The sequence below is a fragment of the Sorangium sp. So ce145 genome, assembly GCF_051525985.1.
Taxonomy (GTDB): domain Bacteria; phylum Myxococcota_A; class Polyangia; order Polyangiales; family Polyangiaceae; genus Sorangium; species Sorangium cellulosum_B.
Genome location: NZ_CP150315.1, coordinates 4,129,116 through 4,359,801 on the forward strand (window position 1 = coordinate 4,129,116; position 230,686 = coordinate 4,359,801).

General features: G+C 71.7%; 160 protein-coding genes (2 of these 160 only partly in view). 97 read left to right on the forward strand and 63 right to left on the reverse strand.

Features of this window, described 5'->3' with window-relative positions; all coding sequences use genetic code 11:
- A protein-coding gene (locus WMF34_RS15615) for an ExbD/TolR family protein (protein ID WP_012235623.1) crosses the window boundary here: on the reverse strand, positions 1-355 show its 5' portion. It extends 209 nt beyond the left edge of the window; the window shows 355 of its 564 coding nt (coding positions 1-355); the start codon lies at positions 353-355; the stop codon falls past the left edge of the window.
- Between the two features lie 3 nt (positions 356-358).
- Complete coding sequence (locus WMF34_RS15620) at positions 359-1,021, reverse strand: MotA/TolQ/ExbB proton channel family protein (protein WP_272098212.1); 663 nt, start codon at positions 1,019-1,021, stop codon at positions 359-361.
- Between the two features lie 1,014 nt (positions 1,022-2,035).
- Here WMF34_RS15620 and WMF34_RS15625 point away from each other — a divergent pair.
- The 4 genes from WMF34_RS15625 to WMF34_RS15640 all read left to right on the forward strand — a co-directional run bounded on the left by WMF34_RS15625 (position 2,036) and on the right by WMF34_RS15640 (position 5,244).
- Positions 2,036-2,656: a MotA/TolQ/ExbB proton channel family protein gene (locus WMF34_RS15625; protein ID WP_231864858.1), complete on the forward strand. Its 621-nt coding sequence runs from the start codon at positions 2,036-2,038 to the stop codon at positions 2,654-2,656.
- Between the two features lie 226 nt (positions 2,657-2,882).
- Positions 2,883-3,452 carry an ExbD/TolR family protein gene (locus WMF34_RS15630; RefSeq protein WP_012235626.1) on the forward strand — a complete coding sequence of 190 codons (570 nt, stop codon included), beginning with the start codon at positions 2,883-2,885 and terminating at the stop codon, positions 3,450-3,452.
- Positions 3,453-3,467: 15 nt separating this feature from the next.
- Positions 3,468-4,049: an ExbD/TolR family protein gene (locus tag WMF34_RS15635; RefSeq protein ID WP_020735583.1), complete on the forward strand. Its 582-nt coding sequence runs from the start codon at positions 3,468-3,470 to the stop codon at positions 4,047-4,049.
- Between the two features lie 190 nt (positions 4,050-4,239).
- Positions 4,240-5,244 (forward strand): hypothetical protein, encoded by a 1,005-nt coding sequence (locus WMF34_RS15640; protein ID WP_012235628.1) that lies wholly within the window; start codon positions 4,240-4,242, stop codon positions 5,242-5,244.
- A gap of 121 nt (positions 5,245-5,365) precedes the next feature.
- On the opposite strand, the gene WMF34_RS15645 is transcribed toward WMF34_RS15640, so the two are convergent.
- The 3 genes from WMF34_RS15645 to WMF34_RS15655 are packed head-to-tail and all read right to left on the reverse strand — an operon-like array spanning position 5,366 to position 8,717.
- Complete coding sequence (locus tag WMF34_RS15645; RefSeq protein ID WP_437993761.1) at positions 5,366-6,667, reverse strand: DUF4147 domain-containing protein; 1,302 nt, start codon at positions 6,665-6,667, stop codon at positions 5,366-5,368.
- Positions 6,664-7,386, reverse strand: coding sequence for a hypothetical protein (locus WMF34_RS15650; protein ID WP_437993762.1), 723 nt, complete (start codon positions 7,384-7,386; stop codon positions 6,664-6,666). The genes WMF34_RS15645 and WMF34_RS15650 overlap by 4 nt, the downstream gene beginning before the upstream one ends.
- Positions 7,386-8,717 (reverse strand): HD domain-containing protein, encoded by a 1,332-nt coding sequence (locus WMF34_RS15655; protein ID WP_437993763.1) that lies wholly within the window; start codon positions 8,715-8,717, stop codon positions 7,386-7,388. Before WMF34_RS15655 ends, WMF34_RS15650 begins: the two co-directional genes overlap by 1 nt.
- A 986-nt stretch (positions 8,718-9,703) precedes the next feature.
- Between WMF34_RS15655 and WMF34_RS15660 the strand changes: the two genes are divergently transcribed.
- A complete protein-coding gene (locus WMF34_RS15660; protein WP_044964985.1) occupies positions 9,704-11,821 on the forward strand; it encodes a hypothetical protein in 2,118 nt (705 codons plus the stop codon).
- A gap of 282 nt (positions 11,822-12,103) precedes the next feature.
- Positions 12,104-13,825, forward strand: coding sequence for a serine/threonine-protein kinase (locus WMF34_RS15665; RefSeq protein ID WP_012235633.1), 1,722 nt, complete (start codon positions 12,104-12,106; stop codon positions 13,823-13,825).
- Positions 13,826-13,864: 39 nt separating this feature from the next.
- Here the strand turns inward: WMF34_RS15665 and mutH are convergent, their stop codons facing one another.
- Together mutH and WMF34_RS15675 are read right to left on the reverse strand one after the other, a co-directional pair.
- Positions 13,865-14,548: a DNA mismatch repair endonuclease MutH gene (mutH, locus tag WMF34_RS15670; protein ID WP_012235634.1), complete on the reverse strand. Its 684-nt coding sequence runs from the start codon at positions 14,546-14,548 to the stop codon at positions 13,865-13,867.
- 218 nt (positions 14,549-14,766) lie between these two features.
- Entirely contained in the window at positions 14,767-18,318 is a 3,552-nt protein-coding gene (locus tag WMF34_RS15675; protein WP_157907638.1) for a protein kinase domain-containing protein, read from the reverse strand.
- 503 nt (positions 18,319-18,821) lie between these two features.
- On the opposite strand from WMF34_RS15675, the gene WMF34_RS15680 reads away from it, so the two are divergent.
- A complete protein-coding gene (locus WMF34_RS15680) occupies positions 18,822-20,009 on the forward strand; it encodes an aminotransferase class V-fold PLP-dependent enzyme (protein WP_437993764.1) in 1,188 nt (395 codons plus the stop codon).
- A 28-nt stretch (positions 20,010-20,037) separates the two neighbouring features.
- On the opposite strand, the gene WMF34_RS15685 is transcribed toward WMF34_RS15680, so the two are convergent.
- Complete coding sequence (locus WMF34_RS15685; protein WP_437993765.1) at positions 20,038-20,895, reverse strand: metallophosphoesterase; 858 nt, start codon at positions 20,893-20,895, stop codon at positions 20,038-20,040.
- Between the two features lie 177 nt (positions 20,896-21,072).
- Here WMF34_RS15685 and WMF34_RS15690 point away from each other — a divergent pair, with 177 nt between their 5' ends.
- The 9 genes from WMF34_RS15690 (at position 21,073) to WMF34_RS15730 (ending at position 32,474) form a co-directional block, all read left to right on the forward strand.
- A complete protein-coding gene (locus WMF34_RS15690) occupies positions 21,073-22,821 on the forward strand; it encodes a phosphoenolpyruvate carboxykinase (GTP) (RefSeq protein WP_012235638.1) in 1,749 nt (582 codons plus the stop codon).
- A gap of 253 nt (positions 22,822-23,074) precedes the next feature.
- Complete coding sequence (locus tag WMF34_RS15695; RefSeq protein WP_012235639.1) at positions 23,075-23,632, forward strand: GbsR/MarR family transcriptional regulator; 558 nt, start codon at positions 23,075-23,077, stop codon at positions 23,630-23,632.
- A gap of 157 nt (positions 23,633-23,789) precedes the next feature.
- A complete protein-coding gene (locus tag WMF34_RS15700) occupies positions 23,790-24,800 on the forward strand; it encodes a polyprenyl synthetase family protein (RefSeq protein ID WP_012235640.1) in 1,011 nt (336 codons plus the stop codon).
- 80 nt (positions 24,801-24,880) lie between these two features.
- A complete protein-coding gene (locus WMF34_RS15705) occupies positions 24,881-26,155 on the forward strand; it encodes a hydroxymethylglutaryl-CoA reductase, degradative (RefSeq protein WP_012235641.1) in 1,275 nt (424 codons plus the stop codon).
- Positions 26,152-26,883, forward strand: a complete 732-nt coding sequence (gene ubiE, locus WMF34_RS15710; RefSeq protein ID WP_012235642.1) for a bifunctional demethylmenaquinone methyltransferase/2-methoxy-6-polyprenyl-1,4-benzoquinol methylase UbiE — start codon at positions 26,152-26,154, stop codon at positions 26,881-26,883. The genes WMF34_RS15705 and ubiE overlap by 4 nt, the downstream gene beginning before the upstream one ends.
- Positions 26,884-26,916: 33 nt before the next feature.
- Positions 26,917-28,761 carry a 2-succinyl-5-enolpyruvyl-6-hydroxy-3-cyclohexene-1-carboxylic-acid synthase gene (menD, locus tag WMF34_RS15715; RefSeq protein WP_437993766.1) on the forward strand — a complete coding sequence of 615 codons (1,845 nt, stop codon included), beginning with the start codon at positions 26,917-26,919 and terminating at the stop codon, positions 28,759-28,761.
- A gap of 49 nt (positions 28,762-28,810) precedes the next feature.
- Positions 28,811-29,854, forward strand: coding sequence for a 1,4-dihydroxy-2-naphthoate polyprenyltransferase (locus tag WMF34_RS15720; RefSeq protein WP_437993767.1), 1,044 nt, complete (start codon positions 28,811-28,813; stop codon positions 29,852-29,854).
- A 5-nt stretch (positions 29,855-29,859) separates the two neighbouring features.
- A complete protein-coding gene (locus tag WMF34_RS15725; protein ID WP_437993768.1) occupies positions 29,860-30,927 on the forward strand; it encodes a mandelate racemase/muconate lactonizing enzyme family protein in 1,068 nt (355 codons plus the stop codon).
- The gene (locus tag WMF34_RS15730; protein ID WP_437993769.1) at positions 30,915-32,474 is read left to right on the forward strand and encodes an AMP-binding protein; all 1,560 of its coding nucleotides are present in this window, start codon (positions 30,915-30,917) and stop codon (positions 32,472-32,474) included. The genes WMF34_RS15725 and WMF34_RS15730 overlap by 13 nt, the downstream gene beginning before the upstream one ends.
- A 38-nt stretch (positions 32,475-32,512) precedes the next feature.
- Here WMF34_RS15730 and WMF34_RS15735 read toward each other — a convergent pair whose 3' ends face one another.
- On the reverse strand, positions 32,513-32,950 hold the full coding sequence (locus WMF34_RS15735; protein ID WP_012235647.1) for an acyl-CoA thioesterase: 438 nt from the start codon (positions 32,948-32,950) through the stop codon (positions 32,513-32,515).
- Between the two features lie 390 nt (positions 32,951-33,340).
- On the opposite strand from WMF34_RS15735, the gene WMF34_RS15740 reads away from it, so the two are divergent.
- Together WMF34_RS15740 and WMF34_RS15745 are read left to right on the forward strand one after the other, a co-directional pair.
- Complete coding sequence (locus tag WMF34_RS15740; protein ID WP_157906691.1) at positions 33,341-34,189, forward strand: hypothetical protein; 849 nt, start codon at positions 33,341-33,343, stop codon at positions 34,187-34,189.
- Between the two features lie 221 nt (positions 34,190-34,410).
- The gene (locus WMF34_RS15745; protein WP_437993770.1) at positions 34,411-35,229 is read left to right on the forward strand and encodes a lysophospholipid acyltransferase family protein; all 819 of its coding nucleotides are present in this window, start codon (positions 34,411-34,413) and stop codon (positions 35,227-35,229) included.
- 25 nt (positions 35,230-35,254) lie between these two features.
- Here the strand turns inward: WMF34_RS15745 and WMF34_RS15750 are convergent, their stop codons facing one another.
- Positions 35,255-36,442, reverse strand: coding sequence for a lipin/Ned1/Smp2 family protein (locus tag WMF34_RS15750; RefSeq protein WP_437993771.1), 1,188 nt, complete (start codon positions 36,440-36,442; stop codon positions 35,255-35,257).
- Positions 36,443-36,571: 129 nt separating this feature from the next.
- Here WMF34_RS15750 and WMF34_RS15755 point away from each other — a divergent pair, with 129 nt between their 5' ends.
- The 3 genes from WMF34_RS15755 (at position 36,572) to WMF34_RS15765 (ending at position 41,044) form a co-directional block, all read left to right on the forward strand.
- On the forward strand, positions 36,572-37,228 hold the full coding sequence (locus WMF34_RS15755) for a hypothetical protein (protein ID WP_437993772.1): 657 nt from the start codon (positions 36,572-36,574) through the stop codon (positions 37,226-37,228).
- Between the two features lie 44 nt (positions 37,229-37,272).
- Positions 37,273-39,477, forward strand: coding sequence for a serine/threonine-protein kinase (locus tag WMF34_RS15760; RefSeq protein ID WP_437993773.1), 2,205 nt, complete (start codon positions 37,273-37,275; stop codon positions 39,475-39,477).
- Positions 39,478-39,553: 76 nt separating this feature from the next.
- Complete coding sequence (locus WMF34_RS15765) at positions 39,554-41,044, forward strand: tetratricopeptide repeat protein (RefSeq protein WP_437993774.1); 1,491 nt, start codon at positions 39,554-39,556, stop codon at positions 41,042-41,044.
- 24 nt (positions 41,045-41,068) lie between these two features.
- Here WMF34_RS15765 and WMF34_RS15770 read toward each other — a convergent pair whose 3' ends face one another.
- The 3 genes from WMF34_RS15770 to WMF34_RS15780 all read right to left on the reverse strand — a co-directional run bounded on the left by WMF34_RS15770 (position 41,069) and on the right by WMF34_RS15780 (position 44,033).
- On the reverse strand, positions 41,069-41,860 hold the full coding sequence (locus WMF34_RS15770) for a hypothetical protein (RefSeq protein WP_437993775.1): 792 nt from the start codon (positions 41,858-41,860) through the stop codon (positions 41,069-41,071).
- Positions 41,861-41,946: 86 nt separating this feature from the next.
- Positions 41,947-43,284: an NAD(P)/FAD-dependent oxidoreductase gene (locus tag WMF34_RS15775; RefSeq protein ID WP_012235655.1), complete on the reverse strand. Its 1,338-nt coding sequence runs from the start codon at positions 43,282-43,284 to the stop codon at positions 41,947-41,949.
- Positions 43,285-43,526: 242 nt separating this feature from the next.
- Positions 43,527-44,033: a DUF2505 domain-containing protein gene (locus tag WMF34_RS15780; RefSeq protein WP_012235656.1), complete on the reverse strand. Its 507-nt coding sequence runs from the start codon at positions 44,031-44,033 to the stop codon at positions 43,527-43,529.
- 343 nt (positions 44,034-44,376) lie between these two features.
- Between WMF34_RS15780 and WMF34_RS15785 the strand changes: the two genes are divergently transcribed.
- Positions 44,377-44,805, forward strand: a complete 429-nt coding sequence (locus WMF34_RS15785) for a response regulator (protein WP_080598886.1) — start codon at positions 44,377-44,379, stop codon at positions 44,803-44,805.
- A 58-nt stretch (positions 44,806-44,863) separates the two neighbouring features.
- Here WMF34_RS15785 and WMF34_RS15790 read toward each other — a convergent pair whose 3' ends face one another.
- From WMF34_RS15790 to WMF34_RS15800, 3 genes are all read right to left on the reverse strand, one after another.
- A complete protein-coding gene (locus tag WMF34_RS15790) occupies positions 44,864-47,089 on the reverse strand; it encodes a protein kinase domain-containing protein (RefSeq protein WP_437993776.1) in 2,226 nt (741 codons plus the stop codon).
- A 90-nt stretch (positions 47,090-47,179) separates the two neighbouring features.
- Complete coding sequence (locus WMF34_RS15795; RefSeq protein ID WP_231864861.1) at positions 47,180-48,571, reverse strand: pyridoxal phosphate-dependent aminotransferase; 1,392 nt, start codon at positions 48,569-48,571, stop codon at positions 47,180-47,182.
- 67 nt (positions 48,572-48,638) lie between these two features.
- Positions 48,639-50,459 carry a hypothetical protein gene (locus WMF34_RS15800; RefSeq protein ID WP_437993777.1) on the reverse strand — a complete coding sequence of 607 codons (1,821 nt, stop codon included), beginning with the start codon at positions 50,457-50,459 and terminating at the stop codon, positions 48,639-48,641.
- Positions 50,460-50,833: 374 nt separating this feature from the next.
- Between WMF34_RS15800 and WMF34_RS15805 the strand changes: the two genes are divergently transcribed.
- The 5 genes from WMF34_RS15805 to aroA all read left to right on the forward strand — a co-directional run bounded on the left by WMF34_RS15805 (position 50,834) and on the right by aroA (position 56,896).
- Complete coding sequence (locus WMF34_RS15805) at positions 50,834-51,334, forward strand: hypothetical protein (protein WP_162143993.1); 501 nt, start codon at positions 50,834-50,836, stop codon at positions 51,332-51,334.
- A gap of 987 nt (positions 51,335-52,321) precedes the next feature.
- Positions 52,322-52,882, forward strand: coding sequence for a hypothetical protein (locus WMF34_RS15810; protein WP_012235663.1), 561 nt, complete (start codon positions 52,322-52,324; stop codon positions 52,880-52,882).
- 53 nt (positions 52,883-52,935) lie between these two features.
- Positions 52,936-53,850, forward strand: a complete 915-nt coding sequence (locus WMF34_RS15815; protein WP_012235664.1) for an isoaspartyl peptidase/L-asparaginase — start codon at positions 52,936-52,938, stop codon at positions 53,848-53,850.
- A 248-nt stretch (positions 53,851-54,098) separates the two neighbouring features.
- Entirely contained in the window at positions 54,099-55,502 is a 1,404-nt protein-coding gene (locus WMF34_RS15820) for a glycosyl hydrolase family 8 (RefSeq protein ID WP_012235665.1), read from the forward strand.
- Positions 55,503-55,609: 107 nt separating this feature from the next.
- Positions 55,610-56,896 carry a 3-phosphoshikimate 1-carboxyvinyltransferase gene (aroA, locus tag WMF34_RS15825; protein WP_012235666.1) on the forward strand — a complete coding sequence of 429 codons (1,287 nt, stop codon included), beginning with the start codon at positions 55,610-55,612 and terminating at the stop codon, positions 56,894-56,896.
- A 324-nt stretch (positions 56,897-57,220) separates the two neighbouring features.
- Here aroA and WMF34_RS15830 read toward each other — a convergent pair whose 3' ends face one another.
- Positions 57,221-57,976: an alpha/beta hydrolase gene (locus WMF34_RS15830; protein ID WP_437993778.1), complete on the reverse strand. Its 756-nt coding sequence runs from the start codon at positions 57,974-57,976 to the stop codon at positions 57,221-57,223.
- A gap of 403 nt (positions 57,977-58,379) precedes the next feature.
- Between WMF34_RS15830 and WMF34_RS15835 the strand changes: the two genes are divergently transcribed.
- The 5 genes from WMF34_RS15835 (at position 58,380) to WMF34_RS15855 (ending at position 65,628) form a co-directional block, all read left to right on the forward strand.
- A complete protein-coding gene (locus tag WMF34_RS15835; RefSeq protein ID WP_437993779.1) occupies positions 58,380-59,210 on the forward strand; it encodes an NADPH-dependent oxidoreductase in 831 nt (276 codons plus the stop codon).
- A gap of 203 nt (positions 59,211-59,413) precedes the next feature.
- Positions 59,414-61,075, forward strand: coding sequence for an FAD-binding protein (locus tag WMF34_RS15840; RefSeq protein WP_437993780.1), 1,662 nt, complete (start codon positions 59,414-59,416; stop codon positions 61,073-61,075).
- Positions 61,072-61,407: a 4Fe-4S dicluster domain-containing protein gene (locus WMF34_RS15845; RefSeq protein WP_012235670.1), complete on the forward strand. Its 336-nt coding sequence runs from the start codon at positions 61,072-61,074 to the stop codon at positions 61,405-61,407. Before WMF34_RS15840 ends, WMF34_RS15845 begins: the two co-directional genes overlap by 4 nt.
- 312 nt (positions 61,408-61,719) lie before the next feature.
- The gene (locus WMF34_RS15850; protein ID WP_437993781.1) at positions 61,720-63,771 is read left to right on the forward strand and encodes a rhamnogalacturonan lyase; all 2,052 of its coding nucleotides are present in this window, start codon (positions 61,720-61,722) and stop codon (positions 63,769-63,771) included.
- Positions 63,772-64,038: 267 nt separating this feature from the next.
- A complete protein-coding gene (locus tag WMF34_RS15855) occupies positions 64,039-65,628 on the forward strand; it encodes a hypothetical protein (RefSeq protein ID WP_012235672.1) in 1,590 nt (529 codons plus the stop codon).
- A gap of 242 nt (positions 65,629-65,870) precedes the next feature.
- Here the strand turns inward: WMF34_RS15855 and WMF34_RS15860 are convergent, their stop codons facing one another.
- On the reverse strand, positions 65,871-66,014 hold the full coding sequence (locus WMF34_RS15860; protein ID WP_157906694.1) for a hypothetical protein: 144 nt from the start codon (positions 66,012-66,014) through the stop codon (positions 65,871-65,873).
- Between the two features lie 148 nt (positions 66,015-66,162).
- A complete protein-coding gene (locus WMF34_RS15865) occupies positions 66,163-67,344 on the reverse strand; it encodes a hypothetical protein (protein WP_231864863.1) in 1,182 nt (393 codons plus the stop codon).
- A 580-nt stretch (positions 67,345-67,924) separates the two neighbouring features.
- Here WMF34_RS15865 and WMF34_RS15870 point away from each other — a divergent pair.
- The 3 genes from WMF34_RS15870 (at position 67,925) to WMF34_RS15880 (ending at position 70,448) form a co-directional block, all read left to right on the forward strand.
- Positions 67,925-68,740 carry a class I SAM-dependent methyltransferase gene (locus tag WMF34_RS15870; protein ID WP_437993782.1) on the forward strand — a complete coding sequence of 272 codons (816 nt, stop codon included), beginning with the start codon at positions 67,925-67,927 and terminating at the stop codon, positions 68,738-68,740.
- Between the two features lie 83 nt (positions 68,741-68,823).
- Entirely contained in the window at positions 68,824-69,783 is a 960-nt protein-coding gene (locus WMF34_RS15875) for a TauD/TfdA dioxygenase family protein (RefSeq protein WP_012235676.1), read from the forward strand.
- A gap of 89 nt (positions 69,784-69,872) precedes the next feature.
- Positions 69,873-70,448 (forward strand): c-type cytochrome, encoded by a 576-nt coding sequence (locus WMF34_RS15880; protein WP_437872381.1) that lies wholly within the window; start codon positions 69,873-69,875, stop codon positions 70,446-70,448.
- A gap of 57 nt (positions 70,449-70,505) precedes the next feature.
- Here the strand turns inward: WMF34_RS15880 and WMF34_RS15885 are convergent, their stop codons facing one another.
- Complete coding sequence (locus WMF34_RS15885) at positions 70,506-72,734, reverse strand: hypothetical protein (protein WP_437993783.1); 2,229 nt, start codon at positions 72,732-72,734, stop codon at positions 70,506-70,508.
- Positions 72,731-74,536 (reverse strand): hypothetical protein, encoded by a 1,806-nt coding sequence (locus WMF34_RS15890; protein ID WP_437993784.1) that lies wholly within the window; start codon positions 74,534-74,536, stop codon positions 72,731-72,733. Before WMF34_RS15890 ends, WMF34_RS15885 begins: the two co-directional genes overlap by 4 nt.
- 340 nt (positions 74,537-74,876) lie before the next feature.
- Between WMF34_RS15890 and WMF34_RS15895 the strand changes: the two genes are divergently transcribed.
- The 12 genes from WMF34_RS15895 to WMF34_RS15950 all read left to right on the forward strand — a co-directional run bounded on the left by WMF34_RS15895 (position 74,877) and on the right by WMF34_RS15950 (position 89,030).
- Complete coding sequence (locus WMF34_RS15895) at positions 74,877-76,049, forward strand: ferritin-like domain-containing protein (RefSeq protein ID WP_437993785.1); 1,173 nt, start codon at positions 74,877-74,879, stop codon at positions 76,047-76,049.
- Positions 76,050-76,185: 136 nt separating this feature from the next.
- Positions 76,186-76,596 (forward strand): VOC family protein, encoded by a 411-nt coding sequence (locus tag WMF34_RS15900; protein ID WP_012235681.1) that lies wholly within the window; start codon positions 76,186-76,188, stop codon positions 76,594-76,596.
- 387 nt (positions 76,597-76,983) lie between these two features.
- Positions 76,984-77,718 (forward strand): hypothetical protein, encoded by a 735-nt coding sequence (locus WMF34_RS15905; RefSeq protein ID WP_044965002.1) that lies wholly within the window; start codon positions 76,984-76,986, stop codon positions 77,716-77,718.
- A 255-nt stretch (positions 77,719-77,973) separates the two neighbouring features.
- Positions 77,974-79,884: a glycoside hydrolase family 2 protein gene (locus WMF34_RS15910; RefSeq protein ID WP_437993786.1), complete on the forward strand. Its 1,911-nt coding sequence runs from the start codon at positions 77,974-77,976 to the stop codon at positions 79,882-79,884.
- Between the two features lie 340 nt (positions 79,885-80,224).
- Positions 80,225-81,373: a glycosyltransferase family 1 protein gene (locus tag WMF34_RS15915; RefSeq protein ID WP_437993787.1), complete on the forward strand. Its 1,149-nt coding sequence runs from the start codon at positions 80,225-80,227 to the stop codon at positions 81,371-81,373.
- Positions 81,366-82,490 carry a UDP-galactopyranose mutase gene (glf, locus tag WMF34_RS15920; protein WP_012235685.1) on the forward strand — a complete coding sequence of 375 codons (1,125 nt, stop codon included), beginning with the start codon at positions 81,366-81,368 and terminating at the stop codon, positions 82,488-82,490. The genes WMF34_RS15915 and glf overlap by 8 nt, the downstream gene beginning before the upstream one ends.
- A 2-nt stretch (positions 82,491-82,492) precedes the next feature.
- Positions 82,493-84,682 carry a sugar nucleotide-binding protein gene (locus WMF34_RS15925; RefSeq protein ID WP_437993788.1) on the forward strand — a complete coding sequence of 730 codons (2,190 nt, stop codon included), beginning with the start codon at positions 82,493-82,495 and terminating at the stop codon, positions 84,680-84,682.
- 8 nt (positions 84,683-84,690) lie between these two features.
- Positions 84,691-84,855, forward strand: coding sequence for a hypothetical protein (locus tag WMF34_RS15930; protein WP_437993789.1), 165 nt, complete (start codon positions 84,691-84,693; stop codon positions 84,853-84,855).
- 49 nt (positions 84,856-84,904) lie between these two features.
- The gene (locus WMF34_RS15935) at positions 84,905-85,981 is read left to right on the forward strand and encodes an ABC transporter ATP-binding protein (protein WP_437993790.1); all 1,077 of its coding nucleotides are present in this window, start codon (positions 84,905-84,907) and stop codon (positions 85,979-85,981) included.
- Position 85,982: 1 nt separating this feature from the next.
- On the forward strand, positions 85,983-87,305 hold the full coding sequence (locus WMF34_RS15940; RefSeq protein ID WP_437993791.1) for an ABC transporter substrate-binding protein: 1,323 nt from the start codon (positions 85,983-85,985) through the stop codon (positions 87,303-87,305).
- Positions 87,302-88,192 (forward strand): carbohydrate ABC transporter permease, encoded by an 891-nt coding sequence (locus WMF34_RS15945; protein ID WP_012235689.1) that lies wholly within the window; start codon positions 87,302-87,304, stop codon positions 88,190-88,192. The genes WMF34_RS15940 and WMF34_RS15945 overlap by 4 nt, the downstream gene beginning before the upstream one ends.
- Positions 88,185-89,030, forward strand: coding sequence for a carbohydrate ABC transporter permease (locus tag WMF34_RS15950; protein WP_012235690.1), 846 nt, complete (start codon positions 88,185-88,187; stop codon positions 89,028-89,030). The genes WMF34_RS15945 and WMF34_RS15950 overlap by 8 nt, the downstream gene beginning before the upstream one ends.
- A gap of 304 nt (positions 89,031-89,334) precedes the next feature.
- Here the strand turns inward: WMF34_RS15950 and WMF34_RS15955 are convergent, their stop codons facing one another.
- The 4 genes from WMF34_RS15955 to WMF34_RS15970 form a co-directional block, all read right to left on the reverse strand.
- Positions 89,335-89,577: a hypothetical protein gene (locus WMF34_RS15955; RefSeq protein ID WP_437993792.1), complete on the reverse strand. Its 243-nt coding sequence runs from the start codon at positions 89,575-89,577 to the stop codon at positions 89,335-89,337.
- Between the two features lie 342 nt (positions 89,578-89,919).
- The gene (locus tag WMF34_RS15960; protein WP_437993793.1) at positions 89,920-90,594 is read right to left on the reverse strand and encodes an O-methyltransferase; all 675 of its coding nucleotides are present in this window, start codon (positions 90,592-90,594) and stop codon (positions 89,920-89,922) included.
- A gap of 209 nt (positions 90,595-90,803) precedes the next feature.
- A complete protein-coding gene (locus WMF34_RS15965; protein ID WP_437993794.1) occupies positions 90,804-92,891 on the reverse strand; it encodes an alpha-amylase family glycosyl hydrolase in 2,088 nt (695 codons plus the stop codon).
- 185 nt (positions 92,892-93,076) lie between these two features.
- A complete protein-coding gene (locus WMF34_RS15970) occupies positions 93,077-94,411 on the reverse strand; it encodes a cytochrome P450 (RefSeq protein WP_437993795.1) in 1,335 nt (444 codons plus the stop codon).
- 415 nt (positions 94,412-94,826) lie between these two features.
- On the opposite strand from WMF34_RS15970, the gene WMF34_RS15975 reads away from it, so the two are divergent.
- Positions 94,827-95,696: a DUF899 domain-containing protein gene (locus WMF34_RS15975; RefSeq protein WP_437993796.1), complete on the forward strand. Its 870-nt coding sequence runs from the start codon at positions 94,827-94,829 to the stop codon at positions 95,694-95,696.
- 79 nt (positions 95,697-95,775) lie between these two features.
- Here the strand turns inward: WMF34_RS15975 and WMF34_RS15980 are convergent, their stop codons facing one another.
- The 3 genes from WMF34_RS15980 to WMF34_RS15990 form a co-directional block, all read right to left on the reverse strand.
- A complete protein-coding gene (locus WMF34_RS15980; protein WP_437993797.1) occupies positions 95,776-96,159 on the reverse strand; it encodes a hypothetical protein in 384 nt (127 codons plus the stop codon).
- An 87-nt stretch (positions 96,160-96,246) separates the two neighbouring features.
- Complete coding sequence (locus tag WMF34_RS15985; RefSeq protein ID WP_437993798.1) at positions 96,247-97,944, reverse strand: amidohydrolase; 1,698 nt, start codon at positions 97,942-97,944, stop codon at positions 96,247-96,249.
- Between the two features lie 48 nt (positions 97,945-97,992).
- A complete protein-coding gene (locus WMF34_RS15990; protein WP_437993799.1) occupies positions 97,993-99,357 on the reverse strand; it encodes a hypothetical protein in 1,365 nt (454 codons plus the stop codon).
- Between the two features lie 681 nt (positions 99,358-100,038).
- Between WMF34_RS15990 and WMF34_RS15995 the strand changes: the two genes are divergently transcribed.
- Positions 100,039-100,488 carry a hypothetical protein gene (locus WMF34_RS15995; protein WP_437993800.1) on the forward strand — a complete coding sequence of 150 codons (450 nt, stop codon included), beginning with the start codon at positions 100,039-100,041 and terminating at the stop codon, positions 100,486-100,488.
- Between the two features lie 208 nt (positions 100,489-100,696).
- Here WMF34_RS15995 and WMF34_RS16000 read toward each other — a convergent pair whose 3' ends face one another.
- Together WMF34_RS16000 and WMF34_RS16005 are read right to left on the reverse strand one after the other, a co-directional pair.
- Complete coding sequence (locus tag WMF34_RS16000) at positions 100,697-101,926, reverse strand: hypothetical protein (RefSeq protein ID WP_437993801.1); 1,230 nt, start codon at positions 101,924-101,926, stop codon at positions 100,697-100,699.
- 305 nt (positions 101,927-102,231) lie between these two features.
- Positions 102,232-105,384 carry a hypothetical protein gene (locus WMF34_RS16005; protein ID WP_437993802.1) on the reverse strand — a complete coding sequence of 1,051 codons (3,153 nt, stop codon included), beginning with the start codon at positions 105,382-105,384 and terminating at the stop codon, positions 102,232-102,234.
- Positions 105,385-105,521: 137 nt separating this feature from the next.
- Here WMF34_RS16005 and WMF34_RS16010 point away from each other — a divergent pair, with 137 nt between their 5' ends.
- Complete coding sequence (locus tag WMF34_RS16010; protein WP_437994637.1) at positions 105,522-107,198, forward strand: DUF2330 domain-containing protein; 1,677 nt, start codon at positions 105,522-105,524, stop codon at positions 107,196-107,198.
- Positions 107,199-107,209: 11 nt separating this feature from the next.
- Entirely contained in the window at positions 107,210-107,698 is a 489-nt protein-coding gene (locus WMF34_RS16015) for a hypothetical protein (RefSeq protein WP_437993803.1), read from the forward strand.
- A gap of 42 nt (positions 107,699-107,740) precedes the next feature.
- Here the strand turns inward: WMF34_RS16015 and WMF34_RS16020 are convergent, their stop codons facing one another.
- The 7 genes from WMF34_RS16020 to WMF34_RS16050 form a co-directional block, all read right to left on the reverse strand.
- Positions 107,741-108,553, reverse strand: a complete 813-nt coding sequence (locus WMF34_RS16020) for a hypothetical protein (protein ID WP_437993804.1) — start codon at positions 108,551-108,553, stop codon at positions 107,741-107,743.
- Positions 108,550-109,065 carry a hypothetical protein gene (locus tag WMF34_RS16025; RefSeq protein ID WP_012235707.1) on the reverse strand — a complete coding sequence of 172 codons (516 nt, stop codon included), beginning with the start codon at positions 109,063-109,065 and terminating at the stop codon, positions 108,550-108,552. Before WMF34_RS16025 ends, WMF34_RS16020 begins: the two co-directional genes overlap by 4 nt.
- A gap of 224 nt (positions 109,066-109,289) precedes the next feature.
- Positions 109,290-110,021 carry a nucleotidyl transferase AbiEii/AbiGii toxin family protein gene (locus WMF34_RS16030; protein ID WP_012235708.1) on the reverse strand — a complete coding sequence of 244 codons (732 nt, stop codon included), beginning with the start codon at positions 110,019-110,021 and terminating at the stop codon, positions 109,290-109,292.
- Positions 110,018-111,160: a non-canonical purine NTP pyrophosphatase gene (locus tag WMF34_RS16035; protein WP_437993805.1), complete on the reverse strand. Its 1,143-nt coding sequence runs from the start codon at positions 111,158-111,160 to the stop codon at positions 110,018-110,020. The genes WMF34_RS16030 and WMF34_RS16035 overlap by 4 nt, the downstream gene beginning before the upstream one ends.
- Entirely contained in the window at positions 111,157-111,633 is a 477-nt protein-coding gene (locus WMF34_RS16040; RefSeq protein ID WP_437993806.1) for an RNA ligase family protein, read from the reverse strand. Before WMF34_RS16040 ends, WMF34_RS16035 begins: the two co-directional genes overlap by 4 nt.
- Positions 111,620-112,183 (reverse strand): DUF99 family protein, encoded by a 564-nt coding sequence (locus tag WMF34_RS16045; protein WP_437993807.1) that lies wholly within the window; start codon positions 112,181-112,183, stop codon positions 111,620-111,622. The genes WMF34_RS16040 and WMF34_RS16045 overlap by 14 nt, the downstream gene beginning before the upstream one ends.
- A gap of 124 nt (positions 112,184-112,307) precedes the next feature.
- A complete protein-coding gene (locus tag WMF34_RS16050) occupies positions 112,308-114,257 on the reverse strand; it encodes an ATP-binding protein (protein WP_437993808.1) in 1,950 nt (649 codons plus the stop codon).
- A gap of 667 nt (positions 114,258-114,924) precedes the next feature.
- Here WMF34_RS16050 and WMF34_RS16055 point away from each other — a divergent pair.
- Entirely contained in the window at positions 114,925-116,037 is a 1,113-nt protein-coding gene (locus WMF34_RS16055) for a LacI family DNA-binding transcriptional regulator (protein WP_044968556.1), read from the forward strand.
- A gap of 119 nt (positions 116,038-116,156) precedes the next feature.
- Here the strand turns inward: WMF34_RS16055 and WMF34_RS16060 are convergent, their stop codons facing one another.
- The 3 genes from WMF34_RS16060 to WMF34_RS16070 form a co-directional block, all read right to left on the reverse strand.
- Positions 116,157-117,167: an AraC family transcriptional regulator gene (locus WMF34_RS16060; RefSeq protein WP_437993809.1), complete on the reverse strand. Its 1,011-nt coding sequence runs from the start codon at positions 117,165-117,167 to the stop codon at positions 116,157-116,159.
- Positions 117,168-117,437: 270 nt separating this feature from the next.
- On the reverse strand, positions 117,438-118,652 hold the full coding sequence (locus WMF34_RS16065) for a hypothetical protein (RefSeq protein ID WP_437993810.1): 1,215 nt from the start codon (positions 118,650-118,652) through the stop codon (positions 117,438-117,440).
- A 143-nt stretch (positions 118,653-118,795) separates the two neighbouring features.
- Positions 118,796-119,407 (reverse strand): polysaccharide biosynthesis/export family protein, encoded by a 612-nt coding sequence (locus WMF34_RS16070; protein ID WP_012235715.1) that lies wholly within the window; start codon positions 119,405-119,407, stop codon positions 118,796-118,798.
- Between the two features lie 260 nt (positions 119,408-119,667).
- On the opposite strand from WMF34_RS16070, the gene WMF34_RS16075 reads away from it, so the two are divergent.
- From WMF34_RS16075 to WMF34_RS16090, 4 genes are all read left to right on the forward strand, one after another.
- Positions 119,668-121,197 (forward strand): O-antigen ligase family protein, encoded by a 1,530-nt coding sequence (locus WMF34_RS16075; protein ID WP_437993811.1) that lies wholly within the window; start codon positions 119,668-119,670, stop codon positions 121,195-121,197.
- A 97-nt stretch (positions 121,198-121,294) separates the two neighbouring features.
- Entirely contained in the window at positions 121,295-122,224 is a 930-nt protein-coding gene (locus WMF34_RS16080) for a Uma2 family endonuclease (protein ID WP_437993812.1), read from the forward strand.
- 253 nt (positions 122,225-122,477) lie between these two features.
- On the forward strand, positions 122,478-123,611 hold the full coding sequence (locus WMF34_RS16085; protein WP_044965019.1) for a UTP--glucose-1-phosphate uridylyltransferase: 1,134 nt from the start codon (positions 122,478-122,480) through the stop codon (positions 123,609-123,611).
- Between the two features lie 132 nt (positions 123,612-123,743).
- Positions 123,744-124,274 carry a GNAT family N-acetyltransferase gene (locus WMF34_RS16090; protein ID WP_437993813.1) on the forward strand — a complete coding sequence of 177 codons (531 nt, stop codon included), beginning with the start codon at positions 123,744-123,746 and terminating at the stop codon, positions 124,272-124,274.
- A gap of 17 nt (positions 124,275-124,291) precedes the next feature.
- On the opposite strand, the gene WMF34_RS16095 is transcribed toward WMF34_RS16090, so the two are convergent.
- The gene (locus WMF34_RS16095; RefSeq protein WP_231864867.1) at positions 124,292-124,834 is read right to left on the reverse strand and encodes a PadR family transcriptional regulator; all 543 of its coding nucleotides are present in this window, start codon (positions 124,832-124,834) and stop codon (positions 124,292-124,294) included.
- A 557-nt stretch (positions 124,835-125,391) separates the two neighbouring features.
- On the opposite strand from WMF34_RS16095, the gene WMF34_RS16100 reads away from it, so the two are divergent.
- The 3 genes from WMF34_RS16100 (at position 125,392) to WMF34_RS16110 (ending at position 129,942) form a co-directional block, all read left to right on the forward strand.
- Positions 125,392-126,174: a class I SAM-dependent methyltransferase gene (locus tag WMF34_RS16100; RefSeq protein ID WP_012235721.1), complete on the forward strand. Its 783-nt coding sequence runs from the start codon at positions 125,392-125,394 to the stop codon at positions 126,172-126,174.
- A gap of 167 nt (positions 126,175-126,341) precedes the next feature.
- Positions 126,342-126,953 (forward strand): 30S ribosomal protein S4, encoded by a 612-nt coding sequence (rpsD, locus tag WMF34_RS16105; RefSeq protein ID WP_012235722.1) that lies wholly within the window; start codon positions 126,342-126,344, stop codon positions 126,951-126,953.
- Positions 126,954-127,257: 304 nt separating this feature from the next.
- Complete coding sequence (locus WMF34_RS16110; RefSeq protein WP_437993814.1) at positions 127,258-129,942, forward strand: hypothetical protein; 2,685 nt, start codon at positions 127,258-127,260, stop codon at positions 129,940-129,942.
- Between the two features lie 278 nt (positions 129,943-130,220).
- Here WMF34_RS16110 and WMF34_RS16115 read toward each other — a convergent pair whose 3' ends face one another.
- Complete coding sequence (locus WMF34_RS16115; protein WP_437994638.1) at positions 130,221-130,649, reverse strand: VOC family protein; 429 nt, start codon at positions 130,647-130,649, stop codon at positions 130,221-130,223.
- Between the two features lie 83 nt (positions 130,650-130,732).
- Positions 130,733-132,118: an aldehyde dehydrogenase family protein gene (locus tag WMF34_RS16120; RefSeq protein ID WP_437993815.1), complete on the reverse strand. Its 1,386-nt coding sequence runs from the start codon at positions 132,116-132,118 to the stop codon at positions 130,733-130,735.
- A 57-nt stretch (positions 132,119-132,175) separates the two neighbouring features.
- On the opposite strand from WMF34_RS16120, the gene WMF34_RS16125 reads away from it, so the two are divergent.
- Entirely contained in the window at positions 132,176-132,967 is a 792-nt protein-coding gene (locus WMF34_RS16125) for a Stp1/IreP family PP2C-type Ser/Thr phosphatase (RefSeq protein ID WP_012235727.1), read from the forward strand.
- A gap of 106 nt (positions 132,968-133,073) precedes the next feature.
- Positions 133,074-133,334 carry a hypothetical protein gene (locus WMF34_RS16130; protein ID WP_437993816.1) on the forward strand — a complete coding sequence of 87 codons (261 nt, stop codon included), beginning with the start codon at positions 133,074-133,076 and terminating at the stop codon, positions 133,332-133,334.
- A 41-nt stretch (positions 133,335-133,375) separates the two neighbouring features.
- Here WMF34_RS16130 and WMF34_RS16135 read toward each other — a convergent pair whose 3' ends face one another.
- Positions 133,376-134,452 carry a glycosyltransferase family protein gene (locus WMF34_RS16135; RefSeq protein WP_012235729.1) on the reverse strand — a complete coding sequence of 359 codons (1,077 nt, stop codon included), beginning with the start codon at positions 134,450-134,452 and terminating at the stop codon, positions 133,376-133,378.
- A 69-nt stretch (positions 134,453-134,521) separates the two neighbouring features.
- Here WMF34_RS16135 and WMF34_RS16140 point away from each other — a divergent pair, with 69 nt between their 5' ends.
- Complete coding sequence (locus WMF34_RS16140; RefSeq protein ID WP_437993817.1) at positions 134,522-135,577, forward strand: hypothetical protein; 1,056 nt, start codon at positions 134,522-134,524, stop codon at positions 135,575-135,577.
- A gap of 278 nt (positions 135,578-135,855) precedes the next feature.
- On the opposite strand, the gene WMF34_RS16145 is transcribed toward WMF34_RS16140, so the two are convergent.
- Genes WMF34_RS16145 through WMF34_RS16155 form a run of 3 tightly spaced genes read right to left on the reverse strand, consistent with a single transcriptional unit; the run spans position 135,856 to position 139,522 of the window.
- On the reverse strand, positions 135,856-136,971 hold the full coding sequence (locus WMF34_RS16145) for an ABC transporter permease (protein ID WP_157906701.1): 1,116 nt from the start codon (positions 136,969-136,971) through the stop codon (positions 135,856-135,858).
- Positions 136,968-138,470, reverse strand: a complete 1,503-nt coding sequence (locus WMF34_RS16150; protein WP_044968560.1) for a sugar ABC transporter ATP-binding protein — start codon at positions 138,468-138,470, stop codon at positions 136,968-136,970. The genes WMF34_RS16145 and WMF34_RS16150 overlap by 4 nt, the downstream gene beginning before the upstream one ends.
- A 32-nt stretch (positions 138,471-138,502) precedes the next feature.
- Positions 138,503-139,522, reverse strand: a complete 1,020-nt coding sequence (locus WMF34_RS16155; protein WP_012235733.1) for a sugar-binding protein — start codon at positions 139,520-139,522, stop codon at positions 138,503-138,505.
- Between the two features lie 566 nt (positions 139,523-140,088).
- On the opposite strand from WMF34_RS16155, the gene WMF34_RS16160 reads away from it, so the two are divergent.
- The 4 genes from WMF34_RS16160 to WMF34_RS16175 all read left to right on the forward strand — a co-directional run bounded on the left by WMF34_RS16160 (position 140,089) and on the right by WMF34_RS16175 (position 145,131).
- Positions 140,089-141,399: a DUF1566 domain-containing protein gene (locus tag WMF34_RS16160; RefSeq protein WP_437993818.1), complete on the forward strand. Its 1,311-nt coding sequence runs from the start codon at positions 140,089-140,091 to the stop codon at positions 141,397-141,399.
- Between the two features lie 114 nt (positions 141,400-141,513).
- The gene (locus tag WMF34_RS16165) at positions 141,514-142,977 is read left to right on the forward strand and encodes a YkgJ family cysteine cluster protein (RefSeq protein WP_437993819.1); all 1,464 of its coding nucleotides are present in this window, start codon (positions 141,514-141,516) and stop codon (positions 142,975-142,977) included.
- Positions 142,978-143,041: 64 nt separating this feature from the next.
- On the forward strand, positions 143,042-144,073 hold the full coding sequence (locus tag WMF34_RS16170; protein WP_012235736.1) for a DUF2169 family type VI secretion system accessory protein: 1,032 nt from the start codon (positions 143,042-143,044) through the stop codon (positions 144,071-144,073).
- On the forward strand, positions 144,070-145,131 hold the full coding sequence (locus WMF34_RS16175) for a beta-ketoacyl synthase N-terminal-like domain-containing protein (RefSeq protein WP_437993820.1): 1,062 nt from the start codon (positions 144,070-144,072) through the stop codon (positions 145,129-145,131). The genes WMF34_RS16170 and WMF34_RS16175 overlap by 4 nt, the downstream gene beginning before the upstream one ends.
- 162 nt (positions 145,132-145,293) lie before the next feature.
- Here WMF34_RS16175 and WMF34_RS16180 read toward each other — a convergent pair whose 3' ends face one another.
- Positions 145,294-145,662 (reverse strand): hypothetical protein, encoded by a 369-nt coding sequence (locus WMF34_RS16180; protein WP_437993821.1) that lies wholly within the window; start codon positions 145,660-145,662, stop codon positions 145,294-145,296.
- A 594-nt stretch (positions 145,663-146,256) separates the two neighbouring features.
- Here WMF34_RS16180 and WMF34_RS16185 point away from each other — a divergent pair.
- From WMF34_RS16185 to WMF34_RS16195, 3 genes are all read left to right on the forward strand, one after another.
- Positions 146,257-147,141 (forward strand): hypothetical protein, encoded by an 885-nt coding sequence (locus tag WMF34_RS16185; protein WP_437993822.1) that lies wholly within the window; start codon positions 146,257-146,259, stop codon positions 147,139-147,141.
- Positions 147,142-147,751: 610 nt separating this feature from the next.
- A complete protein-coding gene (locus WMF34_RS16190; RefSeq protein WP_437994639.1) occupies positions 147,752-151,780 on the forward strand; it encodes a serine/threonine-protein kinase in 4,029 nt (1,342 codons plus the stop codon).
- A 294-nt stretch (positions 151,781-152,074) separates the two neighbouring features.
- On the forward strand, positions 152,075-156,895 hold the full coding sequence (locus WMF34_RS16195) for an alpha-2-macroglobulin family protein (RefSeq protein ID WP_437993823.1): 4,821 nt from the start codon (positions 152,075-152,077) through the stop codon (positions 156,893-156,895).
- Between the two features lie 86 nt (positions 156,896-156,981).
- On the opposite strand, the gene WMF34_RS16200 is transcribed toward WMF34_RS16195, so the two are convergent.
- On the reverse strand, positions 156,982-158,673 hold the full coding sequence (locus WMF34_RS16200; RefSeq protein ID WP_437993824.1) for a serine/threonine protein kinase: 1,692 nt from the start codon (positions 158,671-158,673) through the stop codon (positions 156,982-156,984).
- A gap of 523 nt (positions 158,674-159,196) precedes the next feature.
- Between WMF34_RS16200 and WMF34_RS16205 the strand changes: the two genes are divergently transcribed.
- The 5 genes from WMF34_RS16205 (at position 159,197) to WMF34_RS16225 (ending at position 171,447) form a co-directional block, all read left to right on the forward strand.
- Positions 159,197-161,422 carry a type VI secretion system Vgr family protein gene (locus WMF34_RS16205; protein ID WP_437993825.1) on the forward strand — a complete coding sequence of 742 codons (2,226 nt, stop codon included), beginning with the start codon at positions 159,197-159,199 and terminating at the stop codon, positions 161,420-161,422.
- A gap of 40 nt (positions 161,423-161,462) precedes the next feature.
- Positions 161,463-163,736, forward strand: a complete 2,274-nt coding sequence (locus tag WMF34_RS16210; RefSeq protein WP_437993826.1) for a type VI secretion system Vgr family protein — start codon at positions 161,463-161,465, stop codon at positions 163,734-163,736.
- A 13-nt stretch (positions 163,737-163,749) separates the two neighbouring features.
- Positions 163,750-166,515: a type VI secretion system Vgr family protein gene (locus tag WMF34_RS16215; RefSeq protein WP_437993827.1), complete on the forward strand. Its 2,766-nt coding sequence runs from the start codon at positions 163,750-163,752 to the stop codon at positions 166,513-166,515.
- Positions 166,515-167,087 (forward strand): hypothetical protein, encoded by a 573-nt coding sequence (locus tag WMF34_RS16220; protein WP_437993828.1) that lies wholly within the window; start codon positions 166,515-166,517, stop codon positions 167,085-167,087. The genes WMF34_RS16215 and WMF34_RS16220 overlap by 1 nt, the downstream gene beginning before the upstream one ends.
- A gap of 70 nt (positions 167,088-167,157) precedes the next feature.
- Positions 167,158-171,447, forward strand: coding sequence for an RHS repeat-associated core domain-containing protein (locus WMF34_RS16225; RefSeq protein WP_437993829.1), 4,290 nt, complete (start codon positions 167,158-167,160; stop codon positions 171,445-171,447).
- 3,028 nt (positions 171,448-174,475) lie between these two features.
- On the opposite strand, the gene WMF34_RS16230 is transcribed toward WMF34_RS16225, so the two are convergent.
- The 3 genes from WMF34_RS16230 to WMF34_RS16240 form a co-directional block, all read right to left on the reverse strand.
- Positions 174,476-176,203 carry a glycoside hydrolase family 43 protein gene (locus WMF34_RS16230; RefSeq protein WP_437993830.1) on the reverse strand — a complete coding sequence of 576 codons (1,728 nt, stop codon included), beginning with the start codon at positions 176,201-176,203 and terminating at the stop codon, positions 174,476-174,478.
- A gap of 258 nt (positions 176,204-176,461) precedes the next feature.
- The gene (locus WMF34_RS16235) at positions 176,462-178,033 is read right to left on the reverse strand and encodes a hypothetical protein (protein WP_437993831.1); all 1,572 of its coding nucleotides are present in this window, start codon (positions 178,031-178,033) and stop codon (positions 176,462-176,464) included.
- A 67-nt stretch (positions 178,034-178,100) separates the two neighbouring features.
- Entirely contained in the window at positions 178,101-178,553 is a 453-nt protein-coding gene (locus tag WMF34_RS16240) for a hypothetical protein (protein ID WP_012235751.1), read from the reverse strand.
- A 64-nt stretch (positions 178,554-178,617) separates the two neighbouring features.
- On the opposite strand from WMF34_RS16240, the gene WMF34_RS16245 reads away from it, so the two are divergent.
- Positions 178,618-180,729 carry a hypothetical protein gene (locus tag WMF34_RS16245; RefSeq protein ID WP_437993832.1) on the forward strand — a complete coding sequence of 704 codons (2,112 nt, stop codon included), beginning with the start codon at positions 178,618-178,620 and terminating at the stop codon, positions 180,727-180,729.
- Positions 180,730-180,930: 201 nt separating this feature from the next.
- On the opposite strand, the gene WMF34_RS16250 is transcribed toward WMF34_RS16245, so the two are convergent.
- From WMF34_RS16250 to WMF34_RS16265, 4 genes are all read right to left on the reverse strand, one after another.
- A complete protein-coding gene (locus WMF34_RS16250; RefSeq protein ID WP_437993833.1) occupies positions 180,931-181,665 on the reverse strand; it encodes an OmpH family outer membrane protein in 735 nt (244 codons plus the stop codon).
- 33 nt (positions 181,666-181,698) lie between these two features.
- Complete coding sequence (locus WMF34_RS16255; protein WP_437993834.1) at positions 181,699-185,760, reverse strand: serine/threonine-protein kinase; 4,062 nt, start codon at positions 185,758-185,760, stop codon at positions 181,699-181,701.
- A 308-nt stretch (positions 185,761-186,068) separates the two neighbouring features.
- Positions 186,069-187,076, reverse strand: a complete 1,008-nt coding sequence (locus tag WMF34_RS16260; protein ID WP_157906705.1) for a hypothetical protein — start codon at positions 187,074-187,076, stop codon at positions 186,069-186,071.
- Positions 187,077-187,491: 415 nt separating this feature from the next.
- On the reverse strand, positions 187,492-188,826 hold the full coding sequence (locus tag WMF34_RS16265) for a PP2C family protein-serine/threonine phosphatase (RefSeq protein ID WP_231864873.1): 1,335 nt from the start codon (positions 188,824-188,826) through the stop codon (positions 187,492-187,494).
- Between the two features lie 472 nt (positions 188,827-189,298).
- Between WMF34_RS16265 and WMF34_RS16270 the strand changes: the two genes are divergently transcribed.
- From WMF34_RS16270 to mutS, 3 genes are all read left to right on the forward strand, one after another.
- The gene (locus tag WMF34_RS16270; RefSeq protein WP_437993835.1) at positions 189,299-191,026 is read left to right on the forward strand and encodes a hypothetical protein; all 1,728 of its coding nucleotides are present in this window, start codon (positions 189,299-189,301) and stop codon (positions 191,024-191,026) included.
- Entirely contained in the window at positions 191,023-193,926 is a 2,904-nt protein-coding gene (locus WMF34_RS16275; protein WP_437993836.1) for a hypothetical protein, read from the forward strand. Before WMF34_RS16270 ends, WMF34_RS16275 begins: the two co-directional genes overlap by 4 nt.
- A gap of 117 nt (positions 193,927-194,043) precedes the next feature.
- Positions 194,044-196,824, forward strand: a complete 2,781-nt coding sequence (gene mutS / locus WMF34_RS16280; protein ID WP_437993837.1) for a DNA mismatch repair protein MutS — start codon at positions 194,044-194,046, stop codon at positions 196,822-196,824.
- 10 nt (positions 196,825-196,834) lie between these two features.
- On the opposite strand, the gene WMF34_RS16285 is transcribed toward mutS, so the two are convergent.
- Together WMF34_RS16285 and WMF34_RS16290 are read right to left on the reverse strand one after the other, a co-directional pair.
- Positions 196,835-198,889, reverse strand: coding sequence for an IgGFc-binding protein (locus tag WMF34_RS16285; RefSeq protein ID WP_437993838.1), 2,055 nt, complete (start codon positions 198,887-198,889; stop codon positions 196,835-196,837).
- Entirely contained in the window at positions 198,889-200,991 is a 2,103-nt protein-coding gene (locus WMF34_RS16290; RefSeq protein WP_044968569.1) for an IPT/TIG domain-containing protein, read from the reverse strand. Before WMF34_RS16290 ends, WMF34_RS16285 begins: the two co-directional genes overlap by 1 nt.
- A 364-nt stretch (positions 200,992-201,355) precedes the next feature.
- On the opposite strand from WMF34_RS16290, the gene rpsB reads away from it, so the two are divergent.
- The 4 genes from rpsB (at position 201,356) to WMF34_RS16310 (ending at position 206,113) form a co-directional block, all read left to right on the forward strand.
- Entirely contained in the window at positions 201,356-202,192 is an 837-nt protein-coding gene (rpsB, locus tag WMF34_RS16295; RefSeq protein WP_012235762.1) for a 30S ribosomal protein S2, read from the forward strand.
- Positions 202,193-202,463: 271 nt separating this feature from the next.
- The gene (tsf, locus tag WMF34_RS16300) at positions 202,464-203,414 is read left to right on the forward strand and encodes a translation elongation factor Ts (protein WP_012235764.1); all 951 of its coding nucleotides are present in this window, start codon (positions 202,464-202,466) and stop codon (positions 203,412-203,414) included.
- 9 nt (positions 203,415-203,423) lie between these two features.
- Positions 203,424-204,368, forward strand: a complete 945-nt coding sequence (locus WMF34_RS16305) for a polysaccharide deacetylase family protein (protein ID WP_437993839.1) — start codon at positions 203,424-203,426, stop codon at positions 204,366-204,368.
- 740 nt (positions 204,369-205,108) lie between these two features.
- The gene (locus WMF34_RS16310) at positions 205,109-206,113 is read left to right on the forward strand and encodes a hypothetical protein (protein ID WP_012235766.1); all 1,005 of its coding nucleotides are present in this window, start codon (positions 205,109-205,111) and stop codon (positions 206,111-206,113) included.
- Positions 206,114-206,182: 69 nt separating this feature from the next.
- On the opposite strand, the gene crcB is transcribed toward WMF34_RS16310, so the two are convergent.
- Positions 206,183-206,566, reverse strand: a complete 384-nt coding sequence (gene crcB, locus WMF34_RS16315; RefSeq protein WP_012235767.1) for a fluoride efflux transporter CrcB — start codon at positions 206,564-206,566, stop codon at positions 206,183-206,185.
- Between the two features lie 90 nt (positions 206,567-206,656).
- Between crcB and WMF34_RS16320 the strand changes: the two genes are divergently transcribed.
- Positions 206,657-208,231 (forward strand): ATP-binding protein, encoded by a 1,575-nt coding sequence (locus WMF34_RS16320; protein ID WP_437993840.1) that lies wholly within the window; start codon positions 206,657-206,659, stop codon positions 208,229-208,231.
- A 151-nt stretch (positions 208,232-208,382) separates the two neighbouring features.
- Here the strand turns inward: WMF34_RS16320 and WMF34_RS16325 are convergent, their stop codons facing one another.
- On the reverse strand, positions 208,383-209,282 hold the full coding sequence (locus WMF34_RS16325) for an ABC transporter ATP-binding protein (RefSeq protein ID WP_437993841.1): 900 nt from the start codon (positions 209,280-209,282) through the stop codon (positions 208,383-208,385).
- A gap of 111 nt (positions 209,283-209,393) precedes the next feature.
- Here WMF34_RS16325 and WMF34_RS16330 point away from each other — a divergent pair, with 111 nt between their 5' ends.
- The 4 genes from WMF34_RS16330 to WMF34_RS16345 are packed head-to-tail and all read left to right on the forward strand — an operon-like array spanning position 209,394 to position 214,475.
- The gene (locus tag WMF34_RS16330) at positions 209,394-209,681 is read left to right on the forward strand and encodes a hypothetical protein (protein ID WP_044965043.1); all 288 of its coding nucleotides are present in this window, start codon (positions 209,394-209,396) and stop codon (positions 209,679-209,681) included.
- 15 nt (positions 209,682-209,696) lie between these two features.
- Positions 209,697-210,530 carry a CheR family methyltransferase gene (locus tag WMF34_RS16335; protein WP_012235771.1) on the forward strand — a complete coding sequence of 278 codons (834 nt, stop codon included), beginning with the start codon at positions 209,697-209,699 and terminating at the stop codon, positions 210,528-210,530.
- Between the two features lie 19 nt (positions 210,531-210,549).
- The gene (gene glnD / locus WMF34_RS16340; protein ID WP_012235772.1) at positions 210,550-213,411 is read left to right on the forward strand and encodes a [protein-PII] uridylyltransferase; all 2,862 of its coding nucleotides are present in this window, start codon (positions 210,550-210,552) and stop codon (positions 213,409-213,411) included.
- A complete protein-coding gene (locus WMF34_RS16345) occupies positions 213,408-214,475 on the forward strand; it encodes a tetratricopeptide repeat protein (protein WP_437993842.1) in 1,068 nt (355 codons plus the stop codon). Before glnD ends, WMF34_RS16345 begins: the two co-directional genes overlap by 4 nt.
- A 17-nt stretch (positions 214,476-214,492) precedes the next feature.
- On the opposite strand, the gene WMF34_RS16350 is transcribed toward WMF34_RS16345, so the two are convergent.
- On the reverse strand, positions 214,493-215,398 hold the full coding sequence (locus WMF34_RS16350; RefSeq protein WP_012235774.1) for a ParB/RepB/Spo0J family partition protein: 906 nt from the start codon (positions 215,396-215,398) through the stop codon (positions 214,493-214,495).
- Positions 215,395-216,327: a ParA family protein gene (locus tag WMF34_RS16355; protein ID WP_437993843.1), complete on the reverse strand. Its 933-nt coding sequence runs from the start codon at positions 216,325-216,327 to the stop codon at positions 215,395-215,397. Before WMF34_RS16355 ends, WMF34_RS16350 begins: the two co-directional genes overlap by 4 nt.
- Positions 216,328-216,880: 553 nt before the next feature.
- On the opposite strand from WMF34_RS16355, the gene WMF34_RS16360 reads away from it, so the two are divergent.
- The 10 genes from WMF34_RS16360 to WMF34_RS16405 all read left to right on the forward strand — a co-directional run bounded on the left by WMF34_RS16360 (position 216,881) and on the right by WMF34_RS16405 (position 230,199).
- Positions 216,881-217,045, forward strand: coding sequence for a hypothetical protein (locus WMF34_RS16360; RefSeq protein WP_012235776.1), 165 nt, complete (start codon positions 216,881-216,883; stop codon positions 217,043-217,045).
- A gap of 217 nt (positions 217,046-217,262) precedes the next feature.
- Positions 217,263-218,531, forward strand: coding sequence for a trigger factor (tig, locus tag WMF34_RS16365; protein WP_012235777.1), 1,269 nt, complete (start codon positions 217,263-217,265; stop codon positions 218,529-218,531).
- A gap of 297 nt (positions 218,532-218,828) precedes the next feature.
- Positions 218,829-219,473 carry an ATP-dependent Clp protease proteolytic subunit gene (locus WMF34_RS16370; RefSeq protein WP_012235778.1) on the forward strand — a complete coding sequence of 215 codons (645 nt, stop codon included), beginning with the start codon at positions 218,829-218,831 and terminating at the stop codon, positions 219,471-219,473.
- Positions 219,474-219,955: 482 nt separating this feature from the next.
- On the forward strand, positions 219,956-221,212 hold the full coding sequence (gene clpX, locus WMF34_RS16375) for an ATP-dependent Clp protease ATP-binding subunit ClpX (RefSeq protein ID WP_012235779.1): 1,257 nt from the start codon (positions 219,956-219,958) through the stop codon (positions 221,210-221,212).
- 211 nt (positions 221,213-221,423) lie between these two features.
- Positions 221,424-223,916 (forward strand): endopeptidase La, encoded by a 2,493-nt coding sequence (gene lon / locus WMF34_RS16380; protein WP_012235780.1) that lies wholly within the window; start codon positions 221,424-221,426, stop codon positions 223,914-223,916.
- A gap of 47 nt (positions 223,917-223,963) precedes the next feature.
- Positions 223,964-225,532, forward strand: coding sequence for a bifunctional phosphoribosylaminoimidazolecarboxamide formyltransferase/IMP cyclohydrolase (purH, locus tag WMF34_RS16385; RefSeq protein WP_437993844.1), 1,569 nt, complete (start codon positions 223,964-223,966; stop codon positions 225,530-225,532).
- 189 nt (positions 225,533-225,721) lie between these two features.
- Positions 225,722-227,155, forward strand: a complete 1,434-nt coding sequence (locus WMF34_RS16390; protein ID WP_437993845.1) for a ParA family protein — start codon at positions 225,722-225,724, stop codon at positions 227,153-227,155.
- A gap of 214 nt (positions 227,156-227,369) precedes the next feature.
- The gene (locus WMF34_RS16395) at positions 227,370-227,714 is read left to right on the forward strand and encodes a hypothetical protein (RefSeq protein WP_157906707.1); all 345 of its coding nucleotides are present in this window, start codon (positions 227,370-227,372) and stop codon (positions 227,712-227,714) included.
- Positions 227,715-227,987: 273 nt separating this feature from the next.
- Positions 227,988-228,692 (forward strand): Bax inhibitor-1/YccA family protein, encoded by a 705-nt coding sequence (locus WMF34_RS16400; RefSeq protein ID WP_044965045.1) that lies wholly within the window; start codon positions 227,988-227,990, stop codon positions 228,690-228,692.
- Positions 228,693-228,858: 166 nt separating this feature from the next.
- On the forward strand, positions 228,859-230,199 hold the full coding sequence (locus tag WMF34_RS16405) for an IS4 family transposase (RefSeq protein ID WP_012236791.1): 1,341 nt from the start codon (positions 228,859-228,861) through the stop codon (positions 230,197-230,199).
- 145 nt (positions 230,200-230,344) lie between these two features.
- Here WMF34_RS16405 and WMF34_RS16410 read toward each other — a convergent pair whose 3' ends face one another.
- Positions 230,345-230,686, reverse strand: the 3' portion of a protein-coding gene (locus WMF34_RS16410) for a DUF4112 domain-containing protein (protein WP_437993846.1). 165 nt of this gene lie beyond the right edge of the window; only the last 342 of its 507 coding nucleotides appear in the window; its start codon lies beyond the right edge, outside the window — the gene reads right to left on this strand; its stop codon occupies positions 230,345-230,347.

Genomic DNA, 230,686 nt, shown 5'->3' on the forward strand with positions numbered 1-230,686 from the left:
TCGGCACCGTGACCCCGCCGCCCACGTCCTGGCAGCCGGTCGCGATGTTGCCGCTCGACGTCTTCAGCGAGATCCCCTGGCTGGTGATGAACGCGGAGAGGTTCAACGCCTTGCTCGAGAGCTCGCTGCGCACCTTTCCGCCGCCGATGGACGGCGGGGTCGTGTCGATCGACGACACGAATGTCACCGACACGCTGGCGAGCACGAAGATGAGGATGTTCGTGATGATGTCGAGGTACGGAACGACGTTGAGCTCGCCGGCCTCCTCCCCGGCTTCGGGCTCCTTGGGCTGCGATAGGCGCCGGATCTTCGATCGCTGCGCCGAGCTGAGCGGGACGTCTTGCGGGTCCGCCATGGGCTAGTAGCCAGGCTTGCTGCTGATCGTGAGCAGGTTGAAGACGCGCTCGGTCGTCGACTCGAGATCGTGCTGGATGTTCTTGGAGCGGGTGTGGAGCAGCACGTGCGCGATCATGCACACGACCGCGATGGCGAGGCCGAACGCCGTGTTGTACATGGCCTCCGCGATGCCGTTCGAGAGCATCCGCTGCTTGTCGGCCTGCGAGAGGCCCTGGGCTGCGATGGAGGCGAACGTGTTGATCAGGCCGGAGACCGTCCCGATGAGGCCGATCAGCGTCGCGATGTTCGCGAGCGACCACAGGGCGCCGATGCGCTTCTCCACGGCCGGCTTGAGCTCGGACAGCTTCTCGCTGAGGGCGGCGTCGATCTCGTCGGCCCCCTTGTTCGCGTGGGTCAGGCCGGCCTTGACGAGCTGCAGGATCGGGTAGTCGCTCGCGTCGCAGAGCTTGATGGCGCGGTCGATGTTGCCGGCCGCCACAAGCTTCTTGACCTGCGCGAAGAACTCCTTGGAGTTCACGCGGTAGCGTCCCAGCTGGAACGCGGTTCGTTCGATGATGATGGTCACCACGACCGCGGAGACGACCAGGTTCGCGATCAGGAAGGTCGGATTGTGCTTGATGGCCTCCCACATCCCACCTTCGCCACCACCCTCGGCCGCCAACATCAGCAGATGACGCATCCTCGAAGTCCCTTTCTCAGCGTCGTCAGAAGCCCGACAATCTCCAGGCGCGGCGACTATAACTGCCGCCCGATCCCGCGCGCAAGCTCGGCGATGCTGCGGCGCTCCGAGCCGCGAGGCCGGGATCGACGAAAATCGCCGCAAGAACCAGCGTATCTCACGCCGAGCTCGCTCCGGCCTCGGCGCGGAGGGGCGCCGTCCGCGCCGAGGCCGGACAGGTCGGTCCGGAGACGCCTGATTCGCTCCGGCTGCCGGCGTCCGAGCGGGCTGCCGTGCTCTGCCATCGCCGCGTCGTCTGGGCGGATGAGCCGCTGCGCTCGCTCTCGGGTGACGCGGCTCGCACTGCCGCGGCGCGCGATCGGGCCGGCGGCGGTCATGCGGGCGCTGCGCCCCCTGAAATCCGCGGCATCTGCCGCTGGTCGGCCCGCACCGCTCCCGGCCGATCATGACATAACCCCGCGATTGTTGTAAAGTTTTGCCCGTATCAGAGCGCTCACGTGTGGCCAAATCTCTCTTGACGGCGCCGGGTCTCAATCGCGAAGATGCGCGAGTCCCCCGGGCGCGTCGGCGTAGCTCGGCCACAAGGCGGCACGCTCTGCGGTGAACGGGGAGCCGCGCCCAGAGCCATGAAAGGGCCCCTGGCGCGACGACGCGAAGTCAGTCTTGGACGACAGGTGGGAGAGCTGGGACGGCGCCGCGCGCCGGCACCAGAAGAGACGATCAGGACTCTTGCAGAGGTCAGCGCCGCTCGGTTAGCGTCCCGTGGGCATTTCGCCAGAGAGCGACAGCAGCACGCCGTCCACGGCCAGCGCCGCCAAGCAAAATAGGCCTCTCATCCGTCTTTACGTGTGAGTGAAAGACTGCCGCCCCTCGGCAACACGAGTCTGACAAAGGGAACCGATCGAGTTGCGCGAAACCTCATCCCGGGGACGCGAGGCGAACTGGAGGACAGAAGCAATGCACGGAGCGTATGAAGCTTTCAAAGAGGGTGGGTGGGGTATGTGGCCCATCCTGTTCTGGTCGATCCTCACGATCGGCATCATCGTCGAACGCGCCCTCTACCTGTTCGGCTCGTCCATCAACAAGGACGTCTTTCTCGCCACCATGCAGAAGTGCATCCTGGCGGGTGACGTTGCCAAGGCCGTGAAGATGTGTTCAGCGGCGAACGCCCCGCTCGCCCGCATCGTCCAGGCCGGCCTTGTCAAGGTGAACCGTCCCGACGAGGAGGTCCAGGCGGCGATGGACGAGGCGGCTCTCCGCGAGCTGCCGAAGATCTCGGCGCGCACCTCGTACCTCGCGCTGCTCGCGAACCTCGCGATGCTCTCCGGCCTCCTCGGGACCGTGACGGGCCTCATCAAGTCGTTCGGCTCCGTCGCCGGCGAGTCGGTCGACCCCAGCCAGAAGGCCCGCGTGCTCGCGCTCGGGATCTCCGAGGCCATGAACTGCACCGCCTTCGGCCTCGGCGTGGCCATCATCGGCCTCATCGGCTTCGCCGTGCTGAACGGCAAGACGCAGCACATCGAGGACGACATCAACGAGGCGTCGGTGCAGATCCTCAACCTCGTCGTCGCGAACCGTCAGAAGGTGAATGTCGCAGCAGTAGGTCAGGCGGCTGCCTGATGGTCCTCGGCGGGCCCGGGTCGTCGAGCGCCCTCCGCGCGCGATGCCGCCTGGGCCCGCTTTCGCGCCTCGAAGCCCCGGACGGCGGCTTCCGCCGCCGGGGCCCCGGGAACTTCGGAAGAGCGACGAAGTCAGACCCAGCATGGTGGCCCACCGCGAGCTGCGGGCAGGGCGTTCCCCGGAACAACTTGGATAGGTGAGCTCAGGCTCACGTTGGGAAGGCAATATGGGCGGCGTAGACGTCGGCGACGGTGGCGGCAAGAAGCGGTCGACGAACAGCGATATCAACATGATCCCGTTCATCGACCTGCTGATGGTCACGATTGCATTCCTGTTGATCACGGCGGTCTGGGTCACCAACTCGCGCATGAACGCGGACGCCCAGGTCCCTGGCCCTCCGGACCCGAACAAGGAGCTCACCCCGCAGACGCCGGAGAAGGTGCTGAACCTGCACATCGGCGAGAGCGAGTTCGGGCTCGTGTGGAAGCAGGGCGCGACGGTGGTCAACGAGGTCAAGGTGAACAAGTCGCCCGTCGAGATCGGCAGCGCGGACTCGAAGATCGTCCGCTACCCCGAGCTGGCGAAGCGGATCGAGGAGGAGTGGAAGACCCACGGCGGCCACCGGGATCCGAGCGACAAGAAGCTCGACCAGGCCATCCTCCACACCGACAACCGGACGCCCTTCAAGGAGATCGTCGCGGTGCTCGACGCGCTCTACGCGCCCAAGCGCGAGATGCGGCTGCCCGATGGGAACAAGCAGGTCCCCGTGTTCAACATGACGTTCTCGGTCCGCTGAGGCAGGAGCGCGCACATGGATAGGTTCAATCCGAAGCACCACAAGAACCCCCACGCCCACGTGATCCACCAGCCGGGCCGCCGGCTGATGAAGGGCGTGCCGCTCCGGTTCGTGTGGAACAAGGTGTCCGGGCACGGGGCTCGAAGCCCGAACGCGGGGCTCAACCTCGTGAGCTTCATCGACTTCCTCGTCGTGACCGTGATCTTCCTCCTGATGTCCTTCTCGGCGTCAGGCGAGATCGCCGTCGACAAGAACGTCAAGCTCCCGAAGGCGGAGAACGTCGAGGACGTCATCGACGCACCGATGGTCGCCGTGAACGGCAACCAGATCCTCGTCGACGGCGCCCTGGCCGGGTCGACCCGCGCGATCGAGGAGCTCGGGCGGCTTCAGAAGATCGACGAGCTCTTCAACCTGCTCAAGAACAAGCGCGAGCTGTGGAAGCAGGTGCAGCCGAACAAGCCGTTCCCCGGCGTGTGCATCCTCCAGGTCGATCAGAACGTGCCCGCGCTGGTCGTGAAGAGCGTGTTCCAGACCGCGGCGTTCGCCGGTTACCCGAACGTCAGCTTCATGGTCAGCAAGCTCCCGAAGTCGCAGTGATCCCCGCTTCTTGACCTATCGAGCACAGAAGGATGGGGCACGCCGGGCGACCCCCGGCGGCCTCGGTCACCATGGAACGTGGTGGCTCCAGCGGCGCGCTCGGCGCGGCCTTCGCCTCTACGCGGCTCGCGTGGAGGAGGCTGCCTTGCTCGGGTGATCGGGCTGGGGCCTCCTGCGTGGAGCCTCTGCTATGTCCTCTGAACAGCCGCCCCGCGAGCGCGGCCTGCCGTCGGTCTACAAGGCGCGCGAGGCGCGCTCCAAGATGCGCTGGCCCCCGGCGAAGTTCTGGGGTTACACGGCCCTCGTCCTGGCGGTCTCGGCGATCCTCCACTGGAAGTGGTCGCAGGGGCAGATGGAGAGCGCGCGCCAGAAGCTGATGGCGCGCCAGCGCGCGGTCGCCGTCGAGCTCGGCCCGCGCTGGTTCCCCATGCGCGAGCGCGTGGAGGGCTGGACCCTCGATCTTGCGCGGAGCGCCGGCGCCGATCTCGTGGATCGGGAGGCGCTCAAGACGTGGAATTTCCGTGAGCTTGCGGGCATTTACCTGCGCCTCCGGGTAGACGAGGCCACGGGCGTCGACGCCGTCCGGAAGAACGCGCAGCAGTCGCTCCGCGACGCGTTCACTGCGTGCCTCTTGCGTGTGCCGAACCCGAACCCGCTGGCCGGCGCGGAGTGCAAGCGCACGCGGGACTGCCCGGCGGGCGAGTACTGCAACGAGGCCGAGCGCTGCTCCAGGCCCGCGCAGCCGTTCAACCTGCGCGTCGCCTACCGGACGATGCACGTCCTCTCGGACGAGTGGGTGCGTGACGCACAGGATGCCTCGAGCGAGCTCCGCTTGCGGCTGCTGGAGTCCAGCTTCGAGGACACGATGCGCGACGATGTTCCGCTCGCGGCGGAGCTCCTCACGCGGGCACAGTATTACCTCCTCGTCCTCGACGAGCCGGCCGAGGGAGCGGCGAGCACCGAGGCGTTGCTCGGGGTGCCGCACATGGCGCGGGTCGGGGTGTGGCGGCTGTCGGACGGCAAGCCCATCCTGCGGGTGCGCCGCGAAGCGAGCGGCAATCTCATCGGCGGGACGCCCTCGGTCGAGGGGAGCGTGCTCGACGCACGGCAGCGGCAGGCGAACAGCTGCGCGCTCGCGCTCGCGGTGCGCGAAGCGATGGGCGACACCACGGCCGCGGTCACCGAGCCGCAGTGAGGGCGCGCCGCCCCCGCGGCGTGCGTGCCGCTCATCGCGCCTGCGCGCGTGAGCTCGCCTCGTAGCCCGCGCCGCCGCGTGAGCTCACGCGCGCTGCCGCGCCGCGGCGCGCGCTGCCGCGTCAGCGCACGCGCGCGCCTCCGGGGAAGTCTCGCGCGACGATGTGCAGGTCCGTGAGGTTGTGACCTGTCGGGCCCGTCTCGACGCGCGTGCCGAGCGCGCGGTGGACGACGGCGTCGTCGAAGCGCGCGAGCGCGGCGTCGATCGTGCGGTCGTCCATCGCGGCGGCTGCCGCGCGGGCAACGGCCGCTCCCGCCGCGCCGGAGCTGCCGTCGACGCCGTCGGAGGCCGCGCAGAGGAGCGCGACGTCCGGCGGCAAGCCGCGCAGGGCGGCGAGCGCGATCCATCCTGCGCGGCCGCCGGCGCCGCGGTGGGCCGGCAGCGCCAGCGTCGGTTCGCACGGGATCACGACCGCTTCGCCGGGAGCGAGGGTGCGCGCGAGCGCGAGGCGACGCTCCACGATCGCGCGCGCGTCGCCGTCCTCGGCGGGGGCGGCGGTGGCGCGGAGGCCTGCCCTGTCGGCGAGGGCCGCCGCCACGCGCTCCGCGAGCTTGTCCGGATCGGCGAGCACGCGCGCTTCCAGGCGCCGCGCGTCCGCCGGCTTCAGCGACTCGCTGAACGCGGGCGCGAGCCGCGCGAACCGAGGGGCCCAGCGATCGAGCGCGGCGAGCGCCTGCTCCACGCGCGTCGGGTCCGGGACGGTGGGGCCCGAGCCGACGTCGTGCGGGAGTCCACCCACGACGTCGCTCATGAGCAGCGTCAGCACCCGCGCCGGGGCCGCCGCCGCCGCGAGCCGCCCGCCCTTGATCCGCGACAGGTGGCGGCGAACGAGGTTGACGTCCTGGATCGGCGCGCCTGCTTCCAGGAGCTCTGCGACGACGGCCTGCTTGTCCGCGAGGGGCACGCCCGGAGGCGGCGCGGCGAGCAGCGCCGAGGCGCCGCCGGAGAGGAGGGCGATCAACAGATCCTCGGGCCCGAGCGCGGCCGCGACGGCGAGGGCCGCCTCGGCCGCGTCCACGCTGCGCGCGTCGGGGATGGGGTGCGCCGCGCGCATCACGCGCAGCGGGCGAAGCGCGGCCTCCTCGGGGTCGGCCAGCGATGTCGTCTCATCGCGCGCGGCGAGCGCCGGGGCCGCGACGGTGACGACGAGCCCTCCGGCGATCCTGTCACCCCAGCGGCGGAGCGCCCCCTGGGCCATCCCGGGCGCCGCCTTCCCCGCCGCGATCACGAACACGCGGCCGCGGTGCGCTCCGGCCTCGGCGTCGAGCGCGCGCTCGACGAGCCGAGCTGGGTCGAGCTCTGTCAGCCCGGCGCGGAACGCGGCCACCAGCGCCGCGCGCAGCTCGTCGAGCGCGGCGCTCAACGGGTCCTCGCGCCGACCACGCCGCGCTGCGCCGCCCCCTGGGCGGGGGCGCGGTCGCCTGCGTCGACGAGGTGCGCGCGGAGGACGTGGTGCCAGCCGAGCGTGACCGAGAGGAGCGCCCGCTGCGCGTCGCGCGGGCCGTCGTCGCCCGAGAGCTCCGGCCCGCGAAAGCGGAGCGCGCCCCGCAGGCCGAGGAACGGGCCCGTGGCGTCTCCCAGGAGCGGCACGTCGAGCGACAGCGAGAGCTCCAGCCCGGGCTCCGCGGCGAGCCCGGCTCCGGGCGGCGCTTCCCAGAACGAGCCCACGCCGAGCGCCACGGAATCGATGAAGAGGTCGAGCCAGGGGGCGCTGCGCTCGAGATCGCTCGCATAGCGGGCGAGGAAGAGCGGCTGGATGAAGACGCCGCCCGCGATCGAGCGCGCGACGGGCGCTCCCTCTGCGCCGAGCGCGTCGGTGTAGTGCGCGTACACGCCGGCGGTCGAGAGGTACACCGCGGCGCCGCGCGCGCAGAGCGCCGGACCGCCGTCCGCGAACGAGGCGCCCGCGCCCGCGCGCAGATCGAGGTCTCCGTCCAGCCGGCCGTACGCGCCGTCGCCTTCCGCGTGCGCCGTGGACGCCACCGCGAGCACCGCGAGCGCTGCGACGCTGGCGAGCGCTCTGGTGATGGCGCGGCGCGTGGGCTCGGACGATCCACCGGCTGCCTTGTCCCTGGTGGTCATCAGCGTATCAGCGCCTCCCGCACCGTATCCCGCAGCTCGGGCGCGAAGAGGATCCGGGTGCGTGTCATCGTCTCGTTGCGCAGCCGATCCAGCAAGAAGGACACCTCGGCGGGGCGTCGCGGGCGCCCTTTGGAGTAGACGACCATGAGCGACGCGTCCTCGGCGTAGGGCGTGTCCTCGGCGACGTCGACGCCGACGTACACCTCCGGGTCGAGCCCGCCGCTCTGCGCGATCTCGCGCACCGTCTCGAGCGCTGACGCGCGCCGGGCGTCGCGCTCGGCCGGCGACTCGCCGGGCTCCGGGAACAGCTCGACCGACTTGAAGAGCGAGCGTACGCGCAGGCGGCGGGCGAGATCGGACAGCACGGGATCGGGCGCCGCTTCCCAGGCGTGGATGGCCCCCAGCAGGACCTGATCGTCGAGCTCGAGGTACTGCTCCAGGGTGGGCATCTCGCCGACGGCCATCGCGGCGACGGCCGTGGGGACCTCGGGGATCCGGTCCCCGGCGGCGAGGCGGGTGACGACGCGCCGGAGGATGGCGCCGATCATCCACTCCGCGCTGCGCGTCGTCTTGTGGAAATAGACCTGCTGAAACATGAAGAAGCGGGCGAGCAGGAACGACTCTATCGCGCTCATCCCCTTCGTCCCGTCGATGGCGAGCGCGGGCGCTGGCGGGGCAGACGCGGCGCCGCCGCCGGGCATCTCCACCTGGACGTCGCTGAACCTGAGGCTGCGGAGCAGCCATGGCAGGTCGTACTCGCCGTACCTGACGCCCGTCGCGTGCGCGTCGCGGAGCAGGTAGTCGCAGCGATCGACGTCAAAGGTGCCGCTCACCGCCTTGGCGAGGTAAGGCAGCTCGTGCCGCCCGCCGATGAGGTCGGCGACCCGCCGCGGGAGGTAGGGATCCTGGCGCACGAGCACCTGGTGCACGTCCGAGGACGGGTCGAGCAGGATGCGCTCGGTCCAGCGCTCGTGGTGGAGCGCCCCCGGCATGGCCTCCTCGAAGAGGTGCGACAGCGGGCCGTGGCCGAGATCGTGCAGGAACGCTGCGGCGATCGCGTCGCGCGCGCGGTCGCTGGTCACTCTCTGCCAGAACGGAAGGTCGCGATCGATTTGACGGAGCCTCGCGATCAGGAGGCGCATCACGTGGGCGGCCCCGAGCGCGTGCGAGAAGCGGGTGTGCTCGGCGCCTGGGAAGGCGAGCGACGTCAGCCCGAGCTGACGGATGCGCCGCAGCCGCTGCACCTCGCGAGCGCCGAGCAAGCGCGGAACGATGGCCGCTTCGCCGCTCTCGAACTCGATCAAGCCGTGGACTGGGTCGCGCAGAATCAAGATGGGTCTCCACTCGACGCCATGGGCGCAAACGGCGCCGAGTCACTCAGGAGTCGCCTGATGGCGTCGATCTGCGGGCGTGCGCGCGGGGGGGAGGGCTCATTGCTTCGGGCGTGCGGTGTGGAGCACGGCATGGTGCGCCTCGAACAGGGGCGGGAAATCAAGGAGGTATGCGACGTTCCCACGTGGGCCCGCGGGAAGGCAAGCGCGGCTCGTCGCCGAGCCTTCCTCGTGAGCGATCCAGCGAACCGGTCGGCTCCGCCGGACGAGGACGGCAGGCGCGCGGGACCGGGGCGCCATGAGCGTGGCGTGCGACGGAATCCACGCGGCGGGGCCAGCCACGCCGAGGCGGAATCGCGGGGCGGACGTCGTGCGGCCGACGTCGCGGACGTCGCCAAGGTCGAGCGAGGGGCAAATCGTGTCGAGCGTCGCGCGAGAAGGCGCGCGTGGCGCACCATGGCACCGCGAACGCTGTCCCGCGGCCGCCTGCGATTGCGTACGAGCGCGTGTGATTGCGTGCGGCTGCGTGCGGTTTCGTGCGGTCGCGGTACACGAGGCGAGCGCGCGAGATGCGCGGCTGAGATGCCTGAGGCGAATCGGGCGAACAGCGCGTGACCCTGCGAGGAACGCGCGAGGACGTGCGAGGACGACGTGAACCACAGCGGGGTGAAGCGGGGTGAACAGCCGCGAACAGCCGCGAACAGACGAGAACAGACGAAGAACAGCCGAAAAGGAGGCGCCGCGATGCCATCGAGCGAAATTGCGATCGGAGAAAATTGTGTTCGGAGGAGGAAAGTGCTCGATTTCTTGAAGCTGGACGAGCATCCTGGTGTACGGTAGGAGGCTGACTATTCCGTTGGTTAACGCGGGTCATCGGATATCCGGGAGATCAAGTCGAGCGCATGACCACGACCAACGGACGACAGGCGGGGCGGGAGCATCCTGCAGATGAGGAGCAAGGTCGGGTGACACGCGAATCGGGAGGCATGGCGAGCAGTGATGATGCTGAGCTCGACGAGTCGCCGAGGCGGCTCGACGCCATCCTCCGCGCCCTCCCAGAGTCGGAGCTCAAGGGCCTCATCACCCGCATGGGGATCCGTATCGACGCCGCGAAGCGCATCGACGCGCCTTCTCAGGCGGCGCGGGCGCTGGTCGGCCTCCCCGACGTGCGCGACCCGTCGCGGCTCCCGACCGCCAGCCGCGAGCTGCTCCATCGCATCGCCGAGGCGGGCGGCGTGCTCGTCGTCCCCTCGCTCCCGGCCGGCCTCGAGCCGCTCATCGCCCGTGGCGTCGTCTACGCGCGCAAGACCGACGAGGGCATCGAGCTCGTGCTCCCTGCGGCGTTCCTCGTCCAGCTGAAGAGCTGGGAGAGCGAGGACCCCCGGGCGATCAGGGCGCTGCTCGCGCAGGCGCCCTTCGAGACGATGAGCGCGATCGCGACGCACTACCTCGGCCGCCCCGCCACGCCGCCCATCGCGCTGTCCCTCGAGAACGCGTGGGAGACGCTGAGCGATCCGGAGCGGCTCCGCGAGGAGATCGATCGCCTCGCGCCCGTCGAGCGCCGCCTGCTCGAGTCCATCGAGGCCGTCGGCGGCGAGGTGGACACGCAGGAGCTTCTCGATCTGGAGCGGGAGCCGATGCGCCTGCGCAGCGCGAGCGGGGTGACGGCGAGCCGCCGCGGCGCGGGCTTCGCGCTCGAGCGCCGCGCCTTCCTCATCCCGATCCATCCGAACCGGCACGTCGTGCCGACCGAGGTGGCCGCCATCGTCGGCGCGGATCGCCGCCGGATGCGCGAGAAGCGGCGCGAGCAGATCCGGTCGTTCGTCCTGGAGGAGGATCACGCTCCGCGGCGCGCTCGCTTCGCCTCGGATCCCGGGATGCTCGCGCTGGCGCTCGCGTACTGCGTGCGCGAGCCCGGCAGCGACGTGCGCCCCGGCGTCGGGACGCCGCGGTCGCTGCTCGTCCGGCTCGCGCAGCGCTTCGGGCGGGACGTCGAGGGCGTCGCGCTCGTCGCGGCGCTGTCGCGCGCCGTCGGGCTCTGGGACGCATCGGCCGCGTCGCCGGCGACGCCGCCCGGCTCGCTCCAGGTGCAGGAGCTGACGCCGCTCCTGTTCACGACGTGGCGCCGCGGCGGCGCGTGGGATGAAGCGCGCGCCGAGCGGGAAGTGCTCCGGGTCGCGTCGGACAACCGCGACGCGAGCCCCATCGGCGCGCTCCGCGAGATGGTGCTCGACGCGCTGCACGACCTCGGCGAGGGCCGCTGGGTCCCCTGGCAGTCGCTGCAGGGCTACCTGGCGGCGGACGAGCGCATCGCCGGGGTCGAGCGGCTGGTCCGTCGCTGGGCCGAGCGCGCCTCGGTCGAGGCGCCGGAGGTCCCCGACATCACGCGGCGGATCGCGCTGGAGTCGCTGCCGGCGCTCGGGATCATCGATCTCGGCGGGGCCGAGGACGTGGCCAGCGCGGAGCTGGCGCTCCGGCTGACGCCGCGCGGGCGGGCGCTCCTCGCGGGCTCCGCGCCGAGCTCGGACAACAGCAAGAGCAAGTTCGTCGAGGCGCACGCGCTGCGCGTCGGCCTGAGCGCCAAGGTCGCTGCCGTGCTCGGGCTCTCGTCGTTCGCCGAGATCGGCCGCGTCGGCGATCAGGTCGATCTCCTGCTCACGCCGCCGTCGATCGCGCGCGCGCTGTCGGTAGGCCTCGACAGCGACGCCCTGCGCTCTCGCATCGAGGCGGTCGCGCCGCTGCCGGACACCATCTCGCGCATGCTCATCCAGGCGAGCGTCGTCATCGGCAAGGCGAGCTTCGTCGGCGCCTCCGGCTTCCTCTGGATCGAGGATCCCGAGATCCGCGAGCTGCTCCGCACGCGGAGGCCGGCGGCCGAGATGTTCGTCGATCCGTCACCCCCCTCGGGCTTGCTGATCGAGGCGGGGGTCGATCTGGAGCGGCTCATCCGTCGCTGCCGCGCGCTCGGCGTCGAGATCGAGGCCGATCTCGGCAACCTCAAGGCGACGCGGCAAACCCCGGCGCACGGCACCGAGGGACCGCACCGGACCTCCTCGACGGCGAACATGCGCCGATCCCGGACTCCGCCGGCGCGCACCCGTTGAGCCCGCTGTCAACCGGTATCGAGAGGCCACGAGCGCGGGCGGACCGCTGAGCCGAACCTGAAGGAACGGCCCGGCGGTCATCGGCGCTCACAAACGCACTGCAGGGGCGCTTCGTCCGCGGTGCGGCGGTGCGTGAGGCGCGCAGGCTGACCCTGGGCTGCGCTTGATTCCGCCTGTTCCGCGCCCGGGTCCCACCTGGGAGGCGGTTTTTCGCAGCTCTTTGCATTCCTGCGGCGTGAGGGGAATCGCTTCGGAGAAGCGCGACGTGTATACCTTAGCTCGATGGCGCCCTCCTCTGGTGAGCCGGACTCGACCGAAGGAGAAGTCTCGGTCGGCCCGGAGACGGCTGCGTTTCCGCTCGGCCCGGGGGAACCGAAGGCTGACAACGTCTACACGATCGCGCCTGGCACCGTCATTGCGCGCAAGTACCGCGTCGAGCGCACGATCGGCCGTGGAGGCATGGGCCTCGTGGTCGAGGCGCTGCACCTCGATCTCGATACGCGTGTCGCCATCAAGTTCCTGCTCCCGGAGTTCATGTCGTACACCGAGGCGTCGGAGCGGTTCATGCGCGAGGCGCGTACGGTCGCCAAGCTGCAGACGCACCACGTCGTGCGCGTGCTCGACGTGGCCGCCCTCGACAGCGGCGAGCCGTACATGGTGATGGAGCTGCTCGACGGCGTGGACCTCGCGGGCCACGCCGCCGAGGCGGGCACGCTCGCGATCGGCGAGTGCATCGATCACATCGTCCAGGCGTGCGAGGCGCTCGCGGAGGCGCACGCGCTCGGGATCGTCCACCGCGATCTGAAGCCGGCGAACCTGTTCCTGACGAAGCGCCCGGACGGCGCGCCGCACATCAAGGTGCTCGACTTCGGCGTCTCGAAGATCCTCACCGGCGACACGGGCAACGTCTCGCTCACGCAGACGACCACGATCCTCGGATCCGCGCTGTACATGTCCCCCGAGCAGATGCGCTCCTCGAAGAGCGTCGATCCTCGCACCGACATCTACGCGCTCGGCGTGTGCCTCTTCGAGATCATCGGCGGCAGGCCGCCGTACGTCGCCGACAGCTTCCCCGAGCTGTGCGCGAAGATCTACACATCGCCGCCCGAGGCGCTCCAGGACCTCCGCCCCGAGGTGCCGGAGGGCCTCGTCGAGGTGATCGAGAAGTCGATCGCGCGCGAGCCGGAGGATCGCTTCCAGTCGATCGCGGAGTTCGTTCAGGCGCTCGCGCCGTACGCCGCTCCGGGCACGCGCACGACCATCGGCGCGATCCTTCGCCAGCACGCCGTGGAGCTCGACCTGCCTCCGCCGGCCTCGCGGACGGCCATGACGCGGACGTCGCGCGCCTCGCGCGCGAGCAGCGGCGGGCCGTCGGTGAGCGACAGGGGCGCGCGCACGGGCAGCTCTGCGCCTCCGGTGGAGGAAGAGGCCCCGCGCCGCGGGCGCACGCTGCTCTACGTGGGGGTCGGGGCCGTCGCCGTCCTCGTGGGCGCGTGGGGCGCGCTCCAGTTCCAGCGCAGCCGCTTCGCCGTGGGAGGGAGCGAGGCGACCGCCCCGGCGGACGCGCCTTCGTCAGCCGACACCGCGGCACCCGGCGCGCCGACGGCGACGGCGCCTCAGGCGCCAGACACGGCCGCGATCCCGACGGTCGCTGCCCCTGCGGCCACCGCAGCGGCCGCTGACGCGGGCGCGAGCGTGGCGAGCGCGAGCGAGGTGGACGCAGGCGCATCGGATGCGGGCGTCAGCTCCACCGAGACAGCGGCGGACGCGGGGAGCGGGCCGTCCGCAGCGGGGACGACGTCGCCGAGCGCCAGCGCTGGCAAGCCGCCGCGCGCCGGCGCGGGCGGGCGAGGGCGCACGCGCCCAGCGGAGGCTGGGGGAGCTGCCGTGGATGCGCCGGCGGCGCCGCGCGCCGTCACGCCGACCGTGAACGACGATCTCTCGCTGGAGACATGCACCGCCACGATGCCGGACGGCTCCAAGAAGGTCGTCCCCTGCAAGTGACGCGCGCCGGGCCGCCCGTGCGCGGCGGGGGCTCTCCGGTCACGCCGGGATCGCGGCCGGATCGCCGAGGATCGCGCCGGTGAAGCTGGGGCGCAGGTAGAAGCCGCGCGGCAGCGCGGCGATCATCTCCCCGTCGCGTCCGAACGCGAGCGTCCGCGAGCGCCCGCTCGCGGCCTTCGGCCGCACCTGGAGCCAGCGCCCCGCGTGCGCGGTGAGCGCCTCGACGGCGCCGATGCCGATGAGCCCCATCAGGTCCTCGAAATCGGCGCGCAGGACGCGCTCCTGCGCGTCCGTCGGCCGCCAGAGCCGCGGGGCGCCCAGCCGTCGCTCCTCGCTCGGCCGGCCCGGAGCGGCGATGATCGGGACCCAGAGCACACAGGCGAGCTTCGCGCGAGCGCGCGACGTCTCCCACTCCGCACGATCGGCGTCCGACAGCGAGATCGAGCAGACGAACGTCGACTCCTGCGGCGCCCCGGTGACCTCGACGGGGATCGTCTTGAGCTCGATCCCGAGGTGGGGAAAATCGGGCCTCGACGTCGAGCCGGCCGTCGCGCCGAGCGCGCGCTCGACGAGCGCGCCGGCGGCGCCCTTCGTGCGCACGCCGCCTCGGGGCACGGCGCAACCGAGCGCGCGTGCGAGATCGGCGAGCGTCAGACCGGCGAGCGCGGCCGCCCGGCACCGGAGCTCGGCCTCGTCGCGAGGCGGTTTCAGCGCAGAGATCAACGACGCCGCCCTTAGAGCATCGCGGGGCGCGACTCCAGCGCTCAGCCGCGATCGAGAAAGGTTGGCCGCCGGGGTGCGCCGGGACGTCGATGGGGATCGAGCAGCGCTGACCCGGGGGCCATGGCGGCCTGATACGCGGCCCCCCCGAACGCGCCGCCGAGAAACAACCTACTGCTTAAATCCTTCTTTGAGCCGACAGGATTCAGAGGAAAAACGCATCAGGAATTTCCTGTATGGACTTTCCGAGGTCCACCGGTGCCGGGCCTGGCAGCCCGCTCGTCGTCGAGCGGCCATCTCAGGTCAGCGAGCTGGCCGGTGATCCGCAGCAGCATCTCCCTCAGGGAGGAGGCGGTCGCGCGATCGTTCGGGTTGTGTCGTAAACAGGCATACATGAACGCCGCGATGTCTGCGGTCCTCGGATCGTCGGCGATGCGCTTGATCGGCGCAGGGAGCCCGTCGTGGGTGACGTGCGCCGTGATGAGCGCGACCTCGGTGGGCGCGTCGAACAGCGTCTTGCCGGTGAGGATCTCGTAGGCGAGGCAGCCGAAGCTGTAGATGTCGGCCGTGAGCGGGGTGGGCGTGACCCCGGCGGGGACGACGCCCCAGATCTCCGGGGCGCCGTAGCAACCGGTGGCGCAGCCAGGGCGGATGTGGCGGCCGGCGAGGCCGAAATCGACGAGCACGGGCTCGCGTCCCCCGCGCAGGATCACGTTCGTCGGCTTGATGTCGAGGTGCCCGACGCCGACGGCGTGCATGGCTTCCAGCCCGGCGAGGACGCCGTCGAGCAGCGCCACCGCGCTCCGCGAGGTGAGGCCTCGAGCGTCGAGCAGCTTGTCGCAGCGGATGCCCTCGATGAGCTCCATCACGAGGATCGGCTTGGGGCGGGCGCCCGCGTCGAACGTGACGAAGCGGGCGAGGTTCGGGTGATCGGGCAGCGAGAGCAGCGCGCCCGCCTCCTCCCGGAACAGGCGGAGGAAGTCGGCCTCCGAGACGCTCCTGGCCGCCGTGTGATCGTACTCCGGCACCTTGAGGGCGAAGCGCTCCGCCGACGGATCGTGTCGTTCCTCGGTGCGGGTGACGACGAACACCGTCCCCAGCGAGCCGCCGCCGAGCTGGCGGTGCACGTAGAAGCCGCCGAGCGTGCGCCGGCTCGGCAGCCACGCGGGCAGCGGCTGCTCGGGCAGGGCGACCCCGCTCGGCGCGCTCTGCCGCCGGACCGGGAGCAGCAGGACGCGCGGCACGACGAGGGCGACCACATCGGCGAGCGCGCTCGGGATGCTCGCGCGCGCGGCCGAGACGAGCGCCTCGATCGGCGCGGCGACGCTCGGCTCCGCGTCGCCTTCCTCCTGCAGCGCGACCTCGATGGCGAGGCGCAGCGGCTCGGTCGCGCCGGAGGGCGCGGAGGCCGGGTGCTCCCCGCAGCGCCGGCGCGCGCCCGCGGTCAACTGGGCGAGGCGCGTCAGGGCCTCCTCGAGGGCGGCGAGCGGCGAGGCGTCCGCGTCGCCGTCACCCGCGCCGGTCAGCGCGCTGAGCGCGCGGGCCGCGTTGATCGCTCCGAGCGCGCGCGAGAGGCGGGCGAGCGCGCCCCGCACGATCTCCGTGCGCTGCGACGCGCCCGCAGGGAGCGCCGTGACGAGCGCCTCGACGGCGGCGATGCGCTCGAGCGCCACGCGCGCGCGCTCCGCCTCGGCGAGCTCCGCGTCGAGGCCGCCTTGCCGGGTCGACCGGCGCGACGCCGCGGCGTCGCTCTCCGGCGCGCGCGCGCGGGCGCCGCCGTCGCGCCCGCCGCGCGCGAACCGCGCGTAGGCGCGCAGCAGCTGGGCGACGTCCGGGTGCATGCTCGCCTGACCGAGCACGTCGAGGTCGTCGGGGTCGCCGCCGCGCATCGCCGCGTGCAAGAAGATGTCGGCCGCGTCGGCGGCGCCTTCGCGCACGAGCGCGTCGAGGCCGCGGGCGACCGAGGCGGCGATGGCGCGGCGGAGCGACGAGCCGCGCTCGGCGCGCAGCCGGTCGAGCAGCACGCCGATGGCGCCCGTCCAGCGGGCGAGCACCCGCGCCTTGAGCTCGGGCTCGCTGCCGAAGTCGGTGCTCTCGCCGTCGATCAGGTGGATGAGCGCGCGCAGGTTGCGCTGGTGCACGGTGACGTGCAGGGGCGGCGAGGCGCTCGCCCGGGCGGCGGTCCCCTCGGCGCGGAGCAGCCAGCGGGCGAGCCGCTCGTCGAGATCGTCGAGGGACGCGACCCCGGTCGCGTCCTCGCTCGGCCGCCGGTTCAGGAGGAGGAGGCTCTTCAGCAGGCCGGAGCCGAGCAGCTCGGCGTCCAGCTCGCGCACGAGCCCCACCGCGGCCCTGCGCGCCGCGGTGCTCTGCGCGTCGTCGTGCTCGCGGAGCTCGATCTCCTCGAGCGCGCCCACCACCTCGGTCGCGAGCGCGTAGGCCTCGAGCGCGCGGCCGTGCGCGTCGCGCGGGCCGGTCTCGACGAACGCCGCGACGGCGCTGTCGAGCGCGCCCCGCAGCAGCGCCACCCCGGCGCTGTCCATCGAGAGGTCGCGGTGGATGACGCGCGCCAGCGCCGCGAGCCCGTCGTCGCGCACGTGCGCGCTGGGCGGGGCCTCGAGCGCGTCCTCGAGCGCGCGGGCGCAGCGCGCCGCGGCGCGGGCGCCGAGCGGCTCGCCGCGGCTCATCACGCCGCGCAGCTCGCGCCGGAGCTCGACGATCGCCTCGGCGGTCGCCATCGGAGACGTGCGCGCGATCTCGTCGAGCAGCGCGTCGGCGGCCTCGGGCTCCGCGTCGGCCGCGACGGGGAGCCCCCAGGCCATCGCGGTGGCGATGCCCGGGTCCGCGGCGAGCAGCGGGCTCCGGAGGAGCTCGATCGCGCGTCCGAGCGCGCCGTCCGGATCCACGGCGATGCTCGCGGCCAGCGACGCCGCGCCGCGCCGCCACTCGGTGGGGGAGAGATCCTGGGCGAGCAGCGCGCGCACCTCCTCGGCGAAATCGGGCAGCACCCCGGCGAGCAGCCCTCGCGCCGCGGCGACGTGGCGCCACACGAGCGGCTCGCGATCGGCGAGGAGCGTCTGCCAGGCGAGCGCGATCCCGTCGGCGCTGCGGTCGAGGTCGCGCCGCCGCCCGTCGCCGACGTTACGGAACAGCCGGAGCGGGAGGTCGTCGCCCTGCATGGCCCGGCGGGTCGCCTCGCGGGCGGCGCGCTCGAGCAGGCGCGCGGCGAGCCGTCGCTCCGGGAGCGAGCCGGTCGACGGCGCGGCGATCCAGTCGCGCGACAGCTCGCGCCGCGAGGCGAGCAGGAGCGCGAGCGGTTCGACCGGGATGTCGGTGCCGGCGGGGAGCCAGAGCGAGAGCATCACGCGCGCGCGGATCCCTGCCCCGGACAGGCCGCGGGCCGAGCCGGCCGCCATGCGCGTCGCGAGGGCGACGAACGTCGCTGCGTTGCCGGCGTAGAGCTGTCCGAGGACGCGCCTGCCCAGCTCGCGCCGCTCCGGCCCGAGCGGGAGCGCCCCGGCGATCTCGTAGAGCGCCACGCTCGCCGCGGCCGGCGCGAGCCAGCTCAGATCGTCGAGCAGCCCGTCGGCCATGGCGGTCTGGACGCTCCGGAGCAGGCCATCCGGGCTGAGGGAGTCGAGCGGGGTCGATCCATCGAGCGCATCGACCAGCGCCAGCGAGGCGATCGTCTGCCGGAAGAGCGCGCGCCGGACGTTCGGGTCGTCGTGGGACGTGAGGTCGACGAGCCCTTCGAGGTATTCCGCGCGCGGTCGCATCGGCAAGTTGCGCAGTCTAGCGCGCCGACGCGCCGGCCCCCCTCCCACGCCGCAGCAATCCTCGCCCGTCATGGAACCTCCCACCTCGATCCGGAGCGCGTGCCGCTCCACATGGCTCCGAGAGAGCTACCTCCCCCTACGATGATCGGACCGGCCGGAGGCGCGCCCCCGCCCGCGCGCTCCGCCGCATCGCCCCGGCGAGCACGACATGGCGGGGCGATGAACCAGCCCCGTTGGTGCTCGATCTCGTGCAGCAGCGGGTCCTCTCGCGTCCGGCCGCCTGGGCCGTCGGCGCGCACGTTGGGCAGACGGCAGAGCGCTCCACGCCGCGCCACGCGCGTCGAGGACGCAATCCACGCATCCTGCGCAACGCACCGCACCCCACGGACCGACTGGGTGGAAGTGGGCATCGAAGTGGGTTAAGCGGCAGCGCGTGCGGGGCCTCGTCGCCCCGCGTGTTCGCCGCGCGATGCCGCGGCCGAAGAGCTGGAATGCAAGGAGACGTGGAACAGGGATTCTCTCTCGACCTCGACGCGTTTCGCGCGGCGTACTCGCGCTTCCTCGCGCCGGCGGGGGACGCGGCGCCGCGCGTCCTGCTCACGGGGCACTCGCACCAGGCCTGGCCGGATGCGGCGCGCGACGCGCTCTCCGCATGCTTCGACGACGCCGCGCGGCTCGTCGACGGCAAGTGGGACGCCGCGGTGTTGCCGAGGCTCTCGGCCGTCGGCGCGGCGATCCTGGAGCGGATGGGCTTCGAGCGCGGCGACGCCATCACCTTCGGCCAGAACACCCACGAGCTCGTCTACCGCCTGATCACGTCGCTCCCTCGGCGCGAGCGGCTCCGGATCGTCACCACGCAGGGCGAGTTCCACTCGCTCAGGCGCCAGCTCGCCCGCCTCGCCGAGGAGGGCGTCGAGATCGACTGGGTGAGCGTCGAGCCGCGCCACGCGCTCGCCGACCGGCTGCTCGCCGCGCTCCGGCCAGGCACCTCGATGCTCGCGATCTCGGCCGTGCTCTTCGAGAGCGCGACGGTGGTGCAGCGGCTCGACGAGGTCGTCGCGCGCGCGGCCGAGATCGGCGCCGTCCCGCTCGTGGACGCTTACCACGCGTTCAACGTCGTCCCGCTCGCGTGGGGCAGCGCGGCGCCTCACGTCTTCGCGGTCGCGGGGGGCTACAAGTACGCGGCGATGGGCGAGGGGATCTGCTGGATGCGCGTCCCGCACGGCTGCGGGCTGCGCCCGGTCTTCACCGGCTGGTTCGCCGACTTCGGCTCGCTCGCGGGCAGCAGCGGCGGCGTCGCGTACGCGCCCGGGGGCGCGCGGTTCGCGGGCTCCACGTTCGACCCCTCCGCGCTCTACCGCGCCGCCGCGGTGATCGAGCACTGGGATCGCTTCGGCCTCACCGTCCCGCGGCTGCGCGCGATATCGCTCCGGCAGACCGGGCGCATCCTCGGCCTCCTCGACGCCGCGGGCCGCGGCGGCGACGTCGTCTCGCCCCGCGAGCCCGAGCGCCGGGGCGGCTTCGTCGCCGTGCGCTCGGCGCGGGCGGGCGACGTCGTGGAGCGCCTCCGCGCCCGGCGCGTGCTCGTCGACGCCCGGCGCGACGTGCTCCGCATCGGCCCCGCGCCTTACCTCACCGACGCCGAGATCGACCAGGGCGTCGCGGCCCTCGTCGAGGAGCTCGGTCGCTAGCGCGCTGGCGATGTTCTCGTCGGGACGCTCAGGGTTCGCTGTGGACGCGCGGCGCGTCGGGGTACAGCGACCGCAGCCCGCGCCAGGCGACGTCGGCCGCGCTCTCCGCGGGCTCGGCGAGATCCCATTCCAGGTAGAGCTTGTCGCCGTCGTAGCAACCGAAGCTCGTCGACAGGCAGAGCAGCGGCTCGCGCTCGGTGGCATACCCCTCGCGCGCGACGTCGTGCCCGTAGATCGCCACGCGAGCGTCCGGGTCGATCGCACGGAGGAAGGCATAGGCGCGGTCGCTCGACGTGCTCCGCGCCCAGAGCAGCGCGCCGAGCGTCCCGTGCAGGCTCATCTCCGAGAGCGGTACGTCGAGGAACCCGTCGAGCGGGAGCCGATCGAGATCTTGCCGGCTCTGAATGCGGGCGTGCGGCGCCGCATGCAGCATGACCAGCCGGGCCGCGCGCGCGGCCGCCACGAACGGCCACCCGCGGAACCAGCTTCGCATCGCCAGCGTGTCCTCCGGGCCGAGGAGGTCTTCGAGCCGCAGCGCCTCGTCCGGGAAGAATTTGGCCACCACCGGACCTCCCACGTGCGCGTGCTCGTGGTTTCCGAGCAGGTAGTGAACCCTGCCGGGGTGGCGTTCCGCGAGACTCCTCGCCTTTTTCAGCAAGGTCACGGAATCGCCCCGGTAGAACGAGCCCAGGTAGTCGGGCCATTCACCTTCGTCGAGCTCGGGCCCGTGGACCAGGTCGCCCGTGATCACGAGGACCGCGCCGTCACGGCCGGTCGCCGCCTGCTCGAAGATCTCGGCGATTCGCTCGAAATCCGCGACATTGCCCTGTAAATCGGTGGCGACGATGAGTCTGCCCCGATCAGGGAGGTCGACGACACGCTGCACGTCTCCAGCATAGCCGAACGTCCCTGCGTTCGCCTCGCGTGAACTGAGCCCATCCGACGCGTGAACGCCGGCTGGCTGCAACGCCACGCCCTCTGCCAGATCATCCAGATTTGACGAAGTATTACAATAGTACTGTGACTTGGCGGAGGTTCTCGCTCAGGCTAGGCTCGCAGTCGTATGCAAAACCGGAAACTTTCAGCGTGGGTGGACGAGGTCGCCGATCAGACGCGGCCTGATCGGGTCGTCTTCTGTGACGGCTCCGAGGCGGAGAACCGAACGCTGATCCAGGGGATGCTGAGCGACGGTACGCTCCTCGCGCTCGATGGGGAGAGATACCCCAACTGCTATCTTCACCGGAGCGATCCGACCGACGTCGCCCGGACTGAGCACCTCACGTTCATCTGCACTCGCGATAAGGAAGACGCGGGCCCGACGAACAACTGGATGTCGCCGGACGAGGCCTCGCAGCGGGTCGGACGGCTGTTTGACGGGGCGATGAAGGGGCGGACGATGTTCGTCGTGCCGTACCTGATGGGCCCAGTGGGATCGCCCTCGGCGAAGGTTGGAATCGAGATCACCGACAGCCCTTATGTCGTGGCGAGCATGCGGATCATGACCCGTATGGGCCGGGTCGCGCTCGATGCGCTGGGCAGCTCCGAGGACTTCTGCAGAGGGCTGCACTCGCTCGGGGACCTGAGCCCCGAGCGCCGCTTCGTCTGCCATTTCCCGGCGGAGCGGCTCATCTGGAGCGTCGGCTCCGGGTATGGGGGCAACGCGCTGCTCGGGAAGAAGTGTTTCGCGCTGCGCATCGCGAGCACGATGGCGCGCGACGAAGGGTGGTTCGCGGAGCACATGCTCATCCTCGGCCTGGAGGACCCGGGAGGGCGGGTGACGTACGTCTGCGCGGCGTTCCCGAGCGCCTGCGGGAAGACGAACCTCGCCATGCTCGTGCCGCCGGCGTCCCAGAAGGGGTGGAAGGTGTGGACGGTCGGCGACGACATTGCCTGGCTGCGGATCGGCCGGGATGGTCGGCTCTGGGCGATCAACCCCGAGGCCGGCTTCTTCGGCGTGGCGCCGGGGACGAGCTCGAGGACGAACCCGAACGCCCTGGCGACGCTGGCCAGGAACTCGATCTTCACGAACGTGGCGCTCACGCCGGAGGGGACGCCGTGGTGGGAAGGCTTCGACGGTCCGGTGCCGCCGGTGCTCACCGACTGGAGGGGACGCCGATGGACGCCCGACAGCAAGGAGCCCGCGGCGCATCCCAACAGCCGGTTCACCGCGCCGGCCCGCCAGTGCCCGTCGATCTCGACGGAGTTCGACGCCGCGGCGGGCGTGCCCATCTCGGCCATCGTCTTCGGCGGACGGCGCGCGCGGCTCGCGCCGCTCGTCTGCGAGGCGCGCGGCTGGGCCCACGGCGTCTATCTGGGCGCGACGATGGCCTCGGAGACGACCGCGGCGGCCACCGGGAAGGTCGGGGTCGTCCGCCGCGACCCGATGGCGATGCGCCCCTTCTGCGGATACAACATGGCCGACTACTTCCGGCACTGGATCGAGCTCGGCGAGAACCGCGCGGCGTTCCCGAAGATCTTCCACGTGAACTGGTTCCGGCAGAGCGAGGCGGGCGCGCTCCTCTGGCCAGGCTTCGGCGAGAACCTCCGCGTCCTCCGCTGGATCGTCGCGCGCGTGCGCGGGGAGGCGAAGGGACACGACACCCCGGTCGGGATCATGCCCACCGACGGCGAGCTCGACACGAGCGGCCTCGGCGTGAACGACGAGGCAATGCGCGAGCTCTTCGCCATCGATCGCGACGCGTGGCTGGAGGAGGCGCGCGATCGCGAGGCGTTCCTGGAGTCGTTCGGCTCGCGCATGCCCGAGGCGCTGCTCCGGCAAAACCGGGATCTCATGGCCCGGATCCGGGCGTGAGCTAGCGCCGTCGAGAGCGGTTCACGCCACGCACCGCCACGAGGCCCGAATGGCCCCCGGGCCGAAGGCTCGCGCTCGCGACGTGCGAGCCCCGCACAGAAGCACCCGGCGCTCGAAGTCAGGCCGCGCGCTCGCGCGCTGGCCCCCAGCAAGCGACCCGCTCGTCCGCGCTGCATGGCGATAATGGGCGGGAATGTCTTGACGCCGGCACAGGTTGGCCCACACAGTTCTTTCAAAGAATTTTGAAACTTTCATGAGTCACGCAAGCGACATCCATCGCCAGGCGGAGCTGCTCGCGGCGGACGCGATCGGCGACGTCATCGAGCACTGGGGCTTCCGCCGGGTGCTCGGGCGGATCTGGACCGTCCTGTTCATCGAGGGCGGAGCCCTCTCCGCCGCCGAGATCGGCGAGCGGCTGCAGGTTTCCTCCGGCGCAATGAGTATGTCGCTGACAGAATTGCAAAGGTGGGGTGTAGTACGAAGAGTATGGAAACCGGGCGAGCGGAAGGAGTTCTTCGAGGCCGAGACGGACTTCTGGAAGATGATTTCCAAAGTGTTCGCCGAGCGCGAGCGGCTGATCGCCGACTCCGTGAGGGAGCGCCTCGAGCGGGCTTCGGCGCTGCTCGAGGGCCTGCCTCCCACCGACGCCGCCCGGTTCAGCCTCGATCGGGTGGAGCGGCTCCTCTCGTTCGTCATCGTCGCGCAGGCGGCGCTCGACGGGTTCATCAAGAGCAGGACCGTGGATTTCTCGCGGTTCGGGGATCTGGTCCGGTTCCCCATCCGCGCCGTGCGTTCCCGGCGAGGCGCCTAGCGGGACCGTGATTTCGGAGAGCTCGACCGTCACGGGGGGCCCCGCGCGGTGCGGGGCGCAGCGTGCGCTCGTGCTTCCAGGTGGAGATGGGATGACTGCGACTACAACGTTTACTGGGACGGTCCAGCGGAGCGATGTCGTCTCGAGCCTCGGAGGCATGTGCGCTGGGCGAGGGCTCGACGCGCTCGCCGCGCGCCTCGCGGAGCTGAGGCGCCTGCTCGACGGGGACCTCGGCGACATCGAGCGCGAGATCGCGAAGGTCGGGCTGGACGGCGAGACGCCGGCGCACCGGAGCGCTCGGCACTTGCTCGGCCTGAACGGCAAGCGCCTGCGGCCCATCTGCGTCGCGCTCGCCTCCCACATCGGGAGCGGCTTCAACGACGCCGCGCGGACGTTCGCGGTCGCGGTCGAGCTCGTCCACAACGCGACGCTGCTGCACGACGACGTCGTCGACCTCGGCGACCGCCGGCGCGGCGCGGACGCGGCGCGGGTCATCTACGGCAACGCCGCCTCGATCTTCGGCGGCGACTACCTCCTGCTCGACGCGCTCTCCAAGATCCAGGCGGTCGGCATGACCGACGTGCTCGAGCGGGTGCTCCTCGTGATCAAGGAGATGGTCGTGGCCGAGGCGCTCCAGCTCGCGTCGCGGGGCCGCGTGCGCACGAGCACGAGCGAGTACTTCCAGATCGTCGACGGCAAGACGGCGTCGCTGTTCCGATGGGCGATGTTCGCAGGGGCGCGCGCGGGCGGCGTGAACGAGCCGCTCTGCAAGGCGCTCGAGAGCTTCGGGACGAGCCTCGGGGTCGCGTTCCAGCTCGTCGACGATGTCCTCGACTTCGCCGGCGACCCGGAGGCGACCGGCAAGGCGCTGCTCACGGATCTGCGCGAGGGCAAGATGACGTACCCGCTGCTCCTCGCCATGGAGCGCGACCGCGAGCTCACGCCCGCCCTCGAGGCGCACTGCGCGTCGGAGGACACGGCCGTCGAGCCGGAGCTCGGCCGGCGCATCGCGCAGATCATGGTCGAGAAGCGCGTCGTGGACGACTGTCTCGAGCTCGCGTCCCGGCTCTGCGGGGACGCGGTGCGGAGCATCGAGCCGCTCCCGGAGAGCCCGGCGAAGGCGGCGCTGGAGGGGGTCGCGATGTCGACGCCCCGGCGGAAGCGGTGAGCGGCGATGACGAACCCCTTGATGCAGTGCGCGGAGCGCGCGCCCCGCTCGCGAGCGCGCGCGGCGCGCGGAGACACCCGATGAGCCAACACGTGTCCAGCCGGATCAGCGGCTTCTACAAGCGGTGCCTCGAGGAGCGACTCCACGCGATCCAGGCGCTCGGTCTGCTCGACGAGGAGGCGCTCGCGCACCTCGCCAGCGGGGGAGGGCTGCCGACGGCGGTGGCCGATCGGATGTGCGAGAACGTCATCGCGACGCACGCGCTCCCGCTCGGCCTGGCGCTGAACTTCCGCGTGAACCAGCGCGACGTGCTGGTGCCGATGGCGGTGGAGGAGCCGAGCGTCATCGCCGCCGCGTCGAACGCGGCGCGCATGGTCCGGCGGTCGGGCGGCTTCTCCGGCGAGGCGGACCCGCCGATCATGACCGCCCAGGTCCAGCTCGACGACGTGCCGGACGCGGAGGCGGCTGCGGCCCGGCTGGAGGCGGCCCGCGCGAGCCTGCTCGCGGCCGGGGACGCGGCCATCCCCAGGATGGTGGCGCGCGGCGGCGGCTGCCGCGATCTCGAGGCGCGCGTCCTCTCGGCGGAGCTCGGCGTGCTCGTCGTGCACCTCTACGTCGAGGTCGGCGACGCCATGGGCGCGAACCTGGTCGACACCGTCGCAGAGGCGGTGGCGCCGCTCGTGCAGCGCATCGCCGGCGGGACGCTGGGCCTGCGGATCCTCTCGAACCTGACCGTCCGCCGCCTCGTCCGGGTGACGGCCACCGTGGCGGACGACGCGCTCGGGGGCGCGGACGTGGCGAGCGGCATCGCGCGGGCGAGCCGCTTCGCGGAGCTCGATCCGTACCGGGCGACGACCCACAACAAGGGCTTCATGAACGGGCTCGACGCGGCCGCGGTGGCGCTCGGGCAGGACTTCCGTGCCATCGAGGCGGGCGCGCACGCGTACGCGGCGATCGGCGGCCGGTACCGGCCGCTCAGCACGTGGGAGCGCATCCCGGGCGGGCTCGTGGGGCGGGCGGAGCTGCCGCTCGCCGTCGGCACGGTGGGCGGCGCGACCGAGGTGCACGCCGGCGTGCGCGCGGCGCTGCAGCTCGTGGGCGCGAAGAGCGCGCGCGAGCTCGCGGTGGTGCTGGCGTCCGTCGGGCTGGCGTCCAACCTGGCGGCGCTGCGCGCGCTCGCGAGCGAGGGCATCCAGCGAGGCCACATGCGGCTCCACGAGCGGAAGCGCGCGCTCGGCGGCGCGTCGACGGCGGGCGGGGAGCCCGCCGCGCCGCCGTCCGGCGAAGGCAAGCGGTTCGCCGCAGAGCGCGCCGAGGCGCCGCTCGCGGTGCACCAGGCGGGGGGCGGGACATGAGCGAGGCGAGCCAGGATCAGGCGCCGCGCGGCGGGCGCCGCTTCGGCACGGGGGAGATGTTCGACGGCATCGCGGAGCGGTACGACCTCCTGAACCGGGTCATCTCGCTGGGGCTCGATCAGGGCTGGCGGCGGCGCGCGGTGCGCTCGCTCGAGCTCTCGCCCGGCGCGACGGTGCTCGATCTCGCGACCGGCACCGCCGATCTCGCGATCGCGATCGCGCGGGCGCACGAGGTGAAGGTCATCGGGGTCGATCCGTCGCAGGGGATGCTCGGCGTCGGCCGCCGGAAGGTGGAGGCCGCGGGGCTCGCGGGGCGGGTCGAGCTCGAGGTCGGCGACGCGCAGCAGCTCCAGCTCGGCGACGCGAGCGTCGACGCCATCTCGATGGCGTTCGGGATCCGCAACGTCCCGGATCGCGCGCGAGCGCTCCGCGAGATGGCGCGCGTCACGCGGCCCGGGGGGCGCATCGCGATCCTCGAGCTCAGCGAGCCGCGCAGCGGGCTCATGGGCAAGCTCGCGCGCTTCCACATCCACACGGTCGTCCCGTACGTGGGCGGCGCGATCTCCGGCAAGGACGAGTACCGGTACCTGCAGGACTCGATCGCGAGGTTCCCGCCGCCGGACGAGTTCGCGGAGCTGATGCGCGGCGCGGGGCTGCGCGTGCTCCGCGTGGAGCCGCTCACGATGGGCGTCGTGTGCCTCTTCGTCGCGACGCCCGAGGGGGCCTGAGGTGCGCGCGAGAGAGGGCCTAGGGGGGCGGTGATGGGCGGGTCGAACCTCCACTCTGCCTGGGCGCAGCTGTTCGTCCGCGCGCTCGCGCAGGCCGGGGTGCGCGACCTGGTCCTCTGCCCCGGCTCGCGCTCCACGCCGCTCGCGATCGCGGCGATGGAGAGCGAGGAGGTGCGCTGCCACAGCGTCGTCGACGAGCGCGCCGCCGCGTTCTTCGCGCTCGGGCAGGCGCGCGTCACCGGGCGGCCCAGCGTCTTCGTGTGCACCTCGGGCACCGCCGGCGCGCACGCGCTCCCGGCGATCATCGAGGCGCACCAGAGCTTCACCCCGCTCATCGCGATCACGGCCGACCGCCCGTGGGAGCTCGCCGACGCCGCGGCCGCGCAGACCATCGATCAGACCAAGCTCTTCGGCGACCACGTCCGTCACTTCGCCGAGCTCGGGCTGCCGGATCCGTCGCCCCTCGCGTTGCGCGCGGTGACGCGCATCGCGGCCCAGGCGGTCACGCGCGCGCTGTCGCCGACGCCGGGCGCGGTCCACATCAACGCGCGCTTCCGCAAGCCGCTCGAGCCGGTCGACGCGACCGGGCCCGAGCCGTGGCAGGCAGAGTGGGAGGCGCTGATGCGCCGCGCCGGCACGCGGGTCGTGTCGGCCCGCGCCGGGGTCGACGGGCGGGCGATCGAGGAGCTCGCCGCGCGCTGCGCGCGCGCGGAGCGGGGGCTCATCGTGTGCGGCCCCGCCGAGAGCCGAGAGGACGACGCGCGCGCGCGCCGCGCGGTGCTCGCGCTCTCGCGCGCGACGGGCTTCCCGGTGCTCGCCGAGGGCACGAGCCAGATCTGCTTTGGCGGCCTCACCGAGGGCGTCGTGATGCCGGCGTCGTTCGATTCGTTCCTCCGCGCGCCCGAGTTCCGCGCGGCGAACGCGCCCGACCTCATCCTCGAGCTCGGCGCCCCGCCGACGTCGGCCGGCTACGCGACCTACATCGCCGAGCACGCGAGCGCGCGCCGCGTCGTCGTCTCCTCGCACGGCTGGAACGACCCGACGAGCGCCGCGGCCGCCCTCGTCATGGGTGAGCCCGTGGAGGTGTGCGAGGCGCTCGTGGCGCGCCTCGGCGGGGCGGCGCTGAGCCTGGGGCGCGGGCGGCGGGACTGGGCCGCGACGTTCGCGCGCGCCGGCGAGATCGCGGCGGGGCACGCCGCGCGCGCTTGCGCCGGGGACGAGCTGACGGAGGGCGCCATCGCCCGGATGGTGGCCAGCGCGTGCCCTGCGGGCTCGCTGCTCGCGATCGGCAACAGCATGCCGGTGCGCGATCTCGACACGTACTGCCCGCCGTCGGCGCGCGCGCTGCGCGTGCTGCACCAGCGCGGGGCGAGCGGGATCGACGGCCTCGTGTCGGCGGCGGCCGGCGCGCGCGTGGCGGCCGCCGCGCCGGTCACGTTGCTGCTCGGCGATCTCAGCCTGCTGCACGATCTGACCGGGCTGCTCCTCGCCGCGAAGGCAACGGGCGACGGCCGAGCGCCGCTCGTCATCGTGGTGGTCCAGAACGACGGCGGCCGCATCTTCGAGCACCTCCCCATCGCCAGGCGCGGCGCCGCGCTGCTCGAGCGGTGCTTCACGATGCCGCAGCACCTCGATTTCGCGCCCGCGGCGGCGATGTTCGGGCTCGCCTACGAGCGCGCCGGCACCGCCGGGGAGCTCGCCCGCGCGCTCGCCGCGGGGTACCAGCGGGCGGGCGCGACGCTGATCGAGGCGGTGGTGCCGCCCCACGACGGCGCCGCCCGCGTGGCGCGGCTCTGGTCCGACGTTCGTCGCGACGTCGCGGCCCTGGGCAGCGCGCCGGCCGCGGACGGCGCGGCGGCCGATCTGCAGACTCCATGAGCGGCGCGCGCGCTGAGAACCCCGAGCTTGCCGAGAGGGATCCACGATCATGAGCCAGGTCAACGCGAACACGAGTCCGGCACCCGACGACGTCGCGCGCGGCGCGTCCGGCGAGGGCGCGCGGGCCCCGCGAGCCGGAGAGGGGATCGTGAGCGCCGCGGCGGCGCATCGGGCGACGGGCGCGGCGGGCGCAGCCGCCCCGGGGGGAGTGCGCCCCGGCTCGCTCCGGGCGTGGCTCCTCGCGTGCCGGCCGGCGACGCTCACCGCTGCGCTCGCGCCGGTGATGGTCGGGACCGCCGTCGCCTACGCGCTCGGCGGGATGCGGCTCGGCCCCGCGCTCTCGGCGCTCGCCGGAGCGATGCTCATCCAGATCGCGACGAACTTCGCGAACGACGTCTTCGATCACGAGAAGGGCGCCGACACGCACGAGCGGCTCGGCCCCACGCGCGCCGTGCAGGCGGGGCTGCTCACGCCGCGCCAGGTGCGCGTCGGGCTGCTCGTCACGATCGCGCTCACGCTGCCGTTCGGGGTGCACCTGGCGCTCGTGGGCGGGTGGCCCATCGTGGTGATCGGCGTCGCCTCGATCCTCGCGGGGGTCGCGTACACCGGTGGGCCGTACCCGCTCGGCTATCACGGCCTCGGCGACCTCTTCGTGTTCGTGTTCTTCGGCCTCGTCGCCGTCTGCGGTACGGCGTTCGTCCAGCTCGGCTCGGTCCCGCCGCTCGCGTGGGCGGCGGCCGTGCCGATCGGCGCCATCGCCACCGCCGTGCTCGTCGTCAACAACGTCCGCGATCGCGAGACGGACGTCGTCGCCGGCAAGCGCACGCTCGCCGTCCGGCTCGGGCGCCGCGCGGGCGTCATCGAGTACGCGATGCTCTTCGCCGCCGCCTACGCGGTGCCGGTCGCGCTCGCCGTCGGCGAGGGCCGGCGATGGACGCTCCTCGTGCTCGCGACGTTCCCTCGCGCGGTGCGCCTGCTCCGGGTGCTGGCGACGACCGACGGCCGGCCGCTCAACGACTGCCTCGCCGGGACGGCGAAGCTGCTGCTCGCCTATGCGCTGCTCTTCTCGCTCGGCCTCGCGGCCCAGCTGTAGGGATCATGCGCGTCGTCGATGCCCGCCTCGCGTCCCGGGTCCTTGATGGAGCGCGCCGGGGCCTCGTGCTGTCGCTCACCGACGACGAGGGGCGCGTCGGCCTGGGTGAGGCCACGCCGCTCCCCGGCTTCTCACCCGACACGGCCGACGAGGACCAGCGCGCGCTCGCCGAGCTGCCGGGGGCGCTCGGCGCGGTCGACCTTCCGGCCGAGGGCGCTGCGCCGACGGCGACGGCGATCCTGCGCGCGCTCGCGCCGCTGTCATCGCGGCTGCGCGATCTCCCGGCGGCGCGCTTCGCCCTGGAGACGGCGCTGCTCGATCTGCTGGGCCAGCGCCTCGGCCTCTCGATGTCGGCGTGCCTCGGCGGACACGTGCGCTACGCCGAGGTCCAGGTCAACGGGCTGCTCACGACCTCGGTGCCGCTGCCGGAGATGCTCGCGCGCGCTAGCGCGCTCGCCGCGCGCGGCGTCCGCGCGATCAAGGTGAAGCTCCGCTCGCGCGGGGAGGACGGCTTCGCGCGCGACCTCGAGGCGCTGCGCGCGCTGCGGCGGGAGCACCCGGGCGTCGAGCTCCGGCTCGACGCGAACGCGGCGTGGTCGCTCGACGAGGCGCCCCGTCGGCTCGCGCTCCTCGCGCCGCTCGGCCCGCGCTTCGTCGAGCAGCCGGTCGCGCCGGCGCTCCTCCATCACCTCGGCGCGCGCGATGTCCCGTGGGCGGCCGACGAGTCGCTCGCGGTCGAGGGCATGCCGGAGCGCCTGCTCGAAGCGGAAGGCTGCGCTGCGTTCATCCTGAAGCCCGCGATGCTCGGCCTGCTGCGCGCGCACGCGCTCGGCGGCAGGGCGCAGGCGCGCGGCATCGACGCCGTGGTGACGCACCTCTTCGACGGGCCCATCGCGCTCGCCGCCTCGTGTGAGCTCGCGCTCGCCTTGCCGCGCGCGCCGCTCGCGTGCGGCCTCGACGCGCACGCCGGCCTGGAGGCGTGGCCCGCGATCCGGATCCCGCAGCTCCGCGAGGGCGGCCTGGTCGCGGCCAGCGATCGGCCCGGCCTCGGCATCCGGCCATGGACGGGCTGAGCCTCCTCGATGCCGCGCGCGATCCCGCGATCGCCGCCCGGACAGCGATCGTCCTCGGCGGCGCCGAGGACGACGCGCCGCGCGCGATCGACGTCCCCGCCCTCGGCGTCGGCCCCGGCGGCGCCCTTCGCTTCGGCGAGCTGGCGCACGCGGTCGCGACCGTATCCGGCCGGCTCGCCCGCGCGGGGATAGGGCAGGGAGCCCGCGTGGCGCTCGTCGCGCCGAACGCGCTCGGGACCGTGGTCGTCATCCACGCGCTGCTCGCGCTCGGCGCCGTGCTCGTCCCGATCCATCCACGTCTCACGGCCGGCGAGGCTGGCCTCCTGCTCGACGACGCGCGCCCCGACCTCGTGCTGCGCGAGCCTGCGCTCGCCGCCCTGCTCGACGACGCCGCGCCGGAGATAAGCGCGCTCCGCGAGCGCGGGGCGCGCGCCGCCGAGGCCGCGCGCGTCCCGCCGCCGGACGCTTCCGGCGATCTGGCGATCGTCTACACCTCGGGCACCACCGGGCGTCCCAAGGGCGCGGTGCTCTCGCGCCGCGCGTTCCTCGCCGCCGCCGAGGGGAGCGCGGCCAACCTCGGCGTGCGCGACGACGACCGCTGGCTGCTCTGCCTTCCGCTCTGCCACGTCGGTGGCCTCTCGATCGTGACCCGCTGCTTGCTCTCGCGCCGCGCCGTCATCCTCGCGCCTCGCTTCGAGCCCGCCTCGGTGCTCGCCTCGATCGTCCGCGACCGCGCGACGCTGCTCTCCGTGGTGCCGACGATGCTGCTCGCGCTGCTGGAGGCCGATCGCGACAACGTCCTCGCCCGGCTCCGCGCGGTGCTCGTCGGCGGCGCGGGCGCTCCGGCGCGGGCGCTCGACGAGTGCGCGCGCCGCGGGGTCCCCGCGCTCACCACGTACGGCCTCACCGAGGCGTGCTCGCAGGTCACCGTGCAGCGCCCGCGCGATCCGCGCGCGACAGAGCCGGGCTCCGGCTCCCCGATCGCCGGCGTCGAGCTCCGCATCGAGGGCGCCGGCAGCGACGGCGTGGGCCGCATCGAGATCCGCGGCCCGGTGCTGTTCCGCGGCTACTACCGCGGCCCCGACCGCGCGCCGGAGCTCTCGGTCGACGGCGCCGGGTGGTTCGGCACCGGCGATCTCGGCGCGCTCGACGCCGCCGGGCGCCTGCACGTCGCGGCGCGCCGCAGCGATCTCATCGTGACCGGCGGAGAGAACGTCTACCCCGCCGAGGTGGAGCAGGTCCTCGCGTCCTGCGAGGGCGTCGCCGGCGCGGTGGTGTTCGGCGTGCCTGACGATCGCTGGGGCCAGGTCGTCGCCGCGGCGATCGTCCCCGATCAGGCCTCGCCCTGCGAGGCGGGCGGCGCCGCACCCTCCCCCGCATGGCTCGGCGATCTCGCGGCCGTCGTCGCGGCGCGGCTCGCCCCGCACAAGCGCCCGCGGCGCCTCTGCGCCGTCGCGGCGCTGCCGCTCACCGCGGCCGGCAAGCTCGATCGCGCGGGCGCGGCGGCGCAGCTCGCGGCCGCGCTAGCCCCGTTCCCGCCGCGCTAGCGCCCGGCGCGCCGGCCGGCGGCCGCCGCTCGGCGCGGCTAGGCGAGCGCGCTGCGCAGATCGTCCGGGAGCGGGCACGGCGTGAAGCGCGCGCCGTCGATGCACACGTGCACGGTCTGCCCGACGGCGGCGACCCGGCCCGCCGTCGTCACGCGGTAGCCCACCGTGAACGACGTGTCGCCGAGCTTCGGCGCGAGCACCTCGACCTCGATGGCGTCACCGAACCGGAGCGGCAGGAGGTAATCCGCCTCGGCGTGGACGAGCGGCAGCTTGATCGTGCCGCCCGCGATCATCGCAGGAAGGTCGATGCCTCGCTCCTTCAGCGCGATCATGTACGCGTCGCTGAAATACTCGAGGACCCGCGGATAGAAGACGATCCCGGCCGCGTCGACGTCCTGGAAGCGCACGGCGCGGCGCTCCACGGCGAGGCGCGGCGCGGTCTGCTTGAGCTCATCGACGCTGAACGCGCGCTTCATCGCGCCGCAGGGTAGCGCAGAGGCGCCGAGCGCGTCGCGAGGAGCGGGGTGCTCCGCCGCACCGCGGCGCCCTCCTTCTCCGGCTCTGACGCGGGCGGTCAGGTCTCACCGCCGACGCTTCGCCGGGTCGTTCTTCTGTCCATTTCTGCTCGCCGTCGTCCGTTTCGCAGTCCATGCTCGCCCGCGATGGCTGACCGACGTCCCGGCGGTCTCGGGGCCGGGTCCCGCAGGCTGCGTCGCGCCACCTCGAACGATCGCGAGCGCCGCGCGATGCGATGCCTCGGGGCCCGAGCGCCGCGTTCCCGCGGCGTGCTCGCGGCGCTCGCTTGCCTCCTGGCAGCGAGCTGCGCGGTCGCGTGCGAGTCGACGCCTGTGTCGACCCCGACGCCGATGCCCTCTCAGAGCCCGCCGGTCGCTGCGCTGCCGCGGCCTGCGTTCGCGGAGACCTCGACGCCGACCGGCGCGGCGCACGCGTCGAACCCGCTCGGCCTGCCCCCGTACCCGATCAAGCTCGAGCCAGGCCGCCGCGTGTTCACCTTCTCGGACCGGATGCTCGCCGGGGCCAAGCTCGGGTCCACGCTCGTGCTGTACGCGGCGACCGTGGTCGGCTTCGACGGCGACGACCTCATCGTCGAGGGGAGGGGGGGACCATCGTACAAGGTTCACCCGGGCTACGTCATCCCCGTGCCCGACGCGCCCCGCCTCCGGCCCCACGACCCGCTGCTCACGGAGTGGAACGGCGTCATGAAGCACGCCGTCCTCACCCGCTTCGTGAAGGACAAGATCGAGGTCCGCTACACCGACATGGACCCGCGGACCCCGCTCGCGCAGCTCAAGGGCGTTCGCTTCGTCGTGCAGACCGCGGGGCTCGCCCCCGGCAACTTCGCCGCATGGAAGGACGGCGAGACGTGGCGCCACGTGCTGCTCGTGTCGCGGCTCGGCGGTCCTCCGGCCGAGCCCGGCGCCGTCCTGACGTCGCTGTCCAGCAGCTCCGCGCGGTGGTTTGCCCTCGGTTACGGCGGCGCCGCGCTGCTCGCCGACGAGTCGGCGCTCCGTCCACTCCCCGTCAAGCCAAAGCTCAAGATCGGGGCGAGCGTCTGGGCCGAATGGGTCGGCGCGCTGCGTCCCGCCGTCGTGCAGAGCGCCGAAGAGACAGGCCTGTACACGGTCAAGTTCGAGCGCGCCGGGCGGCCGGCCACGGTCGGCTGGGGGCTGCTCACACCGCCGCTCGAGCCGTAACCGCACGCCATCGAAAGAGCGCGTCGCTCGATCCACCACCCGGGCCCGAGGAGCGGGCCTGTGGGCCATGGGGAACTTCCGAGATGGGCGAGCGACGGATCGCGCATCTCGCCGCGCCGCGAAGCGGCGATCCCGAGTCGAGTAACGCCGATTGCATGCAGCGCCGGTGCGCAAGACGCTACGCGTTTTCGCCCGACATGGAGAGTGGTAAGCGCTGTAGTATGGATCTCAGGAGCGCATGGCTGGCGACGCGCCAGTGGGTCCCTTTCACCCTCAGGACCATGGCGTACGGCACCGTGTCTCTGACGCTGGGCCCCCTCACGCCGCAGCGCTCGGCGAGCCTGTGGGCGATGCGGCGCTGGTGTCAGGCGAGCGCGCGAGGGCTGGATATCGAGATCCAGGCGAGCGGACTCGAGAACGTCCCTCCCGGGGTGTTCGTCTACTGCTCCAACCACCAGAGCCTTCTTGACATCCTGGCCCTCGGCGCCGTGTTGCCGGGCGATTTCAAGTGGGCCGCCAAGCGCTCCCTCATGAAGATCCCATTCCTCGGCTGGCACCTCCGGCTCGCGGGCCATGTGCCGGTCGATCGCACGGTCGGCTCCCGCGCCGCGGTCGAGGCGATCTCGCGGTTCGAGGCGGTGCTCAAGAGCGGCAAGCCGCTGCTCGTCTTCCCCGAGGGGACGCGGAGCGAGGACGGCATCCTCCGGCAGTTCAAGAACGGCGGCTTCTATGCAGCCGTCCGCGCCGGCGTGCCCGTGGTGCCGGTCGCCATCGACGGCACGCACCTCCTCATGAAGAAGGGCGCCCTCGACACCGGCGACGGCACCCTGCGGATCGTCCGCGTCCGGGTTGGCGCGCCGATCGCCGTGCGCCCGGACGGCCGCGAGGGCGCGCGGGTCAACGACCTGCGCGAGCGCGCCCACGCCGCGGTGAGCGAGCTCCTCCGCTCGATCGGCGGTCGCGTCGAACCGCCGGCCGGCGCCGCGGCCGCGTCGGAGGCGCCGGCGAGCGGCGCCCGGACCGAGCAGGCGTCCGGCTGACGGGGCGACGCGCCGGCGGGGCGGATCAATCGCAGAGGCTGGGGAGCGCGTCGATCTCGGCGAACAGCTCGTCGTAGCCGTCGATGCGACGGCCACCGTGCTCCTCATCGTCGAACCGGTAGAACACGCGCCGCGCGACCGGCATCACGCCGCCGTTGTCGTAGGCCTCGGCGTCGGTCGCCGTGTTGCCGAAGGCCCACGCGGGCAGCATCTCCCTTCCGTCGAACAGCCGCTCCAGCTCCACTGTCTTGTACTCCACGGCGCCGTCGCCCGTCGCGCCTGTCAGGCTCAGCGTGGTGTGCACGATGCCAGGCGGGAAGCCGTACGCCTCGAGGAAATCGCGCGTGCGCTGGACGAGCCACTCCGGCCGCGCGGTCAGGTACATCGGGCGATAGCCCTTCGACGTGAGCCGGTGGAACGCCGCCGCGGCGTGCGCGTGCGCGTCGGGCAGCTCGCCGAGGAGGAGCGAGGTGAACTCCTCGGTCTCCGTGCCGGTGAGCGTCCCATCGACGTCGCTGACGAACATCGGCGCGCCCCGCGGGACGACCTCGATGAAGAGGTCGGTGCTCGAGAGGTCGCCGCGGACGACCAGGTGGACCCGGTGCCGGCCCGGACCGAGCCGCTGCGCCGCGGGGATCTCGAAGTAGACGCGGCCGCCGTCATCGCTGACACCCTCGACCGCGCGGTGCGCCGAGTCCGCTTCCGTCGTGGTCGCCGAGCCGAGGCGCTCCCACGCGCCGCCGCAGCCGCGGAGCAGATAGATGTCGACCCGCTCATCCTTCAGGTCCTTGTCCGTGATCCCGTAGGCGAACTTTCCGATGATCCACTGCGGGTCGTCCGGCGTCAGGTAGAGGTCGCGTCCGCGGTGGTTGGGGCTCCCAGCGCCGGCGATGAGGTACGAAGACGGGTGATTCCACGCGAGCTCCTCGCCCGGATCGGGCGGCGCCGCGTCGCACGCCGGAGGTGGGTTGCAGGAGGCTCCCGGCGCCTCGCCGCCGCTCGAACCGCCGTCCTCGCCGCTCGGCGCGTCGCCGCCGCCATCGCCCTTGCCCCCGCCGCCCTCCTTCTGGCCCCCGCCGCTGTCCTGGCCATCGCCATCGCTGCCCCGGCCATCGGCATCGCCTCTTTGGCCACCACCCCCGCCTCCGCTCGGCGTCCACTCGAGCGTCGCGTCGGCCGATCCGCAGCCGATCGCGAGCGCTGTTGTCGCCATGACAAGTAGGATCCTGGTCTGCATCGGGCCCGAGTGTGACCGAGTCGCCCCCGTTAGAACAGCGACCTCCGGTCCGCGCTCGCCCCTTGCGCGCTGGCCCGACTCCGGGCAATCGTAGCGCCCCAAACGATGCCCAAGCCCGATCCGAAGGTCTTGCTTCGCCACGCCGGTGGCTATCTCAAGGCGCACCCCGAGGAGATCGCGAGGGCGCTCCGCGGCGCGCTCCGCCTGCGGCTCGGCGTCCCGATCGATGCGCTGCGCTATCTGGCGCGAGAGCTCAGCGGCGGCAAACGCGCGCCGAAGGACATCGTGATCGAGGCCGCGCCCCCGGGCCTGCGCCTCGCCCTGACGGTGAAGATCATGGGCGCCCCGATCCGGGCCTCGTTCACGGCCTTCGCCGAGGAGCTCGACGTGCGCGCGGACGCGATCCAGGTCGGCCTGCGGATCGCCGACCTCAAGCTGCAGGTGATGGGCGACGAGGCCTCGCCGATCGCCGGGCTGATCGGCTCGGGGGCGATCGACCTGAACAAGCCGGGCGATCTCGTCTCCTTCATGCCCAAGCGACCCGCCGCGCTGATCGACGCCAAGGGTGACAGGATTACCCTGGATCTCCTCAAAATCCCGGCCCTGGGCGGGAATCCGACGGTCGTGCGGGCGCTGCGCATCTGCGCGCCGGTGCTCGGTGTCCGTGCGCTCAAGACCAAGGATGACCACCTGGACGTGCACCTCAAGGCCACCCCCTCCGGGGTCGCCGCCGCGATCGCCGCGGTGCGCGCGGGCCTCTGAGGCTCTTTCCGGTGGGGCCCGTCGCCCGCTAGACTTCTCCGTGCATGTCTCGGCTCCCCGAGCCCGCGCCGGCTGCGCTCTCGCTCCAGTTCCTTGCCGAGATCGCATCCGGGGCCACCACCCGCGTTGATCTCTGCAGGTCGGCAGGTCCGCACCGGCCTGGGGAGCTGCTCGCCGTCAAGCGGCTGCACCCGCACTTCGCCGAGGATCAGAACGTCTCCACCCGGTTCCTCGACGAGGTGCGCACGACGGCGGCGCTCAAGCACCCGAACGTGGTCGAGGTCGCCGGCTGGGGGACGGACGAGCAGGGGTGGTACTTCGCCGTCGAGCTCGTGCAGGGCGTGAGCCTCGCGCGGCTCATGAAGACCGTCTTCGACACCGGCGAGATGTTCTCCGAGCGGCTCGTCGTCCACGTCGGCGCGACGCTCTGCCGCGGGCTCAGCGCGGCGCACGAGCTGCGCTCGCCTGCCGGCGCGTTGCTCAACCTCGTGCACCGCGATCTGACGCCGGGCAACGTGCTCGTCGGGTTCCAGGGCGAGGTGAAGATCGCCGATTTCGGGCTCGCCAAATCGTCGCTCCGCGTGATGACGACGGCCGTCGGGGCGCGCCGGCGCGTGACGACGTACATGGCGCCGGAGCAGGCCCGCGGGGGCGCCGCCGACAGGCGCTCCGACCTGTTCTCGCTCGGCGTCGTGCTGTTCGAGCTCTTCACCGGCAAGCACCCGTGGCCGTCGACGAGCGACTACGAGCTCCTGCGGAGCATGTCGACGCAGCCAGCGGCCGACCTGCGGGAGCTCCGGCCGAAGATCGACAAGGAGCTCGTGTCGATCGTCATGCGCTGTCTCGAGAGGGACCCGCCGTCGCGCTTCCAGAGCGCGGACGAGATCCTCGCGCGGCTGGAGGGCTGGCTGCACAGCCACGGGTACCACGAGGGGAACGAGGAGGCGCTCGGGCGCTTCGTGCGGCGCAACGCGATGAGACAGATGCGCTGGTTCGAGCGCGCCGTCACCGGCGGCTTCGCCGGGGTCGCCAAGGCGCCGCGCCCCTCGCTCTCGACAGCCGAGGCGATCCCGCGCCGGCCCTCGGCCGATCCGCGGGGCAGGGGGGCGAACGCCCCCGGTCGGCTCCGCGGCGGCGGGGGCGCGCGCGCTCAGAACGACGACGCGACCGACATCGAGGCGCGCCGCGGGACGCTGTCCCCGTCGCCGACCGGCCTCACGCCGCGCGAGGCGGACGCCGCGGACGACGACCCCGGCCGGCGCGGACCGATGGCCTCCGAGACGGCCGACGAGGCGACGGTCGTCGTCGGCAGCAACGGCAGGGTGCGCGCGGACCCCGGGTCCTCCAGCTCGAGCGGAGCACGGCGCCGCAGCAGCCTGCCCTCGTACGGATCCATCACCGATCGGAACAGCGAGCCGCAGCCGGTGTCGGGGGACGAGCTGCGCGCGACGTCCGGGAACGAGGTGACGCCCTCGATCTCTCCCGCGGGCGTGTTCTCCGTGGATCACGACGCCGACACACCGCTCACGGCGCAGGGCGCGCCGGGAGGGGCGAGGCCGCTGCACGCGGAGGTCGACCGCCTCACGACCGAGGCGCTCCGGCTTCGCGAGGAGGCGCGCTTCGCGGTCGCCCACGCCGAGCGCAAGCTGGCGCTGGCCAAGGTGGCTGCTCACCTCTCCGAGATGGCCACCGAGGCGCTGCGCCTCTCCGCGAGCGCCGCCCCGGAGCGCGCGTCGCACCGCCTCGACGAGGCGCTCGCGCTCGAGCGGGCGATGCACAAGGTGATGTCCGCGCCGCTCACGCTCGCGCCCGAGACGACGGCGCTGCCTCTCGCGTGGGGCAACGAGCAGCGGGCCATCCTCGCCCAGCTCGGCCTCGAGCACCTGGCGTCACCGACCACGTCGCGGCCCTCGGATTTCGGCGCGCCCCCGCATCGGCTCACTCCGGCGCCCGGGGACGCGAGCGCGGCCCCGTATCGGCTCACGCCGACGCCCTGGGATGCGGGCGCGGCCCAGCCGTTCATGGGCGCCGACCCCGCGAGGAGCGACGCGGCAGGCGCGCCATCCGCCGCGCTCGCCGTCCGGGGCGACGCTGCCGGCGACGCGATCGGCCCGCCCACCGCCGCGGACGCCGTCGCGTTTCAGGCCAGCCTCCGGCCGATGCTCCTCGGCGTGCCGCGCGCGCTCGCGCTCGCCGTCGCTGCGGCGGCCTTCATGGCGTTCGTCTTGCTGGCCTGGTTCTATTCCTGAAGCGCCGCCGCGCGCGCCCGACGCGCCGAGACGTCGCTTGATCCCGGCGGGGCACGGCAGCTACCGTCCTTGGATCATGAGCGAGCAAAGCGACTGGGTGCTGATCGGCCTGGATGAGACCACGGCGCGCCGGCAGGGGATCCCCGCGCGCATGCCGGTGCCTCGGGGGGAGTTCGAAGGGCTGGCTGACAAGGGGCTCAGCATCGACGCCGCCCGCAAGTGGATCAAAGACTTCCTCACGAACTCCGAGCCAGGCAAGAGCGGCGTCTGGCGCAAGCAGAACAGCACGCTCGTCTCGCAGTTCGAGGCGTTCCTCGACAAGGCTCCGGTCTGGGAGCGCGCGCAGAAGGCGTTCGGCGAGCGCGACTACGAGAAGGCGATCTCGGCGCTCAAGCGCATCATCACGATGGATCCCGACGATCACGCCGCGCGGCTGAACCTCGCCTCGGCGCAGGCGAACATGGGCGATCACCCCGCGGCGCTGAAGAGCTTCCAGGCGATCCGAAAGACGTTCCAGGGGGACGCCGACTACCACGTGGCGGTCGGGCAAGTGCACCTGGCGATGCAGAAAAAGGACGCCGCCCTCGACGAGATGGTGCTCGCGCTCGAGGCGAAGCCCGACTGCCAGCCGGCGCTGGACGCGATGGTCCAGCTCGGGGTCCTCCTGCCGATCTACGAGAACCCGCGCGACGCGGCCTCGCTCGTCTACGTGCGCTCCGACGCGGTGCTCGAGTACCTCGCGGGCCAGTGGGACGCGGCGCCCCGCGACGGCGCCTTCTATCTCGAGCAGCTCGCCTACCACGAGCGCGAGCTCCGCCACGACGTCGCGCTGGCTGCAGCGGAGCGCGCCGCCGCCGCCTCGGGCGAAGGGGCGAGCCGCGAGCGCGCGCACCTCGCGCGGATCGCCGCGCTCCGCTCGCTCGGGCGCACCGACGAGGCGCTCGGCGCGGCCGAGGCCTTCGTCGCGACGGCGCCGTCCTCGTCGGGCGCCTGGGTCGAGCTCGCCAAATGCCTGTCCCAGGCGGGCCGCGGCGCGGAGGTGCCCGCCGCGGTCGAGCGCGCGCTGGAGAGCGACCCAGGCGACCTCGCGGCGCTCTCGCTCCGGTTCTGGCCGAGCGATCCCGCGGACATCCAGAAGGTCAACGAGGCGATCCCCGCGCTCGCCGCCTTCGTCGCGGCTCACCCCGAGAGCGCCGGCGCGCGCCGCTCGCTCGCCCGCGCCGAGCTGGTCGCAGGTCGGATCGACGACGCGCTCGCGGGCTTCGCGGCGGCCGTCGCGCTCGCGCCCGGGGACGACGACCTCCGGGCCGAGTACTGGACCGAGCTCGGGAAGCAGCAGCGGTACCCGGACATCATCGCCGATGCCGCGAAGCTCACGGACCTCGCGAAGCGCGACTGGAAGCTGCGGTGGAACGAGGCCGAGGCGTACGCCGCGCTCGGCAAGAACATCGAGGCGCGGGCGGCGTTCTCGGCCATCAACTTCGACGAGTCGCTGCACGTCGACGTGCGCCGCAGGGCCAAGCGCGCCGTCAAGACGATGGATGAGACGCCGCCCGTCGCGCCGTGACGCCGGGCCGCGGGCGGCGCGCGCTCAGAGCGAGCCGGAGACGCCGAACCCGACGGTGTCGCCCGTGACGATCGGCTTCACCGACAGGGCGACGTCGTTGCGGACGAGCTTCTTCTCCGGCGCGGCGAGGCCGCCGATGAACATCGCGGCCCCGGCGACCTGAGCCAGCCCGTCGACCATGAGGACGAAGACGCCGCCGCCCTTCGCATCCGCGGTGCTGACGGTGATGAAGGGGCCGGCGAGCGGGATGTAGAGCGGGAGGTAGCTCTCGCCGCTTCCGCCGCTCGCCCTGTCGGCGCTCTCCGCCACGAGCCCGACCATCGCCGAGAGGATGTAGGTGACGCCGAACGTCACGGCGCCGCCGATGACCAGGCCGCGGCGCGCCCTCTCCTCGACGCGGTACCCCTCCGGGACGGCCTGTCCTTCCTCGTAGTTCATGATCCTCGGGCCGACCGGATACGAGCCGGAAGGCGAGGCGTATCCCGGAGGCGGGGCGTACCCCGGGGGCGGGGCGTACCCCGGAGGCGGCGCGTATCCCGGGGGCGGGGCGTATCCCGGAGGCGGCGCGTATCCCGGAGGCGGGTAGTAGCCGGGCTGCTGCCCATACGGGGCAGGCGCGCCGTACGGCGCAGGGGCCCCGTGAGGCGCGGGCTGCGGCTCGGCGCCGGCAGGGGCGCCTGCGCGCGGCGAGGACGCAGGAGGCGCCTGCGCGAAGGCGGAGGGGGCGCTGAGCAGGAGTGCGGCGAGAGGTGCTGCGCTGGCGAGGAGCGCTCGCCACGGGTGCGTCGAGGCGCCCTGTCCGGGATGGATCGTCATGATCAACGACGCTAACGCAGCTCCGTCGCCAAGGTCCAGACGAGCGCAGGACGCCGGCGGGCGGCGTGTGTGCTCCCGGGCGGCGGTTATGCGCGCGTGCGCGCGGGCTCCATTGGCTGGTGCCTCCTCACGGCGCCACCATCCATGCGCGCCTCGAGCTCCGGCGCGTGGTGGTCCTCCAGGAGCGGCGGGATCTCGCCCGTGATCAACCGCGAGGCGCGCTCGTAGGTCACGTAGGACAGGGCCCACGAGAACAGCACCAGGAAGCGGTTACGGAAGCCGATCAGGAAGAGGATATGCACGAACAGCCACGCGAGCCACGCCAGGAACCCGGAGAGCTTCAGCCTGCCGAAGTCGGCGACCGCCGCGGCGCGCCCGATCGTCGACAGGGATCCCCGGTCGTTGTACCGGAACGGCAGCCGCGGCAGCCCGCGCAGGGTGCGCGCGATGCAGCGCGCGGCGTGGCGCCCTCCCTGGATCGCCGCGGGCGCCACGCCGGGCACGGGCGTCCCGTCCTCCTGCTTCACCGACGCGAGGTCGCCGATCACGTAGATGTCCTCGTGACCCGGCACCGTCAGGTCCGGCGCCACCAGCACGCGCCCTGCCCGGTCGAGCGGCACCCCGAGGGTGCGGGCGAGGGCGGACGCCGCCACGCCGGCCCCCCAGAGCACGGTCCTGGCTTCGATCCGCTTGTCGCCGATCGAGACCCCCTCCTCGTCGATGTCGGTGACGCGGCAGTTCGTCCGCACCTCCACGTTGAGCGCGGCCAGCTGCTGGCGCGCCTTCTCCCCGAGCTCCGGCACGTACGACGGCAGCACCTGCCCGGCCCCTTCCAGCAGGAGGATGCGGGCCTTGCTCGGATCGATGCGCCGGAACTCGCGCACGAGCGTGTGCCGCGCGAGCTCCGAGAGGGCGCCGGCGAGCTCGACGCCCGTCGGGCCCGCGCCCACCACCACGAACGTCATCCAGGCGCTCCGCCGCGCCGGATCCGGCTCGCGCTCGGCCGCCTCGAAGGCGAGGAGGACGCGCCGGCGAATCTCGAGCGCGTCCTCGACGGTCTTGAGCCCGGGCGCGACGGCCGCCCACGCGTCGTTCCCGAAGTACGAATGCGACGCCCCGGCCGCGACGATCAGCTTGTCGTAGCCGAGCTCGCCGTCCTCGAAGATCACCCGCTTCTGGACGGGATCGATCGCCTTCACCTCGGCGAGGATCACGCTCGTGTTCTTCTGCTTGCGCAGCACGTGGCGGATGGGCGTGGCGATGTCGCTCGCGCTCAGGCCCGCCGTCGCGACCTGATACAGGAGGGGCTGGAACGTGTGATGGTTGTGCCGGTCGATCACGGTCACCCGTACCGGCTCGCGCCGGAGCGCCCGCGCCGCGTAGAGGCCGCCGAAGCCGGCACCGATGATGACGACGTGCTCCATGCCGTGGCCCTGGTTCCCGCACGCCACCGCAGCAAGAGCCGGAGCCGCAGATCTCCCGCTTTGACCCTGGACGTGCAGGGGTGCGCCCTCGCTCGTTCGCGGGATGGAGGCCGCGAGACGGCCGCTCGCGATCCGCTCTCGTCCCCCTCTCGTCGGACGTCGCCGTCCGTTCGTCGGGCAGCGCCGGCGTCAGGCGCCCCAGGCGGTGCGCGGCAGGGATCGGCTGATCGCCACCGGCCCGGCTAAGCCGTTTTGCCCTGGGCGATCCACTTGTTCATGAAGACCGCGCTGAGCTCCCATCCTTGCCGCAGCTCCTTCTCGGCGCTGCTCTCGAGCATGCCGCCGACGCCGAACACCTTCGCTTCGATCGTGATCTCGGCGATCCGACGCACCTTGTTGTCGCCGATGGCCTCGGCGCGCACGACGCCTTCGTTGCGCATCTTGTCGGCCAGGGTGCTTGGCGTCAGCTTGAAGGTCCACACGTTCGTCGCCTTGTTCAGCCTGCCCTCTTCGGTGTAGCGGAACCCGGAGCCGAGCAGCTTCTCGACGGGGCCGGGCAAATTCATCTTCGGCTTCCCGGCCGACCTCCGGATGATCTCCGTCGCCGTCTCGACCTGCTCCGTGATCGTGAACTCGGGGAAACCGAGCTCCTTCCTGTAGAGCTCCTCGTTGAACGTCTTGTCCAGGAACAGCTTCCAGAACGTCTCGAGGTTGCAGTTGATCTCGTGTGTGAGGGTGAACTTGCCCATGGGATCGTTCCTTTGCGGTGCGCGGGGTCGATGACGTCCAGCTCCGCGTTTACCGCAGCCCGTACGTGGCGTCCATGTCTCGACCAGCACCGCTGAACACGGGATCTGCGCTGGCAACGCGTCCGTCTGCGCTGCGCGCGCCTGGCGCTCGTCGCCCCGATCGCGTGGCGCGCGAGGTCACGCCGAGCGCGGGCGGACGCGGGGGCGCGAAGCCGCCGCGGGACTGGAGGCGACGCCGCGTGCTGGAGACAGGCGCTGCGCACGGTCGCGTACGCACGCTCCGGGCGATGCGGAGGCTGGCGGCGGGCTTCCAGCGCTCCTGCGTCCGTGCGATCATGACGCTGTGACGTGCATCCTCGTCATCGACGACGACGCCGCGATCCGATCCATGTTTGCGCGTTCGCTCCGTACGCTGGGCGACGTGGAGGAGGCGAACGGCGGGGCGCCGGCGCTGCGCCGGCTCGCCGCGCGCAAGTTCGATCTCGTGGTGCTCGATCTGCACATGCCGCTGATCGACGGCTTCAGCGTGCTCGAGTCGCTCTCGGCCAAGGGAGCGCTGAACCGGGACACGCCCGTCTTCGTCGTGACGGCCGATGAGTCGCAGCAGGCGCGCATCCGCGCGCTGCGACGGCACGCGATCTTCCTGCTCTCGAAGCCGGTGAACCTCGCCATGCTGGTGTCGCTCGCGGAGTCGTCGCTGAAGAAAGCAGCGGCCCGCGCCACCCCGCCCCCGCCCGACGAGGCGCAGCCGGAGGAGCCGAAGGAGGACTGAGCGCGATGCGCCGGCCGCGCGGGCTGCGGGGGAGGCAGCCGCGCCCGGTCCGAAGGCGCTACCGCGGCGCCAGGTCGAGGGGGGGCGCAGCGGGGCGCGGCCGCGGCGGCGCCTGACCGGGGACGGGCCCGCGCGGCAGCGTGGAGGCGGGCGGCGTCGCCGGCAGTCCGGGCTGGCTCGCGGGCCGTGGCGGAGGCCACCCGGTGACGGATGGCGTGGGCAGGGGCCCTGGGACGCGCGGCGCAGGGGTGGCCGAGGAGCCCGGGTACGGCGTCCCCGGCGCGGGTACGGCGCCGGGGACGTACGCCGGCTGTCCGCTCGGGACAGGGGCGGCTGCATCGGCGGGCACCGCGGCATCCGCGGCCGCGTCGGCCGGGGCGGCCGCGTCGGCGGGGGCGGCCGCGTCGGCGATCAGCTCGGCCGCGGCTGCATCGGTCGGGGCCGCGGCGTCCGCGACGGCGTCGCTCGCGACCGGCGACGCCGTCGCTGCCGCGTCCGGCGTCGCCGCGGCATCAGCGCCGGCGTCGGGCGCCTGCACCGTCGGCGCGGACGCGCTGGGGCTGGCGGAAGGCACCACCACACCGCCGAGCGGCATGCGGCCGGAACGCGCGAGCAGCAGGAACGCAACGGCCGCGACCACGCCGAGGACGATCAGCGCGAGCAACGCCACGCGCACGAAGGACCCCTTCGCGGGAGGGGACGCGCGGCGCTCCGGCGCGGACGCGACGGCGCTCGCGGGGCCGCTCGCGTGCGCCGCCGGACCGACGTAAGCCGCCGGCCCCGGGGGCACCGGCGGCCCCATGTGCAGCGGCGGCGGGAGCAGCGGCAGCGGCGAAAGCCCCGCCGGGAAATCGAGCGGCGAGCCTGCGCCGTCGGGGTTCGACTTGCGCGTCGCATCCGGGGTCGATTTGCGCGTCGCGTCCGGATTCGACTTGCGCATCGGGTCGGCGTTCGCGCGGCGCGGGCTCGTCGGCGCCGGCATGCGCGAGCTGGCCGGCCCCGACATGCGCGAGCTGGCCGGTCCCGACATGCGCGAGCTGGCCGGCCCCGACATGCGCGAGCTGGCCGGCCCCGACATGCGCGAGCTCGCGGGGCCCGCCGGGGACGAGGGCGGCGCCGCGTCGGCCGCGCCCCCGCCCTCCGTCGCCTCCGGGCCGTCCTGCAGGATCGGCAGCATGGAGATGCGCCGCAGCATCACCTCGGTCGCGTCCTCGGGGCGCGAGGCCTGCGGCTTCTGAGGGTGGGCGCGCTCGGCGAGGATCCGGTCGAGCTCGTCGAGCGCCTGATCGATCCGCTCCTTGCGCGCCTCGGCGACCCCGGGGAGCAGATCGCGCACGAGCTGGCCCACCTGTTTGTCGGTGTAGCTCTCGCGGACCGCGGCGCTCACCTGCTCGAGATCGCGGCGCAGCTCCGCGGCCGTCTGGTACCGCTCGTTCGGGTTCTTGGCGAGCGCCCGCATGATGATGCGGTCGAGCTCCGGGTGGACCTCGGGCATGATCTCGCGCGGCGGCTGCGGGTTGCGGTTGGCGATCTGCTGCATCGCCTCCAGCGGGCCCTTGCCGCGGAACGGCGTGTGGCCCGTCACCAGCAGGTAGAGCAGCACGCCCATCGAGAAGAGATCGCTGCGGCGGTCGAGCGCCCCGCCCATGACCTGCTCGGGCGAGAAATACCCGGTCTTGCCCTTGATTGCGCCGACGCGGCTGGTCTGCGCGCGCGCCCGCGTCTTCGCGACGCCGAAGTCGACGACCTTGACCATGCCGTCGAACGTCACCATCACGTTCTCCGGCGTGACGTCGCGGTGGATCAGGTTGAGGAGCTCGCCCGTGTCGTCGCGGACCTCGTGCGCCGCGTGCAGCCCGGCGCACGCGTCGATCATCACGTGGAGCACCCAGCCCAGGGGCAAGAGCGCGCGCTTCGCCTTCTGGTTCGAGAAGATCTTCGCGATCGGGGCGCCGTCGATCCACTCCATCGCGAGGTACGGCCGATCGCGGACCTCGCCGTACGCGAGGATGTGCACGACGTTCGGGTGGAGGATCCGCGACGCGGTGCACGCCTCGTCGAGGAACATCGCCCGCGCGTCGTCATCCCCGCGCATCGCGTCCGACAGCAGCTTGACGGCGACGATCTGGACGGAGCCGTTGGGCCGCCTGAGCCGCGCAGCCCAAACGGCGGCCATGCCGCCCACGGCTGCCGGGAACAGCAGCTCGTAGGGGCCGATCGTATCGCCCGGCTGGAAGTTACCGGGGTCGTCGTCGTTCCAATCACTCCACGGATCTTTGGCCACGCGCTCCCCCACCATGTCGGAAGACGTGCAGCGCGACAAGACCTGGCGCTCGGCCCCGTCTTCCCGCTCCGCTGCGCGGCGCCGCCGGTGTCAGGCCCGGCGACGCTCGCCTACCATGCGCTCTAGCCGCCCGAGCGCCCGGACGAGGACGTCCTCGCTCGGGCCGAAAGAAAAGCGGACGTGGTGGCGGAACCGCGACGGCCTCCCCGCCCGGCGCTTGCCGGGGTTGACGTCGAAGAACTCGCCCGGCACGACGATGATCCGCTCCCCGAGGGCCGCCCGGAAGAAGCCGTAGCCGTCGGAGAGCCCCGGGGGCAGATCCGCGACCGAGCCCCAGACGTAGAACGTGCCCTCGGGCTCCGCGTCGACCGTGACGCCGATCCTGCGCAGCCCCTCGAGCATGATCTCACGTTTGTGCGAGAACGTCCGGTGGATGGCCGTCGTCTCGGCGCGGGTGTGCTCGATGGTAAGCAGCTCTGCCGCGGCGCGCTGCATCGGCTTGGAGCCGCCGCCGTCGAGGAAGCTGCCGGCGCTCGCCACCGCCTCGATGACCTCGCGCGGCCCCAGCGTCCACGTGACGCGCCAGCCGGGGTAGCGCCAGTTCTTGGTCAGGCCGTCGAAGATCACGACCGGATCGCGGTCGACCTCCTCGACGTAGCGCGCGGCGCTCTCCATCGGGGCGACGTCGCCCATCCCGTAGATGTAGTGCGAGTAGAACTCGTCGAGCAGGAGCGCGCAATCGAGCTCCTTCGCGGTGCGGACCCAGGCGGCGAGCTCCTCGCCGCGCACGTGCTTCCCGGTCGGGTTGCAGGGGTTCGAGGCGAGGATCGCGCTCAGGCCGCGGCCCAGGATCTCGCGGCGCAGGTCGCCGACGGAGAACGAGTAGCCGCGTTCGCCCTCGAGCAGGATCGGGATCGGCGAGAACAGCCGGAAGACGTCGAGCAGCTCCTCGTAGGCGGTGTAATCGGGGAGGAAGTGGCCGAGGTTGATCTGCCCGAGCGCCGCCGCGGCGCGGGTGAGGGCGATGCGACCCCCGCCCGACACCGCCACGTTCTCGGCCGTGTAGCGCGACGGCATGCCCCGCCGGTACGCGCGGTTGTAGAGCGACGCGATCGCCTCGCGCAGCTCCCACAGGCCAGCCACCGGCGCGTACTCCTGGTCGTCTCCGGAGATCGGCACCGCCGCGCAGCGCGCGGGCGAGCCCGGGAGCGGGCCCGTCTCCGGCTGGCCCTGCCCGAGGTTGCACCAGCCGTCCGTCCCCTCGTCGGCCCCAGGCTTGAACCCCAGGCGCGCGGCCTCGGCCGTCACGTAGATGACGCCCGTCCGCGGGACCTTCCGGAAAGCGTGGACCGCCCGGTCGTCGCCGCGCGGAGGAGCCGGCGTGTTTCCCCGGTCGGCCGCCGCCCCAGGATCGCTGGGCCGGGCCTCGTCTCCCTGGACGTCGCTTCGCTCGTCGGGATGCTCTCGCTCTACTTCTGTCATCGTTCGTTTCCAGGCACTTCCAGGCATGGGAGGCGCTGCCCTGGCGACCCAGCAGGAGGCGAGCGCCTCAAGCCTGCTGGGCCGTCGGCTTTCCGCCGTCCTCGCTCGCCGGCTCGGGCTGCCGCGCCCACGGCATCGTCTTACCCGAGAAGATCCAGAGCAGGTAATAGCAGAAGGCGAGTGAGACAGCGGTGAGCACCGTGTACTTGTCGTCGTTGTAGTTGAACGTGATCCAGATGAACTGGCTGAGCGCTGCCAGGCCGAACAGGGGTACCTCGATCTGGCGCTTCACCCGGGTGAGCGGCGCGCTCAAGATCATGAATGAGTAGTAATAACAGGTCAGCTGCGAGAGCAGGATGACGAAGATCTGGGCGAGGCACTGGGCCACCCACAGCGAGCGGACGCGCCGGCACACGTAGACGAAGCCCGCCAGGCTCGCGGCGATGATCCCGTAGGCGATCCAGCGGTATTTCGCGTAGCGCTCGTTGCGCATCCGCTTCCAGACCTCGAACGGATCGACGAGCTTCGTGTCCTTCGTGTACTTCATGCGGCCGGACTCGACGCCCGTGCCGGGCTCGTGGCCGACGAGCACGCGGAGGCCCATGTGGTTCGTCAGCGGCGTCTGGTCGTGCACCTTGAGCGTGTGCTCGTAGAACTGCCGGTACGAGTCCGTGCCCGAGACCTTCATGCTCACCGGAATGAGCACGGCGGCCGCGAGCACGCCGCCGATCAGCACCTGCACGTGCGACTTCGCCATGCGCTTGTGGCGGACGAGGTGAATCCCGGCGACGGTGAGCCAGCCGATCACGGGCAGGCCCGGGAAGATGCGCAGGAGGCCAGCGTAGACCATGCTCGCGCCCGCGAGCTTGAAGTAGCGCTTCCGGATGAGGCAGGCCGAGAGGACCAGGTAGAAGAGCCAGTCCTGCCGGAGGAACGCGCCGCCCGTCCAGTAGAACGGCGCCGACGACTGGCAGCCCCAGAAGATCGCCGCGACGGCGAAGACCCGCCACCCGAAGGCCCAGTAGAGGGCGGCGAACATCCCGAGCAGATAGAAAATATCGAAGCTGGCGAGGAACTGCAGGTAGCGGGTGCTGGCCGGCTGGAGGTCCGCCCAGAACTTACCCATGATCGTCCAGACCGGCGGCGGGTTGTAGCCGTGGTCCTTCTGCATGTCCTCCCAGTAGCCCTTGTCCGAGGCCGTCCTGAAGAACTGCACGTCGGCCTTGAACGCGTCCCAGCGCTCCGGTGAGAAGTGCGCCTTGCAGATCTCGGGCGTGCTGAGCACCTCGCTCGCCGGCATGAGGAGGTTGTCGCCACCGAGGTTCCGGATCTTCTTGTCCGGGTGGCGCACCTCCTTCGCCATGTCCAGCTTGACCTGCCGCCCGGTGTCCTCGTTCGTGTACGTGACGAGCCCCAGCTCGTCCTGCGCGATCAGCGCGCATTTGTAGAGGCCGTCGTACCCCATCTCCGGGAAGTACTTGGCCCCCATGTAATAATGGAACTGATCCCAGCGGTGGTAATACTTGGGATAGCCGAAGCGGAAGCCGTTGAAGTACGCGATGATGGCGGCGACACCGAGCGCCACGCCGGCGAACCGCTTCCAGCGCTCCGCGATCGGCCGGCGCATCCCCTCGCGGTGCGTCTCGTAGAAGACGCAGAGCGCGGCGCCCATCGCGATCGCCACCTTCGCCATGTCCACGGCGCGGGCGTGCTCGTCGATGTACCGGTCCAGACCATGGAAGAAGAGCGCGACGCCCGCGGCGACCGTGCCGTACCGCGCGAGCACGCGGAGCCGCGGCGGGGCGAACCAGTTGAGCGCGAACGCGACGCCGAAGTAGGCGCAGAGCGCGATGACGATCTCGATGACTTGTTGTGACGTGAGCTTCATTGCCTGCGGTTCGGATCGGGATCGAGGTGACGCGGGACGCGCCGGCGGGCCTCTTCGCCGGCCTTCCGCGGCAGCGCGCCCGGCGTCGGGCGCTGCTGCCGCCCCGACCCGTCGCTGCGGGCTGGAGCCCGTCGGCCGGGGCGACGCCGTAGGTGCAGGACGCACCCCGTCCCGGACGGGCTCCACGGGGGAGGCGGCGCCACCTTAGCCGAAATCCCAGGAGTGTGGCGCTCTCGTTGTGGCCGCCATGGTGGGCATCGGCGGGCGTACCCAGGTGGCGTGCGTGTGACCGGGGCGGAGCCGTGTCGGCTCGACGTGCTGCGCAATTGAGCGGGCTTCCTCCGCCGAGCAGAGCTCGTGTATCGTCTCCCTTCGTGTCGAACGACAGTTTCTCTTCCGCTTCTTCGGGGGGCTCGGAGCGAGAGGGGGCCCGAGGCCCCTACGGCTTTCTCGTGCGGGTCGACGGCGCGCCGCCGCTCTGGTGCCGGGAGGTGCGGGGCTTCCACCGCGCCGCCGTCGCCGCGGCCGATCCTGACGCGCTGCCTCCCGCGCAGCTCGTGCTCGTCGGCCTCGACGAGGCGGCGCGCGCGTGGCTCGCGTCGTGGGCCGAGGACAGCGAGCGCGTGCGCCGCACGCTGACGATCCGCCGGCTGCTCGACGACCGCGAGGCCACCGCGGTCGTGACGCTGGCGTCCTACGGCTACGGAGTCAACACCGCGCTCGCCGTGGAGTCGGTCGTGGTGCCCGGGGGCGACGGCCCGGCGGCCATCCTGCGCAGCGGGGTCCACACGAAGGAAGAGATCGACGCGATGCTCGCGGTCCTCGCCACGGCGCTGCCGGAGGGCGAGGAGGCGAGCTGGTTCGCACACGTCTGACGCGCGCGGGGCCCGGTCACGGCGCGCCAGCCCGCCGCGCGACGTCCTCGCCCTTGTTTCACCGGACCTGTTCCGGCAGCTGCGCTTGCGTCCGGCACGTCGTCTCGCTGGAGCGCGCTGCGCCTCGTCCTGCCGAGACGCGCCTTGCACCTCGACCTGCCTGGCTGCTCCTCCGGCGACGCCTGCCTGGCCGCATGCGGCGTGCGGCGTGCGGCGTGCGGCGTGCGGCGTGCGGCGACGACCGACGCCTGCCCGGCTGCGCTGCGAGACGCGGTGGGAGCGGTGGGACGATGCGGACCGTGGGTGGACATGGGGTGGACATGGATGGAATGGAAGAGAATCGCTTTCGATGTTTCGGTGCGTGAGCCCCTTGCTCGCCTGAACAGCGGTGATACGCTGGTCCTCGGCCTCGGACGGAGCATCAGCTCCAGGATGGTCCTGCCGTGGAGCACCACGGTGCTGGGGTCGACACCAGATCGGCGGGCTCTCCGCTGATCCGCAATCGAACACCCTTGCCATGCCGGACGATCTCTTTCGATCCGGCGCGGGGTGCCGGCAAGCCGGAGGAGGGATGGACACCATGCACAGTACCAGTGGCTCTTCTATACCGGAGGCTGGGAACGGCTGACCCTCGTGGAGCGTGGACGCAGGGTCATCGGGGCCTTGCAAAACGCTACCGCGCTCGGCCAGGTCCGGCGCTCGATAACCTGTTGACTGCCATCGCGACCTCCGCGAGGCCGGCAGAGAGGGAATCGAGGAAGACTCAGGTCTTCCGGCAACGATTCTCACCGGCGCTCCGGGGCTGAACGCTCGTCGCGATGGGACAGGGGGTGCGCCGCACAGGCGGGATCAAGCGGGGTCCAGAAGGCCTCCGGTAGAGGCCCACGGGACGGGTCGGGTGCGAGCGAAGCACCCGGCCCGTTTTTATTTCCATTGCCCGCGAGCGCTTTTTTGTCCTGCGCCGTGCCCGTCTGGTACGCGGGCTCGATGCGGATGCTGCTGCTCGCGCTGCTGCCGGCGTTGCCCCTGCTCCCAGCGTGCGCCGACGCCTTCGGGGATCAGGAGGCGCCGGAGCGGGGGACCGCGCTCGGCGCGTTCCACGTGGTGGGGACACAGACGGCGAACACGTGCGGGGAGGGGGCGCTCGGCGCGAAGCGCCTGTGGGAATTCGACGTCGAGCTCGCGCGCGGCGACGGCGCCCTGTACTGGAACAACGGCGCCGGCGTGATCGCAGGCGTCATCGACGACGACGAGGTGAGCTTCTCGATCGACGGGCGCGTGGTGGTGGACATGCGCGCCGGCGACGCGCCGCCGGGGCCGCCGTGCTCCGTCGAGCGCCGCGACCGGGCGCTCGGGCAGCTCGGCGGCAGAGGGGATGACGTCGTGGGGTTCAAGGCGACGATGTCCTTCGAGTTCGTGCCCACGGCGGGGTCGCGGTGCGAGGACCTCGTCGCCGGAGAGCTCAGCGTCGCGCCGGTGCTCGCGGCGCTGCCGTGCGGCATGGCCTACGATCTCAAGGCCAAGCGGAGCGCGCTCCCGCCCGAGTGAGCGTCGGCTGGGCGTGGACCTCCGGGCGCGCGCCGCGGTAGGGTGCCACGGTCGTGAAGCACGTCATCCATTCTCTGGGCGGGCGCGGCGGGCGGCGCACCGTCCTGGTCCACGGCGGCGCGGGCAACGTCGCTCCGGAGCGGCGGCCGCTGCATGCGGCGGGGTGCCTCCGCGCGGCGCGCGAGGGAGCGCGCGTTCTCTCCGAGGGAGGGAGCGCGCTCGACGCGGTCGAGCGCGCGGTGCGCGTCCTCGAGGACGATCCGCTCTTCAACGCGGGCACGGGCGCGTGCCTCAACGAGGAGGGCCACGTCGAGCTCGACGCGTCGATCATGGAGGGCCGGGGGCTCAGGGCCGGCGCGGTCTGCGCGCTCTCGGAGTTCGCCGAGCCGATCGCGATCGCGCGCGCGGCGCTGGAGGACGGCCGGCACGTGCTGTACGCCGCGCACGGCGCCGCGCGGTTCGCGCGGATGAAGGGGTTCACGCCCGTGGGCGAGGCGGCGCTCATCACGGAGGCGGCCCGGGAGGCGCTCGCGGCGGCCCAGCAAGGCGTCCGCGCGACCTCCTGGGCCGGCAACACGGTCGGCGCGGTGGCGCTCGACGAGGGCGGGCTCACCGCCGCGGCGACGAGCACGGGGGGCACGGTCAACAAGCGGGTCGGGCGGGTGGGGGACTCGCCCCTCATCGGGGCAGGGACGTACGCGGACGACGAGGCCGGTGCCGTGTCGACGACCGGCCACGGCGAGGGGATGATCCGGCTCGTCGTGGCGCACTCGGCCGTGGAGCGGATGCGCGCGGGCACCTGCGCGGTCGACGCGGCGAGCGGGATCATCGCGCACCTGGCGGAGCGCCTCGACATCACCGGGGGCGTCATCGCGCTCGATCGGACCGGGCGGTTCGGGCTGGCGCGATCGACCGCGACCATGTCGTGGGCAGCGGTCGGCGATTGGGGCGAGGAAAGCGGTGTGTGAATTGTCTTTACAGGGGGGCCTCGATTATTACATGGTCACTGTTCATCGCGTGACGCCCCGGGCGCTCTCGCGTGTGCGGTCGTGAGCATCGCTGTCAAACCGCGCTCGTCCTGAGCTGGGGTGTTCGCAACCGAGCCGCGGCGCTGTTGCGCGCGTCGGATCATGGCGTGTCATGCATGGCGAGGCGGCCTGAACGGTGCCCGATCCACGGGGATCACGCTGGGCTTCGTCACCAGGAGGTCTATCTTATGAATCGGAATTCGCTGCGGTTTCTCTCGGTGGGTCTGCTCCTGGCGGCCGTCGCGTGCGGGGATGACGACGGTGGCTCCGGCGGTGCAGGGAGCGTGTCCTCGGGCACGGGCGGAGCAGGGGGGACCGGCGGCTCTGCCGATGGCGGGGGCGGGGGTGGCGACGGCGGGGGCGGCGCGTCGACGCCTGGCGGGAGCGGGGCTGTCGATACGGGGGTGTACCGCAACCTCTTCGTCGAGAACGGGCGCACGCAGGACGAGGTGAACGCCAAGATCACGGCCGCCTGGGACCATCTCTTCAAGGGGGATCCGGCCCAAGAGGCCGTCTATTTCGAGCAGGAGGAGAACGACAACGGCCCGCTCGCGCAGATCCGCGACATCGCGAGCGAGGACGTGCGCTCGGAGGGCATGAGCTACGGCATGATGATCGCCGTCCAGACCGATCATCAGGCGGAGTTCGACGCGCTCTGGAACTGGGCGAAGACCTACATGTTCCACGCCGACGAGACGCACCCGGCGTACGGGTACTTCTCGTGGCAGATGAACTTCGACGGCACCCCGCTGGACGAGATGCCGGCGCCGGACGGCGAGGAGTACTTCGCGACGGCGCTCTATTTCGCGTCGGGGCGCTGGGGCAATGGTGAGGGCATCTACAACTACCGGGCGGAAGCGGATCGCTTGCTCGACCTGATGAAGAACCGACCGGAGATCACCGGGGAGTCCTTCGGGAACGGGGAGACGCGCACGACGACCGGGTCGACGCTCTTCAACACCGAGAACCACCAGATCCGCTTCACGCCGGACACGGGGAACTTCGAGACCAACGGGGACCACACCGATCCGTCGTATCACCTGCCGGCCTTCTACGAGATCTGGGCCAAGTACGGTCCGGAGGCGGACCGCGCCTTCTGGAGCGAGGCGGCCGAGGTGAGCCGCGGCTACTTCCACCTCGCGGCTCACCCGGAGACGGGGCTCACGCCCGATTACGCGAATTTCGACGGCACGCCCAAGGCGGCGTCGTGGAAACCCGAGTCCGTGGACTTCCGCTTCGACGCGTGGCGCACCGCGATGAACTGGTCCGTCGACTGGGCGTGGTGGGCGAAGGATGAGCGCCAGCAGGAGCTCAGCGATCGGATCCAGGCGTTCTTCGAGGCGCAAGGAGCGGAGTACGGGAACCAGTTCACCCTCGACGGCGAGGCGCTGAGCGCCGACCACTCCTCGGGGCTCGTCGCCATGAACGCGGCCGCCAGCCTGGCGGCCAAAGACCCGCGGTCCGCCGATTTCGTCCAGGCGCTCTGGGACCTCGATCCCCCGAGCGGGCAGTACCGCTACTACGACGGCATGCTGTACTTCATGGCGCTGCTGCACGTGGGCGGTCAGTTCCAGGCGTACGCGCCGCAGTGAGGCGCGGCGGCGCGGCGGCGCGCAGATTCGTGTGATCCAGGCTCCGTCGAGCGACGCGATGAGCCCGTGGCGCACGAAGATGCGCCCCGCTATAGTCCGCCGCCTCCATGATCCCTGCCGGTCCACTGCCCATCACCCCGCTGTCCTCGCCGCCGGATCGGATCTGGCGGGTCCCTGGCTCGAAGAGCATCACGAACCGCGCGCTCGTGCTGGCTGCGCTCGCCGACGGTGAGAGCACGCTGGAGGGCGTGCTCCATAGCGACGACACCCGGCACATGCGGTCCGCCCTGGAAGCGCTGGGGATCGGGATCGAGGACGCCGGGCCGCACACGCTGGTGGTGAAGGGAGGGCGGCGGCGGCTGCGCGCGCCGGGGCGCGAGCTGTTCATCGGGAACAGCGGCACCACGGTGCGGTTCCTCGCGGCGCTCGCGTGCCTCGTGCCGGGCGAGGTGGTGCTGGTCGGCGACGAGCACATGGCCAAGCGGCCGATCGCCGATCTGGTCGACGGCCTGAGGCAGCTCGGGGCGGACGTGGAGTGCGCGACCGGGTGCCCGCCGCTCCGGATCCGGGGCGGCCGGCTGAAGGGCGGCACGCTGACGATGCGCGGCGATCGCTCCAGCCAGTACTTCTCGGCGGTGATGATGGCAGGCCCCTTCGCCGACGCCGCCATCGACCTGCGCGTGGCCGGCGAGCTGGTCAGTCGCCCCTACGTCGAGATCACGCGGCGCATGGTCGCGGATTTCGGCGGCCGCATCGACGAGGCCGCGGGCGGGTTCACGGTCCATCCCGCCGCGGGGTACCGCCCGCGGGCGTACCCGATCGAGCCCGACGCGTCGTCCGCGAGCTATCCGTTCGCGCTCGCCGCGGCCGCGGGCGGCGCCATCACCGTGCCCGGACTTTCCGAGGGGGCGTTGCAGGGAGACTACCGGTTCGTCGAGCTCCTGGAGCAGGCGGGCGCGCGCGTGAGCCGGCAGGCCGATGCCACCACCGTGCGCAGCGACGGGCGCCTGCGCGGCATCGACGTCGACATGCACCACATCTCGGACACCGTGATGACGCTGGCCGCGATCGCTCCGCTCCTCGAGGGGCCGACGACGATCCGGAACGTGGCGAACATCCGGATCAAGGAGACGGACCGCCTCGCCGCCACGGTCGCGGAGCTCCGCCGCCTGGGCCAGGAGGTGACCCACGGCGACGACTGGCTCCGTATCGAGCCTCGGCCGCTGACGCCCGCGCTCGTGCGCAGCTACAGCGACCACCGCATGGCGATGAGCTTCGCGATCCTGGGGCTGTGCCGGCCGGGGATCACCATCGAGGATCCGGCCTGCGTCGCGAAGACGTACCCGACGTTCTGGGAGGACGTCGAGCGGTGCCGCAGCGCGAGCGGCGGGTGACCGCGGGCGGCCATGGCGTCTTCCAATTAGCACGATCCGGCTGCAGCGGAGCCAGCGGGGGAGGTGGAGCAGCGCGGGGCGCCGGCGGGGCTGTCCCACAAACTCGCGCCTTGTGGTGGCTATTGCCCGTTGAACGGGGGGCGAGATCGGGGAGAGATCACTTCGCTGCGGGCCGGCGCTCGGGTTTGTGGGGGCCTGCCCCGCCGGCGCCCCGCGCTGCTCCACCTCCCCCGCTGGCTCTCCACGGTGAAGAGGACTTTTCGCAAGGAGGGGCCCGAGCCGGGCCCTGGTCGGCGTGACGACGAGGGCCCTCGTCATGTCGATTCAAGGGCGGGGCCGCGCGTTCGCGTCGAGCCAGTCGAGCGCCTCGTCCATCACCCGTTCGGCGTCCGGCAGCGCTCCGTGGTGCGCGCCCGGCATCTCCCGGTAGACCGCCGGTATCTTGGCGGCGAGGAGCCCGCTCGCGCCCTCCTTCATGCGGTACGTGGCGTCGAGCTCGCCGCTGATCATCACCGCTCCCCGGATGTCCCGGAGGCGCGCGGCCGAGGGCGTCGTGGGCGCGCCGAGCAGCACCAGCCGCGAATACCGCTCCGGCCACCGCTCCGCGAGCCGCTCCGCGAGATAGGCACCCTGCGAGTAGCCGATGACCACGAGGTCTTCCGCCTCGCCGCCGCACGCCGCCAGCGCGTTCCGGATGCGGCCGTCCTGCTCGTCGACGTCGGGCGAGTACTTGCTGAACACCCGGTCGGCGCCGCAAGGCACGTCGCCCTGGAGCCCGAGCACCCCGCCGTGCTCCCGCGCCGTCCTCGTGAAGGCCTGCACGTAGCCCAGCCCGTGCCCGCACATGCCGTGAAGGAACACCATCCGTGGACACGCGCCGAGCGGCCCGGTGACGACGAACGCCGGCAAGTCGCCTGGCACGGGCACCTCGGCCGCCGTGAGCGGCGGCTCGACGGGCTGCCGCTCGACCCTCGCGGGCTGCACCGGGCGCTCCTCCGCGAGGGCTCGGTCCTCCTTGCTACACCCCGTCGTGAGCATGGCGACGCCGAGGCCGGCCAGAGCGAGAACGGAGAACTTCATACGACTGCCGTGGTGCCAGGACCGGCCGACGGCAAGCGGGGCGCCGCACGGCGGATGCGCGGGCCAGCTGGATCAGCGGCCCCCCTGGTGGCCGATCAGGAGATGACCCAGGTCCACCGCGATCATGACGACGGTCCGGACGATGAGGGACCGCGCGAGGTATGGATGAGACGACCTATTTTTTGAGGGGGTCCGCTCACCCGGCGAGCAGCGCGGTTTTGTTCTTTATGGTGGACGGTTCGTCCGTTATAACGGACGAGTCCAGCTGGCGCGCTTCCACGGATCGTCGCGCTGTGCGAGCGCGGCGCCGAGGCGCGCCTGGAACAGCCTGGCATCGCGGCAGGGGAGCACGTCCCGCGCTGCGAGAGACGCTCGATGGCGAAGGATGGCAAGGAGCAGACCGATGAGTGATCGCGGCGTGGCGTATTTCGGCGAGCGGTACGGCGGCGAGGGGCCGGCGCCCCGCTTCGCGCAGTGGAACGAGGTGATCGAGGCGCTGCTCGGGCATCGCTCGGTGCGGCGTTACGCGCCGAGGCCGCTCCCGGAGGGCACGCTCGAGCTGCTCGTGGCCGCGGCGCAGTCGGCGCCGAGCTCCTCGAACCTGCAGCTCTGGAGCGTGCTCTCGGTGCAGGACGCCGAGCGGCGGCGGCGCCTTTCGGAGCTCGCCGGCGGCCAGGCGCACGTGTGCGATTGCGGGCTGTTCCTTGTCTGGCTCGCCGATCTGCAGCGGCTCGGCGAGCTCGCGAAGCTCCGCGGCGTGGGGCACGAGGGGCTCGACTACCTCGAGATGTTCGTCATGGCGGTGGTCGACGCGGCGCTCGCCGCGCAGAACGCGCTCGTCGCGGCCGAGTCGCTCGGCCTCGGCACCGTCTACATCGGCGCGCTGCGGAACCACCCCGAAGCGGTCGCGGCCGAGCTCGGCCTGCCACCCCAGGTGTTCGCGACGTTCGGCCTGTGCGTGGGCTGGCCCGACGCGGCCACCCCGGCGAGCATCAAGCCGCGGCTCCCGCAAGAGGTCGTCCTGCACCGCGAGCAGTACGGCGCGTTCGAGCGAAGCGTGGGCGCGCTCGATGCCTACGACCAGCTCATGGAGCGCTTCTATACGAAGGAGCGCATGGGCGTGCAGGGGAGCTGGAGCCGCCACTCGGCCGCGCGCGTCGAGTCGGCCCAGGCGCTGCGCGGGCGCGACCGGCTGCGCGCGGCGCTCCTGGCGATGGGGTTCCGGCTGCAATAGCCGGAGCCCAGCGGTCGATGCGCGCGAGGTGCCGCGGAGGTGCGCCCGGAGCAGCACCTGGGCAGCAGCCCTTGGTGCCTCTCCAGCAATCAGGAAGCCGGCCACCGGATCGATGCCGGGAAACAGGCCATGGCATGTCGGCTGCAATTGCAGTGAAAGGGGGCGGATAAGGCAGCTGGCCTGAACAAGGGAGCCTTCCCATCATGAGCGAGGAACTGGAGCCTGAGGGCGAGGGAGGACGCGTCCTCGACGGGAGCGACACGCTGGCGCTGGAGGCCGACGTCCTGGTGCTGGGCGGCGGGCCCGCCGGGACCTGGGCCGCGCTCGCCGCGGCGGCGAAGGGCGCGCGCGTCGTGCTTGCGGACAAGGGGTATTGCGGCAGCAGCGGCGCCACGGCGCCTTCGGGGGTCGGCGTGTGGTACGTGCCCCCGGTCCCCGAGATGCGCGAGGCGGCCAAGGCCAGCCGAGAGGGGCTGGGCGGGTTCCTCGCGGACCGGGGCTGGATGGACCGCGTGCTCGACAGGACGTGGGCCAGCGTGAACGACCTCGCGACCTGGGGTTATCCGTTTCCTGTCGACGACAGCGGGCAGCCCGTCCGCCGCAGCCTGCAAGGCCCCGAGTACATGCGCCTGATGCGCAAGCGGGTGAAGCTCGCGGGCGTCCGCATCCTCGACCACAGCCCCGCGATCGAGCTCCTCGTCGACGCGAGCGGCGTGGTCGCCGGGGCGGCCGGCATCTGCCGGCAGCTCGGGCACAGGTGGGTGGTGAGGGCCGGGGCCGTTGTCATCGCCACCGGCGGCTGCGCCTTCCTGAGCAAGGCGCTCGGCACCAACGTCCTCACCGGCGACGGAGGGCTGATGGCCGCCGAGGCGGGCGCCGACATGTCAGGGATGGAGTTCTCCAACGCCTACGCGATCGCCCCGGCCTTCGCGTCGGTCACCAAGACCCTCTTCTACAACTGGGCGACGTTCTATTACGAGGACGGGCGCGTCATCGAGGGGGCCGGCTCGCAGCGCGGCCGGTCCGTGATCGCGGAGACCCTCCTCACGCAGCCGGTCTACGCCCAGCTCGACAAGGCCGACGAGGCGCTCCAGGCGTGGATGCGCACGGCCCAGCCGAACTTCTTCCTTCCCTTCGATCGCGCCGGCATCGACCCCTTCCGGCAGCGGTTCCCCGTCACGCTGCGGCTCGAGGGCACCGTGCGCGGCACGGGCGGGATCCGCATCACCAGCCACGGCTGCGCCACCTCGGCGCCGGGGCTCTACGCCGCCGGAGACGCCGCGACGCGAGAGCTCATCTGCGGCGGATTCACGGGCGGCGGCAGCCACAACGCCGCGTGGGCCATCTCCTCGGGCCAGTGGGCCGGCGAGGGAGCAGCCCTGTTCGCGCGCAGCGTCGGCCCGCGCGCCGGCCGGCGGGTCGTCGAGGGGGCCGGCCGCGCCGCGCTCCCGGCGGCGGGCGGGACGAGGCCGCTCGACGCGGAAGGGGTGATCCGGTCGGTGCAAAACGAGGTGTTCCCGTACGACAAGAACCTCTTCCGCACCGCGCGGGGGCTCGCCGCCTCGCTCGACAGGCTCGATGGGCTGTGGAGGGAGGTGCGGCAGGCCTCGCCCGGGGCGGCGGTGCGCGGGGCCGTGCGGGCACGGGAGAGCGCCGCGATGGTGGCCACCGCGCGCTGGATGTTCAACGCGGCGCGCGCGCGCACCGAGACGCGCGGCATGCACAAACACAAGGACCATCCCGGGCTCGACCCGGCGCAGCAGCGGCGGCTGATCACCGGCGGTCTGGACCACGTGTGGGTGCGCCCGGAGTCCACCGCGCCGGCGTCGATCGGCGCGGCCGCGGCGGAGGCGCAGGCGCCATGATCGAGCTCGTCAGCGATGCCCGGTGCATCGGGTGCGATCTCTGCGTCGAGGTCTGCCCCACCGACGTCTTCGACCGCGTCCCGGGCGGCGCGCCGGTCATCGCCCGGCAGGGCGACTGCCAGACGTGCTTCATGTGCGAGGCCTACTGCCCGGTGGACGCGCTCTACGTGGCTCCGGAAGCGGAGCGGCCGGTCGCCGTGGACGCGGAACGGCTCGAGGCGTCCGGGCTGCTCGGGAGCTACCGGGCCGCGGTGGGCTGGGGCACCCGGCGCAAGCCGGGCGCCGCCGCCGACGAGACGTTCCGCGTCCTCACGGTCGCTCGGCAGACCTAGAGGCGCCGCGAGCGCCTCCGCGTGCCTTCACGGCTGCAGCCCCCCATCCGCATGCCCGCCACAACAGGTCTCGCGGCGAGCCGTTTCGAACGCGAGCACCTGCTGCCCTGAAGAGGCTCGGGCCAGTCGAGCCCGCTGTCCTCAGGTGCGTGGCGGTAAATTTTCAATGCCCGAGAAATCGTGCGTCCCGCGCAATTCTTGTGACTGACTTCGGCCTGCTCTCACAACCTGGGTGAGAAACGAGGCCACCATTCCGCTCACGGCCGGGAGGCGAGGTGCCGACCGGACGATGAGGGGCCGCACGAGGTATGCATGAGACGACCTATTTTCTTGATTTGCTTTTCGCTCGCTGCCGCTCACCTGGCATGCGGATCGAGCGGTGAACCCGGAACCGGCTCGGACGGCTCGGACGGCGCGGGCGGGGAGGGCGCCGGGACGGGCGGCGGCGGCGCGACCGGCGCGGCGTCCAGCGGCAGCGGCAGCGGCAGCGGCAGCGGCGCGGGCACCAGCGCTGTGTCCGGCAGCGGCGGCGCTGGGACCAGCGCCGCGACCGGCAGCGGCGGCTCGGGCGCCGGCTCGGGCGCCGGCGAGCCGACGGGGTTCGCGCAGATGGAAGACCTCGACCGCGGTGTCGTGGCCGTGCCCACCGACGGGGGCACGTACGTGGGCTTTCGCCTGTTCGGCTACGACCCCGACGACATCGCGTTCAACGTCTACCGCGACGGCGCCAAGGTCAACGCCGCGCCGCTCACGGACTCCACGAACCTCGTCGACCGCGACGGCTCTCCGAGCTCGGTCTACACCGTGCGCCCCGTCATCGGCGGCGTCGAGCAAGGCGAGTCGGAGTCCGCGCCCGTGTGGAAGGATGGAGCCCTGTCCATCCCGACGACACCGCCGCCCGCGGGGGACGGCTACACGTACTCGAGCGGCGATGGCAGCGTGGGAGACGTGGACGGCGACGGGCGTTACGAGATCATCCTCAAGTGGGATCCGTCGAACCTCCAGGACAACTCGAAGGCCGGCCGCACCGGCAAGACCTACCTCGACGCTTACTCGCTCGACGGCAAGCGGCTCTGGCGCATCGATCTCGGCGTGAACATCCGGGCCGGAGCGCACTATTCCCCGTTCCTCGTGTACGATCTCGACGGCGACGGGAAGGCGGAGGTGGCCGTCAAGACGGCGCCGGGGACGCGCGATGGGAGGGGCGAGTACCTGAGCAAGGGGCCCGCGGCCGGCGATGACGATTCCAAGGATTACCGCAACAACGACGGTTATATCCTCACCGGCCCGGAGTACCTCACCGTGTTTGCCGGCGACACCGGCGCGGAGCTCGCCACGACCGAGTTCAAGGTCGGGCGCGGCGACGTGTGCAGCTGGGGCAACAACGAGTGCTATGGCAACCGCGTCGACCGCTTCGTCGGCACCATCGCGTTCCTCGATGACACGGGGCGCCCGAGCGTGGTGTTCGGGCGCGGCTATTACGCGCGCACCACGCTCTCGGCCTGGAACTACCGCGACGGCGCGCTCTCGAACCTCTGGACGTTCGACTCCAGCTCGAGCCGCGCCAACGAGGCGTTCGGCGGCAAGGGCTGCCACTCCATCAGCGTCGCGAACGTGGACGACGACCCGCAGCAGGAGATCATCAACGGCGGCGCCACGTTCGACAACGACGGCACGGGCCTCTGCGCGGTGGACTACTACGCTCACGGCGACGCGCTGCACGTCACGGATCACATCCCGTCGCGCCCTGGCCTCGAGGTGTTCCAGCCGTACGAGAGCGGCGACGCACCCGCCTACGCCATGCGCGACGCCCGCACGTGCGAGGTCCTCTGGAAGGGGCCAGGCAACGGCGGTGAGGAGGGCCCTGGCCGGGGCGTGGCGGCGGATGTCGACCCGCGCAGCCCTGGCAGCGAGGCGTGGGTCAACAACAGCGAGCTGCTGCGCGGCTCGGACGGCGATGGCGTCGGGAGCCGCCCTGCGTCGAGCAACTTCCTCATCTGGTGGGACGCGGACCTGAGCCGGGAGCTCCTCGACGGAAACGGCATCCGCCAGGCCGACGGCCAAGGGGGGAACTTCACGGCCGCCGGGTGTACCTCGAACAACGGCACGAAGAGCACGCCGACGCTCAGCGCCGACATCCTGGGCGACTGGCGTGAAGAGGTGATCTTCCGCTGCGGCGATTCCATCCGCATCTTCACCACGAACCAGGTCGCGACGAACCGGATCTACACCTTGATGCACGATCCGCAGTACCGCGTTGCCATCTCGTGGCAGAACGGCGCCTACAACCAGCCGCCTCACCCGAGCTTCCATATCGGGGAGGGGATGGCTGCGGCGCCGAAGCCGGATATCCACGTCCGCTGAGACACCGGCGCTAGCGAGTCGCCTCGCTCGACTCGATATCTGAAGCCGACGGCCTGGCTACCGAGTCACCACGCGTCGAATCGGCCGCCCTCACTGCACAGCCTGCCTGTGAGCGTTCACAGGTTTATAAATACACGAGTACAGTACGTTCGTTAACACCGTTGACGAAGTTTGCTTTGCGCTGGTAGAGTGGTGTTACCTGCCCGAGGTGAGGCGGGTTGCGCCTGACGGACTGAGCCTAACGGCCTGAGAGCCTGAGAGAGCGACATGCGATTTATCGACCTGCACCAGGTGTCTGCGACCGACCTCCGTACATCCCGGCGGGGCCTGGCCACGCTCGCCGCGCTGGCCGCGTTGTTGCTCAGCGCGTGCGCCGGCGACGATGGCAACTCGTTGAGCGGCGCGTCGGAGGGCGGCGCGGGAGGACCCGACGCGACGGGCGGGACGGGCGGCGCGGGCTCGCAATCGAGCGTGAACTCAGGCTCTGGCGCGGGCACCGGCGCGGGCTCGCAGGCGAGCACGGGCGCGGATTCGGGCTCGAGCTCGGCCTCGGGCTCCGGAGGCGCGGGTGTCGGCGGCGGTCCGGACGACCATCCTGCGTACGACCACTGCGTGAGCGGGTACATGCCCCACCCGAGCGACTCGGATCCCAACATGAAGGATGGCCCGGCGGAGTTCTATCCGCCCGGCAACAACAGCCCGGACATCGTCGATACGACGGTGCAGCCCCAGGTCCTGGACTGGATGTATGAAAACAGGTGGCAGGACGCTCACGTCGAGTGGCACGCGATCCGCGCCTGCAACTTCGGGGGCGCCGGAAGCAAGGTGGGCATCTGCAAATTCAAGCAGCTGGTCCCGAAGGATCAGAACTGTCAGTCCGCCGGCGACGGCTATCAGTTCCTTGTGTTTCACCGCCACATGATCCAGGCGTTGAAGCAGCTCTGGCCCAAGCATAGCGAGCAGTTCGAGGGCTTCACCAAGTTCCCGACCAAGGCGGAGGACGTGCCGCCCCAGTGGCGCTCCGCCTGGAAGAACTGGGACGCGGCCGCCCTCGAAGCCGGGAAGATCGGCGATGAGATCGACAAGCCCGAGAACCTCGCGAGGTTCAAGGACGAAGGCGAGCTCGGCTTCTGGCTTCAGTGCAACGTGGGGCAGAAGCTGGCGGGGGCGACCAACATGCCGTGGGTGGGGCTCCACTTCGTGCTGCACGCCAAGTGGGCGCGGCCGGGCAACACGACGCACGGTGTGAACAACACCAACGCGAACATCGACAACTACATGTTCTGGAAGCTCCACGGCTGGATCGACAACGTGTGGGAGAAGTACCGGCGCGCCAAGGGGATGTTGCCGACCGATCAGAAGCTGAAGGACGATCTCGTCGCGCAGTGCCGCGAGATGGATACCGAGATCAAGATCATCAAGGAGAACCTGGACCCCGAGGATGTCAGGGATCCCAATGCGCCTTTGCCGGACGAGTCCGGATACTTCCACGAGAAGGTGCGGCCCATCTTCGAGAGCGCGACGAACCTGTGCAGCGGCTGCCACGCCGAGTCGGGCCCCAACGCGGGGCTGTCGCTCGGTGGCCGACTCAGCTCCAGGGAGATCGTCGACGGTCTGGTCAACGTGGCCTCCCGCGGCGGTGGTCAGTTCAAGCTCGTCGTCCCGGGCGACCCCGACCACAGCTGGCTCTACCTCAAGGCCTCCGACAAGGCGGGGGCCGCGGGTTGCCAGCAGTCCTCCACGGCGCAGTGCATCTCGGGCGTGATGCCGCCCAGCACGGGGGGGCCGACGGTCAGCCCGGCGCAGCTGGAGATCCTGCGTAAATGGATCGCGGACGGCGCCCCGGGACCGACGTGATCCTGGCGAACGTTTGAGGTCGGCGGGAATCCGAGCTGCCGACCTCACGATGTTCGGGGCTCGGGGGCGCTATCGGCGACCTCCTCCCCGCACCGCACCCGAAGCGTCAGAGCAGGCCCGGGGCGCTCCGCCTTCGTATATCGATCCCGTTGCTCGCCCCGTGGCATAGGCGTGAACCACGCTTCGCGTCGCGTTCCCCTACATCCTAACGTTTACGTTTACGTGGACGTGGTCGTGGTCGTTTACGGCTTACCGTTGACGACCACGACCACGTCCACGTCCACGACCACGTAAACGTTCACGTCCACGTCCACGTAAACGTTCACGTCCACGTAAACGTTCACGTTCACGTTCACGTTCAGGTTCACGTAAACGTGAATGTTCACGTTGACGTGGGGGACCGGCGGTGGGGGGAGCGGGCTTCGTGCCTTGAGCGTGATCGAACGAGCTTGGTTGCCGCCTGTGAGGCGCCCTGGGGCGAGCAGCTCGGCACTACCTTGCACGCAACCGGAGACGGACCTGGGCGAGGCCGTACTAGGGTCCAGGCGGCGGGTAGGTCTCCTTCATCTCCTGGATCCAGCGCGAGACCACCTCCACGCCCGTCTCGTCGACCTTGTGCGTCCCGATGCGCGGCATCTGCCCTTCGAAGCCGCGGAGCACCTGGCGGGCGACAAGCAAGCTGCGCGACGGGTCCCCCGGCCGGATGTCGTACCAGTTGGCGGGGTCGGGGTTCGTGAGGCCCTCGTACTTCGCGTTTTCCGCGGGGCGCTTGTTGATGGCCGTCCGGGCGGCGTCCGTGGCCATCACTTCGCCGAGCTCGCTCGCCTCGAGCCGCAGGTACAGGCCCGTATCGTGGGCCGCCGCCTCGGGCAGGTCGTTGTGACAGCTCACGCCGCAGTTGGCGTGCAGGTAGCCGAGCGCCTGGCGCTCCACCTCGTTGCCAGGAATCGTGAGGGCGAGATTGCTCGCGTCCGCGATCACCCCGAGCTCGACCAGCGTCTCGGCCGAGAGCCCCTGGGCACCAGAGCCGAGCATCAGCGCGTCCCAGCCGAGGACGTAATCGGCGCGTCCGACGTGGCACTCCTGGCACTGATCGCGGTTCGGCACCGTGTGGCCGGTGCCGTAGAGATCGGTCACGCCGAAGTCGTTCTGCATCTGGATCGCCTGCTTCTCGTCCTCGGACCACACATAGCTCGTGTACACCCAGCCGGCGGCCGTCTTGCGCAGGAGGCGAGTCTCCGCGAGGCGCTGCGCGCCGCCCGCGCCCGTCACGCTGAACTCCTTCCAGAACTGCGTCCCCTCGGGGTAGATGAACGCGTCCGGATTGCTCGTGTCCACCTGCTGCCCTTTCGGAATCGACACGAAGCGCCGCTTCTTGGCGCCGTCGCTCCAGAGCTCCACGGCAGGCTTGTACTCGAGCACCCCGCACGCGATCTCGCGCTGATCGAAGTTCCCGTAGAGCCCCGTACAGCGCAGATCCACCGGCAGCACGCCGTCGAGCGGCGCAGCGCAGTCCACGTCGGTGGGCATCGCGAACTCTGCGCAGCTCGCGCCCCCAGCGCCACCAGCGCCGCCTGCGCCGCTCGTCTGCGCGCCCGATCCGCCGCTGCCCACCGTGGCGCCCGACCCCCCTTCGCCCTCGGGCTGCGCCGGCCCGCCGCCCGAGCTGCATCCCGCCGCGAGCAGCAGCGCGCCGACGAGTGAACCGTTCCTCACGACATGAAAAAGCATGCGCGCAGTCTGCCACAGGAGAGGAGCGCTTGGGAGCGTGGAGTCGCGCCTTCTCCATGCCGCATCGCGCATCGCCTCCGCGCCGCGCGCTTCATCCGGTCACCGGTCGTCTGCCTTCACAGGGATGTGAACGTCGATCAATCGACGATCGACCGGACAGAAGCGGTGGGGCCGACAGAGCCCGATGAGGGCAGGGCGCCTTCTGAAAAAGGTGAACCTATCGAATGGTCCACCCTTGCTGTACTCCTCGCGTCCAGCGCCGGATCGTTCACCGCCTGGACACCCGGCATCGCCTGTCCGCCGCGCTCTTGCGCCGCTCCGGCGCCATGCTCGCGCGGGCGCGGTGCGGCCTCGGCAGCAGGCGCTGCTGACCGCGTGCTCGTGACGCAGCACCTGGCGCGCGATGTCCGGCCGAAGCGCGTGGAAATGCCTGGCACGGCGCGTGCGATACGCCGACGACGGCGCGCCTCAGCGCAGCGACCCGGCACGGAGGGCGCGGCGGCGCGCCGCCCGGGCCGTCACCCCGCCGAGCGCGCCCGAAAACAACCTTTCACGGAGCCGTCGCATGAGTGGTCTCAGTCTCGTCTTCGATACGCCCCAGCTCGCGCAGGACTACGAGCTGCGCAGCGCCGATCGGCAGTTCCGCCATGGAAAGCGGCTGATCGCCGAGCTCGGCGTCCGCCCCGGCGATCACGTGCTCGACGTCGGCAGCGGCACCGGGCTGCTCGCGGAGCACGTGGCCGGCCTCGTCGGGCCGACCGGGAAGGTGCTCGGGATCGACCCGCTGCCGCTGCGCGTGGAGATCGCCCAGCAAAAGGCGAAGGCGAACCTCTCCTTCCAGGTCGGCAACGCCTACGCGCTCGACGGGCTCCCCTCCGGCAGCTTCGATGTCGTGTACCTCAACGCCGTCTTCCACTGGCTCCCCGAGAAGACCGAGCCGCTGCGGCAGATCCACCGCCTGCTCAAGCCAGGGGGCCGGATCGGGCTCACCACGGGCGCGAAGGATCACCCGAACCGCCTGCAGGCCATCAAGCGGGAGGTGCTCTCGCGCGAGCCCTACGCGCGTTATCCGGAGTCCCGGGATGGGACGCCCCACTGGGTCACCGCCGTGGAGCTCGCCGGGCTGCTCGGGGGCGCCGGCTTCACCGTGCAGAAGATCGAGGCCCAGGAGAACGTGCACCATCAGCCGGACGGGCGCGCCGCCATCGCCTTCTCCCAGGCGAGCTCGTTCGGCAACTTCCTCGGCCACCTGCCCGAGTCGCTGCGCAGCCAGGCCATCGAGGACATCCAGCGCGAGCTCGAGGCCTTCCGGACACCCGAGGGCATCCGGCTCGAGGGGAAGCGGCTCTTCGCCATCGCACACAAACCGGCGTCGCACTGAGCTGACAGGTCGATAGCCGACCACCGCACCGCGACGCCATCCCAGCACCCTTTTCGCTTTCTCTGCCACGAGGAGAACTCCGCATGAGCGCTACACAGAACCAGAGCAACAACGTCCTCGAGATCGTCCCCGTCGCTGGCCGGATCGGCGCGGAGGTGCGCGGCGTGCGCCTCCGCGCCGATCTCGACGCCGCCACCGTGAGCGAGATCCGGAAAGCCTGGCTGCGACACAAGGTCATCTTCTTCAGGGGCCAGCACCACCTCGACGACGCCTCGCAGGAAGCGCTCACCACGCTGTTCGGCGCCAAGCCCGTCGCGCACCCGACGGTGCCCGTGGTCAATGGCACCGATTACATCCATGAGCTCGACTCGCGGGAGGGCGGGCGCGCGAACTCCTGGCACACCGACGTCACGTTCGTGGACGCCTACCCGAGGGCCTCGATCCTCCGGGCGCTCGTGATCCCGGCGTACGGTGGCGACACCGTCTGGGCCAACACGGTCGCTGCGTACCAGGATCTGCCGCCCGCGCTGCGCGCGCTCGCGGACACGCTGTGGGCGGTCCACAGCAACGAGTACGACTACCAGGCGCGGAAGCCGAACTCGTCGGCGGACGACGTGCGGCGCTATCAGGAAGTGTTCACGTCGACCGTGTACGAGACCGAGCACCCCGTCGTGCGCGTCCACCCGGAGACCGGGGAGCGGTCGCTCGTGCTCGGCCACTTCGTCAAGCGGCTGCTCGGCGTCTCGTCCCACGACTCGGCGCACCTCTTCCAGGTGCTCCAGGAGCACGTCACGCGCCTCGAGAACACCGTCCGCTGGCGCTGGGCCGCGGGCGACGTGGCGATCTGGGACAACCGCGCCACGCAGCACTACGCGATCAACGACTACGGCGATCAGGTCCGCGTGGTGCGCCGCGTGACGGTGGACGGGGACGCGCCCGTCAGCATCGACGGCCGGCGCAGCGTGACCCGCAAGAAGGCGCCGCGCGCCGCCGCCGCGAGGAGCGAGAGCGCCGGGGTCGCGGTGGCCACGGCGACCGCGTAGTCGCGTCGAGCCGAGGCGCGTCCGCGGGCGTCAGGGGATCCTTGACGGCCGCGGACGTGTGCGCTTCACCTGCGGCGGAGGAGCACCCCGTGGGTCCAACAAGCAAGCGCGACGACGCTCGAGACGGAGCGCAGAGCACGGCGCACGTCGTGGTGATCATGCTGATCGTGGCCTTCGGCGTGCTCGCGCTGCCGTGGATGGTCCTCCGGAAGCTGGACGCCCGGACGCCGACGGGCGGCGTGGCGGCCTCCGGCGTCCCGGCCGAGGACCTCGCCCAGGGCGGCAAGATCTATTATCGCTCGTGCGCCAACTGTCACCAGGCCAGGGGCGAGGGGAAGCCCGGACGCTATCCGCCCCTCACCGGCTCCTCATGGCTGCTCGAGGACAAGGAGACGCCGATCCGGATCACGCTGCTCGGCGCCGCCGGCCCGATGGAGGTGAACGGCGCGCTCTACAACGACGTGATGCCCAACCTGGGCGTCACGCTGTCGGACGAGGACGTCGCGCTGGTGCTCACCTACGTCCGGTCGAGCTGGGGGAACAGCGCGCCCGCCATCACGCGGGACGAGGTCGCGAAGGTGCGCGCCTCGCTGGGAGACCGGATGGAGCCGTGGGCCGGCGGCGCGGCGCTGTCGGCGGCGCGGGAGACGCGCGTCCTGCCCTGAGGCGCGCAGGCGAGTTGGGCCGGCCGCCGCGGCGGCGCTTCCAGGCGAGAGGGGCGGTCACTCCCGCACGGGCTCCTGCAGATCCACCCCGAAGTGCTCGCGGTAGCCGCGCCGCGCGGCCTCGCGCAGCTCGTCGTCGCCGCGGCTGACCTGCTCCTCGAACGCCTGCGCGTACGTCTCGGGATCGACCTGCCGCGCGCCGAAGCGCAGCTTCTTCCCGGAGAGCGTCTCGAGGACGAGCGTGGCCACCCGATGCTCGGCGCCGCCGCGGGCCACGACGCCGAAGGGGAACAGGTGCACGAGCGTGAGCTGCGGCGGCGCGTCGCCGGCCGTCATCTCGGCGATGTATGCGGAGAGCTCGCGGCTCACGCGGTCCTGCGCCTCGTCGGAGAAGCCGGCGAGCAGCTCGGTCACCGCGGGCGAGAGGGGCAGGTGAGGGCCGTCGATCTGGTGCTGGAGCTCGTGCCGCTCGGTGCCGGCGAGCACGGCCCGCTCGAGCGTGGAGCCCAGGCGCTCGCGCAGCTTCGCGAGCGCGGCGTCGCAGCGCGCGAGGGCGCCGGCGCGAGCGCCGGCCACGCCGTCCGCCGCCGCGTGGCACGTCGCGCCCTCCTGATCGAACCGCTCGGCATAGGACCGGACCTCGGAGCCGAGGACGAGCGCGAAGGGATCCTGGTCGCGCGAGAAGCCGAGGTGGACGCGGCGCTCGTCCGTCATCGGCTCCACGAGGAGCGTCGCGAAGCGGTCGTCGCCGACGCGGTAGGCGCGGACCTCCTTGACCCGGTAAGGCGTGGTGTAGAAGCGCCGCGTGGCGCCGTCGGCCGAGACGCTGAGATTGACGGCCGCGTCGAGGTAGTACCCGAGCCCGGCGCGTCGCGCCGCGTCGTTGGCCTCGGCGACGAGCCGGCCGAACGCGCGGCCGGAGAGCTCGAGATCGTCCACTTGAGCGGCCAGCGTCGTGAGCGCCGCGGCGACGTCCTTGCCGTCGGGCTGCGCCCTGGCGACCGCGAGCATCTCGCGGCTGCGTGCCCTGGTCAGCACCTGCGCCTCCGCGCCCGTGCCCTGCGCGCGTCCGCTGCGCGCGTGCGCGTCGCGGGCGATGCGCGCGCGCTCCCAGCTCGGCAAGAGCTCGCCGTACACCTTGTCCCATTCGGCCGTGGGCGCGCCGAGTTTCCAGTCGACGCCCTTCGGCGCGGGGCGGCCGAGCACGAGCAGGGTGACCAGCAGCGCGGCGACCGAGGCCGCGGCCGCGCCCGCCGCCACGATCGGCCGGGCGCCGCCCGCGCTGGCCCCGGTGCCTGGCTCCAGCTCGGCTTCGGGCACCATCACGCCGAGCGCGAGCACCTCGATCGCGGAGGCGAGCACCGCCACGACCGCGGCGAGCAGGAGCGCGAAGAAGGCGACGGTGCCCGCCTCGACGCCCCAGCCGCCCGAGAGGAACGCGCGGTACACGAAGAGCAGCATGAGGCCCGGCATGGCCCACACGGCCGCGATCGCGAGGCCCGGGTGCTCGCGCCGGGGCACGCGGCGCGCGTACGCGAGGCCCAGCAGGGCGATCGCGAGCGGGCCGAGCACGAAGAGCAGGACCATGCCGTAGCCGAGCTGGAAGCGGGCGTCGGGCAGCGTCGCGACGAGCACGGCCGCGCGCGCGATCGTCTGCGCGGGGATCTCGCCGCGCGATGGCCAGAGGTAGAAGACGAGCGCCGCGGCGAGCGACGCGACGAGCAGCGCGCTGCCGCCCCTGCGCGCCCGGGCGTGGAAGCGCAGCACCACGCCCGCCGCGGTGAACGCGAAGACCGCGAGGAACGGGGCCGGCCGCGTCAGCAGGCTGTCCGGCAGCGGCAGCATGTCCCACGCGGAGCTCCGGCGGCCGATCCACACGGCGACGTTCACGGCCACGAACGCGGCGAGCACGGCGATCGCGCGCGACGTCGGCCGCTCGACGAGCAGGCCCGCGCGCCGCTCGGTGCGCGCCCCGAGGAAGAGCAACCACAGGCCGGCGATCGCGGGCGCGAGTGCGGCGACCTGGGCGGCGGGCGCGAGCTCGGGGAGCACGCTCCACACGAAGATCCCGTGGCCGTAGGCGACCTCGTACGGCACCAGCGCCGACAGCGCGAGCGCGAGGCCGCTCCACAGGCAGCGCGCGCGGAGGCGCTCGGCCGACATGCGGTAGAACATCGCGGTCGCGGCGCTCTCCTCCCCGGGAGGTGCGGCGGCGTCCGGTGGCGGTGCGCCGGCGTTCCGCGGGGCGCTGGCGCCGTGCTGCGGAGGGAGGAGGGGCGCGCTCACGGCTCGACCGCCGCGCTCGCGATGCGCGAGATCGACCGCTTCTGCGGGAACACCGGGTCGCGGTACCGCACCTCGAACAGCACGCGCTTCCCATCGGCGGAGAACCGCGGCACCCGCTCCGTCGCGGAGCCCACCGTCAGCTTCTTGATCTCGCCCGTGGAGAGCGCCAGCACCGCGATGTCCGTACCGCCCGCGCCCCGCGTCTCGAACGCGACGCGCGCGGCGTCGGGCGAGAACGCGGGCCACGAAGCCCCGCCCGGGGCCGCGTACACCTTCCGGCGCCACGTCGCCGTGTCGATGAGCGCGATCCCCGGCTCGTCGCCGTCGACGACGCACACGATCTTCGTCCCGTCGCTCGATGCCGCCGGGTTGCGCAGGTCCTCCCCGGGCTTCGCGCGGAACGGGCGCTCGATCGACAGCGGCTGCTTGCCCACGTCGACCACCGCGAGGTGCGGCGCGTCGCCCTCCGACGCGTCGGGCACGTAGACGAACGCGAGCCTCGTCTCGTCGAGCCACGCGAACCCGCCGAGCGACTGGTTCTCGGTGTGGAGGCCGAACACCTCCTTGCCGCCGTCGGTGTCGAGCACCATCAGATCGGCCTGCGCGTCCGCGTCCGGGCGATCGTAGACCGCCACGAACCTGCCGCCGGGGGCGAGCTTCGGGTCGACGAAGCGGTGCTCCGGATCGATGCGCACGCGCTTGCTCTGCCCGGATCGGTCGACGACCGTGATCGTCTTCGCCCAGCCGAAGAAGTCCTCCACCAGCGCGACCCGGTCGCCGTCGCGCTGCGACGACGGGTACGAGTACACGTGATAACCCCTCCACATCGGCTTGACCGCGGCGGGATCCGTCGTCGGGACGGCCGGCCGATCGAGCGGCCGCCACTCGACCGTCTCCAGCGCTTCGCTGCGGGCGAGGTCCCTGGACCTCACCGAGTGGAACACCGAGACATCGGCCGTCTTGACGAAATAGCCGCCCTCGGCCGTGCCCACGAGCAGGTCCTCCGCCGCCTGGGGCGACAGGAAGGTCACGCGCCCCTGCTCCTCGGCCTCGATCTCCTTCGCGCGGGCGACGTACGCGCCGGCGGCGCGGTCGAGGTTCGCGGCCCGGTCCTTCACGAACCTGCGCGCCGACGCCAGCCGCTCCAGCAGCTTGATGTCCGATCCCTCCGTGATCTCGCGCACCGAGGGGTGGTCCATGAGCTGCGCGATCACCGCGTCGAGCGCCTGGGACGCCATGGAGTTCGCGAGCAGCGCCATGGCGCGGTCCTTCTTCGTCGCCCCGGAGTAGCCGCGGATCCGCCGCTCGGTCGACGTGCCCTTGTCGAGGAACGTGAGCGTCACCGGCGCGTCGACCCGGAGCTCGAAGTAACCCTCCTTGATCGGGTGCTCCACGATCTCGGGCGCGAGGCGCGCCTCGATGATGAAGCCGGCGCCGAGCGCCTTCGCGGCCTCCTTCGGGTCCTTGGCGCTCTCGAGCGCCTTCATCACCTTCGGGTCGCCGCCCTTCACGGGATCGAACCCGAGTTCCGCGAGGTGCTCGCCGAGCTCGTCGGCCAGCCTCGCCGCGGGCTGCGACCCTTCCCACCAGGTCCCGTCGAGATCGATCGCCACGAGGATGCGCAGCGGATCGGTCGCCGTCATCGAGCGGAAGGCGAGGAGGCCCGCCGCCGCGATCACGAGGCCGAGGACCGCGAAGACCGGCCAGAGCCTGCGCTTCGGCACGAGCGCCTCGAGCGACTCCGGCGGTTCGGCCTCGGGGGCGGGGGGCTGCGCTTCGGTCGGATTTCGAGGCTCCTCCATGGAAGGGGACGTGCCCTATCCGCGAGAGGGCGTAAAGCTGCGTGAGCGTGGCGTGGGCGAAGGGAGCTGGCCAGGTTGCCCGGGAGTCCGCGGCTCTCACCGCCAGTCTGGCGACTGGTGCATGAACAGGAGTGGAGGGGCCGGCCTCGAGAGGGCCCCCGCCTTCGGGCTCGCCGCCCTCCATGACCGCCCGACCATACTCCGCCGGCGCGGCGGGCTCGAAGTTGGCCTGAATTCGCGGAGGCATGCGTCGTGCAACCGCGTCGAGCGTGTCGAGCGCGTCGAGCGTGTCGAGCGCGTCGAGCGCGTCGATCCCTGCTCTTCATCAACGAGGTCCCCGATGAACACCGCACATGCCTTCCGCCGCACGCTTGCCCATCGCCTCTTCGCCCTGCTCGCGCTCCCCGCTGCGGCGGGCGCGGCCGGCTGCACCACGGCCTACAGCAGCTGTCCCGAGGATCCCGAGCCCGTCTCCAAGGTGGCCTGCTTCGCGTGGCCGCAGGACGATGCGAGCGGCCTCGGAGATGCTGGCGGCGAGGGGGGAGCCGGGGGCGGCGGAGGTGCCGGCGAGAGCGAGCCTGTCGCGTGCCCCCCGCGGCCGGAGGCGCAGGAAATCCTGAATCGAACCGGCTTCGGATCGCACAGCGTCAAGAGCGATGGCGCCTTGCAGGACGGCCAGTGCTGCTATCAGGCGTACTTCATCCCGATGTGCGAGGGGCGCCCCTACCTCGTCGAGGAGGCGGCGCGGACAGCGCCGTTCGTCCGCGCCCGCGGCAGCGCCGGATGGGGCGCGGCGGAGGCCCTCGCGCCTCGGATCGATCACCTCACCGCGGATCTGCGGGCGGAGCTGGCCGCGGCGTGGACGCGCGACGCGCTCTTCGAGCACGCGTCCGTGGCCTCGTTCGGGCGCTTCGCGCTCGAGCTGCTCGCCGCGGGGGCGCCGGCCGATCTCGTGGAGGAGGCGCACCGCGCGGCGCTCGACGAGGCCCGCCACGCGCGCCTCTGCTTCGCCCTCGCGAGCGCCTATGCGGGCGAGGCGATCGCGCCGGGCGCGTTTCCCTTCGACGGGCGGGTGGAGGTCGAGGCAGACCTCGCGTCGATCGCGGCGCGCGCCGCGAAGGAGGGCTGCATCGGAGAGACCATCGCGGCGGTGGTCGCGGCCGAGGAGCTCGGCGCCGCGGAGGACCCGGCGGTGCGGAGCGCGCTCGCGATCATCGCCGCGGACGAGGCGCGGCACGCGGAGCTCGCGTGGGGCACGGTGGCGTGGGCGATCCGCGCGGGCGGCGAGCGGGTGCGCGCGGCGGTGGAAGAGGTGTTCGCGGGGCTCGGGCGCGCGGAGCTCGGGGGAGGCGATAACGCGGGAGGCGCGCAGCTCGCGGCGCACGGGCGGTTCGGCGCCGCGGCGCGCGGCGACGCGGCCGCGCGCGCGATCGAGGAGATCGTGCGGCCGGCGTCGAGGTTGCTCCTGGCGGGGCGCCCGGACGGAGCGGCCCAGAGCGCGATGATGGCTTGAGTGGAGGGGAGGGGCCCTTCCGGTCGCCTTGTCCACGCGATACGCTCCCTATCTGCCATGAAGGGCGAGGTGCCAGCCTGAACGCCGCGTGTGGAACGGCGAGGACGGTCCCGCTGCCAGCAGCTAGACTCATCGCATGTCCGATCTGCTCGTCAACATCGATGTTCCGGCGCTCGATCCTGCCATCGCGTTCTACACGCGCGCGTTCGGCTTGCGCGTCGGGCGGCGCCTTGGTGCTTCCGGGGTCGAGCTGCTCGGCGCGGCGGCCCCCATCTACCTCCTGCTGAAGCCGGCCGGCAGCGAGCCAGCCGCCGGTGCGTCGCCGCGCGACTACCGGCGTCACTGGACGCCGGTCCACCTCGATTTCGTGGTCGACGATCTCGAGGCCGCCGCGCGCCGCGCGCAGGAGGCAGGCGCGGTCCCCGAAGCCGAGATCGAGGTGGCGGCGTGGGGGCGCATGCTCCGCCTGGCCGATCCCTTCGGCCACGGCGTCTGCCTCCTTCAGTTCAGCGGCCGCGGCTACGACGAGATCGCCACGCCCGGCTGAGCGCGCCGCCCGGCGCCGAGGTGGAGGGAAGAGCCTCCACTGCTGGCGGGGCCGAGCGCCAGCGCGAGCCTCGCGCCCCCCCCCGAGGCGGGTCGAGCGCCGGGCAAAAATAAGGTGCAGGGGCTCGCCTTGTGCCAGGCAAGGGCTTTGCTACGGCTGAGCTTGGCGGTACGCTGAAACCGATCGAGCTACCGCGCAGGCCACGCGACACCTCTCGAGGTGGCGTCCCCTGACGCGCCCGCGGGCTCCGCCCGCGCAGGAATGGACCGAGTCCCCGCACGCGCGAGCCCGCGAGATCCGCTCACGCGCCCGCGCGACCCCAGAGAAAGGCAGCGAAGGAAGAACATGAACACCCGCTGGTTTGAACGAGTCCTTTGGGCCCTGACGATGACGCTCTCTGCAGGTTGCGCGGCCGAGGCGTTGAGCGAAGAGGAGCAGAGCGAGGTCGTGGGCGAGGCGGAGGAGGCGATATCGGTCTTCTCCTTCAGCCGGAGCGCGACCAACAACGCCACCGTGAACACGGCCAACTTCAACCTCAATATCAACCCGAACAGGCGCGTGATGATCGGCACGACCGGCATCGTCGGCGCCAGCTCCTCGGGCGACACGTTCCTCCGCCTCTTCGACCTGAGCTCCGGGTCGCCCGTGCAGGTGGCCTCGGCGAACGACGGCCCCTCGGGGTCGATCTCGGCGCAGATCCGCTATACGACGTCGTCGACGGGCTGGCCCTTCCAGATCCGGGCCGGCTGTGACGGCTTCTCCTCGTGCAGCGGCACGGTCGCGATCGCGCACGGCAAAGGCACCTTCTCGTACTCGAGGAGCAGCACGAACTACGCCACGACCAACTACGTCGACCAGGCATACTTCTTCAACGCCGGAGAGACGATCTCCTTCGGCACCTGCGCGGCGGTGCTCTACGGGGCGAGCCGCTCGGGGATGTCGTACATCCGCCTCTTCGATCGCAACGGCGTCCAGGTCGCGGTGGACTCCGCCGAGATAATCGGCTGCTCCGAGATGCCGAAGACGACGCACGTCGCGGCGCTCTCGGACTACTACACCTTCCGCGCCGGCTGCGTCGGCAACACCTCGTGCACCGCGACGGTGGCCGTCTACGCCGAGTGAGGCTCGACCAGCTCGCGGCGCGCAGCTTCCCTGTCGGATCCAGCCCACCGATCGAGGCTACCTGTCCGCTTGCCGCTGGGCCCGCTCGGAACACCGGAATTCGCGGACTCATGGACAGGCGGTCATTGTCCGGTATTCTCGCGTCGATGAAATCTGCGCCACCGCGCGGATCAAAACCAGCGCTGGCGGCATGGCGTGACGCCTGAGGCGCTGTAAGGTCTGCCCCGCCGTACAGCAAAGGAAGCACCTCGAAGGATGAACCAGCCGTCCGTCGCCGCCGATCCATCCCCCGGAGCAGACCTCTCCCTCGCCGGCGGGCGCGCGCATGGCTACCCGCGGCCGCAGCTCCGGCGCGCCGGGTGGGAATCACTCAACGGTACGTGGAGCTTCGCGCTCGATCCCGAGGCGCGCTTCCGGGAGCCAGCCGACGTCGGCTGGGAGGGCTTCATCGAGGTCCCCTTCGCGCCGGAGACCCCGCGGAGCGGCGTATGCGCGCGCGGCCTCTTCCGCGCCGTCTGGTACCGGCGCACCATCGCGGTGCCGGAGCTCTGCGGCGGAGAGCGGCTGATGCTGCACTTCGGAGCCGTCGACTACGACGCGACCGTCTGGATCGCGGGGAGCCGCGCGGCGCATCACGCCGGCGGCTACACCCCCTTCAGCGTCGACATCACCGACCTCGTCGGTTCGGCGCGCGCCGTCGAGATCGTCGTGCGCGCGGAGGACGATCCGCTCGACCTCGCCAAGCCGCGCGGCAAGCAGGACTGGCAGCTCGAGCCGCACTCCATCTGGTACCCGCGCACGACCGGCATCTGGCAGACGGTGTGGATGGAGCGCGTGCCCGCGAGCTCGATCGCGGCCCTCCGCTGGCAGTCGAGCCTCGACCGATGGGAGCTCGATTTCTACGCCCGGATCGGCGGCGAGCGCCGGGACGGACTGCGCCTGCGCCTGCGCCTCACCGCGAACGGCGCGCTGCTCGCCGAGGACAGCTACGCCGTCGTGCTCGGCGAGGTCCACCGCCGGATCGCGCTCTCCGATCCGGGCATCGACGACTCGCGCAACCAGCTGCTCTGGAGCCCGGAGTCACCCACGCTCATCGACGCCGAGATCGAGCTCGTCACCCGCGACGGCGAGACGATCGATCGCGTGCACAGCTACACCGCGCTCCGAGCCATCGCGGTTCAGGGCGACCGCGTGCTGCTCAACGGGCGGCCCATCGTGCTCCGGATGGTGCTCGATCAGGGCTACTGGCCCGAGACCGGGATGACCGCGCCCGACGACGACGCGCTCCGGCGTGACGTCGAGCTCACGCGCGCCATGGGGTTCAACGGCGCACGCAAGCACCAGAAGATCGAGGATCCGCGCTATCTCTACTGGGCCGATCGGCTGGGCTTGCTCGTGTGGGAGGAGATGCCGAGCGCTTACCGCTTCACGCCCCTCTCGATCGAGCGCCTGACCCGCGAGTGGACGGAGGCGATCAACCGCGATTTCAGCCATCCGTGCGTCATCGCCTGGGTGCCCTTCAACGAGTCCTGGGGCGTGCCCAACTTGCCGGACAGCGCGCGTGAGCGGCACGGGGTCAAGGCGCTCTATCACCTCACCAAGACGCTCGACCCGACGCGCCCGGTGATCGGCAACGACGGCTGGGAGGCCGTGGCCACCGACATCATCGGTATTCACGACTACGATCCGGATCCGGCCCGGATCGCCCAGCGCTACGACGGCGGCGAGTCTCGCCCGCGGCTCTTCCGGCGCGAGCGCCCGGGCGGCCGCGCGCTCGTGCTCGACGGCCACTCGCGCAAGCTGGAGCACCCGATCGTGCTCTCGGAGATGGGCGGTATCGCGCTCCGCCGCCCCGGCACGTGGGGATACACCTCCGCCGACAACCCAGCGGCGCTGGAGCGGGCGTACGAGCGCCTCCTCGCCGTGGTGCGCGCAACACCGCTGCTCGCGGGCTTCTGCTACACGCAGCTCACCGATACCTACCAGGAGGCCAACGGGCTGCTTTACGCCGATCGGACGCCGAAATTCCCGATCGACGCCATCGCCGCCGCCACGCGCGGTCGGGCCACCGGGCAGGTGCACCCCGACCCGATGGAGCTCGCGGAGTGCGCCGGCCCGCGCCAAGAAGGCATCATCATGGACGAGGTGATCGCCGGGGAGGAGTGATGTTCAAACGGAGCCTCGCCACACCGGGCGGCTGAGAGGCGGCCGAGCTCCGCGATGGAGGTGGCCCTCGGGCGATCGAGCGGGCAATCTTCGGCGGCGCGGCGGTGATCCTCGCGAAGCGCGGATCCGGTCGCGCCGTGGCCGAGCGCGTTGCGCGGGCGTACGACGCCCGATCCGGGTTCACCCCGAGGGTGCTCGTCCCGATGGCGTGAGCACTCGCTCGCGAGCTCTGCTGTTCGTGACACGTACTTCCTGTCAGGTACGTTCCTTGTATTGCCCCTCCCGGGCGGCACGCTCGTGCACATCAACCGCGCCGCGGCCGCCACCGAGGAGGACAAGCATGAGCCCGAAACGGCGGCCGGACGTCGTCTGCTTCTCGCACCTGCGCTGGAGCTTCGTCTTCCAGCGCCCGCAACACCTCCTCTCGCGCTGCGCGCGCACGCGACGCGTGTTCTTCTTCGAGGAGCCGGTGTGGAGCGACGGGCCGCCGCGGATCGAGGCCGCGTCCGTCGATCGCCACGGCGTGCGCGTCGTCACGCCGCACCTCCCGTCTGGCCTCGACGATGCGCGGATCCACGCGCTGCAGCGCGATCTCGTCGACGACATGCTCGATCGCTTCGGCATCGACGATCACGTGCTCTGGTACTACACGCCGATGGCGCTCCTGTTCTCGCGGCACCTCGCGGCCAGGGCGGTCGTGTACGACTGCATGGACGAGCTCTCCGCTTTCGCCGGCGCGCCGCCCGCGCTCAAGCATCACGAGGCCGAGCTGCTCCGCCGCGCCGACGTTGTCTTCACGGGAGGGCGCAGCCTCTACGAGTCCAAGAGGGCGCTGCACGCGAACGTGCACCTGCTCCCGAGCAGCGTCGACGTCGCCCACTTCTCGGCGGCGCGCCGGCCGCTCGCGCCGCCCGCCGATCAGGCCACGATTCCGGGCCCGCGGCTCGGCTACTTCGGCGTCATCGACGAGCGCATGGATCTCGATCTCATCGCCGGCGTGGCCGCCGCCCGGCCCGGGTGGCACCTCGTCTTCGTCGGTCCGGTCGTGAAGATCGATCCGGCGAGCCTGCCGCGCGCGCCCAACATTCACTATCTCGGCAAGAAGACCTACGAGGAGCTGCCCGCCTACCTCGCGGGCTGGGACGTGGCGCTCCTCCCGTTCGCGCGCAACGAGGCCACGCGGTTCATCAGCCCCACCAAGACGCCGGAGTACCTCGCGGGCGGCAAGCCCGTCGTCTCCACGTCGATCCGCGATGTCGTCCGGCCCTACGGCGAGCTCGGCCTCGCGCGCATCGCGGACACCGCGGGCGATTTCGTGGCCGCCGTCGAGGCGTACCTCGCCGAGGACCACGCCGCGCGGCTCGCGCGGGCCGACGCGCTGCTCGCACAGGGATCGTGGGACGCGACATGGTCGAAGATCGAGAAGCTCCTCGACGGCGTGCTGATGGTGGCCCGGCGCCCGGCGGCGCGGCAGGGCGCCGATGTTTGACTATCTCATCGTCGGCGCCGGCTTCGCCGGCTGCGTGCTCGCCGAGCGGCTCGCGCGCGGCTCGGGCAAGAAGGTGGTGCTCTGCGATGTCCGCCCGCACATCGGCGGCAACGCCTATGATCACCACGACGCCGCCGGCGTGCTTGTGCACAGGTACGGCCCCCACGTCTTCCACACGAGCTCGCGGGAGGTCTTCGAGTACCTCTCGCGGTTCACCGAGTGGCGCCCGTACCAGCACCGCGTGCGCGCCTGGGTGGACGGGCAGCTCGTCCCCATCCCCATCAACCTCGACACCATCAACCAGCTCTACGGCCTGCGCCTGAGCGCGCCCGAGGTGGAGGCGTTCCTCGCCTCCCGCGCCGTGCGACGCGAGCAGATCCGCACCAGCGAGGACGTGATCGTCAGCAAGGTCGGCGTCGAGCTCTACGAGAAGTTCTTCAAGCACTACACCCGGAAGCAGTGGGGACTCGACCCGTCCGAGCTCGACGCCGCCGTGACCGCGCGCGTGCCGGTGCGGAGCAACCGCGACGATCGGTACTTCACCGACACCTACCAGGCCATGCCGCTCCACGGCTTCACGCGCATGTTCGAGCGGATGGTCGATCACCCGAACATCAAGATCCTGCTCAACGCCTCGTTTCGCGAGATGCAGAGCGAGATCCCTCATCGCGAGGTGATCTTCACCGGCCCCGTCGACGCCTTCTTCGACCATCGCTTCGGGAAGCTGCCGTATCGATCCCTGGAGTTCCACTTCGAGACCAAGGATCAAGAGAGGTACCAGGACGCGCCGGTCATCAACTATCCGAACGAGAACCCCTATACCCGGGTCACCGAGTTCAAGTACCTCACGGGCCAGGTGCACCCGAAGACGACCATCGTCTACGAGATCCCGAAGGGCGAGGGCGATCCGTATTACCCCGTGCCGCGGCCGGAGAACGCGGCCCTCTACCGCAAGTACGAGGAGCTCGCCAAAGAGACGCCCGGCGTCCACTTCGCCGGGCGGCTCGGGACCTATCGCTACTACAACATGGACCAGGTGGTGGCGCAGGCGCTCACCCTCTATGGCAAGCTAGCCGGCGTGCCGAACCGACAGCTCGCCGCGGCCAAGGCGGCTTGAGCATGGCCGAAGAGGCGAGGGCGCACCTCGAGATCTGGGGCGGCGTGGAGTGCACGGTCAACCGCGTCGGCGACGTGGTTCACCACCAGCTCGAGCGGAGCGGGCACGCGCGCCGCCTCGAGGATCTCGATCGCTTCGCCGCGCTCGGGATCCAGGCGCTGCGCATGCCCGTGCTCTGGGAGCAGACGGCGCCCGATCGGCCGGAGCGCGTGGACTTCGGCTGGGCCGACGCGCGGATCGAGCGGCTTCGGGAGCTCGCCGTGCGGCCCATCATCGGGCTCGTCCACCACGGCAGCGGCCCGCGTTACACGAGCCTCGTCGATCCGGGCTTCTCCGAGGGGCTCGCCCGCTTCGCCCGCGCGGCGGCCGAGCGCTATCCGTGGGTCACCGACTGGACGCCGGTGAACGAGCCGCTCACGACGGCCCGCTTCTCGGGCCTCTACGGGCACTGGTACCCGCACGGCCGCGATCCGCGCACGTTCGTGCGCGCGCTGCTCATCCAGTGCCGCGCGATCGCGCTCGCCATGCGCGCCATCCGGGAGGTGATCCCCCGGGCGCGCCTGATCCAGACCGAGGACGTCGGCAAGACGATGAGCACGCCGCTGCTCGCCTACCAGGCCGAGCACGAGAATCACCGGCGCTGGCTCAGCTTCGATCTGCTCACGGGGCGCGTGGACGGCGAGCACCCGCTGTTTCCGCTGCTCCTCGGGTGGGGCGCCTCGCCCGCCGAGCTCGCGTGGTTCGTCGAGGAACCATGTCCGCCGGACATCCTCGGCATCAACTACTACATCACGAGCGAGCGCTTCCTCGACGAGCGGCTGGCCTCTTACCCCGCCTGGTCGCACGGCGGAAATGGCAAGCACGCGTATGCCGATGTCGAGGCCGTGCGCGCGGTCGCCGGAGGCATCGACGGGCACCGCGCGCGGCTCCAGGAGGCCTGGGATCGCTACCGCCGGCCCGTGGCGATCAGCGAGGTGCACCTCGGCGGGCCGCGCGAGGAGCAGCTCCGATGGCTGGTCGAGGCGTTCCGCGCCGCAGAGGCGGCGCGCGCGGCGGGCGTGGACGTGCGCGCGGTCACCGCGTGGTCGTTGCTCGGCTGCTTCGACTGGAGATGCCTCGTCACCGAGGAGCGCGGGCACTACGAGCCGGGCGTGTTCGACGTGCGCGGCCCCGAGCCGCGGTCCACGGCGCTCGCGCGGCTGGTCTCCGCGCTCGCGCGCGGCGATCGCTTCGATCACCCCGTGCTCGCCCCGCCGGGCTGGTGGCGGCGCCCGGAGCGGCTGACGTACGGTCCGGCCGCGGCCGCGGCCGTCGCGCCCGCGTCCGAGGCTGACGCCGCCGGCCCGCCCATCCTGATCACCGGCGCGAAGGGGACGCTCGGCCGCGCGTTCGCGCGCCTGTGCGCGCTGCGCGGCCTGCCCCATCGCACGATCGGGCGCGACGAGATGGACATCGCCGATCCCGCGTCGGTCGAGCGCGCCCTCGATCGGCTCGCCCCGTGGGCGGTCGTCAACACGGCGGGGTTCGTGCGTGTCGACGAGGCCGAGCGCGAGCCGCACCGCTGCGAGCGCGAGAACGCGCTGGGGCCCGCCGTGCTCGCGATCGCGTGCCGCCGGCGTGACGCGCGGCTCGTCACCTTCTCGGCCGATCTGGTCTTCGACGGCGCGCAGCGCTCGCCGTACGTGGAGACCGATCCCGCGCGGCCGCTCAACGTCTACGGGCGAAGCAAGGCGACGGCGGAGTGGAACGTCCTCGCGATCCTCCCGGAGGCGCTGGTGGTGCGGACGGCCGCGTTCTTCGGTCCCTGGGACGAAGCGAACTTCGTCGGCGCCGCGCTCCGCGCCCTCGGCGAGGGCCGGAGCTTCCACGCGGCGGACGACGTGATCGTCTCGCCGACCTATGTTCCGGATCTCGTGCACGCGACCCTCGATCTGCTGATCGACGGCGAGCGCGGCATCTGGCACCTCGCCAACCGGGACGCCACGAGCTGGGCGGAGCTCGCCTCGCGCAGCGCGGCGCTCGCGCGCGTCCCCGCGACGCGGCTCGTGCGCTGCCCGAGCCGCGCGCTCGGCCTGGCCGCGCCGCGCCCGCGGTACAGCGCGCTCGGGAGCGGCCGCGGGCTCTTGTTGCCGTCGCTCGACGACGCGCTCGCGCGCTACGTCGCGGAGCGTGACCCCCGGCCACGAAGTTAGGAGGTCTCATGCGCATCCTGGTCACCGGCGGACCCGGCCACATGGGCAGCGCGATCACCGAAGAGCTCGTCGCGCGCGGCCACGACGTCGCGGATCTGGCCGAGATCCTTGGCTCAGCGTTCAGCTGGAAGCTCGCCCGGCGACGCGAAGGCGGCGCTCGTCCGGCAGCTTGATCTCGCGCACGCCGCGGTTCACGAGCAGCGGCGCCGAGGAGGCGGAAGCGTGGCCGCGATCGCGTTCGAGCATGTGTACAAGCGCTACCAGGGGAGCGCGCCCATCGTGGAGGACCTGTCGCTGCGCATCGAGGACGGCGAGCTCCTCGTGCTCGTCGGGCCTTCCGGGTGCGGCAAGTCGACGACGCTCCGGATGATCGCGGGCCTCGAGGACGTCGACGGCGGGACGCTCTCCATCGGCGGCCGCGTGGTCAACGACGTGCCCCCGAAGCAGCGCGACGTCGCCATGGTCTTCCAGAGCTACGCGCTCTACCCGCACATGACGTGCTTCGAGAACATGGCCTTCGCGCTCGCGCTCCGCCGCGTGCCGCGCGGCGAGGTGAAGCGCCGCGTGGAGGCCACGGCGCGCGCGCTGGCGATCGATCACCTCCTCGATCGCAAGCCGCGGGCTCTCTCGGGCGGCCAGCAGCAGCGCGTGGCCATCGGGCGCGCCATCGTGCGCGAGCCCGGCGTGCTGCTCATGGACGAGCCGCTCTCGAACCTCGACGCCGCGCTGCGCAGCTCGATGCGCGCCGAGCTGCGCCGCCTGCATCGTCGCCTCGGAACGACGCTCGTGTACGTGACCCACGATCAGACGGAGGCGCTCACGCTCGGGGAGCGGATCGCCGTCCTCCGCGGAGGCGCGCTCCTCCAGCACGACAGCCCGCTGCAGCTCTACGACCGGCCGGCGAACGTCTTCGTCGCGACGTTCATCGGCTCACCGCCGATGAACCTGATCCCCGCCGAGCTCCGCCTCGACGGCCCGACCTCGGTGCTCTCGGCGCCCAGCGTGCGGCTCGCGCTGCCGAGGACGCCGGAGCACCGCGAGGGCCGGGTGATCGCCGGCGTCCGGCCCGAGCACCTCGGCCCCGCGCCCGCCGGCGCTTCGCTCGGCGTGCAGGGCGATGTCGAGATGGTCGAGGTGATGGGGTTCGAGTCGTACGTCCACCTGCGCGTCGGCGACGCCGCGATCGTGTCCCGCTGGTCGGATCGCGGCACGACGCCGGCCGTCGGCGCGCGCGTGACGCTGGGCGCCGCGCCGGAGCACGTCCACCTGTTCGATCCGCGCACCGAGGAGCGGGTCTGAGATGGCCCGTCGCGCGCTCTGGCTCGTGGTCTGGTGCGCGTCCATCTCGCCCGCCGGATGCGCCTCGAAGGCCGATGCCCCGCCGCAGGTCGCGCGCACCACCATCACCTTCGTCGGCTGGGGGATGCCGGAGGAGCGGGCCATCATGCGGTCGGCGCTCGCCGCCTTCGAGCGGATCCACCCGGAGATCCACGTCGAGTACACGCAGGTGCCCGGCGTCGGCTACGACTACCTCAACAAGCTCCGGCTGATGATCGTGGCGAAGCGCGCGCCCGACGTCTTCTACGTTCCCGACGGCGCGTTCGGCGAGATGGTCAGTCAGGGCGTCTTGCGCGACATCGACGGTCTCGTGCAGGAGAGTCGGACCCTCGACCTCGCCGACATCTGGCCGACCGCCCTGGACCGCTATCGGTGGAATGGCCGCGTCCTCCACGAGGGCAGCCTGTACGCGCTGCCGAAGGACATCGGCCCCACGGTGCTCTACTACAACAAGGACGCGCTGCGCCGCCGCGGCGTCCCCGCGCCGGATCCCGAGGTGCCGATGACCTGGGACCAGGCCATCGCCGCCTTTCGCGCGCTCACGTACCGCGAAGGCTATGTCCAGCACTGGGGGATCACCGGATATCCCTACGAAGCCGCGGTGTGGTCCGCGGGCGGCGAGATCGTGGACGCGGAGAAGCGCCGGTGGCTCATGGACTCCGACGTGTCGATGGACGCGGTGCAGTGGTGCGCGGATCTGGCCCTCCGCCATCACGTGGCGCCCAACCTCGCCCGCGGCGGCGGCGCCGGGCAGAGCGAGCTCTTCGAGGCCGGGCTCGTCGCCATGCACATCGATGGTCGCTGGATGGTCCCGCGTTATCGCCGGATGCGCTTCGACTGGGATGTCGCGCCGGTGCCGGTCCCGAAGCCGGGCATGACCTCGGTGAGCTGGTCTGGCTCCGTGGGGCTCGCCGTCAGCGCCGCGAGCCGGCGCATCGCCGAGGCGTTCACGTTGATCGAGTACCTGGCCGGCCCCGAGGGACAACGCGAGCTGGCCCGATCCGGGCTCCAGGTGCCCAATCAGCGATCGGTCGCCGCGACCGCCGCTTTCCTCCAGCCCGGGCAGCGGCCGGCCCACGCCGAGGTCTTCCTGCGCGCCGCCGAGACGAGCCGTCCGAGCCCAGAGACCGAGCTGCCCAACGCCTTCTGGCACGAGGTGTTCTCGAGCTTCCTCCCCCAGGTCTGGCGCGGCGAGCGGCGCGCGCGCGAGCTGCTCCCGGCCCTCGCGCCGATCGTCGTGCAAACCATGCGGGAGAACAACCCCGGACCGGAGGCGGCGCGTTGAAGAAGCAGATACCGCGCGCCCGCGCCGAGGCGCGCTGGGGTTGTGCGTTCGTGGCGGTCCCCGTGCTCGGCTTCGTCGTGTTCGCGCTCGGCCCGATGCTGGCGTCGCTCTACCTGAGCTTCACCCGCTTCGAGGTGCTCACGCCGCCGCGCTGGGTCGGCCTCGATAACTACGCTCGCCTCTTCGCCCGGGATTTCTTCGTCTGGCGGACGCTCGCCAACACGGCCTTTTACCTCCTCGGCATCCCGATCGGCATCGCCATCTCCCTCTTGCTCGCGCTCCTGTTGAACCAGAAGCTCAGGCTCGAGGGGCTCTTCCGCACCGTCTATTTCATCCCCTCCGTGTGCTCGATCGTGGCCGCGGCGCTGCTCTGGAAGTGGATCTACAACGCCGATTACGGGCTCATCAACACGTACCTCCGCGCCCTCGGCGTCGCCGACCCGCCCGCGTGGCTCTCGAGCCCGCGCCTGGTCAAGCCCGCGCTCGTCGTGATGGGGATCTGGAGCGGGCTCGGCTACAACATGGTCCTCTTCCTGGCCGCGCTCCAGGGCGTGCCGCGATCGCTGCTCGAAGCCGCGGAGCTCGACGGGGCGAACGCCTGGCAGCGCTTCCGGCACGTGACCCTGCCGGCCATCAGCCCGATGACGTTCTTCATCGCCGTCACCAGCGTCATCGGCGGGCTGCAGAGCTTCGATCAGGTCTACGTGATGACGCGCGGCGGCCCGGAGTTCCGCTCGGCGACGTTCATGCTCTATCTCTACCTCACCGGCTTTCAGTACTTCCAGATGGGTTATGCGTCGGCGATGGCCTGGGTGCTCGGCGCGCTCGTGATGATCGTGACCGTGCTCCAGTTCCGCCTCGCCCGGCGCTGGGTGCACGATGAGTAGCGGCCGGAGGTCCCGAGGGCGACGCGCGCTCCGGCTCCTCTCCTATGCCGTCCTCGCGCTGGTGGCCGTCTTCGTGCTCGCGCCCTTCGCGTTCATGATCAGCACCAGCGTGAAGCCGGCGGACGAGATCTACGCGGTCCCGATCCGCTGGATCCCGGCCCGCCCGACGCTCGCCAACTACCGGCAAGCCTTCGCCGAGATCGACATCCTCCGCGGCACCTGGAACACGCTCCTCATCGCCGTCCCCTCGACCCTCGGCGGCCTCCTCACCGCCTCGTTCGCCGGCTACGCCTTCGCGAAGCTCCGTTTTCCGGGGCGCGACGCGATCTTCGCCGCGCTCCTGTCGACGATGATGCTGCCGGGCGTGGTCACGTTGATCCCGCAGTTCGTGGGCTTCGCCCGGATCGGCTGGATCGACACCTACTATCCGCTCATCGTGCCGGGCGCGACGGGCAGCGCGGTCGCGATCTTCCTGATGCGGCAGTACTTCGCGAGCATTCCGGACGAGCTCATCGAGGCCGCGACGCTGGACGGCGCGAACCCTTTCCAGACGTTCACGCGGGTGGTCTTCCCCCTCGCTGGGCCGGCCGTCGCGACGCTCGCGGTCCTTGGGCTCAAGGCCGCCTGGAACGACTACTTCGGGCCGCTCGTCTACATCACCTCTCCGCGGAAGATGAACATCCAGCAGATGATCGCCGGCACCCAGAACGCCTACGGCGGCGAGCCGGCCGTGCTCATGGCGGGCGCCTCCCTCGCGATGTTGCCGCTCGTGGTGCTCTTCCTGTTCGCGCAGCGGTACTTCGTGGAGGGGCTCGCGCGGACCGGGCTCAAGCGCTGAACCACGACCTTGCCCGGAAAGCCGACCCCCTTCGGCGAGCCCTGGCACGCCGCGCTGGGCCGCCGCCGCACGGCCCGGGTCGCGGCGCGAGAGCATCCCTCCAGGTCTGCAATCGACCATCTCAGGATCGAAAGCTTCAGGGGTTCCCTTACGGGTAAGTCCTTGAAACAAGTGCGGAGAAGCCCTGGCCCGTGTCCTGCTAAGTGACCACGGCAGAGCGCCCGTGACGGCTCCCCCCCCGCCGTCGAATGGGCGCTCTGTTTTTTGTGGGCCGGCGCGAGGAGCCCGCGCTGGGCCGCTGAGGTTACGGGTCCGCGCCCCCACCGCGCGCCGCGCAGCGCTTGGCGAGCAGCTCAGCGATGGCCTCTGTGTCGGCCGGCTTGGTCAAGTGAAGATCGAAGCCGGCGCGCCGCGCCTCGGCCTTGTCCTCGTCGCGTCCGTAGCCGGAGAGCGCCACGAGCAGGCAGCCCGCCGTCCCGTGCTCCCGGCGCGCCCTTCGGAGCTGCTCCAGAGCCGCTCGCAGGCTCTCCACATTCTCAGGCACCACCGAACTCTCCGCGCTCATGCCACCCCGATCGACGCGACCCGAAGCATTCCTCGAGCGCGAGCGCCGCGCAGCGGCTCGTCAGACCGGGGCTGAAGCGGCGCTCGCCCCGAGTGCATCCGTCAGGTCTGCAAGCGGCGATCTCAGGATCGAAAGCTTCAGGGGCTTCCTGATGGGTAAGTCCTTGAAAAAGGTGCGGAAAGGCCCTGGCCCGTGTCCTGCTAGATAACCACGGCAGAGCGCCCGTGACGGCTTCCCCCCCCGCCGTCGAATGGGCGCTCTGTTTTTTGTGGGCCGGCGCGAGAGGGCGCGAGGAGCGCCCGGCGAGACGCTCGGCCGCTGCGGCTACGGATCCTCGGTGACGAGGACGATCGCGAGGCCGTCGTATCCCTTGCTGCCCACGGTCTGGATCGCCGTCGCGCTCACGCGTCGCTCGGCGGCGAGCAGCTTGTTCAGGCGGCGCACCCCCTGGACGTTGGGATCGGCGCTCTCGGGGTCGATGACCGCCCCCTTGCGCACGACGTTGTCGATCACGATGACGCTGCCGCGGCGGGAGAGCTTGAGCGCCCACGCGAAGTAGTCGGGATTGCTCGGCTTGTCGGCGTCGATGAAGATGAGGTCGAACGGGCCGCGGCCCTCCGCGGCGAGCTTTGGCAGCGTGTCCAGCGCTCGCCCCAGGCGCAGCTCGACGATGTCGGCCAGCCCGGCGCGATCGAGGTTCGCGCGGGCGACCTCGGCGTGCTTCGGCTCCGACTCCAGCGTGATCAGGCGGCCGCCGGCGGGCAGCGCCCGCGCGAGCCAGATCGTGCTGTAACCCCCGAGCGTGCCGATCTCCAGGATGGCTCGCGCCCCCTGGATCAGCGCCAGGAGATGCAGCAGCTTGCCCTGATTCGGCGCGACGTTGATCGGCGGCAGGCCGGCCGCGGCGCTGGCCGCGAGCGCCGCATCGAGCGCGGCGTCGGACGGCACGAGCAGATCGGTGAGGTAGCGATCGACGGCGGACCATTGCTCCTGAGCCATGAAAATCATCCTCCTCACGTCGGGCGACCCCCGTCGCCTCGCACAGGTGAGTTGAGCGCCAAGTGTTGAACTTTACTGCATGTATCGGCGATGCTGAGCGCCCTCGCAGGGGCGCCTCGCCGCCAGGTCAAACGTTGGATGTTTGTCCGTTATAACAGATGTCTGGGGTGAGCGCAGCCCTCGCCGCCGCGCGGGGCTCGTCCTTCGTCCTACCGCGGCACGAGGACGCGGACGTCCCAGGGCGCGAGGTCCAGCGCGAGGGCGCCGGCCCGGAGGTGCGCGCCGGCGCCGCTCAGCGCGTCGCGCAGGCCGCCTCGCGCGTGGGCGGCGAACGGCTCCGGGACGGTGAGCCGCTTCCTCACCGATCGCTCGCTGAAGTTCAGGACCACGAGCGCGAAGCGAGACGCGTCGTCGCCGTGCCTGACATAGGCGAAGACCTCGTCGTCCGGCCCCCCGGCGTGCACCGTGTGGTGCCCCGGCGACCGGAGCGCCGCGACGCCGCGCCTGAGCCGGATCAGCTGCTCGTAATGCCGCGCCAGCTGGCCGCGCGGGGGCCGTGAGACCGGGGCGAGGCCGCCGTAAGGCTCGTACTCGGCGCCGAGCTCGTCGAACGTGTAGACGCACGGGATCCCCGGCAACGTCAGCAGCGCCGCCGCGGCGACGCGCGTCAGCCCCGGCCCGTGGCGGGTGACGAAGCGCGCGCCCGTGTCGTTGTTGTTGATGAACCTGAGCGTGCGCTCGGGGCGCTCGGCGCGCGCGGCGGTGGCGGCGAGCGCCGCGCCGAGCCGGGCCGCGATGCCCCGCGGCGCGCCGAACACGTCTTTCCAGGCCCAGTGTCCGAGCTCCTCGGTCCAGTCATACGCCGCGTCGAACCCGTTCCGCAGGTAGTACGGATCGCGCGCCGAGGCCTCGGCGATCAGCGCGACATGCGGGCCCACGCGCCGGAGCTCGGCGGCCCAGGGGGACCAGAGCTCGCCCCGCCGCTGCTTGATGCCCCACGCGGCGTCGACGCGATAGCCATCGATGTCGAACCGGCGCACCCAGTGCAGCGACGCCTCGAGCATCCAGCGCGCCACCTCGGCGCTGTCGTAGTTCAGGTTCGGCAGGTGCTTCCAGTCGAAGTAATGCGTCGGTTCGCCTCCTTCGTCGCGATCGTAGAAGGCGAAGCTGTGCGCGCGGCGCATGCGCCGCTCGGCTTCCCGGAAATACGGGTGCTCGGCCGAGGTGTGGTTGGGCACGAGATCGAGCAGCACGCGCAGGCCGCGCCGGTGCGCGTCGTCCACGAGCTCGCGGAGATCTTGCTCGGTCCCGTAGTCGGGGCGCACGCTGAAGTAATCGGTGACGGCATACCCGAAGTCGCCCTCGGGCGCGGCGAAGAGTGGAGATAGCCAGATCGCCGTGACGCCGAGCCGCTCGATCGCGGGGAGGGCGGCGCGGACGCTCCGGAGCGGCGGATCGCCGAAGAACGGCGGCACGACGCCGTAGAGGACGGCGTCGTCGATCCACGCCGGTGCGGCCCTGCCGGAGGCGGCCTCGAGCGGCGGCGCGACACGCGCGGCGTCGCCTCGGCCGCGCTCGTCGCGCACCCTGAGCTCGTAGAGCGCCTGATCGCCGGCGTCGGGCGCCGGCAGCTCGAGGCGAGCGCCCTGTCCGAGCGGCTCCGGCGCCGCGCCGCCGCGCAGGCGGAGCCAGTCGAAGGCGACGATCTCGGCGCGGGAGCGCTCGCTGGGCTCGCTGCTCGTCGCGTCGAGGACGAGCTTGCCGCCGGCCAGCGCGGCGCGGGCGCGGGCGCGCGGCGTGTCCTCCAGCCGGACGCGGTAGGTGACGGGCGGAGAGTCCAGGTCACCCGCGCTCGCCTCCCGGCAGCGCGCGACGATCTCGTTCTCGCCCTCGCGCAGCGGGACGTCCGCGAAGAACCGCTGCTGCTCGATCGCCGCGGGGAACACGTCGCCGCCCACCCGGATCGCGCAGTCCTCCAGCGTGCCCGCTCCGGCGAGGGCGCCCTGGACGCGCGCGCTGAAGGCCCAGACGTCGGCATCGCCCGCGTGCAGCTCCAGCCGGGCTTGCGCCGCCGCGGAGGGGCGCGGCGAACCCGAGGGGATGACCGATTCGCACGAGGGGGCCGCCAGGAGCAGCGCGGCAGCCCATCCGAGGCGGGTGAGCGGCCGCGCGTGACGCGATGGGCCTGGGGCGCGCTGCCGAGGGGCGCCCGCGGCCGCGCCGATCGGTACGACCGGTCCAGAGAGAGATGCACGGGGAGAGGAGGCGGCGGTCGAGCGGAGGAGGCGTCTCAGCATGGGGGCGATGCGGCAAGCGGGGGAGCCCCTCTATTCCAGATCCACCCCTGGCGATCGCCGAAGCGCCGGGAGCGCGGAGGTTTTACGTCGTGATCTTCTCTCTCTCCTCCATGTCCGCCGTGTCGTGGCATCCACGGCGGCGCATTCCCGTGCTGGGGCTTCCCCTGCGCCTCCTCGCGCCAGGATCAGGCGGCGGCGTAAAGGCGGCTGCGGCCCCGGGCGCGCAGGACGAGCGGGACGCCGCCCGAGGGGCTCAGCGTCAGGTTGCGGCGCACGGGGCGGGGCGGACGCTCGTCGAGCAGGCGGAACTCCCATGCTGACAGCGCCACGCCGAGCACGATCTTCATCTCGAACATCGCGAAGGCCGCGCCGATGCAGCGGCGGTGTCCGCCGCCGAAAGGCAGGTACTCGAACGGGGAGAACTTTCGCTCCAGGAAGCGCTCTGGCCTGAACCGGGACGGCTCGGGGTAGAGCTCGGGGTGGTGGTGCACGAGCAGGATGCAGGGCGCCACCCCCGTTCCCGGCAGGAGCTCGTGCTCGCCGAGGCGGAACGGCTGCGCCAGGAGGCGCGGCGACTCGGTGACGATCGGATAGACGCGCAGCGCCTCCTTGCACACGGCGTCCAGGTAGGGCAGGGCAGCCAGGCGCTCGGGGTCGGGCTCCGGGCCGAGGGCGTCGATCTCGTCGCGGAGGCGCGCGAGGACGCCGGGGTGGCGGTGCACGTGATCGAGGGCCCACGCCAGGGCGAGCGCCGTGGTCTCGTGCCCGGCGAACAGCAGCGTCCGGAGCTCGTCGAAGATGGCCTGATCGCTCATGCGCGATCCGTCGTCGTAACGGGCCGAGACCATGAGGCTCAGGATGTCGTCGCCCGGCGCCGCGCGCGCCCGCTCGATCTGCGCCCGGAACAGGGCGTCCAGCTCGCCGACGCGCCGGCGGAAGCGCGCGTAGGGGCCGAGGCCGCCGAGCTCCCGCTGCAAGGGCGGCAGGAAGGTCAGCGCCGGGGTCAGCGCGTCGGTCATGGCGACGACGGCCCGAGCGAACGCGCTCGTTCGAGACGGCTCCTCCACGCCGAAGACGGCGCGGATGATGACGTCGAGCGAGATCGCCTGCGTGAGCTCCTGGGCGACGGCGCGGGGCGCGCGCGCCGCCTCGGTGAGCCGGCGCGCGGCGGTGTCCGCCATCGCCGCCGCGTAGGCGCGCATGCGATCGCCGTGGAACGGCGGCGTCAGCAGCTTCCGCTCGCGCCTGTGGCGCTCGTCCGAGAGCATGAGCAGCGAGTGCTCCCCCACGAGCGGCGCGATCGCCTTGGTGGCGAAGGGAAGGAAGGTCTCGGGCGGCGCCGTCAACACGTCCTGCACCGTCCTGGGGCCTCCGGCGATCACGACATCGCCGCTGACCACGGGGACGTTGAAGACATCGCCGTAGGTGGCGGCGCAATGCGTGAGGAACTCGAACGGACGGGTGAGGAACTTGTAGGTCGTAAGAAGTCGGCTGCGCGGGCCTCGGGGCAACTGGCTCATGGCGTACCTCGGCGGGGGCTCGACCCCGGGGGCGCGCGGCGCCTCACCGGGATCGACGCAAGGATGGGCTCGGCGCGCCGCTGCGGCAGCGGCGTCGGGCGCCAATGTTGCGACGGAAGGCGCCAGGCGGGGGCGCGCCGCGCGGTGTCCGTCCGACCAAGGCCCTCGTGACCACCCCGTCGGGGTCGGCCGGCGCTACCGCGCTCACTTTCCGAAGAGCCCGCGTGGGTCGTTGCTGGTGGCTTTTTATGATTTATGCAATATTCGTGCCATGCATATGGCTGCGGCCGGCGACGTTTTTTTGACGGATGCACCGATGAGTTTCGCGCGCTTCGGCAGTCGACCTTCCGAACCCGTTCCGCGGCAGCGCCCGCATTGGGCGAGGCCCATTCCCGATGACCATGGAGATGTCCCCATGACCCGGATCGAATTGCCCCGCGTCGTGTCGCGCGCCGAGTGGCTGGAGGCGCGCAAGGCGCTGCTCGCCCGCGAGAAAGAGCTGACGAGAGCGCGCGATCGGCTCAACGCGGATCGCCGGCGAATGCCGATGGTCGAGGTGACCGAGCCGTACGAGTTCTCGGGCGCCCACGGCAAGCTGCGCCTGCTCGATCTGTTCGAGGGCCGGCAGCAGCTCATCGTCTATCATTTCATGTGGCTGTTCGAGGACGACGGCACACCCAAGGATCGCGGCTGCCCGAGCTGCTCGGGCTTCGCCGATCAGATCTCGAAGGGCCACCTGCGGCACTGGCACAACGTCGGCACCACGTTCGCGCTCATCTCGCGCGGTCCCTGGGAGAAGATCGCGCCGTTCAAGGCGCGGATGGGCTGGCACGTGCCCTGGTACTCGTCCGCGGGCAGCCGCTTCAACCACGACTACCACGTCACGCTGGACGAGTCGGTCGCGCCCGTGGAGTACAACTACCGAACGCCCGTCGAGCACGAGCAGGCGGGATCCGCTTATTACCTGGGGGGCAAACAGCCCTTCGATCTGCACGGGCTGAGCTGCTTCCTGCGCGACGGCGAGCGCGTGTACCACACCTACTCGACGTACGGGCGCGGCACGGAGTCGACGGGCGGCTCGTACTATTCCCTCGATCTGACCGCGCTCGGGCGCCAGGAGGAATGGGAAGAGCCCAAGGGGCGCAGCACCGGGCTGGGCGCCAAGGCCGGCGACGAGCGCATCCGCTACCCCGACGAGCAGGAGGACCTGTCCGACTCGAGCGGCGCGCGGCCCGCCGCCGGCGCTCCCGAGGCGGACGACTGTTGCTCACGGATGCGGCGCTGAACCGCGGGTCCCTCGCCGCACCCGGGGAAAGCGCGACGCCCGAGCGGCCTCGCTCGCCGTGGGCATGAGGGAACGCCGCTCACCGCGCATCGAACCTCACGTCCAGGTCCGGGTACTTGCGGGCAAGGTACTCCAGCGCCAGCCACGTGTGGCAGTGCCGGACGTCGGGCTGGCGCGCCGTGGGGCAGTTGCAGCCGAGGAACACGTCACCTTGCCGGGCCTCCCGCGCCAGCGCGTCGAAGTGCTCCCGTTGCTCCGCAAACCGCCTGTCGAGCACCGCATAGTAGGCGGCGCGAAACCTCTTGAAGCCAGCTTGCGAGGGATCCGACAGGAACTCTTCGACGATCTCCGGGGTGGTCCTCAGGACGTGGTGCGTGTGTTTGCGCGTGTCGTACCGCTTGCCTTCTGGCAGCGGATCGTCCTCCCGACGGTGCCCGCGGACGATCTGGTAGCGTGCAAGCATAGGTGCTCATTCCTCCTTTCGTTCGTCGTTTGCATGCGTCGGCCGTGAGGTGTCATGGCGGTCCGGACGGAGCGCAACACGCGCCGCTCACCGCGGCGCCGGCGCGCGCGCCACGCGGCCGCCCACGACCACCATGTCGACCTTCGTGTCGACGAGCGAGCGATCGGGCGAGAGATCGCGGCCGAGGACGGTCAGATCGGCCACGTAGCCAGGCGCGATCCGGCCCCGCTGGCCCTCGGCGAAGGCCGCGTACGCGGGCGCCTCGGTGAAGGCCAGGAGCGCCTCGTCGAGGTCGAGCCGCTCCTCGGGCATCCACCCGCCCGGGGGGTGGCCCGAGAGATCCTGCCGGGTCACGGCGGCATGGATGCCGAGCAGCGGAGAGGCGTCCTCCACCGGGAAATCCGAGCCGAACACGAGGCGGGCGCCCGACGACAAGAGCGACCGCCAGGCATACGCGCCCTTCAGGCGATGGGCGCCGAGCCGTGCGGGCGCCCAGGGCATGTCGCTCGTCGCGTGGGTCGGCTGCATCGAGGCGATCACCCCGAGCGCCGCGAAGCGCGGCAGATCGTCGGGCGAGAGGATCTGCGCGTGCTCCACCCGGAACCGGAGCGCCGCCGCCCGCCCCGGGCCGAGCGCCTCGAAGGCGTCGAGCACGGCGCGGTTGGCGCGGTCGCCGATCGCGTGCACCGCGAGCTGGAAGCCCGCGTCCGCGACGAGCCGCGCCGCGCGCGCGAGCGCCTCGCGATCCATCAGCAGGAGCCCGCTCGTCGAGGGCTCGTCCGCGTATGGCGCGAGCAGCGCCGCGCCGCGCGAGCCGAGCGCGCCGTCCGCGAAGAGCTTGACCCCGCGCAGGACGAACATCGCCGTGCCTTTCGGGTCCACGTCGGGCGCGCGCGCCTTCAGCCCCTCGAGGTTCCCGTCGCCCGCGAGGTACGCGGTAACGCGGATCGGCAGCCGCCCGGAGGCGGCGAGCGCGCGGTAGACGGCCGCGGTCTCGTCGTCGATGCCCATCTCGTGCACGCCCGTGAGCCCGGACGAGAGCGCCGCCTCGGCCGCGCGCAGGATGCGCCGCTCGCGCACGGCGGGCGGGTCGGCCGGGACCTTGGCCTCGATGAGGCCCATCGCGTTGTCGATGAAGACGCCCGTCGGCTCGCCCGCGGCGTCGCGCAGGACGCGCCCGCCCGGCGGATCCGGCGTGCCTCGGCCGACCCCGGCCGCGCGCATCGCCGCCGCGTTCGCCCAGAGCGCGTGCCCGTCGACGCGGCGCAACGCCACCGGGTGCTCCGGCGCCGCCGCGTCGAGCGGGGCGTGCGTGGGGAACGCGGCGCCCGGCCAGAGGTTCTGGTCCCAGCCGCGCCCGGTGATCCACTCGGCCGTCGAGCGGGCCTTCGCCGCCTCGGCCACGATCGCCGCCGCGTCCTCGGCGCTCTTCGCGCCGCGCACGCTCAGCGTCTCCAGCGCGACCCCGAGCCCGTAAAGATGGGCATGCCCGTCGACGAGCCCGGGCACGATCGCGCGCCCCGGCAGCTCCTCGACGCGCGTCCCCGGCCCGACGAAGGCCTTCGCGCCGGCCGCGCTGCCCACGAACACGATCCGCTCGCCGCGCACGGCGACCGCCTCGGCGCGCGGGTTCCCGGGGTCCATGGTCCGGACGACGCTGGCCGTGATCACGAGATCTGCGGGCGCCGAGGGCGCCGCCGTCGCGGCGAGCAGGCCCGGCGAGGCACAGCCGGGGGCGAGGCTGCCGAAGAGGCTCAGGAGCGTCGCTCGGAGCGCGTTCGACATGAGCGCCACCCTAGCACCCGCATGGGGCGCGCAACGGCGGGCAGGGGGCTACCAGAGGCTCAGCGTGACCGCGACGGTCAGCAGCGGCAGCGGCGCGAGCACCGCGACGAAGAAGACGAGGACGTCGATCTGCGCAATCCGGGCGCTCCCTCGCTCGAGCAGCCCGGCCTGCTCTCCTGCGATGAGCTCGGCGCCGGAGAGAGCCCCTCCGCGGTACGTGCCCGCGGACGTCGGTCCGAGGACCACCACCGGTCCGGGCGGCAAGCCGCGGTCTGCGGCGCGCACGGGAGGCGAGCCGTCCGCGAAGTCGAGCCAGCCGTTTTCCGCGAGCACCGCGGCCCTTGCGCCCGCGATCCGCGCGAGGGCGCGGCGGGCGCGCCAGCGATAACGGAGCAGCGCCGCGGAGAGCAGCGCTCCGCAGGCGGCGACGGCGATCGCGCGCCGGTGGGCGCCGAGCATGTCTGCGACGAGGCGCATGGACGCGGGCATCGCGACGAACCGCGGCGCCGCGAGGACGACCGGACCTGCTTCGCCGCCGCGATGGGCATCGTAGATCGCTCCGTCGAGCACGAGCAGCTGGCTCAGCTCGCGGCCCTTGGCGAACAGAGACGCTTCGCGAACGAGCGGCGACGCCTGGCGGATGACGAGAGAATCGCGGGGATTGACCCAGCCCGGCTGCTGCCGGCACGCCTCGGGGTCGACCATCGTGTACGTGCCGCGCTGAGATAGCCACGTCACGAGGAGAGCGTCGAAAGGCCTCCCGGCCTCCTCCACATCGAGAAAACACCTCTCGGACAGGCTCGGGCACAACCGGCGCACGCCCAGCCGGCCGATGGTCACGTCGTGGATGCGCGTCACGAGCGGCGGTCCGGACGGGTCCGACAAGCCCTCGTCGATCATCGAGGGCCCCCCCTCGACGGGCGGGACGACTCCGATGGTCGGAAGGGACGCGATGTGATCCTCCGGATCGGGCTCTCGCACGGCGTGAGCGGTCGATACGGCAATGAGGCCCGTGGCCAGCGCGAGGACGGCGACGCTCGCCGCGTGGAGAGCGCGCGGCGGCACGCGGACCATGGTGGTCGTCATGGCAGCGAAGAACACCGCCCCGAGGGCGCCGGCGAGGGCGGACAGGAGCCCGAACGGGCGCCCGATCATCGGCAACCACGCTCGCCATGCGTACCAGGAAGGGGGGATGTCGGGGCACGTCATCCCATCCCGGGTCATGCGGTAGACAAGGTACGCGAGCGGAAAAACGAAGAGGGGAAGAGAGACGCGCAGCGCAGGGCTGCGGGCCGCGGCGGCGACGCAGAGGAGCGCGGCGAGCAAGCCCGCCTCCATCACGAACCACGGGACGGCCACTTCCTTGCCCGCGAGGACGGCGAGCACGACGCAGGGGCCGACCAGGACACCCACGCACGCGGCGTGGACCCTCGGAGGGGCCGACGAGAAAGAGGGGGGATGATCGCCCGGTGCCAGCATCAACGCTCCTCGAGCTTCACCGAGGCGCCCTGCCCACGGCAGGACCACCCGGGCGCCGAGGAGCGCGCCGCACGCCGCGCGCCTCGGAGAAACGCGCCTCGGCCTGCATGTCCGACGATCCCATGGGGCGCCGATCGCCGTCAAGGAGGCCGCCGGATCGCGACGGACGGGCGCTCGACTCCTCGGGCTCGTGCATCGAAGGCGCCGCGCTCCCTTCACGGGGTGCGGGACGTGGGCGGCGCGGGCGGCGCCGACCCGTCGAACGAGCACAGAGCTTGAGCCGGCCGTGGCCTCCCGGGCCAGAGAGCACCTGAGAAGACACGTGGTGGAGGCTCGCGCCGCCGGCGTGGGGGCTCTGACCTCCACCGCGCCGCGCGGGCGCCCCCCCGGCGCCGCGCGGTGGCGCGCGAACACCCCGAAAGAGGCCGTCTTTCCAGCGGATCCCGGGCGTGCTGGGGGCGGCCCGAAGCGCCCCGACAACCTGGCCTGCCGGTTGCTCTATCGGGATGCGACGCCGCGAGACAGCGACGAGGGCCACCTGGACGACTCGGTATCACCAGAGGCCGCCGAGACGCGATCTCGTGAGCGTGAACCCTGACACAAGGATACACCACCATGAAGCTCAAGAACCTGCTCCTCTGCTCGCTCATCTCGTCCTTCTCGCTCGTCGGCTGCATCGCCGAGCCGCTCGACGGCGACAGCGCCGATGAGGGCGCGAGCGACGCAGCCGAGGTCGTGGGTGAGGGCGCAGAGGCGATCATCGGTCCTGGCGGCGAGGACGGCGGCGGCCCGGTCACGAAGACCGTGAACCTCTCGTGCTCGATCACCTATCCCAGCATCTTCAACCCGAACGCGGCGATCAAGAACACCTCGCTCTTTGGCGTTCCGGAGGATGCGAAGATCACCTTCACGGTCACGCACTACTACGGCGATCCTGGGCCCTACACCCGCTCGGTCACTGGGCCGCTCGCCAAGGGGCAGACCAAGCTCGTCCCCCTCTCGCACCCCGGCGCGCTCGACGCCTACGGCTGCACCGCCAAGGCCACCTGGTCCATCATCGACTGAACCCGACCCTGCTGGTTCCTTTTCGGGAAAATTCACAGGGAGGCGGGGAGACGGGGAGTAGAATCCCATCAGTCTCCCCGCCTCCCCGCCTCCCTGTTCAATTGCTTTTCTTTTTTTTTTTTTTTATGATGCCAACAAATGAGAGGAATTGTCAGGTTCGGAACGAGGTATCGACGACCGGGCACGGCGCACCGCGCGATGTCGCCTCTCATTTCTCTGCTTCGGTGCTGCAGGTGATGTTGATCCACCCTCGACGGCCTTCGATCGCGCCGCCGATGAACCGGAGCGGCCATGGGTGCTCCGAGGGCATGCAGCGCCACTGCGACACGAGCTCCGGCACCTCGGTCGCGCAGAAGCCGCTCGGGCATCCAGGACAGTCGAGCGAATGCCGGCAGCGCTCCAGGTCGGCGCCGGCGAGCTGCACGACCTCGCAGCGGCGCAGCTCCTTGCCGCCGCGCTCGACGAACGTCGGCTGCCCGTCCGGATCGTGCCGACCGCGCGCGGCATCGCAGCGCTCGAGATCGGCCTGATCGATCATGACCTTGCAAGCGACCACGCCTCCGGCGTCCACGGCGAGCGGGTGGGCCTGGCAGATGAAGCCGCAATCGGCAAAACCCGGGTGAAGCAGCATGTCCCACGTCTGCTGATCGTCGCAGCGCGAGGCGATCGGCTCCGCGCGCACGAGCTCGCTCCACGCCGCGAGTCGCCCGCTGCCTTCGTCGATGGCGCTACAGGTCGAATCGCGCGTGGTGAAAGGCCCGGCCACCTCCGTGTCCAGGGTCATCGACAGCGCTGTCTGGCTGGGTACCTCGTCGGCGACGGGCCCGGGCCCCTCGTCGTCGCGCGTGCTCGCGACGAGCAGCCTCGCGATCCTGTCCTGGGGCAGCGACCTGACGAGGGCTACCTCCGCCTCCCCCACGGGGGCGCGCGCGCCCGTGACGAGCTCCAGCGCACGCCTGGCCGTCCGTAGCGGGAGGTACTCCTCCCCGGGCTCGGCGAGCCGCTGACCCAGCGCCTCCGTCACGCCTGCCATCACCGCCTCGACCTCCTCCTCGCGCGAGGTCTGCGTGGTCCACGCGAGCGAGGGGATTTCCCTCGATGTGACGAGCGCCGCAGCGTCGGGCGCGCTCGGCCGCGCGACGACCACCCGGAGCTCGCCGGAGTGCCACTGGGCCGGATCCGGGCTGCCGCATGTTCCCCACCGCGATTCGATCACGGCAAGGAGGCCCGCGCGCACGCTCTGGGCGACGCGCTCGCGGAGCTGCGCGGCTTCGGCCGTGTCCGCGTCATCGACGACCAGCACGATGACCTGCGGGCTCTCGTTGATGAGCCCTCCGTCGAGGACCAGCTGCGAGGTTGTCCGGGGGTCCACCGCCACCGGATCCGTGCCGCACGCCGCGGCGGCGAGCGTCAACCATGCGAGATGGAGAGACCTCATTTGCCACATCATGGGTGGTATTGGCAACACGCGTACCCGTGAGGGGACTGCTCTCCAGGCGGAGAAGAGCGCTATTCCCGCGGTATCCGAAGGAGGCCAAGCGCGCTCCATGCCAACGCGGCGGCGCGCGGCGCCAACCCAGTTGCTCAACCCGAGCGAACCGCTCCCTCCCGGAATGGTGACGCTGGATCCGCAACTTGTCCGCGCATCGAAGGAGCCCGTCCACGACACGCTGGGCGACGCCGCGCGCCCGTTTCCCAGCGGATTGCACGACATCGCCGGCGGGGGCGGAGCGCGGCCGTCGCTCAAACTCCCAGCTTCGGGCGCTGGGCGATGATGAAGTCGACGGCGGCGCGCACGCTGTTCACCTTTGCGTAATCGGCGCGGAAGGTGGCCACGAACGATTTCGCCTCCGGCCAGGCGTCGAGCGTGGGCTCGATCGCCTCGGCCTTCCAGCTGGCGCCGAAGGGGGCCATGAGCAGGAGGCCGAGCTTGAGCCCGCGCAAGCTCTTGAGCAGGAGCGCCGCATCGACGACCTTCTCGCCGCGCGACCTGGTGCGCAGCGTGTGCAAATCGGCGAGCTCCTCGTCGAGGAAGGCCGTGGCGGTGCGCTCGAGCAGCTCGTGCGCCGCGGCCCGCGGCAGCGCGCGCCACACCTCCTCGGGCAGCGACTCGGACTCCTTCAGCGTGAGATCGAGGTGCCCAAGGAGGCTCGGATCAAGCTCTTTTCCAGGCTCGACGAGGCAGGCGAAGAGCCGGAGCACGGTCGAGTACGTGACCTTTGCGCCGCGCGCGCGCAGGTCGTCGAGGCGCGCGAGCTCGGCCTGGGCGAGCGCCACGGTCCCATGCCTGTCCTGGGCCACCGCGCCGGCGATGAGCTTCCGCTGGCCTCTGGGCGAGTCGGGGAGGTCGAGGTTGTCGAGCCGGCGGGGGTCGAGCCAGAGCGCGAGCCGTTCGAGCGGCGAGAGGCCGGCGACGAGCTTCTTCAGGGCTTCCCTGGCCTGGTCGTCGTCCTCGGCGTCGATGCGCTCGCTGGCCCGCCAGAGCGGCAGCTCCACGTCCTCCTCGCCGAAGCGGAGGCGCACCAGCCGATCGCTCGGGAGCCGGGGGCCGAGGCCGATCAGCGCGCGGCGCAGGCCGAGGAAACGGGGCACCGCGTAGGACGCGAAGTCGACGGGGGCGTCGACCTCGCGCTCGGCGGTGAGCTCGAGCAGGCGCCGCGCCATCGGGGAGAGCGCCTCGGGGCGGACCGTCTCGCGCTCGTTCGGCCGAGGCGGGAACAGGAGCGCCAGCCCGAGCGCCACGATCCTCGCGGAGGGGGCGTCCGGGCCCTCGAGCGGCGCGAGCAGGGAGCGCGCGGCCTCCTCGCGCGTGGCCTCGCTCGCGTTCCGGAGGATCGCGAAGGCGCGCTCACGGAGGTTTCCATCCCAGAAGGGCAGGGCGTCGGCCGCCTTGGACTTCAGTCCGAGCGCCTGGCAGAGGCGCAGGAGCCCTCCTTCGGGCAGTCGCTCGAGCGGGGTGCCGAGCGCGAGCGCGAGCGCGGCGACCGAGGCGAGGGGAGCCGAGCGTCCCTTCACGATGCCCGCGAGCAGCGCGTGCGCTTCGGTGTCCTGCTCGCGCGCGAGCCACGCGCCGAGGCAGAGGAAGGCGGCCATGCGCGTCGGCTCCTGCTTCTCGCGCTGTGCGAGCTCGAGCACGGCCGCCCGCGTCGCGCTCGACGGCGCGACGTGGGAGAGGGCGTAGAGGGCGTGGGCGCGGACGTTCGGCGCCGCGTCCCCGAGCCACGCTGCGAACGTGGGCTCGTGGCTGGCGAGGGCCGCGCGCGCGGCGGCGCGCGCTGCGGGGCGCTCCTCGCGCGCTCCCCGGTCCTCGGCCAGGCGGACGCCGAGCCGGAGGGCGTGCAGGTGCACCTTCGGATCCCACGCTGGATCGCCCTTCACGAGGTGGGCGAGGAGCGCGGGAGCTTCGGGCGCACCGGCGGGGTCGGTGGCGAGATCGTCGAGGACGCGGAGCGCGCGCTTCCTGTCGGGCGTCTTGCCGCCGAGCGCCTCGATCAGGCGAGCGATGGGCGCCTCGGCGGGCAGAGCGACCCGGGCGAGCAGGTCGAGCGCCGCGTCCTTGCAGGGCAAGTCGCGCACGAGGCGGAGGGTGCCCCGCGTGTGCTCCGACTCGCAGGCCCGCGCCGCGCGGTGCCAGGCGATCAGCTCCTCGCGGGACTGCCACTGGGTGTGCGCGAGCCGGAGGGCGCGCGGGGCGTCGCCTGGGCCCGGCGGGAAGTCGCCCGTCTCGAGCGCGGCGTCCCAGGTGGGGTGAAAGGCGTCGGCCATGCGGCAGGGCTCGTCGATGAGCTCGTGGAGCCCGAAGCCGGTGGGATCGAGGGGCGCGGGCTCCTGGTTCGGCGAGAAGTCGGGCGCGCCCCGCGCCATCCCCACGAACGAGACGGCGCCGCCCTCCTGGGCGCACCATTCCCACTCGACCTCACGGATCTCGCGGTAGCCACGCCGGGCGGCCTCGGCGAGGTAGCCGTCGCGCTCGGCCTCCGCGCACGGGGCGCCGCGGCGCGCGACCAGGAATGGCGCAAGGCGGAACCAGCGCGGGGGCCGGGCCGAGCGGAAGCCGTCCTGGAACGCCGCTTCGTCGACGTCGCCGAGGTCGGCCGCGGCCCAGCAGGTGAGCATGTCGTCGGGCGCGAAGCCCACGCGCGCGACGCCGCCGGGCACGACCACGAGCTCGTGCCCCGTCTCGGTGTCGCGCAGGACGCCGAGGCCGTCGCTGCCCACGTGGGGCGCGGCGAGCTCGAAGCGCGGTCCGGAAGCCTCCGCGGCGAGGCGCTCCACGAGCTCGGCGAGCACGCGTTCCTTGCCGCCCTTCGACAGGCGCCGCCAGTCGTCGATGTTCGCGAGCGCGGCGACGAGATCGAGGTCGTCCACGGCGGCCGGCGCGGCGATGGCGTCTGGTTTGCCGTTCTTGGTGGGCTTCATCGCGGACTTCGCGGCCTTCCTGGGCGGCAGCGCGTCTCGCCTGGCGGCCTCGTACGCGGCGCGCGCGCTCGGGCTGACGCGCGCTTCGAGCAGGACCTGGTCGTCGTCGGTCAGGGCGCGGGGCGTCTGGAGCGACATCGCGAGCTTCCCGGGCGCCGCCGTCAGGCCCTTGCCGCTCGAGAAGCGCAGGCTGCCGACCAGATCGGTGATGTCGGTGATGGGAGCGACGTTCGCCTCCGCCGTCCACATCGCCGCCTCTGCCTGGGGGAAGCGGAGCGCGGCCACGAGCCAGAGGCGCTCTCCGGGCTGGCGCACCGTGGCCAGGTAGAGCGTGCCTCCCTCGGCGAGGGGCTCGAGGGCGCGGTGTCGGCTCAGGTAGCGATCGAGGGGCAGGACGCTCCCTGGCTCGCACGCCCCGTGTTGCTTCTCGAGGCCGGCGAGCGCGGCGGCGCTGATGATCGCGAGTACGCTTGTCATGAATCGATGCTATCTCGGGCGTCGTACCCAGGAATCGCCTTTTCTTGTGCATGGCACTGTGTTTGCCTGGGGGCGTTCGCCCGATCGGTCGGGCGAGGAGGGTGTAGACCATGCGCAAGCTATGGGCGGCTACGGTGATGGCGGCGGCGGCGCTGACTTCAGCGCCACGACCCGCTGAGGCGTGCGGCGGATTCTTTTGCGGACGACAGCCGGTGGACCAGACCGCGGAGCGGATCCTGTTCGCGACGAACCAGGATGGCTCGGTCACGATGGTGACGCAGATCCAGTATGCGGGCGCGGCGCCGGACTTCGCGTGGGTGGTTCCGCTGGCCGAGGTGCCGGCGGTGGAGAGCCTCGCTGTATTCCCGCAGCTCGCGCTCACCGCCCTCGATACAGCGACGGGCCCGCAGTTCCAGTGGCCCAACGACCCGAACTGCTACTCCTCCTTCCCCCAATTCGGGGGGAGCGGGCCCACCGCGGGCGGCACCGACGACGGCGACGTCACGGTGCACATCCGGGAAGAGGTCGGGCCGTACGACGTGGCCGTTGTCGAGTCGACCGATCCCACGGCGCTCGTCGGCTGGCTTCGCGACAACAACTTCCGCGTCAACGACGCGATGGTGCCGTACATTCGCATCTATACGAGCGAGGGGATGAAGTTCCTCGCGCTGCGGCTCCAGCCGGACGCTGCGGTCACCGACATCCAGCCGTTCCGCTTCACGCTTCCGTCGGGGTCGCCGTCGATCCCGATCCGGCTGACGGCGATCGCGGCCGAGCCGGAGATGGGCATCACCGTGATGATCCTCGGCGACCGGCGTTATGGGCCGGCCAACTGGCCGGACGTCGAGATCGACGACAACCAGATCGTCTGGAGCGCGAACCAGTGGCCGCTGCAGACGAACTGGACGGCGCTCGTCGCGCGCGGCGTCGACGAGGCCGGCGGTCGAGGCTTCGTCACGGAGATGAGCGGACCCACGACGAGCATCGCCGAGCAGGTCCGCAACACGATGACCTCGGACGAGGATCAGCTGGCCGCGCGCGACGCGCTGCTGCCGCTGCTGGAGGGCAACGCGACCATCACACGGCTCTATACGCGCCTGTCGCCCGAGGAGATGACCGTCGATCCGATCTTCCGGCGCACCGACGGTCCCGTGGTGTCGAACACCCGCCTGCTCCAGCGCTACGTCGAGGACCGCGACCTGTGTGTGGGCGCGCCGGGCGCCGAGGCCGCCGGCGCCGCGTCGCCGTGCGACTTCGCGGCGTGCGGCGCAGGCGGCCTGTGCCGCGTCGTCGAGGGCGCGGACGGCGCCCAGCCCGTCGCCGCCTGCGCGTGCGTGCCCGGGACGACCGCGCGCACCACGCTCGATCCGTCGGGTCGGCCGACGGTGACCTGCCAGGACCTCCGCATGTCGTTCCTCAACCCGGGTGACCGGGCGCTCCCTGACGCGCCGCCGCTCGCGGATCCTTGCGCGACGTTCGATTGCGGCGCGAACGGCGAGTGCGTGCCCATGAACATGACGCCGACCTGCCGCTGTTCGACCGGTTATGTGGCGGTAGGCACGATGGCCGCCGACGGCAGCCGCACGACGACCTGCGTGCTTCCCGACGAGCCCGTCCCCGCGTCCTTCTACGACAGGCGCGTCCCGCAGCTGCCCGATTCGCTGCCGGGCGGCCGACCGGTCGACGTGCCGCCGCCCGCCGTCGCGGCCGCCTCTGGAGGCTGCAACGCCGGCGGCCACGCTGGCAGCGCCGTCGGTCTCAGCGGCGTGCTGCTCGGGCTGCTGGTGGCCGCGCGCCGCCGCCGGCGCTCGTAGGAGTCCACGCCGTGGCCAGCTCGACCTCCGCCGCCGGTTTCGCCGTGCTCCTCGCGTTCGCTCCTGGCTGCGCCGGCGGGGACGAGCCGCCGGCGCAGGGCATCGCCGAGCTCGGCACCGGCGAGTGGCAGTTCGAGCCGCTGGCCGACGGCCAGGAGGTCGAGCTCGCCCACGGCGCTCAGGGCGGCTGGCACGTATGGACAAGCGTCAGGACGCTCGGCCTGGAGCCCGAGGGCGTAGAGCTCGAGGTCACGACGACCGTGATCGGCGATCCGTCCTCGGCGACGACCAGCCGGGGGAGGATCGCGCTCGAGGAGCTCGAGGATGGCCGGTGCGAGTTCATCGGATGGCCGGCCGTGCTCCGCGAGCCAGCTTGTGCCATCGGTCAAACGCTCCGGATCAGGGGGGTGGTGACCGACGCGCGAGGCACGGTTGCGACCGCCGAGCGGCTGGTGCGCCCCCGATGGGACAGCGACGAGGCCTGTGCTGGGCGGCCATAGGGACCGAAATCCACATCGCCAGTCGGGTCCAGCAGCTCGATGTCAGAGCGAGTGAACGATCCAGACGGCTGGCTCTTCATAACGTCCGCGCCGACCCTGGACGTACACGGGGGCAAGGCCGCCGGGGATCTCGAAAGACCGCTCGGAAGGCAGGATAGGCCTGCCGAGCCAGACCTCCCAGAAATCGAGCTCCAGGTCGACCACGAGGGCGCAACGGGGAGTCCCGGCGATCCGGCCCCCAATGCGGACATGCGTTCGGACCCACGGGTCGGCGGGCAAGCCGTCCTCGCGGGCGCGATCGAGGAACTCCTCGATGTCGATGCCTGGGCAGGATGCCTTGGACGGGGGGCGCACCGGGGCGAGCACGCCGGAGAGGCCCGATCGCCTCGCCAGCGCCTTGAAGCCGGCGAGCACGAGCGCGCTCACGCCCTGGCCGCGGAACAGCGGCGACACCGAGGCGGTGAAGGCGCCCAGGTGCGTTGGCGGGTCGCCGTCGCGGACCGCCTTCGCGCGGAGGACCTGCCACTTCCAGCCGCTGTCGGGCAGCGCCGCCAGATCGTCGCTCGACACGGCGATCGGCGCGGCGTTGCCGACCGCGGCCAGGCGCCCCGTCGCCCTCTCGACGAGGCCGAACGTGAACGCGGGGGTCTCCCGGATGATCTCCAGATAGGCGTCCTCGACGTCGTTGGAGTAGATGAACGGCGTCGCGGCCCATGCCTGCGCGACGACGACATCCATCAGGGCGCCGAGATCCGGGCGCTCTGCGCGCGTGAACATGTCGAAGCGGTTGCTCACCGCGGCGCCGCCGTCGAGGAGCTGCACGTAGGTGTCGGAGAGAAGAAAGCCGCCGCTCATTTCACGCAGGTGCGCTTGTCCTGGTAATCACAGCTCGGCACACCGGCATTCACCACCGTCTCGGTGAAGCCGGGGTAGCAGATCGGGTCGCACGTCGCGTAGGTCCCGCTCGGGTACGGCACCGCGCCGCACGAGATCCGGTCGTAGATCCCGGCGCAGTAGCTCGGCCCGCTCTGAGAGCCGCTCACGTACCAGCCGGGCGGACAGGCGACGGAGGCGCCGCAATGCGCGAAGGACGCCCGCGTGGCCCAGGGGATGAGCTCGCAGCGGTAGGCTTCGCCGTTCGCGCAGCCGAGCGCGCTGCCCTGGCTCAGCGACACGGAGTGCGTGGTTTCACCGCTGGCGCACGCCGCGCACTGCCACCCGGTCAGCGCTTGCGCCTCCGACGCGATCGGCTCGGCCAGCACTGCGTCGTCCCCCTCGGCCGTGCCGAAACAGCCGGCGGCTCCCGTCAGGGCCACGACCAGCCCGAGCCCTGACACCCCCATCGACCAGCGCGAGAAGCTCTCCATGCTCGTCCTCCGACGCGATCTCCCGCCACCAACGACGTGATCCATGGAGAGGACACCGCAAGAGCGCAAGGGACGCAAGGGAAAGCGATCTCCACCTGCTGGATGCGCGCCGGGGAGCTCGCGAGATGTCGCTGCGCGTGGCCCTTCGGCGACACCTTCCCTGACACGCAGGGAGCTCGCCCGACTGGACCTCGAGCCGGCGCTCGGTGTTCGGCGCGGCTTCGTCAGCTGACGGGGTGCAGGAACGACCGCACGACCTCGCGCGCTTCGCTGATGGCGTCGGTGCGCGAGAAGGTGACCCACGGCGCCGTTGCCACGTACTTCTTCCACTTGTGACGGCTGCTGCGGCCAGACCCCCAATCCTCGGCCGTGAAGAAGGCGTCGAGCGCGCTGAGGCTCATCTCGCGGCTGGCGAAGGCGCTCTCGATGCAACGCTTGGTGGCCACGGGATCGAGCGTGCAGTGCCGAGCCAAGAGCACCAGATCGATGAGCGTCTTCGGGTGCCAGCGACCACGCGGACCGAGCTCCACCAGCGAGTGAACCTTCCAGGCGAACATCACCTCGGGTGCGACGGCCGGCAGCGTGAGACCTTCTAGCTCGAAAGGGCGCGGAGCGACGCCGAGCACCTCGCCCCAACCGAAGTCGACCTGTAGCTTTCGTTCACCGCGTGAAAGCTCGAGCCGCAGGCCAGGACAGGGCGTCTCGAGCCAGATGCCCCACGCTTTGACGCAGAGGTCAGCGACGACGCCTTCCGCCGGCAGCTCGCTCGAACCCAGGAGCTGATTCACGACGCGCGTGGCGCGATCGAGGCTCCAGTCGCCCATGAGGACGAAGTCGAGATCCGCCGCGACGCGCCCGGGGACCCAGCTCGCCGTGAGCTGGCTGCCTCGCAGCACGGCGTCGGCGCCGAATTCGGTGTGTGGCATGAGCTCGAGCCACGAACGGATCAGGCTCATGCCATCCACCCCGTGTCCACATCGAGCGCCGAATCATAGACGGTGTACTCACGCGCACGATTGCGCAGAGGTAGACCGAGCCGCGCCGCGAGCGCCAGCACCTGATCGAAGCGCGCGTCGGCCGAAGCCTGCCCCAGGCCCCACGAGCGCAGCGTGACGAAGCGGAGCTCGACGCCGTCCGCGCGCGGCGCGCCGCGCGACAGGTAGGCCCCCAGCTCGGCAAACGCGCGCGACACCTCGGCCTCGCTGTCAGGCGAAGGCAGCACGACCTTGGCGTGGTGCTCGAAATAGTTGGTGCGCGGCGCCCGCGCGGCCACATCGTCCGTGAGCGGCAGATCGCGATGCGGGCCGACGGCCTCCACCTTGGTGCGGATGACCTCGAAGCCAGCTTGCGCGAGATCGCGAGCCAGCTGATGTACGACCAGCAGGACCTCCTGCAGCGAGCCGCGGTGGTGTGCTCCCGTCATCGGCTGACGCGGCGTCCGGCCGCGCGGCAGCGAGATAAGCAGCGCCCTCACGCCGAGCGCGTCGCAGGTCTTGGCGAACGCGGCTTCGTCGCAGGCGGCGACGGTCACGTGAGACTCGAACACGCCTTCGAAGCCCGTGCCACGCAGCTCGGCGGCGAGCTCGAGAAAAGGCAAGAGCCGCATATTGACGACATATTTCGAGCTCCGGAGCTCGGCCAACGTGCGCTCGAAGCCGTCCGGGATCCACACAGGGTCCCAGCCGTAGCCCTGCTCGCCGCGCGGTTCCTTCGCGACGCTCCCGGAGTTTTCACCTGCGAAGAGCTTCACGCTGCGGCCGTCCGCCGTGTACGCCACCACCACGCGGGTCACGCCGCGCAGCCCCCCGAAGCGCGCGCTGAAAGCGGCGGGCCCGAGCTCTTGCAGCAGCTGCTTCACCTGCGCCCCCGCGAAGGCCTCGCTCGACTCCAGGTACATGCCCGTATTTTCGATGAAGCAAGGTGTCTCGAGCTGCCTGAAGGCGTCGAGCACGCGCGCCGTGGCGATCTCTTCGAGCTTCTCGGAGTCGCCTTTGGCGAGCGTGATGCGCGCGCGTTCGACGTGCAGCCCCGACAGCAGGCGCTTGGCCTCGTCGTGCCGCCAGCCGTTACCGGTGACGAAGGTGACCGTCTTCATGGCTTCCAGTTCCAGACCGCTTCATGCCCTGAATTCTCGGGGAGGAGCGCACCGTCGATCTTGTCACCGCGCACGTATTTCGCCATGCCGACGACGCGCCCGGCGCGCTCGACCCGCCAAACAGCGCCTTCCGGCGGCTCGATGGCGCCGTGGCCGCCTCTGCCCAGCCGTTCGAGCATGGCCGAGATGCCGAGCGCGCCACCTCGATGCAAGAGCGCCGGACGAGGAAATGCGCCTCGCAACCGAGCGTCGAGCTCGTCGAACGTCCATTGTCGGCCCTCATGAAAGGCGTCGAAGACCACGAATGGCTCGTGGCGGAGCTCGTAACGGGTCGAATGCGCAAGCGCGAGCCATTCGCCGACGAGCCACCCACCGGGGGGAGCAGCTCGCGAAACGAGGTCGCGCGCTGCTCGACCCAGGCCGCGAACATCTGGCGCCCGGGGTTCTCGGAGCGGGCGTTCAAGCTCGGCCACGGCTCACTCCACGCGTCGTCCCTCCCGCGATGATGTGCGCGAGGCGCAGCGGCTCGGGGATGGCGCCGTGCAACGTGGTCCGTTCGATGAGCTCGCGCCCCTCCTCGAGCGACAAGCCGGCGCGGTGCACCCACAGGCCAGCGCAAGGCTCGATCGGTCCGGCTCGCTCGATCACGCTCCGCTTCTCGCGCGCGCTCTTCACCTGTTCGAGCGCTTCGAGGAATTTCTGCATCTTTGGCCGCTTGCGCATCACGACCATCACCGGCACCCCGAGCTCCTCCGCAAGGGCGTTGATGTCGACGACATTGAACCCCGCCACCGTGATGCCCTGCATCAGCACGCCGCGCACGTGGACCAACTCGTTCTCTTTCACGAGCTCTGCCATCACCCCGGTGGCGTCGCTGCCATCTTGCTCGACGTGCCCGCGCACCACGATGTCGAGCCGCGTCCCCGAACAAACCGTCCCCACGAGCGCTACCTTCCCACCCATCCCCCGCTCGAACGGCGCATCGTCGAACCCAATCACATTTGAAATTCGTCGGATGCGCATGACTCGGCGTTGGAGCGCTTACTTTAACCAAATGGTGTCACGGTCAACAGCCCGCGAAGGAGAGCCTGTGCGAAGCCGTTCCTGTGTGTTGGTAATTTTTCATTTGGGCGGCGCGAAGCGCGCTTCAGCGACCGGCGAGCGGCAACGTAAACGAAAAGGTGCTCCCGTCGCCGACCCGGCTCTCCACCCAGATTCGCCCTCCGTGCGCCTGGACGATCCCCCGCGCAATCGCCAGACCGAGGCCAGTGCCGCGCTGCCTGTTGTTCGGGCGCGTCCAGTACGGGTCGAAGATGCGTGAAAGGTGTTCGGCCGCGATTCCGACACCGGAATCCCGGATGTGGATCCCCACCTCGCCGTCGAGCGCCTCGGCACGCACGCCGATCGTCCCGCCGTCCGGCGTGAACTTGTGGGCATTCCCGAGCAGGTTGGAGAGGACCTGGACGACCCGGTCGCGATCGGCGAGCACCCGCGGCAGATCCGTCGGAACCTCCACGTGCACCGACAACGAGCGGCCGGTCGCGCCGAGGCGCACCGTTTCCGTCGCATCCGCCACGAGGTCGGACACCTCGTGGGGGGCGGGCAGGATCGAGAGTCGGTGAGCGTCGATGCTCGCCACGTCGAGCAGGTCGGCGATGAGGCGGTTGCTGTGGCGCGCTGCGCGCTCGATCGTCCGTACGCCGTCCCGCCACTTCTCCTCGTCCACGCGGGACGCCAGCTCCCGCTTCAGCAGGGCCGCCCGGAGCATGATCGCGCTGAGGGGGTTGCGAAGATCGTGGGCCACGATGCCGAGCATCTGCTCGCGCTGCCGGACCGCCTCCTGTGCCTCGGCGCGGGCGCGCTTCTCCGACTCGAAGAGGGAATTGCGCTCGACCGCCTGAGCGCACTGCTCGGCCATCGTGGCGACCAGCTTGCGAATCGCCGGATCGAGGCGGCACGGACCCTCGATGACGAATACCAGGCCGCCGAGATCCCGACCCTGGATCCGGAGCGGCAGCGCCACGAGGCATGGCGAGGCCATCGCGGACAGGGTGGGGCCCGGGGCGAAGCGCGTGGCGGCCCCCTCGACCTCGTCGGGGTCCGGCAGGATGACCAGCTCGCCGCGAAACAGGGCCAGGACGATCGGCTGCTCCGGATCGGACGGGATCGCCGGGAAGGGCGACGTCCCGTCGTCGCCGGTCGAGGCCACGAGGCGCAGCCCTCGTGGGTCGTCCGTTCGCAGGTAGGCCCGCGCGCCCTGGGCCCGCAGGATCGTGCCGATCGCGCGGATCGCGACGCAGGCGGACTCTCCGGCGGTGCTCGTGCGGGCGAGCGCGGCCGTGACGGCCTGCAGGCGGGCGAGCTGCTCGCGCGCCTCCTCGGCCTGGATCCGGCCCGCCTCCTCGGCCTCGCGGCGGCGACTTTCCCATGACGCCTGCAGCTCGCGCTCGATGGTGTAGGCGATATGCGCCACCAGCGCGAGCCGCTCGGGGCTGCCGGTCGCGACGGACGTGCTGACGTCGATCGCGCCGATGATCGTACCGTCGGGCGCGTGGATCGGCGCGCCGGTGCACGTGCAGTCGTCGAACGCGCTCGCGAAGTGCTCCGGCCCGACGATCGCGACCGGGCGATTGGCGGCAATGGCGGTGCCGGCGCCGTTGGTCCCCATCGCCCGCTCCGACCAGTCGAATCCGGGCAGGAGGCCGAATGTCTCCATCATCGAACGAGACGCGCCGACCGAGCAAAGGACGATGCCGTCCCCATCGACGACATAGATGGCCGGCTCCGACGCCCGTAGGAGCGCGGCGGCCCAGTGCAGGTGAGGGATGGCGGCCCGGACCAGGTCGGCGCTCCGTTCCAGCCTCCTCGCGAGCTCCTCGTCGTTGATCCGCCGGAAGGGCGGACGAACGGGATCGACCGCCGCCGCCCAGCTGCGCTCCCATGAGTCGAGTACGAGACGGCGCAGCGGGTCGGCGAGATCCAGCTCGCGGACGAAGTCGTCCCACTTGCGGAACCGTTCTTTCGCGACCGTGGCGCCCGGCGTTCCAGCATCCCCCATGGACACCGACCTCGTAACACGAGCGCTGCGGCAAGGCACGAGCCTGCTGACCTGGCAACTCGTCGTTCACGCCACCATGCTGCGGAGCGCGCTCGGCGTCGTGCGGCTGCTTGGCCGCATGGTTGCGTTCTCTCGCATGGCTACCGGGGCGCAGGCCCGCTACGTCGGGGAACATGTTCGGCCCGGCGATCCGGCCTGCGGAGCTCAGGAGATCGTGACCAGGGCGAGCTTGGAGAATTCGCCTGAGACCGGCGTATTCGAAGCTTTTCGAGAGACGATGGTTCAGCGATCAGCGGATGGTCGGGCCCGACGCGACCACCCGGCCGCCGTCATCCACCGGGTCGAATCGGCGCCCAGCTCCCCGGCGGGCGCGGTCGCCGCCCTGGTCGCGCTGGGCGCGGTCGTGGCGCAGCATCGCGCGCGAAAGGCAGGTGCGAGTTGGGTCGCCGACGCGTGCGGTGGCCGATCGTGTCCGGCTCGAGGCGAGCGGCGCGACCACCGGCGGCTGACGACCGACTCAGGGCAACGTCGGAGGACGAGGCCCGACCGGGGAGGTTCACACCGATCCGCCCCTCCGCCGCCGAGATCGGGCCCGGCCAATGGCAAGGCTCCGCTCGAGGGGCGCATCAAGAGAGGCGGGCGCCGGGGCGCGGTCGTGGTGGATGTCGATACCATATCCCCCCGCGCGCGACTAAGCTTGGCCCCGATGGACGATAACTCTCCTCCCGAGGGGCGCATCAAGCGAGGCGGGCGCCGGGCCGCGGTCATGGTCGATGTGGCCAAGCTCGCCGGCGTCTCGTACCAGACGGTCTCGCGGGTCCTGCACGACAGCCCCCACGTGCATCGGGACACGCGGGAGCGCGTGCTCGACGCGATCCGCCAGCTCGACTACCGCCCGAGCTCCGTGGCGCAGGCGCTCGTCACCGGGCGCTCGCGGACGCTCGGTGTGGTCAGCTTCGACACGACGCACTACGGCCCGGCGTCGACGCTCCACGGGCTCGAGACGGCGGCGCACGACGCCGGGTACGGCGTCAGCGTCGTCAGCCTGAAATCGCTCAGCCGCGCGCCGGTGGTGGATGCGGTGAAGGGGCTGTGCGATCAGGGCGCCGACGGGATCATGGTCATCGCCCCGCTGCGGTCGGCGGTGGACGCGCTCCGCCACGTCAGCTCCGACGTGCCGGTGGTCGCCGTCGAGGGGGGGCCGGACGATTCGGTCCCGGTGGTCGCCGTCGACCAGCACGGCGGCGCGACGGCCGCGACCCGCCATCTCCTCGACCTGGGTCACCGGGCGGTGTGGCACATCGCCGGTTCGACCGACTCGCTCGAGGCCGAGCAGCGCATCGACGGCTGGCGTTCGACGCTGGAGGCCGCGGGCGTCGAGCCGCCGCCTCTCCTGCGCGGCGACTGGAGCGCACGCTCGGGCTACGAGCTCGCCCCGCAGCTGGCGCGCACGCCAGGCGCCACCGCCGTGTTCGTGGCCAACGACCAGATGGCGCTGGGCGTGCTCCGCTACCTCCACGAGATCGGACGCGCGGTGCCGCGGGACATCAGCATCGTCGGCTTCGACGACATCCCGGAGGCGGCCTACTTCACGCCTCCGCTCACCACCGTCCGCCAGGACTTCGCCGAGCTGGGGCGCAGGTGTCTCCACGTGCTGCTCGGGCAGATCGAGAGCGGCCGCCGCTCCTGCTCGCGCGTCGTCGTCGAGGCCGAGCTGGTCTTGCGCAAGAGCACCGCCGCGGTCCCCGGAACCGATGAGCGCTCCAGCCTGCCAGCTGCGTCTGCGCGCATCCCCTCACGGATCAGAAACCCGTCATAGATCCGATAAGACAGTGGAATATCCACCGCAGCCATGAGGCGCTTGTCCTCGTCGGGGTAGAGAGGGTTTGGGGCTTGTCGTCGTCCGCCTTGGGAGCCCGTCCACGTGGCGACGAACAGCTACCGGGCGCGGGCGCGCCGGTACTCTCCCGGTGTCGTGCCCGTCCAGCGACGGAAGCTGCGGTAGAAGTGGCGCGGCTCGCCATAGCCGAGCAGGAACGCGATCTCCTGGAGCGCGAGGTCAGGCCGCCGGACGAGATCGAGCGCCTTCTCCCGCCGGGCCTCGTCGAGCTGCGCCGTGAACGACGTGCCGATGTCCTTGAGCGCGCGCTGGAGCGACCGCGTGCTCATGCCCAGAGAGCGCGCGATCCCCTCCTGGTCCACGTCGCCGCGGTCGAGCCGCTCGTCGATGCGGGCGCGCACGCGCGCGTCGAGCGTCGCGGCGCTGGCGCGCGCGGCGAGGAGCTGCTCGGCGTGGCGAACGAGGTAGTCGCGGACCGACGGGTCCGCGCCGACCACGGGCGCGTCGAGCACACGCGCCTCGTAGACGAGGCCCATCGCGCCCGCCTCGAAGCGGGCGGGGGCCCCGATTGCCTCCTCGTAGAGCGACGGCGGGTGCCGGCGAGGATGGCGGAACAGCGCCTCGATCGGCCGCGCCGACCCGCCGAGGTAGAGCGCGATGAAGCGCGCGAGCGTCGCGATCATCATCTCGATCGGCTCGGCCATGGCGACGACGCGCGGCTCGTGCTCGAGCGCGAGGCGGGCGACCCCGCCGTGCTCCTCGAGGGTGATTCGGAGGTGCGGGTCCATCAGCCGGCAGAAGCGGCCATAGACGTCGACGCCCTGCCGCACGGTCTCGCTGTGGCGAAGGACGTGCCCCACGATGCCGACGACCGACACCGGGATGCAGCGCGCATAACGCAGCCCGAGCGGCTCGCCGGGGAGGCGCTGGAGAAGGAGCTCCCACAGCGAGAAGAGCGATGCATACGGCACGAGCTCGTCGGGCGCGGCGAGGACCTCGGGCGCGACGCCGGCAGCCCGGAGGAGATCCTCCTGCGGGACTCCGCACGACGAGCCGAAGGCGATGAGCCCGGCGGGCATGGATGCGAACACGAGATCGCCGTCGGACATGGCGTGCGCCGAGGATAGCGCAGCCGCCCGGGGGCTCAGCGCCGATCCCGCCGCGCTCGGAATCCAGCTTGAACGCCTAGGAGGTGGCCGACGCGGAGCGCTCGCTCTTCGATCCGATGCCGCCGCTCGAGCTGCCGCGACCCTCGATCGTCCACCGGTCGCAGGTGGGGTGATGCGCCCGCGCGCGACCGAGCCTCCGAGGGTGATTGCGCCCCATCGTCACGGCATGCGCCGCGCGTGGGGCGATGAGAGCGCGTGCCGCGGTGTGGCTCAGGGCGCCGCCGGAGGACCTTCCCGGCAGGGCGCCACCCGATCCGCGCCGCCGAAGAACTCTCCCGCGAGCAGCGACCACGCCCGCGCGTTCTCCGGCGGGCCGCACTTGAACGGCGCCTTCGCGAGCGGCTTGCCGCGGAGCGCCGCGCGCTGCTCGCGGTAGTAGCGGATCGCCAGCTCGGCGGCGTACTCCACCACGCCGTTTCCAGGCTGGAACGAGTAATACGTGCCGCCCTTCACGATGGTCTCGTTCGGCGAGTACGGCGTGAGGCAGGTGATCCTCGTCCCGCAGCGCGCGACGATCCCGTCGTAGATCGGCGAGAGCGCCGCCTGCGACCACCCGCCGTGCGCGCCGTCGTTCAGGTGGAAGAGCTCGTGGAAGAGCGTCTCCCGCACGTCGTCCGCGGAGCGGTGGAGCGAGCCGGAGAGGTTGTACGCGACCGTCCAGCCCGACGCGTAGGCGGAAGGCGTCCGCGCCCGCACGGACCGGAAGTACCGGAGCGCGAGGGCGCGGTGCCGGTAGCGCACGGGCGAGCTGGCCGCGGCGGCGAGATCCGCGACGAAGGCGTCGAAGTCGGCGATCGCCGACACCGTCCACTCGAGGTGGCGGCGCTCGGCGCGCACCGGCAGCTCCGGGACGAGGTGGAGCATGCCGCGGTAACCGCCGTCCATCATGTGCTCCCGCTCCAGCCCGGCGACGCTGCCGTTCTGGTCGAAGAGCGCGGTGGCGCTCGCTGCGGCCTGCGGGTCGCCCTTGTAGCGGAGCGCGAGCAGGCAGCGGATGCGCTCGTGCGCTGGGCTTTTCGCGGCCGCTGTCCCGTCGTTCCCGCGCCGGCAGGCGTCGATGGCGTCCCGGTGGGCGGCGGCGTCGCCCGGGAACAGGATCGCCTCGGCTTCATCGGCCGAGATGGCGGGGGCCGGCTCGGTCGGGGCGGGGGAGGGCGCGGCGCCCTGCGCGCCATCGGCCCGCGCCGCCCCCGAGGACGCGGCGCCGGCAAGCCCAGGGGTTCCCGGGCCAGAAGGCGCGCTGGCCGCCGCGAGGGCCGGCGTGCCTGGCGGCGCCGCGGCCTTGCCGGCGGGGCCCGGAGGGCCAGGGCTCGCGGGGGCACACGCCGCGACGATCACCGGCAACGCGAGGGTCAAGACGGCGACGAGCGGCGTGGCCCCGGGGTGCATCGTGCCCAGGATGCCAGAACTTGGTGCGGCGATCATCCAACGATGTCCGTCGGGGCAGGGGAGGACGCCCATCGAAGCGCGACGGGCTCTCTGCGACGTGGACGCTGCTCACCCGCGCGCGCCGCAGCCGCACGCGGATAAGCCTGCTCCCGGAACGACGTGTCCCCGATGCGGGCCTTCTACGGCACCACCACGGTATCGTTCGTTTGCAGCGGCAGATCCCCGCGGAGATCGCCTTTCCCGACGACCTCATCGAACACGAACGGAATCCTGCGCTCGCCGCTCGCGTCGCGCCGGACGATCACCACCTCGTCGGGATCGGCGAAGCGCGTGAATCCGCCCGCGAGGGCGAGCGCCTGGAGCACGGTGATCTGCGCCCTCGGCGTGAACTCGCCAGGGCGCGACACCTCGCCCATCACGTAGACCCGGTAGCTGTGGAGCTCTGCCACCTCGACGCTGACGACCGGCTTCTCATGATAGAATTTGGCGGCCTGCGTCGCGATGTCCTCGGCGATGCCCATGACGGTGCGCCCCGACGCCAGGACGTCGCCGACGAGCGGGATCGTGATGAACCCGTCGGGTCGCACCGTGACGCGCTGGCTCAGCGCCTCGTTCTTCCAGGCGCGCACCTCCAGCACGTCTCCGGGGCCGACCGCATAGGCGCTCGTCGCGCGGCGCTCCGCGTCGAAATCGACGCGTGGTGCGCGCGCGCGCGCGCCGCAGCCCGGGAGCGCCATGAGGACCGTGAGCGCGGAGCAGAGCAGGGCAATCCGGACACAGCGGGAGCACATGCGGTTTCCAGCCTCCTTGATGCGATGGCGCTCCAGCAAGCGCCGATCCCGCCGCCGCGCGGTGCGCCTGCTCCTCGCGCGCGCACTGGCGCTCTTCCCGCGTGCCGCGCGTGCCCGCGGTGCTAGATCCGTCGCGCGGAAGGGGGGAATGCGCGCCGCGCCTCATCGCGCCCGCGCAGGGCGCCTCTGCGCGGCCGTCACGAGGGCGCGGCGCGGGCCGCCCGTGCGCGGCGCGCGCCACGCGAACGGCGCGCCACACCATGGCAGCGTGGGTCGTGTGCGCGCTGTGCGCGCTCGTCATCATCAAGCCGCAGGAGTTCATCCCCGCGCTCTCGGGGATTCCGCTCGTGCACGCGGCGTTCGGGCTCACCCTGCTCTGCGTCGCCCTCGACGTCGTGTGGCGGCGGCTCAAACCGACGCTCGCGCCTCAGGTCGTCTATGCGCTCGCGTTCCTCGCCTGGGCGGCGCTGACCACCGCGCTGAAGCGCCCGGCCGCGCTCGAGGAGCGCGGGATGCAGCTCGCGACCGTCGCGGGCATCTTCGTCGCCGTCGCCGTCGCCGCCGCCTCGCCGCGGGGGCTGCGGGCGCTCGCGATCACGCTCGTCGGCTGCGCCGTCCTCACGACCGTGGTCGCGATCGTGCAGGCGTTCCAGCCCCACGGCTGCATGATCGCCGCTCCCGACGACTGGGAAGGCAAGGGCGAGCTCGAGCCGGATGGGCGCCCCTGCGAGACCAACCTCGACTGCCGCATCGAGGCGCCCGTGCCCGATGGCAACTACCGGTGCGAGCGCCCTGGGCCGCTCGGCACGTCGACCATCGATGGCCGTGTCCGCTACCGCGGCTCGCTCGCCGATCCCAACGAGCTCTCGCTGATGGCCGGAATGTCGATCCCGCTCGCGATCGCGCTCGCCGAGCGGCGCTCCGGCCCGCGCCGGACGCGCAGGTCCGTCCGCGGGGGCCAGGCCCCGTCGGCCGGCGCGCCGCCCGGCGGCGCTGCGCCAGGGCCCGCGCGGGCCGGCGGGGCGCGCCGCGCGCTGGCGCTGCCCGTCCTGCTCACGGATCGGCTGATCTCGCGCGTGGCCGCGGCGCTCCGCGCGCTCCCCGTGACGGCCGTCATCGCGGCGATCGGCGCGATGGTCGTCCTGTCGCGCTCGCGCTCGGGCGTCATCGTGTACCTGGCGGTCCTCGGCATCAGCTTCATCCGGCGGAGCGGGACCCTCGGCGTCATCGCCGCCTGCTTCGTCGGGCCGCCCATGCTCCTGCTCGGCGGCCGGAGCGGCGAGGAGGCGAGCGAGAGCTCGGGCGAGCGCGTCGAGCTGCTCCGGGAGGCGTTCGAGCTGATCCGCCGGACGAAGGGGATCGGCGTCGGCGCGGGGCAGTTCGGCGACGAGTCGTCGCTCGGCTTGACCGCCCACAACTCCTATCTCCTCGCCGCGGCCGAGACGGGCCTGCTCGGGATGTGCCTGTTCGCGCTCGTCCTGTACGCGTCGATCAAGGTGCCGCTGTCGATCTGGCTGGGCGACGTCGATGTCGGCCCCACGGCGAGGCGGTTCGCGCCGGCGATCTTCGTGAGCCTGTGCGGCGCGCTGATCGGCATCTTCTTCCTCTCGTGGGCCTACAAGGACATCCTCTACATGGTGTTCGGCGCCTCCGCCGCGCTCTACGGCGCCGCGCGGGCCGAGGACAGCCGCGTCGTGGTGCGCGTGTCCGGGAGGGAGGTCGCGCTCGTGTGCGGCGGGATGTCCCTGGTGCTCGTGCTGCTCAACGTCCTGCTCCGGTTCCTCGGGTGAGCGCGCCCGCGAGCTCCGGGGACCCCTGGGCCGGCCGCGGCGCGGCCTGGCAGGTCGTCCGGCGGGAGCGCCCGGGAATGGTGGTATGCTGGGCGGGATGTCGGCTCCCATCCGCAAGCCCGTCGACCCCGCCGCGGCGCCCATCCCGGCCGAGGCGCCGCGCGCCCCGACGGAGGCCGAGTGGGCCGCGATGTCACCCGCTCAGCGCCAGCAGGCGATCGCGGCGCTCGTCGACTCCATGTCCCAGGAGGAGATCGACGAGCGCCTGGCCATGGCCGAAGGGGACCCGCACTTCGACGCCAAGGTGGAAGCCCGCGACACGCTCCGCGCCTGGTTCGGCCGGCGCGGGCGGCGCATCTACATCGGCGCCGACATGAAGGCCCACTATCCGGGCGAGAAGGGCTTCACGCCCGACGTGATCGCGGTGACCGACGTCGATCCCACCCCGCGCCTCTGCTGGATGGTCAGCGCCGAAGGCAAGGGGATCGACCTCGCGATCGAGGTGCACTACGCCGGCAACTGGCGCAAGGACTTCGTCGACAACGTCGTGCGCTACGCGACCCTCGGGATCCGTGAGTACTTCATCTACGACATCCCGCGCGGGCACCTCAAAGCGCACCGGCTACCGCCCACCGGCGTGCGGCGCTACGAGAGCATCCCCTCGCGCGCAGGGCGGTACCGATCGGAGGTCCTCGATCTGGATCTGGCGGTGGAGGCGGGGCGCCTCCGCTTTTACGCGGACACCGCTGAGCTGGTCACCGCCAGCGAGCTGGTGGGCAAGCTGGAGGGGACGATCGAGGCGGCCGAGGCCCGGATCGAGCAGGAGCAGGCGCGGGCAGAGCAGGCGGTGGGGCAGCTGTCGGCGGCGATCCTGATGCTGCTGAACGCGCGCGGCGTCCCGGCGAGCGAGGAGGCGCGCGGCCGGATCCTCCGCGAGACGGACGTGGACGTCCTGGGACGCTGGCTCCAGCGCGCGGCGACCGCGGCGGCGGTGGAGGAGCTGTTCCTGGAGTCGACCGGCCGCTGACGGAAGCCGGACCGGTGCCCCGGTCCGCGTGATTTCCTGGAGAGGGGCCATTCTCGGAATGGAACTGGCGATCTTCAGGCGAGCGACGCGGCATCAGGGAGCCACGTACGACGCATTCAGCGCCATCCGGATCTCGGGTGTGTGCGCAGGCGCGAGATGCCTCTCAAGCAGGAGGCGCGCCCATTCTGAATGGCGTGACCGGTTGCACGATGCCGTTGCCACGCGCATCGCCTCGTGGTCTTTTGAGGATACCGTGTCTTCCCTCACCCAGCAGATCGCCGCGCTCCCTGGCCCGCTCCTCGCTCGCCTCCGGGCCCGCGGGTTCGACCCCGATCGCGTCGCCCGGTGGGCCGCGTCCATCGGCAAGGACCGGGACGCCCGCAACCGCCTCCAGGGCACGGTCGAGCCGCCCGCGCCCGGCGATGTCGCCGACCTGCCCGCCGAGGGCACGCCCGAGCACGCCCGCTGCCGCGAGGCGGGCCTGGCCGCGCTGCGCCGGGGCGAGGTCGCCCTCTGCGTCCTCGCCGGCGGGATGGCCACCCGGATGGGCGGCGTGGTCAAGGCGCTCGTCGAGGTGCTGCCCGGTCGGACCTTCCTCGATCTGCGCCTCGCCGAGAGCGATCACCTCCGGCGCACGACGGGGGTCCCGGTCCCGCTGTGGTTGATGACCAGCGAGGCGACGAATGGACCGATCCGCGAGGCGCTCGGCCCGCGCCTCGACGAGCCGGGCGATCTGTGCGCCACGTTCGAGCAGCACGTCTCGCTGCGCCTGACCCCGGAAGGCGGGCTGTTCCTGGACGAGGCGGGCGAGCCGAGCGTCTACGCCACCGGCCACGGCGATCTCCCGGATGCCCTCCGCGAGAGCGGCCTCCTCGGCCGCTTCATCGCCCGCGGCGGGAAGATCGTCTGGATCGCCAACCTCGACAACCTCGGCGCGACCGTCGATCCGGTCCTCCTGGGCTGGCACCTCGGCCACGGCGGGCCCCTCTCCGTCGAGGTGGTCGACAAGGGCGGCGACAAGGGCGGCGGGCCGCTGCGGTGGAACGGCCGACCGGTGATGGCGGAGGACTTCCGGCTGCCGGTCGGGTTCGATCCGAAGGTCGTGCCCGTCTTCAACACCAACACCTTCCTGGCGAGCGCCGAGGCGCTCAGCACGCTCGCGCTGGACTGGATCTATGTGGAGGTCGAGAAGAAGGTGGACGACCGCAAGGCGATCCAGTTCGAGCGCATCCTGAACGAGATCACGTTCGGGCTGCCGGCCCGGTTCGTTCGCGTGCCGCGCGAGGGCCTCGCGGCCCGGTTCCTTCCCGTCAAGGACGTCGAGGAGCTGGAGCGGCGGAGGCCGGCGATCGAGGCGATCGCCCGCGCGCGCGGCTTCCTCGGCTGAGCCGAGGGGCCCAGGCCGCGGCGCGCGGCTGGCGAGCGACGGTGCCTGTCGTGGTGAATCGACGCGTGGGACGATGCGCTGCGCGCCGCCGAGGAGCGCCCGAGCGCGCGCCGGCGGACGGGAGAGCTGGATATGGAAGATGCGCAGACGGTCTCTCTGGACGCGGCGACGCCAGCGGATGCCGTGATCCTGTCCAACCTTCTCGAGCTGTACATTCACGATCTCAGCGATGTGTTCCCCGGCGTCGAGCTGGGGCAGGACGGGCGCTTCGGCTACCCCAAGCTCCCTCTCTACTGGTCGGAGCGGGAGCGGCGGCTCGCGTTCCTCATTCGATGCGGCGGGCGCGTCGCGGGGTTCGTCCTGGCGACGCGCGGCTCGCCGGCGGTGGAGGACCCGGAGACCCTCGATGTGGCCGAGTTCTTCGTCCTTCGCCGCTATCGCCGCTCTGGCGTGGGCCGCCAGGCGGCGTGCCTCCTATGGAACGGTGTTCCCGGGAAGTGGACCGTGCGCGTCGCCGAGGGGAACCGGGGCGCTCTGGCGTTCTGGCGCGGCGTCGTCGCGCAGTTCACGAGCGGCGCTGTGACGGAGCTCGTGCGTCCTGGTCAGCCACACGCCTGGCGGGTGTTCTGCTTCGAGAGCGTGCCTGAGCGCGCCACGCCCTGATTCCACGGCGGCGCGGATCACGGGCGCCGACCGGCGCGCCCCTCCGGATCTTCGGCGAGCAGCTCCTCGATCTCGGCCGCCGCCTTGTCGAGCACCTTCACGGTGCGCGCGAGCACGGCGGGCGTGATGCGCCCCCGGCGCATCGCGTGGCGCAGCATCTTCATGAGCGAGCCGATGCGCTTCATGACGTCGCCGAAATCCTCGGCGAAGCGCTCCCACGAGGTCTCGACGAAGCGCTCGTAGAACTCGTCGACGTACTCGCGGTTCGCCTTGAGGTCCTCGCGCCCCGCGTCGGTGATCTCGTAGATCTTGCGCCCCTCGGCCTCGATGACACGCGCGTGGCCGAGCTCCTCGAGCATTTGCAGCGTCGGATAGATGACGCCGGGGCTCGGCCGGTAGGTGTCGCCGCTGCGCTGCTCGATCGCCTGGATGACCTCGTAGCCATGGCGAGCTCGCTCGGCGAGCACGTCGAGGACGAGGTAGCGCACGCCGCCGCGATCGGCGCGGAGCGGCGGACCTCCAAACCAGTCGCCCCACCAGCCCGGCGGGCCGCCACCCATGCCGGGCCGACCCCTCCCGAACGGACCCCCCCTCGGCCCTCGCGGGCCTGCGCAGTGATGGTGTTCGTATCCCCAGAACATAGACAAAATCCCTCTCTGGCTCGGCGGCGGACCACCACGGCGGCGAACACGCAGCTGCCGCGCGCTCGTGCGCAGGCCACCCCGGCTCCACGGCCCGGCGGACTGTGGCGGCCGGGTCGATATTCTAAAAGATATATCTAAAAGATAGCTCTCGACTGTAGGCCGTCAAGAGGCGGGGCGGACGACCGCAGGCTCGCGCGCCGGGCACGGTCGCAGCACGCAGCGATGGGGAGAGGCGCCGGGGGCAACCTGGGTGGGGTCGCCGCAGCTCAACCTGGGTGGGGTCGCAGGCTCAACCTGGGTGGGGTCGCAGGCTCAACCTGGGTGGGGTCGCAGGCTCAACCTGGGTGGGTCGCAGGCTCAACCTGGGTGGGGTCGCCGCAGCTCAACCTGGGTGGGTCGCAGGCTCGACCTGGGTGAGGTCGCTGCTGTTCGCTGCTTGACACAGGACGCACATCCCTGTAACGAAAGTGAAAATGATTTTCAGTATCGACGCTGCCCCTTCGTTTGCTCGACGCGAGCTCGCGGGAGTCGCCGCGTGCGCGTACGCCTCCGACGCGTTTCCTGACCTCGGGCTCCACGACGAGGAAGCGCGCCAGCTCGCCCGCGTGCTCGAGGTCGAGCGCGCCGGCTTCACGGAACAGGAGCTCCGCCCCCTCGCGACCCGCACGCGGCTGGTCGACGACGTCGTGGACGACTTCTTCCGCCGTCACCCGGACGGGTTGGCCATCGGGCTCTTCTCCGGGCCGTGCACCCGGTTCTCGCGCGTCGACAACGGGCAGCTCCACTGGATCGACATCGACGTCCCCCGCGTGGTCGCGTGGAAGTCCCGGCGCGCCCCGCGGACGCCGCGGTATGCGCTGGCCACGGCGTCCCCCGGCTGCGATCACTGGATCGATCAGCTCGCCGACGCGCAGGACTGGCCCACGTTGATCCTCGGCCTCGGCCTCTTCTCTCATCTCGGCCCCGAGCGGATCGGCGCCTTCTTGACCCAGGTCTCCCTGCGCCTCGCCAAGGACGTGGAGCTCCTGCTCGACGCGAGCCCGTGCCTCCAGCTCCGTCCCACCGCGGCGAGGGGCGCGCGTCACGTCGAGCTCCACCGAGAGGGAGGCGTCGTCGAGACGTTTCCATGGCTGCGCGTCCTGGGCGATAACGACTACCCCGAGCCGCTCGGCGCCCGCATCCGGACCACGAATGGACTCGCGCGCTTCTTCCGTAAAGCGCAGTTCCCGATCCTCCGCCACCTCCGGCGCGTGTGAGCCCTCGATGGCACCCTCGATAACACCTCCATAACAAGCAACAGCAAGACCCATGAACAAGGACAGAGACGCTCGATGAACATCCAGGACTACGTTGACGCACCGGCGCCCTGCGGCGCCGCGCTCCACCATCGCGACGCGCGCGCGTCCCTGGGGAGGGCCCGGGCATGAGCCGTTACACCGGACCTCGCGTCAAGGTCATGCGCGCGCTCGGGGTCGAGCTCCCCGGGCTGTCGGCCAGGAAGACGGAGCGGAGGCCTTACCCCCCCGGACAGCACGGACAGGCCCGCAAGAAGCTCAGCGAGTTCGCCCTGCGGCTCCGCGAGAAGCAGAAGGTCAGGCTCAACTACGGCCTCACCGATACGCAGCTGAAGACGCTCATGCTCGAGGCCCGCAGGAGCGATCTCGCCGCCGGGACGAAGCTCATCGAGCTGCTCGAGCGGCGGCTCGACAACGTCATCTTCCGCGCGGGCTTCGCGCGCACCATCCCGGCCGCGCGGCAGCTGGTGGCGCACGGGCACGTGCTCATCAACGGAAAGCGCGTCGATATCCCGTCCTACCGCGTCACCATCGGAGAGACGGTGAGCGTGAGCGAGAAGCGGCGTGACCACCGGACCGTCGTGGAGGGCCTCGCGAGGACGGACATGGAAGCCCCCACGTGGCTCGCGGTCGACAAGGACGCCCGGCAGGCGCGCGTGGCCGCGCTGCCGGACGAGACGAGCATCCCGTTCCCCATCGCGGTTCAGCTGATCATCGAGTACTACTCGCAGCGGCTGTGACGAGGACCAGGGCTCGCCGCGCTGGCGAGCCCGCCTCCGTCGGCGCGGGGCGGTCGCGACGAGCGCCCGCCTTCCTGGAGCGTCCGCGAAGCGAGCCGCGCTCGCCGGATGCGGAATGTCCATGGCGTTCGTCGGCATCGGGCCTCGCTCGCGCGGCCGGCGCGCGTGGTGGCGCCGAGCCGGGTGCGTCCCGGGGTGACGCGCCCGCGAGCACGCGCCTTGCCGTGCAGGGGCGGAGCGCCCCCGCGCGCGCCCTCCGCGCCGCGCGGCGCTGGACGCGCTGCCCACAGGGGCGAGGAACACCATGGCCAGCCTGAGCACGGAGAGCACACCCCGCGAGCGCCTGGATCGCGCGATCAGCGTCCTCGGCCGGGTCCGGATGTACTGGCGCGGAGCGGCCGCGATGATGGCCGTCGGACTCGCGATCTCCTTCTCGCTGGCGCTCGCCACGAAGCGGGTGTGGCGGAGCGAGGCCACGATCCTCTACCGCGACACCATCCAGACCGGCCGCGATCCCCAGAGCAGCACCGCGCGCGCGGCGCGCCTCGGGTCGAAGCTCAAGGACGCGCTCACCGCGCGCGGGACGCTCGCCGGCGTCGTCGAGGCGTTCGGGCTCTACCCGGAGAAGACCGCCCGCTCGATGGTCGAGGCCGTCGAGGAGATGAAGACCCACGTCGGCTTCCGCGCGCAGAGCAGCGATACGTACGTCGTCTCGTTCACCCACGACGATCCGCACGTGGCGCAGCAGGTCGCCGCCCGCCTCACGCAGATCCTGCTCGACGACTACCGCCGCGACAGCCTCGGCACGGCGACGATGACCCGCGATTTCCTGCGGAAGGAGCTCGCCGAGGCCAGCTCCAAGGTCGACGCGGCGAGCCGCGCGCTGGCGACGTTCCTCGCCAGGAATCCGCAGTTCCAGTGGGGGCTCAACGACTCGCCCTATGCGCCGGCGCCCCAGCCGTTCGGCTCGCCCGGCGTCCCCGCGCCCGCGCCTGGAGCGCGCGCTCCGTCGCCAGCGCAGCCTGCCCGCCCGGTCGACCCGCAGCTCGCGGCGCTCGAGCGGCAGCTCGCCCGGGTCGAGGCGCTGCTCGGGGCCGGGCGGTCGCCAGCGGCGGCGCCGGGGCAGCCGCTGCCCCAGAGCGTCGTCGAGGCGCAGCGGGCCCGCACCGCCGCCGTCGCCGCGGTCGCGGCGGCCGAGGCGGCGCTCGCCGAGAAGCTCACGACCGTGACCCCGATCCACCCCGACGCCGTCGCCGCGAAGCGCCGCGTCGAGGCGGCGAAGAGCCAGCTCACCGCGGCCGAGAGCGCGCTCGGGCTCGTGCGCGCGGGCGTCACCGACGCGTCGATCGGCGAGGCGCGCGAGGCGCGCGCGCTCACGCCGTCGCGGCGCGCGGCGCTCGCGGCGGAGCGGACCGCGCTCCTCCGGCAGATCGCGGGCCTGCGCGCGCGCGCCGGAGGCGGCAGGGCGCCGGCGGGGGGCGAGGCGCCGCGCGCGCCGGCGGAGAGCGCGGCCAGGGGCGAGGCGCAGCCGTGGGCGGCCGACGGGGGCGCCGAGGAGCGCGTGATCGAGCTCGAGACCGAGTGGCACCGGCTCCGCCTCGATCTGGAGCGGGCGCGCGAGTACCTGAAGACCGTTCAGGCCAACGAGCGGGCCGCGGACCTGTCCGCGGACGCCGCCGAGAACAAGAGCGAGACCGAGCTCGACGTCCTCGACCAGGCCTACCTGCCGAGCCGCCCTGACCGGGGGCGGGGCCGCGTCTTCTTCGCGGGCGCCGCGGTGACGTTCTTCTTCGCGCTCGGCGTCGCCGGGGCCCGGGTGCTGCTCAACGACACGCTCTACGACGGCGGCGACATCCACGCGCTCGGCGGCCCCGCCCTGCTGGCCGCGATGCCGGAGCTCCCGGCGCGCCCGCCGCTGCGCGAGCGCACGATCGTGCCGGCGTACTACGCAGAGCCGCCCCGCGAGCCGGGGTACGGCACGGAGCCGCCCGGCGGGCCCGGGTACGGCGCGGGGCCATCCGGCGCGGCTGGGCCCGGCCCCGAGCCGCCAGGCGGGCTCGGGCACGGCGCAGAGCCGCCCGCCGCCTCGGAAGAGGCCGCTCCGGCCGGCGCCGCCCCGGAGGACACGCTCCGGGACAGCCTCGCCCTCGGCGACTGCGAGGTGGTCGACCGGTCGTCCTGGAGCGCGCCCGAGGCGCCGCTCGCCTGCATGGGCGTGCGCTCGTTCGCGCGCGCCGGCGGCCCCGCGTTCGATGGGCCCGAGGTGGAGATCATCGGCGCGGACCTCGATCCCGAGGGGCACGGCGTGTTCGAGCTGCTCCGGGGGGCGCCCGCGCCCGCGCTCGCGGCGCTCCGGGTCCTCCGGCACCGGCTCGATCAGCGGCGGGCGGGCGAGCCGCTCGCGGTCGCGGTGGTGAGCCCCGGCCGGGCCGAGGGCAAGACCGCGCTCGCGGTCCGCCTCGCGATGACGCTCGCCGAGGCCGAGCGCGCCCGGGTGCTGCTCGTCGACGGCCACCTCGCGTGCCCCCGCGTCGCGGCGACGCTCGGCCTGCGGCTGCCCGCGCACGCGAGCTTCTCGGAGCAGCTCCGGCGGCGGATGGCGGGCGAGACCCGACCGCTCGGCGTCATCGCCGTCAGCCAGTCGCTCTCGGTGCTCGCGGAGCCATCGCTCGAGGCGAGCTACCCCGCGGCGCTCCACTCGGTCCACTTCGAGGCCGCGATGCGCACGCTGCGGCGCTATCACGATTACGTCGTCATCGACGGCCCTCCGATCCTTGGCTCGGGCGACGCCAACGTCATCGAGGACGCCTCCGACGGCGTCGTCCTGGTCGCGCGTGCCTCGCTGACCCGGGCGTCGTCGCTGACGAGCGCCGCCGAGCAGCTCGGCGATCGCCGCATCCTCGGGGTGGTCCTGAACGACGTCGCGCCGAGGCCCGTCGCCAGGAAGCGGGTCTGTATCGACGGTGCGCCAGCAGGGCAGTCGGCCTAGAGCGGCGGTCACCCGCTTCGGATACGGGCCCACCTCGACGTTTTCGGTGCTCAGCGCACCGGAGTGCGCTTCCGCGCCGAAAACGCCGATCTGGGCCCGTCTCCTGTGCGGGAGACCGCCGCTCTGCTGTGCGTGGTGCAGCGGTGGGAGAAGCGAGGAGGCGCGGAGAGGGACGCAGGGAAAGCAGCGCGGGAGGAGCCGCGGTGGTGCGCTGGCGCCCGTGCCGACTTCAATCGATCCTCTGTCGGTGCTTCAGCGCCCTCGCGACATCTTCGCGATCAGAACGTGATCTTTATCGCGTCCGCCGACCTGTTCGCCCGGCCGTGGTGCACGACCTCGATGTTGTTGCCATCCGGGTCCAGCACGAACGCCGCATAGTAGCCGGGATGGTACGGGCGCTCGCCCGGAGCGCCGTTGTCCTTGCCGCCCGCGGCGACCGCGGCGGCGTGGAAACGATCGACCGTCGCGCGGTCGCTCGCCTGGAAGGCGAGGTGCGTCCGGCCGGTGGTCACGCCGGCCGCGGCCGGCGAGTTCACGCTCGAGATGAAGAGCTCGTCGGCCCAGAAGTAATCGTCGGCCTCGCCTCCGATCGGGATCCCGATCACCTCGAAGACGGCACGATAGAACTTCTTGCTCGCCGCCAGGTCGGCCACGACGAGCTGAACATGATCGATGAGGCGCCCGCGATAGATCTCTTGAATTTCCATCGCCTCGGGATACCGCACTTCGCCCCCGGTGCAAGCGGACTCATTCGAGCTCATCTGCTCGCGGGCTGCGCGCGCCCGGGCCTTCAGCCGATCTTGAAGTTGATCGATTTCGGCCGCGTCAGGTGCAGGAATCCGAGCGTCGAGAGCGTCGCGCCCTTGCCGCTGTTCTTCGCGCCCGTCCACGGGAGCGCCGGATCCAGGGTGTCACACTGGTTCATGTAGACCGTGCCGACGTCGAGCTCGCGCGCGAGCCGCGCGGCGCGCTCGCGGTCGCGCGTCCAGACCGACGCGGTGAGCCCGAGATCGCTGTCGTTCATCAGCGCGAGCGCCTCCTCGTCGGACGAGACCGGCACGATGGGCAGCACCGGCCCGAACGACTCGATGCGCATCACGTCGAGATCGGGCGCCGTGTCCACGAGGAGCGTCGGCTCGAAGAAGCGGCCGCGTCCGTCGATCTGGGTCGCCCGGCCGCCGCAGAGCGCCTTCGCCCCCCGGGAGAGCGCCTGCTTCACCTGCGCCTCCAGGAACGCCGGCGCGTGAGGCTGCGCCATCGGACCCAGGTTCGTCCGCTCGTCGGTCGGATCGCCGAGGACGTAGCGCTTCATCAGCTCCAGCGCGGCCTCCACGAACTTCGGATAGAGGTCGCGGTGCACATACGCGCGCTCGACAGCGCAGCAGCTCTGTCCGGCGTTGTAACAGGCGCCGTCGACGATCCCGTCCACCGCCTTCTCCAGGTCCGCGTCGGCCGCGACGTAGGCGCCGTCCTTCCCGCCGAGCTCCAGGCCGGCGTCGACGGCCACCTTCTTCGATGTGGCCGCGTAGATCCGGCGTCCGCCTTCGACGGAACCGGTGAAACCGACGAAGTTGACCCGCGGGTCCGATGCGATGCGCTCGGACGTGGCGTGGTCGCAGTGGAAGGCCTGGACGAGGCCGGGCGGCGCGCCGGCCTCCGCGAACGCCGTCGCGAAGTGCTCTCCGCAGAGCGGCGAGCGCGGCGAGTGCTTGAGCAGCACCACATTGCCCGAGAGCACCGCGGGGATGACCACGTTCACGGCGGTGAGGAGCGGATAATTCCAGGCGGGCAGATTGAAGACCACGCCGAGCGGAGCGCGCACGATCCGCCGCTCGAGCCCGGGGAGCTCCGGCAGGATCACATCGGCGAGCGCGCCCTCGGCGATCGCGATCATGTGCCGGGCTCGCTTGGCCATCCCCGCGACTTCATTGCGGGATTGGCGCAGGGGCTTGCCCATCATGCGGGTGATGTCGGCGGCGATCGACGGGGTGTTGGCCTCGATGTGCTCGACCGCGCGCTGGCACAGGGCGGCGCGCTCGGCGATGGATGTGCGCGAGAAGCGCCGCGCGGCGGCGGTCGCGGTGTCGAGGAGCCGGTCGACGGCGGCCTCGTCTGCAAGAGGCCGGCGGACGGCTTCCTCGAGGGTATACGGGTTGTCGATCACGAGGTCGGACATGGCGGGGAGATTAACCCAGTTCCCTGGGGGGCCAAGCGTCGTCTAGACTCGGGGCGAATGCGCGCCACCGCGGCAGGTCTATCCGACGTCGGCAGGGAGCGGGTCCACAACGAGGACCGATACATCCTCCTCCCCGAGTTCAACGTCTACGTCGTCGCGGATGGCATGGGCGGGCACGAGGCCGGCGAGGTCGCGAGCCGGATCGCCGCGAGCGCCATCGCCGGCTACTTCCGCGAGGCGAACGGCAAGCGGCGCAAGGCGTCGACCGGCGACAGGCTGCGCGCCGCCGTGACGTACGCGAACGCGCGCATCTTCGCGCACGCCGACGACTCGCGGTTCTACCGCGGGATGGGGACCACGGTCGTCGCCGCGGCGTTCTCGCCGCGGGAGCGGAAATTCTACGTCGCCCACGCCGGCGACAGCCGCTGCTACCTCCTCCGCAACGGCGATATCTCGCAGCTGACCCGCGACCACTCGCTCATCGCGGACGCGCTCCTTGAGCGGCCCGACCTCACCGAGCGCGACCTCGCCTACCTGCCCCGCAACGTGATCACGCGGGCGCTCGGCATCGGCCCCAGCGTCGACATCGACCTGCGCGCGGAGCGCGTCGAGGCGGGTGACGTGTTCCTCCTCTGCTCCGACGGCCTCCACGGGCTCGTGGACGATCGCGAGATCGCGCGCATCGTCGAGGACAACGCCGTGCTCGCCGACGCGTGCGGCAAGCTCATCGACTGCGCCAACGAGAACGGTGGCCGCGACAACATCACCGCCGTGCTCATCCGGATCGAGGAGACGGCATCGGCGTCGTGGAGCCAGCGCCAGGGCGTCAAGAGCCGCAGCGCGCGGTAGCATCGGGCTGCGTGCGCAGGGGCCGAGAGCACGCCGCGCCATCGCGTGAGCGGCGCTGCCGCGCCCCTGCCGCCCGCAAATGGGCTGAACACAAGGGAGGTCATGCATGCGAACCAGGTGGATCGGGATGGGGCTCTTCGTCAGCGCGCTGCTCGCGTGGGGCTGCGGCGGCGAGGCGGCGCTCGGCGAGGCATGCGACGAAGCGGGCGCGGACGGCGAGTGTGAGAGCGGGGCGGTCTGCGGCAAGCCCGACGACAGCGCGGCGCTCGAGTGCCTGAAGACGTGCGTCGAGCAGACGGACTGCCCCGCGGACCAGGAGTGCAACGGTATCTCCGGCTCGGACCTCAAGGGCTGCAGGCCGAAGTAGGGGAGGGATCCCGGCGGAGCGCGGCGGCCAGCGCGCCGCGCTCAGAGCACGCCGGCGTGCGCGCGATCGAGCAGGCCGTCCATCACCTCGAACAGCCGCCGGTTGCCGTCCTGGGAGTAGCCCGCGAGCTTCTCTTCACAGGCCGGGATGGCCTTCACGAAATCCGCGACGACGGCCGGGTCGTCCAGCGAATCGGCGCCGCGGCCGAACCCCTCGCGCTCGAGGTAGCGGGCGTTGAGCACCTGCTCGAACTGGCGGCCGAGGGGGACGGCGAGCATCGGCTTGCGCAGGTAGACCGCCTCCCCCATCAGCGTGAACCCGCCGCCGGCGATGACGGCGCGGCACGAGGCGAGGTCGTCGATGAAGCCCTCCTCGCTGAAGGGGCGGTAGCGGAGGTTGCCCTCGACCTGCTCCTCCGTGATGTTCCGGCGCATCCCGTAGATGCGGCACTCGAGCCCGGTCTTCGCGAGCGTCGCCGACAGCGCGTCGTTCCCCTCGGCGGTCTGGTAGACGAGCAGGTGCTCCCCGGGGCGGCGGTTCGCGGCGATGATCTCGGGGCGGAGGATCGGCGGCACGAGCGTCGTCTCCTGCTTGCGGACCGGCGGGCGGAAGAACGTGGCGATGACGTAATGGTTGCAGAACGGCAGCTTGCTCTTCACGAACGCGCGCGTGAGCTGGAAACCCGCCTCGTGGCCGGCGAGGATCTCCGCGTCGTGGGTGCACCGGTTGATGATCTGCATGTTGTCGACCGAGAGGATCGGCAGCCGGTGGATCTTGGCGTAGAGGTACGTCCACGACTCGAAGTCGCTGACGGTGAGCTCGGGGCGAAAGTCCTTGATGAGCTCGAAGTACGCGGCGATGTTCTTCGGCGTGCCCGTCGCGCCGGAGAGCACGTTGGACCAGAGCGTCTTGCCGCGCCGCACCCGGTTCTCCTCGTAGATCATGTGGAGCCCGTGGATGCGGTTCACCCCCGCGAAGCGCTTGGACAGGAAGTCGGTCGCCCTGCCCGACGCCATGATCTCGAGCTCGTGTCCCTGCGCGAGCAGGTGTTCGATCACCACGCGCGAGCGCATGGCGTGCCCCATCCCTTCGCCGACGACGCCATAGAGGATCTTCATGACGCACGAGTGTAGCGGGGGCTCTGGGGCGTTCGGAAGGAAACGGCGGCGCCGCAACGCGTGCGGCGCGTGCGGCGGCCGAGCGCAGGCGGCGCCGCGGCGAGGGCGGTGGGCGTGACGCCCCGCCGCAGGATCTGGAGCGAGCTGCTGCCGCTCGAGGTGGTGCGGGCGCCCGGGACGCTCGCGCTGCTGCGGCGGTATGCGCTGGAGCTCTCGATCGCCGTGCGGCCGGAGACCGCGGCGGGGCTGCCGGATCTCGCGGCGGCGTGCGCGGACGCGGGGGTGGCGGTCGCGGTGTGGCCGATGATCGCGGACGAGGACGGGCGCTGGGCGAGCGCCGGCAACGCGGCGGCGTTCGGCGCGTTCGTCGCGCGGCTGCTGGACGCGCTCGACGCGCGGCGCCTTGCCGCGGCGGAGGTCGTGTTCGATCTCGAGCCGCCGATCGAGGCGGTGCGGCGGGCGCTCGCGGGGGGGCGCGGCGCGCTCGATCTGCTCGGCGGTGGGCCGCGTGGAGCCCGGGGGAGCCCGCGGTGGAGCGATTCGCAGCGCGTGTACGCCGAGCTGGCGGGCGCGGTGCACGCGCGCGGGGTGGCGACCTCGGCCGCGATCGTGCCGCTCGTCTTGACCGACGGGCGCGACGGGCCGGCATGCGGCTGGGAGCGGCTGCTCGGGACGCCCGTGTCCGCGCCGCCGTGGGGGCGTGTCGGCGCGATGCTGTACACATCGCTGTTCGAGGGGTATTCGCGCGGCGCGCTCGGCCGGGAGGATGCGGTCACGCTGCTCGCGTGGGGGTGCCGCGCCGCCGCACGGCGGTTCGGTCCGAGGGCGGGCGCCTCGCTGGGCGCGGTGGGCAAAGGCGCGCTCGGCGACGAGCCGGTCTACCGCTCGGTCGCCGAGCTCCGCGAGGACGTGGCCGCCGCGGTGGCGGCCGGGGTCTCGGATCTCTCGCTGTTCGACCTCGGCGGGGTGCTGGCGCGGCCGCCGGCCGAGGCCTGGCTCGACGCGTTTGTCGCGCCGCCGGAGCTGCGCTCGCCCCGGGAGACGCTGCGGGCGCGCGGCGTGATCGCGGCCGCAGCGCTCGTGGGTCGGGCGGCGGGCTGCGCTCGCCGGCTCACCTCGCCGTGACGGCGATCACCCGTGGTGTGACTTGCCCTGGCCGCGGTAGCGCTTCCAGTGATGTCGCTTGTTCTTGTTCTTCGGCCTGCTGTTGCCGGAGCAACCGATAGACGTCTTCTTCGAGTGGACTGACATGGACCCGTCATGGCGCCGAGACGGGGCGGGCGACAGGGGTCACGAGCTCCGGCGCGGCTCAGGACGGGCCGCCGGGCTGAGGAGGTAACGACTTCCCTGAGGGTCAGGGGGGCGCTGGCGACTTGCCAGTTCGTCGCCCATTGCCGGAAAGCTCAGACGCTCTCGCTATCGGGCGCTCTCGCGGCAGGAGGCCCCGCTGCGCTGACCGCCGTGGCCGCCTGCAGGCTCGACGCCGCCTCGGCGGCGCCCGCGGAGGCATGCCGGATGCGTCGCTTCGCCTGCACGATGTGCACGATCTGGTCGAGGATCACGGCGACGAGGATCACGGCGCCGATGATGATGAAGGTCCAGTTCGGGTCCAGGCGCCAGATGCGCTGGATGCGGTCGGCGTCCTCGTACGGCAGCTGAAACATGTTGATGCCGTTGTCGATGACGCGCATCACCGCGGAGCCGATGATGATGCCGAGCACCGTGCCTTCACCCCCGCGAAGCGAGCAGCCGCCGAGCACGGCCGCGGCGATCGCGTACATCTCGTACGCGATGCCGACCTGCTGCGACATCTGCCCGATGTACGACGCGTAACAGACGCCAGCCACGCCGCCGAGGCCCGCCGAGATCACATACGTGGACGTCTCCACCCGCTTCACGTTGATGCCGGAGTACTCGGCCGCGTCGCGGTTGCCGCCGATCGCGTAGACGTAACGGCCGAACACCGTGAAGTGCAGCGCGTAGGCCGCCACGCCGCTCACGGCGAGGAACATCAGGAGCGGATACGGGATGAGCGCGTCGCTCCCGCTCTTGAGCAGCCCGCCGTTCGCAAGGGCGAGCAGCGGCGAGCCACCGAGGCTCAGCGTGCCTCCCCCGGCGATGGTCTGCGAGACGCCGCGCAAGAACAACATGCCGCCGAGCGTGACGATGAACGGCTGCAGCTTGAGCCGCGTGATCAACAGGCCCTGGCCGAGGCCGATCAGCAGCGCCACGCCGAGCGCCACCGGAATGCCGATCCAGAGCGGGTAACCCAGGCCGCCGAGCTGGCTCGACGAGAGCTTGGCGATGAGGACGCCCGTCAGGCCGATCACGGACCCGATCGACAGATCGATGCCGCCGGCGATGATGACGAACCCGATGCCGATCGCGAAGATCCCGAGCATCGAGATCTGCCGCAGGGTGTTGATCGAGTTCGACTGCCCGAGAAAATCCGGGTTCGAGATGTAGAGGCCCAGACACATCACGACGAGCGCGATGGTCATCCCAAGCTCGCGCCTCACGACAGATCCTCCTTGTCGGCGTGCCCCGTCATCAAGGTCGCGATCCGCTCCTGGCTGAGCCGTTCCCGCGGCAAGACGCCCTTGATGCGCCGCTCGTGCATGACGGCGACGCGATCGCTCATTCCGATGATCTCTTCCATGTCCGAGCTGACCATCAAGATGGTGATGCCTTCATCCGCGAGGGCGGTCATGTGGCGGTAGATCTCGGCCTTGGCGCCGACGTCGATGCCCCGCGTCGGCTCGTCCAGGATGAGCACGCGCGGGTTCATGGCCAGCCATTTCCCGAGCACCACCTTCTGCTGGTTTCCGCCGGAGAGGTTCACGACGGGCTGACGGATGCCGGGCGTCTTCGTCCTCAAGCGCTCCACCTCCGATTCGGCGACCCGGCGCTCCGTCTCCCTGTTCAGGAAGCCCCAGCGGCTGTAGTTGCCGATGTCGGGCAGGGAGGTGTTCTCCGCGACGCTGAGCGGCAGCACGAGGCCGTGGCGCTTGCGATCCTCCGGCGCCAGGTAGACGCCGCGGTCGATGGCGTCCCTGGGTTTTCGAGGAGCAAACTCCTTGCCTTCGAGCGTCATGCGTCCCCCGAGCGCCGGCGTGACCCCGAAGATCGTCTCCATGAGCTCCGTGCGGCCCGAGCCGACCAGGCCGGCGAAGCCGAGGATCTCCCCGCGTCCTGCCGAGAAGGAGATCTGCGCGGGCGCGCCGGGCACGACGAGCCCTTCGACCACCAGCACGGGCTCGGTCGATGCACGGGGCCGCTTCTCCGGGAAGTAGTGCGCGCTGAGCTCGCGGCCCACCATCATGGAGACGATCCGTTCGCGCGTCGCTCCCGCGCGCGTGAGGTCCCCGACATGGCGGCCGTCGCGCAGGACCGTCACGCGGTCGGCCAGCGCCATGACCTCTTCCATGCGGTGCGAGATGTAGACGATGCCGATGCCGTCCGCCCGGAGCTTGCGGATGATCCCGAAGAGATGCTCGGACTCACCGCTCGTGAGCGACGAGGTCGGCTCGTCCATGATGAGGATGCGCGCGCTCAGGGCGAGCGCCTTGGCGATCTCGACCATCTGCATCTGACCGGCGGTCAACGCGGACACCGGGGTCGAGGGCGAGAGCCGCAAGCCCACGCGCAGGAGCAGCTCCCTGGCGCGGGCGGCCATGTCGCCCTTCGGCAGCGGACGGAGGAGCAGCCCTGTCGCGCCGCCTTCGTTGCCGAGGAAGATGTTGGCCGCGATGTCCAGGTTCGGCGCCAGCATCAGCTCCTGATGGATGAGCGCGATGCCGAGGCGCTTGGCGGCGCGCACGCTCTCGATAGCGACGCTCTTCCCGTCGATGCAGATCTCGCCTCCGTCGGGCTGCAGGGCGCCCCCGAGGATCTTCATGAGCGTGCTCTTGCCGGCGCCGTTCTCGCCCATGAGGGCGAGCACCTCGCCCGGCTTCAGCGAGAGAGAGACGCCCTGGAGCGCGACCACGCCGGCGAACCGCTTGGTGATCGCGCGCATCGAGAGCAGATCGGGAGCCGACGCAGCCACGCTCACTTCTTCATTTCGGCGAGCTGCTGTTTGAAGGTCGCCACGTTGGTCTTTTCGATCACGTCGATGCCGGTGTCGATGCTCTTGTTGGCCGGGATCTGGGCCTTCGCCGTGTCGGGCTTGACCGAGAGCTCATGCGCCCACTTGCTCGCCAGGTAACCGAACTGAAACGGCTTCTGGACGACCGTGGCCGAGATCGTGCCGTTCTCGATGGCCGTGAGCGTCTCCTCTTCCTCGTCGAACACCGCCGCGAGGACCTTGCCCTTCTTCCCGAGCGCCTCGATGGCCGCCGCGATGGCGGGGCCGTTGTAAGACCACAGGCCCGCGACGAGCTTCAGGTCCGGGTGCGCGTTGATGATGTCCTCGACGTTGGAGCGCGCCTTCGCGCGGTCGGTGTTGTCCTCCCGCTTGTCGACGATCTCGATGTTCTTGCCGGCGATCGCGTCCTGGATGCCTTGCAGCCGCTGCTTCGCGTTGTCCGCGGAGAGCGTGCCGACGAACACGGCCATCTTGCCGCCGTCCGGGAGGAGCTTCACGATGTGCGCGCCGAGCGCCTTGCCGGCCTCGTGGTTGTTGGTGCCGATGTAGAGCAGGCGGCTCGACGCCGGGGCGTCGGAGTCGAAGGTGATGAGCTTGCTCTTCTCGGCCACCTTGTTGAGCACCGGGACCTGATCGGCCGGCGCGATGGCGCTCACGGCGATGGCGTCGTAGCCCTGACTCGAAAGGTTCTCGAGGATCTGGTTCTGCTCCTCGGTGGTGCCGTTCGACGGCATCTTCACGTCGACCTGGACCTTGCTCTCTTGCTCATATTTCCGGACGCCCGCCTGGGCGATCTTCCAGAACTCGGACGCGTTGTTGGTGACGAAGGCGAGCTTGACGATCTTCGGCTTCGCGCCGCCTCCCTCGGCTGGCGCGGCGCCCGTCCCCTCGCTCTTCTCGTTGCACCCCGTCATCGCGAGCAGCGCCAACACGAAGGGCGCCACGACCGCCCACCCCTTGCCCCAGGACTTCGTCTCTTTCACGGCTGGTCTCCTTGCTGATTCACTTTCAAGAACGTGTCGACATCACGCGTGGCGTCGCCCTTACCCGGCCGTTGTCCCCGTGATCTGCCGCAAAGCTGGCGGCGCGTTCTTCCCACAGTGCGCCCCGGTGGCTGGGGTCTACCCTCCGCGTCCCTGGAGGCCGAACCACTCCTTGGTCTCCACCATCGGAATGGATGTGGAGGACAAAGGACGCCCGCAGGAATGCACTGTGAACGTTCACATTTTCGGTGTCAACCACGATCGGCGGGTGCTGTGCGCGCGGGACGTCACGGGTTAAGGCTGATCGAAGAATTGTCAGGACACGGGAACGCGCGGTCGCCCGGTGTGATCAGGGGCGTTGCGCCTGCCGAAGGCGCGCAGGGCCTGCGACTCGGCACATCGAGCACGCGCTGAGATGACGGCGCTGGGCGATTTCTGTCGATTGGCAGGAAGTTGCCGTTCTTCCGGTACGTGCGTTGGCGAACCTCCTCGCGCAGCGTGTGATAGGTTGGTGCGGTTCGAACATATTTGTCTTGCGGCATTGGCTTGAGCGCGCGGAGGTGCCTGTGAATCGAAGCAAGCGGTGGGTCGTCGACGCGACCTGGGTGATGTCCGTCCCAGCGCCGCGTGCCCGGATGGGGGTCGCGCTCGGCGTGGTGCTCGCGGCCGCGGCGTGCGGCCAGGAGGGCGGCGACCCCGATGCGATCGCGGGGAGCGGCGGGTGGGGGACGGGCGGCGCGCTCGCGACAGGCGGAGCCTCGGAGACGGGCGCCGGGGTCGGCGGAGCGGAGAGCACCGCGGGCGGCGGCGCGCCTGGGGACGGCGGAGCGCCGGGGGACGGCGGAGCGGCCGGGGAGGGCGGAGCGGCCGGGGAGGGCGGAGCGGTCGGGGAGGGCGGAGCGGCCGGGGAGGGCGGTGGCCCGGGCAGCGGCGGCGCGGGCGGAGCGGCCGAACGATGCAGCAGGGCCGCGGCCTGCGGGACGCACAAGTGGGCGTGCTGGCCCATGCCCAACCCGGCGGGCAGCGGCCTGCCCAACCCCGCGAGTTATACCGATGTGGGGGGCGGCGTGGTGCGCGACGACGTCACATGCCTCGAATGGCAAGAGACCCCTCCTTCCGAGGTGTACACGTGGGAGCAGGCGATCCGCTATTGCGACGACCTGACGCTCGGCGGGTTCTCCGACTGGCGCCTTCCGACGCGCATCGAGATGACGTCGATCGTCGACTTCACCCGGAGCCCGGCCATCGACAGGGGCGCTTTCCCGGGGGCGGGCGGGGGCTTCCACAAGACGTCGTCCGACTGGATCCTCACCATCCGGCAGGCCGGCGCCGGCGCGGGGCGCGACTACGCCTGGGCCTTCAACCTGAGCGACGGGATCGTCAGCAACGCCTACTCCAAGGCGACCGCGGCGAGCCTGCGCTGCGTGCGAGGCAACGGCGAGGGCGAGGCGCCGAGCAGCCCGGCCGTGGCCCCGCCCGACCAGTACGCCGTCGTGTCGCCCGGCGAGGTGATGGACAGGTACACAGGCCTCGTCTGGCAACAGGGGTATTCGCCGGCCACGCTCGCCTGGACCGAGGCGGAGAGCTACTGCGCGACGCTCGATCTCAATGGCCACGCGTGGCGCTTGCCCAGCATCCGGGAGCTCGCGACCCTCGTCGACGAGGCGCAGGTGGCGCCGTCGATCAACCGCACGATGTTCCCCGACACGCAGTACGGCGCCCGCAGCAACGACTGGTACTGGAGCTCCCACGCGGCCGTGGGGAACGCCTCGGCGGCCTGGGCGCTCAACTTCGACGACGGCTTCACCGGGTTCAACGCCGGAGAGAGCGGCAAGTGGAACCACTTCACGGCCGCGTGGGTGAAGTGCGTGCGCTGAGAGCGCCGCCACGGCCGTCGTGCTCCGCCCGGGGAGAGCGCGGCGGCGGCGGCCGGCGCCGCCGCGCCTCGTTTCGGTGGCGCGCTGCCGCCGGCGTCGGATAGCGTGGCTCGGGTGAGCCCGAGCACGCCGCCGGCGCGCCCTCGCCTCGCCGCCCACGTGCTCGCGCGGCGCCACCTGGTCGGCGAGGAGGAGCGCGTCATCCTCCACGATGTCCGCACAGGGCAGCTGCTCCAGCTCGGCCCACGGGAGTGGGTCCTGCTCTCCGCGGCCGACGGGACGCGCGACGTCGAGGGCATCGTCATCGCGGCGGCCCGCGAGGGCGCACACGCGCGTGTGCCCGCGGCGCAGGCGTTCTTCGCGGAGCTCCACGCCGCGGGGCTGCTGGGAGCGGATGATCCCGGCGAGGACGCGGGACCCTGGCGTGCCGCGACGCCCGCGGCGCCCGGGCTCGACCCGGGGGAGCGCGATCCCCGCGAGCGCCCGCTGGAGGTGCTGCCCGACTTCAGCCTGCACTGCGACGGCCGCGGGAGCTGCTGCCGGATCTACGCCTCGATCCTCTTCGATCCCGAGGAGGCCGCGCGGGCGCGGGCATTGCGGCCCGACGTGCTGAGCGGGGGCGCGCGCCACGAGCGGGCCTTCACGCCGGAGCGCGGGACGTGGCCGTGCGCGGCCTCCGTCGTGGCGATGCGCGACGGCCGGTGCGCCTACCTCGAGGGCGAGGGGCGCTGCTCGCTCCACGCGAGGGGCGGGCCCGAGGCCAAGCCGCTCGGGTGCCGCACCTTCCCGACCAGCTTCATCGACGACGGCGAGTCGGTGCGCGTCTCGGTCGCCGTGGAGTGCGCTTGCGTGCTGGCCAGCGTGGGCCGCCCCGGCGGCGCGCCGCTGCTCGATCCGCGGCTCGTCACGCGGGGGGATCTGGACGAGCGCATCGACGTCGCCCGGCTGCCCGACAGCGCGCAGGTGGCGCCCGGCGCGACCGCCTCCCGCGCCGAGGTCGTCGCCTGGTCGCGGCGCCTCGCCGCGGCTGCGCCCCCGCCCGACGTCGCCGCCGGCCTCTTCTCGCTCGCCGCCGCGCTCGAGGCCGAGGGCCTCGCCGGCGGGGCGATCGCGCGCTTCGAGCGGCCCGATCCGCTGGATCCGGCGTCGCTCGCGCCCTGGCTCGCCGCGCTCCACGGCCGCGCGGCGCGGCGGGCGCGCGAGGACGCCGCCTGGCGGAGCGAGCGGGACCTCGCCCGGAGGGCCACGCGGTGGATCGCGGACGCGACCCTGGCGCTGGCCGAGCCCGACCTGCTCGCTGCGCTGCTCCTCTCGCCCGTGCGCGCGCGCGTCGGCGACCGCGAGCGCTTCACCCTCCGCGCGGCCTTGCACGGCCACCGCCTGATCGGGGCGCTGCCGCTCTCGGCCGCGCTCCGCGATCGGGCCGTGCGGCTCGTCGTGGCCCGGGCGCTGCCGGCGGTCATTGCAGGGGAGGGCGCGGACGATCCGGCCTGCGCCGAGCCGATCGCGCTCGTGGAGGCGACGCTGCGCGGCCACGGCCTCGACGCGTACGCCGCCGAAGCGGCCATGGCCGGGTGATCGCGCGCGCGTCCGTCGAACTCGGAGAGACATCGCCTCCGATCCTGTCGATAATGCGCCCGCGATGAGCCAGCCCCCGCTCGATAACAAGACGGATTTCGCCGCGCATCCACAGCTGCTCGTCGACCGGGACGGCGAGCAGCTGGTCACGATCGTCAAGGCGAGCTTCGAGCTCCAGGACGACGGCAGCCTCGAGCTCGCGCCCCCCGAGCGCACGCGCGGAGTTCGCCTCGCCGACCTGCCCTGGGAGGAGAAGAAGCCCGAGAGCGTCGCGTACCCCGCCGACGTCTGCCTGTTCAAGCCGGCGACCGACGTGATCTTCGTGGCCACGGCGTACGCGCCGAACGGCAAGGCCGTGCCGTCGTTCGACGTGCGCGTCGAGGTGGGCCCGCTCAAGAAATCGCTCGTCGTGTTCGGCAAGCGGCTCTGGGTGGACAAGGGCGCTGCCCTCACCGCGCCGGCGCCCATCGAGCAGATCGACATGCGCTACGACCACGCCTGGGGCGGGCGGGACGACGACGATCCCGCGGCGCCCCTCGAGGAGCCGCGCAACCCGATCGGCACGGGCGTCACGCGCGCGCCGGCCTCGCTCACCCACCAGCCGGCGCCGGCCATCGAGGACCCCTCGTACCCGATCCGGACCGCGAAGACCGCGCCGCCGCCCGCGGGGATCGGGGCCGTCGGCCGGCACTGGGAGCCGCGCCGCGGGTACGCCGGGACGTACGACGCCGCGTGGCGGGAGAACCGCGCGCCGCTCCTGCCCGAGGACTTCGACCACCGCTTCAACCTGTGCGCCTCGCCGGGCCTCATCGCGGATCCGCCGCTCGCGGGCGGCGAGCCGGTGCGGGCGCTCAACCTCACGCCCGAGGGGGCGCTCAGCTTCGAGCTCCCGAAGGTGCAGGTCGAGATCGAGTTCCACGTGAAGGACCGCGCGCCGGTCGCCTTCGCGCCGCACCTCGACACCGTGCTCGTCGACCTCTACGCCACCGGCCCGCAGAAGCCGGTGGCCGTCGAGATGGTCTGGCGCGCGCACGTCAAGGCGCCCCGGCGGATGAAGGACGCGCGCGTGATCGTGCGCGAGCGGGGGCGAGCGTGAGGCCCCTCGCCGTCATGGTGGCCGCGGGCGCGGTCACGCCCGTCGGGCTGCGCTCGATCGACACAGCGTTCTCGCACCGCGCCTCGGCCGCGGCGATGCGCGAGTCCCCGCTCGTGGACGGGCAGGGCGAGCCCGTCACGATGTGCTTTCTGCCCACGCTCGATCCGCGCGTCACGGGCGCGGCGCGCGCCGTGCTGCTCGCGGAGCGCGCGCTCGGCGAGGCGATCGAGAAGCTCGGTCCCGCGGCGCGGGGGCTGCGCATGCAGATGGGCCTGTGCCTCGACGAGCACCTCGGGCAGCGGCCGCCGGGCGGCGAGGCCCCGGCGCAGCGGATCGCCGCCGAGCTCGCCGCGCGGGCGCAATCGTACGGGGGCGCGCCGGAGATCGCGGTCAAGGTCTCGACGCGCGGCCCCGCAGCGCCGGGGTACCTGCTGCCGGAGCTGTGCGACGCGCTCGCGCGAGGCGCGATCGACGCGGCGCTGCTCGGCGGCGTGCACACCGACTACGACCCGGCGCGCATCGCCGCGCTCGACGCCGCCGGCCGGCTCTTCCGGCCGGACAACCTCGACGCCCTCGTCCCCGGCGAGTGCGCGGCCTTCGTGGTCCTCACGCGCCCCGACGTCGCGCGGCGCGCGCTCCTCCGTGAGCTCGGGCAGATCGTCGGCCTCTCCACAGCGCATGAGCGGGCCCGCCCGGACAACGACGAGCCCGCGTTCCAGGCCACGGGCCTCACCGCCGCGCTGCGCGCCGCGCTCGCGCCGCTGGCCGAGCGCGGGCTGCGCGCGGGCTGGATGCTCACCGACATCAGCTTCGAGACCTTCCGCCATTTCGAGCTCCAGGCCGCGTCGGTGCGCACGCAGCAACTCTTCTGCGATCCGCAGCAGCTGGAGTGCCCCGCCCAGCGGATCGGGGCGCTCGGGGCCGCGGCCATGCCGCTGCACCTCGCGATCGCGTCGGAGGCGTTCGCGCGGGGCTTCGCGCCGCACCCGTGTGCGGTCTCCCTCGCCGGGAGCGACGGCGGGGAGCGCGCGGCGATGGTGGTCGTGGCGCCGGGGTGACGGCGCAACCTGGCGGACCAGGTCCACATGGAGCCGCCGAACTGGCGCCCGCGGAAGATGCGTGCTTCGACCGAAGGTGGTGCCTTTGGAACCGCCACGCGCGCCACGGACGCCGAGAAAACCACAAAATCTCTGGCCTCTTATGGCGGCTTGGCGGCTCCATCATTCCGGCAGGGTCGGGGAATTCCCTCTCCACCTGTCGACAGCTTCCCCGGAGAGATGAAACTCAGCCTGGAGGTTGTCGACAGCCTCCCCGGAGAGATGAAACTCAGCCTGGAGGTTGTCGACAGCCTCCCCGGAGAGATGAAACTCAGCCTGGAGGTTGTCGACGGCCTCCCCAAAGAGATGAAACTTCGCCTGTAGGTTGTCGACGGTCTCCCCGGAGAGATGAAACTCAGCCTGGAGGTTGTCGACGGCCTGCCCGGAGAGATGAAACTTCGCCTGGAGGTTGTCGACGGCCTGCCCGGAGAGATAAAACGGTAGTGCTGCGCTTTGGATCTGAGTGCTGTACTTCGACTCCGGACTCGCCATGACGGGCCAAGTTTGGCCGAAAAAATGCAGCCCGCGACGCTGGCAGGCGACCGGGCTGCGTCGCCTGCCAGCGTCACCCAAGGTCCGATAGTGCAGCGATATTTTAGCCACCCGACTGTCGGCAAGGCGTAACCACCCGACGAACGTTAAGAAGTGGAGCTGCCGGCGATGCCGGCGCGTCTTGAGCGACGTAGGCCGCGGACTTCGACGCGGGCCGAAACTTCCTCGCAGGGCACCGTCCCAAGCCCGCCCGGACCGCGGACCGACGCCGCCCCGCGGCCAGCATCCGCGACCCCGGTCAGACAAGCAAGGGCCACGCCCATGACGATGGCTGGGCGGTTAGGTCGAGGACGCCATGGCGAGCAGAATTCGGGCGCGTCGAGCAATCCGCTGCTCGGTGCGTCCATCGTGGACGACTTGCTCGAGGTCGGATACATCGTCGTGGAACGGCGCGGTGGTCGGCGTCACATCGACGTGGTGTAGCAACGCCGCCGCGACCACGGTCCTATGCGGAAGCGCTTCGAAATGATAAATTGAAATTTGCTGCCTTTTGCCATTGAGCGCCGAGGCCCAGCGTAAAAAAAGGAGATTGTGATGGGTATTCGCTATCCTTATCTGAGTTTGCTTCTTGTCGTGCCTTTGGCTGCCGCCGCTTGCGTTGGCTCCGAGATCGAGGAAGAGCCGGAGGAACTCGTCGGGGTAGCCGAAGGTGAGATGATCTCGGCGAATGGCATGCTCTCCAACGCGCTCAACCGAAACGCGCTCAACCGGAACGGGCTCACCCCCAGGGACCTCGCCAGCCGCGTGCTCAACCCGAGCCAGCTTAGCTCAACCGCGCTCGCGGCGATCAAGGATCCCGGGACCAACGGCTCCCTATCGAGAGAAATGCTGCGGTACACAGTGAGCTGCGCGCTGCGCCCCGACCAGACGTTCTCGTTCTCATGGACCGACAGCAGCGGGATCGACCACCAGGAGGTGTACCGCGGCGACCTCGGCTACGCGCACTGGTGGGCGACCCGCGCCATCGGTAACGATACCTTTGTCCAGCATCAGATCACGGCCTGCCTTGCCGCGCGGATTAACTGGTATGGTATCTCGGTGACCATCTCCCTGCGCAACCAAGAGTTTGCGTCGACTCTGGAGGAGCGCGCGGCCTATCCGGTGCGAGAGGGCGCGTTCTGGGGCAACGTGTTCGCCCCGACACCCTATCTGGGGGCCTGCTACGACTCGGCGGGCTATGTTCGTGCGCGCGAGGTGCAACGCGACTGCGCGGCCGGCCACGTCGAGGTCGACCCGGTGACGGGGGAGACCACTTGGCAGCAGTGCGGACCCATGGTGATCTGGGGCTCGTGCCATCAGCTGTGCAACGGGGTAGACTCGACGGCCGGCTACTTCAAAGGGTGTGTCACAAATTATTCGGTCAGCCCTTATGTGCGCACGGACCAGGTGGTTACCACGTTCTTGACGGCCGGCCCCTAGGAGCGTGAATGGGCTCGGAAGCCCTGCGAGACGAGGCGCCGGAACGCGCGCCCCGGGAATCGGGGCGCTGTCCGGCCTGCGGGCGGCGGAACCAGGGCGCGTGCCCCGAATGCGCGCAGCCCGCTCGGCCGCCGGCCGGCCAGTCGTCGATTCCTCCGGACATCACGGAGGTCGTCCCCATCTCCTTGCCGCGCTTCCCCGGCTACTGGACCCGCAGGACGCTGGGGAAGGGCGGCTTCGGCCTCGTCTTCGAGGCCGAGCCTGAGGGCGGCGGCGCGCACGTGGCCATCAAGCTCGCGCGCGCCGGTCCGGAGCACTACGGAGGCGCGGGTGCCCGCTCGGCAGGCGCTCTTGGCCGAAGTGGGCGGGGGAGGTGCACCTTGTCCCCGCGCCCGTCGGCGGAGCGGATGAGCGCGAGCTGGCTTGGTGACGCCGGCTCATCTCAGGCCAGACCACGAGCGCCACCCATCCGCCAAGGCTCGCCGGGGGGGTGGCGACGATCAGCACCTGACCGGTGGTCTCCCGCCATTCGACCTGGATCCCGGTTTGCCTCACGTCTGGTGGACGACGGAAGCAGTATCATCGGGGCGTGTGCATGACGGGTCCGCCGATGGTCCTTGCCGGTCGGTTCAAGCTCGAGCGCGTCGTCGGCGCCGGGGGCATGGGCGACGTCTACTGCGCGCGCGATCGGCAAGACGAATCGCTGGTCGCGATCAAGCTCCTGAGGAACGCGGACGCGCGGCTCGTCGTGCGGTTCCAGCGGGAGGCGCGACTCCTGGCCGAGCTGCGGCACCCGGCGATCGCTCGCTACGTGGCTCACGGCGTCTCGGACCAGGGACAGCACTACCTCGCCATGGAGTGGCTCGAGGGCGAGGACCTCGCCGCGAGGCTCGCCCGCGGGCCGCTCGGCATCGGTGAGGGGCTCGCCCTCGTCCACCGCGTAGCCGAGGCGCTGTCGCTCGTGCATGCACGCGGCGTGACCCACCGCGATCTTAAGCCGGCAAACCTGTTCCTGCAGGACGGCCGGCTCGATCAGGTGAAGATCCTCGATTTCGGGATCGCGCGCGACGCGACCGCGACCGGCGGGCTGACCGAACCCGGTGTGCCCCTCGGCACGCCGGCCTACATGGCACCGGAGCAGGTTCGCGGCGAGCAGGACATCGACGCGCGCGCTGACGTGTACGCGCTCGGGTGCATCCTGTTCGAGTGCCTCACCGGCCAGCCACCCTTCTGGGCCGAGCACGCGTTCGCGGTGCTCGTGAAGGTGCTGTTCGAGGACGCGCTGGCTCCGAGCGCGCTGCGCCCCGAGGTGCCCGAGGCCATCGACCTGCTCACAGCGTGGTTCACGGCGAAGGATCGCGATGGCCGTCCGAAGGACGCGGCCGCGGCCGCGAAGGCGCTTGCCGCGCGTTCGCCGGAGCACGCCACCATGGGGCTGCCAGCACCCGCGCTGACGCGCCGCGAGCGAGGGCTCGTCAGCGTCGTGCTAGCCAGGGTGGAGGCCCCGCTCCTGGCCTTCACGGTCCCGATGCTGCGCGCTGAGGCCTTCACGGTCCCGATGCTGCGCACGGAGGCCTTCACGGTCCCTGCGCTGCGCGCTGAGGCCGCGGCGGTCCCTGCGCTGCGCGCTGAGGCCGCGACGCTCGACGTGCATGAGATGGTTGCGGCGTTGACAGGAACAGCGCCGGCATTGCCGGACCTGCGCCACGCAGCGGCAGAGCACGGCGGCCGCCTCGAACCGTTGAAGGACGGCGGAGTCGCCGCGATCCTCACTGGTGCGGCGACGCCGACCGACCTGGCCGCACGTGCCGTACGCTGTGGTCTCGCGTTGCGGAAGCTCTTTCCTGGTGCCCGCCTCGCCGTCGCAACTGGCTGGGATGCGCTGGACGGAGGGCAGCCTGTCGGCCCTGTCATCGACCGCGCCTCCAAGCTGCTCGTCATCGGCGACGCTGGGCCGCGCGGCGACGTTGCCGGCAAGCCGGCAGCGCAGGCTCCGATGCTCGTGGATGCGATTACGGCCAGCCTGCTCGGACCGGGGTTCGAGATCGCGCATGGGCCTGGAGCGACCGCGGTCGTCGGCGAGCGCGAGCGGTTCGACGAGACGCGCACCCTGCTCGGCAAGTCCACCCAGTTCGTGGGGCGTGACCGGGAGCTGCGCGCCCTCCTCGACCTGTTCGACGAGTGCACCGGCGAACCCTGCGCGCGGGCGGGGCTCGTGATTGCGGCGGCAGGGATGGGCAAGTCACGCCTGCGCCTGGAGTTCGTACGGCGGCTCAGGGCGCGCACCGAGCCGCCCGAGATCTGGATCGCGCAGGCGGACCCGGCGCGCGCCGGGGCGCCCCTCGACCTGCTCGGACAGGTGGTGCGCCGCGCGGCGCGCCTCGTCGACGGCGAACCCTTCGTGCGCCGGAGGGAACAACTCGCGGCCCGCGTGGCCCGGTATGTGGAGCCGGCGCTCCGGGAACGGGTGACGGAGTTCCTCGGGGAGATGGTCGGTGTGCCGTTCCCGGATGAAGAGCGAGTGCAGCTGCGCGCGGCGCGGAAGGATCCATTGCTCATGGGCGACCAGATCCGCCGGGCGTGGGTGGACTTCGTAGACGCGGAGTGCCGGGCGCGCCCGGTGCTGCTCGTGCTGGAGGACCTGCACTGGGGCGACCAGCCGACCGTGCAGTGCATCGACGTGGCGCTGCGTCTGCTCGCGGAGCGGCCGCTCATGGTGCTCGCCGTGGCACGGCCGGAGGTGCGGGCGATCTTCCCGGCCCTCTGGACCGAGCGGGGCACGATGGATCTCGTGCTCGGGGAATTGCCTCGCCGGGCCTGCGAGCGGATGGTACAGGCCGCGTTGGGCGAGCAAGCCTCCGCCGAGCATGTAACGGAGATCGTCCGGCGCGCTGCGGGCAACCCATTCTTCGTGGAGGAGCTTGTGCGCGCGGCCGATGAGGGCCGAGACGCGCGAGAGGCGCCGGCGACGGTGCTGGCGATGGTGCAGGCGCGCTTCAAGGACCTCGATGCCGAGGAGCGGCGGCTCCTGCGTGCCGGGAGCGTGCTCGGAGAGGTGTTCTGGCGAAGCGCAATAGCGCGCCTGCTCGGGCTCGGGCAGGACGAACGTGCGGTGCTCGACGCAAGGCTCGCGGATCTCGGGCGGCGCGAGTGGATCGTACCGCAACCCGAGCCGCGGTTCGCTGGGGAGACGGAGTTCACCTTCCGGCACGGACTCGTGCGCGAGGCGGCGTACAGCATGCTGACCGAGGTGGATCGGCGGCTCGGTCACCGGCTTGCCGGTGCGTGGTTGGAGGAAGCCGGCGAGCGCGACGCGCTGGTGCTCGCGGAGCACTTTGAGCATGGCGGAGAGATCGAAGCGGCCGCGCGCTGGTATGAGCAGGCGGCGGAGCAGGCGCTGGAGGCGAGCGATCTCGACGGTGCGCTGGCGCGGGTGGCACGGGCGTTAGCGTGCGCGCCGGGAGAGCAGGCCGCCGCGCGGCTCCACACGATCGCGGCGACCGCGCACAACTGGCGAGGCGCGTTCGTCGAGGCGGAGCGCGCGGCATCGACGGCCGTCGCCTTGGCATCCAAGAGGGGCAGGACGGCTGACGCCGCGCTGGCGATGCTCGCCTGGGCGCGCGGGGCGCTCGGGAAGGCAGAGCAGCTCGAGGAGGTGGCATTGTCGCTGCCGCGCGCCGTAAAGCGCACAGCGCTCGACCGGGATTTCGTCCTCGCCTGGCACAGCACCACCATCTGGCTGCGGGAGCTCGGGCGCCACGCAGCGGCCGAGGCGCTCGAGCGGGTCATGGACGAGGTGCGGTGCGAAGAGCTGGAACCCCTCCTGGCGGGGCACATCTATAACTCGAGGAGCGTCACGCCGTGCTTCTACCCGCGCCGCCTCGAGCTCGCCCTGCGTCTCACCGAGGCCGCGTTGGAGGCATACGAGCGCGCCGGTGCGCTCCGGGATATGTGCCTCATGCGCCTGGCGGTCGGCACGCTGCAACAGCGGCTCGGCATCTGGGGACCTGCACAGGCAACGCTTGAGGCGGCGAGGGGAGTCGCGGCTCAGCTCGACCTGCACTATGCGGACAACGCGGCCACCATCTACCTGGGGCGCACCTACGTAGCGCAGGGGCAGAGCGCCGCAGCGAAGACGCTGGCGGCCGGGGTCATCGAGAAGGCGCGAGCGTTCGACAACGGCTGGCACATTCTCCAGGCGAGGATGCTGCTTGCGCGAGCCATGGTCGACCTCGGAGAGGTCGCAGAGGCGTGCGCGCAGGCGACCACCGTGCTTGGCGAGACGCAGCCCTACCCGGCGCAGCACGCCGTTGCGCAGGCCACGCTCGCCCATGCCCTGCTCCGGGACGGGCGTGCAGTCGAGGCGCTCGCCGCCGCGCGCGCGGGGATCGAGGTCGTGGAGCGGCTTGGAAGTCTCGATGAGGATGAAGCACTGGTGCGCCTCGCCTGGGCCGAGGCGCTCCGAGCCTGCGGCGACGACGATGCGGCCCGGGCAGCGCTGGCCGCCGCCAGCGATCAGCTGTGCGCCGAGGCGGGCGCCATCGAGTCGCCCACCCTGCGCCGCAGCTTCCTCGAAGCCGTACCGGAACACGCCCGCATCCTGATACTTGCGGAGGCATGGGGCGCGGCGAGCAGGTGACCCGTCGGATCGACGCAGCCGTCACGATCCCCCGGAGGGGTCGTGAGTGCTGCACTTCGCTTCCGCACAGTGCTGTATTTTGAGAGCGAGTGCTGCACTTTCCCCCCCAAAGTGCAGCACCATCGATGAAACTTCGCCGGGAGGTTGTCGACAGCCTCCCAGGAGAATTGAAATTCAGCCCGGAGGTCGTCGACCCCTTTGCGCCGGAGCCCGTCGCCGGCCGGCGCGCCGGCCACTCCGCGCGGCGCCGTGCAGCGCAGGAACCTGCGCCCCTCTGCCGTGTCGAAAGGCACCATGCCCAGGCCTTCCGTTCCGCTCGCCGGCCTCCTCCTCGTCGCCTCCCTCGGCGCCGCCGCGACCTCCGACGCGGCCACGGACGGCCGCGATGCGGTCGCCCGCGGCCTCGACCTCTTCCTTCACGCGCCCGACCGCGGCGCGCCCGGCGCCACCCTGCCGGTCCAGGTCCTCGCGCTCGGCTTCCCCACCGCGATCGCGCTCAGGCCGCTCGAGGCGGTCACCGTGGAGGCGACCTGGGATCCCGAGCACCTCGGCAAGGTCAGCGCCGTCCCGCCGCCCGTGCGGGTCACCACAGACGCGAAGGGGCGCGCTCACCTCGACGTCCCGATCCCCGAGGGGCCCGAGCGCAAGCTCCGGCTGCTGCTCGGCGTGCGCGCTGGCGACCGGCAGCGGACGCGGACGCTCATCGTGCACCGCCTCTCGCCGCTCCAGGTCGACCTGCACGTCCCTGACACGCGCGTGGTGCCGGGCAGCGCGATGTCGGCGTGGATCACCGTGCAGAGCCAGGCCTCGGGGCAGCCGGCCCCGCGGGTCCCCGTGGAGGTCAGCCTGCTCGAGGGCGGCGTCGCGCGGCACACGGCCGTGGTCACGACGGACGCGGCCGGCGTCGCCATGACGCGCGTGCCCGTCCCCTGGATCGACGAGCCCGGCTGGCGGTGGATCCTCCGCGCCCGCGCGCGGAGCGCGGCGGGGGCCTCGTCGAACGCCGCGGAGATCTCCCTCTCGCCGCGCGAGGAGACGCCCGGCGCCCCGCAGATGCTGGCCGAGTGGTCCGAGCAGGATCTGCGCGCCGGGGATCGCGCAAGCTACGTGATCCGGATCCGCGATGGCGCCGGCCAGCCCGTGGCCGGGCTGCCGGTGCGGACCTGGACCGGGCCGAAGGGCACGAGCCCGCCCGAGGACAAGGCCACGTGGGAGAAGCTCACCACGCCCGCGCGCACCGACGCGGCCGGCGAGGTCCGCGGCGCGGCCGTGGCGCCCACCACCGTGGTGCAGGGCGCAGGGACCACGCTGCGCGTCGTCGCGCGCGCGACGTTCGAGGGGCACGAGCTCGAGCGCGAGGCCACCGTCTCCGTGGAGAGCCCGACCTCGGAGGCGGCGCTGCTCCCGGAGGCGGGCGCGATCGTTCCGGGCGTCGCTCAGCGCATGCTCCTGCGCGTCCGCGATGCCCGGCGGAAGCCGGTGCAGGGCACCTTCACCGTCGAGGGCGACGGGCTCCAGGCCGCCGTGACCACCGACGCGTACGGCGAGGCCGAGGTGACCTGGGACGCGCCCGTCGAGCTCGGGGCCTTCCGCAACGTCGGGCCGTGCGCCGGCGGCGTCGCGGCGGCGGTGCGCGTGCGGCCATCCGGCGAGCTCCCGGCGCTCGGGTCGCGGCGCGAGCCGTTCGCGCTGTGCATCTCCGTCGATCGCGACGCCACGGCGCTGCTCCGGCCCGAGCGGCTCCTCGCCCGCGCCGGCGACGCGCTCCCGCTCCGCTTGATCGACGCCGGTGGCGCGCGCCCGCGCGCTGGCCGGCGGCCGGAGGGCGGCGGGGCGGCGGACGGCGCCGGCAGCAGCGCAGCGGACGGCGTGGGCTGGAGCGTGATCGTCCAGGCAGGCAACTCGGCCCGCGCGGCGAGCGCCTGGATCGCCGGGGGTCCGGAGGGCGGCGCGCTCGGCCTGCCCGAGGGCGCGGCGGGCGTCTGGACGCTCAGCGCCGCCGCTCCCCGGCCGGGCGCCGCCGCGCGGCAGGCAGGCGGCGCGGTGCTCGTCACGCCGCGTGTCCTCCCCCGGCTCGAGGCCCGCATCACGGGCGGCCGCGCGGCCCCGCGCGGCGCCGTCGACGTGGACCTCGCGCTCACCGACGGGGGCGGCCGCGGCCTGCCCGGGACCGTCGCGGCCGTCGTCGTGGATCTGCACGGCGGGGGCAGCGCCGGCGGCCTCGCGGCGCTCGACACGCGCGCGCGGCTCTGCCAGGGCATGGTCGAGCCCGAGCGCTGCGGCGCCTTCCTGCAGGGCGATCCCGCGCTCGATCCGCTCCGGCGCGCGGAGCTCGGCGCGCGGGCGCGCGAGGCGATCGCGCCGGCGAACGATCCGGCCGGCTCCGCGCGGGCGGCGCTCGACGAGGCGTTCGGCCAGGTGCTCCGCTCGCTCGAGGGGGCGGTCTTCGAGGCCACCGGCGACCCGGAGCGGCTGCGCGACGTGCGCCGCCGCGGGCCGGGCGGCGCCTATGCATGGAACCCCGAGCTGATGACCCTGGTCACCGCCGCCATGGATGCGCCCCCCGAGACGCCCGGCGGCGAGCCGCTCTCGCTCGCGGACCTCCTGGCGGTGGACCCGCAGGTCACGTTCGATCACGTCGCTCGCCGCGTCACCCGCCTCAAGCTCTTCCGCATCCTCGCCGCGGCGCGCGCGTTCCGGCGCGAGCGGCTGCTCGACCCGGACGAGCCGGCGCTCCGCGATCCGAACGCGCTGCTCCGCCGCCTGGTGCGCGACGCGCAGCTCGAGGAGTCGCTCCTGCTCGATCCGTGGGGCGGCACGATCCAGTTCACCCCGACGACCGCGCCGCCCGCGCCGTTCCTCACGGTGCGGCGCGGCTTCGCCCTTCACGCGCCCGGGCCCGACGGCCGGATCGGCACGGGCGACGACGTGCGCGATCCGTTCGAGCGCGTGCTGCGCTCGGGGACGCCGTACGCCAGGGCGGTCGGAGAGGATCGCCTCGTCGACGCGAAGTTCGACATGGAGGTCGGCGACGCCACGGTGTCGGCGTGGGAGAGCCTCCTGGAGGAGCTCACGGGCACGTCGCTCGGCGAGGGGATCGGCCTGGGCGGCCTCGGCCTCTCCGGCGTGGGCTCGGGCTCCGGCGGCGGGTTCGGTTCAGGCCACGGCAGGCTGGGTGGATCCCACCGCACCTCGTTCGGCGCGCCGCGGGGCGTGTTCTTCTGGTCGCCGCCCCAGCGCACCGAAAAGGATGGCCGGCTGCGGATGCGCGTCCCGCTCGGCGACGTCGAGACGACCTTCCGGCTCGTCTTCGTCGGCGTGCCGGACGGCGCCACGCCGGCCACGACCACGCTCGACGTGCCCACCGCGCAGCCGCTCTCGGCGCGCGTGGAGGCGGGCGCCGCGTGGGTCGAGGGCGACGAGGTCGACGTGGAGATCTCGGTCCGGAACCGCTCATCGAGGCCGCTCCGCGCGAACGTGGAGCTCATGGCGCGCGGCGTGGCCGCCCTCGCGGACCCACGGCGCCGGGCAATGGCGGTCGACGTGCCCGCGGGGGGCGCGGCCCCGGTGCGCGCGCGGGTGCGGGCGCTGCGCGCGGGGCGGGCGGAGCTCGCGGTCGCCGTGAAGGCGCAGGGGATTGCGGGCGACACGCTCGTGCACGCGTGGGACGTGCGCCCCGCGGGCGAGCCCACCGATCTGAACATCGCCCAGGTCGTCGAGGGCGGCGCCACGGCCACGCTGCGCATTGCGGCGGACGCGCAGCGCTACCAGCCCACCGGCCGCCCGCGGCTCGTCGTCGAGCGCGGCCTCGCGGGCGCGCTCACCGCGGCGCTCGAGGCGATGGATCCCGATCGGCTCTCGTCCGCAGGCGCGATGGCGGACGCGGTGGAGGTCGCGGCGCTCGTGTGCCGCTGGGCCGCCGCGCGCGGGGGCGAGGGCGCGCCGCTCGCCGCGCGCGCGGAGGACATCGGCCGCCGCGCCGTGGGCCGGCTGCTCGCGTACAAGGGCACCAAGAAGGACCTGGTCTCCTGGCCTCCGGCGCTGCGGGCGCGGACCTTCGCGCCCGCGTCCGTGGCGGAGGAGCTGCCGGCGATCGACGCGCGCTGCCCGCCCGAGCCCCTGCAGCCTGCGGCGGCGCTCGACGCGCTCGAGGTCGAGCCCTCGCCGGCGGGGGGCGCGGTGAATGCGTGCTGGGACGCGTTCGTCACGAGGACGCTGGACGAGGTGATCCGGAGCGGCGATCGCGTGGCGCTCGCCCGGGTCCTGCTCGCGCTCGCGGAGCGGCCGCACCGGGCGGCGCTGGCCGCGAACGTGGCGGATCGGCTGCGCGCCTGGGTGGCGCTGCTCCCGACCGGCGGCATCACCTTGCCGCCGGGCCAGGCCGAGGATCGGAGCGCGCGCGCGGTGGTCTACGCGGCGCTCCTCCGCGCCGCCGGGCTCGGCCGGAGCGCGGCGCCGCCCGCGAGGCTCCTCGGCTGGGTGGGCGTGCAGCGCGACGTGCGCGGCGGCTACGGCGCGCCGGCCAGCACGCGCGTGGTGGTGCGCGCGCTCCTGGCCCACGGGGGCGAGGGCCGAGGGGCGGCGCGGGTCACGGTCACGTCGGGCGGCGTGCGCCGCGACGTGGAGGTCGGGCCGTCGGGGCGGCTCGTGGTGCCGCTCGACGCGGGTGCGACGGAGGCGTCGGTCGAGGCAGCGGGGCCCGCGGTCGTGGCGCGCCTGGAGCGCCCGGCGCTACGGCGGTGGAGCCGGCCGCCGGCCGCGGCGGCGAGCCCCGTGCAGGTGGAGATCTCCTGGCCGAAGCGCCCGCGCGCGGGAACGACGGGCAAGCTCGCGGTCTCGCTGCGCCACACGCTGGGCCGCCCGGTCGAGGTCGACGTGCGCATCCCGCTTCCCCCAGGGGTGTCGCTGGCCGCGCCGCTCGGGGGCGTGCGGCAGGTGAACGGCGTCCTCGCGCTGCGGGCTTCCCTGGAGGCGAGCCGGCTCGCGACGCTTGTGGAGATCCCGGTGCGCTTCGCCCTCGCCGGGAAGGTGACGGCGCCCGAGGCGCAGGCCCGGGTGGCGCAGGAGGAGCTGCCGCGCGCGGTGGTCCCGGCGCGGTTCATCGTGATCGAGTGATCGGCGCTCCTGGATACCGGTTCACCCTCCACGCGCGCCGGCGTCCGAGCGACGATTTTCGGGCGAGATCCTTGCGCGTGGAGAGGTCACCTCGTGCGCAGGCGCTCGACGGCGCTCCTGATACCACATGTCACATCCAGCCATGCTTCGTCACGGTTGGTCCAGCTTGTGACGGGCCTCGCGCCCGTCGGGAGCACCTGCAAGAGGCCGAGCGGCGGATGCTTCCAGTCACAGGCTCGGACGATGACAGGAAGGACCTGGGTCTCTCCTCGCTCATGCCTCTCCAGCGCCTTTCGCATCTCCAGCGTGAATCGCTCGTCCGAGGAGATGAAGTCGGCGCTCACGAGCGGAAGGACCACATCCGAGCGTTCCAACGCCCGGTGTGCCTCCAGGGTCCGCTCCGAGCCCGGCGCAACCAGCCGATCGTACCACTCCTCGACGAGGCCCTGACGACGCATCATGGACAGGTGAATCAAGAGCTCGTCACAGAGATCGCTGTCGCGCTCCACATACGAGATGAACACCCGCGACGCTTCGATATCGTGGGCCTGGGCGGAAGGAATGGATGGGCCAGAGCGGCCGAGCGCGCCGAAGAGGTCGGCGCCTGTCTTCGATGAGCCGCAGCGCCACGCGACGTCCTTGACGGCCGCGCCGAGCGCCCCGGGCAGGCGGCGCTGCTCGAACAGCGCGCGGGCCGCGTCGTACGCCCTGCGTGAGCCCTCGATGAGCAGGACGATCGACCCCGGGACGGTGCGGTTCAGCATGAGGCTCGATTCGCCGGTGATCATCCGCAGGAGGTCGACAGCGGCCTCGACGGGCTCCGAGAAATCGCCCCGCAGCGCGATGGACCAGACCGGCGCGACGTGCGCTGCGGCGACGGAGCCGCGCAGCGCCTGGAGAGCCTCTCCCGCTGTTGCGAACAGGCTGGATCCATCCCTGGACACGCATCGCGCGAACCAGTCGTCGAACCACGCCGGAATGCGCCCAGGTATACCCAGATCCTCGGCTCGGGCAGAAGCCCGGTCGATCTTGCCGACCGTGATCTCGCGAAGCAGCTCGACAAGATCCAGCGGAGAACGGCGCAGGTGTTCCCAGTAGTGCCACCCGGTGAGCATCTCGAATCCGAGCAAGCCGAGCGCCCAGAGATCGGTGGCCGGAGACACTGACCCGCGAGACTTGATCTGCTCGGGGCCCATGTACAGAGGCGTTCCGCGTATCGATTCGTCGCCCTCGGGATCCCGGGTCCACTTGGCTATTCCGAATCCCAGCACCTTCGCGACGGTCTGTCCGTGGCCGGCTCTGGACAGGTAGATGTTTCCTGGCTTGATGTTGCAGTGGACAATACCTCTGCGATGCGCGACGTCGAGCGCCGTGCAGAGCTGAGCCAGGACGGCGACCGCCTCTCCCGGTTCAAGGCGCCCTTCGCGCTGGAGCCGGCTGCCGAGGCCTTCGCCGTCGAGCAACTCCATGGCGAACCACGCCAGTTCATCGCTGGCATCGCTCACTCGGATCACCTGGGGCACGTGATCGCTCGGGATCCGCAGGATCAGTCGTGGCTCTCGGCGGAATCGGTGCGCTGCTTCCGGGGATGTAGAGCGCCCTCCCTGCGCCATCTTGATCGCGCACAGCTCACCCGTGGAGCGCCGCTCTGCTGTGTAGACGCTTGCCATCCCCCCGTGGCCCATCGGACCCAGGATAAGGAAATCCCCGCCGAGCAGCTGGACATCGGGATCCATGGCACCGATGGTAGACCATGCTCCGGTCGGGGAGGAGGCCATGTGAGCCGCGCCGCGCACCGACGCTCTGATCTCGGGCGTACCTCCAGCTGTTTCCTGAACGCGCGGCGTTCGTGATCATGAGAAAGGCAGGCAGACATTCGACGGTCACCGGATAGGCAGCCACAAGGCCGCCCTCTTCTTGGGTGTGCGGGCGTTCTCGCATAACCTCGGCATCTCGCCCGCCAACCACCTGTTCCCTTCGTTGCTGCTGCTGGGCGGCCGCAGGGGGTAGCTGACAAATACCGCCGCACTGCCGCGCCGCTCGCCCGTGGTGTACTGGTGTACGTTGGCCGAAGGTCGGATCGCTTGAACCGCCAAGCGCGCCACGAACGACAAAAAACACAAGAATCTTGGCGTCTTATGGCGTACTGGCGGCTCCATCGTTCCGGCAGGGAGGGGTAAGTACCCCACCGCCCGGAGCTCCGCACGATCCGCCCCCCACGCCCCTCTCCCCGCGTCGGCCCCGCGTCGCGTTCCGGCGCCGGGGCTTGGCGCCGTCCGCCGATCGCCTACCATGCCCCCAATGGCCGCTACCTTCGCCACCTTCTCCCTGGAGGGCGACAAGCTCCCCGCGGACGTCGCCGTGACCCGCTTCGAGGCCGTCGAGGCGATCTCCACCCCCTACACGGTCGAGGTGCGCTTCGCGACGCTGGACACGTCGTTCCGGGTCGAGGACTGCCTGCGCAGCCGCCTCTGCCTGCGCGTCGTCGACACGTCGGGCCAGGAGCGGCTGTACGACGGCATCGTGGACCGCGCCGGCTTTGCGCACATCGTGGGCGAGAGCCGCCAGTTCGACGTCCGCCTTCGGCCCGCGCTGGCCGCGCTCGCGCACCGCGAGGGGTGCCGTATCTTCCAGGAGAAGACGATCGTCCAGGTCGCGCAGTCGGTCTTCGAAGACGCCGGCTTCGGCGACAAGGTCGAGTGGCGGATCGCGAAGGAGTACGAGCCGCGCGAGTTCATCGTCCAGTACCGCGAGTCGCACCTCAACTTCGTGTCGCGGCTCCTCGAGGACAACGGCCTCTTCTATTACTTCCGGCACGAGGCCGCCGGGCACACGATGATCATCACCGACGACCCCGCCGCCTTCGAGGTGGAAGAGGGGCTGCCGGTGAGCTTCCGCATGGCGCAGGGCGGCCTGCCCGGGAGCCTGCCGCTCTCCAAATTCACGAGGACGCGCGCGCTGCGCACGAGCCTCGTCCACCTCCGGGACCACGATTTCGAGAAGCCCGACGTGAAGCCGGAGTCCGCGCTGCCCCGCAAGGAGGCCATCGCGCTGCCCTACTTCGAGTACCCCGCCGGCTTCACGAAAGGGAGCGTGGGCTCCCGCCGCGCCGAGGCCCGCATGCGCGAGCTCTCCGCCGACGCCGACGTGTGCGAGGGCGAGAGCCGCGCGGCCGGGCTCAAGGTGGGCGAGCCGTTCGCCGTCGAGGGCGCCGCGGAGCCGTGCCTGAACGGCGAGTTCGTGGTCACCCGCCTCGTCTCGCGCGGCAACCAGACGCTCACCGGCGGCGTGGCGAACTACGACGTCGAGAACCACTTCCGCGGCGTCCCCAAGGGCGCGCCCTTCGCGGCCGAGCGCCGCGCGCGGCGGCCGCGCATCCGCGGCATCCAGACGGCGGTCGTCACCGGGTCGAGCACCCAGGAGCAGGCGATCCACGTCGACAAGTACGGCCGCATCAAGGTCCGCTTCTTCTGGGACCGGCAGGGCCAGCAGGACCACACCTCGAGCTGCTGGCTGCGCGTCTCGCAGATCGCGATGGGCGGCTCGATGATCCTGCCCCGCGTCGGCTGGGAGGTCTCGGTCGCGTTCCTCGACGGCGACCCGGACCGGCCGCTCGTCCTCGGGCGCACGTACAACGCGGAGAAGACGCCGCCCGACGCGCTCCCCGCCGCCAAGGCGTCCGGCACGCTGAAGAGCATGTCGTCGCCCGGCGCGGGCGGTCACAACCAGATCGGCATGTCCGACACCGCGGGGAGCCAGGGGTTCGGCATCCATGCCCAGAAGGACCTCAACGTCACCATCAAGAACGACAAGGTCGAGGAGGTCACGGTCAACGAGGAGCAGCACATCAGCGTGAACGGCTCCCGCTCGGTGAAGGTCGACGACTCGACCTCCGTCGCCGGCAATCAATCGCTCGACGTCGGCGCGGTGCTCTCGCACAAGATCACCGGCAACCAGAGCATCTCGATCGGCGGCAACGACACGACCAACGCGATCAGCAACCACGTCGAGAAGGTCACCGGCAACCGCTCCTACACGGTGAGCGGCAACCAGATCACGATCTCGAACGGCGTCAGGCACTCCATCACAGGGGACATGAGCCGCAAGGTCGGCGCGCTGCAGCTCTCCGGCAGCCTGGGCTCGATCAACGACAACGTCCTCGGCGGGATGACGGAGACGGTGGGCGCCGTGAAGGCGCAGATCATCAACGGCAGCCACGGAGAGCAGATCACGGCCAACAAGGACCAGACCTCGCTTGCGGCGGAGCTCCACCTCACGAAGGGCTCCCTCTCCCACGTGGCGCTCGGCGTCACCAACATGGTCGGCGGCCTCCATTACCAGAAGCTGGACGGCGATCTCGTGGTGCAGGCGCCGCTCATCACCCTCCTCGGCGCCGTCGGCGTCTTCAAGGGCGGCGGCAGCGAGCTCAAGCTCGGCGGCGGGCCCGTCGTGATCAAGGGGTCGAAGATCGCGGTCAAGGGCGCGCTCGTCGTCAAGATGGGCGCGTCGATGAAGCTCGGATCGTGAGGGCCCATGAGCGCTGGTGACGTGAAGAGAGAGGTGAAGAGTGGCTGATCATCATGTCCTCGCGATCCCCTCCCTCAGCGTGGAGGGCAAGATCTACCGGGTGCTGCGCTTCGAGCTCACGGAGCAGCTCTCGGAGCTCACCCGCCTCGAGTGCGAGCTGCTCGACGACGAGGCGGCGCTGCCGAGGCCGAAAGAGGTCCTCGGCAAGCGCGCCGTGTTCACGCTGTCGCGCAGCGATGACACGCAGACGCGCTCTTTCGCCGGGACCATCGTCCTCGCCGAGCTCGTGCCCGACCCCGACGACGTGCCCACGCTGCGGATCGAGGTCGCGCCGGCGCTCTGGAACCTCGGGCAGCGCTCCGACTGCCGGATCTTCCAGGACAAGAGCGCTGTCGACATCGTGAAGGAGGTCCTCGAGGGCGCGGGCGTGCCCGCGGGCCAGCAGGACTGGCGCGTGACCGAGCCCCACCCGACGCGGGTCTACACGGTCCAGTACCGCGAGCGGGACCTCGATTTCGTGCACCGCCTCCTCGCCGAGGAGGGGATCTACTTCGCGATCCACATGAAGGACGAAGAGGACGTCATCGTCTTCGGCGACTCGCCGACCGGCCTCGAGGACATCGAGGGCGCGACGTCGCTGCCGTTCTTCCAGGACTTCGGCGTCGAGGGCTTCGGGGATCGCGTCGTCCGCCTCTCGCGGGAGGTCTCCGTGCGGAGCGACAAGGTGTTCGTCCGCGACTACGATCCGGAGAAGCCCTCGACGAAGCCGGAGGCGTCGGCCGAGGGGAGCGATCCCGGGGAGCACGTGCTCGAGATCTACGAGCACCCGGCGCGCACCGCCGACGCGAGCGTCGCGGAGCGGCTCGCCAAGGTGCTGCTCGACTCGGTGCAGGCGGCGCGCGACGTCGTGCACGGCGAGAGCGGCTCGCTCGCGCTGCTCCCGGGCCGGCGCTTCTCGGTCGACGGCCACCCCTACGATCCGCTCAACCAGGAATACCTCGTGGTCCGCGCGCGCATCGCCGGCAGCCGGCCGCGGAACTTCGAGCTCTCCGGCCGCGGGGGCGCGGAGGACGGCGCGCGCGACCTCCGGTCGAGCTGCGAGTTCTGGGGCGTGCCGACCGGGACGACGCGCTACCGGCCCCCGCGGCGCGCCCGCGAGCAGGTGATCCCGGGCGCGCAGACCGCGATGACCACCGGGCCCTCGGGGCAGGAGATCCACACCGACGCGAGCGGGCAGGTGAAGGTCTCCTTCCACTGGGATCGCTCCGGAAAGAAGGACGACACCTCGAGCCGCTGGATCCGCACGAGCCAGGTGCCGACGGGCGGATCCATGCTGCTGCCGCGCGTCGGGTGGGAGGTCACCGTGCGCCACGTCGAGGGCGACGCGGACCGGCCGTTCGTGATGGGCCGCATGTACAACGCGCTCACGCCGCCGCCCTACGCGCTCCCGAAGGAGGCGGGGAAGAGCTCCCTCCAGACCGCGACGACGCCGGGCGGGGGCAGCACCAACGAGCTCCGGATGTCGGACACGAAGGGCGGCGAGGAGATGTTCATCAACGCCTCGAAGGACATGTCCACCGAGGTGAAGAACAACGCCACCGAGTCGATCGGCAACAACCACAAGAAGAAGATCGGCGCGGACCAGACGACGAACGTCACGGACAGCATGACGACCAGCATCGGGTCGAACCAGACGCTCTCGGTCTCGGGCAACCAGTCGATGAAGATCGAGACCTTCCACGTCGACGACGTGGGCGGCGATCACTCGCTCTCGATCGGCGGGAACCGCGACATGAAGATCGGCGGGGATCACAAGCGCGACGTCACCGGCAACAGCTCGCTCACGGTGTCCGGCAACCAGATCGATCTCGTGGTCGGCTCGGTCACGGATCAGACCCTGGCCGGCTTCAACCACGAGGTCGGCGCGGCGCTCGTCGAGCTCGCGCTGGGGCACCGCTCCGTGACGGTCCAGGGCGACCGGAGCGAGACGGCCACCGGCGCGAAGGTGATCGCGGTCAAGTCGGGCCGCGGCGTCCAGGTCGGCGGATCGATGAACGTGAAGGTCGGCGGCGCGATCGTCAACGTGGCGAACGGGAACCGCGTGGAGAGCTCGCTGGGCACGTACACCGAGCTCGCGGGGGGCGCGCAGCTCGTCAAGGCGAACAACGCCGTCTTCGAGGCGACCGGCGCGCTCACGCTGGTCATGGGCGCGTCGATCCTCTCGCTGACGCCCGCGAGCGTCGCGATCATCGGCGTCTCCGCGAAGCTCGACGGCGACGTCTCCGACACCGCCGCGCTGGTGCTCGACAACTGAGGAGGAGGCGAACGTGGCACGCGAGATGATTGCGCACTTCACGATCGACGAGGTCCCCGCGGCCCGGGTGCTCCGGTTCGAGTCGATCCACGAGGCCGGCAGGCCGCTCGTCCTCGACGTCGAGGTGTACCTCCACACGTACCAGGAGCTCGATGCGATGATCGGCAAGCCCGCGGCGCTCTCCTTCGGCGTGCCCGGGGAGGTCCCGCGCGTCATCGCGGGCACGGTGGAGGCCGCGACCTCGATCGGCACCACCGAGCTCGGCGTCGAGGGGCTGCTGGGCGTCCGCTACGCCGTCCGCGTCGTCTCCTCGCTCGCGCTCCTCGCGCGCAGCGTCGACTCGCGGATCTTCCAGGACATGAGCGCCAAGGAGATCGTGGCGAAGGTCCTCGAGGATCACGGGATCACCAGGGTAGCGTGGCGGCTGAGCGGCGACTGTCCGAAGCGCGAGTACTGCGTGCAGTACCAGGAGAGCGCGCTCGCGTTCATCTCGCGGCTCATGGAGCACGAGGGCGTCTACAGCTTCGTCGAGGTGGACGCCGACGGCGAGCTCCTCGTCTTCGACGACGACAGCACCGTCGCCGGGCCGATCGCGGGCGACCCCGCGCTGCCGTTCCGCCGGCGCACCGGGCTCAGCGCGGCCGACGAGCGCGACGCGATCTACGCGATCCGCGAGCTCGAGCGGGTGCGCTCCGGCAAGTTCGTCCTCCGCGATTTCGACTTCAAGCGGCCGAAGCTCGATCTCACGGCGACCGCGGCGCAGGGGGAGAACGACGCGCTGGAGCGCTACGACTACCCGGGCGGCTACTTCGAGCCGAGCGAGGGGCGGCGGCTCGCGCAGATCCGGCTGGAGGAAGAGCAGGTCGAGCGGCGCACGATCGAGATCGACACCGTCTGCTCGCGCCTCGCGGTCGGCCAGAAGCTCACGATCACGGACGCCGGCGAGCTCGACGGCGAGTACTTCCTCTTCGCGGTGAAGCACACCTACGTCCACGAGGAGGACGACGCGCGCGGCGGCGAGCGCGCGACGCCGCGCTCCAGGGCGCGGGCGCGCCTCGTGCCGGCCTCCGTGAAGTACAGGCCGCGGCGCATCACGCCGATCCCGCTCATCGAGGGGCCGCAGACCGCGACGGTGGTGGCGCCCGCCGGCTCCCAGACCGAGGCGATCCACGCCGATGAGTTCGGCCGCTGCAAGGTGAAGTTCCACTGGGATCGCAGCGACGTGATCGACGACAAGGCGTCGTGCTGGATGCGGGTCGCGCAGCTCCAGACCTCCGGCTCGATGATGCTCCCGCGCATCGGCTGGGAGGTGATCGTCGAGTTCCTCGAGGGGAACCCCGATCGGCCGATCGTGACCGGGCGCCTCTACAACGGCGTCACCATGCCGCCGTACGCGCTGCCGGAGGGCAAGACCCGGACGGCGATCCAGACATCGAGCACGCCGGGCGGCGGCGGAGCCAACGAGATCCGCTTCGAGGACAAGGCGGGCTCCGAGGAGATCATGGTGCACGCCCAGCGCGACATGAAGACGGTCGCGGCGAACAACGCGAAGAGGAACATCGGCAACAACGAGACGTCGGTCGTCGGGAACAACGCGTCGCTCGAGGTCGGCGGCAACCAGACGACGAAGATCACGAAGGGCTCGCAGAACACGGTGGGCGCGAACCAGACGATCAGCGTCGGAGGCAACCGCAACGTCGAGGTGAACGCGGTGTCGGCGCTGACGGCGAAGGGCAACGCGACGACCACCGTCGGCGGCAACCAGTTCGAGATGGACGGCAACCCCCTCGAGGCGATGCTCGCGCTCGCGGCGCAGGCGGCGGTGCAGTTCGCGAGCGTGATGGCCAACAACGCGATCGCGGCGGTCCAGGGGCAGGTCGACGGCGCCATCAACCAGGTGATGGCGCCGATCAACGGGCTGACCCAGAAGGCGGCGGGGGTGGCGGGCGCGATGCAGGCCGTCGCCGGCGGCGACATGAGCCGCATGCCCGGGATGATCGCGGGCGCGTCGGGCATCCCCGGCGCGAGCCAGCTCGCGGCCTCGATGGGCGGCGGCGGGGGCGGGGGCGGCGCCGCCGGCGGCGCGCCGGGCGCCGCGGCGCCCAACATGCTCGCCTCGATCGCCTCGAACGTGGCGCAGAGCAGCCTCGCCGGGAAGGTCTTCGTGAAGCCGGAGGCGCTCGCCTCGGCCCTCGGCATGGACGGGGGCGGCGGCGGCGGCGGGTCGACGGCCAACGTCGGCGGGCCGGACGGCGCCGTCGATGGCGTCGACGCGACCGACCGCGAGAAGGGGCCCGGGCACACGACAGCCAAGGTCACGGGCACCCACAAGGAGGACGTGGGCTCGATGAAGGTCCTGGGCGCGATCCAGGACCTCGACAACAACGTGACCGGCAAGAAGACGATCGACGTCGGCGCCGCGACAGTGCAGGTGGCGTTCGGCAGCTACGCGGAGAGCGTCACGGGCTCGAAGAGCGAGAAGGCGACGGGCCTGGTCGTCCTGAGCAACGGGGGCGAGAGCGAGACGGTCACCGGCTCGCGCACCGCGATGGTGGGCGGCGCGGTCGTCGACAAGCTCAAGGGGTCGCACGTGGTGCAGGCCGTCGGGCCTGCGACGTTCATCGGGGCCTTCCACAAGGTGGAGGCGAAGGGCGCCATCGTCTTCAAGTGCGGCGCCAGCGAGGTGGTGATCGACGGCGCGGGCGTCACCATCACGTCCCCGCTCGTGACCATCCTGGCGCCGAAGATCCAGCTGCCGAAGAAGGTCTCGGAGGTCTGATGACGACTCCGTTCGACGGTGGCTCGCGGGAGGCCGGCGCGTCGCTCTCGCTGGAGGAGCCGGACGCCGCGGCCACGGCGGAGGAGGCGTCCGGGTCGCCGCGCGTGACCCTGGACGACGTGCTCGCCGAGCCGGCCGCGGCGCCGCTCCCTGCGCGGAAGGCGCAGCCGCTCGGCGCCGCCATGCGGACCGCGCGCGTCGCCTCGATCGCGGGGCGGAAGGCGTCGATCCACGTCCGTGGCGCCGAGGGGCCCGTCGACGCCCAGATCGCGCCCGACGTCGATCCCGAGGTGATCGCCGACGCCCGCGCCCGCGGCGACGCCGTGCTCGTCGAGCTCTGCGAGGGCGAGCCCCCGCTGATCGTCGCGGCCCTGACGACGCAGCGGCCGAATACGCTCCACCTCAAGGCGACCACCGTCGCCATCGAGGCGGAGCAGGAGCTGCTGCTCCGCTCGGGCCGCGGCGCGGTCCGCATTCGCCAGGACGGCGACATCGAGGTCGTGGGCAGCCGCATCAGCGCCGCGTCGCGGGGGCTGTTCCGGATCGTCGGAAGGCTCTTGCGGTTGAATTGACGGCACGCGCGGCGTGCCCGCTGGAAGGCTGGGCTATCATAGCTTTCACTCAGGGAGCGTTGAAACAGCAATGCGAACGGCACCTGTCCCCAACATCCCGGCCATCCCGGGGATGAACCCCGGAGTCTTCGTTCTCGGCGGCGGCGGTGACGGCGGCGGGGCCGGCGGCCGCGGCGGCGGCGCGGGCAAGGACAAGCAAGGCGCGAACGGCAAGAACGGGGGCGATGACGCGTCCGGGGGCGGCAAAGGCGCCTGCGGCTCCGGCCAGAACGGCGGTGCGTGCCCCAACCATCATGGCAAGAAGGGGAGCGGCAAAGGCTCCAAGGGAGACCCTGTCGACATCGTGACAGGGCGTGTCTTCACGATCCCCGTCACCGACGTGCACTTGCCGGGCCCGCTGCCGCTGACGCTGACCCGCAGCTACACGAGCGCCGCGCGCGACCGCGACGTCGGGCTCGGGCGCGGCTGGTACCACTCGTACGCGTGGGAGGTGGAGGTGCACCGCGGCCGGACGAGGCTCTGGACCGGGAACGGCATGTACGTCGACTTCACGCCCATGCGCGTCGGCGAGTCGGCGGTGGGCCCTTCCGGGTGGCTGCTCGTCCGCGGCAAGACGGGCTTCGTGCTCGATCGGGGCGACGGCCGGTGGCTCGTCTTCGAGCACGCCTGGCAAGACCGGTTCCTCCTGTCGGCGGAGACCGACTCTCACGACAACCGGATCTCGTTCTTCTACAAGGAAGGTGTCCTGGCGCAGATCGTCGACTCGGTCGGTCGCAGGGTCGAGGTCCGCTCCACGAGGGAAGGGCGCATTGCCTCGTTCGAGGTGAAGAACGCGGCGCACCGGGGCCAGCTCGTCCCGTTCGCGCGGTATCGCTACGACGACGCGGGGGACCTGGTGCTCGCCGAGGACGCGATGGGCGCGGCGACCCGGTATACGTACACGGATCATCTCCTGACGTGCCAGGAGCACCCGACGGGCCTTTGCTTCTACTTCGTCTATGACGGGGAAGGGCGGTGCGTCGAGACCTGGGGCGCGTACCCGGGGCGCGAGGACGAGAGCCTCGCCGCCGACGTTCCGGCGGTGCTCGCCGACGGGATCACGGCCGCCAAGGGCATCTTTCACACGAAGCTCGAGTACGGGCCTCACAACTATGTGGAGGCGGCCGACTCGATCTCGGTCGAGCGCTTCTTCGGAAACGACTTCGGGAGCGTCGACAAGGCGGTCACGGCCGCCGGCGTCTTCTGCCGCACGTACGACGCGTGGGGAAACCTGCTGTCGTTCACCGACGCGACGGGGGCGACGACCCGCTGGGAGCGGGACGCCCGCGGGCGGGAGCTCCGGATCACGGACGCTCTCGGCCGCGTGACCACGTTCGAGCGGGACGCCGACGGGCACATCCGGAGGGCGGTCGATCCCGCAGGGGGCGTCATCGAGACCGGGCGCCTCACGGGCGGGCTCGTGTGGCGCGACGCCATCGGCGCCACCTTCGAGGTGCACTTCGATCGCCGCGGGCTCACCACGCGGACCGTCGCGCCGAACGGCGGGCAGACGCTCTACAGGTACGACGATCACGGAAACCTCATCGAGCGGACCGACCCCACGGGCGCGGTGACGCAGTACACGTACGACTACTGGGGCCGGCGCCAGAGCATGCTCGACGCGTCGGGGGCGATGGTCACGTACGCTCACGACGACGCCGGCCGCCTCCGATCCGAGCGAACGCCGGACGGCGGCGTGACGCGCTACGAGTACGACCCGTCCGGAAACTGCACGTCGATCTGGCACCCGAACGGCCACACGACCACGCACCGCTATGCGGGGTACAACCGCATCGTCGAGACGCGAGAGCCCGACGGGCGGATCAGCAAATATCGATACAACCGCGAGGGGCGCCTCGTCGAGGTGCACAACAGCCACGGAGAGGTGCACCGCATCCGCCTGAACGCCGCCAGGCTCGTCTCGGAGGAGATCACCTTCGACGGCCGCACGCTTCGTTATCGTTACGATGCCATGGGGCGTGTCGTGCAGTTCGAGAACGGACTCGGCGAGAAGACCGGGTACGTGTACGATCTCGTCGGTCGCGTCGTGGAGCACCAGTACCCCGACGGCGGCGTCGAGACGTTCGAGTACGACGAGCTGGATTACATCATCGCGGCGCACGGCCCCTCGGGCGACATCTTCTTCGAGCGCAATCTCCTGGGCTGGGTGACGTGTGAGCGGCAGGTGAGCGGCGGCGAGACGTTCTCGGTGGAGACGAAACATGACCTGATGGGCAATGTCGTCGAGCGAAAGACCTCCCGCGGACACCACCAGACCTGGGTGCGCGACGTCGCCGGCCGCGCGCTCCGGGTGACGCTCGACGGCGACGAGCAGCTCGGCGTCGTCCGCGACGCGCTCGGGCGAGAGACCGCCCGCTATTTGCCCGGCGGCGGGCGTGTGGATGTGGTCTATGACGGGCTCGACCGCATGGTCCAGCGCACCGTGTCTCGTGGGGTCGCAGGCCCTGTGGTGGCCGCAGGTCAGCCCGACTGGATCGGGGCGCTCCCCCATGACCTCACCCTCCGGCAATCGGTTCACTACACGCCGCAGGGCGATGTGGCCGCGATCGACGACGATCGCTCGGGCGCCGAGCGATGGGAGCACGATCCGCGCGGGCAGGTGCTGGCGCGCACCGGCGTCCACGGGCAGGGCGAGCACTTCCGGTACGACGCGGAGGGGAACGTGCGCGAGCTCGGCCCCGGCGCGCCGGAGCGCGAGTACGGGCGCGGCAACGTGCTTCTCCGGCGCGGACCTGTGTCGTACGTGTGGGACGGCGACGGGAGGCTGATCAAGCGCCGCGTGGTCATGCCGAGCGGTCAGGAAGCAACGACGAGCTACGAATGGAACGGCGCGGGTCTCCTGAGCGCGGTGGTGCGCCCCGATGGCGTCCGGATCGAGCATGTCTACGATCCCTTTGCCCGACGCCTCGAGAAGCGCGTGGTCAGGCGAGGCGAAGGCGGGCGCATGGACACGCTGTCCACGACGCGGTTCATCTGGGACGGGGACACGCTCGTTCATGAGATCAAACGCGAGTGGGGCCCGGAGGGCGATCGGGTCACCCAGGAGAGGACGTACTGCACCGACGAGGAGACGTCGGCGCCGTGGGCGCAGAAGGACGCCAGGAGCGGCGAAGGCGACGCCGTGTCGGCCGAGTGGTACTATTACCTGAACGACCCTGTCGGCAGGCCGGAACGCCTGCTCGACGCCGCCGGGAATGTCGCCTGCGAGCTCGACCGCACCGTGTGGGGCGCCGCGCGCCCGCGGGAAGGCGCGCGCACGGAGACGCCGCTGCGGTTCCTCGGGCAGTACTACGATGACGAGACGGGCCTCGCGTACAACCGCTATCGCTACTACGACCCCGCCGTAGGACGGTACATCAGCGTCGACCCGGTCGGGCTGCTCGGCGGGCAGAACGGGTTCTCCTACGCGGGCAATCGGCCCACGAAGATGGTCGACCCCACGGGGTTGATGTTCTCGACCACCACGGGGCGGAAGGACGCGAACGGAAATCCGCTGCCGGACATCCAGGGGAAGAGCTCGACCGTCCAGAGCGACGACGACCTCGACCCGGCGCTGAGGGACGCGGTATCGAACTCGCGCGAGAAATTCAAGGACCCCAGTAAGCCCGACAGCGATCCTCGAAACCTGGACGCCGACGGCAAGGTCAAGCCGAACGCGTCCAGCAAGGCAGGCAGATGCGCGGAGATCGACGGGTTGAACCAGCAGGCCAAGGACATCCGGCAGCGCCTGAGCAAGGATGCGAACGGCAAGGATTGCGACAAGTGGGCGAAGATGTCCGAGGCCGAGCGGAACGCCCGGGTCCGGAACGAGCTGCGCGAGGAGTACCGTCGCGGCGCGAAGATCGAGGCGCACTCGAAGAAGGGGAAACCCAAGGATTCCTCGGAGAAGCCTTGCCCGTTCTGCGCGCAGGTCTTCCGCGAGCTGGGCATCCATCCGGACAATATCAATGCTGATCCGAACGCTGACGTGCCCAAGGGGGCGAAGGAGAAAGCCGGGCTCACCACCGGGGACGCCAAAGGGGGCGTCATGTCCAACGGCAAGAAGTGGGATCACAAGAGAGACGGCGTCTACGACCCGGACAGGAACGATCCGGGGAAGAACGTCGCGCTGGAGAATCCCTCCGCGACCAACGTCGTCCCCAAGCTGAATCCGGACGGCTCGCAGCAGAAGAACTCGCGCGACCCGAACGCATTCATGGACGGGCAAGGCAATTACAAGCGACCGGACAAGCAGCCGCCGCCGCCGGATCCGAAGTTCGTGCCGCCCGAGGACGACAACACCGACCCGACCCGGAAGTAGAGATGGCAGACATCGGGGAAGAATCCGCGATTTCGGGCTTGCTCGCCGGGCTGGAGCGCGCGCCGGATGGGGTCTGGCACGCCGCGCGGGCCCTCCTCGCCTCGCCGGCTGTGGCGGCCTGGCTCCACGGCGAGCCGCGTCCTCCCGCCGCGCCCGAACCGGGCCCGTGGTCAGCGCTGGAAGCGCTCTGGGCGAGCTCCCGCCCAGGCGAGCGGGCCTTGATCAGGGCTCCTGGGGGCTCTGGTGCGAGCTCTTTGCTCGGCGCATTCTGCCTTCATCTCACGCGGCGAGGACTGGCCCGCGTGGCGTTCATCCCGATCTCGGTCCACGGCGGCATGGCGGATCCCTCGATATGGGTCGCCGCGCTGCATGCGCGGCTCGGAGCATTGACTTCGAGGAAGGTGTCCGAGCGTGCGCTCGCTCCTCGCGTGGCAGATGACATCCGACCGATCCTCGACGGTGACGAGAATCCCGAGGTGCCGCTGCTGATCGTCCTCGACGGTGCCCACGAGAACGATGATCCGGCGGTATGGCCGCGCATCGGATGGTCAACGGGCCTGCCCGGGAGCGTCCGCGTGTGGGTGTCTGCGGACAATGACCCTGGTGTCACCGCCGCCCGATGGGGTGAGGCCCTTCATTGGTTGAACGATCGGTCTGAGGTCGTCCTGGAGATGCCGTCGGAGCGCTCCGCCACGCCGTTGCCCGGTGACGCCGACGCAGATACCGTGTGTGTCTTGAGCGCTGCCAGCGGGCCGATCTCAGAGGCAGAGCTGGTCCAGATCGTGGGAGGCGATCAGGCCGAGGCACGAGTGTCTGCCACGTTGCGGGAGCTCGAGCCATGGCTCTGTCACACAACCCATGGCGCCGCGTTCCTGCATCGAAGTCTCGGGAAAGAGCTCGCTCTGCGCTTGAGCCATCTGGGCGACGTCCGTGGTCAGGCGCTCTTGACCGCACATGTCCGGGCGACTCTCGATAGCTACTCCGAAGGGAGCATCGCCCCTGTCGCTCGATCGGAATACGTCATCCGATACGGGGCGATGCATTTCTTGCGACACGATGCCACGGCGGAAGAGCTCGATCGCGTGATCGCCGAGCCGATGCGCGCCGCCTGGGAACCCCTGGACGGCGGTGCGTTCGGCTTTCGTGCGCTCGTCGTCGCCGCGTGGCGGCGGAGCCACGCGGCCTTCGGCGAGGCGACGTCGGAAGCCGCGCGCGGTCGGTGCATGGTGCAGGCGCTGCGGCTGCGTACGATCTTCGAGCAGCTCATCACGTCGCTCGTGCACGCGCTCCCGGAGATGGTCGCCGGCGCCATCCACGAAGGGATCTTTCGGCCTGGCGCAGGCATCGAGCTCGCCAAGCCGCTGAGCGAGAACGACAGGGTGCGGCTGTGGCGGGCGGTCCGGCCCGCCGTGTCCGAGGCGGACGCCCTCTGGCCGGCGCCGTTGCTGCGCGAAGCCGACCGCGCCGTTGCAGGGATCGAGGCGTCCGGCGCGAGCGCAGCGCGTTCGGCGCACGAGCGAGATCGCAGAGACGTCGTGCTGCGCGCGCTGAAATCACGACGTTTCGTGAAAGCGCTCGTGATCGGCGCGCTCCGGCGTATCGCCGAGCGGCTGCGCTCCCCCGCGCGGGAGGAGGTCCTGCTGCTGGCGGCCAGGCGCCTTGCCGCGATCCATCCAGAGAGGCGCGCGCTCTGGGCTGCCCTGCTGGCGCCGCTCTACCCCGAGGAGCGCCGCGCCGAGCGACTCGAAGACGTGGACGCGCAGATCTCCGCCTTGCCGGAGCTCGGAGATCGCCTCGAAGTCTTGACGGAGCGGCTCCTGGGGACCTCGGCGGGAGCGAGCGCGATCGTTCAACGAGCCATGGGATGGCTGCTGTCCTCCGAACGGTTTCCGCTCACGGCGCAGCGCTTTCTCTTTCATGTTCCCGAGAGTGAATGGAACCGATGTGTTCCCGACGAGGCCCGAGCGCTCGTCCGTCGCTGGCAAGGCGAATCGCGAGGATCCGCGGATTCGCTCGGGCCGCTCCGCTGCGGGCAGCTGCCTCCGTGGCTCGCTGCCGAGGTGCAGGATGCTCCCCTCGCGGAGGTGAAAGAGCGGACGGACGTCTCCGACCGCAACTTCGTCGCCTCCGAGCTCGTCTCCTTGGTCACGGCGGACGTCCGAGCGGAGCTGGCACGCGTGTTCTTCTCGGTCCCTCCAGAGGCCTTCCGCGGCGAGGACCGCGCCATCGAGAACTGGGCGGAATCGGCGACGCTGGAGGAGCTGCGCACCATTCACCAGAAGGTGTTGCCGTGCATGGGCTCTCAGATTGACGATGTGCTTGCGGCGCTCTGTCGCCGAGCCGTGGCGCTCGGCGACAGAGACCTTGCGACCAGCTTTTGTGCGGCGATGGAAGGGGACGACGACCGGCATCAGGCCGATCTGGAGATCGCGCTCGCTCTGGGCTCGTTTTCCGACGTGGAGCGCCTCGTGCGTCCGGACCTGGAAGACGAGGAAGCGTCTGGAATGCTCGAGATGGTAGGGAAGGCGCTGAAGCGCGAGGAGGACGCGGCTCGCTTCGCGGAGCTCGTGCGCGGCGCTACCCGAGCATCGAACAGGCTGTCCGCGTGGGCGGCCGTGTTCCCGTCGCTCTCCCCGGAAGCGAGGGAGAGGTTGTCCGCCGCCGTCGCCGACACGGTGAATGCGGTGCTCCGCGAGCCCCCCGAGGAGTCGGACGACACGCTCTGCAGCATGTTTCCCTGGATGCCGGAAGAGAGCCTGTGCGACGTGTGGCGGGAGCGCGCCTCACCCGATGCGTGGCGCCCCACGATCGCCGAGATCACGCCTCTCTTCACGTACGATCGGAGTTATGACAACGGCGCGTGCCTGGACACGCTCCTCCTGCGCCTGGGGGGCGAAGCCGCGCTCGTGGCCTGGGCGAGGACGCTCGCCAGCCTCGACGACTGGTTCTCGGAGATCGGGCCCGGGCTCGAAGAGGGCTGACCCCACGCGTCCGCGGCGATGTGGCCATCGCCGCGTGGGTTACCGATTCAGCTCGTCACTCCCGGACGACGCCCCTTCCGGCCGCGCTGCCGGAGCCCCAGGGACGCCGCGAGCAGCGCTGTCAGCGCGAGGGCACCTCCGGATGGAGCGCGGCTCGCCGCGCGACAGCTACAACCAGCCGGCTCGCCCGACTGCTCGTCGGAGGTGCCCCCCGACGACGCCTGGGCGGCTGACGTTGAGCTGGGGGACCCCCCACCCGCGGCCGTGCCCGTCGAGGGCGCTCCTCCTGAGCCGGAGCCGGAGCCGGCGCCACCGCCGCTGCTGGCGCTGACGCTGCTGACGCTGCCGTCGCCGCCGCCGCTCGTGCTTCCCCCCGCGCCACCCCCGCCGGCGCCCTCGCCCCCGACGGGCGAGAACTGCCAGAAGTTCATGTTGAAGAGGTTCGACCCGCCGCCGGTGAAGACGAGATAGAGATCGTGCACGCCTGCGGCGCCGTCGACCGCACACGACACGTCGCTCCACTTCTGCCAGCCCCCCGTCGCCCCGACCGCGCAGGTGCCCACGAGCTTGCCGTCGCGCGCATCCAGGCGGAGCTCGATGCTGCCCCCCTCCGCGCCGCTCGCGACGCGCGCGCTGAAGCTCTCCGCCCCTTCGCCGAAGTCGACCCCACGGAGGCGCACCCAGTCTCCGTTGTTGATGAACGAGAGGTCCATCCCGCCCTCCTCGCAGGGCTCCGTCTCGATGCCGCTCTGCGCGTTGAAGGTCTCGGCTTCGACGCGCGCGTAGGGGTCGAGGTTCGCGAGCTGCTTGAGCCCGTCCGTCGTGTAGGTCACCGGCACGATCGAGCCGTCTTCCTTGTAGGTGAACGACTCGATCCCGAGGTTCCGGCGATAGCCCGGGGGCTCGCCGGCGTCGTTGGCGACGGAGCGATTGTGGTAGGCGTGGTACCAGGAGCCGCCGAACTCGAAGATTGCCGCGTGGTTGTTGTTGTTGTTGTTCTTCGGCGGCTGGGGCCCCACCGTGCCGCGGTGGGTGAAGCCGGAGGTGGGGCTCGAGCTCGTGAGGTAGTCGATCCGCATGCCGTTCGCGGGGTTCGTCGAGTACGACAGATAGTAAACGCCGTTCCGCTTGTGCATCCACGAGGCCTCGAAGAAGTACGGGATCGTGATCGTGGAGGCCGAGCCCGAGACGCTCACCATGTCGTTGTTCAGCTTGATGACGCGCGCGTTCTGCTCGCCGTTGCCGCCGAAGTAGAGGTACGCCTGGCCGTCGTCATCGATGAAGACCCCCGGATCGAAGAGCCAGATGTTCTGGCCCGAGGCGCCGGGGGTGCTCGAGGTGATCAGGGCGCTGCCCTTCGCGTCTCTGAACGGTCCGGTCGGGCTGTCGCTCTTGGCGACGCCGATACCTGATCCGTTGTTGGCGAAGTACATGTAGATGTTGCCGTTGCGCTCCACGAGCGAGGGGGCCCACGTGTTGGCCGCCCAGGAGGCGTCGCGGGGCACGCGGATCACTTCCCCGTGGTCGGTCCAGTTCTTCATGTCGCTGCTCGAGATGGCCACGAACGAGGCCATCTTGTAGCCGTCGTCCGAGCCGTCCGCCTTGACGTTGTCGTCGTCGTTCGAGCCGTAGAGATAGACGCGCCCGTCGTGCACCAGCGAGGCCGGGTCGGCGAGGTAGCGGTGCGAGGCGATGGGGTAATCGGCCAGCGCGGAGGGGCTCGCGACGAGCCCGACCGCGGTGAGCGCGAACCCGCAACAAGCCGTTCTCGCCAATGTACGTGAGCGACGCATGTTCACCTTACCTGTTGGTCCAGAGCCCTCGAACTCTGCTGCTCGGGCGGCGCTTCGCCCCAGAACTGGTGCAGGCGAGGTCCCGAGCGCAGGCTTCCAGGGCGAAGCGAAAGGATGTCCCTGGTGGTCAAATGTGAACGTTCACATGGCCGATGTCAATCAAAATGGACCGGCGCGTGGCGCGCCTCGACACGCCTCGACGTCGGCGCTGAACGGCGCCCGACTCGAGCGCGGGTGTCCTCAGCCCTGCGCGCTCTGGTCGATGAGCGCCTGCCACTGCGCCTTGAGCGCCGGATCGGACTCGAGGCGCTCATGCCAGATCCTGTGCAGCGCGATCCAGCTCTGCGGGGTCAACCCATAGTGGCTCTGGATCTGCGGGATGAGATTCGGATGGTCGCGCAGGTCGGCGCACAGGCGCGCGTACCGCGCGAGGGAGATGCGCTCCACGCGGCGCATCGCCTCGTCGTCCTCCATGCCGGCGTGCGCTTGCGCGGCGGGCTCCGCGGGCGACGGGCTCGCGGACGGCTCGGCGGCGCTTGGCTGAAGGAAGGGCAGGGCCCAGCTCCCCGTCGGGATCTGGGGCGGTTGCGGAGCGATCTCCCCCCTGGCGGGCCGCGATGGCGCGGGTGATTGGCCCGGGCGAGCGAAGGGCAGCGCGTTGTCGGCGGGCGGCGAGCGGGTCGGTCGCGAGAACGGCAGGGCGTTGGCGGCCGGCGGCGAGGAGGCTGGGCGAGAGAAGGGCAGGGGATTGGCGGCCGGCGGCGAGGAGGCCGGGCGCGAGAAGGGCAAGGCGTTGTCGGCCGGAGGCACAGGGGCCGGTCGCGAGAAGGGCAGGGGATTGGCGGCCGGCGGCGAGGAGGCCGGGCGCGAGAAGGGCAAGGCGTTGTCGGCCGGAGGCACAGGGGCCGGTCGCGAGAAGGGCAGAGCGGCATCGAGCGGAGGCAACGGGGCCGGTCGCGAGAAGGGCAGAGCGGCATCGAGCGGAGGTAACGGGGCCGTGCCTGAAAAGGGCAAGGCTCTGTCGGGCCCCAGCGCGCCGACCGTGCCGATGGCCGTCGTGTCCATCTCCGGGCTGTCTGCCGGTGACGCAGTTGTGCCCTCGACCGCGGGCGCGCTCGACACGTCTTGACGGAACGGCAGCGCATCCCGGCCCGGGAGAGGCGTCGTGCCGAGGAGCGTCATGCGCGCTCGCGTCGTCGTCGATGGCCGCTCCAGGCTCGGCATGGGCAGCGGCGACGGCACCCCCGGCAGCAGCGACGGCGAAGGCATGACCGGCGGCAACGGCGAAGGCATGACCGGCGGCAACGGCGAAGGCATGACCGGCGGCAACGGCGAAGGCACGGCCGGCGGCAACGGCGAAGGCTGCACGACCCCGGGCCGCGGCGCGGCGGCATTCAGCCTGGCCCAGGGAGATCGCGCAGCCCCCTCGTCGCTCACGCCCGCGGCGGGCGGCGGCGTCGCCCCATCCAGAGGCGCCCCCTGCAGCGGGGCGATGCGCGCAGCAGGCGCCACCGGCATCGGCCCTTCCAGCTTCCTGCGCGCGCCCCGCGCCTTCTCCTCGGCGCGGCGCTTCTGCGCGGCGACGAGCTCCAGGTACCGGCGGCTCGATCGCAGCTGCCCGCGCGCGGCCTGCGCGGCGAGCCTGGACATCCACCGCTCCCGCGCCGCCTCCCACGCCGCGGCCGAGAGCCCCGCGCCCGCGAGCACCTCGTCGCGCGGCAGGCCCGCCTCGAGGGCCCCGGCCACGGCGGCGAGCTCCTCGAGCTGGATCGATCGGACCTCCTCGTCGCGCTCCTCCATGTCCACGAACATACCCCCTCGTCACCGTCGGGCGGCGCGCTGCGGCGGCCCGGCCGATGTCGCCCCGCTGCCGTCCCGGTTACCTCATCGCCCGCTGAAACCGCGCCATGAGCGCCTCGTCCTCGAGCATCGCCGCGGTCCATCGCTGCTGCGCGCTCAGGTAGTCCTCGAGCGTCAGGTCCAGGCGGCTCAGCACCGTCGCCATGTCGGTGCCCCGCTTCAACCCGCGCGCGGCCTCGAGGAAGCGCTCGAACGACAGCTCGCTCTTCGCTCGGGCGCGCTGCACCCGCGCGAACGTCTCGGCGAAGGCGACGACGAGCGGCGGCACGACCACCTCCTCGCCGTCGTCGTCGTCCGCCTCGGAGAGCCGCGCCTGCCAGGCGTCGTCGAGCGCCTCCCAGCCGGCCTCGTCGAGCCCGTGTGCCGCGAGGAGCGCCGCGCGATCGGCGCTCGGGTCCGCGAGCTGGGCGGCCAGCGTCGCGTACACCTCGACGTCGTCGACGTTCTGCGCGCCCCGCGGAGGATCCTTCATCGTCCGGGCAGGCTACCTCAGCGCGCGTCTTGGGGCCTCCTTCGCGCAGGTGTATTCATGGCGCGTGTCCTTCTCATACCTGCCCTTCGTCGCGCCCGGCGGTCAGGAGGGGCAGCCCTCCGCGCCCGTCGGCACGGACGTGCTCGCCCACGACAAGCTCGAGAACGCGCACGCCGCGCTCCGCCGCGCAGCGCTGTCGCTCGAGCACGACGTCGAGCCGGTGACCGACCTGACCGGGCCCGCGCGCGCCCTGGAGCGGGCCCTCGGCGCGATCTACGACGCCTTCGACGGCCGCGCCGAACCCCTCGGCGCCGTGCGTGCCGCCCTGGCAGAAACCGACGACATCGCCGCTCGGATCGAGCAGGCGATCGGGCTCGACGCGGGCTTCGCGGCGGTGGACGAGCTGCTCCGGAGCGCGCGCGGCTGGCTCGAGCAAGCCGCGGCGCGGCTCGCCCTCGTGCCGCCGGCGCCGCCGCTCGACCTTCCGCCGATCCTGGCGAGCCGCGACCGGCCGCGCCTGCACGCGGTCCAGCGGGCGTCGCTCGCGCCGCTCCTCAAGGTCCCGGAGCCGCCCCCGGCCGAGCTCGTCGCGAAGCCCCCGCCGCCGATCCCGCGGCCGCGGACGTTCGAGGAGCTCGAGGCCGCCGTCGAGGCGCTGAAGCAGCAGGCGCCCGCGCCCGGCGCGCTCCCCGCGGCGGCGGAGGTGCGGCCGCCCGCGGCGCGCCCGGACGAGGGAGCTGCGCGCGCCGTGCCGCCGGGCTTCGCGCCCGAGATCGGCGACGCGATCGACGATCTCGCCTTCCTCCGCGCCCGCGCCCGCGAGTGCTTCGAGGAGGTCGCGATGGTCGGCATGCAGCGGGCGCCGCTGCTCGGCGATCCGTTCCGCGGGGCGCTGATCCTCGAGCGGCGCATGCTCGCGGCCATCGACGTGATCGCGGCGATCGGGGCGCCGGCGCTCGAGCACGTGCCGCGGCTCGTGGCCGACGCGCCCGTGAAGGACGCGAGCGTCGCGTTCGCGAGCGCGATGGTGCTCGGCTGCTTCGCCGGCCGCGACGCGCTCGCCGCGGCCGAGCTCGCGCTGCTCCGGAGCGGCAAGGACAGGGCGTTCATCGACGCGCTCGGCGCGGCCTTGAAGCTGGTCCCGCACGAGCTCCTGCCGCTCGCGCTCCGCAGCCTGCTCCGCGAGCCCGAGCCGCTGGTCCGCGCGATGGCGATCGACGTCCTCGCCTACCGCGGCTTCGCGACAGAGGACGAGCTCGTCGCGGCGGCGTCGGACGACGAGCCCCCCGTGGCGGCGTGCGCGCTCCACCACCTCGGCTGCACGCCGGGCCCCCGCTTGCCCGAGCTGATCCAGCGGGCGCTCGCGTCGACCGCGGCGCCGGACCCGGCGCTCCGCGAGGCCGCCTGGACGGCCATGGCGCTCTCGGATCACCCGCACGCCCCGCTCGCGCTGCGCGGCGCGCTGGAGGAGGCCGACGGCGCGGACGCTGCGGCGCTCCTGCTCGCGCTCGCGGGCGACGACGCCGACGCGCGGCTGCTCGCCTCGCGCGTCGCCGAGGCGCCGCGCCGCGGCCTGATCTTCGCCGTGGGCTGGGCCGGCGCGGCCGCCGCGGTGCCGCTGCTCATCGACCTGCTCGAGCGCGACGTCGACGGGGACGTGAAGCTCGCCGCGGCCTACGCGCTGGAGCGGATCACCGGCGCGGGGATGTGGGAGGAGGTCGCGGTGGAGGACGAGGAGATCTTCGTCGCCGAGCCGCCCGAGCCCGACGTGGGCGAGCCTCGCGAGCTCAAGCTCGCGCAGCTGGTCAGCGATCCCAACGACCTGCCCGAGGCGCCGGCGCCGGAGATGGCGGAGCAGCCCACGGTGGATGCCGCGCGCTGGCGGGCCTTCTGGCGCGAGCGCTGCCAGGGCTGGGACATGACCGCGCGCTACCGCCGCGGGCGCCCCTACACGCCCGACGTCGTGCTCGACGAGCTGGATACGGGGCGGGTCACCCCGGGCGAGCGCCGGCTGCTCCAGCGCGAGCTGATCGTCCGCACCGGGCACTTCGTGCGCTTCGATCCGCACGACTTCGTGGTGGCGCAGGAGGAGGCGATCCAGGCCTGGCGGCCGATCGCGGCGCGCGCCTCCGGCGCCCCGGGCCGCTGGACGCGGCCCCGCCGGCGCGTAGGGTAAACGGCGGCCAGGGCGCCTGCGGCGCCGAGCCCGATGCAGGCCGTGAGGTGCGCTCCGCGGTCGACGAGAAAAGAGCCCACCGGACCACCTCCGTGCCAGGTGGCCGCGCAGCGCCCGTTCGCGCTCCGTGCCTCCGCCCAGAGGATATCGCGCCGCGCGGCGTGAGCCACGAGCGCTCCGCGAGCGACGTACGCTGCGCGGCTACTTCTTGGCGGGCGCGGCCGGCTTCGCCGGGGCGGCGGGCGGCGCGCCCTTGGCCGGCGCGCCCTTCGCGGGCGGCGCCTCGCCGGCCTGCCCGCTGTTGTACATCTGGATCGCGCGATCGGTGAGCTCGAGATCGGCGCGGTAGTAGGGAACGGCCGACTTGTCGAGGATGAGGTCGTAACCCTCCTGCGCCGCGAGGCGCCGGAGGAGGCCGAGCACCTTCTGCAGCATCGGCGTCGTGAGCTCGCTCTCCTTGCGCTGCATCTCGCGCTGGGCGTCGAGCGTCGTCGCCTGGAACTCGGCGGCCTGACGCTGCCAGGTCTCGAACCTGCGCTGGAGGACGTCCTTCGGCGTCTTGCCCGCCTGGGCCTCCTTGTCGAGCTTGTCCCGCTCGTCGTCGAGCGCGCGGCGCTTCGTGTCGAGCTCCACCTGGCGGCTGTCGAACAGCTTCTTGAGCGTCGCCTGGACGCGGAGCCCTTCCTCGGTCTCCAGCATGGCGCGGCGCACGTCGACGACGGCGATCTTCGACTGCGCGGACGCGGGCGCGGGCGACAGCAGCGCCGCGCTGCCGAGCGCCGCGGCCGCGAGCAGCGGCAGGACGCGCGCCGTGAGCCTCCGGCCCGAGGTCGGGCGGGCTGCCAGCGCAGCACCCTGGCTCGCGCCGGCCGGGCGCGCAGGGGTGGAGAACGTGGAACAGCGCGCGACGAGCCGCTCAGGAGCGTTGTTTCGCATCGCGGATGGCCTTAGCTACCCGGCCACCCAACGTCAAGAACGTGGCGCGCCCTTCTCGTGCGCTGCTGCCGCCGCGCCCTCCGGGTGCGCTTCCTTGCTCTGCGCAGCGCTCGCGCTCCGGTGCGCTGCCGGATCGTTGTTGCTCGGCGCCTCGGCGCGCTCCTTCCGTCCCAGGGCGCTGGCGGTCTTCGCGACCTTGCTCCGCGACGGCGCCCCGGCGGCCCGCTGGGCGGACGGGTCCGCCGCGTGCGGTGGCCGCGCCGTCGACGGCAGCGACCGGCCGAGGCGCTCTCGAGCGAGGGCGATCAGACGCCCGACGTCATCGTTCCCCCGAAGGAACGCGTCGCGCTGGCGGGGATCCCGCAGGGCCTCGACGCGCGCGGCCAGGGCGGAGAACGCGGCGTCGAGCGCGGCGTTCGCCTCGCGCTCGTCCCCGATCGCGAGGAGGGCCTCCACGAGCGTGACGCGGATCGCGTCGCTCCACTCCTCGACGGGCCCACCCGCGAGGTGGCGCGAGGCCTCGCGCGCCGCGTCGACCGCGGCCCTGAGCTCGCGGCGCGCCAGCTGGACGCGCGCCATCGCGAAGCTCGCCATCGCCTGCAGCGCGGCCGCGTGGTGCGCCGCCTCCTCGCAGAGCCAGCGCGCGACGGCGTGCGCTGTCGCGTGGTCGCCGGGGGCGCCGCGCCAGACGAGGAAGAGCGCCTCGTACAGCCGGCCGGCGAACCTGAGGCGGGAGATCTGGCACGCGTCGGCGATCCCGCTCGCCTGGCGCTCGAGCGCGACGCCCTCCTCGATGTTGCCGAGCCGCGCGTGCGACATCCCGAGGTTGTGGAGCGCGAACCCCTCGATCGCCCGGAGCTTCCGGCCCCGCGCGTCGAGCAGCGCGCGCTCGAGCAGCTCCTGCGCCTCCTCGAACAGGCCGAGCTGGTTCAGCGCCGAGCCGGTGTTCAGGCGGGCCCTCGCCGCGATGACGGCGTCGCCGGCCCCGTCGGCGTCCGCGACGAGCGACGCGCCCAGAGAGGCCGCGGCGGCCAGATCGCCGGCGTGGATCAGCGCGGCCAGGTGGGCCTCCCGGGCGTGGAGGAGCGCGTCGGCCGAGCCGCTCCCGCGCGCGGCCTCCATCGCCGCATGCGCGGCGCGGAGCGCCTCGGCGGGCCGGCCCAGCGCCGCGAGGGCGCGGACGCGCGACGCGAGGAGCTTCGCGCGGATCGACGGCGAGAGCGCCGCCGCGAACTGCGGAGAGAGCGCGGACGCGGCGCGCGCGTCGCCCTCGGCGCCCTGGCCCGCCTCGATCATGCAGGTCGCCGCGACGACCTGCGCCTCGCCCCACAGATCCGAGCCGGGCAGCGCGAGGCGCGACGCCTGCTCCGCGGCGTCGAGCGCCTCGTCGAGGCGGCCGAGGAGCTCGAGGATCTCCGCCCGGCGGACCAGGAGCGCGGCGCGCGTGGTCCCCTCGGCCCCGCAGGCGAGCCCGCGCGTCGCGAGCTCGAGCGCCTCGTCGAGCTCCGCGCCGCTCGCCGCCGGGTCCCGCGTCGCGCGCGCGTAGAGCAGCGCCGCCCGCGCCTTGTCGCCGCCCGCCTCGGCGTGGCGCGCGATCAGCCCCGGATCGACGCCCGCGGACTCGAGCCAGGCGGCCGCGGCGAGGTGGAGCGCGGCGCGATCTTCCTCGAGGATCGACGCGTACGCCGCGTCGCGCACGACCGCCTGCCGGAACGTCCACTGCACCTGCCCCGGGACCCGCGGCTCCAGCTGGCGCGCGATCATCTCGCCCGCCTCCAGCTCGGCGAGCTCCGCGCCCACGGCGCGCTCGAGCAGCGCCGCGACGCCCGCCGTCCAGAAGACCTGGCCGAAGACGGACGCGGCGCGCAGCGCCCCGCGCACCCCGCTCGACATGCGATCGACGCGGGCCTGCACCAGGGCCTGCACGCTGAGCGGCACGTCGTCGCGCCCCTCGGCGGCGGACCGGATGAGCTCCTCCAGGAAGAGCCCGTAGCCGCCGGCGCGCTGGACGATGGCGCCGCGCGTGGCCGGGTCGGCCTGCGGGAGGGCGCTCGCCGCGAGCCGATCCGCGGCCTCTGGGGACAGCGGCGGGAGCGTCACGCGGGTCACGTCGCGGTGCTCCCACAGCGACGGGAACCGGGCGGAGAGCTCGGGCCGCGCGAAGGCGAAGACCCCGAAGCGGAGATCGGCGCAGCCGAGCAGCCAGTCGACGAGCTCGACCGTGGTGCTGTCGGCCCAGTGCATGTCCTCGATGACCAGGATCTGCGGCGTCGTCTCGGACTTCGAGCGGAAGAACGCCTCCACCGCCATCCGCGTGCGCGATTCCATGAGCTGCGGGCTCTCGCGGGCCGCGCGCAGCGGCTCGTTCCCCTCGTCGGGGAAGGGCACGCCGGCGAGCTCCCCGATGAAGCCGGCGAGGAAGCGGAGCGGGCGGGCCAGGCGCATCGCCACGTGGGCGCTCACCTTCTGCACCTGGTCCTCGAGGCGCTCGCCGTCGCGGATGCCCATGAGCGCGCGCAGGGCGCGGCCCAGCGTCGTGAGGCCAGCGCCCTGGCTCATCGCGTCGCCGCGGCAGAGCAGGATGATCGGCGCGTGCGGCGCCGTCTCGAGGTGCTGGATCAGCTCGGCGCGGACGCGGCTCTTTCCGATGCCGGCGGGACCCGTCACGAGCGCCGCGCGCGGCGCGCCGTCCTCGGCGATCTTGCTGAAGATGCCCTGGAGCCTGGCGAGCTCGTGCTCGCGCCCGAGGGTCGCCGTGGGGAGCCCGGCGAGCTTGCGCGCGTCGAAGCCGGCCGCGTCCTCGTGGACGATCACGCCGCCGCGCGCGTCCTCCTGGACCACGAACCGCCCCTCCAGCGCGGCGATCGCGTGGGCGTCGATCCGGACCGCGCCGGGCGCCGCGTACTCCAGCTGCTGCGCCGCGCGATCGAGCGCCTCGCCGGCGAGGCTCGCCCTGCCGCGGACGGCGTGCCCGACCGCGACCGAGGCCCGCGCGCCCGGCGTCGATCGGGCCACGGTCAGCGCCGCCCGCGCGGCGCGCGCCGCCTCGTCACCCCGCGAGCGCTCCACCCCGAGCGCCGCGGCGAGCCTCCCGTCGGGGAGCGGCTCGAACCGCGGGTCGTCGCCGAGGACCTCGCGGAGCGCGGCGTCCACCGCGGGGCGGAGCGGGCCGGCGCCCAGCTCGAAGAGCACGCAGGCGACCACGCGCCGCTCGCTGTTGGCGAGCCGCACCTGCGGCCGCTCGTCGCCCGGCCCGGCGGGCCTCGGCATCGTCTCCTGCGCGGGCGCGCGCCGGACGATCGAGGCGGACCTGTCGGTCGCGGGGGGATCGTTGCTCAGCTCCCCGACCCGCGCGAGCGCGCGCGCCAACTCGCCGCCGTTCTCGTACCGCTGCTCGCGATCGCGGGCGATGGCGCGCGCGAGCACCTCGTCGAGGGCCTCGGGCACGTCGAAGCGGATCTGCTGCGAGCGCGGGGGATCCTCGACCACGAGGCGGCTGAGCAGGGCGATCGCGTTCTCGGTCTCGAACACGTTCCTGCCCGTGACCAGGCGGAACAGGACGGCGCCCAGCGAGTACACGTCGGCCCGCGCATCGACCGCCTCGCCGCGCGCCTGCTCGGGCGCCATGAAATGCGGGGTGCCGATGATCGTGCCGCGCTCGGTGGGGCAGTCGTCCGGGACCGGGAGCTTCACGACGCCGAAGTCGATCAGCTTGATCGCGGTGCCCTTGCCGCGGACGAGAAAGATGTTGGAGAGCTTGAGGTCGCGGTGGACGACGCCGCGGGCGTGGATGGCGGCCATCGCGGCGGCGCTGCGCCGGACGACCTCCACCGAGTCGCGCAGGCCGAGCGGCGCGCGCCGCTGGCGCTGCCCCAGATCCTCGCCGTCCAGCCACTCCATCGCGAAGAAGAGGCGCCCGTCGAGCCAGGTGCCGTGCGCGACGTACTGAACGATGTTGGGGTGCCGCAGATCGGCGAGGATCGAGATCTCGCGCGCGAAGCGGGCGCGCTCGTGGGGCGACGCGGCGGCGCGCAGGATCTTGAGCGCGACCGGGGCGCCGGTGGTCTGATCCGTGCCCTTGAAAATGTCACCCATGCCGCCGCTTCGGCTGCGGGCTTCGATCATGAAGCGGTCGGTCGGGTCGGTGAACTCCGGGAGCACCGTCCGGATAGGCTACGCGAACCTCGCGCCTTCATGCCAGCGAGAAGGCGCCCCGCGCAGCGCGGAGCGCCGGCGGGCGACCTGGGCCGAGGCCCGAATCGCGCGCCATCGTCGTGCTGCTCCGCAGCGTAGCGACGCCATGACCGGCGCGATCGGGACACGGCGCTCGAAAATTCCAGCCAGCATCCGCGCCGCCGCGCCGTCCGCACCACCCTCCTGCCCGCGCGGGGCCCTCCGTGCGCTCAGAACCCCGCGAGCAGCCCGGCGCCGAGGGAAGCGCTCGGACGCAGAGGTCTCAGCGCGCCGGCGAGCGGGTGGTCGACGAGCCCGAGCGCGGCGAGGACCTCGGCGTGGGTATAGAACGAGAGCGTGTCGTTGAGCGCGAGCTCGATCCCGCCGCGGAGCCCGAGCGCCATGAACAGCAGGGACACGTCGGTGGCGGGGACGGCCCGATCGGCGACCTGCGCGACGCCCATCTCGACGAGAGCGCATGTGACCAGCAGGTCGACCGTGTGAAGGCACGGAACGAAGGCGCCGCTCGTGTGCGTGCGCGGGTACGACGATCGCGCTTTCGTGCTCCCGCCGGGGCTCGGGGCGTCCGGACTCGACACCTCGCCGTGTTCGAGCGCGCTCGGCTTCGAGACGACGAACGTGCCCCGGCTCTCCAGCGAGAAGGAGAGGCTCTGTGACCAGCGAACCCTGACGAGCAAGGAGGCGCCGCCGAACAGCCCCTCGGGCACCCCGAGCCCCGCTATCGCGCCTATGCCGACCCGCGCCGAGCTCCACGGCTCGCCGGGCCTGCTCCCGGGCTCCGGGCGCGCCGGCGCGATCTCCGGGCGAGGCGGCGCGGCGGGCGCTCGCTCGTCGCTCGCGAACGGCGTCAGCGTGAAGGAGATCGCGACCGCGACGGTATGGGTGAGCTGCTCGCAGGCGCCGTCTCCGTGCGAGAGGTCGAAGCCTCGGCCGGAGACCCGCCCGTCGGCGTTCCGGTACGTCGTCGTCGCGACGACCTGGGCGCCGTGAGGCCTGATCGCGACCTCGACCTCCTCGGTCGCGTCCTCGCGGAAAGGGTCGTACCCGACGCGCAGCCGGATCCGCTCGCGCAGCGCGCGCTCTCCAGGGCACGAGGCCGCTTGCGCATCCTCGCTGTAGCGCAGCCGCAGCGCGCGGCGTGCCGGCTCCGCCGCGCGCGACGGCGCGCTGAGCAGCAGAGAGGCGAAGACGATCATGCAGAGAAAGGAGCGTGCCATATCCCCGGTCAGTGGCTCCGCTAAACGAGCCATCCGTGGCCGCCATGAAGCGCTCTCGAGGCAAAGCACGTCAAGAGCTCATGTCGTTTCTCTTCACGATCCCGGCTGACGTCAATTGACGTGATAATCGAAGCTCGTGAATGGTAATGGCCGCGAAATCGCGATTGCGCGCGAGCGGGATCCGGATCCGTGACGAGCGAGACCACTCGTCCGTATGCACGCAGGCAGCTGACCGGCGCGGAGCGTGAGAATCCGTCGGGGTTCGCGGCAATGCAGACTTGCTGTCTGCAATGGCCTGCGCGCGGCGGGCATGCTCCGCCGGCCGCGCGGACCTCTCGGTCAGCGCCGTGCGCGGTCGATCTCGCTGGAGGGGGAGGAGGGCCGAGAGGGCGAGGGGGAAGGGGACGGCGAGCGGTCAGCCCGCGCTGGCGCCGGCGCTGGCGCCAGCGCGCGAGGCGAGCCGCGCGAGGTCCTTGGGATCGCTGACGCGGACGAGGATGACGGTGATGTTGTCCCGCCCGCCGCCCGCGTTCGCCTTCTCGATGAGCGCCTGCGACGCCTTCTCGGGATCGGGCTCGGCGAGCAGGATGTCGCGGATCGCCTCGTGGGTCGTCATCTTCGACAGGCCGTCGGAGCAGAGGAGGTAGACGTCTCCGGGGTGGGGCCGGGCGATGATCAGATCGACCTTGACTGCGGGGGAGATTCCGATCGCCCGGCTCAGGTGGTTCGCCATCGGCCCGGTGATCCCCGCGGCGCCCATCGTGTGATCGGTGGTGAGCTGCGTCAGCTCGTTGTCGCGCAGGCGATAACAGCGGCTGTCGCCCACGTGGCCGATGTAGAGGCGCTGCTTGTTGGGCGAGAACCGCGCGCTGACGAGGGTCGTGCCCATGCCCGTGAGGCTCCGCTCGGCGTGGGCCCGCTCGTAGATCGCCTGGTTCGCTTGCTGGATCGCGACCGCGAGCTCGCTGCCGCGACGAGGGACGTCGGGGTAGGGGCTCTCCGCGTCGCTGTCCACGAACGACTGATCCTTGAACGCGCGCGCGATCGTGTCCACCGCGAGGCGGCTGGCGACGTCGCCGCCCGCGTGGCCGCCCATGCCGTCCGCCACGGCGAACAGGTAGTGCTCGTCCAGGCAGAGGTAGCAGTCCTCGTTCTTCTTGCGCTTCTGACCGGGATCCGTCTGACCGACGGCGCTGATGAGCAGGAGCGGCGACGAGCTGGTCGGCTCGTCGACGGCGGCCTCGTCGTCGTAGATGATGGGGACGGCGGACGGCTCCTCGCGCTCGTGCCCGTCGTCATCGTCGTCGTCGTCGTCGTCGTCGCCGCCGTACGACGGGATGCTCGCGCGCTTGATCGTGCTCTGCAGCACCTCCGGCGGCGCCAGCGTGATCAGCGTGAGGTCGTCGTCATCGTCGTCGAACGCGTCGTCGTCGTCGCAGCGCGATGGGCCGTTCGAACGCTTCCAGTCGGCGCTCGAGACCCGCTCGGTGCGGCCGTGACCTCCTGCTGTCTTCGCGTGCGCGCTCTCGCTCGCGGGCGCGCCGCCCCGCAGCGCTGCTGCGCCTGGCCTCGTCGTTGAATCTTCGAGATCTCCCTCCCCCTCGTCGAGGGCTTGGGCTCCTGGGCCCCCCTGCGTCAGCGCCGTCGCCGCGCGAGGGCGGGCCCGGTCGCCGTTGTTCGAGCGAAAATACCAATAGATCAGCCCAAGAAGGGCGATTCCCATGACAAGGGCGGCTGCGAGATCGGCCATGTCCCGGCGACCAACGTAGCAAAGGCGCGCCGCGTCTCCGAGATCAACGTGCAGGGGGACGGACGACGGCGATCGATCCTGGTCGACCTTGACCTGCGGAGCTCACACTGCAGGGGCGCACCTTGGGCACCACCCGGCGCAGGGAGCGCCACCTCACCCCGCGGCAGGGCTCGCCACCCCGTGACGGGCGACCGCTGCAGAGCGCCTCGCCCAGAGAAGCGCGCCTCGCCAGGGAGAGGCTGCGCCTGGCGGGCTGTGCGCGCTCACCCGGGGCAGGCCGTGCGGGCGTGCTGCGCTGCGGCAGGTGCGCGCGAGAAACGAGGGCCTTCGCAGCGGGCGTCTGCCGCTCGTTCGCCACGAGGCCCGCTGCGAGCGCCGCGCGCCGCGCGCCCGGCGCGTGTCCGCCGCAAACGAACCCACCGAGCGGAGCGGGTTGCCAGTGCTCCTGGTGCTGACTAGTCTCCGCGCCCGCATGAAGCTCGCCCGCACACTTCTCCAGACACCTCGCATCGTTGGCGTGGGCCTCGCGGCCTCGATCGTGGGCGTGGGCGGGCTCGGGGTCGTGGGCTGCTTCGTCGAGGGCGAGGGCCTCCCGCCGCCGGTCGAGGGGCTCTATTACCCGACGGGCCTGGCGGCGTCTCTCGGGGGACGGGTCCTCTACGTCGCGAACTCGGACTTCGATCTCCAGTTCAACGGCGGCACGGTCCAGGCGCTGGATCTCCAGCGGCTGCGCAAGCGGGCGCTCACGCTCCAGTCGGCGCTCGCTCCCGGCGGGCGGAACGCCAGCGTACGCGATGCGTGCAAGAGCGTGGGGCTGGCGACGAACGCCGCGTCGTCGCTCTACCCGGGGCCGTGCGGGCCGCTCGACATCTCCGCCCTCGAGGGCGACGACGAGGTCGTCCGGAGCTCGGCCGTGATCGGCGCGTTCGCGTCCAACCTCCTCCTCGTGCACAGGCCGCTCAGCGGCGAGGGCGCCGACCCCGGCGCGGAGCGGCAGGCGCGCCTGTTCGTGCCCGTGCGCGGCGACCCCTCGGTGACCTTCTTCGACGTCGCCGACGATCGGTCCGACGAGCCCGGCGCGCGGCCCTGCGAGGGCGACGCCTGCTTCCAGCTGGACTGCGGCGCGAGCGCGGCGGGCGGGCGCTGCGGCAGAGATCACCGCATCGGCGAGGACCCGGGCCGGGAGCTCATCCGGCGCAAGCTGCCGCTGGAGCCGTTCGGGATCGCCGCCGGCCCGGGCGGGACGAGCATCGTCGTCTCGCACCAGACGGAGAACGCCGCGAGCGTCATCGTGAACCGCTGGGAAGCGAACGAGCGACCGCAGCTCGCGCACGTCCTCACGGATCTCGCCTTCGGGCCGACGGAGGTCGCGGCCGTGCCGCGCCCGAGCGTGCTCGGGGCGCTGCAGCAGGGCGGGTGGGCGATCGACGACCAGCCCGCGTTCGCGGTCACGTACCTCGCGGCGCCGGAGCTCGGCCTGCTCCGCTATCAGGACGCCGCTTCAGGCGGGGCGCCGCGCCTGAACGAGTCGACCCCGACGCCGATCACCGCGCTCGCGAGCGGCACCGACTCCCGCGGGATCGCGTTCGACGCGAGCGAGCGGAAGGCGTGCGAGGACGGCTGCGCAGGCGTGGTCGAGTGCCTCGAGCGGTGCGTGGAGATCCCGATCCCGGTGTACGTGGCGCATCGGGGCCCGAACTCGCTGCTCATCGGCGAGCTGACGACGACGCTGGTCAAGAAGGACTCGGACGTCCCCGCGGCGAAGCGGGCCTCGGTGTTCTACTCGATCGGGTTCCGCGACGCCGCCCCGCTCGGGGCGTACCCGTCTCGGATCGAGGTGGGCGAGGTGATCGACCAGGAAGGCGTGCCTCGCCGCAGGGTCTTCGCGCTCGCGTTCGACTCGGGGCTCGCGTTCTCCTACGACCCGGAAGCGCGCCGCGTCGACGCCGTCATCAAGACCGGGCGCGGGCCGCAGGCGCTCGCGTTCGACACGGGTTCCACGCGCGGCGACGATGACGACAAGAAGCGCTGCGGACGCGAGCAGGCCAGCGCCGGCTGCGACCCCTATTCCCTCATGTACATCGCGCATTTCACCGACTCCTACCTCGGCGTTGTCGACCTCGACATGCGCAAGACGAACACGTTCGGAACGATGATCCTCACGGTGGGCACGCCCGTCCCGCCCCGGGAGTCCCAATGAAGCCGCGCCTCGCGCTCGTCGCCTCCACCTCCGCCCTGGCGCTCGCCGGGTGCGCCGCGGAGGCCACGCCGGTGCCCGTCGAGGCCCTGGCGCAGTCCGGCCGCAGCGCCTTCGTCTGCCTGGCCATCGACCGGCCGGATCCCGACAAGCCGGGCGTGATGCGCTCGCTGCCGATCACGGACTGCTCGTACGGCACCGTCGAGTCGTCCACCGACTACGAGGTCGACGCCAAGGACGGGGGCAGGGCCACGCGCCCGCACCTCTACGGCCTCGTCACGCAGACCTCGCACGGCGAGGTCGCGGTCGTCGATCTGACGACCGAGTCCTCGCACATCGTCGATCGGGACACGGGCACGCCCGCCCCGAGCTTCCTCCCGGTCGGCGCGCAGCCGGTCGACATCGTCGCGACGCCGGGCGGGACCGCGTCGTTCGTCGCCGTCGCCGAGCCGGGGCGCGCGGGGATCTACGCGCTCCCGTCGGCGAAGGTGCTGCCGCGCGAGGGCTGCCCGGTCCCGTCGCTCAGCTCCTGGCCGGCCTGCTCGCTCCCCTCGGCGCCGGGCGAGATGCTGCTCCTCGCCGACCCGCCGGACGCCGACGGCAACGTGCGGAGCTCGTGTGACGCCGGCCTCCCCCCGTACGACGTCGAGCCGACCCCGCCTGGCGACCCCGGCGCGTTCGTTGACGACGTCTGCGCCACCTCGAACGGGAGCCTCGCCATGGAGGGCGGCGGCCGGCAGAAGCTCGTCGTGACCCTGCCCGATCTCGGCGGCTTCGTCGTGATCGACGCGCAGACGCTCCTCGAGCACGAGGACTACAAGGACGGCGGCTTCAAGGAGTGCAAGGTGGAGCGGTGGGTCCCTCTCCAGGTCTCGCTCCCGCCGGCCGCGCCGCCCGACGAGCCGCCGCCCGGCGACGTGTCGCCCGACGACGTGTCGTGCTCTCAGCCGGCGATCGCGGCCAGCCCGGAGCAGGCCTTCGACAAGCCCCGGCCCGCGGGGCTCGCGCTCTCCGGCGACCGGCTGTTCGTCGCCGATCTCGACGCGCCGGTGATCCACGTCGTCGACCTCCCGACGCCCTGCGAGCCGCGCGAGCTGCCCCCGCTGCTGCCCGCGTCGACGCTCGACCCCGGGCGCGTCGTCACGACGAGGCGCCTCGCGGTGAGCCTGGCGTCGCCCCCCGAGTTCAACCGCTACCTCTACGCTGTCGACGCCGGCGACGGCAGCGTGATGGTCTTCGACGTCAGCGACGGCGCGTCCAGCCGGTCGCCGCTCTCTCGCGAGAACCCGGACTGGAACCCGTTCCAGCCGCCCGACCGCATCCGCCTGCCGGCGCCTGTCCGCGATCTCGCGATCGTGCAGCGCGAGGTCCCGAGGAGCCTCCCGGCGACGGGCGTGGTGCCGAGGGGGATCCGGTGCAGCCCCCTCCCGGAGCTCAAGACGTGCGACAGCAGCGTCACGTCGTGCGACCTCGAGACGCTGTACCGCACGTCGACCGATCGCGACTCCGGCGCCGGCCCGCTGAAGCTCCGGGGCACGTTCGCGTACATGGCGCTCACGAACGGGCAGGTCGCGATCGTCGACATCGACGATCTCGACGCGGCCTGCCGCGGACCCGAGCGCCAGAGCGTCCGCGCGGGCTGCGAGGCGGACGCTTCGCCGAGCAGCCCGCCGCTCGAGACGAGCGGCGAGGCGTCCTGCAACGTCGTCCTCCCGCACGCTGTCCGCTCGGAGAGCTACATCGTGGCGAGCGACGGCTCCGGCCAGCTCGAGCCCGGCGTGCAGGGCCTGCCGATCCTCTACGATCGCAGCGGCGCGGTCGTGCCGCTCTCCGGCGAGAGCCCGAAGATGCGCGCCACGTTCCCGCCCGCGGGGTCCGCGCCTGACCTCGCGCTCGCGGTGGGGGTGCAGCGCGAGGCGATCGCGTCGAGCGACAGCGCCGAAAGCGAGCTCGATGAGCGGGGGCTCGTGCTGAGGTCCGGCGGGCCGCAGCACGCGCTGACGATGAACCTCGAGGACCCGCGGGTGCACATCGCCAACGAGACATGGAACGTGACGTACGAGGGGGTGCTCACGTCGATCACCCGGGCCTCCGTCGCCTTCGACGAGAACCTCCACCTGAGGGGCGCCGACGCCCGCTTCTGCCGCCGCGGCGTGCAGAGCCTGACCAGCGTGAAGGCGCAGCTGAAGGCCGCGGGCGTCCCGGAGGGCGAGGCCGAGACACGCGCCGAGCAGCTCGCCGACTTCGCGCAGATCACGTCCGAGCTCCCGGACGAAGACGCCACCCACTGGACGAGCGTCGACCCGGCCGTCTGCTCGTTCGACACCTGCAACGCGAAGTACGGCAGCGTCATCACGTCGCGCCCGGCGCTCCGCATCGTCGAGGCCTACGAGGACCACCTCGAGCTCGAGCGGACGGACGAGGTCGAGTTCGCGGCGTGCTGCTTCGCCGGCTCGGTGCAGCTCGGCATCCGCGCCGGAGGCCAGTGGGTCGTCCGGAGCAACGGCGCCGGGTTCCTGCACCACGTGATCGCCGATCCCGAGGGCGGCTATTGCCGCAACTCGTGCGACACGCGCCTCTCGCGGTTCAACGGGCGCGTCGTCCATACGCCGAGCGACGGGCGCGTCACCGACGGTGATGTGGGTGCGTTCATCAACCCGATGTTCCGGTTCGCGGTCACGGGCGGCGTGCCCGAGCAGGACATGCAGTTCCGCTTCACCACCCAGGGGGCGTTCACGCCGCTCGCCCTGGACCTCGCGGACATCAGCGACACAGCGGAGCTCCAGCCGCAGGCCATCCAGCTCGTTCCGGCCACGGGCCAGCTCGCCGTCACCGACGGCTCGGTCCAGGGCCTGTTCCTGCTGAGCTCACGCGACGTCACCGTGACGCGCCGGTACCGCTGAGCCGCCTGCCGGCCCCGCGGCATTGCGGTTTCGGCGCCGAGTTTTCCACGAAAACAGCGGAACAAACGCGCGAATCACGCGTAGACCTCACCGGCGGTCGAGACTAAGACGCCGGCGATGCAGCCGTCCGAGCAGCCTGCGGCCAGGAAGAAGCTGACCCCGGTGATGCGCCAGTACGAGGATGCGAAGGCGCTCCACCCCGACGCCATCCTCTTCTTCCGGATGGGCGACTTCTACGAGATGTTCAACGACGACGCGGTCCTCGTGTCGCGCGCGCTGAACCTGACGCTCACGAGCCGCAACAAGGGCGAGCCCGACGAATCCCCGATGGCCGGCGTCCCGCACCACGCGGCGCACGGGTACATCGCGCGGCTGCTCGCGCTCGGCCACAAGGTGGCGATCTGCGAGCAGTGCGGGGATCCGTCGAAGATCAAGGGGCTCGTGCCGCGGCAGGTCGTGCGCGTCGTCACGCCGGGGCTCGTCACCGAGACCGAGCAGCTCGACGCGCGCGCCAACCACTACCTGGCGGCGGTCGACGGCGGCGGCGCGCCGCGCGGCGACGCCCTCGGAGCGGGGGGCCCGTACGGCCTCTCGCTGCTGGATCTCTCCACCGGCGAGCTCTCGGCCACCTCGGTCCCGGACGCCGCGACGCTGCTCGCGGAGCTCGCCCGGGCGGATCCGCGCGAGGCGCTCATCGCCCGGGACCTCCCGGACGTCCGCGCGGCGGCGGCCTCGCTCGCCTGCCGCGCGGCGCTGCGCGACGACGAGGAGCTCGACAGCGCGCACGTCGCGTCGATCCTCGACGACGCCGCGATCGAGCCGATCTCGGCGGCGGCGCTGGCCGAGCACCCGCTCCCGGCGGTGCGCGCCGCGGCCCGGGCGCTGCGCTTCGCGCGCCGCTGCAGCCCCGGCGCGCGCATCCCGGTGCGCCGCATCGCCCCGCACGACACCTCGGGCACGCTGCGCATCGACGAGACGGCCCAGGCGCACCTGGAGCTCGTGCGCGCCGCGGACGGCGGCCGCCGCGGCACCCTGCTCGACGTCATCGACTGCACGGTCACCCCGGGCGGCGCCCGGCTCCTGCGCCGCCGCCTGCTCTCGCCGCTCGCCGACCTGGCCGGCATCCGCCGGCGCCTCGACGAGGTGGAGCTCTTCGTCTCGCACCCGCGCGCCCGCGGCGAGCTGCGGCAAGCGCTCGGCGGCGTCGGCGATCTCGAGCGCCTCAGCGTCCGCGCGCTCCTCGGCGAGGCCACGCCGCGCGACCTCGGCCTCCTGCGCGACGGCCTCACGGCGGCCCCGGCGGCGATCGCCGCGGTCCGGTCGATCCCCGACCTCGGCAAGGCGGCGGCGCGGAGCGACGACGGCGCCGCTGCGCGGGGCAAGGACGGCGCCGCTGCGCGGGGCAAGGACGGCGCTGCGGCCGGGTCGAGCTCCGGCTCCGAGCCGCTCCTCGCCGAGGCCGCGGCGCTGGATGTCGTCGCCGACGTGTGCGCCGAGCTCACGGCCGCGCTGATCGAGCGGCCGCCCCCGAACACGCGCGAGGGAGGCATCTTCCGCGAGGGGTACGACAAGGAGCTCGACGACGCGCGCGGCGTGGAGAAGAACGCGACGGAGCTCATCCTCGCGCTCGAGGCGAAGCTGCGCACGCAGACGGGCGCGCCCTCGCTCCGGGTCAAGTACACGCGCGTCTTCGGCTGGTACATCGAGGTGACGCGCGCGCACATCGCCAAGGTCCCGGAGACCTTCCGCCGCAAGCAGACCGTCGCGACCGGCGAGCGCTACACGAGCGACGAGCTCGACGAGCTCGCCGACAAGATCGAGCACGCCGGGGCGCGCGCGCTGGAGCGGGAGACCGCGCTCTTCGACCGGCTGCGGGCCCTCGTCGCGAAGAGCGAGGGCCGCCTCCGCGCGCTCGCGCGCAAGCTCGCGGCGTGGGACGTCGCCGCCGCCCTCGCCGACGTCGCCCACCGCAACGACTACGTGAGGCCGCACGTCACGGCGGGCGAGGCGCTCGCGATCCGCGACGGCCGCCACCCGGTGGTCGAGCGCTACGCGGCCGCGGGGCACTTCGTGCCGAACGACACCCGCCTCGATCTCTCGGGCGAGCGGCTCTGGCTGATCACGGGCCCCAACATGGCGGGCAAATCGACGCTCATGCGCCAGGTGGCGCTGATCGTGGTCCTCGCGCAGATGGGCAGCTACGTCCCGGCGCGCGAGGCGGAGATCGGCCTCGTCGACCGGATCCTCTCGCGGGTGGGCGCGAGCGACAACGTCGCGCGCGGCGAGAGCACGTTCATGGTGGAGATGCGGGAGACCGCCGAGATCCTCCGCGACGCGACGCGCAGATCGCTGGTGATCCTCGACGAGATCGGCCGCGGCACGAGCACGTACGACGGCCTCGCGATCGCGTGGGCCGTGGCGGAGCACCTGTTCGACGCGATCGGCTGCCGCGCCCTGTTCGCGACGCACTACCACGAGCTGACGGAGCTCTCCGCGCGCGCGCCGGGCATCGCGAACTACTCCGTCGCCGCGCGCGAGCACGGCGACGACGTGATCTTCCTCCACAAGCTCGAGGCGGGCCCCGCGAGCCGCAGCTACGGCGTGGCGGTCGCGCGGCTCGCCGGGGTCCCCGAGGGGGTGCTCGCGCGCGCCCGCGCGATCCTCGCGACGCTGGAGTCGGGCGCCGCGCTGCCGGGCGGCAAGCACGCCTCCCTCCGCGGCCGCACGCGCGGCGGCGCCGCGCAGCTCGACCTGTTCGCCCCCGCGCAGGCCGCGGTGCCGCCGGAGCAGTCGGCCGTCATCGAGACCCTGCGCGCCGTGGACGTCGATCGGCTCGCGCCGCTCGACGCGCTGCGGCTCGTGGCCAAGCTGAAGGGGCTCCTCGGCGGCGGCGGCTGACCGCGGCGGCTCAGTCCGGCGGCGCGATCTCGCGCAGCTCGGTGCCGCCCGCGTACCCGTAGCTCACGAACGAGTCGAACCCCGTCACGAGCAGCCCCACGGGCGCGGAGGCCGTGAGCCAGTGCACGCCGTCGCGCTGCATCCCCGGCAGCACGTTGTCCGGCGCCTGCCGCGCCGGATCGATCGCCGCGAAGCTCAGCTGGCAGCGGTAGACGACGAACGACGGCGCGCCGCCCCCGCGCTGCTCCTCCGTGAGCCCGTCCGCGGGCGCGATCTCGCACTCGTCCGGCCCGAGCGTCGCGTCGTCGAGCCGCACGACGGCCGACCGCGGCGCGACCACCGAGATGAAGTCGAACGCGTACTTGTCCGGCGTCAGGAACACGTAGTCCGGCCGGAACTGCTCGATGGGCGGCAGGATGATGAGGCTCGGGTCTCCGCCTGGCAGCCCCTGCTTGACCCCCGTCGCGTTCTGGCTGGCCATGATCTGCGACACGATGACCGGCTCGGAGCTCTCGATCATGAAGTCGCCCCACGCCGTCACCTCGCGGAACTCGCCCAGCGCCGACAGCGTGATCCGATCGTCCGGCGGCGGCAGGGTCGTCTCGATCACGGCGCCCTTGCCGCTGGCCGCCACGATCCTGACGTACTCCGGCTCGGGCACGGCCTCGATCCGCGCGCCGGCCTCCTTGACGGTCAGCGACCGGCTCGGCGTGTGCGGCACCGCGAACCGCTTGCCGGCGGTCCGGGTCGGATCGAGCTGATCCTCCAGGTGGTCGGCGCAGCAGCGGCGATCCGCGAGCACCTCGAAGTGCGGCGCGTCCGAGGCCTCGCTCCCGGTGAAGACCGCGATCGGCTGATCGGCCTTCACGATCGACCCGGTGAAGTCCGCGTTGAACCCGCCGCTCTCCAGGTTGAGCACGTCGAACGCGCCGAGCTTGACCTCGATCGACCCGCCCTCCGGCGTCTCCGGGACGGGCCCGCCCCCGACGACCTTCGCTTTCGTCGTCACCTGCACGGTCGTGTTCTCGCGCGTCCCGACGATGGTCAGGAACGCCCGAAGATCGATCGGGTTCTGCGGATCGAAGTTCGTGTCCGGATCGTCCGTGACCGCGATGGTCTGCGGCCACCCCGTGACGACGTACGCCGTCGCCATCGCGCCCGGGCTGTACGTCAGCGCCTCGCGCGGCTTCAGCAGCGAGGCGTCGTTGGAGAACACGTTGGCGTTCTCCAGCGGGTTGAACTGGTAGGCGACGATGGGGAACTTCGACGTGATCTTGTACGCGTGCCGCGTGAGCGCCGTGTGCGTGCCCGTGTTGTACTCGCCCTCCGGGCTGCCATCGACCTCGCGCGGCCCGAGCTTGAACACCTGGAGATAGAGCGGCGCGATGAGCGCGCTCGCGATCTCCACCGGGGCGGGCGCGTCGCCCGGCGCGCCGTCGTCCTGGAAGATGTGGATCTCGTTCGGCACGTCCGGCTGCGGGTTCGAGACCACCACCGCGAACTGCTGCGCCGCCGCGTTTCCGGTCGCGTCGATCCGCGCGTTGTCCAGATCGACCGCCCAGTACTCGCACCCCACGTTGCTCCGCTCGAGCTCCGCGACGGCGCAGAGCTGCTGGCAGCTCCCGCTCCGGCACGCCTCGCCGGCCTCCGTGTCGCACGTGTCGATCACGCGGCCGAAGCTGCCGTCCGCGTCGCAGACGACGACGTCCTGCTCGCGGCACGAGTGCGCAGCGGGCACGCAGGGCCGGCAGCCGAGCTCGACCGACGCGCAGACGAGCCCTCGAGCGGCGCAGTCGTCGAGCGTCACCCAGGCCAGCCCTGCGCCGGTCTCCTCGCAGCGGACGAGCTCCGCGCCGCAGCGCACGTCGCCGGCCGTGCAGGGCGGCGGCGCCTCCGGCCGCTCACCCCACCGCGTGCCGCTGTCGAAGCAGCTCGGCGCGAGCCCGAGCCCCGCGGCGACGGCGACGAGGGCGGCGGCTGCAGCGCGCCGCGATCGGGCCCGGCGTCCTGGCTTCCGTGCGCGCGCCGGCCTGCGCGCTCGCGTCGGGTGGGGCGGGGCGCTCATCACAGGTGTGCGTTGAAGCTGTCGAGGGAGTAGGCCGCCATCCCTGCCGGCTTGAGCTGCCGGTAGACGAGCTTGCCGTAGTCGAAGCCGTCGATCCGCGCCCCGTACACCCCGATCGTGAGCGGCCCCGGCGGCAGCGCGCCGTGCTCGAGCCCGAGCTGCCGGAGGTCCGGCACCTCGACGGCGTGCGACCCTGCCGGCACGGCCACGGTCCACCGGATGAGGCCGTTTCCGCTCGCGATGTCGTAGACGCTGAGATCGACGGGCGCGCCCGCGCCGAACGAGGTCGCGAGGTGGGACCCATCCCAGGCGCTGTTCTGCGCGGGCGCCTCGAGCGTCGGCACCCCCACGAAGTCGCCGATGCGCACGGGCTCGCTCGTGCTGGTCGACAGGACCCGCCCCACGACGGACAGCGGCGCGAGCCCGGCCTGGCCGGTCACCGCGCGCGCGGACGAGTGGTAGCTCGCGCCGAGCAGGTCGCGGGCGAGCGGCGGCACGCCCACGAACGTCAGCCCCCCGTCGAACGGGATCAGCGGGCTCTGCGCGCCGATCGGGAGCGTCGCGAACCCGTCGTTGCCGATCATCAGCGACACGTTCGCCTGGATCCGATCCGGCCCCTTCGGCCCCTTCGCCGGCGCCCTGACGTCCATCGAGAGGGCGTGGTCGAGCGGCTGATTGATCCGCACGAACACCTCCCTCGTCCACTTGTTCGGGAGCACGGGGATCCCGCGGACCACGCCCATGGCGTACGCGGTGAACCGCGGCGGGGTCGTCGAGCGATCCTCGAGGCCCGCCAGCGCGTAGATCGTCCGGTTGCCGGGCGCGATGTACATCGTGAACCCGTGCCCGAGCTCGCCCGACGTCTCCGGCGTGATGGCCTGGTACTCGGACGGCAGCCTGAAGGTCGCGAGAGGATCGGCGCCCGTCGTGAACAGGTACGCCGCCTTTCGCTCGGTTTCGCGGCGCGGGCTCGGGATGTTGCCCCACGCGGAGCTCCCGGGGTCCAGCGACGTGTCCCAGACGAGCTCGCCCTCGATCGCCCCTGCGCTGCCGACCTTGCCGCCGACCGGCGGGGGCGGATCGCCGGACGCGCCGCACGCGGGGGTGAGCACTGGATCCAGGTAGACGGTCACCGTGTCGACCGGCACATCGACGAACGAGATCGGGCTATGGCACGTCGCGGCCACCGTGACGGTGCGCGGCGAATCGAGCGACGCGTCCTCGATCACCGCGACGCCGGACGCGTCGACCGTGATCGCGGAGGTCGTGTCGGTGCCGACGACGACGCTCGCTCCCGGGATCGGATCACCGGTGAAGTTGTTGTAGACGAGCACCTTGAGGCGTCCGGCGAGCGGCGCGCCGCTGAGCCCGCCCTTGTAGCCGTTCTCGCTGTCCTCGTAGGTGTAGCCGTCCAGCACCAGGATCGTCTCGCCGCCGGTCGTCACCGAGATCGTCTTCGCGCCCGGCGTGCCCTGGGGCACCGTGCACAGGAGCCGCGTCGGCTCCTGGACGGCGAGCGACGTGCACGGCTTCTGATCGATCTTCGCGACCGTCCTCTCGTTCCAGCGCGTGCCCTGGCCGACGAGCTCGATGGTCGTCCCGCCGGAGATGGGCCCGCTCGACGGGGACGCATAGAGCGCGTCGTACACGTAGCCGCCCGGCAGCGTTCGCCGGGTCGACGTGTCGTCGCCGTTCTGCACGGCGAGCTCCACCGGGCCCGCCGCGCCCGGCGGCGCCGCCACCTGGACCCGGCTGGGATCGATGGGCACGATCGCGGACGGATCGACCTCGACGTCGCCGAACCAGACGCGGACCTGGGAGCTGAAGCCGTTGCCGTGGAGCAGGACGCGCTGGCCGCCGTTGAACGGCCCGTGCGTCGGGTCCGCGCCGAGCAGCGCGTGCGGATCGCCGCCGGGCAGCCCTGCGCCGGCGGACGATGACGTCGACGTGGTCTGCGGGTCCACGCCGAAATCGCCGCCGTCGCCGTCGGTCTGCCGGCGGATGCCCTCCGGCGCCGAGGCGATGCAGGCGGAGACGATCGCGAGCCCAGCGCCGACCGAAGCGAAGCGTGCGGTAAGAAAGCCTCGTGATGCGGTTCGCACGAGGCGAGTGTACGCCTGCGCGGAGAGCCGCGCGAAGACACACGCAAACACACGGAAATTGTGCATGCCGAGGTGGCGGCTCCATCGCTTGACAAGCGAGGCACCTCGGGGTAGCAAACCGCCCCCTTCTTGCGGTCTCGTGACGAGGGGGACAGCGGAGGCTGAATCCTCGCCTTCGCTGCCGCAGAACCGAATCCACACGCTCTCCTGGCACCCACGGCATTCCGCGGCCCGGTGCCCCAGCAGCACGGACGCTCCTGTCCGCGCCTGGGGTTGGTCGCGGGAGGGGGAGCGGCGGACCAACCGAAAGGGCACTGCCGTGACCGATACCAGCTTCTCCGCATCCGTCCCCGCGGCCGACACCATGCAGGCCGTTGCCCCCCAGCCGGGGGATTTCCCGCTTCCGCTCCGCTCGCTGCTCGACGCGGGCGTGCACTTCGGCCACCAGACGAAGCGCTGGAACCCGAAGATGCGGCCGTTCATCTACGGCGCGCGCAACGGCATCCACATCATCGATCTCGATCAGACGACGCGGCTCTTCAAGCGCGCGTACGACTTCCTGACCGACGCCGTCGGCCGCGGCGGCCACGTGCTGTTCGTCGGCACGAAGCGCCAGGCGCAGGACATCGTGCAGGAGGAGGCCCGCCGGGCGGGCATGTACTTCGTCACGAACCGCTGGCTCGGCGGCACCCTGACGAACTTCCGGACGATCAAGCAGGGCCTCGATCGCCTGCGCACCCTCGAGCGCATGAAGGAGGACGGCACCTACGAGCAGCTGCTCAAGAAGGAGGTCGTCCGCCTCGAGAAGGAGCGCGAGCGGCTCGAGAAGTACCTGGGCGGCCTCAAGGGGATGGGCGGCCTCCCGGCGGCGATCTTCGTGATCGATCCGCACCAGGAGTCCATCGCGATCAGCGAGGCGCGCAAGCTGAACGTCCCGGTCGTGGCCATCACGGACACGAACTGCGACCCGGATCTCGTCGACTTCGTGATCCCTGGCAACGACGACGCCATCCGCTCGATCCGGCTGATCACGGCCCGCGTCGCGGACGCGTGCGTCGAGGGCGCGCAGCGCCGCAAGGATCACGGCGAGGGCGGGCAGCAGGCGGCGGGCGGCGGTCGCGGCCAGCGCGACGAGATCAACGTCTACCAGGGCGGCCGCGGCGGCCGCGGCGGCGGTCCGCGCCAGCAGCAGGCGTCGTAGCGCGGCGCGAGCCGCAACGGAGCGGCCCAGCGCTCGGGCGGCGCGGTGACGACGACGTCGCCGCTCGGCTGGGCGGTGTGGCAGCCGCGAGAGAGCAGAGAGGGCGCAGGGACAGAAATGAAAATTTCACGCCTCTGCGCCTTCTGTGCCTCTGCGGTTCGACCCGCCCTCGCTCGGGCCGTTCGTGCAACAGCAGTCGGACGTGTGGTGAACGGGGGCCGCTCGGCGCGGCCTCTTCCTATCTAGGTTTCAGGTTGAAGGAGAAAGAGCCATGGCCGGCATCAATGCGCAGGCGATCAAGGAGCTTCGTGAGCGTACCCAGGCGGGGATGAGCGACTGCAAGAGCGCCCTCGCGGAGGCCGAGGGCGACATGGAGAAGGCGGTCGAGATCATCCTGAAGAAGGGTCTCGCGAAGAGCGCCAAGCGGGCCGGCGCGTCCGCCACCGAGGGCGAGGTCCGCGCGGTGGTCGCGGCCGACCGGCGGAGTGCGACGATGGTCGAGGTCAACATCCAGACCGACTTCGCCGCCCGCAACGACGCGTTCCGGCAGTTCGTCGGCGACGTGCTCGCGGCGGTCGAGAAGGCGCCCGACGGCGCGGACGCGGCTCAGCTCTCGATCGGCGGCAAGTCGATCGCTGACACGGCGACCGAGCTGACCGCGCGCATCGGCGAGAAGATCGCGGTACGCCGCTGGGACCGCGTGTCGATCCCCGCGGGCAAGCACGGCATCACGCACGCTTACGTGCACCTCGGCGGCAAGATCGGCGTGATCGTGGCGCTCGAGGCGTCGAGCCAGGCGGTTGTGGAGCACCCTGCGGTGCAGAAGTTCATCGACGAGACGGCGATGCAGGCCGCAGCGATGAGCCCGATCGTCCTCCATCGCAACGAGGTCACGGAGGAGCTGAAGGCCAAGCAGCAGGAGATCTTCGAGGCGCAGCTGCGCGAGGATCCGAAGCCGAAGCCGCAGTCGGCGTGGCCGAAGATCATCGAGGGCAAGTTCAACAAGTGGTACTCGGACATCGCGCTGCTCGAGCAGGAGTCGCAGGAGGCGGTGTCGCGCGGCGAGTCGGGGCAGACGATCGAGAAGCTCCTCCAGGCGGCGGCGAAGGCGGCCGGCGGCGAGCTCAAGCTCACGCGCTTCGTGCGGTTCGAGCGCGGCGAGGGCCTAGACAAGAAAGAGGACGACTTCGCCGCCGAGGTGGCGAAGATGGCCGCGAGCTGACGCGGTCCGATGCGGGGGCGCCTCGCCGCCGTCTCGATCGACCTCGACGAGGTCCCGAACTATTTCGCCATCCACGGGCTCGCCGTCCCGGAACGCTCCGGGGCGGCGGCCGCGCTGAGCGCCGTCTACGACACGGCGCTGCCGCGCATCGCTGATTTCGCTGCCTCCCACGGCATCCCCGTCACGCTGTTCGCGATCGGCCGCGACCTCGCGCACCCCGAGAGCGCGGCGGCCTTGCGCGCGCTGAGCGACGCTGGCCACGCGGTCGAGAACCACTCGTACGGGCACCGCTACGATCTCTCGCGGCTCCCGCGCGCCGCGATCGCGCGGGAGGTCCTGCTGGGCGCCGAGGCCATCGCGGAGGCGGTCGGCCGGCGTCCGACGGGCTTCCGCGCGCCGGGGTACACGGTGAGCGACGCGCTGTTCGACGCGCTCGACGCCGTGGGGGTCGCGTTCGACTCCTCGGTGTTCCCGTGCCCGCCGTACTACGCCGCGAAGGCGCTCGCGATGGGCGTGCAGCGGGTGAAGGGCAGGGGGTCGTCGGCGATCCTGGACACCCCGCGCGTGCTCGCGGCGCCGCGCCGGCCTTACCGGCCGGGGCGGCCGTGGTATCGCCGAGGCGGCCGGCGCTTCGTCGAGTTGCCGATCCAGGTGACGCCGGGGCTCCGGCTGCCGGTCATCGGCGGCAGCGTGGCGCTCGCGGGCGCGGCGGGCGCGCGGCTCCTGGCGCGCGTCTGCGCCGGGGAGGCCCTCGTGAACCTGGAGCTGCACGGGATGGACTTCCTCGACCGGAGCGACGGCCTCGAGGCGCTCGCGCCGTTCCAGCCGGAGCTCCGGATCGCGCTGGGCAGGCGGATCGAGGCGCTGGGGGCGTTCGTGGAGGAGCTCGCGCGTGGGGGGGCGAGCTTCGTGCGGCTGGACGAGGCGAGCCGGGAGCGCGGGCTCATCGCATGACCCAGGGGGTCGACGGGGGCCGCGACCGTGCCTCGGCGTGCCCGCGTGGGACGAGCTGGTCCGTGCCGCAGCGCGCCCGTCCTGAGTTTCCCTGGTTCCACCCGCCAGGAGTCGGGCCAGGGATCGAGAGAGAGTTCAACGCAAAGGCGGAGAAAAAATCTCATGTAGTTTTGCGCCTTTGCGCCTTTGCGTTGAACTCTCTTCATCTCTCGTGAGGCAGATCCCCGGCAGGAGATCTCACCCGTCGTACTGGACGCGGCGATCCTGCGGTACGGCGATCGCCGGCCATGGAGTGCAGGGGAGATGGATGATGCGGCGCGTCGTGCGCGCGTTCCCGGCGCGTCGTGCGCGCGTCTCCGGCGCGTCGTGCGCGTGCCCGGGATCTCTGGCGCGCGAGGGTGACGGGCTTGCCGCATGATGCCTCCGCGTCGTGCACGCGTCCGAGCCGCCTGTGCGCACGTCGTCCCGCGCCGTGCGCGCCCCCCGCGCCCGTGGTGCGCCGGCGCGACCGGGGTTGCGCGCGCTCCCCCGCCGCTCTCGCGCGCGCCGGCCGCCCTCGTGGCACCGTTGATCTCGCCTGGTGCGCGCGTCGCGCCCCGCCGAGCGCGCTGCAGCGGCCGACCCTGCGCCGCTTTCCCGGCCCCCAAGCATTCGTTCGGACTGGATCGTCGCGACGTGATCGTGCCCTCTGGAGGTGCTCCCTTTCCTCGCGTTGAAGCTTTCTCATAGCTTCTCCTCTCATGGCCATTTCCAAGACCAAGAAGCCCGCGCCGGCGGCATCGCCGGCCGAGGTACCGACCGTTTCATCCACCACCATCAGCCTCGACGCGCTCGCGCGGGAGCTCGGCCCCGCGGATGGCGCGTTCGCCGCGCGCACCTACGCGGGCATCCCCGAGGAGGACCTCGTCACCGAGGGCACGCGGATCGACTCGCAGAGCCTCATCGATGACGTCCCGCACTTCGTCGCCTCGGCGCGGCGGATTCTGGGATCGCTGTCCGAGGCGCAGCGCGGCAAGGTGCGCATGCCCGAGGCGCTCCTGCCGCTGCTCGTCGCCGAGGCGGGCAGGCTCCAGGCGATGAAGCGATCGCACGACGCGGCGGCGACCGAGGCGGCCGGCGCGAGGGCGGCGCTCGAGGTGCAGGGGCGGAGCGCCATGCGCGACGGCATCGGCGAGCGCGATCTCTGCTACGACGGCCTGCGCAACGCGCTCGGCGCTCGCCGCATGGCGCGGGTCGACGCCGTCGTGGGGCGCGCCGACTCCCCCGAGAGCCTCGCCAAGGGCCTCGAGGCGCTCGCGAGCTTCATCGACGAGACCCGAAGGGCCGATCCGGCGCAGGACGCGAAGCTCCTCGAGGACTATGGCGTCGGCGCCGAGTGCGCGGCCGCGCTCCGGGCCACGGCGCAGCGGGTGCGCGGCGTCGCCAGCGTCCAGATCGCCGCGGGGCGGCGGGTGACGCAGCGCGCGCTCGATCTGCAGGACGGGAGGGTCGCGGTCGTGATCGAGAAGATCCTCCGCGCCTTCCGCGCGGCGCGCCGGGTCGATGGAACGATCCTGGTCCCCGAGCTGAACAAGGCCGCATGGATGTTCGAGGCCCGCTCCGGCAGCTCCGGCAAGAAGCCCCCGCCCGCCGGAGAGAAGCCCTCGTCCGGCGGAGAGGCGCCTCCGCCCGCCGCCGGCGGAGCGGCGCCCGGCGCTCCGCCGGCGCAGGGCGAGACGGCGCCGAGCCTCGGCGCCGACGGCTGAGCCTCATCCCCCAGGACCACGGGCGGCACCGCCTGCCGCCCGTGCTCACCGCGGCCCGTCTCCACGCCTTCAGCCCGCGATGAGCCGCCTCGCGACGACCATCCCGAGCACGCCGGCGAGCAAGCAGACGACCAGCGTGATCGCGATGTTGGCGAGCCCCGCCGCCCACGACTTGTACTCGATGAGGCGGATCGTCTCGTTGTTGAAGCTCGAGTACGTGGTGAAGCCGCCCATGACGCCGGTGCTCAGGCTGAGGCGGAGCGTCGGCGACAGGAGCTCCGTCGTCGCGGCGATCTCACCGATGGCGCCGAGCAAGAACGACCCGATCACGTTGACCGCGAGCGTCCCATACGGAAACTCGGCGCCGAAGCGCTGCTGGCACCACGTCGAGAGCCCGTAGCGGGCGAGGGTCCCCGCTGCGCCGCCGAGGCCGATCCAGAACCACCGCTCCATTCGTTCCACCTTACTCGCTCGAGTCGCGACGACCGTGCTCGGCCGCCGTGCCCTTGCGTCCTCACCGCCGCTGGCCCAACGCTCGCGCGGGTGAAGCGCCGCTTCAACACGACCGGGCCGTGCCGCCCCGATCTTCACTACATGATCCCGGCCGAGAGCCGCCTGCCCGAGGCCCCGGGGCTCGTCGAGCAGATGGGCTACTTCGTCGTCCACGCCCCCAGGCAGACGGGCAAGACGACCGCCCTCCGCGCCGTTGCCGAGCGGCTCACCGCCTCGGGTCGACACGCCGCCGTCCTCTTCTCCTGCGAGGAGGGAAGCGCCGCCGGCGACGACTACGGCTCCGCCCAGCGCGCCGTCCTGCGAGAGCTCACGCGCGCGGCCCAGATCGCGCTTCCCCCCGAGCTCCAGCCGCCCCCGTTCTCCCTCGAGGGCGATGAGGGACTCCTCTCGGCGGCCCTCACCGCCTGGGCGCGTACCTGCCCGCGCCCGCTCGCCCTCATCTTCGATGAGATCGACTCCCTGCGCGGACAGGGCCTCCTCAGCGTCCTGCGCCAGCTCCGTGCCGGCTTCCCCAGCCGTCCCGAGCACTTCCCCGCCTCGATCATCCTCTGCGGGCTGCGCGACGTGCGCGACTACAAGGCCGCAAGCGGCGGTGATCCCGGGCGCCTCGGCACCGCGAGCTCGTTCAACATCAAGCTCGAATCCCTGCGGCTCGGAGACTTCTCGGACGAAGAGCTCCGCGCGCTCTATGCCCAGCACACCGAGGACACCGGCCAAGTCTTCGTCGATGCGGCGCTCTCCCGGGCCTTCGAGCTCACCGCCGGCCAGCCATGGCTCGTCAACGCCCTCGGCCGCGAGATCGTCGAGAAGATGGCCGTCCCGCCCAGCGAGCCCATCACCCGCGCGCACGTCGAGCAGGCCAAGGAACACCTCATCCTCGCGCGCGCCACCCACCTCGATTCGCTGGTCAGCAAGCTCGCCGAGCCCCGCGTCCGCCGCGTGCTCGAGCCCTTGCTCGCGGGAACCTACGAGGGCGGCGGCGACACGTACGACGACGACGCCTCCTACGTCCGCGATCTCGGCCTCGTGGCCCAGGGCAAGCCGCTGCGTGTCGCGAACCCCATCTACCGCGAGGTGATCGCCCGCGTCCTGTCCTCGTCTGCCGAGGAGCGGATCGACGCCCCGCCCGAGCGCTTCCGCCTGCCCGATGGCCGCCTCGCTTTCCGGCGCCTGCTCCGCGCGTTCGCGGCCTTCTGGCACGAGCACGGCGAGGTGCTCGCGTCCGGGATGCCGTACCCCGAGGTCGCCCCGCAGCTCGTCCTGATGGCCTTCCTCCAGCGCGCGGTCAACGGCGGCGGCTTCATCGATCGCGAGTACGGCGTCGGCCGCGGGCGCATCGACCTGCTCGTCCGCTTTCCCTACCATAAGCCCGACGGTTCCAGAGCCGTCCAGCGGCGCGCGATCGAGCTCAAGGTGTGGCGCAAGGGCCAGAAGGACCCGCTTCGCGAGGGCCTCGTCCAGCTCGACGACTACCTTTCACGCCTGCGTCAGAGGCGCGGGACGCTCGTGATCTTCGATGCGCGGGGCCGCCTGGCCCGAACCGCGCCCCGGTTCAGTGAGGCTACGACGCCCCGCGGCCGCCGCGTCGCGCTGCTCCGTTTGTAGAGCGTCGTGCGAGCTCTGCTTGCGATCACGGAAGGGTAGGCCCGAGGAGAGGGAGCTCGTCGCGCGGCGCGCGGAGGGTCGGTGTTTGAGCTCTGCTTGCGAGCACGGAAGGGTAGACCCGGCAGGGCCTCCGGAGCGAGCGCTTCCCCGGCTACTCCGCCGCCTTCCTGAACTCGATCACCTGCCCGCCCTTGCCGTCCGCCAGCGCGGGCCGGTTCACCCGCGACACCTCGTCCGTCGCCACCCCCGACGCCGCGATGAACTGGCGCGCCTGCTCGTTGTCGCCGTGCGCCAGCTCGTCCGGCGTCCCCGACGCGACGACGCGCCCCTGGATCACGAGGAACGCCTGGTGCGCGATGCGGAACGTGCTCGCCATGTCGTGCGAGATCACCACGCTCGTCACCTTGAAGCGCGCCCGCGTCTCCTCGATCAGATCGTCGACCATCCGGCTCGTCAGCGGATCGAGCCCGCTGGTCGGCTCGTCGTAGATGAGGATCTCGGGCTCCAGCATCAGCGCGCGCGCCAGGCCCACGCGCTTGCGCTGCCCGCCGGACAGCTCCGACGGCATCCGGTCCTCCTTGTTCTCGAGGCCGAGCGAGTTCAGCATGCCCACGACCTTGTCGCGGATGTCCCGCTTCGACATGTGCTTCCGGTGCTCGCGCAGCGGGAACGCCACGTTGTCGAAGATCGTCAGCGAGTCGAGCAGCGCCGCGTACTGGAACACCATGCCGAACCGCTGGCGCATCCGGTTCATCTCGAAATCATCGAGCGCGCCCATGTCCACGCCGTCGACCCAGATGTGACCGGTGGTCGGCCGCTCCAGCCCGATGAGCAGCCGGAGCAGCGTGGTCTTGCCAGCGCCCGACCCGCCGATGATCACCGCCGTCTCGGTCCGCCGGAGGTGCATGGTGATGCCGTGCAGCACCTTCGTCGCCCCGAACGATTTCTTGATGTCGTCGACGAAGAGGTGATCCCCCGGCTGCCACCCCGGCGGCATGTTGCCCACCTGCTGCGCCTCCGGGGGGACCTGGCTGGGCGGCCTTCTCGACATCCGCGCAGTACGGTACCACGGAGGAGGCCCCCCAGGACGCCGATCGCCTTGCATCACGGTAAGGGCGAGCACGTGCTTGACGCGGCAGGGCGCGGGACGGAAACGTTGCTCATGACCGACGACCTACTCAAGGCAGCCCTCGAGACGGCAGAGGCGAAGACCGACAAAGACGGCTGGGCCGAGCTCCCTGAAGGGCGCGTGCTCACGATCTACGCCGCGCACGACGGCGTGTCGCTCCCGGTGACCAAGATCGAGGCCGTGTCGAGCGCGGGCGGGCTCCTCAAGGCGCGCAGCACCAAGGGCGAGACGTTCGTGCTCGCGCTGAAGGACGTGTTCGCCATCGCCCTCGACGGCGGCGGCAAGGGAGCCCAGGCCAGGAAAGCCGGCTTCCTCGGCTGATCGCGACGACCTTTCATGGCCCGATCGTCGAGAGCGGGAGGAGGTCCTGCGGCGCGGTCCGCCCAGCGGGCCGTCGACCTCGCGCTCGCCGAGCTGCAGCGCCGGTTCGGCCTGGGCCGCAGCCTCGCGGCCCCGGGCTGGGTGCGCGAGCGGGTCCTCGCCGTGCTCAGCGCCGTGGCCGCGCGCCACGGCGTGTCGCCGCTCGCGGCCGCCGAGCGGCTGCGGGACGACAGGGAGGCCATCGAGGAGATCGTCAGCGCGCTCCGCGTCGGCGAGACGCGCTTCTACCGCGACCCGATCATCTGGGAGGCCATCTCCGCCTCGGTGCTGCCCAGGCTCCCGCCCGACCTGCCCATCGCCGGCCTCTCGGCCGGGTGCAGCACCGGCGAGGAGGCGTATACCCTGGCGATGGTGCTCGCGAGCGCGGGCCGCCGCTTCAGCGTGCTCGGGGTCGACCGCGCCGCTCCGGCGATCGAGGCGGCGCGCGAGGGCGTCTACTCCGCCGAGGCCGTCGACCAGCTCCCCCCGTCCTTCGTTCAGCGCTACTGTGAAGAGAAGGGCGGCGCGCTGCACGTCGGCCAGCAGCTCCGCGAGGTCGTGTCCTTCGAGGTCTGCGATCTGGTGCACGCCGTGCCGAGCGGTGGGTTCCAGATCATCTTCTTCAAGAACGTGCTCCTGTATCTCGCAGAGCCCGCCGGCGACGCGGTGGCGCGGCGCCTCGCGGCCGAGCTCGGCCCGGGCGGGCTCCTGTTCTCCGCCGCGAGCGAGGCGCCGCGCCTCTGCGGCGCCGGCCTCACCCCGGTCAAGGTGAACGCGCACGTCACCGCCTTCCGCGCCCCGGGCGCCTGAGAAAGCAGAACGACACCGCATGAGCGTCGACCTCTCCCCCACGTCCAGGCCCAGCGGGCTCGTCGAGCTCCGCGCCGCCTATGCGCGCGAGCGCGCCGAGCTCGATCGCACGGCGCCGAGCGGCCCCACCCCGGCCGCGGACCCGGCCGCCGTCGGGGTCGCCCTGGGGCGGCGCCACGCGCGCCTGCTCGACGATCTCCTGGCGCGCCTCTTCCACCTGCTGCGCGAGTCCGGCGGGCCCAGCCGCAAGGAGTGGGACTCGGTCGCGATCGCCGGGGTCGGCGGCTACGGCCGCGGCGCTGTCGCGCTGCGGAGCGACCTCGATCTGCGCATCCTCGCCCACAACGCCCAGCGCGCCAGCGCCATCGCGGACGCGCTGCTCTACCCGCTCTGGGACATGGGGGTCGCCGTGGGGCACCAGGTCGTCACCATCGACGACCTCATCGACGGCGCGCGCGAGGACCTGCCCACGGCGACGAGCCTGCTCGACTGGCGGCACGTCGTCGGCGACGCGTCGCTGTCGGAGTCGCTCTGGCAGCGCGCCGCGTCGGGCATCTTCGCGCACTCGGAGCTGCCCCGCTTCATCGAGCGGCTCGGGAAGGAGATCTCCCAGCGGCACGAGCGCTTCGGCGGCTCGGTCTACCTCCTGGAGCCGGACGTGAAGAACGGCGCGGGCGGGCTGCGCGATCTCGACGTCGCCCGCTGGGCCGCGAAGGCGCGCTACGGCGTCGGCGAGTTCGACGCGCTCGTCCGCTTCGGCGCGCTCGTCGCCCGCGAGGCGGAGGAGATCCGGAGCGCGGCGGAGATGCTCTGGCGCATCCGCAACCTGCTCCACGCCCACTCCGGGCGGAGGACCGACCGGCTGACGTTCGACGAGCAGGAGCTGTGCGCGGGCGCGCTCGGCTACAGCAAGGGCGCCGGTCCCGCCGACGCCGGCCGGAAGGGCGCGCCGCCCCCCGGCGAGGCCGCCGTGTCGCCCGAGGCGATCGAGCGGATGATGAGCGACTACTACCGGAGCGCCCGGACCATCTCGCGCTCCCTCGACATGATCGTCTCGCGCGCCACGCCGACGCTGACGCGGCGCCGCCGCCGCGACGAGGACCTCGGCGCCGGGGTCCGCCTCTTCGACGGCTGCATCACGATGAGCGATCCGGATCTGCTGAGGACCGATCCGGCGATCGCGCTGCGGCTCGTCTCCGAGGCCGTCGAGCGCGGCGTGCCGCTCCTGCCCTACGCGCGCGGCGCGATCGTCCGCGCCGCCGGCGATCCGGCGTTCTGCGCGGCGCTCCGCGAGAGCCCCGAGGCCGCCGAGCGGTTCCGGACCCTCGTCGCCACGTGCAAGGAGACGCAGCTGCAGAGCGGCTCGGTCGTCCGCGAGCTGCACGACCTCGGCCTCCTGCTCGCGATGATCCCGGAGTTTTCGCCGGTCGTCGGGCGCGTCCACCACGACGTCTACCACGTGTACACGGTCGACGTTCACTCGGTCGCCGCGGTCGATCGGCTGGCGGCGCTCGTGCGGGGCGAGCTCGCGGGCGAGTTCGGGCTCGCGTGCCGGCTCGCCGCCGAGGCGACGCGGCCGACGATGCTGTTCTTCGCCACGCTCCTGCACGACGTGGGCAAGGCGATCGGGGGCACCGATCACAGCGGGCGCGGCGCCGAGATGGCCCGGAAGATCCTGGCGCGGCTCGGCTTCCCTCAGGAGGACATCGACGAGGCGTGCCACCTCGTGCTGAAGCACCTCGTGATGTACCTCATCGCGACCCGGCGCGATCTCGATGATCCCGCGACGATCTCGGAGTTCTGCCACGAGGTGCACGGCCGCGAGGGGCTGCGCGATCTCTACCTGCTCACGGTCGCCGACATCTCGACCACGAGCCCCACGTCGATGACGTCGTGGAAGGCGCGCATGCTCGACGAGCTGTACCTGTCCGCGGACAGGGCCCTGCGCGGCGCGCGCGAGGACGCGGGGGCGTTCGACATCGACGACCAGCGCATGGCCCGCGCGATCAGCGGCACCGTCGGCGCCCTCGAGGACCTCCCGGCCGCGAACGAGGCCGAGCGGCGCGCGCAGCGGGACTTCCTGGCCCGCTACCTCGCGTCGATGCCCGAGCGCTACCTGCTCGCGAACAGCCCGGCCGCGATCGCCGCGCACTCGGAGCTCGCCCGGCAGCAGCAGTCCGGCGGCAACAGCGTCTCGGTCGCGCTCGTCCCGTCGCGCCACCCGGAGGCCGCGGAGGTCTGCGTCGTGGCGCCGGATCGCCCCGGCTTGCTCGCGGCGATCACGGCCGCGCTCGCGGCCTCGCGCCTCGAGGTCCACGCGGCGCAGATCCACTCGCGCGCGTGCGACGACGGCGTGATGGACGACGGCGGCGTGATCCGCGCGAGGGCGGGCTCGTCCCCGCCCGCCGGCGTGCGCCTGCAAGCCGTCGACCTCTTCTGGGTGCGCGACCGCGGCGAAGGGGTAGGGGGGGTGGCGCGCGCCATCCCGAAGCTCGTGACCGACATCCAGGCGGTGCTCTCGGGGCAGCTCTCCGGCGCCGAGCTCGCCAAGAAGCGCCGGGGCGGCGCGCTGCGCGAGCGCCCGACGCCGAAGGTCCGGACGCAGATATCCATCGACGATCGCGCCTCGCACCACACGGTGATCGAGGTGCTCACGCGCGATCGCCCGGGCCTCCTGTTCGCGATCTCGGACGCGCTCTACCAGCTCGGCCTCTCGATCTCGGTCGCCAAGATCAACACGGAGGGGACGCGCGTGGCCGACGTGTTCTACGTGAGCGACGCGGACGGGACGAAGATCGCGAACGGCAAGCGGACGCAAGAGGTGGAGGAGCGGCTGCACGCGGTCCTCCAGGGCCTGGACGGCGAAGGGAGTGTCGGATGAACGAGAGGTGGTTTACGCGCGCTGTGTGGACGACGACGTCGAGGCCCGCCGCGCAGCGGGTGCTCGGGGCGATGGCGCTCGCCGCGTGCGTCGCGACGTGCGCCATTTCGTGTGGTGGAGCGCAGGAGCCCCAGCGCGACCCGCTCCTGGCCGATCCGCCCGAAGGCAGCGACGCTGCGGCCTCGAAGGGCGCGTCGTCCACGGCGCTGGACCGGGGCATCGCGTACATCAAGAACGAGAAGTACGAGGAGGCGAAGCAGCACCTCCTCGAGGCGATCGAGCACGAGCCGGGCAGCGCCGAGGCGCACTACTACCTCGGCCTCGCGAACGAGAAGACGAACGATCGCGCCGGCGCCGAGGCGTCGTACAAGAAGGCGCTCGCGAGCGACCCCAAGCTCGAGGCCGCCGCGCTGAACCTGGCCGCGCTCTACCTGGACGAGCCGCCTCGGCCGGACGAGGCGATCGCGGTCCTGTCGAAGGCGATCGAGCAGGCGCCGGACCGGGCCGCGCTCCACCAGAACCTGGGCTACGCGTACGGGCTGAAGGGCGACGTCGCGAGCGCGAGCAAGCACTACGAGGCGGCGCTCAAGGCGGAGGACACGGCCGCCACGCGCTTCGCCTACGGCGCGATGCTGTTCGAGGCGAAGGTGCTCGACCGGGCCGCGGCGGAGCTCAGGAAGGCGCTCGCGGCGACCGGCGACGACGTGGCGACGATCGCGACGATCGGGCGGATGCTCGGGCCGGCGAAGGCCTACGCCGACTGCGTGGCGGCGTTCGACCGCGCCATCAAGCTGAAGCCGGAGGCCGAGTTCCACGTGCGCCGCGGGACGTGCCGCCACGAGCTCGGCGACGAGCCGGGGGCGCGCGCCGACTACCAGGCGGCGATCAAGGTGGACCCGCGGTTCGCGGCCGCGCACTACTACCTCGGCCTGTCGTTCCTGGCCGAGCGCAAGCTGCAGAGCGCGATCGCCGCGCTCACCGAGGCCGGGAAGCACGGCGGCGACACCGAGATCGGCAAGCGCGCCCGCGCCAAGGTCAAGGAGCTCAGCGCCAGGCAGAAGTAGCGCCCGGCCGCGCCGGCTCACGCGCCGAGCAGCGCGATGATCCTGTCGAGCTCGTCGAGCGAGCCGTAGGTGATGCCGAGCTCGCCGTGGCCGCCCTCGTCGCGCACCTCGACGCGGGTCCCGAGCCGCCGCGCGAGCCGCGCCTCCAGGTCCTTGATCGCGGGCGACTTCCCGCCGCGCTTCTTCTCGCCCGGCTCCTCGCTCTCGGCGGCCCGGAGCTCCTTCTCCTTCGCCGCCTTGATCAGCGCCTCGACCTTGCGGACGGGGAGCTTGCCGTGGACGGTCCGCTCCGCGACGTCGGCCATGACCTTGTCGCTGGGCGCGCCGAGCAGCGCGCGCGCGTGGCCCTCGCTGAGCTCGCGCGAGATGACCATGGTGCGGATCCGCGGCGGCAGCCGGAGCAGCCGGAGCGAGTTGACGATCGTCGTGCGGTCCTTGCCGACGCGCTCGGCGAGGGTCTGGTGCGTGTAGCTGTGCTCGCGCAGCAGCCGATCGAACGCCTCGGCGATCTCGATCGGGTTGAGGTCGGCCCGCTGCACGTTCTCGACGAGCGCGAGCTCGAACGCCTCCTTCGGGGAGACGTCCTTGACGACGACGAGCACCTCCCTGAGCCCCGCGCGCTGCGCGGCGCGCCACCGCCGCTCGCCCGCGATGAGCTCGAAGGCGTCGTTCCCCGCCTGCGTCCTGCGCACGATGAGCGGCTCGATGAGCCCGTGCTCGCGGATGCTGCCGGTGAGCTCCTCCAGCTCGGTCTCGTCGAAGTGCTGCCGCGGCTGCCCCTTCTGCGGGACGATCTTCTCGATCGCGCACACGAACACGCTGCGCCCCTCGGCCGCAGTCGCTGTCGCCGGCGGCGCCGCGGGGAGCAGGGCGTCGAGACCCCGTCCGAGCGCGCGCCGCGCCCCTTTCTGATCGGCATTCATGATCTGGGTCGTGCGTCCCTCGCGCGCTCTCCGGGGTTCTGCGGGGGCGAAGGCTCGGCCGGCGGCTCCGCCTCGACGGCGTCCCCGCGCGGCCGCTTCTTCGTGTCTGCCGCGGCGGGCGGGCCGTCCAGGATCTCGCGCGCGAGGCTCAGGTAGCCCTGCGCCCCCTTCGACTGCGCGTCGTAGAGCAGCGCCGGCTTGCCGTGCGACGGCGCCTCGCTGAGCTTCACGTTGCGCGGGATGATCGCGTCGAAGACGCGGAAGTGCGCCTTCACCTCGTCGGCCACCTGGTGGGTGAGCGAGTTGCGCCCGTCGTACATCGTGAGGACGACGCCCTCGACCGTGAGCTCCGGGTTGAAGGCGCTCCGCACCCGGTCGATGGTCGCCATCAGGTGCGTGAGCCCCTCGAGCGCGTAGTACTCGCACTGGAGCGGCACGAGCACCCGGTGCGCCGCGGTGAGCGCGTTCAGCGTGAGGAGCCCGAGCGACGGCGGGCAATCGAGCACGACGTAGTCGTAGCCCGCGAGCTGCGGGCGCAGGGCGTTGCGCAACCGCACCGCGCGGTCGTCCGCGTCGACCAGCTCGAGCTCCGCCGCGACGAGGTCCTGGGTCGCGGGCACCACGCCGAGGAGCGGCACCTCGGTCGCGACGATCGCGTCCTTCAGCGCCGCCCGCCCGATCAGGACGTCGTAGAGGGACAGCTCGAAGCTCCCGCGCCGCACGCCGACGCCGCTCGAGGCGTTCCCCTGCGGATCGCAGTCGACGAGCAGCGTACGGCACTCTGCCGCGGCGAAGCTCGCGGCCAGGTTGACCGAGGTCGTGGTCTTGCCGACGCCCCCCTTCTGGTTGGCGACGGCGAAGATGACAGGCGAAGGCTTGGGGGCGGAGCCGGGCTTGCCGGGCGCGCCCCCCTCGTTGGGCGATGGCATCGTGCTGTGTCGCGTCCGACCAGGCTGCTTACACGACCCCCATCGGCACGTCGAGAGAAGCGGGCGCCTCGACACAAACGTCGACCGAGCGTGCGGGTCTGTCCTGCGGTCCTGCGGTCGCCGCCATCCCACCGTTCGCTTGCCGGATTGTTGGCCTGAACGGCAGGGGGCTCTACAGTGCCCACATGTCGCTTGATGTAGGCAAAAGTGGCCGAACGGCGAAGGCATGGGCGCGCGGTCGAGCCTCGAGGCGAGGCCGCAGCTTCGGCCTCGGCGGGGCGCTGCTCGCCTGCTGCGACTCCGGGCCCGTCGATCGGGTCCTTGCTCGCGCCTTCTGGGGTGACGGGCGCGGCCCTGCGCCGCTCGCTCCTGCGCAGGTCCTCGTGCTTTCGCCTTCGCTTCAACGCAGGTCGGCGATCGGCTCGCGCCGTCGTCCGCCTTCGACCTCGAGTCGCGGGACGACGTCGACCGCCCCTTGATCACGGACGTGGTGCCCAGCTTCGCCGAGCAGACCGACGCACCGACGTCGCCTCGGCACATGTGAGGAGGACAGATGCCGCTTCCCAGGTCGTATCAGAGCTTTTCAGAGTTCGAGCGGGAGATTCTCCGCCCGAGCCGTGTCGGCTTCTCGCTCGAGGACATCGTCGAGGAGGAGGGGTCCTTCGACGCCGAGCTCGACTTCGACAAGGATCCCTTCGACGTCTCGGACGACGACTGAGCACGGCCGCGCGGCGGCGAGGCGTGGCTTCGACGTCCTCGCACGTCCTCGCGGTCGCGCTCGGCGCTGCACATCAGCTTGCACGATCCCTCCCGGGATCCGAGCCCCGGCGGCCGCCTCTCCGCCGGGGCTCCTTTTTTTTAAAGCAGCGTCCTGTCGCTCGTCTTGACCCCCCCAGCGACGCGTGGCACGAGTGCCGCCCTTCGAAAAAAACGCCATGCAAGTCAACGTCGAAAAGCTTTCTCCCGTGCTGATGGAGTTTCAGGTGGAGGTCCCCGCGGACCGGGTCCGGAGCGAGGTCGACAAGGCCTATACGGCGCTCCAGCGGACGGCCCGGGTCCGGGGCTACCGGCCTGGCAAGGCGCCGCGCCAGGTGCTCGCGCACCTCTACGGCGGCCGCATCCACGCCGATGTCGCCCAGCGGCTCGTCGACGCCACCCTGAACCAGGCGCTCGCCGACAAGCAGGTGCAGCCCCTGTCCCAGCCGGCCATCGCGCCCACCGAGCTCCGCCCTGACGACGCGTTCTCCTACAAGGCCCGCTTCGAGGTCCGCCCCGACATCGCCGAGGTGAAGTGGGAGGGCTTCGAGGTGAAGCGCCCCTCGACGACGCCGACGGACGAGATGATCGACGCCGAGATCACCGCCCTCCGGCGCGAGCACTCGACGCTGCAGGCGCCCGAGCCGGAGCGCCCCGCGGCGAAGGGGGATGTCGCGACGATCGCGTTCACCCTCGAGGTCGGCGGCGCGCTGCGCGACACGAAGGAGCAGGAGATCGAGACCGAGCTCGGCAGCGGCCAGGTCTTCAAGGAGATCGAGGACGCCCTCGCCGGGATGACGCCCGGCCAGTCGAAGGACGTCCCGGTCACGTTCTCCGAGCAGCACTCCAACGCGGATCTGCGGGGCAAGCAGGCGACCTTCCACATCACGCTGAAGGATCTGCGGGAGCGCATCTTCCCCGAGGTGGACGACGAGTTCGCGAAGGACTGCGGCGACGAGAGCCTGTCCGCGCTCCGCGAGTCGCTCCGCAAGAAGCTCGAGAAGGAGCTGACGCAGCGGGCGAGCGACGCCGTCGCCGAGCAGCTCGTGGTGGAGCTCTGCAAGGCGAACCCGATCCCGGTCCCGCCGTCGCTCGTCGATCAGCAGGCGCAGCTCGCCGAGCGCGAGCTGCTCGCGACGGCGCGGAGGCAGGGGCAGCGCGTCGATCCGACGCCGGAGTTCCGCGCCCGCGTGCGGCTCGACGCCGAGATGAAGGTGCGCGCGGGCCTGGTCATGGCCGAGATCGCGAAGGCGAAGGCGGTCAGGATCACCGAGGCCGACCTCGAGAAGGGCTACGAGGAGCTCGCCGAGCAGACCGGCAAGAACGTGGCGAAGATCAAGGCGGAGTACCGCGAGCCGCAGAAGCGCGAGCTCTTCGCCGGGATGATCCTCGAGGACAAGATCCTCGACATCATCGAGGCTGCGGCGAAGGTCGCCGACGCGAGCTAGCTCCGCCCAGCAGCGGTCCGGCGCGGAATGGCCGGACTCCTGCACCGCACGCCGGCGCCTCAGCTCTGCTGCGCCGGCGTGCGCCGTTTGTCCAGGTCGCGCCTCTCGCGCTCTCGATCGACGTCGGGCGCGCGCGGCTGGATCGAGCGGGCCGCGGCGCGCCGCGTGTTCCGTGCGCCGCGCGGCGAGCGGCCGATATTTCCGGTAACCTCGGGCGCGTTCGGTCTTGCGATCGGACGCAGTCTGGCCCAGGAGTAGAGCCCCTGCCGCGCGGCAGCGAACCCCCCGGAGCACCGGATGACCCGACGAGTAGAAACCCGCACCCAAGCCATCGAGTTTCTCGAACGCGAGAAGGCCTACATCCTCCCGACGGTCACCGAGGTGACCCACCGCGGCGAGCGGGAGTGGAACATCTTCAGCCGTCTCCTCAAGGATCGCATCGTCTTCATCGGCACGGAGATCGACGACTTCGTCGCGAACGCCGTGATCGCGCAGTTCCTCTTCCTGGAGAGCGAGGATCCCGAGAAGGAGATCCAGGTCTACATCAACAGCCCGGGCGGCGTGGTGACGTCGGGGCTCGCGATGTACGACACGATGCAGTACGTGCGTTGCCCGGTGTCGACGATGTGCATCGGCCAGGCCGCGTCGATGGGCGCCGTGCTGCTCGGCGCCGGCCGCAAGGGTCGGCGCTTCGCGCTGCCGCACGCGCGGATGATGATCCACCAGCCGCTCGGCGGCGCGCGCGGCCAGGCGACGGACATCGAGATCCAGGCGCGCGAGATCAAGAAGATCAAGGAGACGCTGATCGACATCCTCGTCGACGCGACCGGCAAGAACCGGGACGAGCTGGCGAAGGACATCGAGCGCGACTTCTACCTGAGCGCGACGCAGGCCAAGGAGTATGGCCTGATCGACGAGGTCTTCCCGAAGCGGAACAAGTAGGTGGCCGCGCCGCCGCGTCCGGCGGGCATGCTCGGGATGAAGGCCGGCGCGGTGTTGCCCCGGGCCGCGCCGCGTCGCGGCGTCGCGATGCCGCGTCACGCCCCGCCGCTGTGGCGGGCGGGGCATTGCGCGCGGGCGCGCAGCAGCGGAGCACGCGGGCTCGGCGCCGCATGCGCCGCGCTGCGCTCGCTCGATCCGCTGCTTTTCGCGCTTTTCACGCGATGCGCGGCCGCGTCTGTGGTCGACCGCGGGGCGCCATCGGGTGATTCCCTGACTTCGGCCACAGGCTGGAGACCACCCCCGTTAGCTTGCGACGGTACGGGCACCGCACTAGAATCCGAGCGCGGCGTTTGGCTGCGCATCGCTGAAAATCCAGGGAACGGTGGAAGCCGTTCCCGCCGCAAGTTGGAGGGGCCGCCGCCGCGGCGGGACCCCACCTCTCATTGAAGCGGTAGCGTCGGCAGACCGCACTGAGGGTCGAAGTGGAGCGAAGGCGGGACGATCACTCGAATGGCAATCTAAGCTGCTCTTTCTGCGGCAAGTCGCAGAAAGAGGTGAAGAAGCTCATCGCGGGCCCCACGGTGTACATCTGCGATGAGTGCATCGGGCTGTGCAATGACATCATCGCGGAGGAGGTCGAGAAGGACGAGCCGTACGCGGGGTCGACCCCGGTGCCCAAGCCCGCCGACATCAAAGCGACCTTGGACGAGTACGTCGTCGGCCAGAACCGCGCCAAGAAGATCCTCGCTGTGGCGGTGCACAACCACTACAAGCGCATCGACAGCCGGGTCTCCTCGGACGACGTGGAGCTGTCCAAGTCGAACATCCTCCTGCTGGGGCCGACGGGGTCCGGCAAGACCCTCCTCGCGCAGACGCTCGCCAAGATCATCAACGTCCCCTTCGCCATCGCGGACGCGACGACGCTGACCGAGGCGGGGTACGTCGGCGAGGACGTCGAGAACATCATCGTCCAGCTCCTGCAGAACGCGGATCACGACGTCGAGCGCGCGCAGCGCGGCATCGTCTACATCGACGAGATCGACAAGATCAGCCGGAAGAGCGACAACCCGAGCATCACCCGCGACGTCTCCGGAGAGGGCGTGCAGCAGGCGCTGCTCAAGATCATCGAGGGGACGATCGCCAATGTCCCCCCGAAGGGCGGGCGCAAGCACCCGCAGCAGGATTTCCTGCAGGTCGACACGACGAACATCCTGTTCATCTGCGGCGGCGCGTTCGTCGGGCTCGACCAGATCATCCAGCGGCGCATCGGCCAGAACACCCTCGGCTTCGGCGCGGACATCAAGGCGAAGAAGGACTTCAAGCTGGGCGACCTGCTCAGCGTCGTCCAGCCGGAGGACCTCCTCAAGTTCGGGCTCATCCCGGAGTTCATCGGGCGCCTGCCGGTCGTGGCGACGCTCCATGAGCTGAACGAGGAGGCGCTCATCGACATCCTCACGAAGCCGAAGAACAGCCTGGTCAAGCAGTACCAGAAGCTCTTCGAGATGGACGGGGTGAAGGTCAAGTTCACCCGCGGCGCGCTCGTGGCGGTGGCTCGCCAGGCCCTCGAGAGGAACAGCGGCGCCCGCGGTCTTCGCGCCATCCTCGAGTCGGCGATGCTCGACATCATGTACGACGTCCCGTCCCGCACGGGGATCAAGGAGGTCGTCGTCAGCGAGGACGTGATCGTGAAGCACGAGCCTCCGCTCATCGTGTACACGAAGGAGGCGGAGCTCGCGTAGCGCTCCGCCCCCGGGGGGCGGCGGGCCGAGGCGCAGGCGCGGCCCGAGCTGTGCGCCCTCACCCCCCGGAGGCGCCTCCGAGCATGCCGGCGCCGCGTGTCCCTGGAGGGGCAGCGGGACGAGCCGGCGGAAGTTCAGCATCAGATCAAGGCATTTGTGACAACCGAGGCGGGGGTGCCCCGACCTCCCGATACTCCCGGAAAGACGGCGGATGTTCTTCAAGAACGACAGTGATCGCGGCAAGAACGCACCCGAGCGCGGGATCGTCCCGTTGCTCCCGCTTCGCGACATCATCGTCTTTCCACACATGGTCTCGCAGCTGTTCGTCGGGCGCGAGCGCAGCATCGCCGCGCTCGACGAGGCGATGAACCGCGGCAAGGAGATCTTCCTCGCCGCGCAGCGCAACGCCAAGACGAACGATCCGACGCCGGACGACATCTTCGGCGTCGGATCGGTCGGCGCGATCATGCAGCTGCTCCGCCTCCCGGACGGCACCGTCAAGGTCCTCATCGAGGGCAAGCGCCGGGCGCGCATCCGCCGCTATGTCCAGAGCGATGCGTACTTCCTGATCGAGTACGACGAGATCGTCGAGAGCTCGGTCGCGAGCGTCGAGGTCGAGGCGCTGATGCGCTCGGTCCAGTCGACGTTCGAGATGTACGTCAAGCTCAACAAGAAGATCCAGCCCGAGGTCCTGATGGCGGTGCAGGCCATCGACGAGGCCTCGCGGCTGGCCGACACCATCATCGCCAACCTGCCGACCATCAAGCTGACCGACCGGCAGGCGCTGCTCGAGATGGAGGAGCCGCAGAAGCGGCTCGAGCGTCTCATCGAGTTGATGCAGGCCGAGATCGAGATTCTCCAGGTGGAGAAGAAGATCCGGAGTCGCGTCAAGAAGCAGATGGAGAAGACGCAGAAGGAATACTATCTCAACGAGCAGATGCAGGCCATCCAGAAGGAGCTGGGCGGCGGCGAGCGAGACGAGTTCAAGAACGAGATCCAGGAGATCGAAGAGGCCCTCAAGACCAAGCGGATGAGCAAGGAGGCCGCCGCGAAGGTCAAGAAGGAGCTCAAGAAGCTGAAGATGATGCACCCCACGAGCGCCGAGGCGACCGTGGTGCGCAACTACATCGATTGGATCCTGGAGCTCCCCTGGTACGACAAGAGCGAGGAGCGTTATGACCTCGTCGAGGCCGAGCGGATCCTCGATGAGGACCACTACGGCCTCAAGAAGATCAAGGAGCGGATCCTCGAGTACCTGGCGGTCCAGGCGCTCACGAAGAAGCTCAAGGGCCCGGTGCTCTGCTTCGTGGGGCCGCCCGGCGTCGGCAAGACGAGCCTGGCGAAGTCGATCGCGCGCGCGACGGGGCGCAAGTTCGTGAGGCTGTCGCTCGGCGGCGTGCGCGACGAGGCGGAGATCCGCGGCCACCGGCGGACGTACATCGGCGCGCTGCCCGGCAAGCTGATCCAGTCGCTCAAGAAGGTCGGGACGAACAACCCCGTGTTCCTGCTCGACGAGGTCGACAAGATGTCGACCGACTTCCGCGGGGATCCGGCGGCTGCGCTGCTCGAGGTGCTCGATCCGGAGCAGAACCACACGTTCAACGACCACTACCTGGATCTCGATTACGACCTCTCCGACGTGATGTTCATCACGACGGCGAACACGCTCTCTGGCATCCCGGTGCCGCTCCAGGACCGCATGGAGGTCATTCAGCTCTCGGGCTACACGGAGTTCGAGAAGCTGAACATCGCGGTGAAGTACCTCGTGCCCCGGCAGCGCAAGGAGTGCGGCCTCGAGGACGTGTCGCTCGACTTCACGGAGGGCGCGCTCCGGACGATCATCCACCACTACACGAAGGAGAGCGGCGTGCGCTCGCTGGAGCGCGAGATCGCGAGCGTCTGCCGCAAGGTGGCCAGGCGGGTGGTGTCCGACGGCAAGGAGAAGCCGATCGAGGTCGTCGCGAAGAGCATCCCGAAGTACCTCGGCGTCCCGAAGTACCGGCTCGGCCGGCGCGAGGAGCGCGATGAGGTGGGCCTCGTGAACGGCCTCGCCGTGACCAACGTCGGGGGCGATCTGCTCCCGGCCGAGGCGACGGTGGTGCCGGGCAAGGGCAAGCTCGTGATCACCGGGCTGCTCGAGAAGGGGATGGAGGAGAGCGGGCACGCGGCGATGAGCTATGTCCGCTCGCGCCTCGACCGCCTCGGGCTCGAGGCGGACGTCTATCAGAAGGTCGACGTCCACATTCACTTCCCCGATTTCGTCCGCAAGGACGGCCCCAGCGCCGGCGTCACGATGGTGACCGCGCTCGTCAGCTCGCTCATGAAGGTGCCTGTCCGGCGGGATCTCGCGATGACGGGCGAGATCACCCTGCGCGGGCGCGTGATGCCGATCGGCGGGCTCAAGGAGAAGCTGCTCGCGGCCCACCGCGGCGGCATCGCGACCGTCATCCTGCCGAAGGAGAACCGGAAAGATCTCCGGGACGTGCCGCGGCGGGTGCTGAAGGCGCTGCGGCTCGTGCTCGTCGAGCACGTCGACGACGTGCTCCGTGAGGCGCTCATCCTGCCGGACGCCTATGCGATCTTCGGGCCGCCCAAGGGCGTCCTGGAGTACCGGGACGGCGAGCTCGTCACCGAGGCCGCGCCGGTCAAGGCGCCGCCGGCCGCGGCGGGCGAGCCGACGCCGGCCGCGCCGCCCGGCGCGTGAGCGCGGGGCTGGCGGCGGCCGCAGAGACGGACTAGCTGTCCGTCGCAATGATTCGACGCGCACTGATTTCGGTATCCGACAAGACGGGATTGCTCCCGCTGGCCAGGCGGCTCGCGGAGAAGGGCGTGGAGATCCTCTCGACCGGGGGGACGCAGCGGGCGCTCGCGGACGCCGGCGTCCCGGTCATCGGGGTGGAGGCCTATACCGGCTCGCCCGAGGTCATGGATGGCCGGGTGAAGACGCTCCATCCGCGGGTGCACGGCGGCATCCTGATGCGCGGCGCGATCGACGACGAGGACCTCGCGCGGCTCGGCGGGGCGCCGATCGATCTCGTTGTGTGCAATCTCTATCCCTTCGAGGCGACCGTCAGGAAACCGGGGGTCACGCACCCCGAGATCATCGAGAACATCGATATCGGCGGGCCGTCGATGGTGCGGAGCGCGGCCAAGAACCACGCGCGCGTCGCGGTGGTGGTCGATCCGGCCGACTACGATGCTGTGCTCGCCGAGATCGACAGGCAAGGTGAGGTGTCGAGCGCCACCCGCCGCCGGCTCGCCACCAAGGCGTTTGCGCACACGGCGGCCTACGACGGGATGGTGTCCGGTTACCTCTCCTCGCTCCCCGAGGAGGGTGAGCCGAGCGCCGCGGAGCGCGAGGCCTATCCGCGCTTCCTCACGCTCGCCCTCGAGCGGGCCTATCCGCTCCGGTACGGCGAGAACCCGCACCAGTCCGGCGCCTTCTATCGTGAGCGGGGCGCGGCCGCGGGGTCGCTCGCGCTGGCGGAGTCGCTGGGCGCGGGCGGCAAGGAGCTCTCGTTCAACAACCTCGTCGACGTGGACGCCGCGTTCGAGGCGGTGCGCGAGTTCACGCAGCCCGCCGCGGTCGTCGTGAAGCACACGAACCCGTGCGGCGTCGCGACCGGCGACAGCCTCGCGGCCGCCTACCGGACGGCGCGCGACGCGGACGCCGTGAGCGCCTTCGGCGGGATCGTCGCTCTGAACCGCGAGGTCGACCGCGCTGCCGCCGAGGTGCTCGTCGAGACGTTCCTGGAGTGCGTTGTCGCGCCCGCCTATACGCCCGATGCGCTGGAGGTGCTCCGGACCAAGAAGAACCTCCGGCTGCTCGCGACCGGCGCGCTCCTGCCCGCGGATCACCGGGAGCTGACGTTCAAGCGCGTCGGCGGCGGCCTGGTGGTCCAGGAGCGGGACGCCTCGGCGGCCGGCGAGGTGCGCGGCGGCCGGGTCGTGACGAAGCGCGCGCCGACCGCGGAGGAGATCGAGGCGCTCGATCTCGGCTGGCGCGTCTGCAAGCACGTGAAATCCAACGCGATTGTGCTCGCGATTCCGGGGAGGACGGTCGGGATCGGCGCCGGACAGATGTCGCGGGTCGAGAGCGTGCGCATCGCCTGCAGCAAGGCGGGCGAGCGGGCTCGCGGGAGCGTCCTCGCGTCGGACGCGTTCTTCCCGTTCCCGGACAACGTGGTGCTCGCCGCGGAGCACGGGATCACGGCGGTCGCGCAGCCAGGAGGCAGCGTGAAGGACGCGGAGGTCATCGCCGCGGCCGACGCGGCGGGGATCGCGATGGTGTTCACCGGGGCCCGGCACTTCCGTCACTGAGCTGGCCTGGCGCCGAGGTCCCGCCGCTGAACCGCCTCGCGCCTCTGTCCCGGGATGCGCGCGCTCCCACGCCCTTGCGCCGGAAGGGCGGGTCACGCTTGCAGAAAAGTTGACCTTTGCGCCTTGACTGTGATGATGGTCAACGCTGCGCCTGGGCAAAGCGCTGTGCGCGGCGCGAAGGAGCGAGCTGTGGGCGGAATCAGCGAGACGTGCAGCGTGTGCGGGACCGGATTCGAGGTCCAGTTCCGGTACCAGATGGAGGAGAAGGACGGCGGCTTCTCCTTCTTCTGCTCGCAGAAATGCCTGGAAAAGAGCCAGATCGGCGGGCAGGACGGCGCCGCGCTCGCCACGTGCGACGCGTGCGCGAAGCGGTTTCCGCCGGATCTCGTGTCCCAGGTGCTCTACGTCGCCGGGCGCCGGCACTACGCGTGCTCGCTGGGGTGCCGGACGCAGCTGGTCCGTGAGGCGAAGGGGGTACGGCTCGGCGACATCGCGGCGGCGGCCGCGGCGCCGGCCGAGGGAGCAACGCCCATCGGTGACGAGGCGCCGCTGGCAGGAGGCGGGTCGCGCTCCGCCGTGGCGGCAGGTGATCCGGCGCCGCCGGCGGCTCGGGCGAGCGCCCAGGGCGAGGCGACGGGGCGGGTTGCGCCGGCCGCGTCTGCCGCTCGCCCGGCGGAGCTCAAAGGGCAGGGCGCGGTCGCGGTGCCCCTGTCGCCGGCGGGGGGCGCGAAGCGGCCGGCGCAGCCGCCGCAGCGCCCGGCCGGGGTGCCCCGCTGCCTGGCCGTGTTCAACCACAAGGGCGGTACGGGCAAGACGACGACGGCCGTGAGCGTGGCGGCCGGGCTCGCGGCGCGCGACAAGCGGGTGCTCCTCGTCGACACCGACGCGCAGGGGAACGTCTCTGTCTCGCTCGGCGCGGGCGCGGAGCGGTCGCTCTATCACGTGCTCGTGATGGGGCTCCGGGTCGCGGACGCGACCAAGACGGTGCGACCGAACCTGGATCTCCTGCCGTCCAACGAGACGCTCGCCGCGGCAGAGCTCTACCTGGCAGGGCGCCAGAACCGCGACCGCGTGCTCTCGGATCGCCTCTCCGCCGCGGCGGCCGAGTACGATTACGTGGTGCTCGACTGCTCGCCGAGCCTGTCGTTGATGAACCAGAACGCGCTGGTGTTCGCCGACAGCGTGCTCGTCCCGGTCGCGTGTGACTATCTGTCGCTCGTCGGCGTCCGGCAGGTCATCAAGACGGTGAAGAACGTGAACGCGCTGCTGCATCACCCGGTGCAGATCTGGGGCGTGCTGCCGACCTTCTACGACGGCCGCGCGAAGATCGCGCGCGAGGCGGTGAGCACGATGAAGCAGCACTTCGGGGAGCGCTGCCTCGCGCCGATCCGGCAGGCGATCAAGGTCAAGGAGGCGCCCGCGCAAGGGCAGACGATCTTCGAGTACGCGTCGGGAACCCCTGCCGCGGACGACTACCTGGCGGTGGTCGATCGCATCATCGAGAGCCGCGAGCGCGGCACGGCGGGCCCCGAGGCAGGGGCGGCGCGCGACGGGGCAGCGTGGAGCGTCGACCGGGGGGACGCGGCCACCGAGCGGCCGGGCGCTGCGGCGGCGGGGGCGTGAAGGGACCCGCGGACGCGGGGTCCCGCTGGATGAAGGGACCCGCGGACGCGGGGTCCCGCTGGATGAAGGGACCCGCGGACGCGGGGTCCCGCTGGGTGAAGGGACCCGCGGACGCGGGGTCCCGCTGGGTGAAGGACCCGCGGACGCGGGGGTTCGCTGAATGAAGGGCCCGCAGTCGCGGAGCCTCGACCGGGCAGGGGAGCTGGAGGAAGCAATGAAAAGCGAAGGCGATCTCGGGGGCGCCGCGCGGGCGCTGCTCGATCGCGACGAAGTGGAAGGTGTTTTGTCCGGGGCGTTCTATACGTCCACGGAAGCGCCTCGCGTGCGCGCGAAGGCCCGGACGAGCGGCGCCGCATCCGAGCCGGGTGCTGCGCCGGCGCCGGAGAGACCGCAGCACTACAAGGTCATCTGTATCTCGATGTACACCGAGGATCTCGAGCGGCTGGACGAGATGGTCAGCTCGCTCAAGGCGCGCGGGATGACCAAGGCCAACAGGAGCGCGCTGATCCGGCATGCGCTCTCCCAGGTGGACCTCGACAAGATCCCGAAGGGGATTTAACCCCTTCTTCCAGGGAGACTTCGACAGGACGCAGGGCGCGACGTCCGCATTTCCGTCATCGTGCGGCGGGCGCCGCGGGCTCCAGGTGGCCCTGCGCAGTGCCGTGGGGCACCTGCGGGCGGCCGGCTTTCCCGGGAGCCGGCGAGCGGCGGAGGGCCCGTTCACACGCCGGCGCTCGCGGCGTCGTGGCGCCGCGCTTCGTCCCCCGGCCGCCTCGCCGCGGGCATGCGGCGTGCTTCACGTGCTAGAGTCGAGGCCTACCAGAGAGGGAACATGGACCAGAACTACGTAGGATACGGGACACGCTCGTCGGTGCTCCGCGCCGGTGCCGAGTCGCGCGAGCGCTTCATCGTGCGGACGTACAACCACCTGTTCGGTGCGATCGTCCTCTTCGCTGCGATCGAGGTCGCGCTGTTCAAGACCGGCGTCGCCTCGGTCATCGCCAGGGCGATGATGGGCACGAGCTGGCTGCTGGTTCTCGGGGCGTTCATGCTCGTGAGCTGGCTGGCCAGCCGCGCGGCGCACACGTCGGTATCGAAGCCGGCGCAGTACGCCGCGCTCGGCGGTTTCGTGCTCGCCCAGGCGATCGTCTTCGTGCCGCTCCTTTACATCGCGGACATGGTCGCTCCTGGCGCGATCCAGAGCGCTGGGCTCGCCACGATGGCCGGCTTCGCCGGGCTCACCGCGATCGCGTTCGTGACCCGCAAGGATTTCTCGTTCCTTGGGGCGCTCCTGCGCTGGGGCGCCATCTGCGCGCTCGTCCTCATCGCGGCAGGCGTGCTGTTCGGCTTCCAGCTCGGCACCTTCTTCAGCGTCGCCATGGTCGCGTTCGCTGGGGCCGCCATCCTGTACGACACGTCGAACATCCTGCACCACTTCCCCGAGGACCGGTACGTCGGCGCCGCGCTCGAGCTCTTCGCGTCGGTCGCCATGCTGTTCTGGCACGTGCTCCGCCTCTTCATCAGCTCCCGCAACTGAGCAGGGCGCACCCGCTTCGGATACGGGCCCACCTCGGCGTTTTCGGTGCTCGGCGTACGAGAGTCTCAAGATCCTACACATCTCGCTTGATGTGTGCTGGGCGACGTGATCAAAGCTGCGGATGGGTTCACCTGCAGCAGAGCACGCAGCGGCACTCGCCGAGGAGATGAGCGACGCGCACTTCGGCGATGCGCGGCTTTCGAAGCGCCAGACCAAGCTGGTGCAGAAGCTGGCGCAGGCGCCGGACAAGAGCTTCCCCTCGCTCTTGTCCGACAGCGAGCTGGAGGCGGCGTACCGTTTCTTCGGCAACGACGCCGTCACGCCCGCGGCGATTCTGGCTCCGCATGTGCGCGCCACCCTCGCGCGCATGGAGGCCGAGCCGGTCGTGCTCGCCATCCATGACACCACGACCCTTTCCTTCCGCTCGGACGGCCAGCGGCAGGGGCTCGGACGGCTGCGCTCCTCGGGGCAGACGTTCTTCGCCCACTTCACGCTGGCGGTCAGCGGCGATGGAACGCGCCGCCCGCTCGGCGTGCTCGATCTGAGCACGCACGTGCGCGACGACGGCACGACGGACAACGAGCACGACCGCTGGGGAGAGCAGGTGGAGCGAGTCGCGGTCTTGGGCGCTGCGCCGCACGATGTGGTGCACGTCATGGACCGCGAAGGCGACGACTACGGCCTGTTCGCGCAGCTTTTGAGCGCAGGGCATCGGTTCGTGATTCGGCTCGCGCACAATCGCCTCGTCGAGGCTGACGCCCTCGGAGCGGAGGCCAAGCTCGAGCAGGCGCTCGCGCATGTTCAAGCGGTGGCCGTGCGCGAGGTAGAGCTTTCGCCGCGGCCGGCGGGCAATCGCAGCCCTCAACAGAAACGGCTGCATCCTCCGCGCGCAGGACGCTTGGCCAAGCTCGCCCTTGGAAGCACGCGCGTGACCCTGCGGCGACCGAGATCCCAGCCGCGCGAGCTGCCTGCGACGCTCTCGTTGCGGGTCGTACGCGTCTGGGAGATCGAGCCGCCGCCGGGCGAAGCGCCGGTCGAGTGGGTGCTGCTCACGAGCGAGCCGGTCGAGTCCGTCGAGCAGCTGACGCAGCTGGTCGACTGGTACCGGGCGCGCTGGATGGTGGAGGAGTTCTTCAAGGCCCTGAAGACCGGATGCGCCTACGAGAAGCGCCAGATCGAGGACCTGCACGGCCTGCGCAACGTGCTGGCGCTCTTCGCGCCCATCGCCTGGCAGCTATTGCTGCTGCGCAGCGAGGCTCGGCGCGCTCCGGAGCAGCCCGCGACCGCCGTGCTCACGCCCACCCAGCTCGAGGTGCTGCGGGTCTTCGCGCGCAAGCCCCTGCCCGAGAACGCCACGGCCCGCGATGCCTTCCTGGCGATCGCCGGGCTCGGCGGACACCTCCGGCGAAACGGCGAGCCCGGCTGGCAGACCTTGGGCCGTGGCTACGAGCAGCTGCTCACCCTCGTCCAGGGCTGGAGCGCCGCGAGGGAGGTGGGGAAAATATGATCAATCCTGAGACGAGAGTACGCCTGCGCGCCGAAAACGCCGATCTGGGCCCGTCTCCTGTGCGGGTGCACCCTGCTCGGGCAGGGGCCGTTGCGGAGAAGGAATCGGGCGGGGGGCCGTTGCGGAGAAGTGAGGAGAGGGGGCGTCAGGAGCTGAAGAGGGCTTGTAGCGCTCTCGTGAGCGAGAAGAGCATGAGAGCTGCGAGGGCGAGGATGCCTGCCAGCGCCAGGAACAGGCCGGCGTAGAAGCGAAGATTGGAGGGCGGCGCGCCGCCCTGCGTTCGCGCTGCGAGGTGGGCGCGCAGCAGGTCGAGGTTGCGCGCGTTCGCCTTGTAGGTCGCATCGAAGAGATCGCCTACGAGTGGGACCGTGCCGAGCAGCGTCTCGAGGCCCACGTTGAGCACCATGCGCAGCACCGCGGAGGCGGGGAGACGGTAACGCGTCGCCGCGAGCACGATGTAAATCGAGAGCGCGAAACCGATGAGATC

Excerpts from the sequence above, each read along its gene's own strand:
- WMF34_RS15660 (WP_044964985.1), top strand. The coding sequence starts at position 9,704 with ATGGCGAGCAGTGATGATGCTGAGCTCGACGAGTCGCCGAGGCGGCTC.
- WMF34_RS15985 (WP_437993798.1), bottom strand. The coding sequence starts at position 97,944 with ATGTCGAACGCGCTCCGAGCGACGCTCCTGAGCCTCTTCGGCAGCCTC.
- WMF34_RS15850 (WP_437993781.1), top strand. The coding sequence starts at position 61,720 with ATGAGACGACCTATTTTCTTGATTTGCTTTTCGCTCGCTGCCGCTCAC.
- WMF34_RS16130 (WP_437993816.1), top strand. The coding sequence starts at position 133,074 with ATGCGAACCAGGTGGATCGGGATGGGGCTCTTCGTCAGCGCGCTGCTC.
- WMF34_RS16325 (WP_437993841.1), bottom strand. The coding sequence starts at position 209,282 with ATGTCGAGAAGGCCGCCCAGCCAGGTCCCCCCGGAGGCGCAGCAGGTG.
- WMF34_RS15950 (WP_012235690.1), top strand. The coding sequence starts at position 88,185 with ATGAGTAGCGGCCGGAGGTCCCGAGGGCGACGCGCGCTCCGGCTCCTC.
- glnD (WP_012235772.1), top strand. The coding sequence starts at position 210,550 with ATGAGCGTCGACCTCTCCCCCACGTCCAGGCCCAGCGGGCTCGTCGAG.
- WMF34_RS15840 (WP_437993780.1), top strand. The coding sequence starts at position 59,414 with ATGAGCGAGGAACTGGAGCCTGAGGGCGAGGGAGGACGCGTCCTCGAC.
- WMF34_RS16330 (WP_044965043.1), top strand. The coding sequence starts at position 209,394 with ATGACCGACGACCTACTCAAGGCAGCCCTCGAGACGGCAGAGGCGAAG.
- WMF34_RS15690 (WP_012235638.1), top strand. The coding sequence starts at position 21,073 with ATGCAAAACCGGAAACTTTCAGCGTGGGTGGACGAGGTCGCCGATCAG.
- WMF34_RS16090 (WP_437993813.1), top strand. The coding sequence starts at position 123,744 with ATGGAAGATGCGCAGACGGTCTCTCTGGACGCGGCGACGCCAGCGGAT.
- WMF34_RS15735 (WP_012235647.1), bottom strand. The coding sequence starts at position 32,950 with ATGAAGCGCGCGTTCAGCGTCGATGAGCTCAAGCAGACCGCGCCGCGC.
- WMF34_RS15745 (WP_437993770.1), top strand. The coding sequence starts at position 34,411 with ATGGATCTCAGGAGCGCATGGCTGGCGACGCGCCAGTGGGTCCCTTTC.
- WMF34_RS15930 (WP_437993789.1), top strand. The coding sequence starts at position 84,691 with ATGCGCATCCTGGTCACCGGCGGACCCGGCCACATGGGCAGCGCGATC.
- WMF34_RS15965 (WP_437993794.1), bottom strand. The coding sequence starts at position 92,891 with ATGCTGAGACGCCTCCTCCGCTCGACCGCCGCCTCCTCTCCCCGTGCA.
- WMF34_RS16370 (WP_012235778.1), top strand. The coding sequence starts at position 218,829 with ATGACCCGACGAGTAGAAACCCGCACCCAAGCCATCGAGTTTCTCGAA.
- WMF34_RS15640 (WP_012235628.1), top strand. The coding sequence starts at position 4,240 with ATGTCCTCTGAACAGCCGCCCCGCGAGCGCGGCCTGCCGTCGGTCTAC.
- rpsB (WP_012235762.1), top strand. The coding sequence starts at position 201,356 with ATGCAGGCCGTTGCCCCCCAGCCGGGGGATTTCCCGCTTCCGCTCCGC.
- WMF34_RS16115 (WP_437994638.1), bottom strand. The coding sequence starts at position 130,649 with ATGGAAATTCAAGAGATCTATCGCGGGCGCCTCATCGATCATGTTCAG.
- WMF34_RS16125 (WP_012235727.1), top strand. The coding sequence starts at position 132,176 with ATGCGCGCCACCGCGGCAGGTCTATCCGACGTCGGCAGGGAGCGGGTC.
- WMF34_RS15910 (WP_437993786.1), top strand. The coding sequence starts at position 77,974 with ATGAACCAGCCGTCCGTCGCCGCCGATCCATCCCCCGGAGCAGACCTC.
- WMF34_RS16110 (WP_437993814.1), top strand. The coding sequence starts at position 127,258 with ATGGCCAGCCTGAGCACGGAGAGCACACCCCGCGAGCGCCTGGATCGC.
- WMF34_RS16205 (WP_437993825.1), top strand. The coding sequence starts at position 159,197 with ATGGCCGCTACCTTCGCCACCTTCTCCCTGGAGGGCGACAAGCTCCCC.
- WMF34_RS16285 (WP_437993838.1), bottom strand. The coding sequence starts at position 198,889 with ATGAGCGCCCCGCCCCACCCGACGCGAGCGCGCAGGCCGGCGCGCGCA.
- WMF34_RS15695 (WP_012235639.1), top strand. The coding sequence starts at position 23,075 with ATGAGTCACGCAAGCGACATCCATCGCCAGGCGGAGCTGCTCGCGGCG.
- WMF34_RS15970 (WP_437993795.1), bottom strand. The coding sequence starts at position 94,411 with ATGAGCCAGTTGCCCCGAGGCCCGCGCAGCCGACTTCTTACGACCTAC.
- WMF34_RS15620 (WP_272098212.1), bottom strand. The coding sequence starts at position 1,021 with ATGTTGGCGGCCGAGGGTGGTGGCGAAGGTGGGATGTGGGAGGCCATC.
- WMF34_RS16360 (WP_012235776.1), top strand. The coding sequence starts at position 216,881 with ATGCCGCTTCCCAGGTCGTATCAGAGCTTTTCAGAGTTCGAGCGGGAG.
- WMF34_RS15725 (WP_437993768.1), top strand. The coding sequence starts at position 29,860 with ATGCGCGTCGTCGATGCCCGCCTCGCGTCCCGGGTCCTTGATGGAGCG.
- WMF34_RS16220 (WP_437993828.1), top strand. The coding sequence starts at position 166,515 with ATGACGACTCCGTTCGACGGTGGCTCGCGGGAGGCCGGCGCGTCGCTC.
- WMF34_RS16255 (WP_437993834.1), bottom strand. The coding sequence starts at position 185,760 with ATGGGTGACATTTTCAAGGGCACGGATCAGACCACCGGCGCCCCGGTC.
- purH (WP_437993844.1), top strand. The coding sequence starts at position 223,964 with ATGATTCGACGCGCACTGATTTCGGTATCCGACAAGACGGGATTGCTC.
- WMF34_RS16170 (WP_012235736.1), top strand. The coding sequence starts at position 143,042 with ATGAGCCAGCCCCCGCTCGATAACAAGACGGATTTCGCCGCGCATCCA.
- WMF34_RS15795 (WP_231864861.1), bottom strand. The coding sequence starts at position 48,571 with ATGACAGAAGTAGAGCGAGAGCATCCCGACGAGCGAAGCGACGTCCAG.
- WMF34_RS15875 (WP_012235676.1), top strand. The coding sequence starts at position 68,824 with ATGAGCGCTACACAGAACCAGAGCAACAACGTCCTCGAGATCGTCCCC.
- WMF34_RS15835 (WP_437993779.1), top strand. The coding sequence starts at position 58,380 with ATGAGTGATCGCGGCGTGGCGTATTTCGGCGAGCGGTACGGCGGCGAG.
- WMF34_RS16075 (WP_437993811.1), top strand. The coding sequence starts at position 119,668 with ATGGCAGCGTGGGTCGTGTGCGCGCTGTGCGCGCTCGTCATCATCAAG.
- WMF34_RS15740 (WP_157906691.1), top strand. The coding sequence starts at position 33,341 with ATGCCCTCTCAGAGCCCGCCGGTCGCTGCGCTGCCGCGGCCTGCGTTC.
- WMF34_RS16020 (WP_437993804.1), bottom strand. The coding sequence starts at position 108,553 with ATGAGCGGCGGCTTTCTTCTCTCCGACACCTACGTGCAGCTCCTCGAC.
- WMF34_RS16240 (WP_012235751.1), bottom strand. The coding sequence starts at position 178,553 with ATGAAGGATCCTCCGCGGGGCGCGCAGAACGTCGACGACGTCGAGGTG.
- WMF34_RS15705 (WP_012235641.1), top strand. The coding sequence starts at position 24,881 with ATGAGCCAACACGTGTCCAGCCGGATCAGCGGCTTCTACAAGCGGTGC.
- WMF34_RS15625 (WP_231864858.1), top strand. The coding sequence starts at position 2,036 with ATGTGGCCCATCCTGTTCTGGTCGATCCTCACGATCGGCATCATCGTC.
- WMF34_RS16120 (WP_437993815.1), bottom strand. The coding sequence starts at position 132,118 with ATGTCCGACCTCGTGATCGACAACCCGTATACCCTCGAGGAAGCCGTC.
- WMF34_RS15675 (WP_157907638.1), bottom strand. The coding sequence starts at position 18,318 with ATGCGACCGCGCGCGGAATACCTCGAAGGGCTCGTCGACCTCACGTCC.
- menD (WP_437993766.1), top strand. The coding sequence starts at position 26,917 with ATGGGCGGGTCGAACCTCCACTCTGCCTGGGCGCAGCTGTTCGTCCGC.
- WMF34_RS16395 (WP_157906707.1), top strand. The coding sequence starts at position 227,370 with ATGAAAAGCGAAGGCGATCTCGGGGGCGCCGCGCGGGCGCTGCTCGAT.
- WMF34_RS16010 (WP_437994637.1), top strand. The coding sequence starts at position 105,522 with ATGGCGGCGGCGGCGCTGACTTCAGCGCCACGACCCGCTGAGGCGTGC.
- WMF34_RS16135 (WP_012235729.1), bottom strand. The coding sequence starts at position 134,452 with ATGAAGATCCTCTATGGCGTCGTCGGCGAAGGGATGGGGCACGCCATG.
- WMF34_RS16190 (WP_437994639.1), top strand. The coding sequence starts at position 147,752 with ATGGTCCTTGCCGGTCGGTTCAAGCTCGAGCGCGTCGTCGGCGCCGGG.
- WMF34_RS15720 (WP_437993767.1), top strand. The coding sequence starts at position 28,811 with ATGAGCCAGGTCAACGCGAACACGAGTCCGGCACCCGACGACGTCGCG.
- WMF34_RS16225 (WP_437993829.1), top strand. The coding sequence starts at position 167,158 with ATGCGAACGGCACCTGTCCCCAACATCCCGGCCATCCCGGGGATGAAC.
- WMF34_RS15665 (WP_012235633.1), top strand. The coding sequence starts at position 12,104 with ATGGCGCCCTCCTCTGGTGAGCCGGACTCGACCGAAGGAGAAGTCTCG.
- mutS (WP_437993837.1), top strand. The coding sequence starts at position 194,044 with ATGCAGCCGTCCGAGCAGCCTGCGGCCAGGAAGAAGCTGACCCCGGTG.
- WMF34_RS16095 (WP_231864867.1), bottom strand. The coding sequence starts at position 124,834 with ATGGGTGGCGGCCCGCCGGGCTGGTGGGGCGACTGGTTTGGAGGTCCG.
- glf (WP_012235685.1), top strand. The coding sequence starts at position 81,366 with ATGTTTGACTATCTCATCGTCGGCGCCGGCTTCGCCGGCTGCGTGCTC.
- WMF34_RS16250 (WP_437993833.1), bottom strand. The coding sequence starts at position 181,665 with ATGCGAAACAACGCTCCTGAGCGGCTCGTCGCGCGCTGTTCCACGTTC.
- aroA (WP_012235666.1), top strand. The coding sequence starts at position 55,610 with ATGATCCCTGCCGGTCCACTGCCCATCACCCCGCTGTCCTCGCCGCCG.
- WMF34_RS15895 (WP_437993785.1), top strand. The coding sequence starts at position 74,877 with ATGAACACCGCACATGCCTTCCGCCGCACGCTTGCCCATCGCCTCTTC.
- WMF34_RS16305 (WP_437993839.1), top strand. The coding sequence starts at position 203,424 with ATGCGGGGGCGCCTCGCCGCCGTCTCGATCGACCTCGACGAGGTCCCG.
- WMF34_RS15650 (WP_437993762.1), bottom strand. The coding sequence starts at position 7,386 with ATGACCACCAGGGACAAGGCAGCCGGTGGATCGTCCGAGCCCACGCGC.
- WMF34_RS16405 (WP_012236791.1), top strand. The coding sequence starts at position 228,859 with ATGAGCGACGCGCACTTCGGCGATGCGCGGCTTTCGAAGCGCCAGACC.
- WMF34_RS15700 (WP_012235640.1), top strand. The coding sequence starts at position 23,790 with ATGTGCGCTGGGCGAGGGCTCGACGCGCTCGCCGCGCGCCTCGCGGAG.
- WMF34_RS16080 (WP_437993812.1), top strand. The coding sequence starts at position 121,295 with ATGTCGGCTCCCATCCGCAAGCCCGTCGACCCCGCCGCGGCGCCCATC.
- WMF34_RS15630 (WP_012235626.1), top strand. The coding sequence starts at position 2,883 with ATGGGCGGCGTAGACGTCGGCGACGGTGGCGGCAAGAAGCGGTCGACG.
- WMF34_RS15975 (WP_437993796.1), top strand. The coding sequence starts at position 94,827 with ATGACCCGGATCGAATTGCCCCGCGTCGTGTCGCGCGCCGAGTGGCTG.
- WMF34_RS16235 (WP_437993831.1), bottom strand. The coding sequence starts at position 178,033 with ATGTTCGTGGACATGGAGGAGCGCGACGAGGAGGTCCGATCGATCCAG.
- WMF34_RS15925 (WP_437993788.1), top strand. The coding sequence starts at position 82,493 with ATGGCCGAAGAGGCGAGGGCGCACCTCGAGATCTGGGGCGGCGTGGAG.
- WMF34_RS16335 (WP_012235771.1), top strand. The coding sequence starts at position 209,697 with ATGGCCCGATCGTCGAGAGCGGGAGGAGGTCCTGCGGCGCGGTCCGCC.
- WMF34_RS15845 (WP_012235670.1), top strand. The coding sequence starts at position 61,072 with ATGATCGAGCTCGTCAGCGATGCCCGGTGCATCGGGTGCGATCTCTGC.
- WMF34_RS15855 (WP_012235672.1), top strand. The coding sequence starts at position 64,039 with ATGCGATTTATCGACCTGCACCAGGTGTCTGCGACCGACCTCCGTACA.
- WMF34_RS15915 (WP_437993787.1), top strand. The coding sequence starts at position 80,225 with ATGAGCCCGAAACGGCGGCCGGACGTCGTCTGCTTCTCGCACCTGCGC.
- WMF34_RS16185 (WP_437993822.1), top strand. The coding sequence starts at position 146,257 with ATGGGTATTCGCTATCCTTATCTGAGTTTGCTTCTTGTCGTGCCTTTG.
- WMF34_RS16150 (WP_044968560.1), bottom strand. The coding sequence starts at position 138,470 with ATGCGCGCGATCACCAAGCGGTTCGCCGGCGTGGTCGCGCTCCAGGGC.
- WMF34_RS15760 (WP_437993773.1), top strand. The coding sequence starts at position 37,273 with ATGTCTCGGCTCCCCGAGCCCGCGCCGGCTGCGCTCTCGCTCCAGTTC.
- WMF34_RS15980 (WP_437993797.1), bottom strand. The coding sequence starts at position 96,159 with ATGCTTGCACGCTACCAGATCGTCCGCGGGCACCGTCGGGAGGACGAT.
- WMF34_RS16045 (WP_437993807.1), bottom strand. The coding sequence starts at position 112,183 with ATGCGCATCCGACGAATTTCAAATGTGATTGGGTTCGACGATGCGCCG.
- tig (WP_012235777.1), top strand. The coding sequence starts at position 217,263 with ATGCAAGTCAACGTCGAAAAGCTTTCTCCCGTGCTGATGGAGTTTCAG.
- WMF34_RS15890 (WP_437993784.1), bottom strand. The coding sequence starts at position 74,536 with ATGGAGGAGCCTCGAAATCCGACCGAAGCGCAGCCCCCCGCCCCCGAG.
- WMF34_RS15810 (WP_012235663.1), top strand. The coding sequence starts at position 52,322 with ATGCGGATGCTGCTGCTCGCGCTGCTGCCGGCGTTGCCCCTGCTCCCA.
- WMF34_RS16035 (WP_437993805.1), bottom strand. The coding sequence starts at position 111,160 with ATGAAGACGGTCACCTTCGTCACCGGTAACGGCTGGCGGCACGACGAG.
- WMF34_RS15905 (WP_044965002.1), top strand. The coding sequence starts at position 76,984 with ATGACGCTCTCTGCAGGTTGCGCGGCCGAGGCGTTGAGCGAAGAGGAG.
- WMF34_RS16265 (WP_231864873.1), bottom strand. The coding sequence starts at position 188,826 with ATGGCCGATCTCGCAGCCGCCCTTGTCATGGGAATCGCCCTTCTTGGG.
- WMF34_RS16345 (WP_437993842.1), top strand. The coding sequence starts at position 213,408 with ATGAACGAGAGGTGGTTTACGCGCGCTGTGTGGACGACGACGTCGAGG.
- WMF34_RS15765 (WP_437993774.1), top strand. The coding sequence starts at position 39,554 with ATGAGCGAGCAAAGCGACTGGGTGCTGATCGGCCTGGATGAGACCACG.
- WMF34_RS15730 (WP_437993769.1), top strand. The coding sequence starts at position 30,915 with ATGGACGGGCTGAGCCTCCTCGATGCCGCGCGCGATCCCGCGATCGCC.
- WMF34_RS16005 (WP_437993802.1), bottom strand. The coding sequence starts at position 105,384 with ATGACAAGCGTACTCGCGATCATCAGCGCCGCCGCGCTCGCCGGCCTC.
- WMF34_RS16200 (WP_437993824.1), bottom strand. The coding sequence starts at position 158,673 with ATGGCCTCCTCCCCGACCGGAGCATGGTCTACCATCGGTGCCATGGAT.
- WMF34_RS16195 (WP_437993823.1), top strand. The coding sequence starts at position 152,075 with ATGCCCAGGCCTTCCGTTCCGCTCGCCGGCCTCCTCCTCGTCGCCTCC.
- WMF34_RS16310 (WP_012235766.1), top strand. The coding sequence starts at position 205,109 with ATGGCCATTTCCAAGACCAAGAAGCCCGCGCCGGCGGCATCGCCGGCC.
- WMF34_RS16260 (WP_157906705.1), bottom strand. The coding sequence starts at position 187,076 with ATGGCACGCTCCTTTCTCTGCATGATCGTCTTCGCCTCTCTGCTGCTC.
- WMF34_RS16025 (WP_012235707.1), bottom strand. The coding sequence starts at position 109,065 with ATGGAGAGCTTCTCGCGCTGGTCGATGGGGGTGTCAGGGCTCGGGCTG.
- ubiE (WP_012235642.1), top strand. The coding sequence starts at position 26,152 with ATGAGCGAGGCGAGCCAGGATCAGGCGCCGCGCGGCGGGCGCCGCTTC.
- WMF34_RS15750 (WP_437993771.1), bottom strand. The coding sequence starts at position 36,442 with ATGGCGACAACAGCGCTCGCGATCGGCTGCGGATCGGCCGACGCGACG.
- crcB (WP_012235767.1), bottom strand. The coding sequence starts at position 206,566 with ATGGAGCGGTGGTTCTGGATCGGCCTCGGCGGCGCAGCGGGGACCCTC.
- WMF34_RS16030 (WP_012235708.1), bottom strand. The coding sequence starts at position 110,021 with ATGAGCCTGATCCGTTCGTGGCTCGAGCTCATGCCACACACCGAATTC.
- tsf (WP_012235764.1), top strand. The coding sequence starts at position 202,464 with ATGGCCGGCATCAATGCGCAGGCGATCAAGGAGCTTCGTGAGCGTACC.
- WMF34_RS16180 (WP_437993821.1), bottom strand. The coding sequence starts at position 145,662 with ATGGCGAGTCCGGAGTCGAAGTACAGCACTCAGATCCAAAGCGCAGCA.
- WMF34_RS15755 (WP_437993772.1), top strand. The coding sequence starts at position 36,572 with ATGCCCAAGCCCGATCCGAAGGTCTTGCTTCGCCACGCCGGTGGCTAT.
- WMF34_RS15995 (WP_437993800.1), top strand. The coding sequence starts at position 100,039 with ATGAAGCTCAAGAACCTGCTCCTCTGCTCGCTCATCTCGTCCTTCTCG.
- WMF34_RS15940 (WP_437993791.1), top strand. The coding sequence starts at position 85,983 with ATGGCCCGTCGCGCGCTCTGGCTCGTGGTCTGGTGCGCGTCCATCTCG.
- WMF34_RS16000 (WP_437993801.1), bottom strand. The coding sequence starts at position 101,926 with ATGAGGTCTCTCCATCTCGCATGGTTGACGCTCGCCGCCGCGGCGTGC.
- lon (WP_012235780.1), top strand. The coding sequence starts at position 221,424 with ATGTTCTTCAAGAACGACAGTGATCGCGGCAAGAACGCACCCGAGCGC.
- WMF34_RS15775 (WP_012235655.1), bottom strand. The coding sequence starts at position 43,284 with ATGGAGCACGTCGTCATCATCGGTGCCGGCTTCGGCGGCCTCTACGCG.
- WMF34_RS16355 (WP_437993843.1), bottom strand. The coding sequence starts at position 216,327 with ATGCCATCGCCCAACGAGGGGGGCGCGCCCGGCAAGCCCGGCTCCGCC.
- WMF34_RS16060 (WP_437993809.1), bottom strand. The coding sequence starts at position 117,167 with ATGTCCGACGGCGATCTCGTGTTCGCATCCATGCCCGCCGGGCTCATC.
- WMF34_RS15870 (WP_437993782.1), top strand. The coding sequence starts at position 67,925 with ATGAGTGGTCTCAGTCTCGTCTTCGATACGCCCCAGCTCGCGCAGGAC.
- WMF34_RS16055 (WP_044968556.1), top strand. The coding sequence starts at position 114,925 with ATGGACGATAACTCTCCTCCCGAGGGGCGCATCAAGCGAGGCGGGCGC.
- WMF34_RS16400 (WP_044965045.1), top strand. The coding sequence starts at position 227,988 with ATGGACCAGAACTACGTAGGATACGGGACACGCTCGTCGGTGCTCCGC.
- WMF34_RS16070 (WP_012235715.1), bottom strand. The coding sequence starts at position 119,407 with ATGTGCTCCCGCTGTGTCCGGATTGCCCTGCTCTGCTCCGCGCTCACG.
- WMF34_RS16350 (WP_012235774.1), bottom strand. The coding sequence starts at position 215,398 with ATGAATGCCGATCAGAAAGGGGCGCGGCGCGCGCTCGGACGGGGTCTC.
- WMF34_RS15960 (WP_437993793.1), bottom strand. The coding sequence starts at position 90,594 with ATGGCTCAGGAGCAATGGTCCGCCGTCGATCGCTACCTCACCGATCTG.
- WMF34_RS16275 (WP_437993836.1), top strand. The coding sequence starts at position 191,023 with ATGAAGCCGCGCCTCGCGCTCGTCGCCTCCACCTCCGCCCTGGCGCTC.
- WMF34_RS16100 (WP_012235721.1), top strand. The coding sequence starts at position 125,392 with ATGATTTTCAGTATCGACGCTGCCCCTTCGTTTGCTCGACGCGAGCTC.
- WMF34_RS16065 (WP_437993810.1), bottom strand. The coding sequence starts at position 118,652 with ATGATCGCCGCACCAAGTTCTGGCATCCTGGGCACGATGCACCCCGGG.
- WMF34_RS15830 (WP_437993778.1), bottom strand. The coding sequence starts at position 57,976 with ATGAAGTTCTCCGTTCTCGCTCTGGCCGGCCTCGGCGTCGCCATGCTC.
- WMF34_RS15820 (WP_012235665.1), top strand. The coding sequence starts at position 54,099 with ATGAATCGGAATTCGCTGCGGTTTCTCTCGGTGGGTCTGCTCCTGGCG.
- WMF34_RS15770 (WP_437993775.1), bottom strand. The coding sequence starts at position 41,860 with ATGACGATCCATCCCGGACAGGGCGCCTCGACGCACCCGTGGCGAGCG.
- WMF34_RS15635 (WP_020735583.1), top strand. The coding sequence starts at position 3,468 with ATGGATAGGTTCAATCCGAAGCACCACAAGAACCCCCACGCCCACGTG.
- WMF34_RS16270 (WP_437993835.1), top strand. The coding sequence starts at position 189,299 with ATGAAGCTCGCCCGCACACTTCTCCAGACACCTCGCATCGTTGGCGTG.
- rpsD (WP_012235722.1), top strand. The coding sequence starts at position 126,342 with ATGAGCCGTTACACCGGACCTCGCGTCAAGGTCATGCGCGCGCTCGGG.
- WMF34_RS15900 (WP_012235681.1), top strand. The coding sequence starts at position 76,186 with ATGTCCGATCTGCTCGTCAACATCGATGTTCCGGCGCTCGATCCTGCC.
- WMF34_RS15800 (WP_437993777.1), bottom strand. The coding sequence starts at position 50,459 with ATGAAGCTCACGTCACAACAAGTCATCGAGATCGTCATCGCGCTCTGC.
- WMF34_RS15780 (WP_012235656.1), bottom strand. The coding sequence starts at position 44,033 with ATGGGCAAGTTCACCCTCACACACGAGATCAACTGCAACCTCGAGACG.